This window comes from Pseudomonas brassicacearum, assembly GCF_003732175.1.
GTDB lineage: Bacteria > Pseudomonadota > Gammaproteobacteria > Pseudomonadales > Pseudomonadaceae > Aquipseudomonas > Aquipseudomonas brassicacearum_G.
The window spans coordinates 1-230,686 of the sequence record NZ_MOBI01000013.1 but is presented as its reverse complement, the minus strand read 5'-3'; the positions used below and the strand labels follow the sequence as shown (position 1 = coordinate 230,686).

Sequence of the window (230,686 nt, the reverse complement as noted above, 5' to 3'; positions counted from 1 at the left end):
AGGCAGGGTCAGCAAACGCTCATCACCGAACAGCCCAAGGCTGCATCGACGATAGTTGTCGTGACCGGTGATCTGAATCAACCCGCGCCCGCGATAGCGCTGACCATCACCGTCAGCTTCAGGCGTGTTGCCCAAGCGGACGGCCAGCGCGCCGGTATCGTATTTGCTGAGGTACTGGTCGTTGCCCAACTCACGCACATAACGCAACTGCCCCGACTCATGGCCGACTTGCGCGAGAAACGCGGCGATGCGTTTGGGGGTGTTGATCTGGTGGTGATCCATGGCGGTGTTGAGGGCAGAAACGAAAACGCCCGCTTGGAGGCGGGCGTTGGGCATGATGTTGAGCAGTTGCCCTTCTGTTACAGGCATGAGGATGTCCTCGAGTTACTTTTGTTTAAGACCGAAGAGCGAGAGCAGTGAATTCGTCGATTCCTTGGGTTCAGAAAACGTCAGAATCGGCCACTCGACTTCAAGTGGGTAGCCTGCTTGCTGTTCGATGCGGTTCAAGGCAACGCAGTAGCGTTTCCAGTCCAGCAGCGCGGATTGCTCCTGTTGCGTGGCATCGCCCAAATCGACGGCGTATTGAAGCGGGGCGATGCGCATGGCGGCGTCGCGCAGGCGGCTGTCTCGCTCTTTCAGAACACTTGCCAGTTCAGCCGCGGCTTTCGCCGATTGATCAAGTTTCCAGTCGCCATCGAGCCAAACGTAATACTGACCGGGCCAGGGTTTATCGGTGAAACCTTCGGGTAGTTCCCCCAACTGCTCCCAAGTGGTCGAAACGCCTGTTTGGGTTTGAAATACGGTGCAACGGCGATCACGCACTGCCTCGGGAGCGCCATTAGCCCAGGCCCATACAAAGCCGTTTTCAGGCTCGGCAAGTTCCTCAGGTAACTCGACGGCATTACTCGGTAGCTGCACACCAAGACCCGGCGTGACAAACAGCTCTACCGGACCGTTCAGAACACCTGAATCGTCGACTAAATAATGAAACATAGACACCTCAGATAATCTTGATTCGACCTGGATAGGCAATATTTCGCGGCCGGGACTTAAAGGAGTAGAGCAAGGTATTAGCAGTATCCATCTGATAGGTAGTTCCTACAGGAAAAGTAGGCCCACCATTGACGACTGCAAAGTTGCGCACTTCTTCCTGCGTATCCGCACCAACCGATGCAAGACTGTCGGACCATCGGGACCCTATGGCACCCGCGCCCTGAGCACCAAACGCATAGGAATGGTAAGTACCGGATTGAGCCGATCCCGGTCCACGTCCGGTATCGACCGTTCGTCCTTCGGAAAGAATTCGCAAAAACTCCCCTCGCCCCTCAGGTCCGCGGAATGTCAGCGCACCATCACCGGTAGTCCATCCGCCTTCATTACCGAGCCGACTAGCCTCGGTTTTCAGCATCCCGGACTGCTGGGCGTGATCCCACAGCCATGGCCATTCAGCTCGACTCAACACAGAACCGTTTAGCGCACCGTACCCACCCGGGCTCAGGAGCGTTGTCGTTTCAAAGAAGGGTCGCCCCAGCGGAACACCATCGAACCGCCCTACAGGCCACCAACTACCGGCACCATCGCTGCGCAAATGCCACCAATCCCCCGCCCCCATCAACACCAGGAACGGATAGCCCGCAGGACGAAGGTGGGTATGAAACTTGATCGTGTCCGTCCCCATGCACTGGACTGTCAGCCGGTTGCCGCTGTTATCCAGCCGCCTCACGATGACATCACGCACACCCAGCGCTCCATCGGCGGCAGGCAGCAGCAAGGTGGCTGCATCCGTCCCGGCACTGACCAACACGAGTCCCAACTCCTCAGCCAGCAATGCTTTGGAACCCGAGACACTGGTTACCAATGAGCGCATGGGGCTCGACTTCGCCGTGATCATTTGCAACGCCTTGAGCAACTGACTGTTGTCAGCCTCAGACGGTGCCAAACCGACGCTCGTAATAACCGCCAGCAGTTCCTGAGTAACACTGTTACCCCACGTCGCGGGAATCAACGATCCCGGCGTTCCAGAAACCACATTTTCATCAACGAACTTGCCATTCACCAGCCCGATGCCGGGGACACTTTTTGGATAGTCCAATGTTCCACTCCTTATAAATGTCTATTGAGCGATGGCGGGTTCTACCGGCTTCACAGTTTTTCTGACCCGTGTTTTTCTAACGGGAGCGGCCATAACGCTGACGGGGGCAACCAGTACCGGTCGCACCGTGAATTCAGGAAACTCTTCGGTTGCCGGCCAATTGCGCAAGTTACGGCGATAAGTTTGCAAAGCTTCGTATTCCGCGGCTGACAACGTAGTTGCAGCTCCCGTTTCCAGTTCGTCGCGATGCCTTGCAACCAAACCATCGGTTTGAAACAGTTCGGAGTCGCGCCAGGCGCGTTCAGCCCCTTCTTGTTCAAGAGCAGAACTCATCGGAAGTGATTCGCCGCCGTGACTCAGCCACTCCAGATAGGCAATCCAGTCACGATTAGTTGGATCTTCAGGAATAAAAACCGAGTCAACGAGACGAAAAACTCCGTTCGTCATTAATTGATAGCGCATCTTGCGTCACTCCTAAATTTCAGCATCAGCCGTAGCGTGGATGTAATAAGACTGGGTGACGACTGCCACATCGGAGTTATCCACCCATAAGCCTCGCGTAGACACTGCATAGGGCCGAGCATTGGCGGATGAAACCTGATCGCTCCCCGATCGCCATTGACCCGGTGTTCCGTTCGACATGGGCTTGTATAGGCTAATGCTTGGAGTTGTTCTTTTTTCAACCTTGAAGGACCACTGCGCTAACGGCTGAGAGGAAAAGGTGACCTGGCCCATCTTGACCGTCGATATAAGGGCTCCGGCGACAGAACCCGTTGTGTCTCCCGGCTGAACATCCTGGTTGAAGGTTTTTTCGTAATAACGCTGACAAAGAATCAACTCGTCTGCGGGAGTACGAAACTCAAAGGGCGTGGACACTGGGCCTTCTTCAAGTTGGACCTGAGCCAGGTCGATTGTCTGCAATACATTCAATGGGAGGTCGAACGCTAGTCTAAGACAATCATTACTGGTCCCTCCCAGCGTCTTACCAGCAATGGAAGGAACCTGAACAGTCGCGCTGTATCGAGCCCAGGAACTGGTTAATTGAAAGCTCCCTACAGTCGTCACAACAGGCTCCGAGCCACCGCCAAAAAACTGCGCTACCGTTACAGTTACCTGACGTGCGGAATCCGCTTTTGCCCAGAACGTTACTGTTGCCAACTTCCCTGCCAAGGTTCTGACCGATTCAATAGTCTGTGAAATCTTGTGTGTATTGGCTCCAGCACCCGCAGTAATTTGCTGCCAGCGCAGAAAATATCGAGGTTCATTGGGAACTTCTGTCTGCCCTAACACGAAATTCTGGCGGGAAATATTGACCCCAGCATTGCCATTCCAATCACAACGAAAACGGTCAGCAATAAAGGCACCCGAGTTGGGACCGAGATTGGTAATGCCACGCTGCCAGATATCAAAATTCCCGTTAATAAGAAGGTTCTTGCGATAAACCTGAACCGGGAAACGCTGTTGTGGATCAAGTTTCGCCAGTTCCTTGATAGCCAGTGTCAGCTGATTAGTTTGATTTTCTGCAGGCACCATTCCCGCAGCGCTTATCGCACTCACAATCTCCTGCGTTACCGCATTCCCCCAACTTGCCGGAATCAACGATCCTGGTGTCCCGGCCACCGGATTTTCATCGACGAACCTGCCATTCACCAGCCCTACGCCGGGTGTGTTTTTTGGATAATCCATAATGTTTGTCCTCCGGCCTTGTTTGACCGGGATATTTGAACGAAAACAAAAGCGCCCACTGGGTTAGTAGGCGTCAGATCTGTATTTCAAGAAACTCGTACTCATCGTGGCCGGGGCTAACCCGCTGCGCTCTACTGCGACAGATCGCTCACGACGTTATGCAGGGCCAGAATGGCTGCATCGCACACTTCTTTGGCCCGTTCTGTCTTGCCCTTGGCGACTTGCGCCCGAATCTGCTCCTTGGCTTTCAAGCGCAGGGTGCGCAGGGTCAACAAGCTGTTATTGAATTCGGCCGATTTGCCAAGAATGTCGTCGGCGGCCTCTTGGGCTGTTCGCCCTTTGACGGCCCATGCGCTCACAGACAAAGGGACCGCTTTTTTGGGATAACCCGCGTCCTTGAAGGCCTGTGCGTCGGCGGCGGCGCTCGCATATTCCATAGCGCGCAGCGGATCCCCGGTCAGGGTCTTGCGGGCCCTGTCTGCTGCCGCGTCCACTCGGGAGCAAAGGTTTTCTGTTTCCTGACGCTCTACCGTTGTCACTTTGGCGGGATTCAGCACCCATTCGGCGCCATCCCAGTCATGAACTGTAGAAGGCTGGACAGGACGAAGTTCGCCTTCGAATTGATGCATTTCCTGAATCACTTTCATCGGATCAGCTCCCAGGACAGATTGACGTTTACGGCGTTCGAAAAATTGACGGCAATGCCTACGCTGTAGTCGGAGAGCGCCTGGTGACTTTTTATTCCCATACTGAGTAGCAGCTCATCACTTTCCGCACTGGTAGAACCCAGCGTGTGCTCTGCCTGATACACCTGCCAAAGAGAGCGAAGCTGTGAATGATCAAAGCTGGCAGTCAGTGCCGATACCGTTACATCGTTTAAAACATTGCTGGTAAACAGAATGCAGGGTGTCGGGTTTGCCGGATCAGCCCAGCCCACAGCATGATTGGAACTTGATGGTGATACTGGAGACAGGTAGCAATAATTACCACCTAACCAGCCTGCCTGCGGAAAAGCCAGCGAGGTGATTGCGGTCGGGGAAGGCGTGGGGTTGCCGGCAACCAGACGCGCAGCACGCGCGTGTGGATCAAGCGGCAGGTAAACCACACCTGTGCCATTCACAGTCTGAGTCCAGGTCAATCGCGCACGGTTATAGATTTGGCGTACCGTAGGTACTGTTCCCGGTGCGCCGGTCACTACCCAGGCAAGGCACATATCCAGCGGTGTGGACTGAAAACCACCCCCGGCGGCCCCATTCACGGCCCCCTTCAGAGAATCCGGGGCACCGTCATAAATAGTTCCCCGCTGCACATAGAACGTCAGCGCACCACCAATGATCTGCGCTCTGATGAAGTACCCCGAATTCGGCAGCAAATCTGCGCTGCTCCATGCCGTTGTCATGAAGGTCCGGGACCGGCCGAGTTGCCCTGCCAGTACTTCCTGACCGACGCTGATGTACACACCCGCCGGAATCGATACCTTCCCGCCACTGGTCGAAACAGCCGCAGGTGTCACAGGCAGCCGCGCATCAGGTGTCGCCACCGTGGGCAAAGGTAAAGCAGCGATGGGCAATGCCAGATCCTGATTCCAGCCCTTGGCCGTGACGCTCTGAATCGCCTGCAACAACTGATCGTTCTTTGTCTCATCCGGGGTCAACTCGCCCGCCTTGATGACGTTCACAATCTCCTGGGTGACTCCATTACCCCACGTCGCCGGAATCAGCGATCCCGGTGTTCCGGTCAACGGGTTTTCATCGACAAACTTGCCGCTGATCAACCCGGCGCTGGGCACACTCTTCGGATAATCCATTTCCTATCCCCTAGTCATAATTGATGTGCACCAGCGTATGCGCCGGCGCACTGCGGTGGATCAAACACTCCAGCGCCGAACCCGGATTCATGCCAAAACGCTCGCCCCAGTAACTGGCGCCAAAGCGCCGACCCAACAGCAGGCGGCCGCCGGTGTTGAGGGTCCACATGAACTGCGCCTGCCAGGTACCGAAATGCGCGGCGCCGAAACGCGAGCGGCCCATACGCGGGGCTTCGAGTTCGGTGATGGTGGCGTTCGGATAGCCCTGGGTGCGGGCGATTTCGACGAAGTAGCTGATCGCCTGGCTGCCGACTGCGAGCAGCCGCCGACGTACCGCGAGGCGGCGGTCGTCGAACAGCGGAGTCAGGCCCAGGCACGGATCGGGCAGGTTCATCACCCGTTCCCAATCCGGCACCAGTTCGCTGACGCCGGCCGGGTCCATTTCATTGAGCAGGTCGGCGGCGCGGGCGTCGAGGCGAGCCAGTTCCTGGGAGACGTCTTCCAGCACTTGCTCCAGTTCCGGCACTCGCTCCGGGTCCCAGGCCGGGCCGCTGGGCAGCAGGCTGCGCAGTTGGGTCTGGTATTGCTCGGCGGTTCTTATTGCAGCCATACGCAACCTCCGAACGTCAGCAGCTGATTGCTCGCGGCCGTAACGTCGGCGGCTGGCGCGACCAGTTTGTGATCGCTTTCGCCGGTGGCGCTGCTGATGGCTTCGGCGATGTGGGTCAGCAGCAAGGTTTCACCGAGCCCGGCCTCGCGGTTGTGCAAGTCGCGCAACTGCGCTTCGACGGCGGCGCGCACGGCGCTGGTGTCGGGGGTGAGGCGCAGACTGTAGGTCACCGGCATCTGCACCGGCGCCAGCACATGCAGCTCGGCAGTGACCGGGCGCAAAGGCTCGATGTACGCCTGGACCAACGCCAGTTGCGTAGCGTCCGGAACCGGTTGCGGGTCATCGTCACGCATGACGAACAAACCGACGGTGCCTGGCCCCAGATAGCTGCCACGACACCAGGCGCGGGTGATTCCCGGGCACTCCAGCGCCCAGGTTTCATAGTCTTGCGCCGAGCCGCCGTGAGGGATGATGCGGTACGAGCGAATCACTCGCGAGCGCAGCGATTCGACGCTTTCGCGAGCAATGCCACCGGTCAGACCCGGCGCCAGCACGGTGAAGACACCGCCGATGCCCTGGATCGGCTGCACCGGGATCAGCGTCATGCCCGCATCGGCATTGCCGATAGATCCGGCGTCCAGTGCGGCGATGGCGGTGCTGTTGAGACCATTGCTGGTGGTGAGCGCGGCGGTCACTTTGTAGGTGCGACCGTCGCTCGATTGCAGCAGGGTGTCGACATCCAGCACCGCGCCCGCCGTGGCGCTGAAGCTGACGCTGCCACGGGCGGATTGCGCCGCTTTACGCGGCTGGTTGAGGCGTAGCGCGGCGATGCGTTCCAGCGTGGGCTCATCGGCCTTGTCCGGCAAAATCTGCTCGGCGATCCAGTCCAGATAGCCATACAGGCCAAAGGCTGCACCGCCGAGGGTTCGGGCCAGAACTTGCGCATCGGACTGGCGCAGCGAATCGCCGGCCAGGTCGCTTTGGGTGCGCTTGATCAGCACCGGCAGCGAAGGCATTTCAAACGGCATAGGTCACCTGCCAACTGTGTTCAGGGTTGATGTCCAGACGCTCACCGTCGGCCAGGGTCAGGACCGTGCGCAGGTTCAAGCGCTGGTCGTCGAGGCGTTCGCTGAGGATCTCGATGGCGCTGCAATGGCCGTCGTCGATCAGCCATTGCAGGGCTTCGCGGGCATAAAATTCGGCGTCGAGCTGGGTCTGCCGGGTCAGCTTGACCCGGCGCAACAACCACAGGCGCGAGCCGATTCGGTCGTCGGCCACCGTGGGAAAACTGTCGCCCCACCAGCCGAAGCGTTCGTCGTCATCGAGGAAGTCATCGTCGGCGGCGCGGCGCCAGGTGAAGAGGCTGATCAGCACCGAACGGGTCAATGCGGTCTTGAGGTCATGACTGATAAACATCACTGGCCTCCTGCGGGGGCAGCGGTCTGGCCGTTGCCCGGCTGGACGCCCGGATGCACGTGTTTGATCTGGCTGATACCGCCGGCAACCTGGTCCCCCTGGGAGACGATCTTGCCGGTCTGGGTCAGGGTCGGCGTGTCGATGTTCACAGCGCTGCTGGCGCGGATGTTCAGCGTGCTGGTTTCGATGTCGATGATCCGGCCGCGCTTGAAGTGGACCTTGTCCCCTTCGTCGGTGTAGATCGCCACTTCACCGGGCGCCAGCGCCTTGAGGCGATAGCGGCGATCGGCGACCACCAGCACCACGGCGTGAGAGCGATCCCCGCCGAGGAAGGTCGCGATACCTTCGGCACCGGCCAGCGGGTTGCTGGTGAAACCGTAGGGTTCGAAGTGCTCCATGTCGTCGTTCACTTCGCCGGCAGTCAGGCGCATTTGCAGCGATTGCAGCTTGGTAGCCGAATTGGCGAGCACGACAGTGCCGCGCGCCAAGAGGCGTGTCAGTAGGCTCATTGGTTTTTCCTTGAATGGCGAGCGCGCTTTTTTGTGGGAGCTGGCTTGCCTGCGAATGGGATGTCGCGGCGCGTCAGGCAAGACGCCTTCGCGAGTATCGGAACGCCGCCCGGCCCGCTCCCACAGGTTCAGCGTCAACCTCAAGACTTCTTGGGCGGCACCGGGTTGGCGTCGAAGGTATGCGGCGGCGCCACTTGCAAGGTGGTGATGGAGCCCTGCTCAGAGAGCGAGTAAGTGACCTTAGAGATCAGCATGTCCTGATCAAAACCCAGCACCTTGTCGATCACCCGAACCAGCGTGTTGTGCCGCCACAAATCGCCGTTGGATTGCCGCCAGCCTTGCACCCTGTAGGTCGTCGCCAAGGCCTTGCCAGTGCGGGTGGCGCTTTCCCAGTCGGCGCGTTGTTGCGCCAGTTCTGGCGTCAGTTGCGCGCTTTCGCTGATCACCGTGACCCGCTTGCGTTGGGTCGTAGCATCGGTCGCCACACCCGACACTTCGCTCACAGCGCTGCCGCTTTTAGTGTCGCTGCCCTTGTGCTGGCCAATGACCCGGTATTCGGAAAACACCTGGCTGAAATCCATCGGCGCGTTGGCCGAGAGAATGTTCTTGCCCAGCTCCAGCACATCACTGGCCCGCCCGCCGCTGCCGGGTTTCGCCAACAGCACACGGCCTTCGGCATCGTCGGTGGAGAACACCCGGTACAGGGTCAGCAAGCGGTCGATGGACTGGAACACCGTTTCTCCCGGGACGATGCTGTGTTTGTTCAACTTGGCGGTTTGTGCAATCTCGCTGACCACCCCCACGCCATAAGGCGATGCCAGGGCCTGGACGATGCTCAGCACGCTTTGTTCCTGCCATTGGCTCGGACGGTTGATCGCTGCGCAATCCACCAGGTCCCGGGTCAGCGAACTGCCCTCGATACTCAGGCTGATCTGCTTGCCGTCGTAACTGATCGGCGCCTTGTAGACGTGCCCCATGAGCACCAGGTCGCAACCGATCCGCACTTGGCAACGCGAACCGGGTTTGATCGGCACCGCCAGGGTTTGTCCCGGCCATTGCCAGGTGATGTTGAGTGTGAAGGTGCGGAACTGACGCTCCAGGTCCGCACTGATTTCAACGCTTTTCCAGCCGCCATAATCCAGACCGTTAACGGTCAGGCTGACGGCGTTTGCAAGGTCGGTCATGGTTTACTCCCGGGCGATTTGCAGGCCGCCCGGGGGCAGGAATCCAAAGTGAATCACACCGTTGCGTTGCGTCACTTCACCCACCCGAGTGGCATCCCCCAGGTATTTGTAGGTGAGCACCAGTGCCGGCATGCTCTGATTGGGAGACAGGGTGATCAGCCGCACACCGGAGGATGCCACCGCCGTCAGATGCCCGAACAGTTGCTGACGCAATGCATTGAGCGCTTGATAATGCACGGCATCCGCCTTGAGAGCGGCTTGCCAGATCGCTTCATTGAGCGCATCGCGCAAGGTCAGCACATCGTCGGCCACCGGCACGTCCACCCGCTGCACCGGTTGCACCGCTTGCTGCGCCAGGGACGGCGTGGAGTTCAATTTGACCACCGGAGTCGCCACCGGCATCCGCGCCACCTGATAGCCGAGCTTCACCAACAACGCGTCCTGCACCAGATTGGCCATGGCCTGAGCCGCCGCCACTGTGTCCTTGCCAGTGGTGAGCTTGGGGGCATCGATCTTTTTCACCGCTTCGACCTGCTGCGAGGCGCTGGCGAGAACGCCACGGTAACCCTCACGCGCGAAGTCCCCAAGCTCCTTGATGTCACCCAGCAAACCCTTGAACTCCGCGCTCACTTCACGGGGCAGTTCCTTGATCGCCTTGACCAGCAAACTGAGTTCCTTATAGGTCTCGATCACCTCCTTGAACTCGTGCTCGATGACCTCGTAGATGTCTTTGAGGCTGTCGCGCAGCTCCTTGATGCCGATCCGCGCCGCCTTGATGAGGCTCATGGCATCTTCGAAGCGGCGCACCATCGACCCCAACAAGCTGTCGGCCGACACCAGCAATTGCTCGCGAGTGTTGACCTGAGCGGTGGGGAACTGCAGCGGCTGGTCGGGGTAGAACTTCAGGGCGAACGTCACCAGCCCGCCGTCCTGGCGGGTCTGGGTCATTTCACATTCGCCGACCTTGACCTGCATCCGTCCCAGCCACGGATGAACCAGTTCACCCGCGCCCTCCTCCAGCGCCTTGAGCAGTTTGTCACGCTGCTCCAGGCAATCGGGCCCGACGATAAACGCCGTCAGGTCGTGGATCTTCGCCTGTTGGCCAAGGCCCTCGAAGAACGGCTGGTCACGCTGGGGATACTCATGCAACTGACCTTTCTGGCCGACCGGGGTTTTCGCCTGATCAACCCAGAATCCGACGCCGCGAAACGACGCCGGCAACAAACGATCACGCCAACTCATTCGAACCTCCTAAAGACAGTGAGCGATAGCCAATCTGCGACGTCACGGCCAGGCCAGGTTGGTTGGTCTGTGGTTGATCGGTGCGCATGCCGGCCGGTGCATTTTCAAAGCGCACCGTCAGGCCGCCCTCCAGTTGCGCGCGGTTGTTGGCGGCGCTTTGTTGCACCAGGGCGTTGGAGCCTTTAGGCAAATCGCTCGACAGCGACGCTTGATCGTTACTGGCACCGAAAAACGCTGGCGCCAGTTCACCTTTGCCCTCGGCGTTGGTTTTCTGTTGCGCCTCGGTCAAGCCTTCGACCTTGCCGGTGATCTTCGCAATGAAGCCACTGACACTGCCGCCGAACAGGTCCTTGATCGGTTCGATAATCGCCTTGAGCTTTTCCCACAGCCCACTGAACCACGCGATGATCGGCGTCCAGTGCTCGGTAATCATCGCCATCGGTGACCAGTCAAACAGCGTTTTGAACAGTTCCCCGACCGGGGCCGTGACACTGCTCAGCGAGTCCCACAAGCCCGAGAAGAATTCACTCAGTGGCTCCCACGCCGCACTGACCTGCGCCATTGGCGACCAGTCGAACAGACCTTTGAAGAAGTCCACCACCGGTTGAGCCATCACCTCCAGGGTTTGCCACAACCCCGAGAAGTAGTTGCTCAGCGGGTCCCAAACTGCGCTGACCAGCGCCATCGGTGACCAGTCGAACAGGCCTTTGAAGAAGTCCACCACGGGCACGGACAGTGCCCGAAGCAAATCCCAGATCGCTGAAAACAATCCAACCAGCGGTTGCCAGTTGCTAACGACCATCCCCAACGGAGTCCAGGAAAACAGCGTCTTGAAGAAGTCGATAACCGGCACAGCAACGGCTTTGACCCCTTGCCAAAGCGAACTGAAGAAGCTGTTGATCGGACGCCAGTTGGCGATGATCATCCCCAATGGCGTCCAGCTGAAGATCACCTTGAACGCGTCGAACACTAGAGAAGCCGCCGCTTTGATCACATCCCAGAGCGCGGCGAACACCTGACTGATCGGCCCCCAGTTGTTGATGATCATCCCCAGCGGCGTGAAGGCGAACATCGTCTTGAAGAACTCGACCATCGGCATGACAACCGGTGCAATCTCTTGCCAGAGTCCAGCGAAAAACGCCGAGATCGGCTTCCAGTTCGCAACGATCACCCCGGCCACCAACGCAATACCCATGGCAACCAACATCAGCGGGCTGGTCTTGAGCACCGTGCTCATCAGGTCAAGCGCTTGCGTGGTGGCGGTGACCGCGGTTTGAATCGCCGAGAACGCAATAGCGCCCGCGGCAATGCCCTGGACCAGCTCCGGATTGTCGTTGAGCAAGGTCCCGACACCATTGAGCAACGGTTCAAGACCGACCACCACCGCGCTGACCGCTGGCAGTAACGCGGCGTCAACCGCGACCGAGACCTTGTCCATCGAAGCGCTGAAAACGCTCAGGTTTTGCGCAGCACTTTTGGGTACGCTCGGTACATCAACGCCTTTTGCCGACTCACTGACTTCTGCCAATTTGCCCTGGAACGCTGCCGCCGACTTGATACCTTCGACGAAGGGCGTGACCACGCTACCGCCCTTGAACAACCCGCTGATGTCCAGCTTGCCCATGCCGGCCTGCTCAAGATTGGTTTTGAAGCTATCGACTTTCGCCCGAAGGTCCTTGAGCTTGGGTGACAGTTCATCGATGCCTGTCAGCAAGACCGCTTTTTTCTCAATCTTTTCTGTCTCTGCCATCACTGCACCTGCTGCATCGCATTGATCCGTTGCGCGTGCTCCAGTGATTCGCGGAGCACGTCCAGTGGCCTGGCCATCATCTGTTCGGGGTCAACCTTCCAGAACCAGGCCAGGTCATAGGCGACAGCGATCAGGTCGGAGATGGCGCCGATGCCGCACTCATGAAAAAACTCGCGACGGCCCAGCTCAGCGCGTTGAGATCAGCCAGGTCCAACTGGTTGACCGACGACGGCGGGATGCCGGCGCAGACCGCGATGTATTTGGCCGCGACGTCCATGTCCAGGCTGACTTCTTCGCTCTTGTCGATCTTGTATGGCAGCGCCTTGATCGCCCGCACTTCCTGCACCGTCGGACGGCGCAGGGTCAGTTCGGTCAGCGGCTCGCCGTGGGCCTCGATGGCCACTTGCAGCTTCACGGCTTGAGTCATTGCCAGGTCCCCTTCACACCTTCGAAGACCAACGCGATAGACGCATCATCGCCCTTGGAAATCGGCGCATCGACCAGGTAGGCACCGGCCAGCACGAAGACTTTGCCGTTGCTGAATTCGCAGGTGACGGTCATGTCGGTGCCAGCGATCAGCTGCTTGAGCGGGAAGTCCGGGGTGTGCAGCGCCGTCACCTTGAACGATGGGGTGATGTCGGTTTCCTTGTAGAAACCCGGCACCAGTGTTTCGCGTTTGGTGGACATCAGCGGCGCTTCGCAGCCACCGTTGATAGTCAGTTGAGCGCCGTCCACTTTGACGTAGCAGGTGCCCGCAATCAGTTGACCCATGGTGTTTCTCCCTTCAATAAAAAGCCCACGCGAGGTGGGCTGAACTCATACAGTGAAACGCGGCACTCAGGCCGCGTTGTCGTACTGCAAACGGAATTGGTTGAGCAGCGCGAACACACGCAAGCCGTTGATGTAATCCGGCGGGAACAGCACGTTGACGCGGCTCGGGTCCTGGCTGTCGCGCTCGACGATCAGGTGCTCGGCGAACAGCTCGGCGTTCTCGACGTGACCTTCCAGTTCGAGCTTGGCGTACTGGGCGATCAGCTCACCGCGAATGGTGCTCGGGGTCACGATCGGCTGGCCGGCACCGAAACGGGTGCCGTCGGCGGCCAGCTTGTGGCGACCGTACTTGCTGGTGATCACGCTTTGCAGGCGACGCACAATGAACGCCGACTGGTGCATGGTTTCGCTGTCCAGGTAGGAGTTGTCTGCCTGGCCGTAAGCGTTTTTCTGATAGGTGGTGATCGCCCGCTGAATGCGCACGTAGCCGCCTTCGTAGTACGCGGTAGCGATGCCGTAGTTGAGCAGCGACTGGCGCTCGGTCAGGGTGAAACGCTCACTGGCCGGAGCCGGTTCGACGCCCGACAGGCTGCCGCTTTGAGTCGGACGGCTGGCGTCGGCAGAGATGAACACCGAGGTCCGCGCAGCCAGTGCGGCCGCCTGAACCCAGAACGGTTGAGGAACACCCAACTCCAGCGCCTGAATGGTCATGTGCTGGTCGTTGCGGGTTTGGCCGGCGGCGACCAGGGTGCCAACGGTGCCGCGTTTGGCGGTGTAGACGTGACCGAACAATTGCTTGGCCCACGACCAACGCCCGACGCTGTCATCCATGACGGCTTGCCAGGTATTGAGGGTCGCAGTGTCAGTCCACGGCATGCAGATAAACTCGAACGGCTCATCGCCCAGTGCAGCGACGGCCGCCACCTGATCCGGCACGCCAGCGCCACCGGCCATTGGGGTGATGGCAGTGGTCAGGCCAGCCGGTGTGTCTTCACCGTTGCTCTTACCCAGGCGATTGAACTGCAGGCTGATGTCGTTGGCACTGTCACCAGTCCATTTGGCAGTCAGGGTAATCACGCCTTCAACCGCAGCGGCGGTGACCGGCAGGTCGGCGCTGGCGTTGATTTTCAAGGCCAGTGCAGTTGCGGCCTGAGCCGCCGTTGCCGCATTAACGACAGCCGATTGAACACGTACGCCGCCGACATACAGGTTGAGTACACCGCTTTCCGTTGCGGTGCCGGTCAGGGTCAGCACACCTTTGGCAATGCTGCCCACGGTGTTATGCACCGGCAGGCACCAGATTTCACCGACCGGGTCGGTCTTGCGCCAGGTCTCGTACATCGAGGCCAGCATCGAGCCTTGACCACCGATGCTTTTGGCCAGCGCCACGCTGGACACCAGCACCAGTTTGCCGACCTCGGCGCTGGCGACGTTGTCGTTGACCTGAGCGACGATCAACCGGCGCATGGCCGACGACGCGCTATTGGCTGCCGAATTGTCCATCTCGGCGTAGAACAGCGGAACACGAATGTCCGCAGGAATGTTGCTAAATCCGATCGCCATTATTTGGCTCCCTGTGGTGTTGCCGCTTCCACGGCTTTGGTAGTGATATCGCCATCGGCCAGACGTCGACGCCACCAGGCGTTGTCCGGCACTTCACGGCCTTCGAGAGGCAACAGATCGCCCGCTTCCGGGTCGGGCACGGCACGGCCTTCGGCCGGCAGCACAGTGATGCGTTTGCTCATTGCTTTACGTCTCCAGAGAAAGTCAGTTCCAGGCGCCCGTCAGGCCCCGGACGTTTCAGGTTGGGGTCCGCCGGGTCGATCGCATCGACCCGCACGGTCACCCCGGTAAAGGACGACAAGCCGTCCAGTTCACGCTCGTGCCAGCTTTCCGCCGGTTGACCTGGCAGATTGCGGCCGAGCTGAAACTCGGTAAAAAAGCGCAAGCGATACAGCGCACGGCTGCTGTTGATGGAAACCAGTTCGCCGCCGTCATAGCCGATGACGTCGTAGTCGTTACCGGGCTTGAAACCCACCAGTGCGCGCCAGAGTTCGGCGCGCAGGTCGTGCAACAGATCCAGCGCTTTTGTAGCGTCCGTGGTGTCGAGCACCAGGGTCACTTCGAAACGGTCGCGGATCGGTTGCAACATCAGGTTTTGCGCCACGCTTTTGCTCGCCAGATCGGCGAGCGGCACGACGTAGGCACAAGGGGTTTGCAGCGGTGTGTTGGTTTGCAGTGATTCAAGATCAATGCCCGCAGCGACACGGTTGGCAAGGCTGGGGCATTGCTCACGCAACTGCGTGAGGATCGGCGTGATCTTCATGGAGGCGCTCCAGAATTGAATGAAAGATGCCAGTCAGGAACCTGTGGGAGCGAGCCTGCTCGCGATGGCGGCCTGACATTCGGGATTGATGTTGACTCGCACACCGCTATCGCGAGCAGGCTCGCTCCCACAGGGAATGCGTTCAGCAATACATCGCAGTCGACCCGAGTCAGTGATGGGTGTTATGCCTTGGCGTCCAGGCAGGTCGCCTCGATCGTGCAGCGGTAACTCTTCTCGCGATTGCTGCTGGCCGTAACCTTGTCAATCGACCAACGCCCGCGCATGAAATCGGGCCAGGTGGTATCCAGCAGCACCAGCCCTTCGGCGGACAATTGTGGATTGCCGGGGCAGTCGATCTTCACCTTGAGTGCTTCACGCATCATCCGGCGGACCTCGCCTTCGCCGGCGGCCTGTGCATCGCTTGCGCTTTGGTAGCGCTGACGCATCGTCTTGAACGGCGCGATACCACTCTCGACCACACGCATTTTGCCGGCCGCCGCGTCCCACCAACTGGTCTTGCAACCCTGGTACTTCGCCCGGGCGGTTTCATCCAAGGTGGCGGAAATAAAAGACTGATCGCCTGGACGGTTGTTAGTCGTTACCGACAGCTTGACGTCTGGTAGTACCTTGCCCGATAACGATTTCACCTGCCCCCGCCGTGCCAGTACATACAGCTCGTTGATCGGCTTGGCGACAGCGTCGTGAAGGTAGGCCAGTCGGGTCAGAAACCCCATGTCCGTCTCGTTGGACTGATCGATGTGCTCGATTTTTATCAGTGACAGGTCCGGGGCCACACGAGGAGAAAAACCGTGCCTGGACGTCAACTCACGAAACAGCGCCCCCAAGGTCGTCGGACCATGACTGACCGATCGGCGCTGCTTGAACCCGGTCTGATCCCCCGCACTGAACGGCGCCGCCGTGGCCACCAGCGTCAGACGCAGTGGAAACAGGGTCGGCGTGCGCCGGGTAATGACGAACTCGCCTTTATCCACCAGCCCCGACTCCAGATAACCGACCCGCAGGCCGATTTTCCCACCGAGGCTGGGCAACCCTTCAAGCCCTTCCAGACTGATCGTGAGTGTCAGTTGATCGGACTCTATCCCCGCCGCATCAACGTGCTGCCAGGAGATCAACCGTTCGTTGAGCAACGCCGAGTTCGCGCCGTAAATTTCCACCGCTGGCGTGAAACCAAGTGACATGTTGCCTCCTTAATCCCAGGCCGAAACCGGTATGGGTGCAACGGGTTTTGAGTCAAGCTCCGGCAGAACCACCCAGACACCCGCAGGCAATACAGGACCCTGCTCGGCCAGCGTCGGATTGAGGCGCCATAGCGCCTCTTCGGCCGCATCGTCGCAACGATTGAGCTCGCGGTAGAGCAACAGATTCACCGAGTCACCGGCGATACTTCGAACCCTACGCATTGGCGAACTCCGTCAATTCGATTATCCAGTCGACCACCATCGCGGTACCGTCATCAATGACGTTACTTTGGGTCTCCGACAGCTTGTTGATCTGCCACAGCCCCCAATTGCGGCCGATGCCATCAACCAAGGGCAAAGGGGTACGCAGCGCTTGCAATGCCCGCAGCTCATCGAGCCGATCCATGGCCGTCGCGTACATCGACTTGCCCGTTATCGTCAGACTTTGCAGGCCTTGGCCGATCTGACTGGATTTGGGTTTACTGGTGAGAATGTCGATGCTCTTCCAGCCGCCGTCCGATGTGCGCACCAGGCTGTGGTAAGCGAAGTTTCTGGACAGGCCGAAAATGAAACTGCCCAACACCATTTGCTGACGCATTACGTACCTCCATCGGTCAGGGCCGCGTCACTTCGCATGGCGAGTGAGTTGGGCATGGTCATTAACCCGAATTGGCCCGTAATCTGTTGCACCACCAGGTTCGCCAACTGACTGGCGCTGGCCTGATCCTGGCCATTGATGTAGATGTTCGCGTTAACCGTGTTCTGCTGATTGCTCGTCTGGGCGTTGGTCAGGTCTTTGGCAGCCTGATCCGGAGGGGGGAGTTTGTCGGCAGGCGCTGCGAGTTTTTCACCCAGCCAGGAACCGGCCATACCGCCAAGAGCACCGCCGATTGCCGTACCTATACCCGGCAGTAAAAACGACCCAATCGTCGCCCCCACAACAGTTCCAGTCAGCTCGCCGACGGCACCGCCAACAGCCTTGTCATCCCCGTCGCGCAATCCTTTGTACGCATCGTATCCGGCACTGAGCACCATCAGCGGTGCAGCCACTTTACCGACCAAGGGTTTGACCTTGGCCGCGGTCCCCATCAAACGGCGTCCCAGGCCTGGGGGTTTGGTTCTGGTTGCAAGGGACTTTCTTTGCTTGCTGCCCTTACCCTTGCCACCACCTTCATCAACATCGGCAAGCACATCCCCCACACTATCGGGCAGGCGCGCGGCAGCCTGATTGAGGACTTTCTTGCCCACTCTCGAAAGCGCCTCCGACAACACAGCACTGCCAAGAAGGGTCAGCAGGGATCCGACGGCAGCGACCGTGAGAACAATCCCGGCAGCGGCCTTTGGGGACCCTTCTGCCAGCGAACTCAAACCATCAGTCACCGTATCGAGGGAGGCCGTCAAACCGTCAGTCACCGGCATCACTGCGTTGCCAACCGCCGAAGACAGACGGGTCTGGCTTGCATCATGAGCATTCCATCGTGCTTGCGCGGTTCCGCCCAGCGCTTCGGCGGTTGTCGCCACGGAGCCTTCGTATTTCGGCAACGCCCCGTCTTTGGTCCGCTCGGACACCAGCAAAATAGCCTTCTGAACATCTTCCGGCTTCTTCAGCAGGTCAAGAATTCCCGCGTTATCGCCGAATAGTGTCTTCGTCAGCGACTGCTGTTCTTCGGCAGGTTTTTTCTTCAGTGCTTCAAGCACCAGGTTAATTGTTCCAAGCGGGTCCGTGCGCAGGCCATCGGCCACCGTCTTGGAATTGAGTTCAAGACCCCGTTCAGGATCCAGCTCAGCATTCAGTTCAGCCCAAGCCGAACGTTGCTCCGGTGAAGCCGCGTCCCCCTTGGCCAACCCTGTGGTAAAACTTTTCAAAGCCACACCGGCGCCGGACTTGTCCACACCGCTGTTCAAGAACGCCGCCGCGAGGGCCGCCACGTGTTCAGGGGTCAAGCCCGAAGCGATGCCAGCTTCACCACTCTGCTGCAGTACAGAGCCGATATCAGCGGCTTTGACATTCAGGCCACTGTTGCCGAGGTGATTGGTCGCATCCGCCAGGCTCAGGCTTTGTCCCCGATCCAGATTCATCGAAGTGCGCCAGCCCAGCAGCATCTCGCTGGCGGCCTTGACGTCGAGATTGAATGCCGACGCCGTCACCGCGCTATCGCGAGTGAAGTTCAGCAACTCGTCCTGACTCTTTGCCGAATCGAGACCTTTCCCGATGCCCCCCTTCACCGCCGCCAGTTCGACCTGCGCCAGCTGCACGGCCGTTGCCCCGCTTGGCGCAACCTGCTTGTCAGTAGCCATTTTCTGGTTGGCATCCGACAGCTTCTGAAGTTGGTTTTTATCCAGCTTCAATACCTGATTGAGCTCGACCATCGCCAACTCAATCGCCATGGCGGACTTGAGAGAATCAGGCGGTGTACGCTGGTCAATCTCAGCCTTGAGCTTTGACTTTGGCTCGCTGCTTGACGCCGGCACGGAAGCATTCGCCTTGAGCAGCGATTGCTGCGATGACAAGGCACCGTTCAACGACGCCAGGGTTTCACGTAGCTTGACCTGCTCCACTGCCAACAAACGAATGTCGAGGCTGACGGTGGTCAGTGCCAGGTCCAGTCCCGACAAGGGATCAGTGAAACCGACAAGCCCCGGCGTTTCAGATGCACTGCCGAGTTGCGGTCGCTCAATGCGATTAATCTCCGCATCGGGCGGCGAATACTTACTCTCTGCCATCCCGCTCTACTCCTGTTTCACGCCAAGGCGAGTGATCGCGATGTCGTAGCGGCGCAATGCCTTGCCAGCGTCCCACTCCAGAATTTCCGCCTCACTTACCGGGTAAATGAGCGGCACCACATCGAGGATTACTTCGATGTCGCGTTCCGAAAGAAGTCCGCCGGTTTGTTTAAAAAATCGTCGATGCGTACCTGCAACTGAGTCCAGTCGGGCACGGTCAGCAAGGCCAGATCGGGAAGCATCAGGCCGGTGCAGTGAGCGGTAATGAACTCGGCGCGTTCCTTGGCCGTTTTCAGTTTTTTCATCGCTTTGGTGGCGCGCAGCACCGGCATTTCCAGGGTCAACGAAGTCATGCTGCGGCCCGCCACATTGAGCGGTTGCAGCAGTTGCACCTGATCGGGATCGTCGTCGGACGCTGAGTCAGCCTCGGTAGCCTGCTGTAGAAAGTACGACGCCGGGCGGGTCGACATTTCGTGCACGTACTGAGCAATGCTCACGTAGTCCGGGCGCTTGAGCTGATCCAGTTCCTTGACCGACAGGCCGGTGGCCAATTTGGCCAGTTCGAAGAACTGATCGTCCTCATCCTCGCCGGCGCGGGCCAGCGCCTCTTTCTGCGCGGCGTAGTACAGCGGCTTGAGTTGGATCTGCTCGATCTGCGACTCATCGTCACCGGTAATCGGCGACAACAGGACATGTTTAGGCGGCATCCAGGACATGAAATGAATTCCTTGCTCATACAAAAAAGCCGCCCGCAGCAAGCCGGAAAACCAGCAGGTGAAGGCGGCGATACAGGAAAGTGTTGCGGTCGCTTAAGGCAGCAGCACGGCGCGGCGGGCATCGCCGAGAATGTCGACGCCATTGAGCACGAACTTCTGGGTGCGCACGTCGATGTCGATCACCGGGATGCCATTCTCCAGACGGTTGTAGGTGCGGCAGGACAGCTCCAGCGTTGTGATGGATTTTTCGCCCATCTTCAGCTTGGCCTCACCCAGGGATTTCAGCTTGCCGCCCACGGTGTGATAGGTGAACCAGGTGTTGCCATCCTGGTCCTGACCGGCTTCGCGGACATTCAACAGGATGTCTTCACCCAGTTTCACACCGAGCGCCAGCATGATTTCCGGGCCAGTACCTTGCAGGTTCAACGTAGCGTTGAGCACTTTGCCGCTCTTGGCCATTTCCTCGGCGATAAAGCGCCCGCCAGTCATCGGTTCCATGTCGAAATCGATCTTCGGCGGGGTGAAATCTTCCACCGTTGCCGACAACGGCAGGCCTTGCAGGGTGGCCGCGATGGCCTGTCTTACGCGGTTGGTAAACATTAGAGAACATCCTCCAGGAACTGCTCGATGATTTCATCGCGGGCGTTGAGTTGGTAAACCATGTGTTCGTTCGGCGCGTAGCGGCCGTAGTCGATGACGATGAACCAAGTGCCGTTTTTGTACTTCTCGACGCTGTTCAATTCCGGGTGCAGGTACACGCTGCCGCCAGGGATGGTTTCGTCGGCGACCAGGGTTTGCAGCCAGTCGTTGATGCGCTTGACCTCCTGATCCATGAACGACTTGGTCAGGTTCTTGGCCATGGCTTTTTGGCCGGCCTTGACCAGCTTGCGGCTGATCGCATCTTCCAGGCCGACGTAGCTGATGAACTTGCCGGTGATGGAGCGGTTACCCAGCAGCGAGAACCCGCCGAGGACGGTCCGGGCGTAGTAGCTGATGCCGTAGCGGTTGAGCAGATCGCCCTCGGTCGAGGTGTCGAGGATGTTGTATTCCACGGTCCGCGAAACGTCCTCGGCGTAGGTCACCTGGTTGCCTGGGCTTTCCCATTGCTTGACCTTGGCGAGTGCCGCGATGGCCAGGCTCGACGGTGCCAGGAACACATTCTTCTTCGCCGCCTTGGAGTACACCGCAGGCATGTTGTGCACGACGAGGCAACGGTCGAAACCGAGGTCCGCACCGCCCAGTTCGCCGCTGTAGGTCACCTGATCGGCGACCGAGGCGTCCTTGCCATCAAGCACCACACGGGCCTTGATGCGCTTGCCAAACGAGGCAAACTCGCTGGCCACCGCCTTGGTGCCGGTAAAGCCCGGGGCACCGATGATGGTCAGGTCTTCAGGCACACCGCTCAATGCGGCCAGGCCCAGTTTGCGACCGGTCAGCGCTTCGTTGCCGCCAATCACATTGTTCAGGGTGTCGGCCGGGGTCGCGCCCTCTTCGACGATGACCACGTACACCGGCACCTTGACCACTTTCAGGATCTGGTAAACCGCCTGATACAGCGTGCCCGCCTCGGCGCCAGTCGGATCGAGCTGCGCGTGGGTGGTAAAGCTGTTGATGCGGAACGGGGTGTTTTTCGGGATCAGCGGGTTGGCGTTCGGCGCCGTGCCGACCAGACCGATGACGTTGTCACCGAGGCCACCCATGGCCTCGGGGGATTCGGTGGCATTGACGGTGATGCCGTTGTGCTCGAAGTTCAAAACCTCAGCCATGGTTATTCAACCTTCTCGATGGTGGCCGTTTGGGCCGGGGTGGTTGGGGTGGCCTCGGCCTCGAGGACGCTGGTTAGCTCGAGACGGCCAGCGCTGCGCAGCGCAGAGGCCTCAACGTCAAGCAGGTCAAGCTGTTGGCCGACACTCGACCAATGGCCACCACCGGTGGGGAATGGGAGGAGCACGGTGTAGCTTTTACGGTTGTCCATTTCAGGATCTCCAGAAACGAAAAGCCCCGCATGAGCGAGGCTGTTAGGAATGTGCCGCGTTATGCGCAGCGGAAAAGAAAACGCCCCGTCAGTGCGGGGCGTTTATTGAAGTTTCTCAGCCATCCAAGGCGGAGCTGCTGGACGATGCTCGATCAACGGGAACTCACCTGCCTCCGGCCAGTTACGCAGTGCTCTGCGGTACGCTTGAAGCTCGGCGTACTGCGCCGGAGTCAATGTGGTTTCCGAGCCTTCCTCCAGTTCGTCACGGTGACGCGAAACAACACCGTCAGTAACTGCAAGCTGCCCGTCACGCCACGCTCGCTCAATCGCGGTGAAAAACTCAGGGGATTGCGGAGGCGGATCGACCAGCACCGGATAGCCGTCTTCGCCGCCCGTAATTAGCTTGCCAATAGACTGGCCTTCAAGTAACGCCCCATATTGCTCATCTGTTATTTCAACAGCATCGAGCGGGATAGTGCCACCGTGGGTTTCGCGACTATAGAAACCACGAGTATCTGCTGAATAGAACATGATCAATCCTTAGAAGCCAATAGCAATATAAGTGGCATTTTCTACTGCGTATCCACCACCTAGCGAGCTGGACCCATTGAAGTTTGAGTTAAATGTCCTGTTCGCGGAAAACCCTGTTTTTGTAAGGTTTGTTGCGGTAAGTACATAGGGTGCATTCACATTAGCAGGATTAAGAACCATCCCTGAAACAGCAACGCACATGTTAGGGAATGCAACAGCGAACGTCATAGCGGCTTGCTGCGCTACACCACTAACTGTCCCCCACTGAATAATCATTCCACTTGGCAGTTTTTGCCAGCCCGTAGCACTGCGCGATGCAGCAAAGGGGGCAGTAGCACCAAATACCCCAGTCCCCAGCAGCAACCATATCCCGTTACCAATGAAAGTAATGTCTATGTAAGTGTCAGGGGGAATCGATCGATTGGCAGAACTAGACGCTACGGCGAGACTTTCCTGCATCTTGTCCGTCCCCTGAGTCACTAGGGTCAGACTCGCGATTGACCAGTTCTGCAAACGAATAACGGCACCTGGCAGAACACCATTCGCCACCGAGTCAGGAATACTGTAAGAAGCTGGACCACTCCCATAAGCGTGAACCATGCCGCCAATGTGCGCCGCAATACCGGTTAATGCGGCGGTGAATACATAGAAACCATTAAGCTCAAATCCTCTGGTTCTAGCCCACTCAGTCGTTACAAGCTTCTTGGTAGTATCAAACCGAGGCGGGGTATTTGCAGTTGGGTCGATCAGCGCTGGCGAGTTGAGAGGCGCAAACCCTTGGGTGACATTCTGAAAAGTCAGCGCTGTAGTGCCCAGCACAATCGCGCCGTCCGTGACCAATTGCCAGGTCGTATCGGCGAGCGTCGCACCCTCCTCTACCGGGACAGTCAATCCCGAGGTTACCTTGGCGCTCGTATCGGCATCCTTAGCGCGCACCCATGCATCATTTGCGGCGACATAAATGCCGTTTTCTTTCGCGGAGACTTGGGATTTAACAAGAACCCGATCGCCTGCAACGACCGCGATTCCGTCAAGCGTCTGCGCACCACTCAAAACAATATTGGCCGTCGTTGCCACTCGCACAGACTGCTTTCTGTCGAGCTTCGCGAGCTCGTCGGCAACATAGCTCGACACCCAGGCCCGCGTCGCCTTGACGACCGTATCGTCGATCAGCAACGTCACCAACGAAGCATTACTGGTCTCGAAAATCGACCGGATATAAAACTCTTTCCCCGATCCCGACGTCGCCAGTACCGGCTTGAATGACTCCGGGTATTTGACGATGGCGTACAGAATGCCGGTATCGGTCCAGAGCCCGGCCTCGCGCACATACCAGCCGCCGACTTCGGGCGGAATCGTGACTTCGGCCAGCAACCAGCTGGGATTTTTCTCGTCCTGGAACAGCGCATTGAGTGGCCCGCGCCATACTTCGCGCTTGAGTGCTGTGTCAGTCGCGGCCGGGTTGTAAACCGCGCCACCGCCGTCACCGACCGAAATCTGCGACAACTTGATCGGCACGCCCGCCGCCTTGCAGGCAGTTTCGTAGGCGATCCCCGCATTCGTGAGCAGGGTGTAATAGTCGGCCATTTAGGACCCCTGAGGATAAATAGTGGATGTTTCGACGGCGTAGAGCCCGGCGGCCATAAAGGCCTGACCCGAGGCTTCAAGCCCTTCGATCACAATCGGATAAACCGTGGTCAGCTCACCGCACACGGTGGCTGCGCCGATAACGTGGTTGCCAAACGCGCTCAAGCCCACAGACACCGACAAGGTGTCGCGCTCGCTCTTTGCGTCCCCCAGACGTCGATCGAGACGCGCGTCGATTTCTTCGCTGTAGGGTTGCTGGGTAAAGGCCCTCACGGAAAAGCTATAGGGCTGGCCTGGCGGGGTCTGCTCGTACCATGCGCGAATCTCGGGCACTAATTGCAAACCCTTGGCGGCGTTCTCCAGAGCCTTTCGCGTACCGGCTTGCCGGGCGGTTGACCACGCGAGTTCTACTGTTAAACGCTTTTCAGCCTCGGGCGCCTCAGAGCTCCACTCAGCGACCCCACGATCAGCCGCGAGATACGGCAGGAACGCCAACGGCGTGTTGGCTGGGTCCATTAGCTCGGGGAACGGCAGAGCGATGCGATCGAGCAATTGACCGAACCCGAGATCAAGCGCTTTTTCCAGCGGCGAACTGTTCGCCGGCAACAGGCTCGGACGAGAAGTTTGATCACTCATAGCGTGAGTACCTCAACCTCGACGCCCGTGCAGTACGGTGCCTGGAAGGCCGTGGTCACGATGGGCTCCACTGGCTCGAGGATCTCCAGCTGTACCGCGCCGGCGGTATGTATCGTGTAATCGATCCAGCTTGGATCGACCCGCCCTTCCAGCCGATGGCACACATCGGCATACGCCTGCAATTGCTGCTCAGCGGCCACCTTGGTCAAACCCGAATCCGGTCCGGCGTTGATCTTCGCGATCACCCGGATTTTGTAGCGCTTGATTTCGGCGGCCTGCACCGTGACGAGATCCGTTTCGGGCCTCACGTCAGGGCGGGCAAAGTGCCGGCGAACCCCGTCCAGCAGGTCCGCAGACGGCGTGCCATCAGCCTCTCGCGACAGCACAGTGACCCTCACCTCGCCAGGCGCTGTTCGGCGCCCGTTGCCATCCTTGACCTGTGCCGCGTAGCCATCCGGATCAAAGCTGTAGGTAACCGTCACCACGCCCGGAGCCGTGGTTTCGACCTTCACTGCGGGCCGTTCGCCGAGGGTGAACACCTCGCGGCGATACTGCATCCGCGAACCCGCTGCTGGCGCATGAGGCGCCAGGTAATAACGCAGCCGGGCATCGTCGTCGCTTTCATAAGTGGGTTGAATCGGCGGGAATGCCGCCGGGTTTCCCGGGTCCAGCAACTGGCGCTCAAGCCCCATGTCCGCGAGGCGGGCGTCGAGGTTACTGCCGGTCGCCCACCACGCAAGCATCTGCTTGATGCGAGCGTTGTATTTGCGTTCGTGGGTTTGCAGTCGCACACAAAAGGCCTCAAGGGCCATGGTCAGCAGCTCGCTTTCGTTGTCGAGGCTGACTTGCAGCCTGGCGCCAGTTTCCGGTGAACGGGCGGCCACGTAGTCGACGACAAACGCCTTGAACTCTGCGAGCAGCACCTCGAACGCTTCGACCGTGACAATCGCCGGCTCAGCCAACTGGTTTTGACCGGGTATCAGCATGCTCATGTCACGACCTCGAATATCTGTTTGCGGTTTTCCCAGGTGCCGGCGAAGCGCAACAACAGCCCCGCCCCTCGACGACTGGCGACGATGACCTCAGGCTGAAAATCATCGATACCGTTTATCTTGTTGTAAAACGCCTGTGCCGCATGGCTCTGCGCAAGGATCAGCACGTCGTCGCCGACGTTCTGCCCCAGCAAATCAGGGACCAGAGATCCATACAGCGGGCGCTTTTGACGAGTGCCCAGCGGGGTGGTCAGTGCGCGGGTTGCGCGCTGCACAAACTGAAGCCAGTCGTCGACCGCTGCCCCGGTGTTTCTATCGACTCCAATCATGGGAAGCCCCTTATGCAGTACTGATGACTCGCCCCTGGTGATCCACCAAAGGGCCGAGGAAGTGAACGCCAGAGGCGTCGAGCAACATACCGACCGCGCCCAGTTTCAGCTCGATGGCCTCAGGGGTCAGCGCCAGCCGGGCCGGGCCGACGGTCAACTCGACCGACTCACGCGAGCCCTTGAACGTCGTCTGTCCATTGGTCCAGCTCAGGACATGGCTCGCATCGTCGTAGCTGCTTTCGGTGCCGTCCTTGTGTCGACGACGTGTCAGCGTGGCGACGGTCGACACCGGCGGGAACCGGTTGCTGTTGAGGCCGAACAAGGCGACCGACTGCCCAGCGCCATCGCCGCCGCCATAGTTCAGCAGCAAGCACTGCTCACCCTCGGAAGGGATGCGCGATTCACTCTGTTCGCCAGCACTCGGGTTGAAGAACCTGATCGCTGGCGTCAGCAGATCCCCATGGCTGACCTTGCAGGTGTTGCTGGCGGCATCGACCTCTACACACACGCCGATGCGACAGAAGCTGTCGGCACGTCGGTGCAGGTCTTCGAACTCGGTCTCCATCTCAGCCAAACGCTCAATGATCGGACCGAGCTGCATACGTAGAAGAGCGTCAAACATGGGCCACCCCTTAAGTGCTTGTTACACAAGCGCTGTGTATTGATCCGGATCGTCGATGTTCGAGACTTGCGAGGTGAACGCGAACTTTGGCGTCCCCGTTGGCTCATCGAGCAACGGCGGACCGAAGTACAACGTCTGGGAAAACGAAACCGTCCATGCGTCGTACACCTGCTCACCGCTGGTAAACGTCGACGGCACTGCCTCGATACTCATCGGCAAGTCGCATTGCCCTCCCGATACGCCCCAACGGTTATCCGTGACGATATCCTTCAGTGCGCTGGCGAGGTTGCAGGCCTCAAGCCCTGAATGCCCGCTCTTCCCGGCGACCACACCTTGCAGCGAGATCGTCAGGACGTGAGCGATACGCCCATCGTTGGCGCGGGTGCCCGCGGCATCGCGCTGAATCGCGATCAGGACCCAGGCATCATCGACAACACCATCGAAATCCTGATACCCCCCGACCTTCAGGCCTGGATAAATCGGCCGAAGTGCCTCACCGATAGCGAGAATCAGCTCCGAGGGTTTATTAATAGCGCTTGGAGACATAAGCGGTTTCCTGTTCGAGTGTCACAGTGTCAATTGTTGAGTTAAGGGAAATTACCGCCGATGACCCGCATCCTTGCAGGTCGGGGTCGTTGTCTACGCCCCCCGTCAGCCAGTCCATTGGACTTGTTCAGCGGTGATCCTCTTTGCTGCCGATACCATTAGCGGTCCTGGCCGGCATCACGCGGTGCCACTTCATCGATGCCAATCCGCTTGGCCGCCCAGCGCTCATACAAGCCAATGGCGACGTCGGCACCGGCCATCGCGGTGAGGCAACCGAAAGCACCGGCGGTCCAGATCGACACGCCGGCGGCATACAGCAGCATGATGGTCGACACCCCGCAGACCATGCAGGCCCCGGAGCGCAGCACCAGGCGCCGCAACAGTGGCCAGCCGCGAGCGCCCTCCTTGTCGGCGCGCCACATTTCGCCGGACACCCCGCCGACCACCGCCAAAGCGATGACTAGCCAGATAGGCATGTCCGCCAACGCTTGCTGCTCGTTTGTCATGTCACGCCTCCTGCGTTGATAAATAGGTGATGGTTTGAGTGCTGTTCAATCGTTGTCTCTTGATGTGCCTGACGGTAGGTAGGCATTCCAAAAAGCCCGGTCGCCCGGGCTTTTCAGTAATACGGTCCTTCCGATCTTTCGGCGCTACTGGCGCGGTACGGATCCATTCAAATTGTTCCTCCGACCGCGACCCTGTCCGCCGGATAACTGCTTACGGTGCTTTACGCTGCACACCCGGGTCAGTTGCCAACCCTCTGAACCGTTGAGGCCGGTTCATCGCTGCCTTTGCTGTGGAACTAAAGAGCTTCGTTGCGAGCCGTTGTTGAGCGGCTTGGGACAAAGAATATGCATGGATGCATATACAGTCAATGCATAAATGCAATTATTTATGCATTGAAAATGCACAGGCGCATGAAAGCCCCGTGAACAAAGGGTGGGACGGTTTTCATCAGGCGAAAAAAAACCCGCTTGATAGCGGGTTTTGTCTGGCAGCCAAGCGTTAGCGGGCGTACATGCCCCACCAGAAGACGTGACCGAGGATGACGATCTGCTCTTCCTGGATTTCCTGGAAGGTGTAGTCCTCATCCGGGTGTTCATCGCGATTGAAGCTACGCAGACGAATACCGGTTGGCAGACGATAGAGCTGCTTCACCCGCAATTGACCGTTATGGTTGATGGCATATAGATCACCATCAACGATGTCGCCAATCCCGGACTTGCCGGCGTTGACCCCAACCGTGGCGCCATCACGCAGCACCGGCAACATGCTGTTGCCGCGCACGGTCACGCATTTGGCCTGGTCGAACTGCACGCCATTATGCCGCAAGCTGCGTTTGCCGAAGCGCAAGCTTGAGCGCTCGCTTTCTTCAATGACGAATCTTCCTGATCCAGCAGCCAATTCAACCTCGCGAAGAAAGGGGACCGAGACCTCGTCGTCATCGACGGGGGTATCGTCATCCCACAGGCTTATGTCCTTGAGTTCCGAATGCGACTCTTCGCGAGCAGGCACATTGGCCGACGCAACATCGGCGCGGCCACGCAACTGGTCAGTGCTCACACGGAAGTACTCGGCGATCTTCGAGATGTGTTTATCCGAAGGATCGACGATCTTCCCGCTGAGAATCCGCGAGAGGGTAGATTGAGGCACGCCGGTGCGACGGTGAAGCTCCGTGGGGGAGATCCCGTGCTGATCGAGCAGCGCTCTTAAGACGGTAGAAACATTGCGTTTTTGCATAACGCGCATAGTGCTTGTTCTTATCGAAGATGACAAATGCTGTTTTGCATAACAAGTGCATAAACCGCAGAAATGTGCAGTGGGCCTTTCATCCCTGCGTAGGTCGGACTGCCCATGGTAACCTTGCGCCCATCGCGGAAAAGCCGGGCCGATGTCCCTCTTTGCCCCACCCATTTCAACGAATTCGCCTGATTACCTGATGAATAAAGCACTCTCCGATCTGTCTTCCCACACCCCGATGATGCAGCAGTACTGGCGTCTGAAGAATCAGCATCCTGACCAGTTGATGTTCTACCGCATGGGTGACTTCTACGAGATCTTCTATGAAGACGCGAAGAAGGCCGCCAAATTGCTGGATATCACCCTGACCGCCCGTGGGCAGTCGGCCGGGCAGGCGATTCCGATGTGCGGGATTCCTTACCACGCCGCAGAAGGTTACCTGGCGAAACTGGTCAAGCTCGGAGAGTCGGTGGTGATCTGTGAACAGGTCGGCGACCCGGCGACCAGCAAAGGTCCGGTAGATCGTCAGGTGGTACGGATCATCACCCCCGGCACCGTCAGCGATGAAGCACTGCTGGACGAGCGCCGCGACAACCTGATCGCCGCCGTGCTGGGTGACGAACGCCTGTTCGGCCTGGCCGTGCTGGACATTACCAGCGGCAACTTCAGCGTGCTGGAGATCAAAGGCTGGGAGAACCTGCTGGCGGAGTTGGAGCGGGTCAATCCGGTCGAGCTGATGATTCCCGACGATTGGCCAAAAGACTTGCCGGCCGAGAAGCGTCGTGGCGTTCGTCGTCGCGCACCGTGGGATTTCGAGCGTGATTCGGCGCTAAAAAGTCTTTGTCAGCAATTTTCCACCCAGGACCTCAAAGGTTTCGGTTGCGAGAACCTGACCCTGGCGATCGGTGCCGCCGGCTGCCTGTTGAGCTACGCCAAGGAAACCCAGCGCACTGCCCTGCCGCATTTGCGCAGCCTGCGTCATGAGCGTCTGGACGATACCGTGGTGCTGGATGGCGCGAGCCGTCGCAACCTGGAGCTGGACACCAACCTGGCTGGTGGCCGCGAGAACACCCTGCAATCGGTGGTCGACCGTTGCCAGACCGCCATGGGCAGCCGCTTGCTGACCCGTTGGTTGAATCGCCCGCTGCGCGACTTGAGCGTGCTGCTGGCACGCCAGACCTCGATCACCTGTCTGCTCGACGGTTACCGCTTCGAGAAACTGCAACCACAGCTGAAAGAAATCGGTGACATCGAGCGGATTCTGGCGCGTATCGGCCTGCGCAACGCCCGCCCTCGTGACCTGGCTCGCCTGCGCGACGCACTCGGCGCCCTGCCAGAACTGCAAGTGGCGATGACCGAGCTTGAGGCGCCACACCTTCACCAACTGGCCGTGACTACCAGCACCTATCCCGAGCTGGCCGCCCTGCTGGAAAAAGCCATCATCGACAACCCGCCGGCGGTGATCCGCGACGGTGGCGTGTTGAAAACCGGTTACGACGCTGAACTCGACGAGCTGCAATCGCTGAGCGAAAACGCCGGACAATTCCTGATCGACCTCGAAGCCCGCGAGAAGGCGCGTACCGGCCTGGCCAACCTGAAAGTCGGCTACAACCGGATTCACGGCTACTTCATCGAACTGCCAAGCAAGCAAGCCGAGCAGGCGCCGGCCGATTACATCCGCCGCCAGACCCTCAAGGGTGCCGAGCGTTTCATCACGCCAGAACTCAAAGCCTTTGAAGACAAGGCCCTGTCAGCCAAGAGCCGTGCGCTGGCCCGCGAGAAGATGCTTTACGAAGCCCTGCTCGAAGACCTGATCAGCCAACTGCCACCGCTGCAGGACACTGCCGCGGCACTGGCCGAGCTCGATGTCTTGAGCAACCTGGCCGAGCGCGCGCTGAACCTTGACCTGAACTGCCCACGGTTCGTCAGCGAGCCGTGCATGCGCATCAGTCAGGGCCGTCACCCGGTGGTTGAACAAGTATTGACCACGCCGTTCGTGGCCAACGACCTGAGCCTGGACGACAGCACGCGGATGCTGGTGATTACCGGTCCGAACATGGGCGGTAAATCCACTTACATGCGGCAAACCGCGCTGATCGTGCTGCTGGCGCATATCGGTAGCTTTGTGCCCGCCGCCAGTTGCGAATTGTCGCTGGTGGACCGGATCTTCACCCGGATCGGCTCCAGCGATGACCTGGCCGGTGGTCGTTCGACCTTCATGGTCGAGATGAGCGAAACCGCAAACATCTTGCACAACGCCACCGAACGCAGCCTGGTGCTGATGGACGAAGTCGGCCGTGGCACCAGCACCTTCGACGGTCTGTCGCTGGCCTGGGCAGCAGCCGAGCGCCTGGCTCAACTGCGCGCTTATACGTTGTTCGCCACCCACTACTTCGAGCTGACGGTACTGCCGGAAAGCCAGCCGCTGGTGGCCAACGTCCATCTCAACGCCACCGAGCACAACGAGCGCATCGTATTCCTCCATCACGTACTGCCTGGCCCTGCCAGCCAGAGCTACGGATTGGCGGTTGCGCAACTGGCCGGCGTCCCCACCGAAGTGATCCTGCGGGCTCGCGAGCATCTGGGGCGACTGGAAGCGACGGCACTGCCTCACGAAACGGCGCAGCCAACCAAAGGCAAACAGGTCGCGCCGCAGCAGAGCGATATGTTCGCCAGCCTGCCGCATCCAGTGCTCGATGAACTTGCCAAGCTTAATCTGGATGACATGACCCCGCGTAAGGCGCTCGAAATGCTCTATACATTAAAGACACGGATCTAACGCACTTGCCTGCAAGCTGTTAGAATCTCGCGCGGTTTGGGATGCTGCAGGCAAATAGCCTGGTCTGCAGACTATCGCTCCCAAACCTGGCGACCCCACCGTGAAGGGGCGCAGCACGCCGCCGCCTGAGGAGAGAATTAGAATGACCTTCGTCGTCACCGACAACTGCATCAAGTGCAAGTACACCGACTGCGTAGAAGTGTGTCCGGTGGACTGCTTTTACGAAGGCCCGAACTTCCTGGTGATTCACCCGGATGAGTGCATCGACTGCGCCCTGTGCGAACCAGAATGCCCTGCTGTGGCCATCTTCTCTGAAGACGAAGTCCCGAGTGAGATGCAAGAATTCATTCAGCTGAACGTTGAACTGGCCGAGATCTGGCCCAACATCACTGAGAAGAAAGATCCGCTGCCAGACGCGGCAGAGTTTGATGGCGTTAAAGGCAAGATCAAAGACCTCGCTCGCTGATCATTGTTGCGATCTCGAAAAGGCCCCTTGCGGGCCTTTTTGCGTTTCAGGGGTTGCGATCCTTTTCTACGGGCAAAAAAAGGGGCGGTATGACCCGCCCACATTTTTTCCCTATTCCTTGTGTTCCTTTTCATCGTCCTGATGAATCACGTCCTTGCGATGTTCCTTGACCATCATCCTTGATGGCTGTGTCTATCCGTCGACACAGGGCTGATATTAAAGAGTTCCCCGGTAAGAGCAATCACCTACCACGGCTGAATCCGAGTGAAACGACCTGTTTACCTATAAAAAATATCAATATAAATCAATAAGTTACATAATTTAGACAACAAAGATAGACGACCACTACCCGGTAGAAAAACCGAACACTTACGAAAGAGTAAGCCATGGCTTACGTTAACCTGCGAAAGCGTCCGAATAGCTCTTACAAAGCTTAAACAGCACATCAATCGGCGAATAACAAAAAGCCCCGAAACAGACGGGGCTTATTGTTATCAGGCGAACGCGCTCCTGCTACTGGAACAGCGACTCGCTCGACAGGCCATTCTTCTCAAGGATTTCACGCAGACGTTTCAGACCTTCAACCTGAATCTGTCTGACCCGCTCACGGGTCAGGCCAATCTCCAGGCCTACGTCTTCCAGCGTACTGCTCTCGTGGCCGCGCAGGCCGAAGCGGCGGATCACCACTTCGCGCTGTTTGTCCGTCAGCTCCGAGAGCCACTGATCGATGCTCTGCGACAGGTCATCATCCTGAAGCAGCTCACAAGGATCGGTAGGGCGGTCATCGGTAAGGGTGTCCAGCAGGGTTTTATCCGAATCCGGACCCAGCGAGACGTCGACCGAAGAAACCCGCTCGTTCAGGCCCAGCATGCGCTTGACCTCTCCTACCGGTTTTTCCAGCAGGTTGGCGATTTCTTCGGGCGAGGGTTCATGATCGAGCTTTTGCGTCAGCTCCCGTGCTGCACGAAGGTAGACGTTGAGCTCTTTCACCACATGAATCGGCAGCCGGATAGTCCGGGTCTGATTCATGATTGCACGTTCGATGGTCTGGCGGATCCACCAGGTCGCGTAGGTCGAAAAACGGAAGCCGCGCTCTGGGTCGAACTTTTCCACCGCCCGGATCAGGCCGAGGTTGCCCTCTTCGATCAGGTCGAGCAGCGACAGCCCACGATTGACATAGCGTCGGGCGATTTTCACCACCAGTCGCAGGTTGCTTTCAATCATGCGTTTGCGCCCAGCCGGATCGCCACTTTGCGACAGGCGCGCAAAATGAACTTCTTCTTCCGGTGACAACAAGGGGGAAAAGCCGATTTCGTTGAGGTACAACTGGGTAGCATCGAGCGCTCGGGTGTAGTCGATGTACTTATGCTGCTTGAGTGTTGCGGAGTGCCTGGATTTGGAGCGAACTGAAGGCGTAGCTGATCCTTCATTCGACATCTCGTCCGATGCGACGTCGGTCTCCATCAGGAGAACCTCATCGTCGATGTCAAACTCCGGCACTTCTTTACTGAGAGCCATTGTTATAGTCCTTTGGTGAGTTCGACCTCAAGCTCAAGCGACGCCTTTATCCTTGGCAACGCTGGAGCCTGTTCCCTCTACGTGACGGAACAGGCTGGTAACAAATCAACGACGTGGCAGGAATTGCAGCGGATCTACAGGTTTACCTTGTCGGCGAATCTCAAAATGCAGTTTCACCCGGTCTGTACCCGTGGACCCCATTTCGGCAATTGTCTGTCCGACTTTGACCTGCTGCCCCTCCCGAACCAACAGCCTGCGGTTGTGACCGTAGGCACTGACGTAGGTATCGCTGTGCTTGATGATGACCAATTCGCCGTAGCCCCGCAAGCCACTCCCGGCATAAACCACAGTCCCATCAGACGCAGCTAAAACAGGCTGTCCCAAATCCCCGGCGATATCAATTCCTTTATTCAAACTACCGTTTGAAGAGAATTTTCCAATCAAAATGCCGTTGGATGGCCATCCCCAGCCAGTCGGCGCAGGCCCTGCGGGAGGTAGTGGCGCAGGGGCTGGCTTGTTTGCGACGGACGGCGCAGCCGTCTGTTTCCCGGTGGTCGCACCCGAGGCTGGACCTCGGGTGACGGTAAATTTGCTCGAAGAAGAAGCGGTTGTTCCAGACGGGGTCACCACCTCTGTCGGCGTTGAACCGGAACGCCCATCGAAGCGAATCGTCTGACCTGGATGAATTGTGTAAGGCGTAGGAATGTTGTTGCGTGCCGCCAGGGCCTTGTAGTCCCAACCGTAGCGAAACGCGATCGAGAACAGGGTATCGCCGCGACGGACCACGTATTGGCCGGTGGTTACTGCGGGGCGTTGGGCCGCCGCGTTATTACGATCGACCACTCGCACATCGCTTGAACGCGTGCTGGAGCAACCGACCAACAAGGAACTCAAGACAAGGCCAGTCACCAGGCGCTGAAAGCTTGTTGTACCGATACGCTGCGCAATGACTGTGAGACTCACCCGCCGCTCCCTTTGTGGTGGTTGAAGATAAAAATCGCCGTATTCAGGCATGAAATGTCGCAAGTATAACTGGCCGTTCGGGCTTTACCGTCGGCAAAACAAAATCGACACGCGCGCACGTTTGCTGATCGCTGTTCAATCGCGTTTAACCGATCAATGCCGCTGTAAGACCAAGGTAATCAAATAGAATTCAGCGTCTTTAAATAAATGCTTAAGCCAGTGGCCCATGGAGCAACGGTACAAAGCGCACCCCCCCCAAAACACGTCTGGAAAAGCCTTGTTCTTCACGGATGATCAACATCAATTGCTGAACCTCCCCTGAACCAACCGGAATCACCAGCCGCCCACCCGGCGCTAATTGATCGAGCAACGCCTGAGGTACATCGGTCGCCACCGCAGTGACGATAATGCCGTTGTACGGTGCCAGTGCTGGCCAGCCCTCCCAACCGTCGCCCCACCGAAATACCACGTTGCGCGTGTTCAACTCGACCAGGCGCTCCTTGGCACGATCCTGCAGGACCTTGATGCGCTCGACGGAAAACACCCGCTCGACCAATTGCGACAACACCGCTGTCTGGTAACCGGACCCGGTGCCGATCTCCAGCACTTTATCCAGAGGACCGGCCTCCAGCAGCAGTTCGCTCATGCGAGCCACCATATAAGGCTGAGAAATGGTCTGGTTATGGCCAATCGGCAATGCCGTGTCTTCGTAGGCACGGTGCGCCAGGGCTTCATCGACAAACAGATGACGCGGCGTACGCCGAATGACCTCCAACACCTGGGCGTTGGACAGACCTTCCTCATACAAGCGCTGGATCAGCCGTTCGCGCGTACGCTGGGAGGTCATCCCGATTCCACGACGCAGGATATCGTCTTGTTCACGAGCCATCAGCGCAGCCCCTCCAGCCAGCCATCAAGACTGCCAAAGGCATCATTGAAGGTGCGATCGAGTTGCAGCGGGGTGATCGAGACATAACCCTGCATCACCGCATGGAAATCCGTGCCCGGCCCGCCATCTTCCGCATCGCCGGCTGCGGCAATCCAGTAGCCGGACTTGCCACGCGGATCGACCACTTTAATCGGCGCGGCGGCGCGGGCACGGTGGCCCAGTCGAGTCAGCTGGATACCTCGAATGTGTTCCAGAGGCAGATTCGGAATATTCACGTTCAGCACCGTGCGCGGTGGCAAATCAAGGTCGGCATAAGCCTCTACCAGCTTGCGCGCAAAGTAGGCCGCCGTCGGCAGGTTTTCCACTTGCCGCGATACCAGCGAAAAGGCAAACGACGGCAGCGTAAGGAAACGCCCTTCGAGCGCCGCCGCGACTGTGCCGGAATACAGCACATCGTCGCCCAGGTTGGCCCCCATGTTAATTCCGGAAACCACCATATCCGGCTCGCGCTCCAGCAAACCGTTGAGGCCCAGGTGCACGCAATCGGTCGGCGTACCATTAAGGCTGATAAAGCCATTGTCCAGGGTGTGCGGGTGCAACGGACGGTCAAGCGTCAGCGAACTGCTGGCGCCGCTTTTGTCCTGGTCAGGGGCGATAACCACGCACTCGGTGTAATCCGCCAGCGCAGCATGAAGCGCGGCAAGACCGGGCGCTGTTACCCCATCGTCGTTAGAAATCAGAATACGCATGAGCTGTCCGTCTGCCCCACCGGCACCAGATCGACGAGTTCACGCACCAATACAGTGGCGAAGCATCCGGCCGGAAGGACGAATTCCAGTTGCAGAATGTCCAGCGAGGGATAATGCCACGTCAACCCGCCAATGGGCAGCCGCAGGATGCGACGTTCATGGCTCATTCCGGCGTTTATCAACCAATCGCGCAGATCCGCTTCGCGTGCAGCGACCTGTTGCTCCAGCTCATGAGTCGCACCAGTCGCGGGTGACTCACCCTCGCCCCACTGCGGCCCGGTCGGGTGCAGGTCGAGGATCGCCAGACGCGGGTCGCTGCATTCGGCCTCACCTGCCGGGAAGAAGCTGCGGCTGTCGGTGAAGGCCAGCAAGTCGCCCACCTGGGCACGCTGCCAACTGCCATCGGCGACTCGCGCCGCCAACACCTGATTGAACAGAAAGCTGCGCGCGGTAGAGAGCAGGCGTGAACGCACGTTGCGCTGCTCCGGCAAGGCTTTACGTGCCGCCCAGTCACGGGCATCCACCACGTTGCCGCCGTTGTGGCCGAAACGCTGCGCGCCGAAGTAGTTGGGAATGCCTTGTTTGGCGATCAGTTGCAGACGCGCGTCAATCGCGTCCTTGTCGCCAGCAAACTGGGTCAAGCGCAAGGTAAAGCCATTGGCCGAATGCGCACCGCGCTGCAGCTTGCGTTTATGCCGTGCGGTCTTGAGGATTTTCAGTGTGTCGTTTTCTGCCGCGGACAAGTCAGGATCGGCCTTGCCCGGCAATTGCACGCTGAACCACTGGCGTGTCAGTGCCTGGCGATCTTTCAAGCCGGCATAGCTGACGGTGCGCAACGGCACGCCGGCAGCCTTGGCAATCCGCCGGGCCGCCTCTTCAGTGTTCAGGCCGCGTTTTTCCACCCAGATCCACAGGTGTTCGCCTTCGCCAGTCAGCGGGATATCGAGGACTTCATCGACCTGAAAATCTTCCGCGATGGCTTTCAGTACGGCAGTGCCAAGGGCTTCACCGTAAGCACGCGGGCCGAGCAGTTGCAGTTCATTCATGCGCGCAGCAACAAGGCAACGGAGTGCACGGCGATGCCTTCTTCGCGACCGACAAAGCCGAGCTTTTCGGTGGTGGTAGCTTTCACGTTCACTTGATCCAACTCAACTTGAAGATCCGCGGCGATCAGCGCACGCATCGATTCGATATGCGGGGCCATTTTCGGCGCCTGGGCAACGATGGTGTTATCGACATTACCGACCTTCCAGCCCTTGGCGTGGATCAGTCCGACAACGTGTCGCAACAGTACACGGCTGTCAGCACCTTTGAATTGCGGGTCGGTGTCTGGAAAGTGTTTACCGATATCACCCAGCGCCGCTGCGCCGAGCAAGGCATCGCTCAACGAATGCAGCAAGACATCGCCGTCGGAATGGGCAAGCAGCCCGAAACCGTGTGCAATTCGCACGCCGCCCAGAGTGATGAAATCGCCTTCAGCGAAACGGTGCACATCATAGCCGTGGCCAATACGCATAAAAAAACGCCCCGATTTAGTCAGGGCGTGATTCTACCTGCTTTAGGCGCCTAGAGCGTGTGCGTGATGTCGCAAGTGTTCATCAATAAAGCTGGCGATAAAGAAATAGCTGTGGTCGTAGCCCGGTTGCAGACGCAAGGTCAGCGGATGGCCGGCCAGTTTCGCCGCCTGCTGCAGCGCTTCGGGTTTGAGCTGAGTGGCGAGGAAGTCGTCCCGATCACCCTGATCCACCAGCAACGGCAGCTTTTCGCCGGCCTCGCTGATCAGCACGCAGGCATCCCATTCGCGCCACTTCGAACGCTCTTCGCCCAGGTAGCGCGAAAACGCCTTCTGACCCCACGGGCAATCCATCGGATTGTTGATCGGCGCGAAGGCCGACACCGACTGATACCGCCCAGGGTTGCGCAAGGCACAGACCAGTGCGCCGTGCCCGCCCATGGAGTGGCCGCTGACGCCGCGCTTGTCCGATGCCGGAAAATGCGCTTCGACCAACGCGGGCAATTCCTGCACCACATAGTCGTGCATCCGATAGTGCTTGGCCCAGGGTTCCTGCGTGGCATTCAGATAGAAGCCGGCACCGAGGCCGAAATCCCACGCGCCATCCGGGTCGCCCGGTACATCGGCGCCTCGCGGGCTGGTGTCCGGTGCGACGATGATCAGCCCCAGCTCGGCCGCCATGCGCAAGGCGCCGGCCTTGTGCATGAAGTTTTCGTCGGTGCAGGTCAATCCCGACAACCAGTACAACACTGGCAGTTTGCCGCCCTGCTCCGCTTGCGGCGGCAAGTACACGGCAAACACCATGTCGCAGCCCAGTACCTCGGAATAATGCTTGTAGCGTTTATGCCAGCCACCGAAGCTCTTCTGACATGAGAGATTTTCCAGACTCATGGCCGACCTCAGAAATGGATGACAGAGCGGATGCTTTTGCCTTCATGCATCAGGTCGAATGCCTTGTTGATGTCTTCCAGGCCCATGGTATGGGTGATGAACGTGTCCAACGGGATTTCTCCGGTCTGGGCCATTTCCACGTAGCTTGGCAACTCGGTGCGACCGCGCACGCCGCCAAATGCCGAACCGCGCCAGACGCGACCAGTCACCAGTTGGAACGGACGGGTGGAGATTTCCTGACCAGCACCGGCAACGCCGATGATCACCGACTCACCCCAACCTTTATGGCAGCACTCCAGCGCCGCACGCATCAGCTGTACATTGCCGATGCACTCGAAGGAAAAGTCGACGCCGCCGTCAGTCATGTCGACGATCACGTCCTGAATCGGACGGTCGAAATCTTTCGGGTTCACACAATCGGTAGCGCCCAACTGCTTGGCGATTTCGAACTTGGCCGGGTTGATGTCGATGGCAATGATTCGCCCGGCCTTGGCTTTGACCGCGCCGATGACCGCTGACAGACCAATGCCGCCCAGGCCGAAAATGGCCACGGTGTCGCCCGGCTTGACCTTGGCGGTGTTGATGACCGCGCCGATACCGGTGGTGACGCCGCAGCCCAGCAGGCAGACTTTTTCCAGTGGCGCTTCTTTAGGAATCTTCGCGACGGAGATTTCCGGCAATACAGTGTATTCGGAAAAGGTCGACGTGCCCATGTAGTGAAAAATCGGCTGACCTTTGTAGGAGAAACGCGTGGTGCCGTCTGGCATCAGGCCTTTGCCCTGGGTCGCACGAATGGCCTGGCAGAGGTTGGTCTTGCCAGACTTGCAGAATTTGCACTGGCCGCATTCCGGGGTGTACAGCGGAATCACGTGATCGCCGACCGCAACCGAGGTCACGCCTTCACCGATGGCTTCGACAATCGCGCCACCTTCGTGGCCGAGGATCGACGGGAAGATGCCTTCCGGGTCAGCGCCCGACAGGGTGTAGGCGTCGGTATGGCAAACGCCGGAGGCGACCACACGCAACAAGACTTCACCCGCCTTGGGCATGGCGACATCGACTTCAACGATCTCAAGGGGTTTCTTGGCCTCGAAGGCAACGGCGGCGCGCGACTTGATCATCCTGTCTCTCCAGCGAATAAAAACGAGACAGCGAGTGTAAAACACTGCCAGACGATTAATAATCCAGCCGAAAGCAAAACATTATTGCTGCACAGGGATAATCCTCATGTCCGAGAACCGCTGGGAAGGCATCGATGAATTCGTCGCCGTCGCCGAATGCAACCAGTTCACGGCTGCCGCCGAACGCCTAGGGGTTTCGTCTTCGCACATCAGTCGACAAATCGTACGTCTTGAAGAACGCCTGCAAACCCGCCTGCTCTACCGCAGTACCCGTCGGGTGACGCTGACCGAAGCCGGGCAGACTTTCCTGCAACACTGCCAGCGCTTGCAGGACGGACGCGAAGAAGCCTTGCGCGCCGTCGGCGACCTGACCAGCGAACCCAAGGGCATGCTGCGCATGACCTGTGCAGTGGCATATGGCGAGCGCTTCATCGTGCCGCTGGTGACCAGCTTCATGGGGCTTTATCCACAATTACGGGTCGATATCGAACTAAGCAACCGTCCGCTCGACCTGGTGCACGAGGGCCTGGACCTGGCAATCCGGCTCGGCCGCCTGCAAGACTCACGACTGGTGGCCACGCGCCTGGCGCCACGACGCATGTACTTGTGCGCCTCGCCGTCCTATCTGGAACGTTATGGCCGACCGCACAGTTTGTCCGAGCTGAGTCGACACAACTGCCTGATCGGCAGCTCGGACATCTGGCAACTGGAACAGGACGGCAGAGAGTTTTCCCAGAGAGTACAGGGCAATTGGCGCTGCAACAGCGGGCAAGCGGTGCTGGACGCGGCGCTACAAGGTGTCGGATTGTGTCAGCTGCCGGATTATTACGTGCTGGAGCACCTGAACAATGGCGCACTGGTGTCGTTGCTGGATGCTCATCAACCACCGAACACCGCCGTCTGGGCGCTGTATCCGCAGCAACGGCACCTGTCGCCGAAGGTGAGAAAACTGGTGGACTATCTAAAGGAAGGGTTGGCCAAACGGCCGGAGTACCAACTTTGATCAAAAGATCAAAAGATCGCAGCCTTCGGCAGCTCCTACGAAGATCATTACCAGTGGCGCGCCCCAACCACTCAACAGGCCGAGCGTTAGCTCGCCTGCAGCTCTTGATCTTGATCCACCCGCCCCTTCGGAAGGCCGAGCGCAGGTGTTCATCAGGGGGTGGGCGCGCAGCGCCGTTCGACGCAGTCGAACACATCGAGAGGAGGTCGTCGCGCAGCAGGCCGTAGGCGATGCCCCCTGATGGACACCGGAGCGAGGGAACGCCGAGCCTAGGCGAGGTGCCGTACGCTTGGGGCGAGCGTTTTTTTGCTTACTTTTTTTAGGCGCTTGTAAAAAAAGTGAGTCGCCGTCAGGCGAAACCCTAAGTAGCCATCACCGCAGAAATGGATATGTACACCTGCAAGAGATTGGCCGGCTGTCAGGCCGCCATCGCGAGCAAGCTCGGCTCCCACATCAGTTGAGCGGTGCGACAGAGGAATCAGCGGCGATTAGCCCAACGCAGCCGCAGCCATTCAAGGTCTTCAGGCCGAGTAACCTTGAGATTATCCGCACGCCCCTCGATCAAGCGTGGCGCCTGACCCGACCACTCCATCGCAGAGGCCTCATCGGTAATGGCCACATCAGCCACCAGACTGTCCGCCAACGCCCGATGCAAAGCCCCCAGACGAAACATCTGCGGCGTGTACGCCTGCCAGATCAAACTGCGGTCAACGGTTTCAAGGACCCGACCGTGCTTGTCCACACGCTTGAGCGTGTCACGCGCAGGCACTGCGAGTAACCCGCCGACAGGATCGTCAGCCAATTCCGACAACAACTTGTCGAGATCATCACGGGTCAGGTTCGGCCGCGCAGCGTCGTGGACCAACACCCAGTCTTCATCGGCAGCGCCTTGCGCATGCAAATGCAGCAACGCGTTCAGCACCGAACCCGAGCGTTCTTCACCACCGTCCACCCGTTGAATACGCGTGTCGGTAGCACAGGCCAGGGTCGGCCAATAAGGATCATCAACGGCAAGACTGACCACCAAGCCTTTCAAGGCAGGATGATCGAGGAAACAGCCAAGGCTGTGTTCGAGAATAGTGCGCCCGCCCAGTTGCAGATATTGCTTGGGACGGTCCGCGGCCATACGGGCACCGACGCCCGCGGCAGGAATCACGGCCCAGAAGGCCGGTAACGTATTCATCATTGAGCCAACTGGTAAAGGGTTTCACCGTCCTTGACCATGCCCAACTCATGGCGAGCCCGCTCTTCAACGGTCTCCATGCCTTTTTTCAACTCACTGACCTCGGCGTCCATGACCCGATTGCGCTCCAGCAACGACTCGTTCTCAGCATGCTGATCAGCAATTTGCTGAGTCAACTCGGCCACTTGCGCCAGACTGCCATTACCCACCCACAGGCGATATTGCAGACCAGCCAGCAGCAGGAGCAAGACAAGAAACAACCAGTAAGGACTGCGCATCGAATATCAGGTATCCAGTGAAAAAAGACAGCCATGCCAACTTTAAAGCTTCTGATAGTACGAAGCCTGGAAGAACCAGGCTCGTACTTATAAGGCATCAGATTAGTGGCAAAAATCCCGCTGCTGCGATTTTTTCGACACAATCCGGTGTCTTTTTACCTACCCAAGCTTAACCGCGGAATTCGCCACGACCGTTGTACTTGGCCTTGCCGCCCAATTGCTCTTCGATGCGCAGCAGTTGATTGTACTTGGAAACGCGGTCGGAACGGCACAGCGAACCGGTTTTGATCTGGCCAGCCGAAGTGCCCACAGCCAGGTCGGCAATGGTCGAATCTTCGGTTTCGCCGGAACGGTGCGAGATCACGGCAGTGTAACCAGCGGCCTTGGCCATCTGGATAGCTTCCAGGGTTTCGGTCAGGGTGCCGATCTGGTTGAACTTGATCAGGATCGAGTTGGCGATCTTCTTGTCGATGCCTTCTTTCAGGATCTTGGTGTTGGTCACGAACAGGTCGTCGCCCACCAGCTGGGTTTTTTCGCCGATTTTGTCGGTGAGGATTTTCCAGCCAGCCCAGTCGGACTCATCCAGGCCATCTTCAATGGAGATGATCGGGTAACGTTCGGTCAGGCCTTTGAGGTAGTCGGCAAAGCCTTCGGCGGTGAACACCTGGCCTTCACCAGACAGGTTGTACTTGCCATCTTCGTAGAATTCGCTGGCCGCGCAGTCCAGAGCCAGGGTCACGTCGGTGCCCAGTTTGTAGCCAGCGTTGGCCACGGCTTCGGAGATCACTTTCAGTGCATCTTCGTTGGATGCCAGGTTCGGCGCGAAACCACCTTCGTCGCCCACCGCAGTGCTCAGGCCACGAGCCTTCAGCACAGCTTTGAGGTGATGGAAAATCTCGGTGCCCATGCGCAGACCTTCCGAGAAAGTCTTGGCGCCAACTGGCTGAACCATGAATTCCTGGATGTCGACGTTGTTATCGGCGTGCTCGCCACCGTTGATGATGTTCATCATCGGAACCGGCATCGAGTAAATACCCGGAGTACCGTTCAGATTGGCGATGTGTGCGTACAGTGGCAGGTCCTGATCGTGAGCAGCAGCCTTGGCAGCGGCCAGGGACACGGCGAGGATCGCGTTGGCACCCAGGCTGCCCTTGTTCTCGGTACCGTCCAGCTCGATCATGATGCGGTCGAGGGCTTTCTGGTCAACTGGGTCTTTACCCAGCAGTGCGGTGCGGATCGGGCCATTGATGTTGGCTACAGCTTTCAGTACACCCTTGCCCAGGTAACGGCTCTTGTCGCCATCACGCAGCTCGAGCGCTTCGCGCGAACCGGTGGAAGCACCGGACGGCGCGCAAGCGCTGCCGATGATGCCGTTATCGAGAAGCACGTCCGCTTCGACGGTGGGATTGCCACGGGAGTCGAGAACTTCACGACCTTTGATGTCGACGATTTTTGCCATTGTTGTAAACACTCCAAAGTTGACGAAAACGACGCAGCTGCAGGAAATTTTTTACCGTCGGCAAGTGATAAGCAGCGGGCAGACTTGCGGACGATAAGGCTCAAGCCCGAGGGCCTGAGCGTTCAATGAATCGTGCGGTACTTTACCGGAGAATTGAGGATTACGCGGTTTCTACCGTCGGAAAACTCTTCACCAGTTCGTCCAGGGCCTTGAGCTGAGCCAGGAATGGCTCCAGTTTATCCAGACGCAAGGCGCAAGGGCCGTCGCATTTGGCGTTGTCCGGATCCGGATGCGCTTCCAGGAACAGGCCGGCCAGCGACTGGCTCATGCCTGCCTTGGCCAGGTCGGTGACCTGGGCGCGGCGTCCGCCGGCAGAATCCGAGCGACCACCGGGCATTTGCAGCGCGTGGGTCACGTCGAAGAACACCGGGTATTCGAACTGTTTCATGATGCCGAAGCCGAGCATGTCCACGACCAGGTTGTTATAGCCGAAGCTCGAACCACGCTCGCAGAGGATCAACTGATCGTTACCGGCTTCTTCGCATTTGCTCAGGATGTGTTTCATTTCCTGAGGGGCGAGGAACTGGGCTTTCTTGATGTTGATCACCGCGCCGGTCTTGGCCATCGCGACGACCAGATCGGTCTGGCGCGACAGGAAGGCCGGCAACTGGATGATCTCGCAGACTTCAGCGACTACTGCAGCCTGCTCAGGCTCATGGACATCGGTGATGACCGGCACGCCAAAGGCTTGCTTGATGTCCTGGAAAATCCGCATGCCTTCCTCGAGGCCGGGGCCTCGATAGGACGTTACCGACGAGCGGTTGGCCTTGTCGAAGCTGGCCTTGAACACGTAAGGGATACCGAGTTTCTCGGTGACCTTTACGTACTCTTCACAGACCTGCATCGCCATGTCACGGCTTTCCAGCACGTTCATGCCACCGAACAGCACCATCGGTTTGTCGTTGGCGATTTCGATGTTGCCTACGCGGATGATCTTTTGAGCCATCAGGTTCAAGCCTTCTTCTGGTGTTGAGCCAAAGCTGCTTTGACGAAACCACTGAACAACGGGTGACCGTCGCGCGGAGTCGAGGTGAACTCCGGGTGGAACTGGCAAGCAACGAACCATGGGTGGTCAGGCGCTTCAACCACTTCAACCAGCGCGCCGTCACCGGAACGACCGGAGATTTTCAGGCCGGCTTCGATCAGTTGCGGCAGCAGCTTGTTGTTCACTTCATAGCGATGACGATGACGCTCGACGATCACGTCCTTGGCGTAGCAATCGTGGACCAGGGAGCCGGCTTCCAGCAGGCAATCCTGAGCACCCAGACGCATGGTGCCGCCCAGATCGGACAATTCGGAACGGGTTTCAACGGCGCCGGTGGCATCTTCCCACTCGGTGATCAGACCCACGACCGGGTGGCCGCTGGCGCGATCGAATTCGGTGGAGTTGGCGTCTTTCCAGCCCAGCACGTTACGGGCGAACTCGATCACCGCGACTTGCATGCCCAGGCAGATACCCAGGTACGGAACCTTGTTTTCGCGAGCATATTGAACGGCGGTGATCTTGCCTTCCACGCCACGCAGACCGAAGCCGCCTGGCACCAGAATCGCATCAACACCTTCCAGCAGCGCGGTGCCCTGGTTCTCGATGTCTTCGGAGTCGATGTAGCGCAGATTGACCTTGGTACGGTTGCTGATGCCGGCATGACTCATCGCTTCGATCAGCGACTTGTAGGCGTCCAGCAGTTCCATGTACTTGCCGACCATGGCGATGGTCACTTCGTGCTCCGGGTTGAGCTTGGCATCGACCACGGCTTCCCACTCGGACAGATCGGCGCCGCCACATTGCAGGCCGAAACGCTCGACGACGAAATCATCCAGGCCCTGGGAGTGCAGAATGCCCGGGATCTTGTAGATGGTGTCGGCGTCTTCCAGCGCGATGACCGCACGTTCTTCAACGTTGGTGAACTGCGCGATCTTGCGACGCGAAGAGATATCGATCGGGTGGTCGGAACGGCACACCAGCACGTCTGGCTGCAGGCCGATGGAACGCAGTTCCTTGACCGAGTGCTGGGTTGGCTTGGTTTTGGTTTCGCCGGCAGTGGCGATGTACGGCACCAGTGTCAGGTGCATCAGCATCGCGCGCTTGGCGCCGACTTCAAAACGCAATTGACGGATGGCTTCGAGGAACGGCTGGGATTCGATGTCACCCACGGTGCCACCGATCTCGACCATGGCCACGTCGGCATCGCCTGCACCCTTGATGATGCGGCGCTTGATTTCGTCGGTGATGTGCGGAATCACCTGGATGGTTGCACCCAGGTAATCACCACGGCGCTCTTTGCGCAGGACGTGCTCGTAGACACGGCCGGTGGTGAAGTTGTTGTTCTGGGTCATGGTCGTGCGGATGAACCGCTCGTAGTGGCCCAGGTCCAGGTCGGTCTCGGCGCCGTCGTGAGTGACGAACACTTCACCGTGCTGGAACGGGCTCATGGTGCCCGGGTCAACGTTGATGTACGGGTCCAGCTTGAGCATGGTGACCTTAAGTCCCCGCGCCTCCAGGATGGCCGCCAATGAAGCCGATGCAATGCCTTTCCCCAATGAAGAAACAACACCGCCCGTGACGAATATGTAGCGCGTCATGAAAAACCCTAGAAGTCTGCGTTAAAGCGGTCCGAGCCGCCGGGGAAAGCGAAGGAAGGCCGAAGCCCCCGATCACCTGCATTAATTACAGTGCATCTTTCAAAAAAACCGCCGCGTTGGGACAGACCGGAAGAAGAATCACCGGTACGTTGCTCGCTACACATTTTTTGGAATCGCCCAGCAAAGACTGCTTGGTAATCGGCAACTCCTGCAATTCAGCTGAATCCACAGAAGTTGTATCAAGAAGGGAGCGTAGTCTACCGGAAAGCCCCTTTCAGCTCAAACCTTGATCGTTGATCGCTGGCTGCCACCGCAAAAGACAGTTTCCCCCTGCGCTACCGTCGAGCCCGCGCAGGTTTGCCACCGCGAGCAAATGTTCATTGCAGTAGAGCAGCGGCAATCTGCCACGGGCAAACAGCGGCAGGCCGCTTTCATTGAGCAAACGCTTGAGGTCTCGATGCCCCCGCACAGGCAAATGCATGACTTCACCGCCCTGCCGGTAACGCACGCTTAATACGCCGGCAGGAATGGTCCCGCAAAAGGTCAACCGGCCGTTGTTCGGTAGCAGCAGTGCCACTGACGGATCAGGCCAAAGCGGAGCCGGCTCGGGGAGGTTCAGCCAATGGCCGGACAACCACCAGATTCGCCCGTTCGCACGATGCAACTCACCGTCGGCCAGGCGCCAGATCGGCCGCGCATCCGTCGCTGCATCGCGCAAAGTTTCCCAACCCGACCAATGGTCGCTGTCCGGCATACGCGTCAACGGCGCCAACCAGTGGCTGAGGGCATTGCGCTGGCGGGCGGCGGAAAGCTTTTCAAGCGCAGCCATTTCCAGCGACGGCACGCCCAGCCAATCGAATTCGCTGACAGTTGTGGCGGGCGCCAGATCCATCTTGGCCAAATCATCGAGCAAACCCTGCGCCTCACTCAAATGCGCGGCGCTGCGGGCAATGGTGGTCGCAGCCTGCGGCCAGCGCTGAGTGAGCGCTGGAAAAATCTGCTGGCGAAGGTAATTGCGAGAAAACTGTTGATCGGCGTTCGACGGATCCTCGATCCAGCTTAACTGATGCTCGACGGCATAGGCCTCGAGTTCAGCCCGCGACACCTCCAGCAACGGCCGCAGCAAAAAACCACGCCCCAAAGGACGCTGCGACGGGATCGCCGACAAACCTCTGACCCCTGCCCCACGCAATAGGCGGAACAAGAGGGTCTCCGCCTGATCGTTCCGGTGCTGCGCCGTGAGTAGCAGCTCATTGGCTTGAGTCGCCTCGACAAAGGCGCCATACCGCGCCTCACGCGCCGCGCGCTCCAGGCTCGCCCCAGGCTGAACCTGAACGTGAATAACCTCCAATGGCACACCCAGAGCGTCACACACCCGCTGACAATGCTCCGGCCACGCATCAGCCGCAGCCTGGAGGCCGTGATGGATGTGAATGGCTTTGAGTTCAGGTAGGGAATGTTTTTTTGCGAGTTGTGCAAGAAGGTGCAGCAGAACGGTGGAGTCGAGACCACCGGAGAAAGCGACACGCCAGGTCGGCGCGGTGCGCCAGGGAGCCAGGCGTTTGAGAAGTCCAGCTGAAAGACTCATGAACATCCCCAAACCTGTAGGAGCAAAGCTTGCTCGCGATGAACTTGTGGTGAGGGGGCTTGCCCCCGTTCGGCGGCGTAGCCGTCGCAAAAAGGTCGATTCGTTCGATCGCATCGACTGTATTTGGGACTACTTCGTAGTCCAACGGGGGCAAGCCCCCTCACCACAACAAGACTCGCTCCTACAGAGAGCTGTGCTCGATCAGAGACCGTAGCTCATCAGACGCTCGTAACGGCGGGCCAGCAGCGCGTCGTTGTCGAACTTCTTCAGCATCGCCAGTTGCGAGCTCAGTTCCGCACGGATCGAGGCAGCAGCGGCGGCCGGATCACGGTGCGCGCCACCCAGTGGCTCGCTGATCACTTTATCAACGATACCCAGGCCTTTCAGGCGCTCGGCGGTGATGCCCATGGCTTCAGCGGCATCCGGGGCTTTCTCGGCAGTTTTCCACAGGATCGAGGCGCAACCTTCCGGCGAGATCACCGCGTAGGTCGAGTACTGCAGCATGTTCAGCTGATCGCAAATGCCGATCGCCAGCGCACCACCGGAACCACCCTCACCGATCACGGTGGCGATGATTGGGGTTTTCAGGCGGGCCATGACACGCAGGTTCCAGGCAATCGCTTCGCTCTGGTTACGCTCTTCAGCGTCGATGCCAGGGTATGCACCCGGGGTGTCGATGAAGGTCAGGATCGGCATTTTGAAACGCTCGGCCATTTCCATCAGACGGCAGGCCTTGCGGTAGCCCTCAGGACGCGGCATGCCGAAGTTGCGGCGAACCTTCTCGCGCACTTCACGGCCTTTCTGGTGGCCGATGATCATCACCGGCTGGTCGTCCAGACGAGCAACACCACCAACAATCGCAGCGTCGTCGGAGAAGTGACGGTCACCGTGCAATTCATCGAACTCAGTGAAGATGTGCTCGATGTAGTCCAGGGTGTACGGGCGACGCGGATGACGCGCCAGACGCGCGATCTGCCAGCTGGTCAACTTGCCGAAGATGTCTTCGGTGAGCGTGCTGCTCTTGTCCTGCAGGCGGGAGATTTCATCGCCGATATTCAGCGAATTGTCATTACCGACCAAGCGCAACTCTTCGATCTTGGCTTGCAGGTCGGCGATCGGCTGTTCGAAATCAAGAAAATTCGGGTTCATAGGCGTCCGTCTTGGGTCGACGTCCAAGAGAGCTTGGGCCGGCCGGTTGTCTATTCGCGCCCTACCTTAAGGGACAGGCGCGTTCAGGTCGAGATTAAAAATTGGGTCGAGGTCAAGGCGTAGTTCTTGATGGTAAAGAATGGCACCTGACCGTCAACGGTATTGGAGGAAGACGTTGTCTCGCCCGAACTGGTCACGCAGGGCTTGAATCAAGGCATCCGCCGGATCGATTCGCCAGGTCTCGCTGAACTGCAACAAGGCCTTGGCATCAGGACTGGTGTACTCCATGGTAATCGGACACGCACCACGATGACGCTTGAACAACTCGCCCAGCCAGCGTAGCTGATCGCCTTTGAGGTCTTGGGTCTGGACCTTCAAGCGCAGGCTTTCGGCCAGGTTGGTGCGTGCGTCCTCCATGCTCATCACCCGCTTGACCCGCAAGCGCAAGCCACCGGAGAAGTCGTCATTGCTGACTTCGCCTTCGACCACCACCATCGCGTCGGTCTGCAACAGCGACTGCGCGGAATGGAACGCCTCGGCAAACAGCGACGCTTCGATCCGGCCCGAACGGTCGTCGAGGGTGATGAAACCCATCTTGTCGCCCTTTTTGTTCTTCATCACCCGCAAGGCAATGATCATGCCCGCAACCGTCTGTGTATCACGCGCCGGTTTCAAATCGATGATCCGCTGACGGGCAAAGCGGCGGATTTCACCTTCATATTCGTCAATCGGGTGACCGGTCAGGTACAGCCCCAGGGTATCTTTCTCCCCCTTCAGGCGCTCCTTGAGTGTCAGCTCCTTGGCCTTGCGGTGATTGGCGTAGACGTCGGCGTCCTCTTCGACAAACAGGCCGCCGAACAGGTCCGCGTGCCCACTGTCGTGAGTCCGTGCGGTCTGCTCGGCCGCCTTGATCGCCTCTTCCATGGCCGTCAGCAAGACGGCGCGATTGCGGTCGATGTTGGCCTGATAGGCTTTCGGTTCGTCGTGGAAATACGGGCCGAGTCGATCCAGCGCACCGCTGCGGATCAACCCGTCGAGGGTCCGTTTGTTGATGCGCTTGAGGTCGACCCGGGCGCAGAAATCGAACAGATCCTTGAATGGCCCTTCCAGGCGCGCTTCAGTAATCGCTTCAACCGGCCCCTCACCAACCCCCTTGATCGCCCCCAGACCGTAAATAATCCGGCCTTCGTCGTTCACCGTGAACTTGAACTCCGAGGTGTTCACGTCCGGCGCGTCGAGGCGCAGCTTCATGGTCCGCACTTCTTCGATCAAGGTCACGACCTTGTCGGTGTTGTGCATATCCGCCGAGAGTACCGCCGCCATGAATGGCGCCGGGTAGTGGGCTTTCAACCAGGCAGTCTGGTACGACACCAGGCCGTAGGCGGCGGAGTGGGATTTGTTGAAGCCGTAACCGGCGAATTTCTCCACCAGGTCGAAAATGTTACCGGCCAGGTCGGCATCGATATTGTTGGTCGCGCAACCTTCAATGAAGCCGCCACGCTGCTTGGCCATTTCTTCGGGTTTTTTCTTACCCATGGCCCGACGCAGCATGTCCGCACCACCGAGGGTGTAACCGGCCATGACCTGAGCAATCTGCATCACCTGCTCCTGATACAGGATGATGCCGTAGGTCGGCGCCAATACCGGCTTGAGGCCTTCGTACTGGTAATCCGAGTGCGGGTACGCCAGTTCGGCGCGACCGTGCTTACGGTTGATGAAGTCATCCACCATGCCCGATTGCAGCGGGCCCGGACGGAACAGGGCCACGAGTGCGATCAAGTCTTCCAGGCAGTCGGGCTTGAGCTTTTTGATCAGCTCTTTCATCCCGCGCGACTCGAGCTGGAACACCGCGGTGGTTTCAGCTTTTTGCAGCAGCGTGTAGGTCGGTTTGTCGTCCAGCGGGATAAACGCGATATCCAGCGGCGGTTCATTGACCTTGGCGCGGTCGCGGTTGATGGTTTTCAGCGCCCAATCGATGATGGTCAGGGTTCGCAGACCCAGGAAGTCAAACTTCACCAGACCCGCCGCCTCGACGTCGTCCTTGTCGAACTGGGTTACCAGGCCGCCACCTTCTTCGTCGCAATAGATCGGCGAGAAGTCGGTCAGCTTGGTCGGTGCGATCACCACACCACCAGCGTGCTTGCCGACGTTACGCACAACGCCTTCAAGCTTGCGCGCCATCTCCCAGATTTCCGCGGCCTCTTCATCGACCTTGATGAAGTCGCGGAGGATTTCTTCCTGCTCGTAGGCTTTTTCCAGGGTCATGCCGACTTCGAAGGGGATCATCTTCGACAGACGATCCGCCAAACCGTAGGACTTGCCCTGCACCCGCGCCACGTCACGGACCACAGCCTTGGCGGCCATGGAACCGAACGTGATGATCTGGCTTACCGCGTTGCGGCCGTATTTCTCGGCCACGTAGTCGATCACCCGGTCACGACCGTCCATGCAGAAGTCGACGTCGAAGTCGGGCATGGAAACCCGTTCCGGGTTCAGGAAACGTTCGAACAGCAGGTCATATTCCAGCGGGTCGAGGTCGGTGATCTTCTGCACATAGGCCACCAGCGACCCGGCACCCGACCCACGGCCAGGACCTACCGGTACGCCGTTGTTCTTGGCCCACTGGATAAAGTCCATAACGATCAGGAAGTAACCGGGGAAGCCCATCTGGATGATGATATCCAGTTCGAAATTCAACCGGTCGACATAAACCTGACGCTTGGCCTCGTAATCTTCGGTCGTGTCCTTGGGCAGCAGAACACTCAAGCGCTCTTCCAGGCCATCAAAGGAGACTTTGCGGAAATACTCGTCGATGGTCATGCCATCGGGAATCGGGAAGTTGGGCAGGAAGTGTTTGCCGAGCTTCACATCGATATTGCAGCGCTTGGCGATCTCGACGGTGTTTTCCAGCGCTTCGGGCAAGTCGCTGAACAACTCGGCCATTTCCTCGGCGCTTTTGAGGTACTGCTGGTCACTGTAGTTCTTCGAACGGCGCGGATCGTCGAGCGCCCGCCCTTCACCGATGCATACGCGGGTTTCGTGAGCGGCGAAGTCTTCCTGCTTGATGAAGCGCACGTCGTTGGTGGCCACCAGCGGCGCGCCGATCTTGTCAGCCAGGGCCACAGCGGCGTGCAACTGTTCTTCGTCGTTGGGGCGATTGGTGCGCTGGATTTCCAGATAGAAGCGATCCGGGAATACCGCCATCCACTCACGGGCCAGAGTCTCGGCCTCATCAGGATTGCCACCGAGCAAGGCGATACCAATCTCACCCTCCTTCGCAGCCGACAACATGATCAGGCCTTCGTTGGCCTCGGCCACCCACTCGCGCTCGATGATGACCTGACCATTGCGCTGGCCATCGATAAAGCCACGCGAAATCAACTCGGTGAGGTTGCGGTAGCCAACGGCATTCATCGCCAGGAAGCTGATCCGGCTCAGCGGATTATCAGGATCCTTGTTCGACAGCCACAGGTCGGCGCCACAGATCGGCTTGATCCCGGCGCCCATGGCGTTTTTGTAGAACTTGACCAGGGAACACATGTTGTTCTGGTCGGTGACCGCCACGGCAGGCATGTTCATGCCGACCAGGGTCTTGACCAGCGGTTTGATCCGCACCAGACCGTCGACCAGGGAGTATTCAGTGTGCAGGCGTAGGTGAACGAATGAAGCCGGCATAGTGATCCTGTCTGAAAACGTGAAGACAACAAGGCCCGGATTGTACCGGGCCTTGGCAAAAACATCAGCCTTGAGACTAGCTCCCGATCAAACCCTCGCGGGCCTCATAAGCCAGTCGTACCGGCGCAAACGAACGCCGGTGAATCGGTGTCGGCCCTAGTCGGGCCAAGGCTTCCAGATGAACGGGCGTCGGGTAGCCTTTGTGGCCGCCGATACCGTAACCCGGGTAAATCAATTCGAATGCCGCCATTTCGCGATCACGACTGACTTTCGCCAGAATCGATGCCGCGGCGATGGCCGGGACCTTGCTATCGCCTTTCACCACCGCTTCAGCCGGCATGGCCAGCTTCGGGCAGCGGTTGCCATCGATCATCGCCAGCTTCGGCGTGATGTGCAGGCCTTCGACGGCGCGCTGCATCGCCAACATGGTGGCGTGCAAAATATTCAGTTCATCGATTTCTTCGACTTCGGCACGTGCAATACACCAGCTCAGGGCTTTCTCGCGGATTTCGTCATAGAGCTTTTCACGGCGAGCTTCGGTGAGCTTTTTCGAATCATTGAGCCCGAGAATCGGCCGGTTCGGATCGAGGATCACCGCCGCCGTCACCACAGCGCCGCAAAGCGGGCCACGACCCACCTCATCGACACCGGCGACCAGGTCTTCGACGTCTGCGACGAGGGTAAAATCCAGACCCATTTGCATCTTTACGTTACTCACTGAGATTTGCCGATCAGATTGAGGACGGCATCTGCTGCCTGGTTCGAGGCGTCGCGACGCAAGGTTCGGTGAATCTGGTCAAAACCGGTGGTTTGCTCTTCACCGCCATCGATCAACGGCGACAGCGTCAGTGCCAATGCCTCGGGGGTCGCATCGTCTTGCAGCAATTCGGGCACCAGCAGACGCTGGGCCAGCAAATTCGGCAAGGAGATGTAAGGGCTTTTCACCATGCGTTTAAGGATCCAGAACGTCAGCGGCGCCAGGCGGTAAGCCACGACCATCGGCCGCTTGTACAACAGGGCTTCCAGCGTTGCGGTTCCCGAAGCAATCAGCACCGCGTCGCAAGCGGCCAGCGCCTGATGGGAACGGCCATCGAGCAAGGTCACCGGCAAATCGCGGCCAGCCAACAGCTCTTCGAGCTGCACACGGCGTTCAGGGCTGGCGCACGGCATGACGAACCGCACGCCGGGCCGCATGGCCCGCAAACGCTCGGCGGTGTCGAGGAACAAGGCCCCCAGGCGTCCAACCTCCCCACCCCGACTGCCTGGCATCAGCGCAACCAGCGGGTCGCCTTCTGGTAATCCCAGTTCGGCGCGTGCAGCCGAGCGGTCAGCCTCAAGAGGAATCGCATCGGCCAGGGAGTGACCGACAAACTTCACCGGCACGCCTTTCTCTTCATAGAATTTGGCTTCAAACGGGAACAGCGTGAGCATCAGATCGCAGCCTTCGCGAATCTTCAGCACACGCTTTTGACGCCACGCCCAAACCGATGGGCTGACGTAATGCACGGTCTTGATCCCGGCCTGACGCAGTTTGAGTTCGATGTTAAGGGTGAAATCCGGAGCGTCGATGCCGATGAAAACATCCGGCTTTTCGGCTATGAGGGTCGCGATCAGTTTTTTGCGGCGAGCCAACAGCTCACGCAAGCGGCCGAGCACCTCGACCAGGCCCATGACCGCCAGACGCTCCATCGGGAAGTAAGAGGTCAGGCCTTCGGCCTGCATCAGCGGACCGCCGACACCGATGAACTCAACCGCAGGATGCTGTGCCTTGAGCGCACGCATCAGACCTGCGCCCAGAATATCGCCGGAGGCTTCGCCCGCCACCAGTGCAATACGCAGACTGGCCATGATTAACGGGTGATGCCGCGAGTCGAAGACTGAATGGAGTCACGGAATATCGCGACTTCCGGAAACTCTTCCGACGGCTCGGCCAACTCGGCAAGCGCTTGTTCGACTGTCAAACCCTGGCGATAAACCACTTTGTAGGCACGGCGTAATGCGTGGATCGCGTCTTCGCTGAAACCACGGCGACGCATGCCTTCGAAGTTCATGCTGCGGGCTTCGGCAGGGTTGCCGAACACCGTGACATAGGCTGGAACATCCTTACCAATGGCTGTGCCCATACCGGAAAAGCTGTGGGCGCCAATATGGCAATACTGATGAACCAGGGTAAAACCCGACAGGATCGCCCAGTCATCGACGTGCACATGACCGGCCAACGCGGTGTTGTTGACCAGAATGCAGTTATTGCCGATAACGCTGTCATGGCCGATGTGGGCATAGGCCATGATCAGGTTGTGGTCGCCCAGGGTCGTTTCGGAACGATCCTGAACAGTGCCACGGTGAATCGTCACGCCTTCACGGATGACATTGTGGTCACCGATCACCAGGCGGGTTTCTTCACCCTTGTACTTCAAATCGGGCGTGTCCTCACCTACCGAGGAAAACTGGTAAATGCGGTTGTGCTTCCCGATACGTGTCGGCCCTTTGAGAATCACGTGCGGGCCAATCACTGTTCCCTCGCCGATTTCCACACCAGCGCCGACGATCGACCATGGGCCGACCTCGACGTCGTCGGCCAGAATGGCCGTCGGATCGATGATTGCGCGAGGGTCAATCAAACTCATAGTTTGCGTTCCGCACAGATGATTTCAGCAGAGCAGACTGGCTTGCCATCGACCGAAGCCTGGCATTCGAACTTCCAGATCTGACGCTTGCAGCTGATGAACTTCGCTTCAAGAATCAACTGATCACCCGGCAGAACCGGCTGGCGGAAACGCAGCTTGTCGGAGCCGACGAAGTAGTAAAGCGTGCCATCGGCAGGCTTGACGTCGAGCATTTTGAAACCAAGGATCCCGGCAGCCTGAGCCATCGCTTCAATGATCAATACGCCTGGCATGATTGGATGCGCCGGGAAGTGACCATTGAAGAACGGCTCGTTGATGCTGACATTCTTGTAGGCGCGAATGCGCTTGCCCTCAACATCCAGCTCCACTACCCGGTCCACCAACAGGAACGGGTAACGGTGAGGCAGGTATTCGCGAATCTCGTTGATGTCCATCATTTCGGGGGGAAGCCTATGTAAAGATTGGGAGCGCGCGACTGACGCACACTCCTCTAGCAAATCAAGGAGGCAGTCTAACGGCTGTGCACACTTGATATGGAAATGGTATCAGCCATCTGATGAAGCATTGCCGTCAGGGGTCACGTCCCCAACACGCTTTTCCAGCTGTCGCAGACGTCGCGCGATATCATCGAGTTGACGGATACGTGCGGCGCTTTTGCGCCACTCGGCAGCCGGTTGCATAGCTGTCCCGGAGGAATAGGAACCCGGCTCGGTAATCGAGTGAGTCACCATGGTCATCCCGGTCAGGAATACGTTGTCGCAAATATCAATGTGTCCGACCAGCCCCACACCACCTGCCAGCATGCAGTGCTTGCCGATTTTGGTGCTGCCGGAAATCCCCACGCACGCCGCCATGGCGGTGTGGTCACCGACTTGCACGTTGTGGGCGATCTGAATCTGGTTATCAAGCTTCACGCCATTGCCAATGATGGTGTCGGCCAGCGCACCGCGGTCGATGGCGGTATTCACGCCAATCTCCACATCGTCACCGATCAACACCCCACCCACCTGGGCGATCTTTTGCCAGATGCCTTTTTCGTTGGCAAAGCCAAAGCCTTCACCACCGAGCACGGCACCGGACTGAATCACCACGCGCTTGCCGATGCGCACGTCGTGGTACAGCGTCACACGCGGGGCCAACCAGCCGCCCTCACCGATCTCGCTGCGCGCACCGATGAAGCAGTGGGCACCGACTGTCACGCCTGCGGCGATTCGGGCAGCGCTTTCGATCACGGCAAACGCGCCAATGCTCGCAGCCGGATCAACCACTGCGTCCGCCGCCACCACCGCTGTCGGATGGATACCGGCAGCAGCCTTGGGCTTGGGGTCGAACAGATGGGAAACCCGGGCATACGCCGCATACGGATCAGGCACAACCAGCGCATCACCGGCAAAACCTTCTGCGTCAGCGGCCTTCAGCAGCACGGCTGCGGCCTGGCTGTCGGCCAGATACTTACGGTATTGGGGGTTTGCCAGAAAGCTCAACTGAGCTGGGCCAGCCTCCTGCAAGGTGGCTAGCCCAGTGATTTCTTTCTCCGCGGAGCCACGGAGAGTGGCCCCGAGGAACTCGGCCAATTGGCCGAGCTTTATAGTCGCTGTCATGGATTACTTCAGCTGATTCATGCGCTCGATAACCTGGCGGGTGATGTCGTATTGAGGCTTGACATCAATCACTGCGCCACGCTCGAAGACCAGGTCAAAAGCACCTTTCTTGATGACTTCTTCCACAGCGCTGTCCAGTTTCGGCTTGAGCTGCTTCAGCATTTCACGGTCAGCAACGGCTTTGGCTTCGTTCAGCTCCTTGGACTGGAACTGGAAGTCACGGGCCTTTTGCTTGAATTCGAGCTCAAGACGCTCACGCTCGCCCTGGGCCATTTTGTCGCCACCGCTTACCAGACGATCCTGAATGCCTTTGGCACTGCTTTCCAGGGTTTTCAGCTTGGTCAACTGCGGCCCGAACTTCTTCTCGGCATCCACGGCGTACTTCTTCGCCGCGTCAGATTCAAGCAGAGCCATTTGATAGTTCAGTACCGCGATTTTCATTTCGGCAAATGCCGGGGTTGCTACCAGGACAGTTGCCAGGAGAACCAATTGAGTCAACTTACGCACGATGCACTCCTACAAAATCCATTGTCGTTATCTTGGATCAGGCTATTAGAAAGTCTGACCGAGGGAGAATTGGAACACCTGGGTCTCCGCATTGCTGTCCGGTTTCTTGACCGGCATTGCCAAGGCAAAGCTCAACGGACCAAGGGCGGTAACCCATGTCACACCCACACCCACCGAACTGGCCATATTGCTCAGGCTGACTTCGTTGCACTGTGTTTTGGACTTCGAACCATCGGCGTTAGTGCTCTGCGTGCAACTCGAGTCGAACACGTTACCCACGTCCCAGAATACCGATGTACGCAAGGAACGCTGATCCTTCACGAACGGCAGAGGGAACAGAACCTCTACACCCCCCTGGATCAGGACGTTACCACCAAACGGCAGCGGATCCTGGTCCGGGTCGACGGAAGTTCCCGGGTTAATGCCACGGCTCGGCGTACTGCGAGGACCCAGCGTGCTGTCCTTGAAGCCGCGAACCGAGTTGAAACCACCCGCGTAGTAGTTCTCGTAGAACGGCAGGCCACTGGTCGAACCATAACCATCACCATAGCCCAGCTCTGTATGCAGACGCATGGTGTAGTTATCGGTCAATGGCTGGAACAGTTGGCCACGGTAATCCAGTTTGAAGAAAGACAGGTCGCTACCCGGTGTCGTCGCTTCCATCGTCAAACTCTGGGAATGACCACGAGTCGCCAGCACGCCTTTGTTCAGTGTCGACTCGGACCAGCCGGCCGAAGCCTTGAAGTTCAGGAACTGGTCGCCTTCACGGTTAACGAAGTCAAAAATCTCGTCAACGGTGTACTGACCGGTCTTGATCTTGTCTTGCTGCGCCGTCAGACCAAAGGTCAGACGCGAAGTTTCGCTGATCGGATATCCGACGTTGACACCAGCGCCCAAGCTGTCTACCGCGTAGCTGGCTACGTTGACGTCGAGGTTTTTGTAGTCAGTGGTGCGATAGAAAGCGTTGTAACCCAGGCTCACGCCGTCGGCTGTCCAGTACGGGTCGACATAACCGAAGTTATAACGGCTCTGGTATTGGCTACGAGTCAAGCCGATGCTGACCTTGTTACCGGTACCCAGGAAGTTGTTCTGGGTAATCGAACCACCCAGGATCAAGCCGGCGCTCTGAGCAAAACCAACGCTGGCGGTAATCGAACCGGAAGGTTGCTCTTCAACGGCGTAGTTCACGTCAACCTGGTCATCGACACCCGGTACAGCCGGAGTCTCGACGTTGACCTCCTTGAAGAAGCCCAGACGTTCCAGACGGGTCTTGGACTGGTCGATCAGGTAGGTCGAAGCCCAGCCACCTTCCATCTGGCGCATTTCACGACGGAGCACTTCGTCTTCCGACTTGGTGTTGCCGCGGAAGTTGATGCGGTTTACGTAGGCACGCTTGCCCGGATCGACCACAAAGGTGATATCAACGGTGTGATCGTCGTCATGCGGAGTCGGTACGCCGTTGACGTTGGCGAAGGTGTAGCCCTCGTTACCCAGGCGACGGGTGATCAACTCAGAGGTCGTGGTCATCAGCTTGCGCGAGAACACCTGACCTTTTTGTACCAGCAGCAGCGCCTTGACCTGGTCTTCAGGGACCTTCAGGTCACCGCTGAGCTTCACGTCACGAACGTTGTACTTCTGACCTTCGTTGATGTTGACGGTGATATAGACGTGTTTTTTGTCCGGAGTGATCGAAACCTGGGTCGAGGCGATATCCATGTTGATATAGCCACGGTCCAGGTAGTAGGAACGCAGACGTTCCAGGTCACCGGAAAGTTTTTCACGAGCATACTTGTCATCGTTCTTGAAGAACGACAACCAGTTGGAGGTCTTGAGTTCGAACAGGTCGATCAGGTCTTCATCAGGGAAAACCGTGTTACCCACCACGTTGATGTGCTGGATAGCCGCGACAGTGCCTTCGTTGATATTGACCTTCAAGCCAACGCGGTTGCGCGGCTGAGGAACAACTTCAGTGTCAACGGTGGCCGAGTAGCGGCCTTGAGCGACGTACTGGCGCTGCAGCTCGTTACGCACGCCTTCAAGCGTCGCACGCTGGAAGATCTCGCCTTCGGCCAGACCGGATTGTTTAAGGCCTTTCATCAGGTCTTCAGTGGAGATCGCCTTGTTGCCTTCGATCTCGATACTGGCGACCGACGGGCGCTCGACTACAGTAATGACCAGGACATTGCCATCGCGGCCCAGCTGGATATCTTGAAAGAAACCGGTTTTGAACAGCGCACGAGTGGATTCCACCAGGCGACGATCATCCGCCTGTTCACCGACGTTCAACGGCAAGGCACCAAAGACGCTACCCGCGGATACCCGCTGGAGGCCATTGATACGAATATCGGAGATAGTGAAGGACTCGGCGTGAACTTCGGCGATCATCAATACGGTGAGAACCGCAGTTAGCAGCAGACGTTTCATGAAGTCCTTTCTTATTCCAACTGGCAATAAACAAACTGCCGCAAAATGCGGCAGATTCGCAATTCAGCGAAGCGTTACAGTCGACCCAGATCGTTGACCAGAGCAAGCAACATCACCCCGATCACCAAACTGATACCGATCTGTATCCCCCAACTCTGCACCCGATCCGACAAGGGACGACCACGCGTCCACTCGATCAGATAAAACAACAGATGCCCCCCATCCAGTACAGGAATGGGCAGCAAATTCAGAACGCCCAAGCTAATACTCAGATAAGCCAGGAAATTCAGGAAATCAGCGACACCCGACTGGGCAGAAGCGCCCGCCACTTTAGCAATGGTTATCGGTCCACTCAAGTTTTTTACCGAGAGCTCGCCGAACAACATTTTCTTTAGTGAATCAAGGGTCAGCACACTCATGGTCCAAGTGCGTCGAGCACCTTCGCCAATCGCGGCCACGGGACCGTAGCTGACCTCGCGAATCATGGCTGGTGGCCAATCGATAGCCTTCACCCCTGCACCCAGATAACCACTGGCTAGTTTCGCCTTGTCGCGAGTTGCCAAGGTAACCGGGACGTCGATTTGAGCACCGTCACGCTCGATATGCAGCACAATTTTGGTATCAGGACGCACGCGCACCCAATCGACCACTTGCTGCCAATCGGTCAGCGCCTGGCCATCGAGCGCCAGCAGACGGTCACCGGTCTTCAGGCCTGCTGCCTGCGCCGGGCCCTTAGGGTCCAGTTCAGCCAACACGGGCGGCAATGCCGGACGCCAAGGACGAATACCCAGCGAACGAATCGGGTCCGGCTCATCAGCCCCCTTGAGCCAGTGATCCAGGACCAGCTCGCGCGGCGAATCGGCGGTAGAGCCCTGTTCGCGCACCAGCAATTGCAACGAACCACTTTCACCAAGACGCCGGACCAGTTGCAGATTCACCGCTGCCCAACCCGAAGTCGGCTCACCATCGATGGCGACGATTTCCTGCCCCGGACTCAAACCGGCCTTGGCGGCCATGCTACCGACTTCAATGGCGCCGATGACAGGACGTACCTGTTCGGTGCCAAGCATCGCCAGCACCCAGAAAAACGCCAATGCCAACAAAAAGTTGGCAATAGGCCCGGCAGCTACGATGGCGATGCGCTGACGAACGGATTTGCGATTGAAAGCCTGATCAAGCTGATCGGCCGGCACTTCGCCTTCACGCTCATCAAGCATCTTCACGTAACCACCCAAAGGGATGGCAGCGATCACGAACTCGGTGCCGCGCCGGTCGTGCCAGCGCAGCAATGGCAGGCCGAAGCCCACGGAGAAACGCAGAACCTTGACGCCACAGCGACGCGCGACCCAGAAATGGCCAAATTCATGGAAGGTGACCAGCACGCCCAAAGCCACCAGGGTGCCGACAATCATATAGAGCGCGCTCATCTACTTTCTCCGCAATCCTATTCAGTGCTGCCGCGGACAAACCCGCCGCAACACCTACCGCCCGTGACGACTCAACCAACGCTCGGCCAGGACACGCGCTTTCGCATCCGCAGTGAAAACCGCATCGAGATCATCGACCGAAACCACAGGTTCGAGGTTCAACACCTCCTCGATGATACTCGCGATCTCCAGGTAACGGACACGTCCATCGAGAAAGGCTGCAACAGCCACCTCATTCGCGGCGTTCAGCATGGCCGGAGCACTGTTCCCGGCCTCTGCCGCCTGACGCGCCAGACGCAAGCACGGGAAACGTTCTTCGTCGGGCGCCTGGAAGTCCAGACGCGCGATTGCAAACAGATCCAGCGGCGCAACCCCGGAGTCGATGCGCTCAGGCCATGCCAGTGCATTGGCGATCGGCGTCCGCATATCCGGGTTGCCCAACTGCGCCAATACCGAACCATCAACGTAGTCGACCAGCGAATGAATCACGCTTTGCGGATGAATCACCACCTCAACCTGAGACGGCTTGGCATCAAACAGCCAACAGGCCTCGATCAGCTCCAGGCCTTTGTTCATCATGCTGGCCGAATCGACCGAAATCTTGCGCCCCATCGACCAATTGGGATGGGCACATGCCTGCTCAGGCGTAACATGCGCCAACTCAGCCATGGATGTCTGCCGGAACGGACCGCCAGAGGCTGTCAGTAAAATCCGTCGAACGCCTACAGCGCCGAGCCCACGAGAAAAATCTGCGGGCATGCACTGAAAGATCGCGTTGTGCTCGCTGTCGATCGGCAGCAGCACCGACCCACTCTTGTGTACGGCCTGCATGAACAGAGCGCCGGACATCACCAGCGCTTCCTTGTTGGCCAGCAGAATCCTCTTGCCCGCCTCGACCGCCGCCAGCGTCGGACGCAATCCCGCCGCACCGACAATCGCCGCCATCACCGCATCGACTTCAGCATCGGAAGCGACCTGACACAGGCCCTCCTCCCCCACCAGCACGCGCGTAGAAAGGCCTGCAGCCCGCAGGTCGTCTTGCAGACGCCGGGCAGCCACGAGCTCCGGCACAACAGCAAAGCGCGGCACATGGCGGACGCACAAGGCCAACAGCTCACTCAGGCGAGAGAAGCCGCTCAAGGCAAAGACTTGATAGCGCTCGGGATGACGCGCGATGACATCAAGGGTGCTCAGGCCAATAGAACCGGTCGCCCCCAGGACAGTGATCTGTTGTGGGCGGCTCACGATGCAGCCATCCACAGCAATACCGCAAACACCGGAATCGCCGCGGTGAGACTGTCGATACGATCCAGAATGCCGCCATGGCCCGGCAGCAGATTACTGCTGTCCTTGATACCCGACTGGCGCTTGAACATACTTTCGGTCAAATCGCCGACCACCGAGATAAACACGATAATCGCCGCACCGATCAAGCCTTTCAGCATCTCGCCAGTCGTCCAGTCCCGCACCAGACCAACGATGGCGGTAATCACCAGGCTCAGCAACAAGCCGCCATACACGCCTTCCCAGCTCTTGCCAGGACTGACCTGCGGCGCAAGCTTGCGCTTGCCGAATGCCCGACCGGAAAAGTAAGCGCCAATATCTGCGCCCCAGACCAACACCATCACCGCCATGATCAGCCAGTTACCCAGCGACTCTTGCTTGATCAGGATCAAACCTTGCCAGGCCGGTAACAGGATCAGCAGGCCGATAACCAGCTTGCAGGCCGCACTGGCCCAATGCTCACTGGTCTTGGGGTAGGTCAGCACCAGGTAGGTTGCCACCGCCCACCAGAGCACGGCAGCCCCGAGCACCCAAGGCGAAAGCCCCGGGAGCACGTGCATGACAAACAGCATCGCCGCGACCACCGCTGCATAAGCGACACGGATCGGTTGTGCCGTGAAACCTGCCAGACGCGCCCATTCCCAGGCACCAAGAGTCACGACCAGGCCGATAAACAGCGCAAAACCGGAGCCCTCAAGCAGAAAAAATCCGCACAGGGCGATCGGCAGCAGGATCAGCGCAGTGATGATTCGTTGTTTAAGCATTAAACCCGGGCCCCAGCCTCGACCTGCTCACTCGTTTTACCGAAGCGACGCTGGCGAGAAGCGAAATCGGCCAATGCTTTACGCATGGCTTCGTGTTTGAAGTCCGGCCAGAACAGGTCGGAGAAATACAGTTCCGAGTACGCCAATTGCCACAGCAGGAAGTTGCTGATGCGATGTTCGCCACCGGTACGGATGCACAAATCCGGCAACGGCAGATCACCCGTAGCCAGACAGGTTTGCAGCAATTGCGGAGTGATGTCGTCCGGACGCAGATGCCCGGCCTGAACTTCTCGCGCCAGACGTTGGGCTGCCTGGGCGATATCCCATTGGCCGCCGTAGTTGGCCGCGATCTGCAGGACAAAACGATTGGCGCCGACTGTCATTGCCTCCGCCTCACGCATGGCGGCCTGAAGCTCGGGATGAAAACGCGAACGATCGCCGATAATACGCAACGTGATGTTGTTGTCGTTGAGGCGCTTGGCCTCGCGACGCAACGCCTTGAAAAACAAATCCATCAAGGCGCTGACTTCATCGGCCGGACGCTGCCAGTTTTCACTGGAGAAGGCGAACAGGGTCAGTACTTCAACCCCAGCCTCAGCGCACACCTCAATGACCGCGCGCACAGCATCGACGCCAGCCTTGTGCCCGGCAACACCGGGCAAGAAACGTTTTTTTGCCCAGCGATTATTACCGTCCATGATGATCGCGACGTGGCGCGGCACCGAGGACAGCACTGGCTGCTTGGTCTTTTCCATGAAGGCGTCCTGACCCCTTATACGGCCATCAGGTCCTTTTCTTTGTCTTCAGTGAGCTTATTGATCTGAGCTTCGAAGTCTTTGATCAACTTGTCGATATCGGCACTCGCGCGACGCTCTTCGTCTTCGCTGATTTCCTTATCCTTGACCAGTTTCTTCAGGTCGCCCAGTGCATCACGGCGAATATTACGCACCGCGACACGAGCATCTTCGGCTGCGCTGCGCGCTTGCTTGGTGAAGCCCTTGCGGGTCTCCTCGGTCAAGGCCGGCATAGAGATCAGCAGTAACTCACCCAGGTTCGTTGGGTTGAGGTTCAGACCAGCACTCTGGATCGCCTTGTCGACCGCTGCAAGCATGTTTCGCTCGAAAGCCACGACTTGCAGGGTCCGGGAGTCCTTCACGGTGACGTTGGCCACACTGCTCAAAGGAGTGTCCGAACCGTAGTAAGGCACCATCACACTGCCCAGGATACTTGGGTGCGCCTTGCCTGTACGAATCTGACCAAAAGCGTGGGCCAGGGACTCCAGGGATTTGGTCATGCGCTCTTGAGCGTCTTTCTTGATTTCGTTGATCATTGTTCGCCTTCCTCGATCAGGGTTCCTTCAGCGCCGCCATGTACGATGTTCAGCAGGGCGCCGGGCTTGTTCATATTAAATACGCGCAGCGGCATCTTGTGGTCGCGGCACAGGCAAATAGCCGTCAGATCCATCACACCCAGCTTGCGATCCAGTACTTCATCGTAGGTCAGATGATCGAACTTCTCGGCATGCGGGTCTTTGAATGGGTCAGCGGTGTACACACCATCAACCTTGGTCGCCTTCAACACAACGTCAGCATCGATCTCGATCGCACGCAAGCAGGCTGCCGAGTCCGTGGTGAAGAACGGGTTGCCGGTACCGGCAGCGAAAATGACCACTTCCTTGGAGTTCAGGTGACGCATGGCTTTGCGGCGATCGTAGTGATCGGTCACGCCTACCATCGAAATAGCCGACATCACGATGGCCGAGATATTCGCACGTTCCAGCGCGTCACGCATGGCCAGAGCGTTCATCACAGTGGCCAGCATGCCCATGTGGTCGCCAGTTACCCGATCCATGCCGGCCGCACTCAGCGCCGCGCCGCGGAACAGATTACCACCACCAATCACCAGACCGACCTGAACACCGATTCCGACCAGTTGGCCGACTTCCAGCGCCATGCGATCCAGAACCTTGGGGTCGATCCCGAACTCTTCGGAGCCCATCAGGGCCTCGCCGCTAAGCTTGAGTAGAATGCGTTTATAGCGAGCCTGATAACCACTGCCCTGCTGAGCCATTGCGAATCTCTCCTGCGGCGTATTTTAAAAAATTCTTTGCGGGCTGTTTGCAGCCTGCGTTCACTCTAACGTGACGCTGTCACAGCGCCATCGGAACACGGCTTTGTAAGCCAGTTCCGACGGAAAACCAAATAAATTGGCTTCCCCATCTGAAAAGAGGCTGCGCGCGTGAGCGGGCAGCCTCTTCAGGGCGACAGTTAAAAAACTGTCTTACGACTTGGCAGCAGCCAGCTGGGCAGCAACTTCTTCCGCGAAGTTATCGACTGGCTTCTCGATGCCTTCGCCTACTTTGAAGTAGGTGAAGGAAACGATTTCAGCACCGGCTTTCTTGGCCAGCTCGCCGACCTTGATTTCAGGGTTCTTGACGAACGCCTGCTCAACCAGGCTGGCTTCGGCCAGGAACTTGCTGATACGGCCTTTGACCATGTTTTCAACGATGTTTTCCGGCTTGCCGGCGATCTTGTCAGCGTTCAGCGTCAGGAACACGCCTTTCTCGCGCTCGACCGCTTCAGCGGAAACTTCCGATGGCAGCAGGAATTCAGGGTTGGTGGCCGCTACGTGCATAGCGATGTCCTTGGCCAGCTCAACGTTGCCGCCTTTCAGGACAACTGCAACACCGATCTTGTTGCCGTGCAGGTAACCACCGACAACGTCACCTTCAACGCGTGCCAGACGACGGATGTTGACGTTTTCGCCAACCTTGCCGACCAGTACCAGGCGATCAGCTTCTTGAGCTTCGATCAGCGGAGCAACGTCTACCAGCTTGTCGGCGAACGCTTTTTCAACGCTTGCAGCAACAAATGCCTTGAAGTCGTCCTGCAGGGCCAGGAAGTCGGTCTGCGAGTTCACTTCCAGCAGAACGGCGGATTTACCGTCTTCCTTCAGAGCGATAGCGCCTTCAGCAGCAACGTTGCCTGCTTTCTTGGCAGCCTTGATGGCGCCCGAAGCACGCATGTCATCAATGGCTTTCTCGATGTCGCCGCCAGCCTTGGTCAAGGCTTTCTTGCAGTCCATCATGCCTTCGCCAGTACGCTCGCGCAGTTCTTTGACCAACGCTGCAGTAATCTCTGCCATTTCAAAATTCCTCTTGGATAGGTTATCAACCATTCCACCCGATCGAACGGGCGTTCAATTCTTCCCGAACCACCCTTGTTAGCTGCTGCACATTACAGATGCAGTAGCGGCACCCTGAAAACAGGCGCCAACAAATGGTTTTCGAGGTGGCAAAAAGGGGGCCAAGCCCCCTTTTTGCTTACTGAGTCAACGCCAAGGCGTCAATTACTCAGCTGCTGCTACCGGAGCTTCTTCAACGAACTGCTCGGTGCCGCCAGCAACGTGGTTGCGACCGCGGATTACAGCGTCAGCCATCGAACCCATGTACAGCTGGATAGCGCGGATTGCGTCATCGTTGCCTGGGATGATGTAGTCAACGCCTTCCGGGCTGCTGTTGGTATCGACTACGCCGATAACCGGGATGCCCAGCTTGTTGGCTTCGGTGATCGCGATGCGCTCGTGATCAACGTCGATAACGAACAGTGCGTCAGGCAGACCGCCCATGTCCTTGATACCACCCAGGGAACGATCCAGCTTTTCCAGGTCGCGAGTGCGCATCAGCGCCTCTTTCTTGGTCAGCTTGGCGAAAGTACCGTCTTCGGCTTGCACTTCAAGGTCACGCAGACGCTTGATGGAAGCACGGATGGTTTTGAAGTTGGTCAGCATGCCGCCCAACCAGCGGTGATCGACGTACGGCGAACCGCAACGTGCTGCTTCTTCAGCAACGATCTTGCCAGCGGAACGCTTGGTGCCGACGAACAGAATCTTGTTTTTGCCCTGGGCCAGACGCTCTACGAAAGTCAGAGCTTCGTTGAACATTGGCAGGGTTTTTTCAAGGTTGATGATGTGGATCTTGTTACGCGCGCCGAAAATGTACTTACCCATTTTCGGGTTCCAGTAACGGGTCTGGTGACCGAAGTGCACACCGGCCTTCAGCATATCGCGCATGTTGACTTGGGACATGATAGTTCCTTAATAAGTCGGGTTTGGCCTCCACGTATCCCAATGACCAACCAGCAGCATCAGCTGAAGGCACCCAGGTCATCGTGTCGACACGTGTGTGGATTTAAGCTTTTCGGGGTATACCCGGAAAGCGGCGCATTTTATATCACAAGAAGGGCGAAAACGAAACCCGGATTCTTAAAACCTGATCAGAGCTTTTGTTCCGGCCCTTGGAATCCCCCCAGAATGCGCCATTCTATAGAGAGAAGCGATGCACAGAGGCGCAGATTTGCCGTGATCGTCTGTTAGAATCGTGTTTTTCAGGGCTGCGAGCAGCATCACGCAGAGCCCATTCCGTATAGAAAGCGCCACTGAGCGTAGAGAGAGCCTGTATGACCGTCACCCTCAAAACCCCAGAGGACATCGCTAAAATGCGTATCGCCGGCAAGCTTGCCGCCGATGTGCTGGAAATGATTGCCGAATACGTCAAGCCGGGCGTCACGACCGAAGAGCTGGACCGCATCTGCCACGACTACATCGTCAACGAGCAGAAAGCCATCCCTGCCCCGCTCAACTACAAAGGCTTTCCGAAGTCGATCTGCACCTCGATCAATCACGTGGTCTGCCACGGCATCCCGAACGAGAAGCCGCTTAAAGACGGCGACACGCTGAACATCGACGTCACCGTGATCAAAGATGGCTATCACGGCGACACCAGCCGTATGTTCCACGTCGGCAACGTGCCGGTCTGGGCCGAGCGCCTGTCGCAAGTCACCCAGGAATGCATGTACAAGGCCATCGAACTGGTCAAGCCCGGCTGCCGCCTCGGCGATATCGGCGAAGTCATCCAGAAGCACGCTGAAAAGAATGGCTTCTCGGTGGTTCGCGAGTTCTGCGGTCACGGCATCGGCAAGGTATTCCACGAAGAACCGCAAATCCTGCATTACGGCCGCGCCGGTACCGGCATGGAACTGAAAGCCGGCATGACCTTCACCATCGAGCCGATGATCAATCAGGGCCGTGCCGACACCAAGGTACTCGGCGATGGCTGGACCGCGATCACCAAGGATCGCAAGCTGTCGGCCCAGTGGGAACATACCCTGCTGGTGACCGAAACCGGCTACGAGATCTTCACCCTGCGTAGCGATGACACCATCCCTCGCGTTTCGGCCTGATCCGACAAGCTCCGCACCCAGCCTATAGAAGGAAAGCCAATCGATGCCGCAGGTGGATCCCGAACTCTTCGACCGCGGCCAGTTCCAGGCCGAACTGGCCCTGAAGGCAAGCCCGATCGCGGCCTTCAAGAAGGCCATCCGCCAGGCACAAGAGGTGCTCGACGCGCGATTTCGCAGCGGACGGGATATTCGCCGGCTGATAGAGGATCGCGCCTGGTTCGTCGACAACATCCTGCAACAGGCCTGGGAGCAGTTCAATTGGAGTGAAGACGCCGACATCGCGCTGGTCGCGGTCGGCGGCTACGGTCGCGGCGAACTGCACCCCTACTCCGACATCGATTTGCTGATCCTGCTGGACAACGCCGATCACGAAGTTTTCCGCGACTCCATCGAGCGTTTTCTGACGCTGCTATGGGACATCGGCCTGGAAGTTGGCCAGAGCGTACGCTCGGTGGACGAATGCGCCGAACAAGCCCGCGCCGACCTGACCATCATCACCAACCTGATGGAGAGCCGCACCATTGCCGGCCCCGAGCACTTGCGTCAGCGCATGCTCGATGTCACCAGTACTGAGCACATGTGGCCGGCCAAGGAATTCTTCCTGGCCAAACGCGCCGAACAAAAGGCACGTCACCACAAATACAACGACACCGAATACAACCTGGAACCCAACGTCAAAGGCTCGCCTGGCGGCCTACGGGATATTCAGACGATTCTCTGGGTGGCACGCCGCCAATACGGCACGCTGAACCTGCGCGCACTCGCGGGCGAAGGCTTCCTGGTCGAAAGCGAAAATGCCCTGCTGGCCTCGTCCCAGGAGTTTTTGTGGAAGGTCCGCTACGCCCTGCACATGCTCGCTGGCCGCGCCGAAGACCGCCTGCTGTTCGACCACCAGCGTTCGATCGCCGGGCTGCTGGGTTTTGCAGGTGATGACGCCAAGCACGCCATCGAAAACTTCATGCAGCAGTACTATCGGGTGGTGATGAGCATTGCCCAGCTCAGCGACCTGATCATCCAGCATTTCGAGGAGGTCATCCTCGCGCCGGAAGATGAAGCGCCGCCGCAACCGATCAACTCGCGCTTCCAGTTGCATGACGGCTACATCGAGGCGATCAACACCAACGTGTTCAGACGCACACCGTTTGCCATGCTGGAAATTTTCGTGCTGATGGCTCAACAGCCGGAAATCAAAGGCGTGCGAGCTGACACTATTCGTCTGCTGCGAGAGCACCGATACCTGATCGATGACGATTTTCGCAATGACATTCGCAATACCAGCCTGTTCATCGAACTGTTCAAGTGCAAGATCGGCATCCATCGCAATCTGCGACGGATGAACCGTTACGGCATTCTCGGGCGCTACCTGCCAGAGTTCGGTTTTATCGTCGGGCAGATGCAGCACGACCTGTTCCATATTTATACGGTCGACGCCCACACCCTGAACCTGATCAAACACCTGCGTAAGCTGCAGTACACCCAGGTGTCCGAGAAATTCCCGCTGGCCAGCAAGCTCATGGGCAAGCTGCCCAAGCCGGAGCTGATCTACCTTGCCGGGCTGTACCACGACATCGGCAAGGGCCGGCATGGTGATCACTCGGATATCGGTGCGGTCGACGCCGAAGCGTTTTGCCAACGCCATCAACTGCCCCTGTGGGACAGTCGACTGATTGTCTGGCTGGTGCAAAACCACCTGGTGATGTCGACCACCGCCCAGCGCAAAGACCTGTCCGACCCGCAAGTGATCCACGACTTCGCGCAGATCGTCGGCGACGAAACCCGCCTCGATTACCTGTACGTGCTGACCGTTTCGGACATCAACGCCACCAACCCGACGCTGTGGAACTCCTGGCGCGCCAGTTTGTTACGCCAGCTCTACACCGAGACCAAGCGTGCCTTGCGCCGTGGCCTGGAAAACCCGGTCGATCGCGAAGAACAGATCCGCCAGACCCAACGCGCCGCCCTGGATATTCTGGTACGCGGCGGCACTGACCCGGACGATGTCGAACAACTCTGGTCGCAACTGGGCGACGATTATTTCCTGCGTCACACCGCCGGCGACGTGGCCTGGCACACTGAGGCAATCCTCCAGCAGCCAGCCGACGGCGGGCCACTGGTACTGATCAAGGAAACCACCCAGCGCGAGTTCGAGGGCGGCACGCAGATCTTCATCTATGCGCCGGACCAGCACGACTTCTTCGCCGTGACCGTGGCGGCGATGGACCAACTCAACCTGAACATTCACGACGCCCGGGTTATCACCTCTACCAGCCAGTTCACCCTCGACACCTATATCGTGCTCGACACCGATGGCGACTCGATTGGCGACAACCCGGCGCGGGTCAAGCAGATCCGCGACGGCCTGACCGAGGCCCTGCGCAACCCGGACAACTACCCGACCATCATCCAGCGTCGGGTGCCGCGTCAGCTCAAGCACTTTGCGTTCGCACCGCAAGTGACGATCCACAACGACGCCCAGCGTCAGGTGACGGTGCTGGAACTCAGCGCCCCCGACCGTCCGGGTCTGTTGGCACGGATCGGAACAATCTTTCTCGAATTCGACCTGTCGCTGCAGAATGCCAAGATTGCCACCCTAGGCGAGCGAGTCGAAGACGTGTTCTTCATCACCGACGCGAGCAATCACCCGTTGTCCGACCCGCAGCTGTGCAGCCGTTTGCAGGACGCGATCGTCGAACAACTGAGCGTCAGCCCCGAACCGGATATCAAACTTTCACGCATCAGCTTCTGAATTAACAAACTTCCCCCTGTGGGAGCGAGCCTGCTCGCGATGGCGTCAGTCCATTCAGCATCGCCAGTGACTGATCTATTGCTATCGCGAGCAGGCTCGCTCCCACATTGAACGAGACCCCGCACCGATGAACAACGCTCTGAACCAGCTCCAGCCTTACCCGTTCGAGAAACTGCGCGCCCTGCTCGGTGCGGTGACGCCAAACCCTGACAAGCGCCCGATTGCATTGTCCATCGGCGAGCCGAAGCATCGCTCGCCAAGCTTTGTGGCCGAAGCGCTGGCGAGCAATCTGGATCAGATGGCGGTGTACCCGACCACGCTTGGCATCCCGGCCCTGCGTGAAGCCATTGCAGGCTGGTGCGAGCGGCGCTTTGGCGTACCAAGTGGCTGGATCGATCCGGCGCGCAACGTGCTGCCGGTCAACGGCACTCGCGAAGCGCTGTTCGCGTTCACCCAGACCGTGGTCAATCGCGGCGACGACGCACTGATCGTCAGCCCGAACCCGTTCTACCAGATCTATGAAGGCGCAGCGTTCCTCGCTGGCGCCAAACCGCATTACTTGCCGTGCCTGGATGAAAACGGCTTCAACCCGGACTTCGACGCCGTATCGGACGATATCTGGAAGCGCTGCCAGATCCTGTTCCTGTGCTCGCCGGGCAACCCGACGGGTGCGCTGATCCCGGTCGAAACCCTGAAAAAACTGATCGCCCTGGCCGACGAACACGACTTCGTGATCGCTGCCGACGAGTGCTACAGCGAGCTTTACTTCAACGAACAGACCCCACCGCCAGGCCTGCTCAGCGCCTGCGTGGAACTGGGTCGCCAGGATTTCAAACGCTGCGTGGTGTTCCACAGCCTGTCCAAGCGTTCCAACCTGCCGGGCTTGCGCTCGGGTTTCGTCGCCGGCGATGCCGAGATTCTCAAAGGCTTCCTGCTTTATCGCACCTATCACGGCTGCGCCATGCCGGTTCAGACCCAACTCGCCAGCGTTGCCGCGTGGAATGACGAAGTGCATGTACGGGCCAACCGTGCGCTGTACCGCGAGAAATACGATGCAGTACTGGAAATCCTCAGCCCGGTGATGGACGTACAGCGTCCGGACGGCGGTTTCTACCTGTGGCCGAACGTTGAAGGCGATGATGCCGCGTTCTGCCGTGATCTGTTTGTCGAAGAACACGTGACGGTGGTGCCGGGCTCTTACCTGTCCCGTGAGGTTGACGGTTTCAATCCGGGTGCTGGCCGGGTACGCCTGGCATTGGTCGCGCCTTTGGCAGAGTGCGTTGAAGCAGCAGAGCGCATTCGCAGCTTTATAGTTAACCGCAATTAACAAACACCAGGCCTGCACCGTGCAATACGCTGCAGGCCTATTTAAATACAGTGCAACACCACCAACTTAAAACACGCCTTCCTCACGCACGCCCCTTAGACTAATCTGCACGTCAAGCGAGTAGAAATATATTCTGTAAACCTGCACAACCAACAACGATATTAAATTAATTACTTATAAGAACACGGAAGTTTTTTATGCCACCTATAAAACCTTGTCTTGCCAGGGTCCCCAACGACACACAAACCTCTTACGAAGCAGCCATCACCGAAAATCCGGCCGATGCAATGCACGCTTCGTCCGGCCGAAAAAAAGATCCATCGGTGTGCACACCAAATACTGGAAACCAGGCCGAACATTAAAAATTGCAATCCCGCGACTCAACGAAGATATGTTCCAGACCGTGAAATCCGCCGCCAGCAAATGGCTGCCTTACATCATTCTTAAATTCGAATTCACTGAACTCGACGATGAACTTTATGAGGGTGACATTCGAGTTGATTTGCCCCCCTTCAACAACGGAACCGGAAGTTCAGCAGTAGGTACAGACGCCCTTACCATGTTTCCGAAATGACCCGCGATCATTGAATGCCCTCATTTCACCACGCCAAGATTGGCCACACTTAAATCCAGTAAGTCGCAAGCAGTTCGAACACATCCAGCCCCTGCTATTTCAGTCAGTGGAGTGAGCCCGACCGGGATGGTGAAGGCTCTTAGGCGAATGCCAGCACCTCATGCAAAGGCCGACGCACTTTTTGCGGCCAGTTGCCAGCGGCCGGGTAGCCGGCGGTGACCAGCATGACCGGCAGTTCATTGGCCCCCAGGCCGAACCCCCGCGCCACGCCCTCGGCATCGAAGCCGCTCATCGCCCCGCTGGCCAGGCCCATGCCTTGCGCCGCCAACATCAGCGTCATGGCGGTGAGGGAGGCCGAACGCAGCGCCTCGTCGCGTTGTAACTGCGGATTGCCCGCGTGCAATTGGCTGGCCATGGCCGCCCAGCCCTGGAGGGTGGCGGGCGGCAGAATGCCGGCTTCGACCGAGGGCTGCAGCATCTGCGGCAGCGTCTCGTGGGCCGCCAGGGTGCCGCAAATGATAAAGGTCACGGGGGCATCCAGCACCTGGCGCTGCTGGTAGGCCACGGCATGCAGGCGGCCCTTGGCTGCGTCCGAGCGCACCGCGATAAATTTCCAGTTCTGCAGGTTGTAGGCCGAGGGCGCGCGGGTGGCCAGCTGCACCAACTCGCGGATGACCGACTCGGGCAGATCGCGATCGGCCTGATAACGGGTGGTGGAAACTCGCGACTCGATAAGGTCCTTGATGGCAGTGTTCATAGCATTCTCCGTTGCACAGGGTTTTCTAGAGTGGATAAATCAGTGTGCTTTTGATTGGCCGGCGAGCCTGAGGTCGATGCCCATTGCACCGCCAGGATGCTGCCCAGCACTGTGATCAGCCCCAGCAGCGCCAGGCCGGTGATGCTCTGTCCCAGCAGCGCCCAACCCAGTAGTACGGCCACCAGCGGGCTGAGCAAGCTCAGGGATGACACCGCCACCGGCCTCAACCGGGCAATCCCGCGAAACCACAGCACATAGGCCAGCAGCGCGCCGAACAGCGAAAGGTAGGCGTAACCCAACCACTGGCTGAGGCTTAGGCTCGGCAGCGGCGGATCGACCAGCCAGGCCAGCGGCAGCAGCAACAGGCCGCCCACCAGCAGCTGCCAGCCGGTAAAGGCCAGCAGCGGTATCGCCGGCTGCCAGCGCCGTGTCAGGTAGGTGCCGGCCGCCATGCAGGCGCTGCCGATAAAGGCCGCGGTTATGCCGATCGGGTCCCAGGAGGCGCCCGGCGCCAGCAGCAGCGCGGCCATCCCGACTATCCCCAGCACGCTGGCACCGACCGCCAGATAAGCCGGGCGTTGGCGGTCCAGTGTCCATACCAGGCCCATCATCAGCAGCGGCTGGATGGCCCCGACCACGGCAGCCAGGCCGCCGGGCAAGCGGTAGGCGGCGACAAACAGCAGAGCCTGGAAGAAGCCGATATTCAGCGCCGCCAGTATCAGCAGGCGCAACCATTCGGCGCGTTTGGGCATATGCCGGCTGTACAGGACCAGCAACAGACCGGCCGGCAACGCGCGCAGCAAGGCGGCGGTAAAGGGCCGATCCGCTGGCAAGAGTTCGGTGGTGACTATATAGGTCGAGCCCCAGATGGCCGGGGCCAGCGCCGTGCTCAGGACGTCCAGCCAGGAACTGCGGGTGCTTAACTTGTGCATGTATTTACCTCGCATTCAAGATAAAATGGAAGTTAGTAGTATTTTGTCTTGAATTCAAGATAAATTTTGAGGAGTAGAGCATGACAACCGAACGACAGGCCGATGCGGTCGACATGATTCTTCGACAGTGGCGCCGCGAGCGTCCGGATCTGGACGTCAGCCCCATGGGCACCATTGGCCGGGTCAAGCGCTGCTCGGTGCTGCTGCAGCGTGAACTGGTTAAAGTCTTCAGCGATTTCGGCCTGAACGCCTGGGAGTTCGATGTGCTGGCCACCCTGCGTCGCGCCGGCGCGCCTCACTGCCTGGCGCCGACCGCGCTGTTCTCGTCCTTGATGATCACCTCCGGCACCATGACCCGGCAGCTGCAGCAGCTGGAGGCCGCCGGCTGGGTCGGCCGCACGCCCAACCCCAGTGACGCGCGCAGCCTGCTGGTGCAATTGACCCCGGCCGGGCTGGAGCTGATCGACCGCGCGGTGACCGCTCATGTCGCCAACGAGGCGCGGATTCTGGCGCCTATAGCGGCGGCACAGCTGGCGCAGTTGGATGAGCGGCTATCGGAGCTGTTGGCGGTCTTGGAACCGGCGGCCGAGTGATTTCTGAAAACCTGTTTATGACCTGCTGCGCGTCGGCGATACCGCGTTAAAAACAGCCTCAGAATGTTCATTTACAGTCCGTAAACTGCGCCTCTTCGGCTGTTTTGGCCTTGTATCCTCTAGCTCGCGAGATCGTAAACAGGTTCTAAGGCCCTGTGTCCGCAGCGCCTTCGGTCGCAAACGCCGCTTCAGCCGTGAAACGCCAACCAGTATCAGCAGGACAGGACGGCTAAGCGGTTTGCACAAAACGCGGGGCCCCGGCAATCGACAGCATTGAAGTGCCATATCAGTCTCTTAGACTGGCGACTGACCGTTGCACCCATGTCGCACGGAACCGATGATCCTCCCGGCAAAAGGACAAACCCGACCACGACCGACGCGAAGCCGTTCGGTCATGGCATAATCCTTCACCTTTTATTTTCGGCACCTCAAAAGGGGGCAATTCCTTGACCGATTCAAGCAAAACGTTGCACCTTTTCGGCATCAAAGCCTGCGACACCATGAAAAAGGCGCGCACCTGGCTCGATGAAAACGCTGTTCATTTTGACTTTCATGATTACAAAACGGCCGGAATCGACCGTGAACACCTGACCCAGTGGTGCAACGAGCACGGCTGGCAAGTGGTGCTCAACCGTGCAGGCACGACCTTTCGCAAACTCGACGACGAACGCAAAGCCGATCTCGACCAGGCGAAAGCTATCGAACTGATGCTCGCACAACCTTCGATGATCAAGCGCCCGGTGCTCGATCTCGGTGACCGAACCCTGATTGGCTTCAAGCCAGACATTTACGCGGCAGCGCTCAAGTAAGCCAGCCCGTTCAATTTTGTTAGAGGTATAAACATGTCCACTACCCTGTTCAGCCTGGCCTTTGGTGTCGGCACTCAAAACCGTCAAGGTGCATGGCTGGAAGTGTTTTATGCAGCCCCGGTTCTCAAGCCATCGGCTGAACTGGTCGCCGCTATCGCGCCGATTCTGGGCTACACCGAAGGCAATCAGGCCATCGCGTTCAGCACCGCTCAAGCCGCGCAACTGGCTGAAGCCCTGAAAGGTGTCGATGCTGCTCAAGCGGCGCTGCTGACCCGCCTGGCCGAAAGCCACAAGCCGCTGGTCGCCACCCTGCTGGCCGAAGACGCACAACTGAGCTCCACCCCTGAGGCCTACCTCAAGCTGCACCTGCTGTCCCATCGCCTGGTCAAGCCACACGGCCTGAACCTGGCCGGGATCTTCCCGTTGCTGCCGAACGTGGCCTGGACCAGCCAGGGCGCAATCGACCTGAGCGAACTGGCCGAGCATCAACTGGAAGCCCGTCTGCGTGGCGAGCTGCTGGAAGTGTTCTCGGTCGACAAGTTCCCGAAAATGACCGACTACGTCGTACCGGCCGGCGTGCGTATCGCTGACGCTGCGCGTATCCGTCTGGGCGCCTACGTGGGTGAAGGCACCACCGTGATGCATGAAGGTTTCGTCAACTTCAACGCTGGCACCGAAGGCCCGGGCATGATCGAGGGTCGCGTCTCTGCTGGCGTGTTCGTCGGCAAGGGTTCGGACCTGGGCGGCGGTTGCTCGACCATGGGCACCCTGTCGGGCGGTGGCAACATCGTGATCAAGGTTGGCGAAGGTTGCCTGATCGGCGCCAACGCCGGTATCGGCATTCCATTGGGTGACCGCAACACCGTCGAGTCGGGCCTGTACGTGACCGCTGGCACCAAGGTGGCACTGCTGGACGAGAACAACAAACTGGTCAAAGTGCTCAAGGCCCGCGAATTGGCCGGCCAGCCTGACCTGTTGTTCCGCCGCAATTCGGAGACCGGTGCCGTGGAATGCAAAACCCACAAATCGGCCATCGAACTGAACGAAGCGCTGCACGCTCACAACTAAGTGCCGCAGGCACCTGTGGGAGCGGGCTTGCTCGCGAAGCTTTTGGCGACCTCAAGGACGCCTTCGCGAGCAAGCCCGCTCCCACAGGGTCTGGCCTCACCCGCCCATGTTCACAGGGCTGAACATATGATGATTACTTCGCCCTGGCGCGCCGATTTTCCGGCCATCGCCGCTCTGCAACGGCAAGACCAGACCTATCTGGACAACGCCGCCACCACCCAGAAACCCCAAGCCCTGCTCGATGCGCTGGCGCACTACTACGCCAACGGCGCGGCCAACGTCCATCGTGCGCAACACCTGCCCGGCGCCCATGCCACGCAGGCGTTCGAAGACAGCCGCAGTAAAGTCGCGCATTGGCTCAATGCTGGCGAAAGCGGGCAAATCATCTTTACCCACGGCGCAACCTCTGCGCTGAACCTCCTGGCCTACGGCCTGGAACACCTTTTCAATCCGGGCGATGAAGTTGTCATCAGCGCCCTGGAACACCACGCCAACCTGTTGCCGTGGCAGCAATTGGCGCACCGTCGCGAGCTGAAACTGGTGGTATTGCCCCTGGACGCGGACGGTCTGATCGATCTCGACGCCGCCGCCCAACTGATCGGCCCGCGCACGCGGTTGCTGACGGTCAGTCAGTTGTCCAACGTGCTCGGCGCGTGGCAACCGTTAGCCCCGTTGCTGGCGCTGGCCAAGGCGCAGAACGCCTTGACCGTAGTCGATGGCGCCCAAGGCGTGGTCCATGGCCGCCATGACGTGCAGGCACTGGGCTGCGATTTTTACGTTTTTTCCAGCCACAAACTCTATGGCCCGGACGGTCTCGGCGTGGTGTATGGCCGCAACGAAGCCTTGCAACAGTTGCGCCCATGGCAGTTCGGCGGTGAGATGGTGCTGGACGCCAACTACCACGACGCGCGCTTCCGCCCGGCCCCGCTGGGCTTTGAAGCCGGCACACCGCCGATTGCCAGCGTTATTGGCCTGGGTGCGACCCTCGATTACCTCGCCGGTCTGGACCAGGACGCCGTGTGCGCCCACGAAGCCGCGCTGCATGATTACCTGTTGAAGGGCTTGCAGGCGCGCAATGGCATTCGCCTGCTGGGCAAACCGCAACTGGCGCTGGCCAGCTTTGTCGTCGAAGGCGTGCACAACGCCGATTTGGCGCATCTGCTCACCGAGCAGGGCATCGCCGTGCGTGCCGGGCATCACTGCGCGATGCCGTTGCTGAAAAGCTTCGAGCTGGCGGGGGCGATCCGGGTGTCGTTGGCGCTGTACAACGACTCGGAAGACCTTGAGCGCTTTTTTGAAGCCCTTGATCAAGCGCTGGAGTTGTTGCGATGAGCCTGCCGGCTGATGCCATTACGGCACTGGAAACCTTTCAGGCCGCCGCCGGCTGGGAACAACGCGCTCGCTTGCTGATGCAATGGGGCGAACGGCTTTCGCCGTTGAGCGATGCAGACAAAACCGACGCCAATCGCGTACACGGCTGCGAAAGTCAGGTGTGGCTGGTGGGCGCGCTGCAAGACGGCCATTGGCAGTTTGCCGCCAGCAGCGATGCGCGGTTGATTCGCGGGTTGGTGGCGCTGCTGCTGGTGCGGGTCAACGGTTTGACCACCGCCGAGTTGCAACAGGTGGATTTGCCGGATTGGTTTGATCAGTTGGGTCTGGGCAGACAGCTATCTCCGTCGCGCAGTAATGGTCTCAATGCCGTGTTACAGCGGATGAAGGAGTTGGCGGGTTAATCGCCATCGCGAGCAGGCTCGCTCCCACAGTGAACGCATTCCAATGTGGGAGCGAGCCTGCTCGCGATGAGGCCATCAGCCTCAACAATCAAGCCTCAGGCTTAGCCCTATCCGCCGGCCGCCGGACACCCGCCACAATCTTATCCACAGCCTTGGTCGCGGCGACCATGCCAAAAGTCGCGGTTACCATCATCACCGCGCCGAAACCGCCGGCGCAGTCGAGCTTCACGCCATCGCCGACAAAGCTCTTCTGCAAGCAAATGCTGCCATCGGGTTTCGGATAGCGCAGTTGCTCGGTGGAGAATACGCACGGCACGCTGTAGTGACGGGTCACAGTGCGCGAGAAACCATAATCGCGACGCAACGTAGAGCGCACTTTCGAGGCCAGCGGGTCATTGAAGGTACGGTTCAGGTCACACACCTGGATCAGCGTCGGATCGATCTGCCCGCCCGCACCGCCCGTGGTAATGATCTGGATCTTGCGACGCTTGCACCAGGCGATCAGCGCAGCCTTGGCATTGACGCTGTCGATGCAGTCGATCACGCAATCGATGTCTGGCGTGATGTATTCGGCCATGGTCTCGCGCGTAACGAAATCCGCCACCGCGTGCACGGTGCATTCCGGGTTGATCCCGCGCAAGCGCTCGGCCATCACCTCGACCTTGGGTTTGCCGACGGTGCTGTCCAGTGCATGCAACTGACGATTGACGTTGCTGACGCACACATCATCGAGGTCGAACAGCGAGATTTCGCCGACACCGCAACGGGCCATGGCTTCCGCCGCCCAGGAACCGACGCCACCGACGCCAACAATCGCCACATGGGCCGCGCGCAAACGCGCAAGGCCTTCGATGCCATACAACCGGGCAATGCCAGCAAACCGCGGATCTTCTGTACTCATGACCACTACCCTAAAAACCGGCGCGCATTATAGGGCCGATGCGTGCCAAGAACATCTTTGCGCTATAAACGGCAGCGGGTCGTGCTTTATTTGTGCCCGCACATGTACATTTTTTGTCACACAAAAGAACTTAAGCGAAGATGGCTTGCCCAATGTCCGGCTTTTTTCTGTCTGCTGTACGCTCAGTTGAAGGCCAGTGTAGGATGCGCGCCGATTGGCGCGTGCCAACCGTCCCCTCGTTCCACACCTTTTGGAACCCGATATAGCTATGTCATCGCGTAAATTTGGACTCAATCTGGTGATAGTGCTGGCGATTGCCGCGCTGTTCACCGGTTTCTGGGCGCTGATCAACCGCCCGGTCACGACCCCCAACTGGCCTGAGCAGATCTCCGGTTTTTCTTACTCGCCGTTCCAGCAAGGCCAGTTCCCACAGAAAAACCAGTTCCCGTCCGACGATGAAATGCGTCGCGACCTGGAGATCATGAGCAAGCTGACTGACAACATTCGGACCTACTCCGTCGACGGTACGCTGGAGGACATCCCGAAACTGGCGGAAGAATTCGGCCTGCGCGTAACGCTCGGGATCTGGATCAGCCCCGATCTTGAGCGCAACGAACGCGAGATCCAGCGCGCCATCGAGCTGGCCAACAGCTCGCGCAGCGTTGTACGCGTGGTGGTCGGTAACGAAGCGATCTTCCGCAAGGAAATCACCGCCGAGCAATTGAGCGTGATCCTCGATCGCGTGCGCGCAGCGGTAAAAGTCCCGGTCACCACGTCCGAGCAGTGGCACGTCTGGGAAGAAAACCCGATGCTGGCCAAGCACGTCGACCTGATCGCGGCTCACATCCTGCCGTATTGGGAATTCATCCCGGTGGACCAGGCCGGCCAGTTTGTTCTGGACCGTGCCCGCGACCTGAAAAAACTCTTCCCGAAAAAGCCGCTGCTGTTGTCCGAAGTGGGCTGGCCGAGCAATGGCCGCATGCGCGGTGGTGCTGATGCGACCCCGGCTGACCAGGCGATTTACCTGCGCACACTGGTGAACAAACTCAACCGCCAGGGCTTCAACTACTTCGTGATCGAAGCATTTGACCAGCCTTGGAAAGCCAGCGACGAAGGTTCGGTAGGCGCCTACTGGGGCGTGTTCAACGCCGCGCGTCAGCAGAAATTCAACTTCGAAGGCCCGGTCGTCGCGATTCCGCAATGGCGAGTGTTGGCCATCGGCTCGGTGGTCCTGGCGTTGTTGTCCCTGACCTTGCTGATGATCGACGGCTCGGCACTGCGCCAGCGCGGTCGGACCTTCCTGACCTTCACCGCGTTCCTCGGCGGCTCGGCACTGGTGTGGATCGCTTACGACTACAGCCAGCAATACAGCACCTGGTTCAGCCTGACGGTGGGCTTCCTGCTCGCCCTCGGTGCGCTCGGGGTATTTATCGTACTGCTGACCGAAGCCCACGAACTGGCCGAGACCGTCTGGACCCACAAACGTCGACGTGAATTCCTGCCGGTGGTGGGCGATTCGGACTACCGCCCGAAAGTCTCGATCCACGTGCCGTGCTACAACGAGCCGCCGGAGATGGTCAAACAGACCCTCAACGCCTTGGCCAATCTCGACTATCCGGACTTCGAAGTCCTGATCATCGACAACAACACCAAGGACCCGGCCGTCTGGGAACCGGTGCAGGCCTATTGCGAAACCCTCGGCCCGCGCTTCAAGTTCTTCCACGTCTCGCCGTTGGCCGGTTTCAAGGGCGGCGCGCTGAACTACCTGATCCCGCACACCGCCAAGGATGCCGAAGTCATCGCGGTCATCGACTCGGACTACTGCGTCGATCCGAACTGGCTCAAGCACATGGTGCCGCATTTCGCCGATCCGAAAATCGCCGTGGTGCAGTCGCCACAGGATTATCGCGACCAGAACGAAAGCACCTTCAAGAAGCTCTGCTACGCGGAATACAAAGGCTTCTTCCACATCGGCATGGTCACCCGTAACGACCGTGACGCGATCATCCAGCACGGCACCATGACCATGACCCGTCGCTCGGTGCTCGAAGAACTCGGCTGGGCCGACTGGTGCATCTGCGAAGACGCCGAGCTGGGTCTGCGGGTGTTCGAAAAAGGCCTGTCGGCGGCGTATTACCACAACAGTTACGGCAAGGGCCTGATGCCCGATACCTTTATCGACTTCAAGAAACAGCGTTTCCGCTGGGCCTACGGAGCGATTCAGATCATCAAGCGGCACACCGCCAGCCTGTTGCGTGGCAAGGACACCGAACTGACCCGTGGCCAGCGTTACCACTTCCTCGCGGGCTGGTTGCCGTGGGTCGCGGATGGCATGAACATCTTCTTCACCGTCGGCGCCCTGCTCTGGTCGGCGGCGATGATCATCGTGCCGCAACGGGTCGATCCACCGCTGCTGATCTTCGCAATCCCGCCATTGGCGCTGTTCGTGTTCAAGGTGGGCAAGATCATTTTCCTCTACCGCCGTGCGGTCGGGGTCAACCTGAAGGACGCATTCTGCGCGGCATTGGCCGGCCTGGCGTTGTCGCACACCATCGCCAAAGCGGTGCTGTACGGCTTCTTCACCAGCAGCATTCCGTTTTTCCGCACCCCGAAAAATGCCGATAACCACGGCTTCTGGGTAGCGATTTCGGAAGCGCGCGAAGAGCTGTTCATCATGCTGCTGTTGTGGGGCGCGGCGCTGGGGATTTACCTGGTGCAAGGCCTCCCGAGCAACGACATGCGCTTCTGGGTGACCATGTTGCTGGTGCAGTCGCTGCCGTATCTGGCCGCGCTGATCATGGCCTTCCTGTCTTCACTGCCAAAACCAACGCTTGCGACAGAGCCGGCACCTGCCGCTTAAATCTGCGCAAACCACTAAACGGCGGCCTCTGGCCGCCGTTTTGCTTTAAGATATCCGCCATTTTGCGGGGCTTGGCCCTAAAGGCCTGACCCAATACCTGTGGGAGCGAGCCTGCTCGCGATGAGTCCGTCACATTCAACCTCTATGTTGATTGTCATGGCACCATCGCGAGCAGGCTCGCTCCCACATTGACAGCTTCGGAGTTCTCACATGACGGCCCACGCCGACCTTTCGCCGACCCTCCAACTCGCCATCGACCTGATCCGTCGTCCGTCCGTGACGCCGGTCGACGCCGATTGCCAGAAGCAGATGATGCAGCGCCTGGGCGATGCCGGTTTTGCGCTTGAGCCGATGCGCATCGAGGATGTGGATAACTTCTGGGCCACCCACGGCAAACACGAAGGCCCGGTATTGTGCTTCGCCGGTCACACCGACGTGGTGCCGACCGGTCCGGTACAGGCCTGGCAGATCGATCCGTTCGACGCGGTGATCGACGAACACGGCATGCTCTGTGGCCGTGGTGCGGCGGACATGAAAGGCAGCCTGGCCTCCATGACCGTGGCGGCCGAACGTTTTGTCGCCGACTACCCGGACCACAAGGGCAAGGTTGCATTCCTGATCACCAGCGACGAAGAAGGCCCGGCGCATCACGGCACCAAGGCGGTGGTCGAACGCCTCGCGGCGCGCAAAGAGCGTCTGGACTGGTGCATCGTCGGCGAACCGTCGAGCACCACCCTGGTCGGCGACGTGGTCAAGAACGGCCGTCGCGGCTCCCTCGGCGCCAAGCTCACCGTGCGCGGTGTGCAAGGTCACGTGGCTTACCCGCACCTGGCAAAGAACCCGATCCACCTCGCCGCTCCGGCCCTGGCCGAACTGGCCGCCGAGCACTGGGATCACGGCAACGATTTCTTCCCGCCAACCAGTTTCCAGATTTCCAACGTCAATTCCGGCACCGGCGCGACCAACGTCATTCCCGGTGATCTGGTGGCGGTATTCAACTTCCGTTTCTCCACCGAATCGACCGTTGAAGGCCTGCAACAACGAGTGGCCGACATCCTCGACAAGCATGGCCTGGACTGGCACATCGACTGGGCGCTGTCCGGTTTGCCGTTCCTCACCGAGCCAGGCGCCCTGCTCGACGCGGTGTCGGTGAGTATCAAGACCATCACCGGTCGCGAGACCAAAGCATCCACCAGCGGTGGCACTTCGGACGGACGCTTCATCGCGACCATGGGTACGCAAGTGGTCGAGCTTGGCCCGGTCAACGCGACGATTCACCAGGTCAACGAGCGAGTGCTGGCCAGCGATCTCGACGTACTGACCGAAATCTACTACCAGACCCTGATCAAGTTGCTCGCCTGATGCTCGCCTGCCCTATCTGCAGCGCGCCGCTGAACGCGGTCGACAACGGCGTGGCGTGCCCGGCCGGGCATCGCTTCGACCGTGCCCGCCAGGGTTACCTGAACCTGCTGCCGGTGCAGCACAAGAACAGCCGTGATCCGGGCGACAACCAGGCAATGGTTGAGGCCCGTCGCGACTTCTTGAATGCCGGACATTACGCGCCGGTAGCCAAGCGTCTCGCCGAGCTGGCCGCCGAACGCGCGCCGCAGCGCTGGCTGGACATCGGTTGTGGCGAGGGTTACTACACCGCGCAAATCGCCGACGCCCTGCCGAATGCCGACGGCTACGCGCTGGACATCTCCCGCGAAGCCGTCAAGCGCGCCTGCAAACGCAATCCGCAGCTGACCTGGTTGATCGCCAGCATGGCCCGGGTGCCGTTGGCCGATGCCAGCTGCCAGTTCCTCGCCAGTGTGTTCAGCCCGCTCGACTGGCAGGAAGCCAAACGCCTGCTCAGCCCGGGTGGCGGCTTGATGAAAGTCGGGCCGACCAGCGGTCATCTGATGGAACTGCGTGAGCGTCTGTATGACGAAGTGCGCGAATACACCGATGACAAGCACCTGGCGCTGGTGCCGGAAGGCATGACGCTGCAACACAGCGAAACCCTGGAATTCAAGCTGAATCTGGTCAGCGGCCAGGACCGCGCCAACCTGCTGGCCATGACGCCTCACGGCTGGCGCGCGAGTGCCGAACGCCGGGCGGCCGTCATCGAACAGGCCGAGCCGTTCGAGGTCAGCGTGTCGATGCGCTACGATTATTTCGTTTTGCAGTAATTATTTGAGAGCAACCCTTTAACTTTTGGCCTTGAGCAGTGGCTTGAGGCCGGCTAAATCCGCGAATGGATTTTTCGAAACCCGCAGTGAGGAACATCCATGCGCCAACCCGATATCGAGATTTACCTGAAAGACGCCGACGTCGACTACAAGGCCATCGCCACCTGGCTCGGCGCGGCTCTGGGCCCTTGCACCGACTGGGTTCAGAAAGGTCAGACCTACAAGTGCAAGGCCGGCAACGTGCCTGTGACCTGGCTGCCAAAAGCCGTGGGCAAGTGGAACAGCCTGTACCTGGAAAGCGACCAGACGCCGTGGGACGACGATATCGCCTGCGCCCGCGCCGCCTTTGCCGCGCTGAACGTCGAAGTGCGCTGCGCGCCAGGGACCTGGGTCGAGGAAGAAGGTGAAGAGACGGCGGATCGCTGGATTCGGATCAGCGTCGACGGTGAAGAAGAAATCACCTGGAAAACTGCTTAACCCTGCTGGACAACCTTGTGGCGAGGGGGCTTGCCCCCGTTCGACTGCGCAGCAGTCGTAAAACCAGCGAACGCGTACTTCCTGAAACACTGCGTTTGCTGAATTTGGGGCCGCTTCGCGACCCAACGCGGGCAAGCCCGCTCGCCACAGGGAATGATGGTGATTTCGCAGTCCGTGGGTTACAGGCCGACTACATCCTCAGCCTGCAAACCTTTCTGCCCATCTACCACGGCGTATTCAACCTGCTGGCCTTCGGCCAACGAGCGGTGGCCTTCGCCACGGATCGCGCGGTAATGCACGAATACGTCTGCCCCGTCCTCACGCTGAATGAAGCCGTAGCCCTTGGCGTCGTTGAACCACTTCACGTTGCCGGTCTCGCGCGTTGCCATCAATCAATCCCCCTATTTTTATTATTGGTCGGCGTGCTCATGAACACGCCTTGAGAACGTTTGCCAGCGCTCGGTTTACTGTAAGAAACAGCGCCGATAGTGGCAAACGACTGGCCGAGTATATGACAGTCGTAAAAACTCTCAACTCAAGATTACTTCGGCGCTTTTTTGCCGATTTTCGACGAATACGGCACACTACCGACCCCGAGCGCTTGCTCGGTTTTTTCAACTAAAGCAGAAGCCGTATGACCCGCTCCCCGTTCCGCCGTCTGGTGTTTGGCGCCTTGCGCCGACTGTTGTACCTCTGGGTTCGCTCGGAGACGATCAATCAGTCGTCCTTCACCCTCAACCTCGACCGCAGTCGTCCGGTGTTCTACGTCCTGCAAAATCCTTCGCTGACCGACCTCGCCGTGGTCGATACCGAATGCAGCAAGGCCGGACTGCCACGCCCGGTGTTGCCGACATCGGTGGGCAACCTGCTGGAGCCTGCCGCGTTCTTCTACCTGACGCCTGAACCCGACTGGCTAGGCCGCCAGGACAAACGCGGCGCGCCGCCTACCCTGACCCGGCTCGTTAGCGCCCTGAGCCAGAATGGCGCAGAAGACGCGCAGATCATCCCGGTCAGCGTGTTCTGGGGCCAGTCGCCGGACAGCGAGTCGAGCCCGTGGAAATTGCTCTTCGCTGACAGCTGGGCGGTGACCGGGCGCCTGCGCCGACTGCTGAGCATCATGATTCTGGGGCGCAAGACCCGCGTGCAATTCTCCGCGCCGATTCACCTGCGCGAGCTGATCGAGCACAACAAGGGCTTTGAGCTCACCGTGCGCATGGCCCAACGCATTTTGCGGGTGCACTTTCGCAACCTGAAAGCCGCGGTCATCGGCCCGGACATTTCCCACCGGCGCAACCTGGTCAAAGGCCTGCTGAATCAGCCACTGGTCAAACAGGCGATCCTCGATGAAGCCGAGCGCGAAAACATTTCACCCGAGAAAGCCAAGGCGCAAGCCCTGCGTTACGGCAACGAAATTGCCTCGGACTACACCTACACCGCGATCCGTTTTCTGGAAGTGGTGCTGAGCTGGTTCTGGAACAAGATCTACGATGGGATCAAGGTCAACCACATTGAAGGCGTGCAGAACGTCGCCCAAGGTCACGAAGTGATCTACGTGCCGTGCCATCGCAGCCACATCGATTACCTGCTGCTCTCCTACCTGCTGTTTCGCAACGGCCTGACCCCGCCGCACGTCGCCGCCGGGATCAACCTCAACATGCCGGTGATCGGCAGCCTGCTGCGGCGCGGCGGGGCGTTCTTCATGCGCCGCACCTTCAAGGGCAATCCGCTCTACACCTCGGTGTTCAACGAATACCTGCACACCCTGTTCACCAAAGGCTTCCCGGTGGAGTACTTCGTCGAGGGCGGCCGTTCGCGCACCGGGCGCATGCTGCAACCGAAAACCGGGATGCTGGCGATCACCCTGCGCAGCTTCCTGCGTTCGTCGCGCATGCCGATCGTCTTCATCCCGGTGTACATCGGTTACGAGCGGGTACTGGAAGGCCGGACCTACCTCGGTGAACTGCGCGGCGCGAGCAAGAAGAAAGAGTCGATCTTCGACATCTTCAAAGTCATCGGCGCGCTCAAGCAGCGCTTCGGCCAAGTGGCGGTGAACTTCGGCGAGCCGATCAAGCTGGCGGAGTTCCTCGACAGCGAACAACCGGATTGGCGCACCCAGGAGCTTGGCCCACAGTTCAAGCCCGCCTGGCTCAACGCAGCCACCAACCGCCTCGGCGAGCGCGTGGCGCGACATTTGAACGAAGCGGCCGCCATCAACCCGGTGAACCTGGTGGCGCTGGCCCTGCTCTCCACCAGCCGTCTGGCGCTGGATGACCGCGCCATGGCGCGGGTGCTCGATTTGTATCTGGCCTTGCTGCGCAAAGTGCCCTACTCGCCGCACACCACGCTGCCGGAAGGTGACGGCCGGGCGTTGATCGAACACGTCAAGGACATGGATCTGCTCTCTGAGCAAAGTGATGCGCTGGGCAAGATTCTTTATCTGGACGAGCAAAACGCCGTCCTGATGACCTACTACCGCAACAACGTGCTGCACATTTTCGCCCTGCCGGCGTTGCTCGCAAGCTTCTTCCAAAGCGCCTCGCGCATGAGCCGCGAACAAATCCTGCGCTACGCCCGTGCGCTGTACCCGTACCTGCAATCGGAGTTGTTCATTCGCTGGTCGCTGGACGAACTGGATGCAGTGATCGATCAATGGCTCGAAGCCTTTGTCGAACAAGGTCTGCTGCGCTTCGAGAACAACGTGTACTTGCGCCCGGCGCCAAGCTCCCGGCATTTCGTGCTGCTGACCTTGCTGTCCAAGAGCATCGCGCAAACCTTGCAGCGCTTCTACATGACGGTTTCCCTGCTGCTCAACAGCGGCCAGAACACCCTCAGCGCCGAAGAACTGGAAGACCTGTGCACGGTCATGGCCCAGCGCCTGTCGATCCTGCATGGCCTGAACGCCCCGGAGTTTTTCGACAAGAGCCTGTTCCGCCACTTCATCCAGACCCTGCTGAACCTCGACGTGCTCAAGCGCGACGAAGCCGGCAAGCTGAGCCACCACGAACTGCTCGGCGAACTCGCTGAAGGCGCCGCCAAACGGGTATTGCCGGCGGAAATTCGCTTGTCGATCCGTCAGGTGGCGCTGCATCGCAGCGAAGATGCGGCGGATCAACCCGCACCTGCGCCGCAAGCCGACTAAATGATTTAAAGCCGTCCGCGGTCCGTTAATTGCTTTTATCGAACAAGGAAACTGCCATGCTCCGCTCTACCCTTCGCTTCGCCGGCCTGTGCGCAGGCCTGATGATTTCTGCCAGCGCACTGGCGCTGTCGCTGGGCAGCCTTTCCCAGGGCGAAGCCTCGGGCGGCCTCAAGGACGCCCTGGCCCAGGGGGCCGTTGCGGCCGTCACCACGCTCGGCAAACCGGGCGGTTTCAGCAACAACCCTGAAGTGAAGATCGAACTGCCGGGCAAACTGGGCAAGGTCGCCAGCAAGATGAAACAGTTCGGCATGGGGGCCCAGGTCGATCAACTGGAAACCAGCATGAACAAGGCGGCGGAGGCGGCCATGCCGCAGGCCCAGGCCCTGCTGGTGGATGCGGTGAAAAAGATGACCGTGACCGATGCCAAGGGCATCCTCACCGGCGGCAAGGATTCGGCCACCCAGTACCTGGACAAGACCAGCCGCGAACAAATCCGCGCCAAGTTCCTGCCGATCGTCAAACAAGCCACCGACCAGGTAGGCCTGGCCAAGCAGTACAACTCGTTCGCCAGCCAGGCGGCAACCTTCGGCGTGCTCGATGCCAAGAGTGCCAACGTTGAAGGCTACGTGACGGAAAAGGCCCTGGACGGCCTGTTCAAGATGATCGCCCAGAAGGAAGAAGGCATCCGCGCCAACCCGGCGGAAGCCGCGACCAGCCTGGCGAAGAAAGTCTTCGGTTTGCTCTAAGCCTGCCCCCCGCTGATCGTTCCCACGCTCCGCGTGGGAATGCCGCCATGGACGCTCTGCGTCCGCTTCGGGATGTGACGCAGAGCGTCACGGGATGCATTCCCACGCGGAGCGTGGGAACGATCAATCGCCGCACCGTCGCTCCCACATCAGGTTCGCGGTGTTTAATTGTGCGGTAACTGTGTTCGTCACAAGCCACAGCGTCTTGCGTTGCGCCCTACACCTACGCCAGAATCCGCCGGCTTGTGCGCTTGGGCACTGGGCTCTATCGTCTCCGGGTCGCTGAAAATCAGCGATCGGGTTTGGTAGCCCGGTGTTCTCCAAGGCGCACAGCGCCGACATTTCCACACGGTGGGCGGTTTCTTTTGGCCTACTGTTTGTTATGGCGGCTGTGCGCAGGGCGCCTTCGGGCGCACCGGTTTCCTTGGTGGCCGGGCTACCAACCTGCGTTCAGTCGCCACCCTATTGGTTGGTAGCCCATAGGTTGCGACTCCGTACACTGAGGAGTTTCGCCATGTTCAAGCCCACACCCAATCCCCCCGAAGCCGACGCCGAAAGCGTGTCCCCCTACGCGTCCCTCGACTCGAAAGAGCTCCACGCCGCCGCCCACCGGGCGCTCGATCATTACCTGTTGTTACCTGAAACCAGGAAGTTGCTGACCGACCGTCGCCCCAGTTGCATCTTCGTCATCGCCCCGCAGGTCGACAGCGAAACCCTGCTGGCCCACGCCTGCGAAACCCTGGCATCGGCCAATGTCATGGCCAGCGACCTGGCGTTTGAACTCGACGGCCCCAAACGCAACAGCGCACTGGCGATTCAGCAGATGGTTGCCCTGGCGGAACTGGCGGTGAACCGCGCGCTGGATAACGTTGATCAACCAGAGACCTAGCACCACTGCGTCGATCGTTCCCACGCTCCGCGTGGGAATGCATCCCGTGACGCTCCGCGTCACATCCACAGCGGACGCAGAGCGTCCATGGCGGCATTCCCACGCGGAGCGTGGGAACGATCATCCAATCACTGACGTCCGCGTAAAAAGAACACCCACTCACGGCCCATCTTTTTCTTCTCGAACAGCTTCAACTCAACCAAACCGTTCAAGGTCGTGGCCGCCGTGTTGTAGGAGCAGTTCAGGTTTTCCTTCACATTGACCGCGGTAAACTCCTTGGCCATGCCGCTCTTGGCAATCTGAAACAGCGTGCGCTGCTTCTCGGTCAACTGCTTGAAAAGCCCGGATTCCTCCAGCCAACGATCAAAACCTTCGGCATAAACCAGGCTTTTTTGATAAGCCGCCGTGAACCCGGTGACGGCCCGCAAAATCACCGAACACTGGTAATCGATGAAATACGTCAGGTCCAGCCCGTCACTCTCGGTATGCACATAAGACCGACCGTACTTCACCGGTGCATTGCGCAGCAGAATGCTGATCGCGATGTAGCGAAATGCCGAGAAGTCATTCTTGAACATGAACCAGTAAAACAACGCCCGCGCCACCCGGCCATTGCCATCGCGAAACGGATGCTCGTAGCCCAGCGCAAAATGCAGGGCGATGGCCTTGATCATCGGGTGCACATAATCAACGCGTAGAGGGTCGTCGTGGGGCTGGTTGATCCAGCTCGCCAATCCATCGAGCCGAGCGCTGATACCGGCGGCTGGCGGTGGTGTATGAACGGTATGGCCATCGCCATCCTGCACCACCACTTGATCATTGCTGCGAAAAAGTCCCGGCGAATACAGCGCGTCATCAATGCCTTCGACGCCGACACGATGAAGTTGCCGGATCAGCTCGACACTCAATGGTTCGTGACGTTTCTCCCAGGCGAAGATCATCATTTTGTAGTTGCCGATGACCATCCGCTCATCCGGGGTACGCGGCAGGCGATTGCGCTTGAGCATGTCCTTGGCCACCAGCGTGGTGGTCGCGGCGCCCTCGAGCTGGCTGCTGCTGATCGCTTCGTCTTCGATCAAATCATTGAGCAGGTAACTGAAATGCGCCGTCTCACCGATATGATGAGTCATGTATTCCAGCGCGGCGGTGGTTGCCTGACGATCAACCGTCGAGAGGGTTTTCTGCGCCAGCGGTGTCAGCACGAACTGACCCCATTGGCTCGGCTCGCCCAGCGGCAACAAGCGCACGTACTGCGCCACGCGGGCCTTTTTCACCAAGGCCCAGCACAAGGTCGGATCAAGACCGGGCGGCCAGCGAAAACGCAGATCATCGAACGGCAAGTAACGCCCCTGATCATCCAGCGGTTTGAGCAGTGCCAGATAGTCGACCAGCTTTTCCTTGTGAGGCGATTGGCCGAGTGCGTCGAAAAGACTCGGGTCTATGGCTGGAGGGCTTTTTATCATCGCTGTCTCAAAAACTCGTGAAACTGAGTTATGAGTACAACACAGAAGCAGCCTTGTCTCAATTTTTCAAAAAATTGAGACAAGGTACTGCCGGGATCAGACCGATTCTTTCTTGACCTTGAACCACGCCGCATACAGCGCTGGCAGGAACAGCAAGGTCAGCGCTGTCGCGACGATCAAGCCGCCCATGATCGCCACCGCCATCGGTCCGAAGAACACGCTGCGCGACAGCGGAATCATCGCCAGCACGGCGGCCAGTGCGGTCAGCACGATAGGCCGGAAACGCCGCACCGTGGCTTCGATGATCGCTTGCCAGGGTTTGAGCCCGCCGAGGATGTCCTGTTCGATCTGGTCCACCAGGATCACCGAGTTACGCATGATCATCCCCGACAGCGCGATGGTCCCGAGCATGGCCACGAAACCGAACGGCTGACGGAACACCATCAGGAACAGGGTGACGCCGATCAATCCCAACGGCGCCGTCAGAAACACCATCGCGGTGCGTGAGAAGCTGCGCAGTTGCAGCATCAGCAAGGTCAGCACAACGACGATGAACAACGGCACACCGGCCTTCACCGAATCCTGGCCACGGGTCGAGTCTTCTACCGTGCCGCCGACGTCCAGCAAATAGCCGTCAGGCAGTTCGGCGCGAATCGGCTCCAGTGTCGGAAGGATCTGCTGGACCAAGGTAGCCGGTTGCTCCTTGTCATAGATATCGGCGCGAATCGTCACGTTTGGCAAGCGGTTGCGGTGCCAGATAACGCCTTCTTCGAAGCCATATTCCAGGGTAGCCACCTGCGACAGCGCGACACTTTTGCCGTTGTCGGTCGGCACCGCCAGGCTCGACAGCAGCGACAGCTCGGTGCGTTCGTGCAAGGTGCCGCGCAAGAGGATCTCGATCAACTCGTTGTCTTCACGGTACTGGCTGACGCTTACACCTGTCAGCGAGCTTTGCAAGAACCTCGACAGGTTTGCCGTGCTTACGCCCAAAGCCCGCGCGCGGTCCTGATCGACGTTCAGGTACACCACTTTGCTCGGCTCTTCCCAGTCCAGGTGCACGTTGACCACATGCGGGTTCTCACGCACCTTGGCCGCGACTTTACGGGCCAGCGCGCGGACTTCTTCAATGTGTTCGCCGGTGACCCGGAACTGCACCGGATAACCCACTGGCGGACCGTTTTCCAGGCGCGTGACCCGCGAGCGCAGGGCCGGGAATTGTTCGTTCAGGGTTTCGATCAGCCAGGTGCGCAGGCTTTCACGCTCCTCGATGGTTTTCGCCAGCACCACGAATTGCGCGAAGCTCGCCGCCGGCAATTGCTGGTCCAGCGGCAGGTAAAAACGCGGCGAACCGGTGCCGACATAAGCGACATAGTTGTCGATGCCCGCGTGCTCCTTGAGCAGCGCTTCCAGGCGCTTGACCTCCTCGGTGGTGTTGCTCAACGAGGCGCCTTCGGCCAGTTTCAGATCAACCATCAGTTCCAGTCGCCCGGAGGCCGGGAAGAACTGCTGCGGCACAAAACGGAACAACAGCACCGAGGCCACGAATAGCAGGATGGTCAGCGTAATCACAGTTTTACGTCGGCGCACGCACCACTCCACCAGACGCCGGACGCGTTGATAGAACGGCGTGCCATAAGGGTCCGGCTGACCAGCACCGTGTTTGGCAGCGTGAATTTTCGCCAGGTCCGGCAGGAGCTTTTCACCGAGATAAGGCACAAACATCACCGCGGCGACCCACGAGGCCAACAACGCGATGGTCACCACCTGGAAGATCGAGCGGGTGTATTCACCAGTGCCCGATTGCGCGGTGGCAATCGGCAGGAAACCAGCCGCGGTGATCAACGTCCCGGTGAGCATCGGGAACGCGGTGCTGGTCCAGGCAAAGCTGGCAGCCTTGAGCCGGTCGTAGCCCTGCTCCATTTTGATCGCCATCATTTCCACGGCGATGATCGCGTCGTCTACCAGCAATCCCAAGGCCAGCACCAACGCGCCGAGAGAGATTTTGTGCAGGCCGATTCCGAGGTAATACATGCAGGCAAACGTCATTGCCAACACCAACGGAATCGCCAGGGCAACCACCATGCCGGTGCGCACACCGAGGGAGAAGAAGCTCACCAGCAAGACAATCGCCAGCGCTTCTACCAGCACCCGGACGAACTCGCCGACGCTGCTTTTCACCGCGGCGGGCTGGTCAGAGACCTTGCGCAGTTGCATGCCGGCCGGCAGGTTTTTCTGGATACGCTCGAACTCCAGTTCCAGTGCCTTGCCGAGCACCAGAATGTCGCCGCCATCCTTCATCGCCACGGCCAGGCCGATAGCGTCCTCACCCATGAAGCGCATGCGCGGCGCCGGTGGATCGTTGAATCCACGGCGCACATCCGCCACATCGGCGATACGGAAGGTCCGGTCGCCGACACGGATCGGAAAATTCCTGATCTCGTCGACCGTCTGAAAATTGCCCGTTACCCGCAGCTGCAAACGCTCACTGGAGGTTTCAAAGAACCCGGCGTTGGACATCGCGTTCTGTTCTTCCAGCGCTTGCTGCACCGTGGCCAACGGCAATCCCAGGGTGGCGAGTTTGACGTTGGACAGTTCGATCCAGATCTTCTCGTCCTGCAGCCCGAGCAAGTCGACCTTGCCCACATCCTTGACCCGTTGCAGCTGGATCTGGATACGGTCGGCGTAGTCCTTGAGCACCGCGTAATCGAAACCCTCGCCGGTCAGCGCATAGATATTGCCGAAGGTAGTGCCGAATTCATCGTTGAAGAACGGTCCCTGGATCCCCGGCGGCAAGGTCTGGCGGATGTCGCTGACCTTCTTGCGCACCTGATACCAGAGGTCGGGGATCTCTGCCGAATGCATCGAGTCCCGGGCCATGAAGGTCACCTGGGATTCACCCGGGCGAGAAAACGAGACAATCCGCTCGTACTCACCGGTTTCCATCAGCTTCTTTTCAATGCGCTCGGTCACTTGCCGCGAGACTTCCTGGGCCGTCGCACCTGGCCAATTGGTCTTGATCACCATGGCCTTGAAGGTGAACGGCGGGTCTTCGCTCTGGCCCAGTTTTGTGTAGGACAACGCGCCGACGACCGCCAGCAAAATCATCAGGAACAGTACGATCTGGCGGTTATGCAGCGCCCATTCGGAAAGGTTGAAACGCATCGGGGATTACTCCTTGACCGCCAGATTGACCACGCGGTTGGAGCGATCCACCGGCCGCACTTGCTGGCCCTCATGGAGCACATGAACGCCAGCGGCTACCACCCAGTCGCTGGGGTTGAGGCCGTCAAGCACCGGCACGGTTTTCTCACCGAAGGCGCCGACACGAACCGGAGCCTTTTTCAGGGTGTTGTTGGCGCCCACGACCCAGACGTACGTCGCGCCGTTTTCTGCGGTGAGCGCCGAGAGCGGCACCGACAGCGGCACCGCGTCAGCCAGTTGAATGAATACCCGGGCGCTTTGGCCAAGCTCGGCCGGGACCTTGCCAGCGCTAAAGGTGATGCGCGCAGCAAAGGTCCGCGATTTTGGATCGGCGGCCGGCGACAGCTCACGAATGCTCCCGGCGAACCGCTGACCTTGCTGGGTCCACAGTTCAACGGTGACAGGCTGGCCAACCTTGAAACGGCCGAAGCTTTGCTCCGGCAGGCTGATCAGCACTTCACGCTCGCCGTCAGTGGCGAGGGTGAAGGCGGTTTGCCCGGCGGCCACCACTTGCCCGACTTCCACGGCGCGCTTGGCCACGACACCGTCATGCGGGGCGCGCAGCACGGCGTAGCTGGCCTGGTTGCTGGCCACGTCGAACTCGGCCTTGATCTGCTTGAGTCGCGCTTCGCCGGATCGGTAGAGATTTTCAGAATTGTCGTACTGCGAGCGGCTGACCATCTGACGATCCATCAGGGTCTTGTAGCGATCACGCTCGGCACGCACCAGGTTCAGGTTGGCCTCAGCGGCAGCAACCTGCGCGCGAGTCGCTTCCAGTTGCAGGCGTACGTCCTGGGGATCGAGTTCTGCCAGCGGCTGATTGGCCTTGACCCTCTCCCCTTCCTCGACCAGTCGTCGGCTGACTTTGCCGCCAATACGGAAGGCCAGGTCTGGCTCGTAACGCGCGCGAACTTCGCCGGGATAGCTGTCCATAGCCTGCGCGGAAGGCTCTGGCTGAACCACCATGGCCGGGCGCACGGTGACTTGCACCGGCTCTTCGTGGCCGCACGCAGACAACAGGAATGCCAGGCTGACTGGCAACGCAAAGCGCGACATGGTGAACGATCCTTCGCTAATGGGGTTTTGAATAATTATACTGGCCAGTATGTTATTAATAGCAAACTCACCAGTCCAGTATTAAAGCGAAAAATGTCCAACAATCTTCCTGCACCCAACGGCCCCGGCCGCCCGAAGGATCTCGCCAAGCGCGAGGCGATTCTCGAGGCGGCGAAGCGTCTTTTTCTGAGCAATGGTTACGCAAGCACCAGCATGGACGCGGTGGCGGCTGAGGCCGGAGTATCAAAGCTGACCGTTTACAGTCACTTCAACGACAAGGAGACGCTGTTCTCCTGCGCGGTGATGGCCAAATGCGAAGAGCAATTGCCCACACTGTTCTTCGAACTGCCCGACGGCATGCCGATCGAGAACGTGCTGTTGAACATCGCCCGAGGCTTTCATCTGCTGATCAACAGCGATGAATCGGTGAACCTGCATCGCCTGATCATGGCGCTGGGGAGTCAGGACCCGAAACTCTCGCAGATCTTCTTCGAGGCAGGTCCGCAGCGGATGTTGCAGGGCATGGAACGCTTGCTGACAAAAATCGACCAAATCGGCGCCTTGAGCATCGACAAGCCGCTGAATGCCGCCGAGCACTTTTTCTGCCTGCTCAAAGGCGCGGCGAATTTTCGCTTGCTCTATGGCTGCGGCGAGCCCTTGACCGGGGACGCAGCCGAGGCTCACATACAGGAAGTGGTGGGGTTGTTTATGCGGGCGTATCGGCCGGACACGGCCTGACCAATCGTTCCCACGCTCTGCGTGGGAATGCAGCCCGTGACGCTCCGCGTCACATTCAAGAGCGGACGCAGAGCGTCCATTGATGCATTCCCACGCAGAGCGTGGGAACGATCAGTGCAACGTCAGGGCTTGAGCGCTTTCTTGGGGTAGATGTCGTAGCGACTGGACTTGCCGTCCAGCGCATGGCTCGGCTTCGGCCCTTCGATGCAGGGCGCCTTGCGCGGGCGTTTGACCACCACTCGGTGGCTGGCCAGTGCGAGCGCAGCTTGAAGCAGGGCCGGCGCGTCCGGGTCATCGCCTACCAACGGGCGAAACAGGCGCATTTCCTTCTTCACCAACGCGGTTTTCTCACGATGCGGGAACATCGGGTCGAGGTAGATCACCTGCGGCGGCTCACCTTCCCAATTGCGCATCAACTCGATCGAGTTGCCCTTGAACAAGGTCATCCGCGCCACAATCGGCGCCACCTCAAAATCTTCCGCCGCACGGGCCAAACCGTCTTCCAGCAACGCGCCAATCAACGGCTGACGCTCGATCAGGCTCATTTCACAGCCAAGACTGGCCAGCACAAAACCATCCTTGCCTAGCCCCGCCGTGGCATCCAGCACCTTCGGCCGCACGCCTTGAGCGACGCCGACAGCCTTGGCGATCATCTGGCCGCTGCCGCCTCCGTACAACCGGCGATGGGCAGCGCCGCCCTCGACGAAGTCCACCCGCACCGGTCCCGGCGCGTCCGGGCCGAGCTGTTGCAGCTGCAAACCATGCTCACCCACTTGCAACGCAAACTCCGCATCGTCCAGCAGCAACGGCAAGTTCAATCGCTCGGCCCAGTGCTCGGCGCGTGCCTGAAACGCTTCGGCCAGGGCCTGGACTTTGATGCGGCTGGCCGCGGGTTGCTCACTCATCAGAAAACACACTCAAAAAATTAATGATCGGCAAAAACGGCCGATAACAAAACTATCGAGCATTTTGCCAGAGCTGAGCGTCGACCGAGAGAAATGTCAGACATTCAACGCACATCAGTAGGCTACATTTCGCGCTACGGCGATTATGGCCTGCGTAATTCCCAAGCACTGAGCGGTGTCAGTCACCTGTGGCAGGATTTTTTTGCCCAGGCGCTGTCCGATCATTTGGGCGATGCTGCACCCGTTCCTGGCAGTTACACCCCTGTTGCCGTCGACGGCCCGGTCGAACCGACCGTTGGCGCAGAATTGCTCGAACACATCGTCACGCAGCGCACCTGCGACGTGACGGACACCGAAGTTCGCCCGCCTGAGCCGCTGTTCCTGCCGATTGCCGAGTTCGAAATGGACCTGGCCGACAAACCGTTCCCGCCGTTCCCGCCGCAAGAAATTCTCGCGCAACAGAAGCAACAAGACTTCGAAAGCGCTTGGGTACGCCCGATCGTCCTGGCTGCCGGCCAGCCATTGCCTGCGCCAGGTCCGGCACCGCAACCGCGTCCGTTGCATCTGCCGATTGCCGAGTTCGAACTCGATCTGCTGGATAAACCGGCAACCCCTTACCCGCACGAAGCGCTGGTCGAGCAACAGCAGCAATTGGACTTCGATAACGGCTGGGCTCGCCCGATCGTCCTGCAAAACCTGCGCATCGCCGCCTGAGCCTCAACCTCAGCGACACACCCACCACGGCCCGACATCCAGATGAAAATGGTTGCGATGGGCAGCGTTGTAGTCCGGGCTCAACACCACGCTGAACATGTCACACGCGCCATCGCGAACCTTGCGTAAAAAGCGCGCATCATCATTGTCCTTCGGCCAGTCCCGCAGCACGCTGATACTGCGCCCGTCCGCCAGGCGAAAGCCGGCGATATCCAGTGCATCGGCCGTCGCGTGCTGGCTGCGCGAGCCGTTTTCGAGGTTGTACATATTGCGGCAGGCAAAACTGCCGAGGTGATCGACCCGCGCCACCGCCTGTCCATACGTGGCCTGCGCCGCCGGTTGCAGGGCATGCCGTTCGAATAGCACAAACGCCACTGCCAGCGGGCAACTGGCGAGGAAGCTGCTGCTCAGCGCCACCTCGCCGCCTTGCACGCGCAAAGTGTTGGTGAGCGAGCAATCGACGTCCGGGTTGCTGTCAGCCTGACGGGTGAACTTCAACCCGGCACCGCTGAGCACCTGGTCGCAGAGTACAGGGTTATCGCGCAGCCTCATCAATTTGAAGCGTGTCAGCAGGTTCGGCGTGTCCCGGACATCCAGCGGCGCCCAAGGGTTCCAGGCGGCGGGCAATGGCAGCCAGCCGCGCCAGACACCCAACAGCAATCCGCCCATCACCAGCATTACCGCCAACAGCACTTTCAGAAACCGCACGACAACTCCCTGTGGGTCAGCCTTTGAACAGTTGATTGATCTGCCCGAACGGCAGCGCACGGTCGGCGAAGTCGAAGGTGCCGTGCGACTGAATTTCCTGCGCGGCCTGATAAAACGCACCATAGGCGGCACGGGCCATGGCCGAGCCGACGCTGATCCGCTTGACGCCCATTTCACTGAGCTGCGCGACGTTCAACTTGAGACCGCCGGACATCAACACATTGACCGGTTTCGGCGCCACCGCACGGACCACCGCCAGTATCTCTTCAGCGTTGCGCAGGCCCGGCGCATAAAGCACATCGGCGCCCGCCTCGGCAAAGGCCTGCAAGCGGCGAATGGTGTCGGCCAGGTCCGGATTACCGTGCAGGTAATTCTCGGCACGCGCGGTCAGGGTGAACGGGAACGACAAGCTGCGCGCTGCCACGACCGCCGCTTCGATTCGTGCGACGGCGTGTTCAAAGCAGTAAATCGGGCCGTCTTCACGCCCGGTAGCGTCTTCGATCGAGCCACCGACCGCACCCGCCTCAGCAGCACGCAGCAGGCTCTCGGCGGACTCCTGCGGGCTGTCGGCGAAACCGTTTTCCAGATCAACCGCCACCGGCAGATCGCTCGCGCCAACAATCGCCCGAACGTTGGCCAGTGTTTCTTCGAGTTTGACCGCGCCATCCGGGCGGCCCAGCGAAAAGGCATATCCGGCACTGGTGGTCGCCAGCGCCTGGTAACCCAGGCCGGCAAGCATTTTTGCCGAACCGGCGTCCCACGGGTTGGGGATCACAAAAGCTCCGGCACCTTCGTGTAAGGCCTTGAAGGCCTGAGCTTTAAGGGTTTGCGCATCCATTGGCTCACTCCTGCAGAAGGGAAAAAACCCGTCGTCAGAGCAACCCAAGCTGCTCGGCGGCGGGTTCTCTATATAGCTCAGGCAGCGCCGGCAAGCCAGGCAAACGCACCATCAATCGAGTATGAAAGCGTTGCGCCAACGCCGCGGCCAGCAGGTTGTCGGCGGTGTGCAGGAAGATGTACGGCGTGCGGCCCTCTTCGATCCATTGGGCGATTTTCTCGACCCATGGCGTCAGAAACGAATCGTTGGCTTCAAGCACAGGATGACCGATGAAGCGTACCTGCGGGAACTGGGTGAACGCCGCCGGACGTGGCGGCACCTTGGGCTTTTTCGATTGCGCATGAAGCACCGAGGGTTCAGTCGACGTGCAGCTGAACAGCGCCCGTGGATCAAGGCAAATGCGCTCCACGCCACGATCCAGCAACAGCCGATTGAGCCTGCGCTCGGCATCGCCTTTGGCGAAGAAGTCCCGATGCCGCACTTCAACGGCCAACGGCCGCTGCACCCCATCGATAAACCCGGCCAGTTCGCCCAGCCGTTGCGGGGTAAAGGCTGCCGACAGTTGCAACCAGAGCGGTGAAACCCGCTCACCGAGCGGGCTGAGCAATTGCACGAAGGTTTCGGCGGCGCTCAGTTGCTCGCGCAGGTCGCCGCCGTGGCTGATGTCGCCGGGGAATTTGGCGGTGAAACGAAAGTCTTCGGGCATCGTCTGCGCCCAGCGTTCCACCGTCGCCGGCGCAGGGCGCGCGTAGAACGTGGTGTTGCCTTCAACGGCATTGAACACCTGCGAGTACAGACCGAGAAATTCATTGGGACGGGCATTTTGCGGATACAGGTATTCGCGCCAGGCGTTTTCGCTCCAGGACGGGCAACCGAGGTAGTAAGGCAGCTGCATCAGATGTGCAGGTCGAGACCCAGCACTTCCATATCCCAATCGACAAACGCCGCGGTACTCAGGTAGCTGGCCAGGGCCATCGCCACGCTTTTGCTCATGGCACGGTGGTAGATCATGTCCTGCTGACGAGCCGGGAGATTGCTCAGGCGTTGCGCAGAAGCCTTGGCGGCGCGGGCGGCCAGTTGCTCTTCAGAAGGAAACTCCTGCTCGCCATCGATATCCTCGAGGGACTCGTCCACCGACACATTGCCTTTGCGTGGCTTGCGCTTGATGGGGTAGGACTGAGAGGCAAAGCCGTCTATGCGCATAGGTATAAACTCGCTATCGATGATGGCAATTTAGCGGCACTTACCAGTGTGCGCAAACTCCCAAGTGATAACTAGAGCACAGAAACCGGAAAAGGTTTAAAAGCGCGGTGTAGAAACTGACGATTGGCAGGGATTGGAACGCTGATGGTGGGAAGCGTGTTCAACCCTGTGGGAGCGAGCCTGCTCGCGAAGACGGTTTCACATTCAACAGTGATGTTGGCTGACACACCGCTTTCGCGAGCAGGCTCGCTCCCACAATTACTGCGTATTACCGGGCTTTGGGGGTCGCCACTTTGTCGCGCAGGTAAACCGGTTGTGCGTCATCCGCCGGGATGCCTTCGCCGCGTTCCCAGGCGAAACGGGCCAGGGTCAGCAAGTCTTCGGCGTGAGGCAACATGCCGGCATCCTGACCGATCAGGTTGACCGCGATTCGCTCGCCATAACCCCAACCGGTGCCCGCGCCGAACCAGTCGCCCGTGGCATCTGCCGGCAATGCGGCGACTTGCGGTGGCAACACCGCTTCAGCCCCCACCAGACGCATTTCGCCGGCGGTTTCGCGGTAGCAGCCCCAATAGACTTCATCCATCCGGGCATCGATGGCCGCCGCGACCTGATGTGCACCGTGCTCGCGCAATGCGCGCTGCGCCAGTACCGCCAGGTTGGATACCGGCAACACCGGACGATCCAGCGCAAACGCCAGGCCCTGAACCACGCCAATGGCTATTCGCACGCCAGTGAACGCACCCGGGCCGCGACCAAAGGCAATCGCATCGACCGCTTGCAAGGTGGTGCCCGCATCCGCCAACAACTGCTGGATCATCGGCAGCAACTTCTGCGCATGCAGGCGCGGGATCACCTCGTAATGACTCGTGACTTTGCCGTCATGCAGCAAGGCAACGGAGCAAGCTTCAGTCGCGGTGTCCAGGGCCAGCAAGGTACTCATCGATGTTTCCGTAAAGAGAAGTGGAAAAAGTCCGCCAGTATAAACAACAACGGCCCGCAAGCGGGCCGTTGAACGTAACGCCAATCAGCTTTCTCAGCTCAGCGCTTCAAGCACCTTGCCGGTGATCGCTTCAACCGAACCGACGCCTGCAATGTGGCTGTACTTCGGCTTGCCTTGAGCAGCCGACAGTTGCTGGTAGAAATTCACCAGTGGCTTGGTCTGGGAGTGGTAGACCGACAGACGATGACGCACGGTTTCTTCAGTGTCGTCTTTACGCTGCACCAGCGCTTCGCCGGTGACGTCGTCCTTGCCCGCAACTTTTGGCGGGTTGTAGACGGTGTGGTAAACGCGGCCGCTGGCTTCGTGTACACGACGACCGGCGATACGCTGGACGATTTCTTCGTCATCAACCGCGATTTCAACCACGTGATCCAGTTCTACACCGGCATCGACCAGGGCTTCAGCCTGAGGAATGGTGCGCGGGAAACCGTCGAACAGGAAGCCATTGGCGCAATCGGGCTGAGCGATACGATCCTTGACCAATGCGATGATCAGGTCGTCGGAGACCAGGCCGCCCGCGTCCATGATGCTCTTGGCTTTAATGCCCAGCTCGGTGCCAGCCTTGACGGCAGCACGCAGCATGTCGCCGGTGGAGATCTGTGGAATAGCGAATTTTTCGGTGATGAACTTAGCCTGAGTACCTTTACCGGCCCCGGGAGCTCCCAGCAGAATGACGCGCATCGATGTGCTCCTCAATTTCTTATTTAGATAACGATCGGATTTGCCGCGTGGGGCCAATCTCAAAAATAGGGTCGTGGGCCGCCCAAACGGCCAAAGGCTGATCAAGATACACAGCAGGCCCTGACCACACAAGCCGCCGAAAGTCGGAGCAACCCGTGCCTGTTACGCCCTGGCGAGGAGGCGATCCAAGTCGCAACCCCATAACAAAGTGTCGCCTGACAAGCGCGACCGGCCCCCGCGGACCGGTCGTTTGTCGCAGTAAAATTGCCTGCGACACCCCGCAAAAGACCTTAGCCGGTATTGCGCAAACCGGCGGCAATCCCCGCCACAGACACCAGCAACGCCTGCTCCACCGGGCTGCCCTGCACCACATCCGGCTGTCGCGAGCGAGCCAACAGTTCAGCCTGCAATAGATGTAGCGGATCGAGGTAGGTGTTGCGCAAACGGATGAACTCCAGGGTGTCAGGGCTATGGGCCAGCAGCTGCGACTGACCGGTCAGGCCAAGGACCACGGTACATGCCTGCGACAATAGGTCGCGTAAATGCACACCCAAAGGTAACAAATCCGGCGCAACCAATCGTTCGTCGTAAGACTGGGCAATGTCCGCGTCAGCCTTGGCCAGCACCATCTCCAGCATGTCGATGCGTGTGCGGAAGAACGGCCACTGCTCACGCATCTGCGCCAGCAACTCGCCCTCACCGCGCGCCAAGGCGTTGCTCAACGCCGCTTCCCAGCCGAGCCAGGCCGGCAGCATCAGGCGGGTCTGGGTCCAGCCGAAGATCCACGGAATCGCCCGCAGGCTTTCGATCCCGCCAGCACGACGCTTGGCCGGACGGCTGCCGAGCGGCAGGCGCCCCAGCTCCTGCTCGGGCGTGGATTGACGGAAATACTCGACGAACTGCGGATTCTCCCGCACCACGGCGCGATAAGCGCTGACGCCATCGGCCGCCAATTCGTCCATCAGGCCGCGCCACGCGGGCTCCGGCGGTGGCGGCGGCAACAGCGTTGCTTCGAGCACCGCCGCCAGATACAGGTTGAGGTTTTGCTCGGCGATGTCCGGCAAGCCGAACTTGAACCGAATCATTTCCCCTTGTTCGGTGGTGCGGAAACGCCCGGCCACCGACCCCGGCGGCTGCGACAGAATCGCCGCGTGCGCCGGGCCACCGCCTCGGCCCACGGTGCCGCCGCGGCCATGGAACAACAGCAGTTCTACTTGCTGTTCACGGCAGATATCCACCAGGCGTTCTTGCGCCCGGTACTGAGCCCAGGCCGCCGCCGTGGTGCCGGCGTCCTTGGCCGAGTCGGAATAGCCGATCATCACTTCCTGCGGGCCCTGCAACCGCGAGCGGTAACCCGGTAGCAGCAACAGTTTTTCGATCACCGGGCCGGCGTTATCAAGGTCGGCGAGGGTTTCGAACAACGGCACGACGCGCATCGGCCGCAGCACGCCAGATTCTTTAAGCAGCAATTGCACGGCGAGCACGTCCGAAGCGGCGCCCGCCATGGAGATCACATACGAGCCGAGCGACGCCGCAGGCGCCGCCGCGATTTCGCGACAAGTTGCCAGGACTTCGGCGGTGTCGGCCGAAGGTTTGAAATAGGCCGGCAGGAGTGGCCGACGATTGTTCAGCTCGCCCATCAGGAAGCTGATGCGCGCGTCCTCGTCCCAGTCTTCATAGCGACCGAGCCCGAGGTAGTCGGTGATTTCGGTCATCGCCGACGCATGCCGCGACGAGTCCTGGCGCACGTCCAGTCGCACCAGGAACAGGCCGAACGTCACCGCCCGACGCAGGCAGTCGAGCAACGGACCGTCGGCGATCACGCCCATGCCGCATTCATGCAGCGATTGATAGCACAGCTCCAGCGGATCCAGCAGCTCGCGGTTGTTTTGCAGCACGTCGGCCGGTGCCGGGGTGCTCGCGGTCAAGGATGCCTGCGCCCAGTTACGGGTCGCGCGCAGGCGTTCACGCAGTTGTTTAAGCACTGCACGGTAAGGTTCGGCGCTGTCCCCGGCCTTGGCTCGCAACTCGGTACTGGCCTGCTGCATCGACAACTCGGCAGCCAGTTGATCGACATCGCGCAGGTAAAGGTCGGCCGCCATCCAGCGCGCCAACAGCAGCACTTCACGGGTCACCGCCGCCGTGACGTTCGGGTTGCCATCACGGTCGCCGCCCATCCACGAGGCGAAGCGAATCGGCGCCGCCTCCAGCGGCAAGTGCAGACCGGTGGCCGCATGCAGCGCCTGGTCGGCTTTGCGCAGGTAGTTGGGAATCGCCTGCCACAGCGAATGCTCGATCACCGCAAAGCCCCACTTGGCTTCATCGACCGGGGTCGGCCGGGTGCGGCGAATTTCTTCGGTGTGCCAGGCCTCGGCGATCAGGCGCTGCAAGGTCGACTTGATCTGCTCGCGCTCGGCGCGGGTCAGGTCACGGTGATCCTGCGCCGCCAGTTGCGCGGCGATGGCGTCATATTTCTGGATCAAGGTCCGGCGGGCGACTTCAGTCGGGTGCGCCGTCAGCACCAGCTCGATTTCCAGCCGTCCCAATTGCCGCGCCAGCGCGTCGCTGCCATGCCCTTCAGCCCGCAGGCGGGCGAGCAGTTCGGGCAACACCCGCGCCTCGAACGGTGCCGGTTGGGACTCTTCGCGGCGGTGAATCAACTGATATTGCTCGGCAATGTTCGCAAGATTCAGGAACTGGTTGAACGCTCGCGCCACTGGTAGCAGTTCATCTTCAGTCAACTGGTTGAGGCTGGCGCGCAGTTCAGCGTCCGTCGAGCCACGACGGTCAGCCTTGGCACCCTTGCGGATCAGCTCGATCTTGTCGAGAAAGCCATCCCCGTACTGCTCGCGAATGGTGTTGCCCAACAACTCACCCAGCAGGTGAACATCCTCGCGCAAGCGTGCATCGATATCAGTCATCAGCAGTTCTCCAGCGAATGGCAGTCGACTTCAAGAGTGCCGTCCGCAGCGGGTTCTTACAAGTCAGACGACGAATCGACGGTAAACCCTGAAGGTTGGGGCTAGTCTGAAGAGTAAGCCGTACAAAGGCTTGCCACCGGCCACGGCCGGACACTCATCCCCCCTGCCATGAGCAGGTGCCTATTGAGGTCATTATGAAAATCCGTGAGCTAGCCCAACATTGGGAAGAAACCGCCAAAGGCCGTTTGACCAAGACCGGCTACACCATTCACCTGGACGTCGAAGCCGCGGCGCGGTTAGCGGCGATTACCGAGATGTACCCCAAACGCCACCCCGAAGAACTGCTGGGCGAACTGATCGGGGCCGCCCTGGAAGAGCTCGAAGCGAGTTTCCCTTACATCAAGGGTCAGCACGTGGTCGCAACCGATGAGGAAGGCGACCCGCTCTATGAAGACGTCGGGCCGACACCGCGTTTTCTCGAATTGTCGCGGCGCCATCTGCACGATTTATCAGCTCAGGCCGGCAAGCAAAAACATTGACGTGCCCGCAATACAAGAGCCCCGCCTGAGGTGATCAGGCGGGGCTCTTGTGTATACGCACGCTCTTGCCACTCGTCGCCACCTGTTATTTCTGACAGTAGGCAGCCTCCAGCGTCGCGAGTAAAAGTGAGCTCCTGGCCGGGATCACGGGCATCAAGGAGCAACACCATGCGACTGCTGACGGTTTTTTTGCTGCTGTGTGCGGCGCTGCTCCAGGGAGGATGCGCACAGTCCACCCACGACTCGAACGTCGGCGTGTCGACAAGCGGCGAGTCCGAGTATAACTATCGCGACCCTGAGACCATTCTTACTGGTGAACCCCTGCCCGTTCCGGGCGTCAACCAACGACCGGTCGTGGGTACAAAAAAGGTGTTGCTGGTGGTCGGTAAGTGGATCGGCACACCTGCGCTAAACAAGGACCTGCTGTGGTCGCAGAGCCTTTCTCCAGAGGACAAAACCTCTTTGCGCAACTACATCGCCGATGTTTCAGGCAGGAAGCTGACCCTGGAAGGCAAAATGATCACCGCTGACTTCGGTGCAAAACCGGACATCTGCAACACTCGCGACGCAGTCAAAGGTCCAGCCGAAGCTGCTGCCAGGGCTCAAGGCCTGAATCCCGACGACTATGATTATCTGTTCATCGCGGCCTCCTGCGGTAATGGTACCGGGAGTGCTGACGCACCTGGCCGAGTGCTGGCGATCTACAACCAGCCAGAGAGCTCGCATCTCTGGATTCGCCTGTTTGGCAACAACCTGGGGTTTATCAGCGGGCCGACCTACTCCGGCTGCCCTCTGAACGGCAGTGTCATCACGGCACCCGAACACTGCAACATGATCTTCTACCCCGATTACGGTAATCCCGTATCAGGCGGTCGGTCGGTGTTGTATCCCACGCACTACCGCTGGAATGCAGGCTGGTTGAGTGAGTCCCAGGTAACGCACATCAAGACGTCGGGCATCTACCGCCTCGTCCTCAGAAACAGTTATTTGATTGATCGCCCGACAACGGGCCAAAAAATAGCGCTGGAAGTCCGTCAGCCCAGCATTCCACCGTTTGACGATAAATTTCCAGTGGGCTTTGCCAAGGGCGTCTGGGCACGGTACACCAAGATGGACGCCTATGTTCAGGACACACAACTTGATGGCACGCCCGAAACGACTTCAACAGAAGATGCCACCTTGAAAGCAGGCAGTACGCTGAAGGATGAGGCGGCGGGGATCACAGTGCATGTGTGCGCAGTTGAGCCCGTGGTGGGATCGTATGCAGCCATTTCTGTTGGCCTCAATGGGGAAACACCACTGGCGTGTTCCACCCTGAAGAAACCGACCTTCACGACGCCCCAAGATGGAGATGTGGTCGACCGCGTTATGCAACTCAGCGGGTCCGGTCAACCCGGCGCGACGTTCAGCCTGACATTCATTAACCTTTCGAATTTGCTCAGTTGGACCGCCGCCGTCTATCAAAATGATGAGTCAGGCAATTGGAAAAATTCGGAATGGGATTACGGATTGAAACCAGGTCCAACCTACCAAGTTAACCTGAATCAGAACTACGGCGGCATCATTGATCGAACATCGATCAAGGTCACCGTAAAACCCGACACATCAGCTGCCAAACAATAGAAAAAGCCCCGCTTCCAGCCAAGGAAACGGGGCTTTTTTCATCTATCCGATCTAAACCGTTACTGCTCCAGCTGCGGGGTCTCTTGTCCCATGCAACGCACGGCTTTTTTCTTGTTGTTGACCAGCACGCCGGTCAGGCCTTTCTGTTCGGTGTCGAACAGCACCAGCACGCCATCGACACACTGAGCGACTTGCGCGGCCGGCTCCAGGGAGACTTTGTAGTCTTCGCCCGGTACGGTCTTGAGCATGGTGAAGTCGTTGAGCAGCAGCGCGTCTTCCGGTTTGGCGAAGTGCAGGTAACCGTAGAACCACAAGGTTGCGACGGTGCCGAGGATGCTGCAGATACCGGTGATGATCAGCGGGATGGCGTTACGTTCTTCACTCATTGCGGACTCTCTGGAGGTTCAACTTCTGAATTCGGGGGTGCCGGGTAATTGGGCGTTTCGCCCAGGCGACGCAGACCGTTGAAGTGCTGCGGGTCATCGAGGTAACGCAGCATGACGGTGCGCCAGGTCGGGACGCTGAAGGTCTGCACATGCCCGCCTCGGGTCAGTTGCAGAACACTGGGCGCGGGCGCAGCTTGATACAGTCGGATGCCATTGGAAAGAGGCACGAGCGGATCGTCGATACTGTGGAAGATCAGTTTTGGCACGCCATTGAGCTGCGGCATGGCGTAGATCGCGCTGTCGGCGTCCGGCACCAGCCAGGACAGCGGCACCTGAAACGGCCAGGTCATCCACGACGAACTCAGTGCAAACCGCCCGACATCCCGGTAACTGGCCGGCACGCTGTCGAGGACCAGCGCCTTGAGGCGGGGCTGACGCTCGGGGTGTTCAGCCAGATAATGCACGACCAGCGCACCGCCAAGGCTCTGACCCAGGACGATCAACGGTTTGCCCTGAACTTCTGGCGCCTGGTCCAGCCATTTGAATGCAGCGTCGATGTCCTGATAGATCGCCGGAAGGCCAGGTTTACCCTGCGACAGCCCATAGCCGCGATAGTCCACCAGCAGCACCTGGTAACCCTGCTTCGGTAGCCACCAACTGGCCCCCAGATGCCCGGCGAGATTTCCGCCATTGCCGTGCAAGTGCAGCACCGTGCCCTTGACCGCTACGCCTTTTTTGGCCGGCAGCCACCAACCGTTGAGTTTCACGCCGTCAGCGGTGGTCAAGGTGACGTCACGGTATTCAAGCCCGGCTTTTTGCGGGGTAAACGGCAGACCGGGATCTGGGTAGAACAGCAAGGAACTGCAACCACCGAGGGTCAGGATAAGGCAAAGAATGCCGAGGACTTTCATCCGTTGAAACTCCGCAATGAAGGTGAAGAATTCCGGTGCCATTCAGATCATCGGCATCGCGGTCTGCGGCAACTCACAGGGGATCGCATTCCAACGTAGGCGCTGCCGCAGGCTGCGATCTTTTGCATTCGGTTTTCCGAACGCGACCCATCAGTCGATTCGGTTAACCGGATTATCGAGTCCTAAAACCAACCCCATAAAAATTTAATATCTTTTAAAATCAATATGTTGATTGATTAATCCTGGCCTGGCACGACTCATGCTCTACAACTTGGGACGAATGTCTGATGTGCCAACACTTCAGGAGCCGTCAAGGCATTCTGCAGTACAAAAGGGCCGTTGAACTGGCTCCATATAAAAACAATGTAGAGGAAAATTTGATGCGCATCGTTCCCCATATCCTGGGCGCAGCCATTGCGGCCGCTCTGATCAGCACGCCAGTTTTCGCCGCCGAACTCACCGGCACCCTGAAAAAGATCAAAGAGTCCGGCACCATTACCCTGGGGCATCGCGACGCTTCTATTCCGTTTTCCTACATTGCAGATGCTTCCGGTGTACCGGTCGGCTACTCCCACGATATTCAGCTGAAAATCGTCGAAGCCATCAAGAAAGACCTGGATATGCCAAATCTGAAGGTGAAGTACAACCTGGTCACCTCGCAAACCCGTATTCCACTGGTTCAAAACGGCACAGTGGACGTCGAGTGCGGTTCCACCACCAACAACACCGAGCGTCAGCAACAAGTTGACTTCTCCGTTGGCATCTTCGAAATCGGCACCAAGCTGCTGTCGAAAAAAGACTCGACCTACAAAGACTTCGCCGACCTCAAAGGCAAGAACGTCGTGACCACCGCCGGCACCACGTCCGAGCGCATTCTGAAGTCGATGAACGCCGACAAGCAGATGGGCATGAACGTCATCTCCGCCAAAGACCATGGCGAATCCTTCCAGATGCTGGAATCGGGCCGTGCTGTCGCCTTCATGATGGACGACGCCTTGCTGGCCGGTGAAATGGCCAAGGCCAAGAATCCGACTGACTGGGCCGTGACCGGTACTGCTCAGTCCTATGAAATCTACGGCTGCATGGTCCGCAAGGGCGACGCGCCGTTCAAGAAGGCTGTAGACGACGCCATCGTCGCGACCTACAAGTCCGGCGAGATCAACACTATCTACGCAAAGTGGTTCACTCAGCCAATCCCGCCAAAAAACCTGAACCTGATGTTCCCGATGAGCGACGAGCTCAAGGCCCTGATCGCCAACCCGACCGACAAAGCGGCTGAAGAAAAGAAATCCTGATTTCTGACTAACCCACCTCCTGACAGGGCCTGCGCCCTTTCAGGAGGCTGTCACTACCTGCTGGCACTTTCTGGAAACACTCGAACCGGTGGTTGTCGAGCCGATCGCGTGTGCCTGACCCTCGAGGTCAGACGGAACGGAGTTTCCCCAGGCAGGCACTTGTACATCGATCGATCTGAGGGGAGACCCTAATGAATTACAACTGGGATTGGGGCGTGTTCTTCAAGTCCACCGGCGTGGGCAGCGAGACCTATCTCGACTGGTTCATCACGGGATTGGGCTGGACCATCGCCATCGCCATCGTGGCCTGGATTATCGCCTTGACGCTGGGCTCGGTGCTCGGCGTCATGCGTACCGTACCGAATCGCCTGGTATCGGGCATCGCCACCTGCTATGTGGAACTCTTTCGTAACGTACCGCTGCTGGTCCAGCTGTTCATCTGGTACTTCCTGGTGCCCGACCTGTTGCCGCAAAACCTGCAGGACTGGTACAAGCAGGACCTGAATCCGACCACCTCGGCCTACCTGAGCGTCGTCGTGTGCCTGGGCCTGTTCACCGCCGCCCGAGTTTGCGAGCAAGTGCGCACGGGTATCCAGGCGCTGCCGCGTGGCCAGGAATCGGCCGCCCGCGCCATGGGCTTCAAGCTGCCGCAAATCTACTGGAATGTGCTGCTGCCCCAAGCCTACCGGATCGTCATTCCGCCGCTGACCTCGGAATTTCTCAACGTCTTCAAGAACTCCTCCGTCGCCTCGCTGATCGGCCTGATGGAGCTGCTCGCACAGACCAAACAGACCGCGGAGTTCTCCGCCAACCTGTTCGAAGCCTTCACCCTGGCGACCCTGATCTACTTCACCCTGAACATGAGCCTGATGCTGCTGATGCGTATGGTCGAGAAGAAAGTTGCGGTGCCCGGCCTGATTTCCGTGGGGGGTAAATAATGGATCTCGATTTCAGTGGCGTCGTCCAGGCCGTCCCCGGCATGTGGAACGGCATGGTCATGACCCTGCAACTGACGGTACTCGGCGTCGTCGGCGGGATCATCCTCGGCACAATCCTGGCGCTGATGCGCCTGTCCCACAGCAAGCTGCTGTCGAACATTGCCGGCGCTTACGTGAACTACTTCCGCTCGATCCCGCTGCTGCTGGTGATCACCTGGTTCTACCTGGCGGTACCGTTCGTGCTGCGCTGGATCACCGGCGAAGACACGCCGATCGGTGCGTTCACCTCGTGCATCGTGGCCTTCATGATGTTCGAAGCGGCGTACTTCTGCGAAATCGTCCGGGCCGGCGTGCAGTCGATTCCCAAGGGACAGATGGGCGCAGCCAAGGCTTTGGGCATGGGCTACGGCCAGATGATGCGCCTGATCATCCTGCCGCAAGCGTTTCGCAAGATGACCCCGCTGTTGCTGCAACAAAGCATCATCCTGTTTCAGGACACCTCGCTGGTCTACACGGTCGGCCTGGTGGACTTCCTCAATGCTACGCGGGCCAGTGGCGACATCATCGGCCGCGCCAATGAGTTCCTGATCATCGCAGGTCTCGTGTACTTCACAATCAGCTTTGCCGCCTCACGGCTGGTCAAGCGTCTGCAAAAAAGGTTTGCCGTATGATTTCTATCAAGAATGTCAACAAGTGGTATGGCGACTTCCAGGTACTGACTGATTGCAGCACCGAGGTCAAAAAAGGCGAAGTGATTGTGGTGTGCGGGCCGTCTGGCTCCGGCAAATCCACCCTGATCAAATGCGTCAACGCCCTGGAGCCGTTCCAGAAAGGCGACGTGGTGGTCGATGGCACGTCCATCGCCGACCCGAAGACCGACCTGCCGAAACTGCGCTCGCGCGTTGGCATGGTGTTCCAGCATTTCGAACTGTTCCCGCACCTGACCATCACCGAAAACCTGACCATCGCGCAGATCAAGGTGTTGGGCCGCAGCAAGGAAGAAGCCACCAAAAAGGGCCTGCAACTGCTTGAGCGCGTCGGTCTTTCGGCTCACGCCCACAAGCACCCGGGCCAGCTCTCCGGTGGTCAGCAACAGCGTGTGGCGATTGCCCGTGCACTGGCGATGGACCCGATCGTCATGCTGTTCGACGAACCGACCTCGGCGCTCGACCCGGAAATGGTCAATGAAGTGCTCGACGTGATGGTGCAACTGGCCAACGAAGGCATGACCATGATGTGCGTAACCCACGAAATGGGCTTCGCCCGTAAAGTGGCGGACCGGGTGATCTTCATGGATCAGGGCAAAATCATCGAAGACTGCAAGAAGGAAGAGTTCTTCGGCGACATCAACGCCCGCTCAGACCGCGCGCAGCATTTCCTCGAGAAGATTCTGCAGCACTAAGCACCGGGCACTTGCTCAGTGCCACACCCATCTCCTGTGGGAGCGAGCCTGCTCGCGATAGCGGACTGACATTCAACATCAATGTTGACTGTAATGACCTCATCGCGAGCAGGCTCGCTCCCACAAGGGTGGGTGGTGGTCTGGAAATTTGTGTTGTGGTTGACCCAAGGCATCTGTGATGAAATGCGAATCCACTCTCTATCGCGCCGCGCCGCCATCACTTGCCGTGAAACCCCGTCTGATTCGCCATCTGTTCCTGCCACCGCTGGTCATCTTGTTGATGGTCGGATTGGGTTACCTCGGCTTCTGGGTCAGCGAACACTACGGGATTCGCAGCCTGAGCGAGAACGGTCAACGTCAGTTGGAACTGCACGCCCGCGCGGTCGAAAGCGAGATCAGCAAATACACCTACCTGCCCAGCCTGCTGGAACTCGAATCGAGTGTTTCAGAGCTGCTGGCCGACCCTACGCCCGAGCACCGGCAAGCGGTCAACGATTACCTCGAAGGCCTGAACCGGCGCAGCCGCAGTCGGGCAATCTACGTGATGGACACCACCGGTCGGGTACTGGCCACCAGTAACTGGCGCGATGTCGACAGCTACCTCGGCGAAGACCTGTCCTTCCGTGCGTATTTCCAGAATGCCGTACGCGGTCAGCCCGGTCGTTTCTACGGCATCGGCAGCACCAACGGCGAACCCGGCTACTACCTGGCCCACGGCCTGGAAGAACAAGGCAAAATCATCGGCGTCGCAGTGGTCAAAGTCCGCCTCGAAGCCATGGAAGAACGCTGGCAGCGTGCACGCCTGGAAGCCTTCGTCAGCGACGAGAATGGCATCATCATCCTGTCCAGCGACCCGGCGCGGCGGCTCAAATCGGTTCGCCCGCTCAGCGACGACACCAAGGAACGCCTGGCCCGCAGCCTGCAATATTACTGGTACCCGCTCAACGAACTGGAACCGCTGGCCCGCGAGCGGCTGTCCGAAGGCGTGGAGAAAATCACCTTTCCGGCCAACGCCGAGCTGGTCTCGGATGAACAGGAAATCAGTTACCTGTCGCAGACCCGCTCGTTGAGCGATACACCGTGGAATTTCACCCTGCTCACACCGCTCGCGGATTTGCGTCGTGAAGCGATCAACCAGGGCATCCTGGTCGCTGTGGCCTTCGCGCTGGTAGCGTTCCTGCTGATTGCCTGGAACGAACGGCGCAAAGTCATCGCCACCCGCCTCGCCGCCCGTGAAGCGCTGCAAGAAGCCAACAATCAGCTTGAACGCAAGATTGCCGAACGCACTACCGACCTGCGGGCCAGCAACGAGCGCCTGAAAAGCCAGATCCGCGAACGTCGCCAGGCCGAAGAAACGTTGCGCCGGGCGCAGGACGAACTGGTACAGGCTGGCAAACTTGCGGCCATCGGCCAGATGTCCACCAGCATTGCCCACGAATTGAACCAGCCGCTGGCCGCGTTGCGTACCTTGTCCGGCAATACCGTGCGCTTTCTCGAGCGCGGTCAGCTGGACATCGCCAGCGCCAACCTGAAAACCATCAACGATCTGATCGACCGCATGGGCCGGATTACCGCCAGCCTGCGCTCCTTTGCCCGGCGCGGCGACGATCAGGGCCAGGCCAGCCTCGGCAAAGCGGTAGATGCCGCCTTGCAGTTGCTCGGCGCACGCCTTGAAAGCGCTCGTTTGCTGTTGCACCGCGAGTTCAGCGACGTGCAAGTACAGATCGACCAGACCCGTCTGGAACAGATCCTGGTCAACCTGATTGGCAACGCCCTGGACGCCATGCAAGCGCAGCCATTGCCCGAACTATGGCTGGAAGGTGACGTTGTCGACGGCAAATATCGCCTGCGCGTCCGCGATAACGGCCACGGTATCGACGCCGAAGCCCGCAAGCATTTGTTCGAACCTTTCTTTACCACCAAACCCGGCGAGCAGGGCCTGGGCCTTGGCCTGACCCTGTCGGCGAGCCTGGCGGCCGCCACCGGCGGTCACCTCGGCGTCGAGCATCCGGCCAGCGGTGGTACCGCTTTCGTCCTCAGCTTACCGTTGGTAAGCCCCGTTCCTGCCGAGCCGATATGAACAACGACCTTAGTGTGCTGATCGTCGAAGACGATCCCCATGTCCTGCTCGGTTGCCAGCAGGCGCTGGCTCTGGAAGATATCCCCTGCGAAGGCGTTGGTAGCGCTGAAGAGGCCTTGGCGCGGGTCGGCGACAACTTCGCCGGGATCGTCATCAGCGACATTCGCCTGCCGGGCATCGATGGACTGGAACTGCTAAACCGCCTCAAGGCCCGTGACCGTAGCCTGCCGGTGGTGCTGATCACCGGCCATGGCGACATCTCGATGGCGGTTGGCGCGATGCAAAAAGGCGCCTACGACTTCATGGAGAAACCGTTCTCCCCCGAACGCCTGGTCGACGTCGCGCGCCGCGCCCTGGAGCAACGCAGCCTGGCTCGCGAAGTGACCTCACTGCGCCGGCAACTGGCCGAGCGTGATTCCCTGGAGGGGCGGATCATCGGGCGCTCGCCCGCCATGCAACACCTGCGCGAGCTGATCGCCAACGTCGCCGACACCTCGGCCAACGTATTGATCGAAGGCGAGACCGGCACCGGCAAAGAACTGGTCGCGCGTTGCCTGCACGACTTCAGCCGCCGTCAGTCGCAGCAATTCGTCGCGCTGAACTGCGGTGGCCTGCCGGAGAACCTGTTCGAAAGTGAGATTTTCGGTCATGAAGCGAATGCGTTCACCGGTGCCGGAAAACGGCGGATCGGCAAGATCGAACACGCCAACGACGGCACGTTGTTCCTCGACGAAGTAGAAAGCATGCCATTGCCGCTGCAAATCAAACTGCTGCGGGTATTGCAGGAGCGTACGCTGGAGCGGCTCGGCTCGAACCAGAGTGTCGCGGTCGACTGCCGGGTGATCGCGGCGACCAAGTCCGATCTCGACGACTTGAGCCGCGCCGGCCAGTTTCGCAGCGACCTGTATTACCGCTTGAACGTCGTGACGCTGGAATTGCCGCCGCTGCGTGAGCGTCGCGAAGACATCCTGCAATTGTTCGAACACTTCTTGCTGCAATCGTCCCTGCGCTTTGACCGTGCGCTGCCTGAACTGGACAACCAGACCCTGTCGAGCCTGATGAGCCACGACTGGCCCGGCAACGTGCGCGAGCTGCGTAACGTCGCCGAGCGTTTTGCCCTGGGTTTGCCGGCCTTCAAGAAGTCCGGCACCGGTGGCGCCACCCAAGGCCTGGCGTTCTCCGAAGCGGTGGAAGCCTTCGAACGCAACCTGCTCAACGATGCCTTGCAGCGCAGTGGCGGCAACCTGACCCAGGCCAGCCTGGAACTGGGAATGGCCAAGACCACGCTGTTCGACAAAGTTAAAAAATACGGCTTGAGCCACTAGAGTCTGTTGACGTTTGGGTCCGCCTTCACGTCTGATACTGCTTTGAAGGGCAAACCCGCTCCCCCGCAAGCACTATCCCCTGTGGCGAGGGGGCTTGCCCCCCGTTCGAGTGCGAAGCGCTCGTAATCCTGCTAGCAAGGTGTATCTGATAATCCACGGTTGCAGGGTTTAGGGCCGCTTCGCTGCCCAGCGGGGGCAAGCCCCCTCGCCACAATGGAGCTCAGCGCTCCATCCAACGCTGGCCCGCCCCTTGCATTTATCCGTTAAAGCCCGCTTGGCCTGCGTTGGCGATTGTTCGCGCCGGCCTTGCAGGGGCGCTGCCATGGGTAAAACACGTTTTGAATATATTGGATCTCGACCACAGCCTCACAGCCCAGGCGCCGATTGCCCGACTGCTGGAAAGCGGTCGCGCCAAGCGTCTGGACCTGCTCGATCTGGGCCCCAAACTGCGTTTGTGGTCCAGCGAGAAAAACTACCGACGCTTTTCCGAACGCCTGCGCGAACGGCCCCGCCATACGGGGCCGCAGCCAGAAATCTTCTTTATAGGCTCCGGCGACTACCACCACCTGACTCCGGCTTTTCTCGCCGAGATTACCGAGCCGGTCAGCCTGATTCATTTCGACAACCATCCCGACTGGGTACGTTTCGCACCGCGTCGGCATTGCGGTTCCTGGGTCAACCGGGCACTGAAGCTGCCGAACATCAAACGCATCGTCACCCTCGGGCCCTGCAGCGATGACCTGCATAACCCGCAACTGCGTGGCGGCAACCTCGGCGCGCTGAAGCGTGGCGACTTGCAGCTGTTCCCCTGGCAGCACCCGCCGTCCCAGGTCTGGGGTTTCATCGGCGATGGTGCCGGGCATCAACAGCGGGAAAACCTGCTGCACTGGCGCAACCTGGCCGACCTCGATTGGCCGGTGTTTCTCCAGCAACTGATCGAGAGCCTGCCGACCGAAGCGGTGTGGATTACCATCGACAAGGATGTGCTGGCCAGTGAAGACGCCGCGACCAACTGGGATCAGGGTGGCATGCGGCTGACGCACTTGCTGCAAGCCCTGCGCATGTTGGCCGCGAGCAAGCGAATCCTCGGCATCGATGTCTGCGGCGAGTTCGCCCAACCAGCCTTCAGCAACGCGCTCAAGCGTTGGGAAGCCAAATCCGACCAGCCGCCTCCCGAGCGCTGGAGCGAAGACGATCTGCTGCGAAATGCGGCAACCAACCAGGCGCTGATCAGCCTGTTCGAGGAGTTATTCCCGTGACCTTGACCGTGGTGTTACTGGTGGCGTTTTCGATTGTTCTGGACGTCATCGGTCAGCTCTGTTTCAAGCTGGGCCTTGACCGTTTACCGGAGCTCGAAGGTGGCTTTCGATTGAACGCATTCTGGGGCCAGGTGTTCAACGCGCCGTTGCTCTGGTGCGGGATCGGCGCCTACGCCATCGAGTTCTTTGTCTGGCTCGAAGCCCTGTCCCGTGCGCCGCTGAGCCTGTTGTTTCCATCCGCGGCGCTGGCTTATTGCGGTGTAGTACTGGCCGGTAAAGTCGTGCTGGGTGAAACCGTCAGCCGCCGGCGCTGGCTTGGCACCCTGGTGATTACGGTGGGCGTGATGCTCGTGTGTGTCGCCCATGTCTGAAGCTCAATCGATGATGGAAAGGAACAGCACTATGGGTTGGTTGCACGGACGTCTGGGCACCGTGGTGCTTTGGATGCTGCTGATCGGTTTTGAAAGTGGCGGTCAGATCGCCACCAAAGTCGGTGGCGATCAACTGGGGCAGATGGACTTCAACCTCCAATGGCTGGCGGCCGTGGCCGGTAATCCTGGGGTGTTGACGGCCATCGCCTGCTACATCGGGGCGTTTTTCGTCTGGATGTTGATCCTGCGGCGCAGCAGCCTGTCGTTGGCGTTTCCACTGAGTTCGCTGGTGTTTGTCGGCGTGTTGCTCGGCTCGTGGCTTGGTCTCGGCGAGCAGATCAGCCTGCTGCACTGGCTGGGCGTGGCGGTGATCATGGGTGGAATAGCGTTGCTGGCGGAAGGCGAAGAGACTTAAGAACAACGCATTTCCCTGTGGCGAGGGGGCTTGCCCCCGCTGGGCCGCGAAGCGGCCCTAAACACTGCAACCGTGGATATCAGGCAGACCTCGATAGCTGGATTGATCGCGAGCGCTTCGCACTCGAACGGGGGCAAGCCCCCTCGCCACAGTAAGCCCCCTCGCCACAAAAGGATCTATAGATCAGCCTTTGCGGTGAGCCGTCAAAAAGCCCAGTCCGTGTGACACCGGGATCACCTTCACCCCCGCCGCACGTTGCTGCTCGGCAATTTCGCGGTGGAATGCCTTGACCTGGGTCCAGTGCATTTTCGGCCGGTAATGGTGCTCGGCGTGATAACCGTTGTTCATCCAGATCAGGTTGTAAAGCACGCTGTAGCTGCTCACGCCCCAGGCGATCGGCAACTCCGGATTACCGCCCAAATGCTCGTAATACCCATTGAGCGACGACAGTGCCTGGCCCAGATACCAGAACGGCAGCAACAGCAACACGGCATGCCAGTCATAGAACGCCAGCGCCACATACGCCGCCACGGTCACATAAATCTCGACCTTGACCCAACGTGCATCACTGGGCCGCTTGCGCTGCATTTCTTCGTAGAAAGGCTTCGGATCATCGCGGAAAAAGCTGAGAAAAGTGTACGACCAGGGATTTTCAGGCTGCCCATCCTTGCCGCGCAGGTAGATAGACAGCGGATCGACGGTTTTTCCGTGTGCATCCGGCAGGTCTGAATTACCACGGTGATGGCGATTGTGGATGTCGCGGTAGAGGGTCTGCGAGAAACCGATGGTGACCGACAACAACAGATCGAATGCCCGATTCATCCAGCCAAGGGTGAAGTACGGGTTGTGGATCTGGTTGTGGGAAATACTGTTGATGCTCCACGACAGGCTGACGGCATAGACCAGCGCCAACGGCACAAGGGCCCACCATGACAGGTCATGGAAGGCCAGCACCAGCCACAGAACAAACGCCAGATGAGCCACGCCCAGCGCAATCGGGACCAGATCCCACAGCGAATAGGCAAGGAAGCGATACGCGGGACGAGCCATGAAGCACTCCTGAGAAATTGAGTTCATGGCAGGGTCTGCAAAGGACGGACCAGATTGAAGGCGAATGATCGTTCCCACGCTCCCGCGTGGGAATGCATCCGGTGACGCTCTGCGTCACATCCGAAGCGGACGCAGAGCGTCCAGGGCGGCATTCCCACGCAGAGCGTGGGAACGATCACACCTGTGATCGCCTCAATTGAATTTGTAGCTGATCGCCGCCTGAACCTCGCCCTGGTTCACGCGGCCTTCTTGTTTGACGATAGTGCTGTCCGCCGCGGAATTGGTCAGGTGCTTCCAGGTGGCACTGGTCACCAGCGACCACTTTGCGGCCAGCGGGAACTCGAAGTTCTGGGTCAACGCCACATTCTGCATGCCGCCACTGGCCTTGTACGGACGGAACTCCGAATCCCGGGCGTCTTTCTCGGAAACACCAAAGAACGTCTGAGTCTGCTGGCGATCAGCAAAATTCGCGCTCAATTCGCTACTGCCAATGATCCCCAGCCCCAGTGGATAACCCACTTCCCCGCCCACACGACCGAGCACACCACCCTGGCCGCGATTAGCGCCCACGGTATGGCCGACGAAAGCGAAAATTCGCCAGAAATCAGCCGGGCTGTACTGAACGAAGCCACCGGCCTCGCCCATGGCCGACACATTGTGCAGGCCCCGCAGCGTGCCATTGGAGTTGCGGCCCGGAATGTAGTTGATAAACGGCCCGGCACTGAAACCATTGGCTTTCAAGGCGCTCCAGGTCAAACCGTCGTCGGTGCTGAGGCTGACATCGCCCCAGTCCAGATCGAAGTAAGGCACCGGCACGGTTTCATAACGGCTACCCGTGGGGTCATAGGGCTGATTGCTCATGCCGAGACCTGCCTCACCGGTTATCCCGGCAGCCTGCACGGTGGCGCAAAAGCCGCCAAGGCACAGCAAGGCAGTGAATACAGCAGAGGTAATCCTGAACATAAAGCAATTCCTTATCAGTGCATGCGCGCATCAACTCCCGGGTCGATTTTGCTGCGCAAGCACTCATGTTGTTTGTAGCGACCTACAAAAATTGTAGCTTCGCGGACATATTTCCCGCACAGCATACCTCAGAGCCCCGGCCTATAGGATCTGAAACAACTTGGCACAATCCCTGCTCTACCCCGTTGCAAGCGCATCAGCGCGCCCCTGCCCAATAGGTAATGCAGATGATTGATTGGCATATCGTGTGTGATTTCGACGGGACCATCACCCGAACCGACGTAATCGACAGCATTCTCCAACGTTTCGCCGACCCGAGCTGGGAAGCGATCGAGGACGAGTGGCTGAGCGGTGCTATCGGCTCGCGTGAATGCCTCAGCCGCCAGCTTTCGCTGGTCAAGGCAACTCCCAATGAACTTCTCGAGTTCTTCGACAGCGTCGAAATCGATGCCGACTTCCCGGACTTTGTCGACCATGTGGTCGGCCTGGGCGCTTCCATCGAAGTCGTCAGTGACGGTATCGAACAAGGTATCGCGCGGATTCTGTCGCGCAACTACGTCAGCCTCCTGCCGATCCTCGCAAACCGCCTGCGCCAGGTCGACAACAACAGCTGGCGCATCGACTTTCCGTATTCGAGCGACGCCTGCCGCGCGGCCTCCGGCAACTGCAAATGCAAATCCACGCCCAGCAGCAAACGCGTGCTGGTGATCGGTGACGGTCAGTCCGACATGTGCGTGGCCTCCACCGCCGACTTCGTATTTGCCAAGGACCGCCTGGCCGAACATTGCGAACGCAATGGCATCGCTTACGCCCGCTTCGACAGCTTCGCCGAACTTCCGGCCTTGCTGGCCAAACTGCCGGCCGGCAGCGCAGCCAACGCCACTGCCTTCGCACTTGAAACCTCTTCTGAAATCTCGCTACACAATCAGGAACTCTTCCACCATGTCTGATATCCGAATTGCTACCGCAGAAGACCAGGTTCTTCTGGATAAAGAAGCCAAGTACTGCTCCTACGGCGACACCGTTCACTACATCGATCCTCCGCGCATTTTCAGCCGTTGCGAAGGTTCCTACGTGTGGGACACCGAAGACCAGGCCTACCTCGACCTGCAAATGTGGTACTCGGCGGTCAACTTCGGTTACGCCAACCCGCGTCTGAACAACGCCCTGAAACAACAGATCGACACCCTGCCGCAAATCGCCAGCCAGTACCTGCACAAAGGCAAGATCGAGCTGTCAGAAATGATCGCGGTCGACGCCAAGAACAAGTTTGGCCTCGACGGTCGCGTGCACTTCAACGTCGGCGGTTCGCAGTCCATCGAAGACTCGTTGAAAGTGGTGCGTAATGCCTCCAACGGCAAGAGCCTGATGTTCGCCTTCGAAGGCGGCTACCACGGCCGTACCCTCGGCGCCTCGTCGATCACCTCGAGCTTCCGCTACCGTCGCCGCTACGGCCACTTCGGTGAACGCGCCAACTTCATCCCGTTCCCGTACCACTTCCGCGGCCCTAAAGGCATGACCAAGGAAGAATACGGCAGCCACTGCGTGCAGCAGTTCGCCCGTCTGTTCGAAACCGAATACAACGGCGTTTGGGACCCAAAAACTAACCAGTGTGAATACGCAGCCTTCTACGTCGAGCCGATCCAGGGCACCGGCGGCTACGTCATTCCGCCAATGAACTTCTACAGCGAGCTCAAGCAAGTGCTGGATCAGCACGGCATCCTGATGGTTTCCGATGAAATCCAGATGGGTTTCTGGCGTACCGGCAAGCTGTGGTCGATCGAACACTTCGACGTTAAACCTGACGTGATCGTCTTCGGTAAGGCGCTGACCAACGGCCTCAACCCACTGGGCGGCATCTGGGCCCGTGAAGAGCTGATCAACCCGAAGATCTTCCCGCCAGGTTCGACTCACTCCACCTTCGCCTCCAACCCACTGGGTACCGCGGTAGGCCTGGAAATGTTCAAGATGACCAGCGAAGTCGACTACGGCGCGATGGTTATGGCCAAGGGCAAGTACTTCCTGTCTGGTCTGCAAGAGCTGCAAAAACGCTTCCCGATCATCGGCGACGTCGACGGCCTGGGCCTGGCCCTGCGCTGCGAAATCTGCACCACTGACGGCTTCACCCCGGACAAGGCCACCCTGGACTACATGGTCGAGGAAGGCATGAAGGGCGATATGGTGGTTGACGGCCAGAAACTGGGCTTGATCCTCGACGTGGGCGGCTACTACAAAAACGTGATCACCCTGGCACCGTCGCTGGAAATCAGCTACCCGGAAATCGACCTGGGCCTGAAACTGCTCGAGCAATTGCTGAACCGAGCCATGAAACGATGAACGAAACAGAGATCGATCTCGGCGAAGGTAGTACCGGTTTCGTTCTCGGCAGTGGTGAGGTCGCGGTGTTGTTGATCCATGGCCTGACCGGCACCCCGACGGAGTTGCGTCGGGTTGCCATCGGCTTGGCCAAATCGGGTTGCACGGTGTACGTGCCAACCCTGGCCGGGCACTGCGGTGATAACGCCGACCTGCAAGCCACTGGTTGGCAGGACTGGTACGAAGGTGTACGCAAGACATTCGTGGGCATACGCCAGCGGCACGAACAGGTGTTCGTCGGCGGTCTGTCCATGGGCGCGGTCATGTCCATGTATGTCGCGTCCGAGCATCCAGGACAGGTCGCCGGCCTGCTGATGTATTCAACCACCCTGCGCTACGACGGCTGGAGCATCCACAAACTGGCGTTCCTGACGCCTTTGTTGATGAAGATTCCGTTCGGCGTGCATATCTGCAGCTTCGAAGAGAAGCCACCTTATGGCATCAAGAACGAGCGCCTGCGGGCAATCGTCGAACGTCAGATGAAGGACGGCGAAAGCAGCAATGCCGGTCTGTTGACCATGGAAGGCGTCACCGTGCGCGAATTGCACCGGATGAATGCCGTGGTCAAGAAACGCATGCCGTCGATCAAGACACCGGCCCTTGTGCTTCACTCCATCGAAGACGACATCACCAGCCGCTGGAACGCCGATTACGTCGAACGACATCTCGGCGGCCCGGTCACCAAGATCCTGCTGGACAACTGCTATCACATGATCACAGTTGACCTGGAATACCGCCGCGTCGTGGACCTGAGCGCGGACTTTGTCCATCAGCTTTCCATGAAGCCTGGCGAGCGTGAAGAGTATCGACAACTGGCGTAGCTTAAGGACAAGACGTGATTACCGCCCAAGCCTTTTCAACCATCCAGGCCATCGAACGCTGCGCCTGGAATGACTGCTTCCCTGGGGAACTGGAGGACTGGGATTATTACCGGGCCGTTGAACAGGCGGGAGTCGCCGACTTCCAGTGGCGCTACCTTGCACTCTATGAAGGCAGCACATTGATTGCCGCAGCCGCGGCATTTACCACGCAGTACTCGCTCGACACCACGGTGCAGGGCATCGGCAAACGCATCACGCAACGCTTGCGTCAATGGTTGCCGGGCGTGCTGGATATTCGCTTGTACGCCATGGGATCGCCAGTGACCGAGCAATGCCATGCAGGCACCGCCAGCCATATCGCTGACGACCAACGTCCGGCGTTGCTGCGTCAGTTGCTGACGTTGGCCCGCAACGATGCCAACCAGGCCGGGATCGGTCTTCTGGCCGTCAAGGATGCGCCCAGCCACGATCACCAGTGGATTGAAGTCTGCCGCGAGGCCGGACTGCAAACCATGCCCGGTTTACCGAGTGCGGTATTGCCGATCGCGTTCGGCTCACTTGATGCCTACCTCGGCACACTGGGCAAATCCACCCGCAAGGACTTGCGCCGAAAACTTCGGGCGCAAGGCCCGCGAATCGAATGGCGACGCTCGGTCGACGATGTATTGCCACAGATGATGCGTTTGTATGAAGCCACCCTGGCGCGCAGTGATCTGGAGTTCGAACGACTGTCCGCAGAGTATTTCACCAGTATCCTCGAACACCTCGACCAACGTGCCGCGTGCGTGCTGTATTGGGTGGGCGAGCAACTGGTGGCGTTCAACCTGGTGTTGCTGGACGAACATCGACTGGTGGACAAATTTTTTGCCCACGACCTGGAACAGACCCGTGAGTACAACCTGTACTTCAGAAGCTGGCTGGCCAATGTCGACTATTGTATTCAGCACAAAATCCCGCTGTATGTGTGCGGCCAGGCCGGCTATGCCAGTAAGCTGCGACTCGGCTGTAAATTTGAAGGCAATACGCTGTTTTTTCACCACCGCAACGGGTTGCTCAATACATTACTGAAACTCGTGAAACTGTTTGTCCGACCGGATAAATCCGACCCTGCCATGGCTGCTGCGATAAGCGAAACCTGATGATCAAAGTCCGACGCCGTAAAGCCCTGCCCTTCGCCATCTCCCGCTGGAGCCTGCAACGCAAGCTGGTATTGGCATTCTGGCTGGTCAGCGTAATCCCGACCATGATCGCTGCGGAACTGGCGGCCACCACGCTGTCACAGATCTTCGATAGCAACGTGCGCATCTGGTTGCAGGAATCGACCAAGATCGTCGAAGACGAGGTCCGGGAAATCCTGCGCGAAAACACGCGGGTCGCCCAGTTGTTGCTGCGCCACATCCGCCCGATCAACGACCGGCTCTCGGCCCGGCAGGACCGCCTCAGCGCCGACATTGCCGAAGCCATGGGCATCGACGTCGTGGCGCTGGTGCGCACCAGCGATCACAAAGTGCTGTTCAGTACCGTGGCCGACGACATCGTCCAGCAAATCAACACCGCGCCCAAAGCCGTCCTGCAAACCATTCAGGTCACGGGCGCGTCCACCGGCATTCTGGTCTCGACCTTCCAGACAACTCAGGCTGGGGTCGACTATCAGTTGGTCCTCGCCAACTATCTGGACAGCAGCTTCCTCACCAGCGTCGCCGATGTGCATTCCCTTGACCTGCGGTTGTACCTGGCCAAGGCCGAGGACTTCTCGGAAATCTTCGCTACCCAGCGCTTCGAAGATCACCCCATGAAGGTGCCCGAAGACATCGAGCAAATCCTGCGCACCACGAAAAAACCGATCGAACAGTTCACCAATAACTACAGCGGCATCTATCGGCCAATCCTCAATGACAGCGGTGAACTTCAGGGTGTGATCTTCAGTGGCCTGCTGCGCCACAACAGCCTGGTCGGGCTGGTGAACCAGAGCAATCTGTTCATCCTGATTTTCATCCTCAGTTCGGCGCTGTCGCTGGGTGTCGGCTGGCTGGTCTCGCAACGCCTGACCCAGCCCCTGCGCGCTCTATCCAAAGGCGTTCGGGCGGTGATCGACGGCGATTATCGTCAGCGAGTGCCGGTCTATGGCAGCGACGAACTGGCCGAACTGAGCAGCACCTTCAACCACATGACCGAACGTCTCGGCGAGTTGCAGCACCTGGAGTCGCAACTGCGCCGCCGCGATCGCTTGCACGCCTTGGGTGAAGTGGCCATGGGCCTGGCCCATGAAATCCGCAACCCGCTGGGCATCATCAAAACCGCGACCCAGTTACTGCACCGTCGCGCCGACCTGCCCGATACCGACAAGCGGCATCTCGAATACGTGGTCAGCGAGGTCAGCCGGATCAACGACCTGATCACCGACTTCCTCGACTTTGCCAAGCCCAGCGCGCCCATGCGCTCCACCCAACCGGTGCGACCGCTGATTGATGAATTGGTCGGGTTCTGCGCCCCGGAACTGGCGACTCACAACATCGACGCCCGAATCGAAGACAACGCCCCTGGCGCGACCATCTATGCTGACGCACGACAGCTCAAACAGGCCTGCCTGAACCTGGTGATCAATGCCATAGACGCAATGCCTGACGGCGGTCGCCTGACCCTGGGCATAACCAGCGACAAGGAATACACCGTCATCAGTGTTTCCGACACCGGCCAGGGCATCGAACCGGACATGCTCGAACGGATTTTTACACCGTTCGTCACCACAAAGGCATCAGGTACGGGTCTGGGGCTGGCAAAAGTCTTCTCGATCATGGAAAACCATGACGGACGGGTCGAATGCATCAGCGAAAAAGATGCCGGCTCCACATTCAGCCTGTACATTCCGGCCAACGGTGAAGACGACAGCGACGACGAGGACAGTGATGACGCATAACATTCTGGTGGTCGATGACGAGCCCAAGCTTTGCGACTTGTTGGCCTCGGCCCTGAGCCAGAACGACATCCAGGTGTTCACCGCCAGCAATGGCCTGCACGCGCTCAAGGTGCTGGAACAGGAAGACATTGACCTGGTGATCAGCGACTGGCGCATGCCCGGCATGGACGGGCCGCAGTTGCTGGCGGAAGTCAAAGTGCGCTACCCGCAACTGCCGGTGATCGTCATGACCGCCTACAGCACGGTTAAAAATGCCGTGCAGTCGATGCGCAATGGCGCCTTCGACTACATTGCCAAGCCGTTCGACATCGATGAGCTGGACATCACCGTCAACAAGGCCCTGCAATTTCGCGACATTCTCAAAGACAACCAGCGCATGCGCGCCGAGCTTGAAGAACACCAGCAGATCGACAGCCTGGTGGGCGACAGCCCGACCTTCCGCCGAGTACTGCAAGCAGTGGATTCGGTACGCGAAAGCAATGCGACCATCCTGCTCACCGGCGAAAGCGGCACCGGCAAGGAAATGGTCGCCCGGGCCATCCACAAACACGGCAACCGTGCCGACAAACCCTTCGTCGCAGTGAACTGTGCGGCGATCCCCGAAGGGTTGCTGGAAAGTGAAATGTTCGGCCATCGCAAAGGCGCCTTCACCGGCGCCGTGGCGGACCGCGTCGGGCGCTTCATGCAGGCCGACAAGGGCACGCTGTTTCTCGATGAGGTCGGCGACATGCCGCTGGCCTTACAGGCCAAAATCCTCCGAGCCTTGCAGGAGCGAGTGATCGAGCCGGTGGGCGACCAGCGCGAGCGCAAAGTCGATGTGCGCGTGATCGCCGCCACCAACAAGAACCTGCTGGAAGCGGTGGCCAACAAAGAGTTTCGCGAAGACCTTTATTATCGCCTCAATGTGTTCCCGATCCCCCTGCCCGCCCTGCGCGAACGAGTCGAAGACATCGCGCCACTGGCCCGACACTTCGCTCACACCCTGGGCGCCACCGCCGGCAAGCGCATCACCGGTTTCAGCCCGGAAGCCTTGCAGGCCATGACCCATTATTCGTGGCCGGGGAACATCCGCGAACTGCAGAACTGCGTTGAACGAGCCACCATCGTGGCCTCGGGCTCAGTGATCGAAGAAGACGATCTGCCGGCGTACCTGTTCGCCTCAAGGCCCACCGTCGACGGCGCCCGCGTGCCGTTCAACGTAGGCACTGGCGTGCCGTCGGACCTCGACGCTGCGCTGGTGGAAGTCGAGAAGTCCTACATTCTTGCCGCCCTGCAACAAAGCAATGGCGTGCAAGCGGCCGCCGCGCAACTGATCGGTATCTCGGAGCGCAGCTTCTGGTATCGGCTGAAGAAACTCGGGATTCATGTGGACAAGATTGTGCGCTGAGCACGGCCACACACCCAACCTTGTGGGAGCGAGCCTGCTCGCGATGACGGAGTATCAGCCGACATCTATGACAGCAGTGTCATCGCCATCGCGAGCAGGCTCGCTCCCACAGGGCTCTTGCCCATTACAAACGTTTTACAACAGATTCGGTGCCTGCACCGGATCGATCTGCGCCCAATGCGAGGTGTCTTCACGATGGGTTTTCAGGTACGGCAACACTGCCGCCAGTAACGGCGCCTTGAACGCTTCCTGAAAACGATGGGCCAGCCCCGGAATCAGCTTCAACTGACTGCCCTGGATATGCGCCGCCAAGTGAATACCATGCATCACCGGCAACAGCGGATCAGCAGTACCGTGCACCACCAGCGTCGGCACCCGCAGTTGGTTGAGCAGCGCCACCCGGCTCGGTTCGGCGAGGATCGCCATGATCTGGCGTTTCACGCCTTCAGGATTGAACGCCCGGTCGTACGCCACCGCTGCCTGATGCAACAGCGCCTGGCGATCATCACTCACCTGCGGACTGCCCAGCGCTGCCAGCAGATCAGCCTGTTGCTCCAGAGCCACCTCACGGTTCGGCGCACCGCGCCGTGAGAGCAATTGCACCAGCGCCGCATTCGGCGCCGGCAACCCTTCTGCACCGGAACTGGTCATGATCAGCGTCAGGCTCTCGACCCGCTGCGGCGCCATGGCCGCCATGTGCTGGGCAATCATCCCGCCCATGCTCGCGCCCAGTACATGGAATTGCTCCACGTGCAGCGCATCCATCAGGCCCAGCGCGTCGTCCGCCATATCAGTCAGGCTGTACGGCGCCGCTACGGGTAATCCGAGTTTGTAGCGCAGCACCTCAAAGGTCAGGTTGGCGTTGACCGGAGCCTGACGCCAGGTCGACAGCCCGACATCGCGGTTGTCATAGCGAATCACCCGGAATCCCTGTTCGCACAGCGCTACCACCACCTCGTCCGGCCAGTGAATCAACTGGCCACCCAAGCCCATCACCAGCAGCAACGCAGGATCGGACGCACGACCGATGCTCTGGTACGCCAGGCTGACCTGCGCCAGATCGACCCGCTCGGTCGGCACATTGACATCGCAGCGCGACGCCGCCAAGGACGGTAGGCCGAACAGCAGCGCGACCAGAAAAACCGCAGTTGAAAAAAATCGTACCCGCATGAAGAAACACCGAAACGCAGAACCCCAGTAGAGCGCGAGTCTGATGAACTTTGTTAAAGCGCGCTGCCACAGTTGCGTGACAGTTTGATGAAGAGTGCCGAGCGGTCGATTCGTAGACCGCTGATCGTTCCCACGCTCTGCGTGGGAATGCAGCCCTGGACGCTCTGCGTCCCTTCAACAGCCGAACGCGGAGCGTCCGCAGAAGCATTCCCACGCGGGAGCGTGGGAACGATCAATGGTTACTGGATCAGGCCAGTTGATTACGCAGTTGCCGCGCGGCGGCGACCATATTCACCAACGCCGCTTCTGTTTCGGGCCAAGCCCGGGTTTTCAGGCCGCAGTCCGGGTTGACCCACAGCCGTTCGGCCGGGATCCGCTGCACCGCCTTACTCATCAACTTGACCATCTCGGCGGTGTCCGGCACCCGTGGCGAATGAATGTCGTAGACACCCGGGCCGATGTCATTCGGGTAGTCGAAGGCCTTGAAGGCTTCCAGCAACTCCATGTCCGAACGCGAGGTTTCGATGGTGATCACGTCAGCGTCCATGGCAGCAATAGACGTGATCACGTCATTGAATTCGCTGTAGCACATGTGGGTGTGGATCTGGGTTTCATCGCGCACGCCAGATGCGCTCAAGCGGAACGCTTGCACCGCCCAGTCCAGATATTCCTGCCATTGCGCCCGGCGCAGTGGCAAGCCTTCGCGGAACGCCGCTTCGTCGATCTGGACGATTTTGATTCCGGCCTGCTCCAGGTCGACCACTTCATCGCGCAGGGCCAGCGCCAACTGTTGCGCCTGGACTTTGCGCGACACGTCTTCACGCGGGAACGACCACATCAGCATCGTCACCGGCCCGGTCAGCATGCCCTTCATGACCTTCTCGGTCAGGCTCTGCGCGTAGGTGATCCAGTCGACAGTCATGGCTTTCGGACGGCTCAGGTCACCGTAGATGATCGCCGGTTTCACACAGCGTGAACCGTAGCTCTGAACCCAGCCGAAACGGGTGAACAGGTAGCCGTCGAGTTGCTCGGCAAAGTACTCGACCATGTCGTTGCGCTCGGCTTCACCGTGCACCAGCACATCGAGGCCAAGACGTTCCTGGATTTGCACCGCGTGGCGGATTTCGCTGTGCATGGCGTCGGTGTAATCGTTGGCCGAGAGCTTGCCCTGTTTGAACGACTGGCGCGCCAGACGGATCGACGCCGTCTGCGGGAACGAGCCGATAGTGGTGGTCGGGAAGGCCGGCAAATTCAGGCGTGCGCGTTGCAACTCGATACGCTTGGCAAACACTGAGTGACGCTGACTGTCGGTGTCGCGAATGGCCCGGATGCGCGCCTGCACCTCGGCTTTGTGGATGCGTGGCGACTGCGCACGACTGGCCTGCACGGCACGGCTCTGCGCCAGCGCAGCCTGGACCTTCGGCGCTTGCGGATCGTTGAGTGCATCACGCAGCACGGCGATTTCACCGCACTTTTGTACGGCGAATGACAGCCAGCTCTTCAGCTCGGCGTCGAGCGTGTCTTCACGGTCCAGGTCCACTGGACTGTGCAGCAGCGAGCACGAACTGCTGACCCACAGGTTGTCGCCGTAACGCTCTTGCGCCGGTTTCAGTTGTGCCAGTGCCTGTTCCAGCTCGCAACGCCAGACATTGCGACCGTTGACCAGGCCTACCGACAGCACTTTGTAAGTCGGCAGGCGATCAAGTACCTGGCCCAGTTGTTCCGGCGCTCGCACCGCGTCGATGTGCAGGCCGTCCACCGGCAGGCTCACCGCCAGCCCGAGGTTGTCTTCCAGGCCACTGAAGTAGGTGGCCACGAGTTTCTTCAGCGGCGAATACTGAAGGATGTGGTAGGCGCGCTCGAAGGCGTTTTTCCAGGCTTGCGGCAGGTCGAGGGTCAGGATCGGTTCGTCAATCTGCACCCATTCCACACCTTGGGCCTTGAGGCGATTGAGGATTTCGCCGTACAGCGGCAGCAGACCTTCGAGCAGATCAAGCTTGTCGAAGTCGTTGCCTTTGGTTTTGCCCAGCCACAGGTAAGTCAAAGGGCCGATGATCACCGGCTTGACGCGGTGACCGAGGGCGTGGGCTTCGTCGACTTCGTCGAACAGCTGCTCCCAGCTCAATTTGAACGGCTGGTCAGCGCTGAATTCCGGGACCAGGTAGTGGTAGTTGGTGTCGAACCACTTGGTCAGTTCCTGCGCATGGTGCGTCTTGGCAGACTCACCGCCACAGCACTTTGCGCTGGTGCCACGGGCCATTGCGAACAAAGTGTCGAGGGTCGGCAGGCCCTGTGCATCCTTGGCGCCGTCGAAGCGTTCGGGGATCACGCCAAAGGTCAGCGAGTGCGTCAGCACCTGGTCGTACCAGGCGAAGTCGCCCACGGGCAGCAGGTCGATGCCGGCGTCTTTCTGCACTTGCCAGTGTCTGGCCCGCAGTTCACGGCCGACGATTTTCAACCCGGCCTGATCGAGGTCGCCCTTCCAGTAGGATTCGAGGGCTTTTTTCAGCTCGCGGTCGGCACCGATGCGTGGAAAACCGAGTGTGTGGGCCAAGGCCATGGCATATGTGCTCCGAAGTAAAAGATGGCCCTATTGTCGACAGCCAACCCAACATGAGACAAACTCAACCTTTTCGTGTTGATCACAAAATTTGCTCATGGAGCCCACAGTGCTCGAAATCCGTCACCTGAAGACCCTGCACGCCTTGCGCGAGGCCGACAGCCTGGTCGAAGCCGCCGACCGTCTGCACCTGACCCAGTCCGCCCTGTCCCACCAGTTCAAAGAGCTGGAAGAGCGCATGGGCATGCCGCTGTTCGTGCGCAAAACCAAACCGGTGCGTTTCACCAGCGCCGGCCTGCGCCTGCTGCAACTGGCCGATGCGACCCTGCCGCTGCTGCGCGGGGCCGAGCGTGACATCGCACGATTGGCCGGTGGTACCGCCGGACGGCTGCACATGGCGATCGAATGCCACAGCTGCTTTCAGTGGCTGATGCCGACCATCGACCAGTTCCGCGATGCCTGGCCGGAAGTCGAGCTGGACCTGGCGTCGGGTTTCTCCTTCGCCCCGCTGCCGGCCCTGGCCCGTGGCGACCTGGACCTGGTGGTAACATCCGACCCGCTGGAACTGGCCGGGATCACCTACGTGCCGTTGTTCACCTACGAAGCGATGCTCGCAGTGGCCAACCAGCATCGGTTGGCGAACAAGCCGTACATTGTCCCGGAAGATTTGCTCAGCGAAACCCTGATCACCTACCCGGTGGAACGCGATCGGCTGGACATCTTCACCCGCTTCCTGGAGCCGGCCGACATTGAACCGGCGCAGGTCCGTACTTCGGAACTGACGGTGATGATGATGCAGTTGGTGGCCAGTGGTCGTGGCGTCTGCGGCATGCCGCATTGGGCGCTGCATGAATACAGCTCACGGGGTTATGTGAAGGCCAAGCGGCTCGGAGAGAAAGGTTTGTTTGCCACGCTATACGCCGGGATCCGCGCCGACATGCTCGACGCGCCGTACATGCGCGACTTCCTGCTGACAGCCAAGGACACTTCGTTCTCGACTCTGGATGGGGTTAGCGCGGTGCGCTGAAACACCAGGCGACACCACTCTTGTGGCGAGGGGGCTTGCCCCCGTTCGATGGCGGAGCCATCGTAATGTCAGCGAACGCGGAGTATCTGAAAGAGCGCAGTGGCCGGTATTGGGACTGCTTTGCAGCCCAGTGGGGGCAAGCCCCCTCGCCACAAAAGCCCTGCCCTCTGTGGTCAGGCCGGGACCTCGCGCCACATATGGATCTTGTCGAAGTACTCTTCGCCAACCCGAACTGCCAGCGGTTCGAGCCCGAACTGCACGAAACCGCAACGCTGGTACAACGCCAATGCGGCGTCATTGCCAGCGGTGACGGTCAGTTGAATCAGCCTCAAGCCCGACCGACGCCGCGCCTCGTCGAAAAGCACCTGAACCAGCTGATAACCGAGCCCCCGCTGTCTGGCCTTGTCTGAGACATACATGCCAAACAGCGTTGCCTTATGCCGGGCTTTTTCCCGTGCCTCGAAGGCCAGGCCGATAATGCCCACCAGCTCGCCGTTTTCAAACGCGCCAAACAGCACGTCCAGCGGGCTGGTCAAGCGTGACTCCCACCAACTCAATGGCATCACCGCGCGCTCGCGGACACTCGACGTGAACGCCTGCGGGTGACGGTCATAGGCCTCAAGCATCAGCGCCCGGTAAGCGAGTGCATGGCTGGCATCGAGTCGTTGGATTGCCATGTGCTTCAGGCCATGCGCCGCTGTTCAGACATCAGCCGGACTGCCAGCCCAGCCAGTACGAAGCCCATGAAATAGCGCTGAACCGCCAGCCAGCTCGGATTGTTGACGAACCACGAGGCAATCCCGGCAGCAAACAGTGCGATCAACAGGTTAACCGTGAAACTCACGCTGATCTGGGTCAGGCCCAGGGCGATACTTTGGGTAAACACCGAACCATGTTCCGGGCTGATGAACTGCGGGAACACCGAGAGATAGAACACCGCGATTTTCGGGTTCAATGCGCTGGTGAAAAAGCCCATCAGCATCAGTTTTCGAGAAGAATCCGGCGGTAGTTGCTGCGCCTCAAAGGGCGAGCGCGCACCCGGTTTGACTGCCTGCCAGGCCATCCACAGCAGATACAGGGCGCCGGCCCATTTGAGCGCCTCGTAAGCCATCGGCACCGCCATGAACAGTGCTGTCAAACCGGCCGCCGCGGCGAACAGATGTACGAAAAAACCTGCGACAACCCCAAGCAACGAGGTCACGCCGGCCTTGCGCCCCTGGCAGATCGAACGGGAGATCAGATAGATCATGTTCGGGCCCGGGGTCAGCACCAGTAGCAGCGAGGCCGCCGCAAAAATCAACAGATCATGTGTTGGAATCATGACGCAGTCCTTGTCATTGAGTGGGGGGTCAGGCCGGAGCCGTCAGGGAGGCTCGATAAAACGGCAGGATCAGGTCCCGTGTCAATGGCGCCAGGATGAAATCAACGACATTGTGCGGATCAACCCACAGCACTTCTTCGATCTCTGCCGCCGGGGTGACGTGTTGCTGGATATCCAGCTGAAAAATCTCGGCCTCGACCACAAACCCCGGCTCATTGGCTGCCGGGGCAGAAAACTTGCCCAGATAACTCGCTTGAGTGGTGTCGATGACCAAACCCAGTTCTTCTTCCAGCTCGCGGGCCAGCGCATCGACCGGTTGCTCACTGGCCTCGATCTTGCCACCCGGTTGCATGAAGGCCTGGGTCCCGCGCTTGCGCACCAGCAGGGTTCGACCGTCCGGGCCGATCAGCAGGGCAGCGGCAATGCGGATAATGCGCGGTGAAACAGAGGATGAAAGCGTCATGGATCAATGATGGCCTTGGACAAAAGAGCCAAGGATCACATGAGCACAGGTTTCGCGTCACCTCGAAAAAACTACCGCCGCGTAGGCCCCGTAGGAGCATGGCTTGCCAGCGATGACGTCTGTGGAATCGCCATCGCCGGCAAGCCGTGCTCCTACGGATGCCCGGTGAAGTTCACAACGGTATCTAAGCAGAAATCACCGCGTCCAGCTCCTCGGGCACGTGGACAAAGACGCTGTACCTGGCACCTTCCATGGCTTCGAAGGCGATGAGTTTTTCCACCAGCGGGCCATTGAGCACCTTGCCGGCATTGAGTAGCAGCATGCCGTTGTCGGCATTGAGGTTGCGCGCCAGCACCATCCCGGCCGCCAGATCGCGGGTGCTCAGCACCTTGACCGTCGGATCGCCGAGGGTGATATCACGCTGGTACGTGGCGCAGACCTGAACGAAGTCCTCCACCAGTTCCGGGTCGTAGAGACGACCGGTGTATTTGCGGATGAACAGCAGCGCTTCATCGCTGTTCATGTGTCGCTCAAGAATCAGCCCGCACTGCAATTCGATAAAGTCCACGGCCAGCTTCAGCAGGCGCGAACCCAAAGGGATTGCCTCCCCCTTGAGGCGATCGGGAAACCCGCTGCCGTCCCAGCGTTCCTGATGGTGCAGGATCAGGCGTGCGGCATCCTTCATCGGTTCAAGGGTCATCAACAGCGATTCGCTCTGTTTCGGATAACCGCGATACAGCTCCCGTTCGGCGTGATGCAACAGGTCCGAAGGGGCCGTCATCATGCTGTCGGTCCAGCTCAGCTTGCCGATGTTGTAAAGCGCCGCAGCCATGGTCAGGTCTCGGCTGCTGGCTTCATCCAGCCCATGGGTCTGGCAGTAGATACGCACCAGATCGATGATTTTCCGGTTGGTTTGCTTGGCGGGTGGCAGACGCAGATTGGCCAGCAGCGAAAACACTTCGGTGCCGGTGGCGTAGCTGTGCTTGAGCTCTTCATAGGCCAGATCGAGCATGTCGGCGGTCTGCTGCAACTCCGCGGTGCGCGCTGCGACACGTTTTTCCAGGGACACGTTGAGCAGCTTCAACTGCTCGTTCTGATCCCACGTCAACTGCACCAGACGCAGCCGCTCGCGCTCGGAGTGCTGATACGCCAGCGACTGACGCAACGTCAGCAGCATTTCCTCGTCATTCCAGGGCTTGCTGATGTAACGGTGAATCTGCCCCTCATTGATCGCCTTGATGATCATCGAGAGGTCGGCATAGCCGGTCAGCAGGATGCGTACGGTGTCGGGATAGTGTTCGTGGATGTGCGCCAGCAGGGTCGCACCGTCCATATTGGGCATGCGTGCGTCGGTCATCACCAGATCGACCGGTTGCTGCGCCATGATCTCCAGCGCCCGGGTGCCGCTTGCGGCCAGCAGCACTTCATAGGGTTGGCCGCGCAACAGCCGACGCAGGCTATTGAGGATCGATTCCTCGTCATCAACCAGTAACACTCGGGGTTTAAGCAGCTCATCCATGGCATTACCTCAGCTGAAACAGACCAGTCGTTTGTAAGCACCCAAGGGAATTCCCCCTCCTCCATGGGCCTGAACTACAGGCTAGACGGTTTTTCAGCACAGTTCGCAATAGATTTGCCACACGGCAGGCGGCGAACTTGACAGTCGCAGACTATGCTCTGGGTACCTGGATCCAAGATCTGCACCCGTAGCACACTGCGATCAGGAAGGGATACCGTATGAACACTACGCTGCGAGGGCTCATTTGCAACGGTGCATTGCAATGAAGACACCGTTTGCGCGGAAAAACCGGCGGATCCTGATCGTCGACGACACCGCCTCTATCCATCAGGACTTTGCCAAGATCCTCAGCCCCCACGTGCTCGACGATGATGCGCTGAGCAGCGCCGAAGAAGCCCTGTTCGGCACGCAAGCGGTGGCTGCCGACCTGGGGTTTGTGCTCGACAACGCCTTTCAGGGCCTGGAAGCCCTGGGCAAGGTCGAAGCCGCCCTGGCCAAGGATCTTCCGTATGCGATGGCCTTTATCGACATGCGTATGCCGCCCGGCTGGGACGGACTGGAAACCATCGAACGGCTCTGGCAGGTCGATCCAAAACTGCAAATCGCACTGTGTACCGCGTATTCCGACTACTCCTGGGACGATATCGCCGAACGGCTGGAACTCGGCGATCGCTTGCTGATCCTGAAGAAGCCCTTCGATGCCATCGAAATCCGGCAGATGGCCAGCACCCTGACCGTCAAATGGCAAATGACCGAAGAAGCCGCATTGAAGATGAACTTGCTGGAGCAGGCGGTCGAAGAGCGCACCCGCGAGCTGTCCGACGCCAATATCATCGTGCAGAACAGCCCGACCATTTTGTACCGGCTGCGCGGCGAACCCTCGTTCCCGTTGATGTACATCTCCCACAACATTACCAAGTTCGGTCACGTGGCCGCGCAATTGGTGGCGTCGGCAAACTGGGCTCAGGAGCTGATTCATCCCGAGGACCAAGGCAAAGTCGACAATGCCATGGCACGGATACTCGATCGGGACGCTGTCGGGGCGTCCATCGAGTTTCGTCTGCGTACCGGCACCGGTGACTGGCGCTGGGTCGAAAACCGCTACGTACCGGTGCGTAACCAGGACGGACGCTTGCTGGAAGTCGAAGGCATCATCATCGATATCACTGAACGCAAGCTGGCCGAAGAGAAGATTTCCCTGCTGGCACGTACCGACGGGCTGACCGGGCTGGCCAATCGAACGACGCTCCTCGAACGTCTGCACCAGGCATTCGCTGCCGCCCGTCGGGGTGGCGCACCATTCGCGGTGTTCTACCTGGACCTCGATCATTTCAAACGCATCAACGACACCCTGGGCCATCCCATCGGGGATTTGCTATTGCAGGAAGTCGCCCGACGCATCAAGGCCTGTGTCCGCGAAAACGACCTTGTGGCGCGTCTCGGCGGTGACGAGTTTGCAATCGTGCAGCTCGACGCCGGCGACCCGACACAGTCGGCGGCCCTGGCAGGCAAGGTCCGCGATGAGCTGGTACTGCCTTACACCCTCGATGGCAACAATGTGCGGGTTTCGGTCAGCATCGGCATCAGCACTTACTCCAGTACCAGCTTGAGTGCCGAAAGTCTGTTGGCTCAAGCCGACATGGCGCTGTACCGCTCCAAGGAAAAGGGTCGCAACCAGTACCACTTCCACTCCGAGGAGATCAATCAGGAAGTACTCGACCGGGTGTCGATTGCCAACGATTTGAAACAAGCCATCGAGCAAGACCAGCTTGAACTGCATTACTTGCCCGAAGTCGACCTGAGCACCGGGAAGATCCTCGGCATGGAGGCCCAGGTTCGCTGGAGTCATCCAGAGCGAGGAATAATGGAACCCGATATGTTTCTTCCCGCAGCGGAAAAAACCGGTGTGATCATCGCGCTCGGGCACTGGTTGCTGGATCGGGCCTGTCGGCAAATGCGTGAGTGGCGCGACGAAGGCATGGCGCCCCCGGTGATTGCGATCAAGCTTTCGCTGGCCCAGCTCAAGAGCGGTCCGGACCTGATCTACGACGTGCTGCGCACCACGGCCCTGTGGAACCTCTGCCCCTGGGACCTGCGCTTCGACGTCACCGAAGCGACACTGGCGCAAACCAAATGGACCCACAACGATGTGTTGCCTCGCTTGCGTGAGCTGGGGGTGAAAATAGCCATCGACGACTTCGGCACCGAGTACTCCTCGTTCGACTACCTCAAGACCTATCGGGTCAATCACCTCAAACTCGCCCAGGCCTTCATTGACACCGCGACCCGTGATCCCGCCAGCGCCACGACCTTGCGCGCGATCATCAATTTCGCCCGCGAAGTGGGGATCGGCATCATTGCCGAGGGTGTCGAGACCCAGGAACATCGCAGCTCGCTGATCTCCACCGGCTCGCCAATGAACGCTCAGGGCTATTACTTCAGCAAAGCCGTCAGCAGCCAGCAGGCAGCGGCGTTGCTGATGGCCGGCAGCATCGTGCCACCGACCTTCCCCGGCGCAACGAACCCGCGGCTCGAAGACTCGCACTATCCACCGGAGGACCGGGGATGAAACCATCGCTCGCCCCCACCAACCGGCGCATCCTGATCATCGATGACATGCCTTCGATCCATCAGGACTTTCGCAAGATTCTCAGCCCTGATGTGCCGGACGAGCAGTCGCTGGCCGGCACCGAAGAGCTGTTATTCGGCACAGAACAACGCGCTCGCCCGACGTTTCTCCTCGACTCGGCCTATCAGGGAGAAGAAGCACTGGAGCTGGTAAAACGTGCCCAGGCCGAAGGCAGGCCCTATGCCCTGGCGTTTACCGATATGCGCATGCCGCCGGGTTGGGACGGACTGGAAACCATCGAGCGACTCTGGAAGGTCGACCCGCACCTGCAAATAGCTTTGTGCTCCGCCTTCTCTGACTACACCTGGGAAGCGATGGCCGAACGCCTGGCGTTCGGCGACCAGTTGCTGGTGCTGAAAAAGCCTTTCGACAGCCTGGAAATCCGTCAGATGGCCAGTGCCCTGACCTGGAAATGGCAGATGGCCCAGGACGCCGCGATAAAAATGCTCAGCCTGGAGCGCACCATCGAAGACCGCGTTCAGGAGCTGCTCAAAGTCTCCCATCTGTTGCAATACGATGTACTGACCGGTCTGCCCAACAGCACTTTGCTCGGTGATCGACTGACTCAGTCCCTGGCCCTTTCACGGCGACACGACAAACAACTGGCGGTGATATTTCTGGGGCTCGACCGTTTCAAGCGCATCAACAACGCACTGGGCCATCCGGTTGGCGACGAAATGCTCAAACGGGTCGGCCAGAGCCTCGTGTCCACGGTGCGTGAATCCGATTCGGTGTTTCGCTACGGTTCCGACGAGTTCGTGGTGATCCTCGCGGACATCCACCATCCCCAGCAAACCAAAGGCATTGCCGAAAAGCTGCTGAAAGCCGTCAACACCCAGCAGCACATTGCCGGCCATGACCTGAGCGTGACCGCCAGCCTGGGCATCAGCATCTACCCGGACGACGGCTTCGATGCCGTACCGTTGATCAAGAAAGCCGAAACCGCGATGCATAACGTCAAGGAGAGAGGCCTTAACGACTTCAGCTTTTTCATCGACGAGATGAATCAGCGCGCCCGTCAACAGCAAAGCATCGAATCCGGCCTGCGCCTGGCGCTGGAGCGCGATGAGTTCGTCCTGCATTACCAACCCAAACTGGATCTGCGCACCGGTAAAGTGGTCGGTGCGGAAGCCTTGATCCGCTGGCTCAAACCCGGTCACGGTTGGGTGTACCCAACAGACTTCATCGGAGTGGCCGAAGACAGTGGGCTGATCGTTCCCCTGAGCAAATGGGTATTGACCCAGGCCTGCCAACAGGCCCGCGCCTGGCAACTGGCCGGATTGCCGGCGATCAGCATGTCCGTCAACGTTTCCGCCATCGACTTCCGTCAGCACGACTTTGTCGACGGTATCGTGCAGATCCTCGAACTGACCGGCTTCGACCCAACGCTACTGGAGCTCGAAATCACCGAAAGCGTGCTGATGCAGAACGTCGAGGCCACCGTGCAGACCCTGCACGCCATCAAGGCATTGGGCGTGCGCCTGGCAATCGATGATTTCGGCACCGGTTATTCCAGCCTGAGCTACCTGCAACGGTTCCCGGTCGATGTACTGAAAATCGACCAGTCATTCATACGCGGGCTGAGCACCGAAAACAACGACGCTGCGCTGGTCAGCGCCATCATCAGCCTGGGCAAGAGTCTCAACCTCAATATCATCGCCGAAGGCGTGGAAACCCTGGAACAGCTGGACTTTCTCAAGGCCCTTCAGTGTGAGGGAGGCCAGGGTTACTTTTTCAGCAAAGCCGTGCTCCCCCAGGAATTCGTACAGTTGCTCACCGACAGCGAACAGACACCACCGCGCACGTAGACCGACGCCCCGACAGGCAGGCACCCGGCAAAGGAATCATCAGATGTCGCCCTATGGATTCACGCTGCTTACCACGTTGATGCTCGGACTCTGCCTGACGGCGAGTGCCGAGCCTTTGGACGAACCCCTCAAACCGCTGCCACCGGTGCCTGCGCAAGACCCTCAGCGTGTAGAGCTGGGTCGTCAGCTGTTCAACGAAACGCGCTTGTCGGTCAACAACAGCCTGTCCTGTGCCAGTTGCCATCACCTGGAAAAGGGCGGCGCCGATGACAAGAAATTTTCCATCGGTTTCAACGGCCAGCCGCTGACCGTCAATACCCCCAGCGTGTTGAATGCCAGCCTGAACTTCAGGCAGTTCTGGAACGGTCGCGCCGCTACCCTGGAAGACCAGGCTCACGCAGTGGTGGAAAGTCCCACTGAAATGGGCAGCAACTGGGAACACGTGGTGCAAATGCTGTCCACTGACCCTGCCTATCGCTCGGCGTTTGGCAACGCTTACCCCAATGGGGTTACGGTGGCCAATGTACAAAATGCCCTGGCCACCTACGAGCGCACATTACTCAGCACCAATTCGCGTTTCGACCAGTACCTGCAGGGCAACACCGACATTCTCAGTCTTGACGAAAAATACGGTTACCAACGCTTCAAGGACTACGGCTGCATCGCCTGTCATCAAGGGGTAAACATCGGCGGCAACATGTTCCAGAAGTTCGGGGTGATGGGCGATTACTTCCAGGCGCGGGGCAATCTGACCGAGTCGGATCTGGGCCGCTACCTGGTGACCAAGGACGAGGAGGACCGCAACGTGTTCAAGGTCCCCAGCCTGCGCAACGTCGCGGTGACCGCGCCGTACTTCCATGACGGCACGGCGAAAACCCTCGAGGAGGCCGTTGATGTGATGTTCAAGTTCCAGCTGGGGCGCGTCCCTTCCGAAGAAGACAAGGCCCTGATCATCAAATTCCTCAAGACCCTGACCGGCGAGTGGGGAGGCAAACCATTATGAAAGTATCCCGTCGAGTCAGTTTGCTGTTGCTCACCGGCATGACCGTCTTGCTGGCCTCGATCCTGCTGTTCCTGTATCTGAAGTCCAGTTCGGATCAAACCTCGACCTATACCGAATCGCGGGATCTGATCCGCCAGATAAAACAACTGGACGCGCAATGGGAAACCGAGATCCTCAAGGCCCGGATCGCCCTCGTCCACAACTACGATCCACTGGTTTCGCCACTGACCGAAATGAGCCGTCTGTGGGAACGATTCGACTCGATGGAGTCCAGACATGGTCGCAACGACTCGATACAGTGGCAAACCAGCCATGACGCTTACCTGAACGCGATCAAGGAAAAGACCCGGCTGGTCGAACAATTCAAGTCACACAACGCGGTGCTGCGCAATTCACTGGCGTTCCTGCCCACCGCCGAAGACGACATTCAGAACCAGTTCGCACGCCTTGAGGACGACAACAAACTGCAAATGCAGAACACCGCCACCGACACCTACGACCTGCTACTCAGCGGCCTGGAGTTCGCCCAGGTTACGTCCGACGACAAAGCCGCCGACATCCTGCTCGGCCTGAACAAACTGGCGGTGAACAAAGACCGACTGCCTGCCGAGTTCCACACACCGGTGGAGATTCTCAGCAACCACATCGCGCTGATCCTGCGTGAACAACCACTGGTCAACAGCCTGCTGGAACGGATCGAGGCAGTCCGCGTGTCCGAGCGCCTGGACAACATCACCAACCTGCTGGACAACGATCAACGACAGGTCGATGCAGTCGATCAACGCTACCACTTCTACATGGCGGTTTTTTCGGCGCTGCTGGTGCTGTTGCTACTGTTTCTGGCCAATGGGTTGCTGCGCAGTTTTGCGGAAATCAACCGCGTCAACAAGGACCTGCAAGCAGCCAATGAAAGCCTGGAACAACGGGTCGAAGAGCGCACCCGCGAACTCAAGGACACCCAAAGCGAACTGCTGGACACTGCACGCCTGGCCGGGATGGCCGAGATCGCCACCAACGTGCTGCACAACGTCGGCAATGTGCTCAACAGCGTGAATATCTCCGCCGACCTGGTCACCCGCAAACTGCGCAACAGCAAGGCGCTGGGGCTGGGCAAGGCGATGCAGTTGATCAACGAACACCAGGGTGATCTCGGCCACTTCATCACCGAAGACGAAAAAGGCAAATTGCTGCCCGGCTACCTGAATCAACTGGTGGAAGCCATTGCCCTTGAGCAGCAGGGCATTACCGACGAACTGGCGCAATTGAGCAAAAGCGTTGATCACATCAAGGACATCGTTGCCACCCAGCAGTCCTACGCCGGGGCCCACAGCCTGATGGAGCCGCTGCAAGTCAGCGAACTGCTCGAAGACGCCCTGCGCATGAACTCGGGTGCCCTGACCCGCCACCACGTCACCGTAGTCAAGGACTACGCCGAAGTGCCCAAGGTCATGGGCGATAAACACCGGATGTTGCTGATTCTGATCAACCTGATCAGCAACGCCAAATACGCCATGTCGGACCTTAGCGACCGCCCCCGGGAAATGACCCTGGGGGTCAAGGTGGTCGACGACGCGACGCTGCAGGTCAGCGTCAAGGACGAAGGCGAAGGCATCTCGGCCGAAAACATGACCCGGATCTTTGCCCACGGCTTCACCACGCGCAAGGAAGGTCACGGTTTTGGTCTGCACAGTTGCGCCCTCGCGGCCATCGAGATGAATGGCCACCTGACAGCCCACAGCGACGGTCCGGGAAAAGGTGCACTGTTCACCTTGAAAATCCCCTTGAAAATCGCCGAAGGTGAAACATGAGCGAGTCATCGAATCGACGCATCCTGCTGATCGACGACACACCGTCGATCCATGACGACTTTCGCAAGATCCTGACACCTGCACCGCCGCAACACGGCGAACTGGACGAGATGGAGTCCGCGCTGTTCGGCACGCAAATCAAAGCGACGAGCACCCGCTTCGAACTGGATTCGGCCTATGCTGGCCAGGAAGGCTTGAGCAAACTGGTCCAGGCCCAACACGACAATCGCCCCTATGCACTGGCGTTCGTCGACATGCGCATGCCCCAGGGCTGGGACGGCGCCGAAACCATCGAGCATTTATGGCAAGCCGATCCGCGTTTGCAGGTGGTGGTCTGTACGGCGTATTCCGACTACTCCTGGGATGACCTGCTCAATCGCTTGCAAGCCCACGACCGGCTGCTGATCCTGAAAAAACCCTTCGACAACATCGAAGTCCAGCAGATGGCCAATACCCTGACCAGCAAGTGGGACATGACCGAGCGCGCCAGCGTGCAACTGGATCAGTTGGGGCACTTGGTAGAACGACGGACTCGGCAGTTCCAGCAAGCGAGCGTCGAACTGCAACAGGAAATCGACGAGCGCAAACAACTCGAAAGCCAGTTGATACAGTCGGAAAAACTCGCATCCCTGGGGCAATTGGCGGCGGGTGTCGCTCATGAAATCAACAACCCCATCGGCTTTATTTCTTCGAATCTCGGCACTCTGGACGGTTACTTCAAGCAGTTGCAAGTCATGCTCGACGCCTATCAGGGGGCCGAAGAAGCCATTGGCTCCGTTGAGCTTCTCGAACGGCTCCAAACGTTGCGTAAAGAAGTGGAACTGGACTTCCTGCGTGAAGACATTCCGCTGCTGATCAAGGAGTCCAAGGACGGCATCAACCGGGTCGGGCAAATCGTCAGGGACCTGAAGGACTTCTCACGCGCAGACGCCAGCCAGGAGTGGCAGTCGGTCAATCTGCAAACGGGTATTGATTCGACGCTGAACATTGTCGCCAACGAACTCAAGTACAAGGCCGACGTGATCAAGCACTATCAGACGCTTCCCGAGATCGAGTGCCTGCCCTCGCAGATCAATCAGGTGATCATGAACCTGATCGTCAACGCCGCCCAGGCCATGGGCCCCGAACGCGGGACCATTACCCTGAGTAATGGGGTTGCCGGGGAAAAAGTCTGGATCGAAGTGGCGGACACCGGCTCAGGCATCGCGCCCGAATGCCTGCAGAAAATCTTTGATCCCTTCTTCACCACCAAACCGGTGGGCCAGGGGACCGGATTAGGCCTGTCATTGTCTTACGGCATTGTGAAAAAGCATCGTGGCGACATTACGGTGCGCAGCGAAGTCGGGGTGGGCAGCACCTTTCGGATCGAGCTACCGATCCGACAGTCAAAAACCACAGCTTGAATCCGCAGAAAAGATCGCAGCCTTCGGCAGCTGGGTGGCACTGCTTTTCAATGACGATCAATACCCGCAGGTATTCGCCGAAAGCCCGAGCGAGGGCGGCAGCCCGGACCAACTGTTTCAGGCCTACCTCATGGTTCGAGATCAATAAAACACTGACGCCTGCGTAACCGGCCCGAGAGCTGGACGTCGGTCGATCGGTGCTCAGTGGTTGCTCCAGCAAGGAAATCGCCCGTAAGCTGGAAATCTCTGCCGAAACCGTGAAAGTCCATAAGAAACACATTTACAGCAAGCTGGGGATCAAATCCCTGTCCGAACTGTTTTCCGATATTTCTCCAGGCACAAAACGCCTGTAAAACCTGCTGCGTTGAATGAACCACCTTGTGGCGAGGGAGCTTGCTCCCGCCGGCCGGTCCGCGCTCGGGCGAAGCAGTCGCAAAACCGGTTGACGGATTTTGTCTGGCTGAACGCGGTGCCTTTTATTGGGACCGCTTCGCGGTCCAGCGGGAGCAAGCCCCCTCGCCACTCAGAAGTACGCAGTGAATAACCAATGAGTCCGAACCCAAGGAAACCGTATGAGCCTGTCACTCCTGAGCCGCTACGCCTTCTTTGCCGTCTGTGTGATCTTCACCCTCGCCAGCCTGCCGTTTCTTGAATACGACTGGCTCTGGCCAATCTCCATCGTCACTGGCCTGCTGAGCCTGCTGGGGATTTTCGACCTGCTGCAAAGCCCCCACGCGGTACGCCGCAACTACCCGATCCTGGGCAATATCCGTTATCTGGTCGAAGGCATTCGCCCGGAAATCCGCCAATACCTGCTTGAATCCGACAGCGACGCCCTGCCCTTCTCCCGGGCCCAGCGTTCGTTAGTCTATTCGCGGGCCAAGAACGAAACCGCTGACAAACCCTTCGGCACACTGATCGACGTGTACCAGTCGGGTTTCGAGTTCATCGGCCATTCGATGCGTCCGGCCCCCGTGAGTGACCCGAGCAGTTTCCGGGTGGCTGTTGGTGGCCCGCAATGCACAAAACCGTACTCGGCCTCAGTCTTCAACATCTCGGCCATGAGCTTCGGCTCGCTGAGCGCCAACGCGATCCGCGCCCTCAACCAGGGCGCCAAACTCGGCAACTTCGCCCATGACACCGGCGAAGGCAGCATCAGCCCCTACCACCGTGAACACGGTGGCGACCTGACCTGGGAACTGGGCAGCGGCTACTTCGGCTGCCGCACCGCCGACGGACGCTTCGACCCGGAACGCTTTGCCGCCCAGGCTCAGGACCCGCAGGTACGGATGATCGAAATCAAGATGAGCCAGGGCGCCAAACCCGGCCACGGCGGCATTCTGCCCAAGCATAAAGTGACCCAGGAAATTGCCGACACGCGTGGCGTTCCGATGGGCCAGGACTGTGTGTCGCCATCCCGCCACAGCGCATTCTCCACACCAGTCGAAATGATGCACTTCATCAAGCAACTGCGTGAGCTATCGGGCGGCAAACCGGTGGGCTTCAAGTTCTGCCTCGGCCACCCGTGGGAATTCATGGGCATTGCCAAGGCCATGCTGGAAACCGGCATCCTGCCGGACTTCATCGTGGTCGACGGCAAGGAAGGCGGCACTGGCGCTGCGCCGGTGGAGTTTACCGACCACATCGGCGTGCCGATGCGTGAAGGCCTGCTGTTCGTGCATAACACCCTGGTGGGCCTGAACCTGCGGGACAAGATCAAACTCGGCGCCAGCGGCAAAATCGTCAGCGCCTTCGACATCGCCAGCGTGCTGGCAATTGGCGCCGACTGGGCCAACTCGGCCCGTGGTTTCATGTTCGCCATCGGCTGCATCCAGTCGCAAAGTTGCCACACCAACAAGTGCCCGACCGGCGTCGCCACTCAGGACACCCTGCGCCAACGCGCGCTGGTGGTGCCGGACAAGGCCCAGCGCGTGTTCAACTTCCATCGCAGCACGCTCAAGGCCCTGGCCGAAATGCTCGCTGCGGCAGGCCTCGAACACCCATCGCAACTGTCGGCCAAACACCTGGTACGGCGCATGTCAGCGACCGAGATCAAACTGTTTTCCCAATTGCACGTGTTCCTCAAACCCGGCGAGTTGCTGACCGGGGAAGTGAATGGCGAGTTCTATTCACGGATGTGGCAGATGGCCCGGGCCGACAGTTTTGAGGCCAATGTCGTGTGATGCATACACGCGACTGTCAGGTGGCTGGGTAGCACAGCCGCCTCCGGTGGTCGTGATGGTTTGCTCTGCGGAGGCGCGGGTCACATAGAGTCGAAGCTCCATGTCCCCCACGCCTTGCGCGAACAGGCACTGCCAATTGCCTGGAAAGTGGTTTTCATCATCCGCCAGGCGAGTCGATGTCACCCACCACACTCGCTTGATGTCGGGCGATACGTTGACAAGGTTGTCGAGAAAGACCTTATCCCGATCCTGGTAAATCAATGTGGACGCGCCATAACCGTTAGGTCGGTGAGCCGTGCTGTTATCCCAGGGCGCCTGAAACAGCCATGGTTGAATGTTGGAGCGATTGTAGTAAGCAACGCTGTAATACCAGTACGCGCCATCCACAATGATGTTATCGCCTGTGATAGCGTTCTCATTGATACGCGACACAATATCGTCAAGCGGGTACAGGGACGCATTGCGCGGATCATCCAGGTCATCTTGTTGTTGATAGATAGTATTCAGCCCCATGAGTTGAATCCCGACAACCAACACGACCGACGCCCACGCCAGGGCACGCGTACAACGGGCAATCCGTCTGATTGCCAACGCCGCTATCATCGGTAAGCCCAGCGCCGCAAAGGCCATGTACCGCTCAACAAAGATGGGGAAGCCGAATGACACCACAAAGACAATCAACACCGGCAACAGCACGTAGATAACCAGTAACAGCTCAAGTTTCAACCGGCTTCTTTCCTTGAGCCCGACCCACACCACCGATGCCATTACCAGCGCCGGAAGCATTACATAAATCGGGCTGGTAAACTCCAGTCCACTTTTCACCGTTAAAAACTTCCAGACCGCTGAAGGCAACGTATAGATCGTCAATTCAGGGATCCAGAAAATATCCCCTCCGGTCTCTAGCTTCTCCGTATTTAAAAACAGCTCATTGCCCAGACTGATCAACCAGGGAATATAAAGAACACCCATGGCCACATTCGTGCCCCACCACATTGGCCGCGAAAGGTAATGAAGCGATTTATCTCGCTGAAGACGCAAGACAACGAGGTATAGCCAGTGAGACAGCAGACATAAAACAGCCAGGTAATGTGTATATAACGCGGCCGTCATGAGCACGAGATAGCTCATCAGGTATCGGTTGCGAGCGTTTTTAAGCCAATAGACCAAGGCGATGGTTGCGCCCAGCAGCCATACCCCTTCCAGCGTATACATCCGGGCTTCCTGGCTGTAGCGAACGGATATCGGTAACAAGGCCAGAAACAGCCCGGCCAACAAGGCCACCCTCGGTGTGCTGATCAATCGCATCAGCCACATGCCCAACGCGACTGTTGCAACTCCCGCCAGCGCACTCAGGGCCCGAATCGCAAACACCCCTTCACCAAAAATCGCCATCCAGGCATGGAGCACTAAAAAGTACAGCGGCGGATGAACGTCATGCCCCAGGTGAAACCAGATACGCCCCGGCGACTGAACCCCCACCAACGCCGAGAACGCTTCATCGGTCCAGAAATAAGGAAGGCTGATGCAGTAAAACCGAACAATGATCGCGAGCATCATGACAAGCACCCACCCACCGCTTTCTACCGATGAGTGCAGGGATAGAAACCCCGTATCGTCACGACGCTGAAAGTTCATATTTTCTCCCCGACAATGTAAACCTGATAGAAACAGGTGCCTGCCCACCGACGACTCACCCTCATCGTGAATCCGTATTTACGCTAAACGCTCTCGATAAAACGCTCTGCTGTCATTGATAAAGGCTAGCTAACGGGGCTGCTCGGATTGGTTTTTTTTTGGTTTTTCACCGAATCCCGCGACTCACCGAAAACAATCGGACGTCCCCATCCCCCTTCGTAAAGGTATCGAGCAGCCGCCAGCTTTCAGGGATAACGACCTGTTGCGCCCCATCACCACGGCCGTCCAGCACCCACACGCGACCTGAACCCGGCGTCAGGCGTTCAAGGTTGTCGAGATAGACCTTATCTGCGTTTTGTTGAGTCAGTGTCGAGGTTAGATAGCCGTCAGGACGTCCGGAAGTACCGTCCTTTTTGGGGGGTGTATAAAGCATCGGAGTCACGCCGGTCTTGTTGTAGTACGCAAAGGGGTAGTAAAGAAAATTGTTGGCAACCACGACACCGTCGTCGGGACGAGCAGAGGCATTAATGTAGTCTGCCAACGCATCGACCTTGTTGACTTCGACATAGACAACATGACCCCTTTGATGAACGTTATATAACCCGACACTTTCCATCGACACTATCAATAGCAACAGAACAAAAAACAACGCTTTTGCGCGCCCCCACAGTGCATCCAGTGCCACCGCCAGGATCATCGGAAAGCCCAGCGCAACAAACACAAAATAACGATAAATAAACAGTGGCCGAACCAGTGAGACCCCTGCAATCAACACCAGAGGAAACCAGGTATAGATGACGAGCAGTGTGCTGAATCTTTTCTCACTCGTGTCCCGCATGACAATGACTGCCGACACCAGCAACATCAATAACGGCAGACTATAGAACAGCCAGATTGATTCTTTTGGCCCATCGCTATAGCTCACAAACTGCCAGAATGCTGACACCACCGTCGGAACATCCAGCGGCGCTATCCAGTTAAACCCGGAAAACCTTAACTGATTCATCAGGCTCGGAACCCAGGGCATGAACAGTAAAATGACCGCCCCATTGGCCATCCACCATGCAGGCGCTAGCAACTGTTTGTGTTGTGCTACGCGTTGAAACCTCAATACCAAAAGCCAGGCCCAGTGTGACGCCATGCACACAGCGGCAAAATAGTGAGTATAAAGTCCTGCCAGCATCAGCAACGCATAGACAGCAAGCAGCCAATGACTGCCTGAGCCTTTTACCCAGTAGACGAAAGCAATCGTTGCGCTAACCATTAGCAACGCGAGTAACGCATACATGCGAACTTCCTGACTGTAGCGTACCGCTATGGGCAGCAACGCCAACATGATTCCGGCCAGCATCGCCGCCCGTCGCGTACTGACCAAACGAACCAGCCAGATGCCCAGCCCGACGGTGACGACGTCTGCCAGTGCACTCAGGCTTCGAGCAGCAAACACTCCATGTCCGAATACATTCATCCATTCATGCAACACCAGATAATACAGCGGCGGGTGCACATCCCGGGCCGTATGGAACAGGATTTGAGAGGGCGAATATGAACTCAACAACAAGGTAAACCCTTCATCAGCCCAGATGGCAGGTTCACTCAAGTCGTGAAAACGCACTCCCGCTGCCGCTAGAATAATCAGCAGTATCCAGCACGTGCTCTGGAGAGTGCGGGCACTCGAACGGTTAACCTGGCTTACCACTTATCCTCTCCAGAAGAGGGCACTTCTTTCATGACGATAAAGCCATAATCGCCAATCAGGTACATAGAGTAAAACGTGCTGTCCACCACGGGTGTGTACCTTTGATACCCTACCAGCGTCGCATTTCTCCGCCCATCTTCGATAACGACATTGGTCATTCCCTCTCTGAGCAGATTTTCAGACAGCATGTAAAAATCAATATTGAGTATGTATTTCAGCACCGGCATCCGTTCAAAGCTTCCCTTGGCACTTAGCAACCAACTGTTTGAATAGTTTATGGCCATGTATATCCGCTTCGCTTCGCGCAAGCCTTGATGCGAAGCAATATCATAGGCCATATTGAATTCAGCATTCAGTCCAAATGCTTTCTGCAGATTCAGTACCCGCCCATACGCATACGACATCGACAGCATACTCAGCAACGGCACAATCAATACAACACCGAGCCTGGCATCAACCGTCACCAACCCCTGATGAGCCAGGTAAAACAAAAACACCAGCAGCACACCAAAACCCAACAGCGTTCTGGCGCCCTCATGGAAAAACCTGAACAACAGGGCCGAACCCGACACCAGAAAAACCAGGAATAAAACCATCAGAAAATACAAAAAAAACAGCAGCATCTTATTTAACGATGTCTCTTTCCCCTGGGTGACAGTTCGCCCAATCAGCCCTCCCCCAACGACCGCACACACCACCATCAGCCACGCCAGCCAACGATTCCCTCCTTGAAAAAGCAATCCGATTTTTCCGACTAATACGCCTACATTGTTCAGGACCAGCAAAAGCCCGCTCGCATTGAACGGAATCATCTCCAGGCGCTCATGGGTCATGAGTGGATAAGCCAGCAAGAAATAAATGATCAAACCCGCTACCCACTGCACCGTTTTCACTCCTGCCATTGATAATAAACAGCCAAGGGACTCTTTATTATCAAGACCTCTCACGAACTCGATGCAGCACAGCCCAAAAAACACATTGATACTCAGTTGATACAAGCTGAGCCCCACCGCAATCAATGCGCCAGGCACCAGTACCTGAACGACGCCAGCTTTATGTTGAAAGACCATTGCATACATCATCGCCACCAGGCTCAACGCCGTTGCTGGCCCGTCATATTGATACGATAAATTCTGTAGGAAAAACGGGTTGTACCACAGAGGCAGGAGCACTAGACAGCATGAAACAGTCGGTGCTTTGTAGTAATGCATCGTCAGTTTCGTCAAGGCAAACGCCATCGCAAGCGTGGCGATCAGCAAGGGTAAGGGGAACATATCGGGCGCGCCCGAGGTGAAGCTCAAGGCGTTGTAAAACAGCTCGACCAGTAACCGCCCTTGCCCTGCCCAGCCAGTACCGGCCGCCAAGGACCGCCAGTTATCATCTATATAGTAATAATCGACCAGTATCAGAGGGAGTACATAAACAAGAGTGGCGAGTAAAAAAAACACAAACACTTCACGACCGCGCAACTCCCTATTCAATACACTCGCCCTCTTCATTTCGGCGCTCCTTTCCCGGCCCGGACCTCACCACTTTTTTTTACAGTTCGCGCTTACCTTTGCCGCCTACAATATCTTTCACCACATACCTCGGCCGGTGTTTCGACTCAATATAGATTCGCCCTACATACTCACCCAATATGCCAATGCCGATCAGTTGAACACCCCCCAGGAATAAAATCGCGGTCATCAACGAAGGGTAACCCGGTACGTTATTGCCGAAGAAAATCTTGTCCAGCACCATGTAAATGGCATAGAGAATCGCAAACAGGGAAATCGCGCTACCGACATACGTCCACAACTGTAAAGGCACTGTACTAAAAGACGTAATCCCCTCCAGCGCCAGATTCCAGAGTTTCCAAATGTTGAACTTGGTGGTACCCGCCACACGTTCCGCCCGTTCGTATTCGACGACGGCGGTATTGAACCCCGCCCATGAGAGGATGCCCTTCATGAACAACCGGTGCTCCGGGAGCGTGCGAATCACATTCACGACCTTGCGGTCCATTAACCGGAAATCACCGACGTTCTCTTCTATCCGGGTGTAAGCGATCCGGTTCAACAGGTGATAGAACAGTGCGGCGCTGTGCCGTTTCATATAACTGTCAGCGGTGCGATCGTGGCGCTTGGCAAGTACCACATCAGCCCCGTTCTGCCACTCCCGGATCAACAAGGGGATCACACTGATCGGGTCCTGCAAATCGACATCCATCGGTATCACCGCATCGCCGGTGGCGTACTCCAACCCGGCAAATAACGCGGGCTCCTTGCCGAAATTGCGCGAAAAATTGATGACCAGCACATGCTCGTCAGCCAACGCGATGGCTTTGGCCTGTGCTGCTGTCTGGTCGGAACTGCCGTCATTGATGAACACGATCTCGACGTCACAATCAGCGATCGACAGTTCCTGACGAACTGCCTGATAAAACAGGTTAATCGCCTGTTCTTCATTGAACACGGGAACAATCAGCGAGATCTTCACTGCTTACGCCCCCGAAAGATGACATATTTTGAGTAAAAAAAACCGCAGACCAGGCTGATACCGGAGAAGACCACCAACGTCATCAACCCTGGCAGCAGTAACTGATCCCCCACATACCCCACGCCATAACTCAACACCCCCATGAGCCCGACAAACAGCACATACCGTGGAACACTGGTTCTTTGTTTGAAGGTGTATCGCGCATTGGCATAAAAGGAAAATGAAACGGCCAGGCAAAAGCCCACGAAGTTACTGGGTGCCTGACGAAAACCCATGACTGTGTGCATAACAAAAAACGTCGACCAGTGGATCAACGTATTAAGCAGGCCAACCGACACGAATCTGGGGAAACCGTGAAATGCGGCTCTCATGTCCATTGCGTTTGTTTCCAGTCTGAACGCGCGCTCTGCAGCAAGCTTGGCACCCTTGACCCGCTTGTCTATTTTCCAGTCAATAAATAGACCAATGGCCAAAATGCCGTTCTAAAGGCTCGCTTCAGCCATCAGCGATATGTCCCGCCCCTGCCGTTTGCACGGCCGAGACATCCGGTAATAGCCCGCCTTTGCAATTACCGCCAAATCACGCCACCCTGCGCGCCGCCGATGTGCGGCGCACAGTCTTTTGCCCCGCTGACCACCCTTTACTCACATCTGTTCAAGAGCCCGTTGTCATGACCCAAGGACGCGACCTTCGTATCGATTTCTTTCGCGGACTGGCACTGATCTTCATTTTCTGGGATCACGTGCCACACAACCCCCTCGCCAATTTCACAGTGCGCAATTTCGGTTTCAGCGATGCGGCGGAAATCTTCGTGTTTCTGGCAGGCTACGCGGCGGTGCTGGCCTACGGCAAGATTGCCCGACGCGATGGCTTGCTGATTGCGACGGTGAAGATCCTGCGCCGCGCCTGGGTGCTGTACGTGGCGCATATCTTTTTGTTGGCGGTGCTGATGGGCATCGTGTTCTTTGCCAACAGCCACGTGGAAACCCGTGACCTGGTGCAGGAAATGGGCCTGCAATACTTCCTCAGCAACCCGCAACAGGCCTTGGTCGATGAGTTGCTGCTGCGCTTCAAACCCAACCTGATGGACCCGTTGCCGTTGTACATTCTGCTGTTGCTCGGACTGCCGCTGGTGTTGCCGATGTTGCTGCGCAAGGCCGAGTATGTGGTGGGGTTGTCGGTGGTGCTGTACATGCTGGCGCCGTGGTTTCAATGGAACCTGGCGGCAACCGACGGTGGTGTGTGGTTCTTCAATCCGATGGCCTGGCAGCTGCTGTTTATCCTCGGTGGCGCAGCGGCGATTCACGGTCAGCGCCCCGCGTTGCCGGACACTCGAACCTTGCCACATCAGCCACTGTTTGTTGCGGCAGCGACCTATCTGCTGATCACCGCGCTGATCGCATTGTCGTGGAAATGGCCGACGGTGCATGACGCCTTCATGCCCCGGATGCTGGGCGAATGGCTGTACCCGATCAGCAAGACCAACTTGTCACCGGCGCGGCTGCTGCACTTTTTGGCGCTGGCATACGTCATCGCCAAGCTCTTGCCCAACAGCGGCTGGACGCAAAACTGGCTGGCGCGGCAAAGCTGCCGCATGGGCCGTTACTCACTGGAAGTGTTTTGCTTGGGTGTGCTGCTGGCACCGCTGGCGGACATGCTCAACTCGCTGGCCGGGGATGCGTTGGTCATGCAGATTTTCAGCGCCCTGTTGGGGGCGGGATTGATGGCGGTACTGGCGGCGTGGCTGGATTGGAACAAACGGCTGAACCGGCCGGCACAAGTGGCCGCCGCCTGAAACCAAAAAGCCCCGGTCACTCGACCGGGGCTTTTGCTTTTACAGCATCAGACGATTACGACGCCGCGCGCACCGCCCCCTGCGGAACACTGGTCGGCTGCAGCTTGAACACATAAAACAGCACCGTCAGCAGCACCAGGAACGCAGGTCCCACGTACAGCGCGACGCGGGTGTCCGGGAAGTAGGCCATCAGGCCAACCACCATCACCAGGAACGCCAGCGCCAGGTAGGAACTCACCGGGTACAGCCACATGCGGTACTTGAGAGCGGCACGTTCAGCCGGGGTCAGGCCTTTGCGGAATTTGAGCTGCGCCAGCAGGATCATCACCCACGTCCAGATCGCACCGAAGGTCGCGATGGCGGTGACCCAGACAAAGACTTTTTCCGGCACCAGGTAGTTGAGCAACACGCCCAGCAGCAGCGCGCCGATCGACAGCAACAAGGCGCGACGCGGCACACCGTTCGAGGTTTTGGCGAAACCGGCCGGGGCCTGGCCGTTCTGCGCCAGACTGTAGAGCATGCGTCCGGTGCTGAAGATGCCGCCGTTGCACGACGACAGCGCAGCGGTGATCACCACGAAGTTGATGATGCCGGCAGCTGTCTTGATGCCCAGGCGCTCGAAGGTCATCACAAACGGACTGCCCTGAGTGCCGATTTCGTTCCACGGGTAGATCGACAGAATCACGAACAGTGCGCCGACGTAGAACAGCAGGATGCGCCAGAACACCGAGCCGATGGCATTCGGAATAGTCTTCTGCGGGTTCTTCGCTTCACCGGCCGTCAGCCCGATCATCTCGACACCCAGATAGGCGAACATCACCATTTGCAGGGACATCAATACGCCCTGCACGCCATTGGGCATGAAGCCGCCATGGCTCCACAGGTTGGAAATCCCCAGCGCAACGCCGTCGTTGCCGAAACCGAATGCGATCACACCGACACCGCCGACCACCATCGCAATGATGGTGACGATCTTGATCAGCGCGAACCAGAACTCGAACTCACCGAAGGCCTTGACCGCGATCAGATTGATCGAGCCCATGCTCACCAACGCCGCCAGTGCCCAGATCCAGCGCGGCACATCGGGGAACCAGATGCCCATGTACACCGCCACCGCGGTAATTTCCGCGACGCAGGTCACCAGCCACAGGAACCAGTAGTTCCAGCCCGTGAGGAAGCCCGCCAACGGGCCGAGATAATCTTGTGCGTAACGACTGAACGAGCCGGCGACCGGGTTATGCACCGCCATTTCGCCAAGGGCGCGCATGATCACCAGGATCGCCAGACCGCCGATGACGTAAGACAGCATGATTGCCGGGCCGGCCATTTCGATAGCCTTGGCTGAACCGAGGAACAGGCCGACACCGATACAGGCACCGAGCGCCATCAAGCGAATATGCCGTTCACCGAGTTCGCGTTTGAGCGGGCCACCCTGAGGGGTCTCGCCGTGGGGCAGGTGATTGCCAACGGTCATAGGGGTACAACCTCATCTTGTTATTGGATATGGCCACCGAGTGTCGAAGCACAGACCGATAGGCCTGAACTTCCTGAAACCGGATCCACTTCATGGGTAGATCCGTCTTGTAGGACAAAACCTGCAAGATCAGCGGGGCGTGCAGTATAAAAAGCCCCATGCAGGGCTTTTCACTATATAAACGACAAGATTCAGCCAGAACTCTCGGCAAAAGCGGTCCTTGCGGAGGGGCATTACCTGGGATTCAGCCTTGAACTCGCCAGCGAAGCGGCACCGAGTATTGCACAACAATGGTGCGGCGTCATGCCCCTACCTAGGCCGTATTTACCGGCTTGATGGCTCTATCTCGTACCTTTCACCCCTAACTCAATACTGAAGGGCATCCTGTGGCGAGGGGGCTTGCCCCCGCTGGGCTGCGAAGCGGCCCCAAACCGGTATTCCCATTCCATCGGCTACACCGCATGTCATTTACCTGCGACTGCTGCGCCCGAACGCGGGCCCGCCGACGGGGGCAAGCCCCCTCGCCACAATGAGTCCTGCTTTGGATTCAGAATATTCCGCAACAGGCAGAGCGCCGGAACCGCCAATAGAACGCTAGCGTTAATCACAAAGATGAACTCAGGAGGCAATGGATTGCCAAGCCAACCAAACTCTCACCGCCTGCGACTCGGTCGACACTCCGAAGCTGGACGCGCATATCTCATCACTGCAGTCATTCACAATCGCCAACCCATATTTTCCGATTGGCGGATAGGACGCCTGCTTGTCGCTGAACTGCGACGAGCTCACGACCAAGGCCAGGCAAGTTCATTGGCCTGGGTAGTAATGCCCGATCACTTTCATTGGTTACTGGAACTGCAAGATCACAAACTGAGTCACGTGGTCGGATCTACTAAGTCACGTTGCACCCTGATAGTGAACAAAACCCTGAGACGGCACGGACCACTCTGGCAAAGCGGTTACCACGACAGGGCAATACGCGACGGTGAAGACCTGCTCCCTTTCGCCCGATACATCGTCGCCAACCCATTGCGAGCAGGACTGGTGGAAAACATCGGCGATTATCCGCTTTGGGATGCAAGCTGGCTGTGAACATCTGAATCCGGAACCAAACACAGAACCCGTGGCGAGGGGGCTTGTCGGAACGCCGCACCGCCCCGTTCGGCTGCGCAGCAGTCGCTGATCGGTTACACACCGTGTGCCTGAAGAGCTGGGGATGCAGGTTTTGGGGCCGCTCCGCAGCCCGGCGGGGGCAAGCCCCCTCGCCACAGGATCACGATCAGACGATCGTCATAAATTCTGCATTCACAAATTTTTCACCGGTTCCAACCAGCGTCTAAGCTTCAGTCAAGTCCGATCAATCTGCGTAAATGGATCAATCGACTATGGGCGCTTTGTGGCAATCCGATTCGAGTGAAGCTGTTGTGCCAACTGACAACGTGGAAGAAGCGCCTTCACCGAAAAAACCTCGCCGTCCTCGTTATGGCTGGCGACTGTTCTGGTTGCTGTTATTGATTATTCTGGTTGCGCTCGGTTGGGCAGCCTCCAAGGAAATGCGCACCTCGAAACTGCAGGCGCGCGAATTCAGCCAGTTTGCTGCATCGCTGAGTTACTCGATGCAACCAGGGCCCAGCGATTCAATTTTCTATCCGGGTGCCGGGCCTTTCGACAAGCGCCTGGGCTACAGTTCTCTGGGTGAGTTTTTGCCGCGCTTGCTCAAGCGTGGCTACATGATCTCCGCGCAAACCCGTTTCTCACCGAAACTGTTCAACTACAGCGAAAAGGGCTTCTTCGTGCCCTACGCGGAAAAAATCCAGGCCGGTTTATCCATTACCGACTGCCGCGCCTTGCCCTTGTATCAGTACAACTATCCGCAGCAGCTGTATTCGAGCTTTGCCGCGATCCCGCCGCTGGTGGTGCACAGCCTGCTGTTCATCGAGAACCGCGACCTGCTCGACCCCAAACAACCCCTGGCAAACCCCGCTGTGGACTGGCCGCGTTTTGGCAAGGCAGCCTGGTCGCAAATCGCCAAACTGCTGCACCTGCCCGGTCAGACTGCCGGTGGCAGCACCCTGGCCACTCAGCTGGAAAAATACCGCCACTCACCCGATGGCCTCACGGTGTCGGGCAGCGAGAAAATCCGTCAGATGATTTCCGCCAGCGTGCGCGCTTATCAAGATGGCCCGCAAACCCTCACGGCTCGTCAAAACATCGTGCGCGATTACCTCAACAGCGTGCCGCTGTCGGCGGTGCCCGGCCATGGTGAAGTGCATGGCATGGCCGAAGGGCTGCGCGTGTGGTACGGCGCCGATTTCAATCAGGTCAATAAAGCCCTGACGAGTGTTGCCAGTGACCCGCTGAGTCTGTCTCAACGCGGTCTGGCCCTGCGTCAGGTACTGTCGCTGATGATCGCCCAGCGTCGGCCTTCACACTACTTGGCCAATGGCCGTGACGAACTGGCAGAACTCACCGACAGCCACATCCGCCTGCTCGCACAAAACGCTGTGATCGACGACCCGCTGGCCGCTGCCGCACTGGCCAGCAAGGTGACCTACCGCGACTGGCAACAACAGCCGACCATTCAACCGATTGAATCCAACAAGGGCATCAGTGTGGCGCGCAGTCGGCTGGCCGCCCTGCTCAATCGTCCTTTGTATGACCTCGATCGCCTTGACCTGTCGGCCACCAGCACCTTGCAGTACGACCTGCAAACCAAGGCCACCGCGTACCTCAAGCATTTGGCCGACCCGACCTACGCGGCGCAACTGGGCCTGCTCGGCGAACACTTGCTGACCCCCACCAGCACGACCCAGGTGCGTTACAGCTTCACCCTGTTCGAGCGCACCCCCGATGGCTCGCGGGTGCGCGTGCAGACCGACAGCACCGATCAGCCCTTCGACATCAACGAAGGCAGCAAACTGGAACTGGGCTCCACCGCCAAACTGCGGGTATTGACCTCCTACCTGCAAATCATCTCCGAACTGCACGACCGTTATGGCGACCAGCCACCGGCCGTGCTGAAAAAAACCGCTGTCCCCGAGCAGGACGTGATTTCTCGCTGGGCCGTCGATTACCTGATCCAGAACACCGACCGCAGCCTGCCGAAAATGCTCGATGCTGCGCTCAACCGTACGTACTCGGCCAACCCCGGCGAATCATTTTTCACCGGCGGCGGCCTGCACACCTTTCACAACTTCCGCAAGGAAGACAACGGCCGCAGCCCGACCCTGCGCGACGCCCTGCGCGAATCGATCAACCTGCCGTTCATTCGCCTGATGCGCGACCTGGTGCGCTACAGCACTTACTCGGGGCCCAACAGTAGCGGCCAGTTGCTCAATGACGATGACAACCCGCGGCGCCAGGAGTATCTGGCGCAATTCGCCGACCACGAAGGCACCGCGTTTTTACTGCGCTTCTGGAAGAAGTACCAGAAGAAGGACACCCAGGCTCGCCTCGAGACCTTCCTCGACAGCATGCACCCGACGGCGATTCGTCTGGCCGCGGTGCACCGTTACCTGCTGCCCGAAGCCAGTCAGGAAAGCTTCAACAGCTTTGTGCGCGCACACCTGAAAACGGCCAAAAACACCGATAAGAATATCGACAGAACCGCCGGCAAGCTCAACGAAAAACTCACTGACGAGCGCCTGGAGAAACTCTATAAAACCTACGGACCAGGCGCCTTTGACCTGCCCGATCAAGGCTTCATCGCCAAGGTCCACCCTCTGGACCTGTGGCTGATGGGCTACTTGCTGAACCACCCCGACGCCAAGTTCAGCCAGATCGTCAAAGCCAGTGAATTCGAGCGTCAGGAAGTCTACAGCTGGCTGTTCAAGAGCCGGCACAAGAGTGCCCGCGACAGCCGCATCCGGACCATGCTGGAGATCGAAGCCTTCCTCGACATTCACCAGCGCTGGCAGAAAGTCGGCTACCCGTTCGACCACCTGGTGCCGTCACTGGCCACCGCCATCGGCAGCTCCGGCGATCGGCCAGCGGCTCTGGCAGAGCTGATCGGGACGATCCTCAACGATGGCGTGCGGATGCCGACCCTGCGCATCGACAGCCTGCATTTCGCCGCCGGCACGCCGTATGAAACAACGGTGATCAATGACCCGGACAAAGGCAAACGCGTGATGCCGTCCGAAGTGGCGACGGCGATGCGCGAAGCGTTGTCGCAAGTGGTCGACGCCGGTACCGCCAAGCGGGTCGCCGGTACGTTCAAACTGCCAAACGGCACCCCGCTGGCCATGGGCGGCAAGACCGGCACCGGTGACAACCGCATTGAAGCCTTCGGTTCCGGCGGACGGGTGCTGAGCTCGAAATCGATCAACCGCACCGCCACGTTCGTGTTCTACATTGGCGAGCATCACTTCGGCACCCTTACCGCCTTCGTGCCTGGCGCCTCGGCCGAATCCTTTAAATTCACCTCGGCCTTGCCGGTGCAGGTACTTAAAGGGATGGCACCGATTCTCACACCGTATCTGCAACCGGGGAGCAACACGCTGTGTCTGCCTGTCAACGTAGCGCAGCGCTGATGAAGCAGAACATTAAAGGAAGGTAGTAATTAGTTGTTTTCGGCATTGTAAATTTCAATGCCTTATCCGCGCGAACACCTGTTTAACAGTTGAATTTCAGACTTTTACTTTGAGCCCCGGGAGTTAGGCTGATACCCCCGATAAAGACTCAAGGTTTATTAAAAGCATGTCTGACTTACAAGGAAGTATCTCTGCTCGCCAGTCACTGGAGGCGAGCGATAATAAAGGCCGCCATTACGACTTCATCAAGAGCCGGATCCACCCCGCTTTCAAGAACACTTCATTGCAAAGGGTTCGGGAGCTTAGCCTCACAAAAACACGGGCTGCGCCATGGATAACGACAGCCACAGACTTCGATCACACGTTGTTACAAGAGGCCAACCTTAAACTCTGGTCCTCTCAAAACAAGGTGGACCGGTTTATTGATAAGTTACAAGACGTTTATGAGTTCGCAGAACCCATACTCACCCATGCACTGATAAAACAGTTCGGCGTCAATACCAATGTCAGAACCACTTACTTGCACCTTTATCTACCCAAGGATCGCCCTTGGTATGTCATCAACACGTCCGGCGGCGTTGTCACCCGAACCGTCTCGCTGCTGGACGCCGCCTTACACAACTTCGCGCGTACTGAAACCTGTGAGCCAGACTCCGACTTCATCAGCCAGCCCGATGCTCGCGGGCACTTCGACATCCTGCCGATCAAACGCAAAATGTCCATCGCCCAGTTCCAGACCCTGTGCCGCGAACTGGACATTGGTGCGCGCTATACCCAATACCTCGAAGAACAGTTGCTGCCCAGTGACGGCCTTGCACAGAGCTTTTTGAAACTCAACATTGTCGAGAGCCAGAAAGCCGCCTTTAAAGCGGCTGCGCAACAGGCGGTGATGACCGGCGACATTGACGCCGACGCTCGCGACCTGATCCTGATGATGCTCGATGGCCAGCGCAACCTCACCCGCAAAGGCCGGGTGATGCAGTTCGCCGAACTGTCCATCCTGGACAACCTCCTGACCGGAATCGTGTTGATTACACCGAGCCCGGAACAAAAGATCCGCGACGTTACGCCAGTGTTCGCTTATGTCCCGCAGGACCCTGAGCATCCACTGAAAGAATACCCGTCAACCGTCGCTTTCATGAATGAACTGACTTGCCAGCTGCGCGACAACGACGTCATATCGTCCACAGGAATGACTTACCAGCAGTACTTCAGTCGGTTCGTCGATCAGCAAGAGCGGGGGCATTTTTTCGGCGGGCTGCAACAACGCCTGTTCGAGGTGAAATGGCATCAGAAAGAGCCGCTGGACCAGAGGCCTAGCTGGAGGGAAGTCCCGGTGACCGCCCCCCATCTGCAATTCAGTGCCGAACCGATCACCGGCGAATTCTGGGAGTACCTTTACCAGCAAAAACTGAACAAGATCCTCAATGACGCCCGACACATCGCCGTGTCCACCGCCGATACCGATCGCAACGCCCGTTGGGCCTGGTGGGACAATTTCAAAAAAATAGTCTCGGACCTCTTCAACGTCGCGCTGATGATCGCCACCCCCTTCGTCCCGGGCCTGGGAGAATTGATGATGGCCTACACCGCTTACCAGATTGCCAGCGACGTCATCGAGTTTGTCGTGGACCTGACCGAAGGCCTGTGGATCGAAGCCGCCGAGCATATCGTAGGCGTGGTGACCGACGTCGTTCAGCTGGCGGCATTTGCGGCGGGCGCGCAGATTGGCCAGTTCGCTCGCTTGAAACTCTCGCCGCTGATCGAAGGCATGAAACCAGTGGAACTGCCCAACGGCCAGCCCCGCCTGTGGCCCCCCGATCTCAAACCTTACGAACTGCCCGATTACACGTTACCGGCCAACTCCAGGCCTGACGCGTTGGGTATTCACTCCCACGAAGGCCAGGACATTCTGCCGCTGGATGAAAAACATTACGCCGTGCAGCAAGACCCGAAAACGGGCAGCTATCGCGTCAAGCATCCACACCGTTCCAACACCTATTTACCAGAGTTGAAACACAACGGTCTCGGTGCCTGGACCCACGAAGGCGAAAATCCGCGCGCGTGGGAGAACCCGACACTGATGCGTCGTCTCGGCCACTCCGTGGACGGTTTCAGCGATGCAGAACTCGACCACGTTCGCCTCGCCAGCGGCACCGAAGACGGTGCGTTGCGCCGGATGTACGTCGACAATACGGCCCCGCCACCGTTACTGGACGACAGCCTCAAACGTTTGAACATCCAGCGCCAGACCCGACAAGCCATTGAACGAATTCGAACAGGCCTGCCTCTGGACTCATCTTCTTACTGGTTTGAACCGCTGGCGACTTACCTGGACGGCTGGCCTTCGGATAAAGCCCTGAGGGTCTATGAAAACACCGACATGACCGGCCGGTTCCGCCAGTACGGCAATGCCGACGCGACCGACGAGCAAACCCTTTCCACCAGTCTGTCCCACCTCCTGAGCGACCGGTTTGCGCCAAGCCTGGTCGAGTTCCTCAGCGAAGAAGAGCTGCAAGCCGTGCTCGGTGGACCAATCGCCAAAAACAATCGGGTGCAAGCGCTGCGTAATCGTCTGGCGGACGAAGCGAATCGCCTGAACGCCGATATCGTCAATCAGCTGTATCAGGGGGCAGAAGCGTCCAACGATCCGCGGGTCCGGCTCATTCGCCAGGCATTTCCGCAACTGCCGTCCCGAGCGGCACAGACGTTGTTGAGCAGTAGCGAGGGTGCAGACCTCAACCGCATGACTCAGGAGCAACGCCTACCGTTGAACCTCAAGATCCGCGCGCGTGAAGCGGCCTTCGAAGCCCGGACCAACCATGCGTACGAAGGCTTTCACGATGGGGCGCAGTGGGTGCCCGAAACCGAAAGCCTGGTGCTGAATGCGCTCAGGATTCATACCGATACGTTTGCGCAATTGCGCATCGAGGTTCGCGAAGGCAGCGATGCCGGACCACTGCGCGGCAGTGTGGGTGCGCAGGACGCATCGACGGTCCGGCTGCTGGTCAGGGATGACATGAACCGATTCGAAGTCTGGGACGCTGAGAACCACAAACTGCATGAAGCCACTGACTTTTTCGAAGCCGTGCTCAAGGCCTTGCCGAAAAACCAACAAACGCAATTGGGTTATCGGCCTGGCCAGGGTGCATTTTTCAAGCAATGGGTGATGGTCAAGACCGAGACGCCTGCCGAACGCCGCACAGCGCTCGCCGCACCGCCGATCCGTCCGTTGGCTGACCATGAAGACATGCTGCTGTTACGCGGTCCCGGCTTTTCCATCACAGCAGCCACGCTCACCGAACGGGTGCAGGACCTGTACCCCCACTTCAACGACAGGGAGGTCAATACCTTCGTTCGATCCCTGGGCTCGCAAGAGCAAGGGCATCAGACACTGACGAGACTGGACCGTGAACTGGATGACCTTCGCGTGTTGCTCCATCGGTGGCGATACCAGCAACCTGATACGTGGGGGCCGGATCGTCAGGGGTTCGTGAATGGTGGCGGTCTGCACATTTGCGAACGGCTCGTCGATTGTTTTAAAAGAAAACCCACTGTCTTCGGCGAACGCAGTACCACCGTCGACGGCGGCTATGCGCTGGATCTGTCAACAGAGTTCGATGTTCTTGATCTCGAACGCTGGTGGAAAGAGCTGCCGGATATCAAGCACTACCTCGATCAGGTCAGCACCTTGAACCTGGACCGCGCGACCTTTTCCGCAACCTCTACGGGGCTGTTGAAGGACTTCCCCCATCTTCGGCAACTGAGTGCCAGGAGTTGCGGGCTGACGCAGCTGCCTGAGGATGTTGGCAAGATGCACTATCTTCGAACGTTGCGTCTGATGAACAACGAAATCACGTTGACACCCTCGGCTGTCGAACATCTGAAAAACCTGACCCACATGGAAACGCTCAGGCTCGATGACAACCCGCAATTGACGAGGTTACCGAACGTTGAACGCATGCCCAAGCTGAGCATCCTGAGTTTGAGCAACACGGGCGCAACCACGTGGCCCGACGGCCTCTTCGCACCCGTCAGCAAGCGTCGACCGCGTGGTTTTTTTCTGGATCTGCAGGAGAACCCGATCAGTAAAATTCCGACCGTCGTACCCGGCTCGGAGGATGCATTCATCGTGGCGCGAACCCGTTTGTACGAAAAGGATCTTTCAGAGGTAAATCTGGTCATTTTCAAAGAGTATCGGCGCTCGGTCGGCATTTCTCCCAAGCAGCTCTATACCGACGCCGCTACCGATGCGATGGCCCAATGGCCAATGAACGACGACTCTCAATGGTGGAGTGCCGAGGTCTCCGGGCTGGGCACCTTCCGGCAAGAAGCCTGGCACGACTTGATGACCGAACCTGATTCTGAGGGTTTTTTCTTGCTGATCCAGAAGCAGACCCTCTCGGCCGATTACCGGGCCGGCGGGGAAATGCGCAGACAGCTCAGCAGCCGGGTATGGCGAATGATCGAGGCCATTGATCTGGACAGCGAATTACGCAAGGAACTGTTCGAGATGGCGACAGCGCCTACCACCTGCGCTGATGCAGGGGCCCAGGTGTTCAACCATATGGGCATCAAGGTGCTCGCGTCCGAAGCCTATGCCTTATCGACGTCGGGCGCGATCCTTGAAAGCAGGTTGGTGACCCTGGCCAAAGGCGCCGCTCGTCTCGCGCGGGTGGATGACATTGCACGTGCTGAATTCGCCAAGCGAGGGGGCGGCGATGAGGTTGAGGTATTCCTCGGTTTTGAGATCGGGCTTGCTCAGCGTCTCGGGCTACCCTGGCAGTCCGAAAGGATGGTTTACGTGGAATGGGCCGGCGTGAACAAAGAAATGCTCGATACCGCCTATGACACGGTGACATCGATGGAGAGTGGCGATGGACTGATCAATGAAATGATCGAGCAACCCTTCTGGGAGAAATACCTGCGCAACACCTACCCGATCGAATTCAGGCGCAATACCCGACTGTACGAAAACAAGACCGACCTGCTGGATGAGTTGCGCGAAGCTCAACACGCCTGGGCCCGTTCCAAAGGCATGCAGATTGCGCAACGACGGGCACTCAAACAGCGCGTCCAGGACCTCGCCAGGCAACTTAACGTCGACGACAGCGTTGTACTCACCAATGAAGACATGACCGATGAGGCCTATGGCAGGTTGTTGAACGACATCGGCTACGAGGAGAAGCAGCTGAGCAGGCGGTTGACGCGCGAGGCGTTGCACAAGGCCGTGTAGAGGTAACCCGCCCTGAAGGCTCGCGGAGCAGCTTTCAGGGCGTTACATGCAAACCGGTTCGCGCCTCACGGTTATCCCACTTCGGAGTCCCAGATCACCGTGATACTCCCGGAATAGTTGGCCGCTACGCCGGGTTTCAACATGTAGTCCACGTAAGAGCGTGCAATTTCGAAGTGCAAAACACCTGGAGCCCGATCCACATAAAACCCGGGTTTGAATGCTTGCGCACTCACCTCGCCCACGTGCAACGGATGACGTTTGACCGGTTGCCCGCTGAGGTTCGTCAAGCCGCTGGGCAGGCTGACACTGAGCTGCACCGTGGCTGCGCGTTGTGAAACCGGGTCACGAATCATGCAATCGAACAGCCCCGGAATCTGGCACTCCACGAGCATCTTGAAACGACTCGATGCCGAAATATTGAACGTCTGATCGCGAAACAGCCGCGTTGGCTTGCGCCCCTGAGTCAGCCAGGCCTGCCACCCCCCCTGAGGGACCAGTTCGACGCGATTGCCACCGGGTGGAATCTCGACCTTGAGCGTATGCCGAACATCCAGAGAGAAGTTGAGGGTCAGTTGGTTGTCACTTGGAATCATGACATCGCCCATATCGAAATCCTGATGAGGGCCGACCATATAGTTAATAGAACCGGTGTATTTACCCGCCACCATGTCCAGCGGGTCAGGTGTTCGCAGTTCATAAGCGAAAACGAAATACCGATACCCAAAGGACATCGGAATGTCGAAGAGCGCCTTCTTGCTGCACACGCCCGCCCCCACCGGGACTCTCCAGAAACTGTTGTAACCATGAGGTCCACTGGTATACCAACCAACCCCTTGGCAAGGAGCCGGAGCATACACCCAGCCTCCGCCGCTCCACAAATTGTCCCACCCTCCACCCCCGGTTAATTCGGTGACGGTGCGGGGAATTGACGCTTCGTGACCAATACCGCCGATCCGTATGGAAAGCACTTTGGAATCACCTGACTCATGCGTAACGCGCACGTCTCTCCATTCCGAGGGAACCCGGGTCATGCCGCCCTGGCGAGGGTCGGCATGATTGGCCAGAATCGGCGCATTGGCCGTGAATAAAATGGGCGCACGAAGACTGAAAAGGTTAAAGGGTGCACAGGCCGCCGGGACCTGATTACAGAAACCCACAGAGGGTGTTTTATTGACGAATTCATTTTTTTGCGGCTTCGCCGAGTCGGGCTCGAACACCGCCTCAATGTCCAGCACCACCGCTTGCGCCTGCATTGCAAACACAGCGCACACCAGACTGCTCAATACACAGCCACTCAGTGTCCGGGCCAGTCGCCCGCTCAATAAGCTCATCATTTCGGTAACACCGCATTAAAAGTCATATTGACGCTGCCAAAGTAATTGCCGGGTTTATAAACCCCATCGACGGGCGGCACGGGTATGACTTCCAGCAAAACCCGTTTACCCAGGGCGGCATCGCTCAGAGAAACCACTTCACTGCTTTCCAGCTCGCTCAATAACGTGCCGTTGAACAGAACACGCAAGCCAATGTCATGGGCATCGGTGCCGTTGGACAGATAAGGCCTGCCTTCAAGCCGGGCCTTGATCGAACCGGCTTCATTCTTGACATCGAAATACTTGCGCAAGCCGCCCAAGGTCGACGTCACCAGATTCCACGGCAGTTGCTGCTCACGATGTATCCAGCCAGAGTCCGCCGGAATGACGTAGAACGCCTGGCTCGGGACCGTCACGAACACCTCGAAGTGATGCACCTCGCGGGCTGCAAACGCCGAAGTACATGCCCACAGGGCAACAGCCGACAAAGGCACGACAGTCAGTTTTTTGAACATGCTCATCACCTGGCGTTATCCCTTCACGTCGAGTTTTTTGCTTTTCTCGCCTTCAACCAGAGTGAAGCGGTATTCGCGACCGGCCTGTTTCTCGAACTGAAAGGTCCGGCCCGCGAGGATGTGATGCTTGGTCGTCGGCTGGCAGTCCTGCTCGTTTTTCACCGCGCAGTCCTTGAACTCATCGATCACCACCACGCTGTTGCCGTTGTTGCGAATCCGGTAGTTGCGCGCGTCGTTCTCGATCGCGCTGTCGAAACGGGTTTCCTTGGGGCGCACGAAAAATACCGTGCCGTACCCGGCCAGCACATTGACCCCGGCGGACAGGCCTTTCTTGTATTCTTCACGGTCTTCGCTGGAGACGGCGAACTCATCTTCCTTCTCCGGAACCACCGGTACGAAACGCACCCGGAAATACCGCTCTTTCTCACGCTCGCCCATATACAACAGGCGCGTGCCCTGCATGCCATTGGCCGGCACGATCAATCGGGCCGGGCTGGCCATCAAGCCATCACGGGCGGTCGCGTCGGCCTGGGTTTTGAGCGGCTCTTCCCGTGCGCTGCCATCGGCGTCATAAATAATTTCGAGAATATTGACCTTGACGAACGCGGTGCTGTCACCCCCGTTGAACACGCGTTTCAAGTAAGTACTTTTGTCCCCGTCCAGATAGTCATACACGGTCCCGACATTGATGCTCGGGCCGGCGTGAGCCGTCTGGGTAAATAAGCAAAAACCAAATAATGCCACCAGGCGTTTCATAGTCCTGTCCCTCCTTGAATGAATGCTGCAATGCTGCGACGCACTAAACCTCTGAATCCCAGATAACCGTCACACTTCCCGAGTACTGCCGTTGTGATTCGGGACGAATCATCTCTGCCACTTCGCTTGAAGGAATTTCGATGTGCAGGGTTCCCGGTTTGCGGTCGACATAAAAACCCGGCTGGAACAGTTCAGTGCCGCTGCCATCACGCAGCAATGGCCTACGATTGACGGGTAGACCGCCAACATCGGACACGCCATGGGGAAGACTGACGCTGACGTTCAGCGGTACGACATGACCGGTCACCGGCTCTCGCAAAGAGCATGTTTTGCCGTCCTGGGTGTATTCACATTCAAGTTTCATCTTGAAGCGCGAACTCGCTGAAATATTGAATGTTTGATCCCTGAATAACCGCGTTGGTTTTCGGCCTTGTTGCAGCCAGGCTTGCCAGCCGCCTTGTGGCACCAGTTCAATCCGGTTGCCGCCCGGCGGAATTTCGACTTTGAGGGTGTGTTCGACGGTCAGGGTGAAGTCGAGCTGGATGAGCCCGTCCGCGGCCACGACGACATCGCCCAGATCGAAGTCGCCACCGGGACCGATGGTGTAGACCTGCGTGCCCTGGTAGACACCCGAGGACATCTTCAGCGGATTCGGCGTGCGCAGTTCGTAGGTGAAATCCAGATACCGATAACTGAAACCGGGAATAAGAAATTTCGTCTGTTTGGCACACACCGCTTCTGTGGGGGTCAGCCAGAAAAATCCGAAGCCCGTGGTACCGTGATGGCTTATAGGGCCGATTGCTACGCAGGGACTGGGCGCATGTCGCCAATCATCGGTTGCCCACAACACTCGATGGGACTGGTACATATCCGGTTCGCCCGTGATATCCCTCACGTCGTCGCTAAGCCGATAAACAGCGCCCATCCCGGCAATGCGAACTTCCACTGTGGTCGCTTCGCCCGTTTCGCGGTTCAACACTGGCAACGTTCGCCACGCGGCTGGCGTCTTGATCATCGCGCCCTGTCGTACGTCTGTGTGGTTGGGCTGGATGGGGCCGGTGGACTCAACACCTACGACATGTGAGCGCAGACTGAAAATATTGTGAGCCAAACAGGTGGCTGGTTGGGAAGTGCAGAATCCTTCATTACGCGTCGTATTCCTGAATTCATTGTTCTGCGGATTGCTTGGATCGGGGTTGAAAGTGGCGGTGATCTGCTTAACCACCGCTTCCGCCTGCAACGGCGTGACAACCAGGCAGGCAGTGATGAATATCGTTCTTGCCGTCCGCCATGGCGCAGTGAATAAGCTCATCATTTTGCGGACTCCAGAGATTGAGCAACACACATCAACCGGCGCTCTGCACGGCATCGCCAACATCTGCCAGCGTGTCCGGCGTGCAGCGCAAATCCCCGATCATCAACACATTGTTTTCAGTACGTCCACGGCTCGGGTCCAGCCGGAACTGACACAGCAACTGATTGCCATGCCGCACTTCGAGGGTCGGTGAACCGGCGTTCATTTCCATCGAGAAGAACCCGTCCACTTCGCTGACCCCACGGCTGGCGTGGTTGATGATGTGATGGCCCTTGAGTGGATTGCCCGTGGGGTCAACCAGACGCCCAAGGACGGTGAGGGTTTTCATCACGCGGATCTTGCGATAGTCCACGCCGCCCTTGTTCAAGTGATAGCTGGTACGGGCTGGCTGGATGGTCGCGGCGGGCACATGGTTGCCTTCGAAGTCGAAGCTCACCGAACTGCTCTTGTACGCGGTGATCGGAATGAAATTGCGACCCGGACGCAGACGGGCGCTGCCGCCGCTGAGGTCATCGGCGCGCAGGGCGATTTGATCGAGATCGGACTCCACATCGACGATCATCCCTGCCCCGCTGCCCTGCTGCTGGTTGGTCATGACCAAGTGCTTGCCGCTGGTGGCAATCGTGCTGTCCAGGTTCAAGCCGCCGGTCAAGTTGTTACTGAAAGACGAGCGCTGAACGAACGCATCGCCATTGACTACCTCCGTACTGAAACTGGTGGTCCCGGACAGACCGAGACCGTAAGTGTCGGAAATCGCGGTAGCCGAAACACTCTGCAGCACATGGTCTTGCAGGTCTTTGCGGTAAGTCAGCGAGGCATTGTTGTCGCGCCCACCCTCACGAGAAGTGCGTGAGCCGATGCTGCCGGACCACTGCTCACCGGGGCTGCCGAGCGCCAGGCTGAGCGTCAGGTCGACCCCGCGATTGCGCGAGTCGCCACTGCTGACGCTGCCGGGTCGATCAAACATCGAAAAACGCCAGTTGGCATCGTTGCCGAACAGAGTGCTGCGTTGGGTCCAGCCCAGATCCAGCCCCATCCCTTCAACGTTGCCCTCGCTATGCGAGACCCGCGCATTGACCGAGCTTTTGCTGGTAACGCGGTGGTTGAGCGCCAATGACGAATTGCTGGTCTGGCCGACAAACACATTGCGCTGGCGCACCCGCGTACCGTCGGGCAAGGTTTCAAAGATGTCGGTGGTGTCCAGCCAACTGCGGTTATGACTCAGGAACAGGCTGCCGGCGCCATAGTTGTACATCGTCTGCACATCAAGGCCGGTGCCGTGGTCCTTGGTCTGATAGACATTGGCGAAAAGGCTGACGTTGTTGGCCACTGTCCAGTCAATCGACGAACCGTATTGCATCGTCTCTCGAACCTGACGCCCGGAAACCCCGAGAATCACCCGTGGGTGCAACAAGTAATTGAGCGCGGCGCCAGCGGTCATTTCACCGCTAGCCTGATCCTGCCAGTTACTCCACAGTTTGCTTTCCTGACCGGCGAACAGGTTGTAGCGCCAGCGCTCATCGTGGTTACGCCAGTTACTGGGCTTGTACACCAGCTCCTGGGTGGTCGAGGTAATCTGACCGTCTTCAATCAAACGCACTTCTACTTCGTAGATACCACCGGGCAATGGCCGGGTATCCAGCGTCTGTAAGCCCGCGTCCACCGGCTGGGTGTTGATCATCAGACCATTGCGGTAGATCTCCACCGAAGCCTGGCGATTGGCGGTGACATAAATCGGGTACACCGCAGGTTTCGGGTTGTCGATCGCCAGACTGTCAGAGCTGCCGTACATCACCCCCACCGCCGTGTCAGGGCTGGCGCCGAACGAACGTGGCTGGCGGCTCAAGCCTTCGGAGTTGGGCATGAAATAGCCCAGGCGCAGGAAGCTGCCTTGCAGCTCACGCTGACTGTAGAGCTCGTGTACGGCGTGGTACAGCTGATCGTCCGGACCGCCCAGACGAGCCAGTTGCATGTTGAAACTCTGTGTCCAGTTGCCCAGGCTGCTGCTGGTTTCCAGGCCATAACGGCCACCAAGGTCCTGATCCTGACCGCCATTGAGGTTCAGTTGATTACGCAGGATCAAGCCAGTGCTGCCGACTTCGGGCAGGTTGTAATACTGCTGCACCTGATCGTCCCGTTCGGCGTTCTCCGTGAGAATCGACACCAGCGAGTTTTCGAGGCTGTAGTGCACGGCCAACAGTTGTTCGAGGCAGTTGGCCTGGCAGGCGCCCAGCGCCACGCCTTGTTTCAGATAGTGGGCCCAGATGTCGCGTTCGCTGGGTTTGATTGTGCTGTCGCTGACATCATTGAAGTCAACTAAGGTGATTCGATCGTCGCGGGTTAACACGACCATCGCTTCACCGAGAAACTGTTGATCAAGTTCCACTCGCACCGCCAGCGGTACATCAAAGAAGTGCTCTTCGAACTCGCTCGGTAAACCCTTGGCTTGCGCAAGCAAACTTCGGGGTGTGTGACCGTTGTCCGCTGGCGCGGCCAGGGCGGTTGCACAAAAACATAGGGCAAGCGCCGTCGCGATGGGAGTCATCGGGAACATGAACGGGATACTCTGAAGATAAATGCGTTGAAACCCGATCGACAGGCAGTGATTACCCATCGACCGGTAAGTGTTAACGAATAAGGCTGAGCCTTAAGTCATGACTGACTTAGATGCGCGGAACGGCATCGAAGATCACGACTGGGTTGGCCGTGTAAAGACCTGTCTGAGTGCTAATAGGCGGGGCGGCAGTAATCACCAGATCAGCCCGCATGCCCCCGTTGGATGCGGCATCGCTGACCACTTCTTTGGAAAAAGCGGTCAAGGTTACGCCGTTGAAGGTGTAGGTCAGCGGAATGTTGTTGTTGCCGTTGTACAGGGGTTGCGGACCACCTTCCACGTAAGCATTGACCGAACCGTTAGTGTGGCGGATATCGTAAGCCGCACGCAGCGGGCTCAAGGTCTCGGATATCACGTTCCAGGCCATTTTTTCATCTTTACCGAAGTCAGGATTCACCGGTTGGGCGTGGAATACTTCGGTGGGGATATTAGCGCTGATGTTGATGGACGAACGCGCTTCTTCCGCAGCGAACGCCATCGAAGAGCTGAGAGCCAGGAGGGTCATCGGAACGGCGATTGCAAGCTTCTTGAACATTATTAAGTACCTGTCAATTTCAAAGGATTGGGCCGAGAAAAGTCTGAAAAAGCGAACGCCACTCAATGCGGCGATGGCGATTTCGCTTAACTTTCGACGCCGGAGAATGATCGTCAAATCCGTTGAGAAAGTAAGTACGTAACCTCCTAAGAACATGTAGTAACAACGACTTTCGAGCCACAGGAAAAAAGTTGAAAAATCACTAAAAGAACTTCTTTACCCTCAGAGAAATACTACACACAGCTCTAACTAAAAAAGCATACAGACAAGAACTAACCCAACTTCTGTAAGACCGGTACTACTTAACTACCGGCACTCGGTTAATAATCAGCAGATTAACTTTACAATTAGTTCAATTACTCTAAAAAAGCAATCGACTCATCATTTATTGCGCGTGGTCTTAAGCGCCGCCCAAGGCCGACAGGAGGGCGACCGTTGGTCCAGGACGCTTGCCTAAGCCATAAGATATATCTTAAGTTGTATCTAAATACGACGAGAGCACTTAAAAATGAGAGACCATCATGCCCACCGAGAACACACTGAAGGCCGCGACGGCTTCGAAAAACGCCCTGGCCCAGGCCGCGAACGCGGTGGACGCGGCCCGCGGGTATTCGCCCCCGGCGATCTGAAACTGCTGTTGCTGGCGCTGATCGCCGAGCAGCCGTGCCATGGCTATGACCTGATCCGCCAGATCGAAAGCATGTTCGACGGCGCCTACAGCCCCAGCCCTGGCGTGATCTACCCGACCCTGACCTTCCTTGAAGAAAGCGAAATGATCCTCGGCGATGCCGAAGCTGGAAAAAAACGCTACAGCATCACCGACGCCGGACGTCTGTCATTAAGCGAGCAGGCAATTGCCCTGGACGGCGTGCGCATGCGCATCGAGGTCAGCAAGCGTTCGTTGCGCGGGCAAGACCGCCCGGCCGAGATCCACGAAGCGGTGCACAACCTGCGTCATGCCTTGCAAATGCATCACGGCCGCTGGAGCCCGGAAGAAATCCTGCGGGTGCGCGACCTGCTCAACAACACCGCCAAAGCCATCGTCGATGGCCCTGTCGTTCAATCTGTTCTGGAGAAGGCCGAATGACCGACGTCATCGTGCAAACCATTCACCGCGTCAGTCACGAACTCAAACGCCGTCGCCTGGAAGTGCTGCGGGTGGTCGACCTGACCCCGCGCATGCGCCGGATCACCCTCGGCGGAGCGGAACTGGCCGGCTTCGTCAGTCTCGGAACCGACGACCACGTAAAGCTGTTTTTCCCGCAAACCGCCGCGGAACACACCGCGCTGGAAACCCTGGTGCTCGGTGCTGGCAAGGACAACGGGCCAATGCCGGCGATGCGCGACTACACGCCCCGTCGTTACGACCTGGACACGCTGGAGCTGGACATCGACTTTGTATTGCACGGCGATGGCCCGGCCGCGACCTGGGCAGCCCAGGCCACACCCGGCCAGATCCTGCACATTGGTGGGCCGCGGGGGTCGATGGTCGTGCCGGACGTGTTCGACAGTTATCTGTTGATTGGTGACGAGACCGCCCTGCCTGCCATCGCCCGCCGCCTCGAAGGCCTGGCGGCCAACCGTCGCGCTCTGGTGGTGGTGGAAATCGAAAACGGTGCCGAACAGCAAGTCCTCGAAAGCCAGGCAGAGTTCAAGGTGATCTGGGTCTTGCGCGAAGCCGGTAAAAACCACCTGTTGAGCACCGTGCAACAACTGCCAATGCCGAGCGGTGAGTTGTATGCGTGGATCGCGACAGAGTCCAAAGTCTCACGACAGATCCGCCGCGTACTGCTGGACGAGAAGGGTTTGAGTCAGGATCAGGTGAAAGCCGTGGGCTACTGGAAGCTGGACGACAGCGACGAGGAGTAAACGACGAACACTTGTGGTGAGGGGGCTTGCCCCCGTTGGGTTGCGAAGCGACCCCAAACCATTCAATCGGGTTGTATCAGGCAGACCACATTGGTTGAATTACGACGGCTTCGCCGCCGAACGGGGGCAAACCCCCTCGCCACAATCGATGTTCACTTTGGATCTATACCCATTGGGCCTGCCGCAGTCCCGCGCCAGCGATCCAGTCCGACCACCACCAGCGCAATCAGCACAAACCCCAGCAATATCCCGCAGGCATTGATGAACACCTGGGGATAACCGAGTTTTTCGACATCAATAAAAGGGTACGGGTAGAGCCCCAGCGAGTGCCCGCGCAGCAAGGCATAAGCGAAGTACAGCACCGGGTAAATTGCCCACAACCCGATGTGACCAAGACGCAAGGTGCCCTTGGGCACACACCGCCACCAATAGAACAGAAACAGCAGCGGCATGACGTCATGCAGCAGCTCGTCGGCGATGAACTGCCAGCCCTGCGGATGCCATAAATGCCGCAACAGCAGGCTGTACGCCAGGCCGACCAGGGTAATGCTCACGGCGATCCCGCTGCTGACCCACGGCTGTAAAAAAAACGTACGGCCCTTCGACTCGCGTGAAGTCACGGCGCAGGTCAGCACCGTCGCCACCAGCGTATTGGTCAGGACCGTAAAGTAACTGAAGTAACTCACCAACCCACCCAGCTGGCTGGCGCTGACACTCCAGCGGCTGTAAAACACCAGGTACAGCTGAATGCTCAATCCCAGCCAGCCCAGCACGACGGCCGAGTGGGCAAAACGTCTCATGACAGGCGACAGTCGAGTCGGCTCGGCGGGCATCTATATTCCTTAGAGCGGACGTTTGGTGCGCATCAGCTTCACGTAGAGCTTTTCGACTTTCTCACGGGCCCACGGGGTTTTGCGCAGAAAGGTCAGGCTCGACTTGATACTCGGATCGCTCTTGAAGCAGCGAATGTCGATGCGCTCGGCCAGCCCTGACCATTCGTAGTGTTGAACCAGCGTGTTAAGGATCTGTTCCAGGGTCACGCCGTGCAGCGGGTTGGTGTTCTGTTCGGTCATGCCGGGCCTTTGAACGAAGAAAGTAGAGGAAGCCGCGCACCTTAGCCGAGGGTGTCCTGCGGTGGAAGGACTCTGTGCGCTATCCGTTAAATGTAGGTGAACTCTGAAAGATCGCAGCCTGCGGGTGTACACCTTCCTATGTAGGAACTGCCGCAGGCTGCGATCTTTCCAAGGGTGACTGCACACTGTTACCAAATCCGAAATGATTCATGTCAAGAAAAGCCCTTTCTCTCTTTGTTACAGATCATTATCCTTGCAAGCCTAAAAGCTGAATCGCTTCACCTGCCCGATTTCCCCTCGCAGCGTTCAGCTCTCTTCCCTCTAAAAGACCAAGAATTCCTTCTCTATGCCTGACATTCAGACTTTGCGAGACAGCGCTGTCCGCCCTACTGTTGCTGCCCGAAAAGCCACAACCCTGCTCGGTGGACTCAGCGCCCTGGGCCTTGCCGCCTGCGCTCAGGCGGCGCCTGCATTCGATAGCGACTCACCGTGGATGCTCGGCGACTGGAACGGCACACGGACCGAACTCGCGGAAAAAGGCTACGACTTCAAGCTCGACTACACCGGCGAGATGGGCAGCAACCTGCACGGCGGCTACGACCACGATCGCACCGCGCGCTACAGCGACCAGTTCGGCCTCGGTACGCACCTGGACCTGCAAAAGATCCTCGGCTGGCACGACGCTGAATTTCAGCTGACCATCACCGAACGCAGCGGCAACAACATCAGCAACGACCGGATCAACGATCCGCGTGTCGGCGGTTTCACCTCGGCCCAGGAAGTCTGGGGCCGTGGCCAGACCACCCGGCTGACGCAGATGTGGTATCAGCAGAAATTCTTCGACCAGAAGCTCGACATCAAGGCCGGCCGTTTTGGTGAAGGCGAAGACTTCAACAGCTTCCCCTGCGACTTCCAGAACCTGGCGTTCTGCGGTTCCCAGGTCGGCAACTGGGCCGGTGGCATCTGGTACAACTGGCCGGTCAGCCAATGGGCGCTGCGGGTCAAATATCACCTGACGCCTGAACTCTATGCCCAAATCGGCGCCTATGAACAGAACCCGTCGAACCTGGATCGCGACAACGGCTTCAAGCTCAGCGGCAGCGGCACCCAAGGCACGGTGCTGCCGGTGGAGCTGGTGTGGACACCAAAACTCAACGGCCTGCCGGGCGAATACCGCGCCGGTTACTACTACAGCAGCGCCAAGGCCACCGACGTCTATAAGGACAGCAACGGCCAGCCCGCCGCCCTGAGTGGTCAGGCCTATCGCAGCGCATCGAGCAAGCACGGTGTATGGCTGGGCATGCAGCAACAACTGACCAGCCGCGCCAGTGATAACTCGCGAGGCTTGAGTGTGTTTGCCAACGGCACGATGCACGACAAGAAGACCAACGCTATCGACAACTATGTCCAGGCCGGCGTCGTCTACAAAGGCCTGTTCGATGCTCGCAGCAAGGACGATATCGGTTTCGCCATGGCCCGGGTTCACGTCAACCCGGCCTACCGCAAGAACGCCGAGGCGATCAATCAGGCGCACGCGGTCTTCGACTACAACGACCCGTCCTACCTGCCGCCGCAAGACACTGAATACAGCGCCGAACTCTATTACGGCGTGCATGTGACCAACTGGCTGACCGTGCGCCCGAACCTGCAATACATCCGCCATCCGGGTGGCGTGAATGAGGTCGATGACGCGCTGATCGGCGGGATCAAAATCCAGTCGTCGTTCTAATCAACAACACAAAACCTGTGGGAGCGAGCTTGCTCGCGATAGCGATCTGTCAGTCGACATCCATGCTGAAAGTTACGCAGCCATCGCGAGCAAGCTCGCTCCCACAAGGAATGCATCAACTGAACTTTTTTTACTGAAACCTGCCCGTGCCTGATCGTCATCTACAGTGAACAGGCGCGGGACTACTTAAACGTCACGGAGAACCACACTATGAGCACTGATGGTGCTTTGAGTCGAAGCCGCCTGCTGCCGAGCCTGCTCGGTATCGTGCTTCTGCTAATGGGCCTGGCCTTGCTGGCCGGGGGGATCAAGCTGAGCATGCTCGGCGGCTCGCTGTATTACCTGCTGGCCGGGATCGGCCTGGTGCTGACCGGAATTTTGCTGCTGGCTGCCCGCCGTGCGGCGCTGGGCCTGTACGCCGTGGTGCTGTTCGCCAGTACGGTGTGGGCGCTGTGGGAAATCGGCCTCGACTGGTGGCAACTGGTGCCACGTCTGTCGCTGTGGTTCGCCCTTGGCGTGGTCCTGCTGCTGCCGTGGTTCCGCCGTCCGCTGCTGCGTGATGGGGCCGCTCCGCTGGGTACCGCTGCGCTGAGCGTGGCCGTGGTTCTGGCCGGCGCCACCGCCGTTGCCAGCCAGTTCACCCACCCGGGTGAAATCATGGGCGAGTTGGGCCGCGACTCTGCCGACATGACCAGCACCGCGCCAGAAATGCCCGAAGGCGAGTGGCAGTCCTACGGCCGCACCGAATTCGGCGACCGCTACTCGCCGCTGAAGCAGATCACCCCGGCCAACGTCGGCAAGCTGCAGGAAGCCTGGCGCATCCGCACCGGCGACCTGCCGACCGCCGATGACCCGGTGGAACTGACCAACGAGAACACCCCGCTGAAGGTCAACGGCATGCTCTATGCCTGCACCGCCCACAGCAAGGTGCTCGCGCTGGACCCGGACACCGGCAAGGAACTCTGGCGCTTCGACCCGCAGATCAAGAGCCCGGTAGGCTTCAAGGGCTTCGCCCACATGACTTGCCGTGGTGTTTCTTACTACGACGAGAACGCCTACGCCAAGGCTGACAACGCTTCGGCCGCAGTCATCTCCGAAGCTGGCAAGGCGGTTGCGCAAGCCTGCCCGCGTCGTCTCTACCTGCCTACCGCCGATGCTCGTCTGATCGCCCTGAACGCCGACACCGGCAAAGTCTGCGAAGGCTTCGGCGATCACGGCGTGGTTGACCTGACCCAAGGTATCGGTCCGTTCACCCCCGGCGGCTACTACGCCACCTCCCCGGCGGCAATCACCCGTGATCTGGTGATCATGGGCGGTCACGTCACCGACAACGAGTCGACCAACGAGCCGTCCGGCGTGATCCGCGCCTTCGACATTCGCGACGGTCACCTGGTCTGGAACTGGGACAGCGGCAACCCTGAGGCGACCGAGCCTTTGGCACCGGGTAAGACTTACACCCGCAACTCGCCGAACATGTGGTCGCTGGCCAGCGTCGACGAGAAACTGGGCATGGTCTACCTGCCGCTGGGCAACCAGATGCCTGACCAATGGGGTGCAGACCGCACGCCGGGCGCAGAAAAATTCAGCGCCGGCATGGTCGCCCTGGACCTGGCGACCGGCAAAGTTCGCTGGAACTTCCAGTTCACCCACCACGACCTGTGGGACATGGATGTCGGCAGCCAGCCGACCCTGCTCGACATGAAGACCGCCGACGGCATCAAGCCGGCGCTGATCGCACCGACCAAACAGGGCAGCCTGTATGTGCTCGACCGTCGCAACGGCACACCGATCGTGCCGATTCGCGAAGTGCCGGCACCGCAAGGCGCAGTCACCGGCGACCATACCGCGCCGACCCAGGCTCGCTCGGACCTCAACCTGCTCGCTCCGGACCTGACCGAGAAGGCCATGTGGGGCGCCAGCCCGTTCGACCAGATGCTCTGCCGCATCCAGTTCAAGCAACTGCGCTACGAAGGCCAGTACACCCCGCCGTCGTTGCAGGGCAGCTTGATCTATCCGGGCAACGTCGGTGTGTTCAACTGGGGCAGCGTGTCGCTCGACCCGGTTCGCCAGATGCTGTTCACCAGCCCGAACTACATGGCGTTCGTCTCGAAACTGATCCCGCAGGCTGAAGTGGCTGCCGGGAGCAAGCGCGAAAGCGAGACCTCCGGCATCCAACCCAACACCGGCGCACCGTACGCGGTGACCATGCACCCGTTCATGTCGCCATTCGGCGTACCGTGCCAGGCTCCAGCCTGGGGCTACGTCGCCGGTATCGACCTGACCACCAACAAAGTGGTGTGGAAGCGCAAAAACGGCACCAGCCGCGACAGCTCGCCACTGCCTATCGGCCTGCCGATCGGCGTGCCAAGCATGGGCGGCTCGATCGTCACCGCTGGCGGCGTCGGCTTCCTCAGCGGCACCCTGGACCAGTACCTGCGCGCCTATGACGTCAACAATGGCAAGGAACTCTGGAAGTCGCGCCTGCCGGCCGGCGGCCAAGCCACACCGATGACCTACACCGGCAAGGACGGCAAACAGTACGTGCTGCTGGTGGTTGGCGGTCATGGTTCGCTGGGGACCAAGATGGGCGACTATGTGATTGCTTACAAACTGTCGGAATAAGCGTTAACCGGCGGTAAAGGAAAAGGCGACTACCGTGAGGTGGTCGCCTTTTTTGTGGGCGATGAGATCGTTCCCACGCTCCCGCGTGGGAATGCATCCTGTGACGCTCTGCGTCACGCCGTGAAGGGACGCGGAGCGTCCCGGGCGGCATTCCCACGCAGAGCATGGGAACGATCAATCACCGTACTGTGGCGAGGGAGCTTGCTCCCGCTCGAGTGCAAAGCGCTCGCAACCCCAGCGAACCGGGGGTGCCTGACAAAACCCGATTGCAGGTTTTGGGGCTGCTCCGCCCGAGCGCGGACCGGCCCGCGGGAGCAAGCTCCCTCGCCACAGGTTGAGTGTTTATCCCATGAGTAGGACGCAGAGAAGCTTCTGACATGGTTTTCAGGTTGTCGGTGGGAAGCCGCATCACTAGTCTTTGGTGGTCGCTGCCAATTCAGCGACCGGGTTTGACCGTCCGAGCACACTCTAGGCGCACTTAGGAGCGTCACCATGCACAAAGTCACCCCCGATTTCCCAGAAACCCCAAGCACTTCCCCATACGCCTCCACCGACTCGAAAAAACTCCACGATGCCGCCGAGCGGGCGCTGGATCACTACCTGAAACCGCCGTTCGACAAGGGCAACCTGCCCGACAAACGCCCCTCCAACATCTTCGCGGTCATCCCTGATCTGGATAACGAAACCTTGCTGGCGCATGCCTCGGAGACCCTCGCTTCATTGAATGTGCTGGCCAGTGACCTGGCGTTCGAGCTGGAAGGCACGCGCCGACATGTGGCGCTGGCGATTCAGCAGATGGTCTCGTTGGGGGAGTTGTTGGTGAATCGGGCACTGGATAGTTTCGATCAGCCAGAAGCGCCGTAACAGCGCACGGTGGGAGGGTCGCCCGGCCCGTCCCACCGTATTGATCTGTGTATATCCGCGAATGATTGCGGTCGTTCCCACGATCTACCTCAGCTCACGAATCGTGACGCAGAGCGTCACAGGATGCATTCCCACGCAGAGCGTGGGAACGATCGAAAGCCGCGCACGCTCCAACCACTCAGGCCGGCTGTCAGGCCGCCGTGCTGTTGCTGTTGATCTTGATCCACCCGCCCCATCGGGAGGCCGAGTGGAGGTGTTCAGCAGGGGGTGGGCGCGCAGCGCCGTACGGCGCAGCCGGACACATCGAGAGGAGGTCGTCGCGAAGCAGACCGTAGGCGATGCCCCCTGATGGACACCGGAGCGAGGGGACGCCGAGCATTAGCGAGGTGCCGTACGCTTGGGGCGAAGCGTTTTGGTTACTTTTGGGCGTCTGCAAAAGTGACACGCTGTAAGAGCGGAACCATAAGTGGCCGTTACCGCAGGAATGGATATGTACACCTGCAAGAGATTGGCCGGCTGTCAGGCCGCCATCGCAGGCAAGCCAGCTCCCACATTTAAACTGTGTACATCTGCAGGAAATTGGCCGGCTATCAGGCCGCCAAGATCAAAAGATCGCAGCCTTCGGCAGCTCCTACAGATGCCCCCCCCATTGAAACCACCCACCACCTGCCCCATCTATCCCTCATACCCCATTGCGCAGGTGCCCCATGAGCGACCAGCAAGAATTCCCGGATAACCCAAGCGACTACGCCGACCCCGAAAACGCCGAACACCCCACCTCATCAGGCAAAGGCCTGGCCCTGCCCGGCCAGAACCTGCCCGACAAGGTCTACATCATCCCGATTCATAACCGCCCATTCTTCCCGGCGCAAGTACTGCCGGTGATCGTCAACGAAGAACCCTGGGCCGAAACCCTCGACCTGGTCGCCAAGTCCGAACATCACTCGCTCGCGCTGTTCTTCATGGACACCCCGCAGGAAGATCCACGGCACTTCGACACCTCCGCCCTGCCGCTCTACGGCACCCTGGTGAAGGTCCATCACGCCAGCCGCGAAAACGGCAAACTGCAATTCGTCGCCCAGGGCCTGACCCGCGTGCGCATCCGCACCTGGCTCAAACACCATCGCCCACCGTACCTGGTGGAAGTCGAATACCCGCACCAGCCAAGCGAGCCGACCGATGAGGTCAAGGCCTACGGCATGGCGCTGATCAACGCGATCAAGGAACTGCTGCCGCTCAACCCGCTGTACAGCGAAGAGCTGAAAAACTACCTCAACCGCTTCAGCCCCAACGATCCGTCGCCACTGACCGACTTTGCCGCCGCCCTGACCTCGGCCACCGGCAGTGAGCTGCAAGAAGTGCTCGATTGCGTGCCAATGCTCAAGCGCATGGAAAAAGTCCTGCCGATGCTGCGCAAGGAAGTCGAAGTCGCGCGTTTGCAGAAAGAAATCTCCGCCGAAGTGAACCGCAAGATCGGCGAGCACCAGCGTGAGTTTTTCCTCAAGGAACAACTCAAGGTCATCCAGCAGGAACTGGGGCTGACCAAGGACGACCGCAGCGCCGACGTCGAGCAGTTCGAGCAACGGCTGGTGGGCAAGGTCCTGCCACCGCAGGCGCAGAAACGCATCGAAGAGGAAATGAACAAGCTGTCGATCCTCGAAACCGGCTCGCCGGAATACGCCGTCACCCGCAACTACCTGGAGTGGGCGACAGCGGTGCCGTGGGGCGTTTATGGCGAGGACAAACTCGACCTCAAACACGCGCGCAAAGTCCTCGACAAACACCACGCCGGGCTCGACGACATCAAGGACCGGATCCTCGAATTCCTCGCGGTCGGCGCTTACAAAGGCGAGATCGCCGGTTCCATCGTATTGCTGGTCGGCCCACCGGGCGTGGGCAAGACCAGCGTCGGCAAATCCATCGCCGAGTCGCTGGGGCGGCCGTTCTATCGCTTCAGCGTCGGCGGTATGCGCGACGAAGCCGAGATCAAGGGCCACCGCCGCACCTACATCGGCGCGCTGCCGGGCAAACTGGTCCAGGCGTTGAAAGACGTTGAAGTGATGAACCCGGTGATCATGCTCGACGAGATCGACAAGATGGGCCAAAGCTTCCAGGGCGACCCGGCCTCGGCGCTGCTGGAAACCCTCGACCCGGAACAGAACGTCGAATTCCTCGACCATTACCTGGACCTGCGTCTGGACCTGTCGAAAGTGCTGTTCGTCTGCACCGCCAACACCCTGGACTCGATCCCAGGTCCCTTGCTCGACCGGATGGAAGTGATTCGCCTGTCGGGTTATATCACCGAAGAAAAGGTCGCCATCGCCAAGCGTCACCTGTGGCCAAAACAGCTTGAGAAAGCCGGGGTGTCGAAAACCAGCCTGTCCATCAGCGACAGCGCGCTGAAAGCCCTGATCGACGGTTACGCCCGCGAAGCCGGGGTGCGTCAGTTGGAAAAACAACTGGGCAAACTGGTGCGCAAAGCGGTGGTGAAACTGATCGACGAACCTGCAGCTGTGATCAAGATCGGCCCCAAAGACCTTGAAGCCTCACTCGGCATGCCGGTGTTCCGCAACGAACAAGTGCTGTCCGGCACCGGGGTCATCACCGGCCTGGCCTGGACCAGCATGGGCGGCGCGACCTTGCCGATCGAAGCCACGCGCATCCACACCCTCAACCGTGGCTTCAAACTCACCGGGCAACTGGGTGACGTGATGAAGGAATCGGCCGAGATCGCCTACAGCTACGTCAGCTCGCACCTCAAGCAATTCGGTGGCGACGCGAAGTTCTTCGACGAAGCCTTCATCCACCTGCATGTACCCGAAGGTGCAACACCGAAAGACGGCCCGAGCGCCGGCGTGACCATGGCCAGCGCCCTGCTCTCGCTGGCCCGCAACCAGCCGCCGAAAAAAGGCGTGGCCATGACCGGTGAACTGACGTTGACCGGGCATGTGCTGCCGATTGGCGGGGTGCGCGAGAAAGTGATCGCGGCGCGGCGCCAGAAGATCTTCGAGTTGATCTTGCCGGAGCCTAACCGTGGCAGTTTTGAGGAACTGCCGGATTACCTGAAGGAAGGGATCACCGTGCACTTTGCCAAGCGTTTTGCGGATGTGGCGAAGGTGTTGTTCTGACCTCCGCGACCTAATCGTTCCCACGCTCTGCGTGGGAATGCCGCCATGGACGCTCTGCGTCCGCTCTGAATGTGACGCGGAGCGTCACGGGATGCATTCCCACGCGGAGCGTGGGAACGATCACCTCTCCAGCCCCTCGTCACACTTTGACTCATCTTCGGTTATGCTCGCCGTTCGTCGCGATTACCGGAGTTCCCGATCCAATGTCCCCCACCCGCCTGTTTGTCCCCCTGAGCCTCGCCCTGCTGGCCGCCTGCGCCACTCAACCGAAACACAACGTGACGGTGGAAAAACAAAGCGAATGCCCGGTGCAACTGAACAACGGGCAACACCTGATCCTGACACTGCCGAGCAACCCGACCACTGGTTATCGCTGGGCGATCCAGGACTCGGCCGGTGGCGTGCTGCGGGCGATCAGCCCCGAGGTTTACACCAACCCGGAGAACACCGGACTGGTGGGCAGTGGCGGGCAATCGACCTGGCGCTTTCAAGCGTTCGCCGCGGGCAACGGGCGTTTACGTCTGACTTATCAACAGCCGTGGGAACCCGAAGTAGAACCTGCGCAAACCTTCGACTGCGCAATTACGGTTAACTGATCGTGGGCTGGCTGATTCTGGCGCTGATGGGCGCGGTGACGTTTCTTTACGGAGTGAGCATTCACGCCGCGTTGCTGTGCCTATTGGTCAAACCGTTGCCAGTGTTGGCGCTGCTCGGCTGGCTGCACGACGCGCCGCCCAGCGACTATCGGCGCTGGATCAGCCTTGGCCTGATGTTTTCCGTGCTCGGCGATGTGCTGCTGGCGTGGCCCGGGGATTTGTTCGTGTTTGGCCTCGGCGCGTTTCTGGTGGCGCACCTGGTGTACTTGAAAGCCTACTTGATAGATTGCCGACGCTTGGCGCTATTGCCGCTGATGCTGGCGCTCGGGGTTGGCGCGCTGTTGCTGGGGATTCTGATCAGCCATGGCCTGGGGCCGTTGCTGATTCCGGTGATCGTTTACGCCATGGCCATCAGCGCCATGCTCTGGCGCGCCCTCGCCCGTTTGGGCAGCGGCGTGCCCAAACGCTCGGCACTGTTGGCGGCCGGTGGTGCGCTGGCGTTTGTGTTCTCCGACAGCGTGATCGGCATCAGCCGTTTTGTAGTGCCGTTCGAGGCTGCGCCCTACGTGATCATCCTCAGCTACTGGCTGGGGCAATGGGGGATTACCGCGTCGGCGTTCCACCAGAAACCGCGCTGAACCCCTGTGGCGAGGGGGCTTGCCCCTGTTCGGCGGCGCAGCCGTCGTAAACCGGTGGACGCAATTGGTCTGAAGAAATGCGTCGGCTGGGTCTAGGGCTGCTTCGCAACCCAACGGGGCGTTGCGGCGTTCCGACAAGCCCCCTCGCCACAACAGCCCGCTCGCCGTACAGATTGCGTGAACCAGGCGGTTTATCAGACAACCCGCGCATCCACGCGCCAAGTTGGCTAAAATGCCGGCCTTTTCCACATCCGCCGCTGGAACCACCGTGAGCAAAGAATCCGATCGCCTTTTCGCCCAGCCTTTGGCCCAGGTGCCTGACTTCGCCTTTAACGAGGATGTGGTGCGGGTGTTCCCGGACATGATCAAGCGCTCGGTGCCGGGTTACCCGACCATTGTCGAAAACCTCGGCGTGCTCGCGTCGCAGTTCGCCCAACCGGGCAGCGTGCTCTACGACCTCGGTTCGTCGCTTGGCGCAGTGACCCAGGCCCTGCGCCGTCACGTGCGCACCGACGGTTGCCGGGTGATTGCGGTGGATAACTCGGCGGCGATGGTCGAGCGTTGCCGCGAATACCTCAACGGTCAGGACTCGATGTTCCAGGAGCTGCTGCCGGTTGAAGTGATCGAAGGTGACATTCTCGCGTTGGAGTTCAAACCGGCCTCAGTGGTGGCGCTGAACTTCACCCTGCAATTCATCGCCCCGGAGCAACGCCTGGCACTGCTCGGGCGCATCCGTCAGTCGCTGTTGCCGGGCGGTGCGCTGATTCTGTCGGAGAAGCTGCGCTTCGAAGACGCGCAAGAACACGCGCTGCTCACCGACCTGCACATTGCCTTCAAACGCGCCAACGGCTATAGCGAACTGGAAATCGCCCAGAAGCGCAGCGCCATCGAAAACGTCATGAAGCCCGACAGCCTCCAGGAACACCGCGAACGCCTGCTGGTCGCCGGGTTCTCGAAAGTCGTGCCGTGGTTCCAGTGTCTTAACTTTGCCTCGTTGATTGCCTTGCCATGATTGATCTGTCTCCCCTCGCCCGCCGTCTGGCCGGTACGCCACTGGCCGATTGGGCCAACACCCTGCAAGCACAACTCGATGTAAAAATGGAAAAAGGTCACGGCGACCTCGAGCGCTGGCAGAGTGCGCTGGACGCCTTGCCGAATATTCAGCCAAGTGAAGTCGACTTGCTGAACGGCCTGACACTCGACACTGACTGCGACGATGAAACCCGCGCGCAAATGCGTACTGCATTGTTGGGTTTGTCGCCTTGGCGCAAAGGCCCGTTCAACCTGTTCGGCGTGCACGTCGACACCGAATGGCGCTCGGACTGGAAGTGGTCGCGGGTCGCCCCGCACCTCGACCTCAAGGGTAAACGCATCCTCGATGTCGGCTGCGGCAACGGCTACTACATGTGGCGCATGCTCGGCGCGGGTGCCGACAGCGTGATCGGCGTCGATCCGAACTGGCTGTTCTTCTGCCAGTTCCAGGCGGTGCAGCGTTACCTGTCCGAGCCCAACGCCTGGCACCTGCCGTTTCCTTTTGAAGACCTGCCACCGAATCTGGAAGGCTTCGACACCGTGTTTTCCATGGGCGTGTTCTACCACCGCCGCTCGCCGATCGAGCATTTGCTGGCGCTGAAGGATTGCCTGGTCAAGGGCGGTGAGCTGGTGCTGGAAACGCTGGTGATCGAAGGTGACGAGCAGCAGGTGCTGGTGCCGGAAGACCGCTATGCGCAGATGCGCAACGTCTGGTTCCTGCCGTCGGTGCCCGCGCTGATGCTCTGGCTACGCCGTGCCGGATTCAGCGATGTGCGCTGCGTGGATGTCAGTGTGACCACGGTTGAAGAACAACGCGGGACCGAGTGGATGAAGTATCAGTCGCTGAGCGACTTCCTCGATCCGGACGATCACAGCAAGACCATTGAAGGTCTGCCGGCGCCGATGCGCGCGGTGATCGTCGCCAAAAAGTAGGTACCGGATCGCCGATCGTTCCCACGCTCCGCGTGGGAATGCAGCCAGTGACGCTCTGCGTCACAAAAGCGGACGCGGAGCGTCCGGTGAGGCATTCCCACGCAGAGCGTGGGAACGATCATTGCTCCACTGGTTTGGCCCTGCGGGCCTTGAAGAACTCGCTTAGCACCGCCCCACACTCTTCGGCCAATACCCCGCCTTCGACCAGCACTCGGTGGTTGAGAAAGCCTTGGGTGAAGAACTGCCCCTGGCTTTGCACGATCCCGGCCTTGGGCTCCAGTGCCCCATAAACCACCCGCGCAATCCGTGAATGCACGATCAAACCGGCGCACATGCTGCACGGTTCCAGCGTGACGTACAGCGTGCTGCCCGGCAGACGATAGTTGCTCACGGCCTGCGCCGCAGCGCGGATCGCGACCATTTCGGCGTGGGCGCTGGGGTCGCTGCCGCTGATCGGGCAATTGAAGCCGCGGCCGATGATTTCACCGTCCTGCACCAGCACCGCGCCCACCGGCACTTCACCGAGGGCAGCACCTTGCGCGGCCAGCGCCAGGGCTTCACGCATGAAGTCCTGATCGCGGCTACGGTCGATGATCTTCGCGGGGCGTATCTGACGCATCAGGCCACCTCGATGGCGGCCATCAGGCCGGTTTCCATGTGGTCGATCACATGACAGTGGAACATCCATACCCCTGGGTTATCCGCCACCAGCGCCACCTGAGCCCGCTCGTTCTTGCCCAGCAGGTAGGTGTCAGTGAAATACGGGATGATCTTTTTGCGGTTCGAGGCAATGACCTTGAAGCTCATGCCGTGCAGATGGACCGGGTGCTGATACTGAGTCATGTTCTTCAATTCGAAAATGTAGCTTTTGCCTTTCTTCAGAGTAGCAATCGGGCGGTCGGCACAGGTTTTGTCGGTGATGTCCCAGGCCTTGCCATTGATCTGCCAGAGGCTCGGCGGCTTGCCATTATCGACGTTCACCGACACCGATCCAACCCACTCGAAATTGAAGTTGAGCTTCTCGGCATTGGCCAGGTCCGGCTCGGAAATCGGGTTTGCCGGCAGCGCGGGCGGCCACTGGCTCGGCACATCGCTGTTGGCCACCGAGCGCAACGTCCCCAGACGTACCGGACCGTTGCGCAGCGACAACTCTTCACCCGCCGCTGGGGCCTTGATCGCCAGGCAAATACGCATGCCTGGCCCCAGCCAGTATTCCTTGCCCAGCGGACGCGGCTCGATCGGGTTACCGTCGAGTGCGTAGATCTGCGCTTCGACGCCCGGAATGTTGATCCGGTAGGTCAACGTGTTGTCGAGATTGAGCAGGCGCACCCGGGTGATCTGCCCGGCCGGTAACTCAATCACCGGCAGCGGTACGCCGTTGATGGTCGCCAGACGCCCGGCCGTGCCGCCCCGCGCCGCTTCACGAGGAATGCTGAAAGGCACGAACGCGCCCTCTTCATCGACGTGCCAGCTTTTCAGGCTGAGGGTCTTCTCGTAATTGAAACCGGTGGGCTCGCGCTCTTCGACGATCAACGGCCCGACCAGCCCGCGCCCCAGCTCTTCGCTGCTGTTCACGTGCGGGTGATACCAGTAGCTGCCAGCGTCCGGCACACGGAATTTGTAGTCGAAATACTCGCCCGGCAGTACCGGCAATTGCGAGACGTACGGCACGCCGTCCATCTCCAGCGGCAAACGGATACCGTGCCAGTGAATGGTGGTGGGCACCGGCAGGTGGTTGATGAAGCGCACCCGCAGCCATTCGCCCTGACGCACCCGCAGTTCAGTTCCTGGCGCCGACGGACCAAAGGCCCAGGCCTCGGTTTTGTGCCCCGGCACCAGCTCGACATCCAGCGGCGCAGCGATCAGTTCGTAATCGTGACCCGCGTTGGCGTCAGCCATTTTCCCCAGCCAGTAACGCGATGCACCACCGGCCCCGACGCCCACCACTGCCAGACCGGCCAGACCACCCAGTATTTGTCGACGGGTAAAGGACATGAACTCAACAACCTCACGTATCAGCGGCAGGCCTGTGCCCGCAAAAGGCGAATACGATACACCTGCGGTTGAGAAACAGTAAGGCCAACGCGGCAATGGGACACGTGTCAATCATGGCGGGTACGACACCTGTGGCGAGGGGGCTTGCCCCCGCTGGGGCGCGAAGCGGTCCTAAAAACAGTCAACGCGATTTTGCGAGTGCTACGCACTCGAACGGGGGCAAGCCCCCTCGCCACAAAGGACCAGTCAGGTTTCCAATCCAGTGATCAGATGCACCACCCCACCCGCCAACGTCATCACCCCCGGCACACCCGCTGCGCGCAAGGCCGTCGCGTCCAGCAGCGCGGCGTCCTTCAACTCCACCCGCACCCGCGTCAGGGCAACACGCTGTTGCGACTTGAGGTTACTCGCCCCGCCCAGCGCGGCTACGACATTCGCAGCCAAGCCAGAGACAGGTTGGGCAACCCGCTTCGCCTCATCCGCCACCAGGTCCGGGGTCAGCGCCTTCCAGAACGCCCGTTGCATTTTCTCGAACATGTTCAGTTCTCCAACACCTGTGAAGTTTCGACCATTGCCTGCTGCTGCAACGACAAGGCCTCGCGGACCTGCTCGGCGCTTTCCAGTCCCAGCACCTGATGCGCGATGGCCTGACAGTCGCTGAGCTCGACCTCGCGAATCGCCGCCTTGATCGCCGGAATCAGCGGCACGCTGACCGACAGTTCATCCACGCCAAGCCCCAGCAACAGCGGCACCGCCAAGGTCTCCGACGCCAGCGCGCCACACACCCCGACCCACTTGCCATGGGCATGGGCGGCCTTCACGGTGCTGGCGATCAGGCGCAGTACCGAAGGGTGAAAACTATCGGCCTGGCCGGCCAGTCGTGGGTGATCGCGGTCCATGGCCAAGGTGTATTGAGTCAGGTCGTTGGTGCCGATCGAAAAGAAATCCACCTCGGGCGCAAACAGGTCCGCCATCAGCGCCGCTGCCGGGACTTCAATCATGATGCCGAGTTTCGGCAGTTCCGTGAGCCCCAGCGCCAGCGCCTCTTCTTCGAGCATCAGCCGTGCCAGGCGCAGCTCCGACAGCTGGCTGACCATCGGCAACATGATGTGCAGACGGGCCAGCCCGGCGCTGCTCAGAATCGCCCGGAACTGCTCGCGCAGCAGTTGCGGACGCTCCAGGCACAAGCGAATCCCGCGCATGCCCAGAAATGGATTGGCCTCGCTGTCCATCGGCACGTAGGCCAAGGGTTTGTCGCCACCGACATCCAGCGTGCGCACCACCAGATTGCGTTGCGGGCCCAATGCGCGGGCGATGGCGCTGTAGGTGCCGGCCTGTTCATCGTGACTCGGTGCCAGGCTGCGCTGCTGGTACAAAAACTCCGAACGCAACAGGCCGATACCTTCAGCCCCGAGACTCATGGCCTGCTCGGTTTCAGCCAGCGAAGCAACGTTGGCCGTGACTTCGAAGTGATGACCGTCGCGGGTGATGGCCGCCCGTGCAGCGTGTTCCAGCTCGTGTTGATGACGCTGGCGTTGTTGCTGACGCTTGGCCTGCAACTGCTCGATGACCGACACCGCCGGGTCCAGGTGCAATTCGCCCTTGTCCGCATCGAGCAACACTCGCGTGCCACTGGCCAGTGACAGCACTTGCAGCGGCAAACCACACACCGCGGGCAACCCCAGGGCCCGGGCGAGTATCGCTACATGGCTGGTCGCACCTCCGCCCACGGTGGCGAACCCCAACACTTTGTCGGTATCCAGGGCGGCGGTCTGCGACGGTGTCAGTTGTTCGGCAATCAGAATTGCCTGATCCGGCAACTCCCAGACACCGTCCGGCACCCCGAGAATCAGCTTGAGCACACGTTGGCCGACATCCATCAGGTCCAACGCCCGTTCGGCGAGCAACGTGCTGCCCAGCGACTTGAACAGCGTAGCGGTGGCTTCGGTGGCGCTGTTCCAGGCAAATGCCGCGCTCTTGCCCTCAGCGATCAGGGCCTGGGCCTGTTCCAGCAGGCTCGGGTCTTCCAGCAACTCCTGATGCGCCTTGAAGATGTCCGCCTGCGTCTCGCCGGCCGCGTTGTCACGCAAGCGTTGCAATGCCTGCGTCGCGTGCATCAGCGCACGCTCCAGCGACTCGCGCTCCGTCTGTTGATCGGCGGCAAACTCAGGCATTTCCAAAGCACGTTCCGCCACTTGCACCACGTACCCGAAGGCCGAACCCGCCGAAGCACAGACTCCGCGCAGCAGCTTCGTCGATACGTCCTGTGCCTGAACCACTGGCGCCACCACCGCCACCGAAGTCACGGACTCACCGCAGCCATCTGCCAGCAATTGAGCCAGCGTGCTGATTGCCAATTCGGCATCTTCGCCCACCGCGCTGACCTGCAGCGCATCGCCATGCACCGTCTGCAACGCCATGATCGCTACCAGCGACTTGGCGTTGGCGCTGTCCTGCTGCTTGTGCAGGCAAATGCTCGCCGCAAAACCTTTCGCCGCCTGCGCAAAGACCGCCGCCGGCCGTGCGTGCAAACCGTTGGGGTTAGGCAGGTGGACCGGTTTGGAGAACAGCGCTTCGCCCTCCTCCTGCTCCACACTGGAACGCGGATCGCCAAGGCTCAGGCGCAACACCGGCTGCGCACAGGCCACCAGACCGCTGTCCGGTGTCAGCAGACTGAAGGGCTCGCCGCTGACCACCAGCATCAAGGTCAACAGGCTGCGGGCATGCAGGGCGATATAGTCGGCATCAAACTCGATCAACGGCTGCCCGGCTTCGACGCGCTGCCCCTGCTCGACCAAGGCGCTGAACCCCTGGCCCGCGAGGTTCACGGTGTCCAGGCCAATGTGCAGCAACACCTGCACACCGCTGTCATCGGTGATGCTGATCGCATGGCCGCTGTGTTGAAGGTTGCTGACGACGCCGGCCAACGGTGCGCACAGGACCTGCGAGGTCGGGTCGATGCACAGGCCGTCGCCGATCACCCGGCTGGCGAACACCGGATCCGGCACGTGATCGAGCGGCATCAGCACCCCGGACAGCGGCGCCAGCAATTGCAAGGGTTGGGTTAGAGTCATGACTTCACCTGCGGTTTTGTTCTTTGAAGTGCCGATGGAGCGCGAGCCCCGACAGCATCGCTTATTTCCACCAGTACTCGACCTGCAATCCGACGTTCGCACCATGCAGTGCCGTGCCGAACGCGCCGGTATCGGACAACGTCGAACCTTGCGCCAGTTCATTGGCCGCACGCTTGGCCGCCTCGTTCCAGCTGGCATAGGTGTAGTACAAACGCACCTCGGGACGTTCCCAGAAACCCGGACCTTTTGGCGACCAGGTCGGGGCAAAGGTGAACTTGCTCAGCTTGCGCGTACCGCCGGGCGCCTCGACCTGATCGTGCCCCAGCTCAGTCACCAGTTTGAATTGATCGGTGATCGCATACGCCGGACGAATGCCGAGGGAAATCCAGTTCTGGCCGTTACCGTCCGGGCGGATGTCCTTTTGATAGACCGCTTCGACCTGACCACCAAATCGCGGTGTCACCTGCCAGTCGAAGAACTCCACCAGCCGGTAGCTCTTGCTGCTGTCGTCCAGCCCCACGTCGCCGGTGTAGCCCAACCCGGTGCCGGGCCCTTCGCCGTATTGCAGCGCCAGTTTGTTCTTGCCGCCGAAAAAGTCTTTTTGCACATGCTGGGCGGTGATCGCCCAGCCTGCGTGCGCGTCGCGACGGTCGGGCTTGTCGATGTAGCTCAGGCCAAACTCCAGCTCACCACCAGGGTTGATATCAAAGCCTGAGACGTTGAAGTCGTGTCGAGTAACGTAGTCCTTCTGGTACAGGTTGTCCTTGCGCGAAAAGGCGTAGCTGTATTTCAGGTCGCCAATCTTCACGTCCTCGATCCCGCCACCCGTGGCGCTCTGGTTCCAGTAGTAGAAGTCGGAAATGTGGATGTCGTTACGCTTGTAGTAACGCCGACCGGCCCACAGCGAACCGCCATTGAGGCTCGGCAGGTTCGACCATTGCGCATACATCTGCGGCATCCGCACCGAGCCGTTGTCACCCTGGAACGTCAGGTTGCGGTCGTATTGGTTGTACAGCGAAGCCATGCCGTCGACGCTGAGCACCGAGCCGTCATCGAGGGTCAGCAGGTTCTGACGCAATTCCAGCTCCGCGTACTGTTCGCACTCGTTACCCAAACGGTACTTTGACTCTGCGCCGGGCAGTTTGAAACACGATTGCGAACCGCCGTTGACCGTGGTCCCGACGCCGCTGCGCAGGTAACCGGCGAACTCCAGAGCGTGGGCCGAAAACGGCAATACCAGGCACACGCACGATGCTGCAAGGCTACGATTTATTGTTGTTTTCAAGAGCCACCCCATTATTTTTATTGTGCTCATCCGGCAAAACCTGCGCGCAAAAAGCCCCCGCGCAGTGCCCTGCGAGTTGTTTGAAAAGCGTGTTTTTAGTGGTCGGTCAGGTGCAGAACGAACGACTCGTAAGGCCGCAGGAACAGCCGCTGCTTGCCCACCTCACCATCCGGGTAGTTGCTGATCACCCGGCGTTGCACCCTGCAGTCGGTGATCACCCGTTCCGGCAGCTCGACTTCACACGCCGTGCCATAGAAGTTATTCACCACCAACAGCCGCTCGCCTTCTCCTTCACGCAGGTACACCCAGACCTGTTTGTGCGTGGGCAAGAGCTGGCGATACACGCCGTCCTGGATCAGCGGTTCGCTGCGGCGCAAGGCAATCAACTGGCGATAGTGGTGCAGCACCGAAGTCGCGTCGTCGAGCTGGTTTTCGACGTTGATCTGCGTGGCGTTGGCCGGCACGCCGATCCACGGCTCGGTGCTGCTGAAACCGGCATTGGGTTGCACACTCCACTGCATGGGGGTGCGACTGTTGTCGCGGGATTTCTGCATGATCGCGCTCATGCTCGACGCCTCGGACTCGCCCGCCTCGCGCTTGAGGCGATAGATGTTCAGAGTCTCGACATCCCGGTACTGCTCGATGCTCTCGAAGCCCGGGTTGGTCATGCCCAACTCTTCCCCCTGATAGATGAAGGGCGTGCCCTGCAGAAAGTGCAGCGCAGTGCCGAGCATCTTCGCCGAGACCACACGGTGTTCGCCGTCATCGCCGAACCGCGACACCACGCGCGGCTGATCGTGGTTACACCAGAACAGCGCATTCCAGCCGCCACCGGCCTGCATCCCGGTTTGCCAGTCGGAAAGGATGCGCTTGAGTTCGAGGAAATCGAAATCGGCGCGAACCCACTTCTGCAGGTTGGGGTAATCGACCTTCAGGTGATGGAAGTTGAAGGTCATCGACAGCTCTTTGGAGTCCGGCCGCGAATAGCGGATGCAGTGCTCAAGGCTGGTGGAAGACATCTCGCCGACGTTGATCAGGTCATGGCCTTCGAAGACTTCGCGGTGCATTTCCTGCAAGTACTCGTGCACGTTCGGGCCGTCGGTGTAGAAGCGCCGGCCATCGGTGTTGTCTTCAGGGAAGTCCGCCGGCTTGGAGATCAGGTTGATCACGTCCAGGCGGAAACCACCCACGCCCTTGTCACGCCAGAAGCGCATCAGCTTGAACACTTCAGCACGCACTTGCGGGTTGTCCCAGTTCAGGTCGGCCTGGGTGTGGTCGAACAGGTGCAGGAAGTACTGCCCGGTTTGCGCCTCGTACTCCCAGGCCGAACCGCCAAACTTGGACTCCCAGTTGTTCGGTTGATCGCGCCAGATGTAGAAGTCACGGTACGGGTTATCAAGACTGCTGCGCGCTTGCTGAAACCAGCTGTGCTCGATGGAGGTGTGGTTGACCACGATATCGAGCATCAGCTTGATCCCGCGCTTGCCGGCCTCGGCGATCAGCAACTCGCAATCGGCCATGGTCCCGTAGCTCGGGTCGATGGCGTAGTAGTCGCTGATGTCGTAGCCGTTGTCGCGTTGCGGCGACCGCAGGAACGGGGTGATCCACAGGCAGTCGACACCCAGCCATTGCAGGTAATCGAGCTTGGCCACCACCCCGAGCAAGTCGCCCGTGGGGTTGCCGGCGTGGCTGTGAAAACTCTTCGGGTAGATCTGGTAGATCACCGAACGCTGCCAGTCTTGCATGGCGCAAATCCTTCAATTGGTTTTGTACTGACCACTTTTCTTTTGTGGCGAGGGGGCTTGCCCCCGCTGGGCTGCGCAGCAGTCCTGATTTACGTTGCACCCACCGGTTCTCGGCCGCTCGCGCCCGAACGGGGGCAAGCCCCCTCGCCACAGAAATCCATCAGGCGACGCGGTAACCCGGCCGAACGATTTTGATGCTCAAGCCACAGGTCAACACGAACGGCACGACCATGGCGATGACCATCCCGACCACGAACATCGGAATGAACTGCGGGATGATCGAGATGAACCCGGGCAAGCCACCGACACCAATTGCCGAGGCCTGAACCTTGTTCAACGACAGGAACATGCAGCCCAGTGCCGAGCCGGTCAGTGCGGCGTAGAACGGAAACTTGTAGCGCAGGTTGACACCGAACATCGCCGGTTCGGTGATGCCGAAATAGGCGGAAATCGCCGAGGTCGAGGCCATGCTTTTGTCCCGCGCACTGCGGGTCATGTAGAACACCCCGAGCGCTGCGCTGCCTTGTGCGAGGTTGGACATGACGATCATCGGCCAGATGAAGGTGCCGCCCTGGGTCGAGATCAGTTGCAGGTCCACTGCAAGGAACATGTGGTGCATGCCGGTGATCACCAACGGCGCATACAGCAGACCGAAAATCACCCCGCCAACCATCGGTGCCAGGTCGAACAAGGTCACCACGCCTTCGGTGATCAGAATTCCCAGGTGGCGGGTCACCGGACCGATCACGGCCAGTGCCAACACCCCGGTCACGACGATGGTGGTAATCGGCACCACCAGCAGTTGAATGGCGTTCGGCACGCGTGCTCGCAGCCATTTTTCAATGACGCTCATGACGTAGGCGGCCATCAGGATCGGCAGGATCTGGCCCTGATAGCCGACCTTCTCGATCTTGAACCAGCCAAAAATATCAAAGTACGGCAGGCTCTGGCCGTCCAGTCCGGCCACCGCTTTGCCATAGTTCCAGGCGTTCAGCAGGTCTGGGTGAACCAGCATCAGGCCAAGCACGATGCCGAGGATTTCACTGCCGCCAAAACGCTTGGCCGCCGACCAGCCGACCAGCGCCGGGAGGAACACGAACGAGGTGTTGGCCATCAGATTGATCAGGCTCCAGACACCGTCCAGCGTCGGGTACGCCTCAAGCAGGGTCTTGCCTTCGATGAACATGCCTTTGGCGCCGATCAGGTTGTTCACGCCCATCAGCAGGCCGGCAATGATCAGTGCCGGCAGAATCGGCATGAACACATCCGAGAACACCCGCACCAGACGCTGCATGGCATTGGTCTTGTCGGCGCCCTTTTGTTTTACGTCGGCGATGGTAGACGCGGCGAGGCCGGTCTGTTGGCGTAGCGCGGCATAGACCTTCTCGACCTCGCCGGGACCGATGACCACCTGAAACAGGCCGCCGGTGAAAAACGAACCTTTGACCAGGTCGATCTGGTTCAGCGTCGCGCTGTCGACCCGCTGCGGGTCTTTGAGGGCCAGGCGCAGACGCGTAACGCAATGCGCGGCCTGTTCGAGGTTGTCAGCACCACCGAGGCTATGAAGCAGCTCGCTGGCGATAGTCGCGTAATCGTGGCTCATGCTTTTTCATCCACTGTGTTTTTTTGTTGTTGGCAGCATGCCGAAGCGAAAAGTACTCGTCTGTACGAGTTATTGCAATAACTCGTACAGACGAGTTTCAATTTGTTTACTCACAAGCCGATCAGTGGCCCTATTTCCAACGAGTGAGTATTTCAACGCTAAATGGACAAACCCCACCTCTGCCCTTAAGGTTCCTGCCTTGAGCACAACGCAGCCAATACCATGAGCAAATACAACCAGATCTACAGCGATCTGCTTGCCAGCATCACCACCGAACGTCTGGAACGCGGCGCTCGATTGCCTTCCGAAACCGAATTGATGGACAGCTACCAGGCCAGTCGCGGCACCGTGCGCAAGGCTATCGAACTGCTTCAGGAACGCGGCTTCGCGCAGAAAATCCATGGTAAAGGCGCGTTCGTACTGTCGACCAACCCGATCGAATTCCAGCTCGGCGGCATCGTCAGTTTTCAGGAAACCTACCCAAGGCTGGGCAACGACGTCAGCACCGAGGTCGTGGAGTTCGAGCAGATACCCCTGCAAGGCGCCTTGCTCGAACACCTGAAAGCCGAAGAAGGCAGCCTGATCACGCGGATCAAGCGCGTACGGCGAATCGATGGCAAAAGGGTCATCCTGGACATCAACCACTTTGTCGCTGACCTTATTCCGGGGCTGAACCGCGAGATCGCCGAGCACTCGATCTACGCCTTCATCGAGCAGACCCTGCAACTGCAAATCGCCTACGCCCAACGCACCATCGAAGCGGTGCCGCGGAGCAAGGATGACCAGCAGCACCTGGACCTCGACGGCCAGAGCCATGTGATCGTGGTCAGCAACCAGACCTTTTTGCAGGATGGCCGCCAGTTCGAATACACCGAATCACGGCATACCCTGGACAAGTTCTACTTTTCGGATGTGGCGCGGCGCTGACTCGGCGCCTGCAGCCAAGTTCGAAGACACTCTTTTCTTACAGGGTTCGTCCATCAAGACCAAAACCCGATAGCTCCCGCTCCTACAGATTCAAACGGGTCTGATTGTCATAGTTCCTCGCCTCTTACCCCCATTTCTCAAGGAGCGAGAAGTGAACACGCCTGAATCAATTTCCCCATCCCTCCTCCCGAACCCAGCCGACGAGCGATCTCTAAAAGCACTGGTAGTGCCCTTTACCGAGGCCTGCCCCGACATGCATGCGATGGCCCACGAAGTTGCAAAGGGCATACTCGACAAACATGGAATCAAGGGCATCGACCCGGACAAGGTCTGGTGGCACCGTTTCGATAACGTGTCGGTCAGCAGCCCCAAGGCTTTTCTGGGCTGGGAGCGTTATCCAAAACCCAGTGAGTCGTTGACCTTGCCGCAACTGGTCGTCCAGCGATTCCGCCTCAGCGATCAGGAAGACCCTGGCATGCCGGACGGCGACGGCGGCTTCTATAACGAAGGCCCGCACGCCTCCATTTTCAACGAAACCAACGAAGTGCGGATGTACCCCAGGGACGTCCTGAAGGACTTCTGGGCCCTCAACTTCAGCCAGTCCTACCGAGAAAAAATGGAGCGTTTCTGGCCCCTCCATTCGGACGACTTCCGTACCCTGGCCAAACTTAATTTCCTGGTGCAGGCACTCGACGAACACGATGGGGCTCGGCTGAACAACGAAAACCTCAAGACCGTGATCAAAGCCGTGGCCGGCAATGTCTCCTGGCCGGTCAGCCTCGATATGCTGCAAACGCAGGCACACCCTGTAGACGGGTTACGTGTGTGTGCCCTGGATATCGGGGGTTATCAAGCCACCGACATCCTCTGCATTACCGACCGCAACGGCGTGAACATTCTTTACACACCGGGTGAAACCCAAACATTTCACATCTTCACCACCCTGCTCGATTTCCATTGGTGGCTGCTGCTGCAAAACAACTTTGCGGAAAACCGGGCGCGATTCATGAGCCATTTTCCGTTGTCCGCCCAACAGCAGGACAACGGCAAAATCGGTCTGAACGCCACGATCGACCTGCTCTACACCACATGGGGCGCCTACGACCATCACCTGATCAATCAAAACGCCGAGCCGATCACCGGCGACGTTTTCAGCTGGTTGCGAGACTCGGTGAAGGCTCGCATGTATAGCGATGCGGACCTGTCCCTGCATTCCAACGGACAACTGCGAAAAAAGCTGTGGATTGGCTATCTGAACGCGTTTGTTCACCTCTTCGGCTCGATGGCCGGTCTTGGCTGGCCGGTGGCACTGGCTGCCGTTGGCGCCGGCATTGCCGATATGGGGTTGAACATTGACCAGGCGATCAACGGCAGTACCAAGGCCGAGCGCAAGGCGGGAGTCGTTGGTGCCATCTCCAGCGGTATCGAAACCCTGTTCAACCTGCCTTTCCTGCGTGGAGCAACGGAGCTTGCCGAAGTAGGTGAAGCCAGCGAAACCTTCAGTCCACAGGAAAGCGTCACCGAACCTGTCGATGAAGGACCAACCAACCCTTCAGGCATACCACCCATTGCCCGATTCGCCCCCGGTCCGGCCTATGCGGAGCAAGGCGCGGAGCTGCTCTCATCCTTCGAAACCAATGAAGTGCTGGATGGCTTGTCGCCCGTCAGCGAGGAAGGCAAGTTCGCGGGTATCTATCAGCCGCCAAGCGGCGGCAACTATGTGCTGATCAACGACAGTTATTACCTTGTACGCTACGTCGAGGCATTGAAAACCTGGGTCATCATTGACCCGGCCAACCCCTACTCGTTTTATCGCAGCCTGCCCGTTCGCCTGGACGCGGCCGGAGAATGGCAACCCATCAACCGTCCGGGCCTGTTCGGCGGTGGCAAATTCGATGGGTTATGGCCGTGGGGCCGTGATAGCACGCCGCTGCCGGACATCGACAGCCCGCCCAGCGCATACGATATGCCGCAGGCCTCGCGCGAACAGCTCAAAGACCTCGCCCGAGGGGGCGGAAGCAAATACGACCTCAAAGACTACACCGCCAGCCTGCCCAAGCCTGACGGTAGCAATCCCGTTGCCGACTTCAAGGCCATGCGGCAAACCCTGTACCGGGACGCTACGGCTTTCTTCGAATCAAACACTCTGCCAGCCAGGCCCGAGATTCCTTCCCTGCCAGCTCACCTGCCCGGCAAGGACATCATCAAGAAACTGTATCGCCTGATATCGGGGCTGGTGGTGGGTGAGAGCCATTCAAGCGTTGCCAGCAAACAGTTCCTGATCGAAAACATGGAGGTGCTGAGCAAGCAAAAGGTCAAGACGCTCTACATGGAGCATTTGCTGAGCGACTTCCATCAGGCCGACCTGGACATCTTCAACCGGACGGGCACCTTGTCCGAAGATCTCGAGAGCTACCTGAGAGCTCAGGATCGAGGGCACGGCACCGACCCCAGTGGTCAGTTCACGTTTCTGGAAGTGGTCAAGGCCGCCCGCAAAAACCATATCCGGATCCAGGCCATCGATTGCATGGCCAGCTACCGGAGCACGGGGATGACCGGTGTAGAACCTGACTTTCGGCAAAGGATGATGAATTTTTTTGCCCATGAGGTGATCAGCGCCGATCAGGCTGCCCGAGGTGCTCATCGCTGGGTTGCATTGATGGGAGACAGTCACGCCAGCACGTGGGAAGGCGTGCCGGGTGTCAGCGAACTGGAGGGGGGCATCAGTTTGCGCATAGAAAGCACCGATGCCGGTACGGCAAGGGGCATCGAAGTGGACCCGGGGCGTATTCCAACCGATAACTTCGGCCGGCCGCTGGCCAGCGTCAAAGGTGATCTGCGCCTGCAACTGGATACACCGCCCAGTGTTGCGCTGGCCGAAAATCTGGAAAAAGGTCTGCGCAATACAGGTGATTACACGGTGATGAATATCGATAAACGGGCCACGCTCATTCATCGCAGCAGCGACGGCACTATCGTTCGCACACTGATACAGCGCGACCATGGCTCGTTCTACGTTGAGCGACCCAAATGGCCGTCCATCAGTGGCCGACGCTACCCCAACATTGCGGAGTTCTCGGCGGCATTAAGGCTCATTGGGCTCAAACAGGTCCAGGTGGCGGGCACCTGATACGCAAAAGGCCCCGTGAACTCGCGCTCACGGGGCCTTTCAGGTGTTACGGACGATCAGTTGAAACCGGGATCATTCCCACTCGATCGTCGCTGGCGGCTTGCTCGACACGTCGTAGGTGACGCGGGAGATGCCTTCGATTTCATTGATGATCCGGCCGCTGACGGTTTCCAGCAGCTCGTAAGGCAGGTGTGCCCAACGTGCGGTCATGAAGTCGATGGTTTCTACCGCACGCAGGGCGACAACCCAGGCGTAACGACGGCCATCGCCCACCACGCCTACCGATTTCACCGGCTGGAACACCACGAATGCCTGGCTGACCTTGTGGTACCAGTCGGCCTTGCGCAGTTCTTCGATGAAGATGTGGTCGGCACGACGCAGCAGGTCGGCGTATTCCTTCTTCACTTCACCGAGGATCCGCACGCCCAGGCCCGGGCCCGGGAACGGGTGACGGTAGACCATGTCGTACGGCAGGCCCAGCTCCAGGCCCAGACGACGGACTTCGTCCTTGAACAGCTCACGCAGCGGTTCAACCAGCTTGAGGTTCATTTCTTCCGGCAGGCCACCCACGTTGTGGTGCGACTTGATCACGTGCGCCTTGCCGCTTTTCGCGCCAGCCGACTCGATCACGTCCGGGTAGATGGTGCCCTGGGCGAGGTACTTGATGTTGTCCAGTTTGTTGGACTGGGCATCAAACACGTCGATGAAGGTACGGCCGATGATCTTGCGTTTCTTCTCAGGGTCGCTTTCGCCAGCCAGGTTGTTCAGGAACTGGTCTTCGGCGTTGGCGCGGATCACCTTGACGCCCATGTTCTCGGCGAACATGGCCATCACTTGCTCGCCTTCGTGCAGACGCAGCAGGCCGTTGTCGACGAAGACGCAGGTCAATTGGTCGCCGATGGCTTTGTGCAGCAACGCGGCAACTACCGAGGAGTCAACGCCGCCGGACAGGCCGAGCAGTACGTTGTCGGTGCCGACCTGAGCGCGGACCTGAGCGATGGCGTCTTCAGCAATCTTCGAAGGCGTCCACAGGGCTTCGCAGCCGCAGATGTCGAGGATGAAGCGCGAGAGGATGCGACCCCCCTGCTTGGTGTGGGTCACTTCCGGGTGGAACTGCACGCCGTAGTAGCCGCGAGCATCGTCGAACATGCCGGCAATCGGGCAGCTCGGAGTACTGGCCAGGATGTGGAAGTCCTGCGGCATTTTGGTGACCTTGTCACCGTGGCTCATCCATACGTCGAGGCCGAACAGGCCATCAGCGTCGATATGGTCTTCGATGCCGTCCAGCAGGCGGCTCTTGCCGACCACGTCGACACGGGCGTAACCGAACTCACGCAGTTCGGAACCTTCAACCTTGCCACCCAGCTGTTCAGCCATGGTCTGCATGCCGTAGCAGATCCCGAAGACCGGGACGCCCAGGTCAAATACGGCTTGCGGGCAGCGCGGACTGTCAGCTACGTGCACGGACTCGGGGCCGCCGGCGAGAATGACGCCTTTTGGAGCGAATTCGCGAATCGCGTCTTCATCCATGTCGAACGGATGCAGTTCGCAGTAAACACCGATTTCACGCACGCGACGGGCGATCAGCTGGGTGTACTGGGAACCGAAGTCGAGGATCAGGATGCGGTGAGCGTGAATGTCGAGGGCCATGATTCAGTCTCGTCTAAGTAATTCAAAAACAGTCGTGATTCAGAAACAACTCGGGGCTGAATAGAACAGCCCCGGTTGCTTAACGATTTGCTTGAAGCTTCAACCTACGCGGTAGTTTGGCGCTTCTTTGGTGATCTGCACGTCGTGGACATGAGATTCCGCCATGCCGGCGCCAGTGATGCGCACGAACTCTGGCTTGGTACGCATTTCTTCGATGTCGGCGCTACCGGTGTAGCCCATGGAAGAACGCAGGCCGCCCATCAGTTGATGGATGATGGCGCTCAGGGTGCCCTTGTACGGAACACGCCCTTCGATGCCTTCCGGAACCAGCTTCTCGGCGCCTGCCGAGGAGTCCTGGAAGTAACGATCCGAAGAGCCTTGAGCCTGGGACATGGCGCCCAGCGAACCCATGCCACGGTAAGCCTTATACGAACGGCCCTGGAACAGTTCGATCTCGCCTGGCGCTTCTTCAGTACCGGCGAACATCGAGCCCATCATCACGCAGGAAGCACCGGCAACGATGGCCTTGGACAGGTCACCGGAGAAACGGATGCCGCCGTCGGCGATCAACGGAACGCCAGTGCCTTCAAGGGCAGCGGCGACGTTGGCGATGGCGCTGATTTGCGGGACGCCGACACCGGCAACGATACGGGTGGTGCAGATCGAGCCAGGGCCGATACCGACCTTGACGGCGTCCGCGCCCGCTTCGGCCAGGGCCTTGGCAGCAGCGCCGGTGGCAATGTTGCCGCCGATCACCTGGACTTCAGGGAAATTCTGTTTGACCCAGCGAACGCGGTCGATCACGCCTTTGGAGTGGCCGTGGGCAGTGTCGACCACCACCACGTCAACGCCGGCAGCAACCAGTGCCGCGACACGATCGCCGGTGTCTTTACCGGTACCGACCGCAGCGCCCACGCGCAGACGACCCTGGTCGTCCTTGCTGGCCAGCGGGTAGGCCTTGGCTTTTTCGATGTCGTTGACGGTCATCATGCCTTTGAGGGCAAATTTGTCGTCGACGATCAGTACGCGCTCGATACGGTGCTTGTGCAACAACTCGCGAACGTCGTTCTTGTCGGCGCCTTCCTTGACCGTGACCAGACGCTCTTTAGGCGTCATCACTTCACGGACAGTGGCGTCCAGACGGTTCTCGAAGCGCACGTCACGGGAAGTGACGATGCCGACCAGGTCGCCATCGTGCAGTACCGGAACGCCGGAGATGTTGTGCATGCGGGTCAGTTCGAACAGTTCACGAACCGTGGCGTCAGCCTCGATGGTGATCGGGTCCTTGACCACGCCGGCCTCGTACCGCTTGACCTTGCGCACTTCGGCAGCTTGCTGCTCGATGGTCATGTTCTTGTGGATGATGCCGATACCACCTTCCTGAGCCATGGCAATTGCCAGACGGGCTTCAGTGACGGTGTCCATGGCAGCGGAAACCAGTGGAATATTCAGCTCGATGCCACGGGTAAGGCGGGTTTTGAGACTGACTTCGTTAGGAAGCACCTCGGAATAACCGGGCACTAAAAGAATGTCGTCGAAGGTCAGAGCTTCTTGGCTGATACGCAGCATCGCGGGGGCTCCCGAGCGGGAAAATGGAAGCGCGCCATTATACTCAGACACCCCCGCCGGCTCAATGTAAAAGTCTGTCTATTATTGGTATTACTGATATACGGGTAACTCGGGGGCCTATAACTCTACCTTGACCCAACTCACCGGCAGGTCCAGCCAATCGGCGAACTCGTCGATGAAGCTCTGCTTGAACCCGGCCTCGGCCCAGTTATTGAAGATAAAGCCCAGGTTCGAGAAGCCGCATTCCTGCAGGAACAGAAAGCCGTTGATGTCGTCTTCATGCCCGCATTCCGGGCAGATGAAGTTGTCGGTGCGCCCCGGCATCCAGTCTTCCAGGCTTTCGAACAGCGCTTCGCCGATCTCCTTGCGGCATTCGGCACACCCGGCTTCTTCGAGAAAGCCCTTGGCCGGTGTATAGATGCAGCGCTTGGTGATGATTTCCAGCCCATTGATCGGCTCGCCAAACGGCAGCGCTTCGGGATGCAACACCACCGCCCGCGCACCCGGTGCGATGGCGTGAGCCATGCGATTGCCGGTACGACCGCAGGTGGTGAGTTGTTCTTCAATGATGTTCTTGCGCACCAGCCACCGCACAATCGCCCGCGCCCGAGGTTCGTGCACCGGCAGTGTGGAGATTTTCGGGACGATGATGCTTTGCGAGTTCATGGGTGCAGCCCTGTTGCAAACACTGAAGATTATCCCTGTGGGAGCGAGCCTGCTCGCGATGGCGGAAGATCAGGCAACGTCGATATTGACTGTGATGGCCTATTCGCGAGCAGGCTCGCTCCCACAGGATTTGGCGGTCGGCAGCTTAATCCCTGACAGGCTCAGGTCAAGTGTTCAGATACCTGACTATCAAGGCAATGCCACTGGCAAGCACCAGCCAGGTCACCAGCCGCACAAAGGCCTCGCGGGACAACTTCATCGTCAAGCGTCGACCGGTCCACAGCCCCAGCGCCATTGCCGGCAACAAACACACCGCCAGCACCAACAAGGGTAGCTCGGCATAGACCCCGGCGATCGCGAACAGGCTCAAACGCACCACCGTACTGCAACTGATCAACGCACTTTGCGTGGCGCGGGCCTCATCCTTGGGCAAGCGGCTGTTCAGATAGATTGCATATAAAAAGCCGCCACTGCCGAACAGCGCCCCAAACATTCCGCCCACCGTGCCCATCGGAATAGCCCAACCGGCAGCCAGTTGCGCAGGTCGGACTTTTACCCACAGGCTATAAATCGCATAGGCGCTGATAAACAGCCCCATCAATAGCAGCAACAGATTCGACTTGAGGTTCAGCAGGAAGATCACTCCCAACGTGCAACCCACCGCCATGCACGGCAGCAACCGCAACAATTCGGGTTTGGCGACATCGCGCCGCGACGGCAGCAGATTGCCGAATGCCGCGATGAAATCCAGCAGCACCAACAAGGGCACGATTTTCGACAGTGGCATGAACAGAATCAGGATCGGCCCGGCCACCAGCGCCGTGCCGAAACCGGCGACGCCGAAGACGATGTACGCCAGACTGATGCCCAGCCCGATCACCAGCCAGTCCATGGCGCCGAAGGCCCATTGATTCAATAACTCAAGCACGTTCATTCCCCCGTCTTCCTTGAATACCACTGACGACTTTACCCCCTGTGGGAGCGAGCCTGCTCGCGAATACGGTGTGTCAGCCACATTAATGTTGAAAGTTCATCCGCCTCGCGAGCAGGCTCGCTCCCACAAGGGTTTTTCGCGGACACATGGAGATTGATCGTCGAATGCCATTAAACTGCGCCCCATGATTAAAGATCCCTTTGCAAGACTCGGCCTGGACCGAGAAGTCCTGACGGTCAGCCAGCTCAACGGCCGCGCGCGGGTGTTGCTTGAAGACGTGTTCAGCAACATCTGGGTCGAAGGCGAAATCTCCAACCTCGCCCGCCCGGCATCCGGCCACATCTATTTCACCCTCAAGGACAGCGGCGCCCAGGTGCGTTGCGCGCTGTTCCGGCAGAACGCTGCGCGGGTTCGCCAGGCGCTGAAGGATGGCTTGGCGGTCAAGGTCCGGGGCAAGGTTTCGCTGTTTGAAGGGCGTGGCGACTATCAGCTGATTCTCGACACCGTGGAGCCTGCCGGTGACGGTGCGCTGCGCCTGGCGTTCGATGCGCTGAAGGAAAAACTCAGCGCCGAAGGCCTGTTCAGTGCCGACCGCAAAGTGCCGCTGCCGGCACACCCGCAACGCATCGGCATCATCAGTTCGCCGACCGGCGCGGTGATTCGCGACATCATCAGCGTATTCCGCCGCCGTGCGCCACAAGTGGTGCTGACCCTGATCCCCACCGCCGTGCAAGGCCGCGAAGCCACCGCGCAGATTGTCCGTGCACTGAAACTGGCCGACGCCCGCGGTTTCGATGCGCTGATCCTCGCACGTGGCGGCGGCTCGCTGGAAGACCTCTGGTGCTTCAACGAAGAAGCCGTGGCCCGTGCGATAGATGCCTGTGTCACCCCGATTGTCAGCGCCGTCGGCCATGAAACCGATGTGTCGATCAGCGACTTCGTGGCCGACGTCCGTGCGCCGACGCCTTCCGCCGCCGCTGAACTGCTGGCGCCGGACTCCAGCGACCTGGTGCGCCGGGTCGAAAGCCTGCACCGGCGTTTGGTGATGCGCATCCGCGACCGCTTGATGCGTGATCGCCTGCGCCTGGAAGGCATCTCGCGCCGCTTGCGCCATCCCGGCGAACGCCTGCGTCAGCAAGCGCAACGTCTGGACGACCTGGACATGCGCCTGCGTCGGGCTTTCGAGCGCAACCTCAATACCCGTCGCGAACGACTGATCCGCCTCGAAACCCGCCTCGCCGGGCAACATCTGGGACGGCAACTGGCGCTGCTGCGCCAGCGCCTCGACAGCCTCGCCGAGCGCCTGCCGCGTTCGATGCGCGAAGGTTTGAAGGCCCGTCGCCTGCAACTGCAAACACAGGTGCAAACCCTGCACGTGGTCAGCCCGTTGGCGACACTGGGCCGTGGTTACGGCATTTTGCTCGATGAACGCGGCAAGGCGATCCGCAGCGCCGCGCAGACTCAAAACGGCCAACGCCTGAAAGCCATACTCGGCGAAGGTCAATTGCAGGTCCGGGTCGAAGACAACCACCTGACGCCCGTCACCCTTTCTTTACTGGATTGATCCATGCCGCGCTTTCTTGCACCGCTGTTGTTGCTTTGCCTGACCTTCAACGCCCACGCCGACAGCTACATCACGCGCCTGCTGAACAAACCGGTACCCGGCGGTGTGGCGGTGGTCGATCTGGGCACTTCGGCTCAAGCGCCAAAGGCCAGCTATCAAGGTAAACCAGTGCTGGTGGTCAAGGAACAGAACAACTGGCTGGCGATAGTCGGCGTCCCCCTGACCGTCAAACCCGGCAGCCAGGCACTCAGCGCGGGTGGCCGTAACCTGACGTTCATGGTCGGCAACAAGAAGTACCCGGAACAGCACATCACCCTGAAGAACCAGCGTCAGGTGAATCCGAACCCGGACGACCTGAAACGCATCGACGCCGAACTGGACGAACAGATTCGCGCTTATCGCAGCTTCAGCCCGGTAACGCCGAGCAATCTGCTGCTGGACAAACCGGTCAATGGTCCGCTGTCGAGCAAGTTCGGTGTGCGCCGATTCTTCAATGGCGAAGAGCGCAATCCCCACGCAGGCCTGGACTTCGCAGTGCCGGCGGGTACGCCGATCAAGACCCCGGCAGCCGGCAAGGTGATCCTGATCGGCAACTACTTCTTTAACGGCAACACGGTATTCGTCGACCACGGCCAGGGCTTTATCAGCATGTTCTGCCACATGTCGAAAATCGACGTGAAAGTCGGCCAGCAACTGGCGCGCGGTGGCGTGGTCGGCAAAGTCGGCTCCACCGGCCGCGCGACCGGGCCGCACATGCACTGGAACGTCAGCCTGAACGATGCCCGCGTAGACCCGGCAATATTCATCGGCGCGTTCCAACCCTGAAATTGGATAAGGCCACTGGCCTCATCGCGAGCAGGCTCTCTCCCACAGTGGATTTGGGGTGTTTAGCAAATCTGTGGTCACACCGATACCCTGTGGGAGCGAGCCTGCTCGCGATGACAATTTCACAGGCACCGAAGAACTTCCCGCTGCCTGAATCTTCAATTGCGCTTAGCCCAACCCTTACGCAAACATCACAACAATTGCAGCCACACACAGCAATAAAATCTCGATAAAAAAGACTTTTCGGGTATTTATCTCAAAGTTTTTCGACTGCTTGCCATCTTTCACCCTCGCGGTTAGGGTTGAAGACATGAAAACTTCTCACACCCTCATTCAGCTTCGCCAGCACCGCAGCCTGTGCCTCGTCAGCGCACGACTGCCGGGCTGAATCGCGGTGCCTCGTCCCACGTTTTATCCAACGTTTTTTTGATCCACCGGCAGGCCGCCTTTTTTCGGCCCACACAATAAGGATTTTCCGATGAGCATGCTCAAAGACCCGTCTTCGAAATACCGCGCTTTCCCGACAATCGACATCCCGGATCGCACCTGGCCATCGAAGACCATCACTGCCGCGCCGATCTGGTGCAGCTCCGACTTGCGCGACGGCAACCAGTCGCTGATCGAACCAATGGACGCGGTGAAAAAGCTGCGCTTCTGGAAAACCCTGGTCGCGGTGGGCGTGAAAGAAATCGAAGCCTCCTTCCCGGCCGCTTCGCAAACCGACTTCGACTTCGTGCGTACCCTGATCGAAGGCGGCCACATCCCGGACGACACCACCATCCAGGTGTTGACCCAGGGCCGTGAAGACCTGATCGAACGGACTTTCGAATCCCTTCGTGGCGCGAAAAAAGCCATCGTTCACCTCTACAACGCGACCTGCCCTTCCTTCCGCCGGATTGTCTTCAATCAGGATAAAGACGGGATCAAGGCCATCGCCGTGAACGCCGCCAAGCTGTTCGTCAAATACGCCGCCCAGCAGCCGGACACCGAGTGGACCTTCGAATACTCGCCAGAGACTTTCAGCGCCACTGAGCTGGAATTCGCCAAGGAAGTCTGCGACGCCGTGATCGAGGTCTGGAACCCGACGCCTGCGCACAAGGTCATCCTCAACCTGCCGGCCACTGTCGAATGCGCTACACCGAACATCTACGCCGACCAGATCGAGTGGTTCGGCCGTCACATCAACCGTCGTGACAGCGTGATCATCAGCCTGCACACCCACAACGACCGCGGCACTGGCGTTGCGGCCACCGAGCTGGGCCTGATGGCTGGCGCCGACCGCGTCGAAGGCTGCCTGTTCGGCAACGGCGAGCGTACCGGTAACGTCGACCTCGTCACCGTGGCCTTGAACCTTTACACCCAGGGCGTTGACCCTGAGCTGGATTTCTCCGACATCGACGGCGTGCGCAAAGTCGTTGAGGAGTGCAACCAGATTCCGGTGCACCCGCGTCACCCGTACGTCGGCGACCTGGTTCACACCGCGTTCTCCGGCTCGCACCAGGACGCGATCCGCAAGGGCTTCGCCCAGCAGAAACCGGATGCGCTGTGGGAAGTGCCGTACTTGCCGATCGACCCGGCCGACATCGGTCGCAGCTACGAGGCGGTGATTCGCGTCAACAGCCAGTCCGGCAAGGGCGGTATCGCTTACCTGCTGGAACAGGAATACGGCATCAACTTGCCGCGCCGCATGCAGATCGAGTTCAGCCAGGTCGTGCAACGCGAGACCGATCGCCTGGGCCTCGAGATGACTGCCCAGCAGATCCACGCCTTGCTGCACAGCGAGTACTTGCAGGCCAACACGCCGTACGCACTGGTCAGCCATCGCCTGCAGGAAGAGAACGGCCATAGCGCCGTCGAAGTCGAAGTCTCCAGCAAAGGCCAGGGCGAAACCAACCTGCACTGGCGTGGCAAGGGCAACGGCGCCCTGGAAGCACTGGTGGCCGGTCTGCCGATTCCGGTGGAGATCATGGACTACAACGAACACGCGATTGGCGCCGGCACCAATGCCAAGGCTGCGGCCTACATTGAACTGCGCGTGAATGGCGAGCGTGCGGTGCATGGCGTGGGCATCGATGAAAACATCACCACCGCCAGCTTCAAGGCCCTGTTCAGCGCGCTGAACCGCTCCCTGAGCCAGCCGGAAGCGAAAGCGGCGTAACCTGCCAGCTGAAACGCAAAAGGCCCCGAGGTGAAAACCTCGGGGCCTTTTTTATCTTCAGGTTTTCATTGCCTGTCAGGCCCTCATCGCGAGCAGGCTCGCTCCCACAGTTGACCGCATTCCAATGTGGGAGCGAGCCTGCTCGCGATGAGGGTCTGTCGGGCGGCGAAGATCTCAGGTCAGCTCGAAGGTATCGGCATCCAGATTCGCCGGAAACCGCGTGCGATACGCCGCCAGCTCCGCAGCGTTCAGCACGACCTGAAACACCCCATCGGCCTCACCGGCACCCAGCAGCGTCTCGCCCTGGAAATCCAGCACCTGGCTATCACCGGTATAAGCAAAGCCTTTACCGTCGGTACCAATCCGGTTCACTGCGGCGACATAGCAGAGGTTCTCGATGGCCCGCGCCGGCAGCAAACGGTTCCAGTGCTGACGTCGTGCACCCGGCCAGTTGGCGGTGTACAGCAGCAGGTCGGTGTCTTGCGCGTCGCGGCTCCACACCGGGAAACGCAGGTCGTAGCAAATCAGCGGACGCACCCGCCAGCCCTTGAGTTCGAACTGCACCTGATGCTCGCCGGCGGTGTAATGTTTGTGCTCGCCGGCCATGCGGAACAGGTGACGTTTGTCGTAATGCAGGACCTCACCGTCCGGCTGCGCCCACAGCAGTCGGTTGCGATGGCTGCCATCGGCGGCCTGGACAATCACGCTGCCGGTAATCACCGCGTCAAGTTTGGCGGCCTGCGCTCGCAACCATTTACTGGTCGGGCCGTTTTCCGCTTCAGCGAGGGTTGGCGACTCCATGGAGAAGCCGGTGGTGAACATCTCCGGCAGGATGATCAGGTCGGCGCCCCGCGCCTGCTCCAGCAACTGTTCGAAATGCTCGAGATTGGCCTTGCGGTCATGCCAGGCCAATGTGGTCTGGATCAACGCAACGTTCAGATTGGGCAAGGTGGTCAGATCGCGCATAGTTTCTCCGCTGCCTGACGCAGCGTCTCCTCACGCTTGGCAAAACACAGGCGCACCAGACGCTGTTCCGGCAGCGGGTTCTGGTAGAACACCGAAATCGGGATCGCTGCCACGCCATGCTCGCGCGTCATCCACTTGGCCATCTCGATATCGTTCAGGTCCGGGCGGATCTGCGAATAGTCGACCAACTGGAAATAGGTCCCGGTGGCCTTGGTAAAGCTGAACCGCGAAGGCGCCAGCAAATCACAGAACAGATCACGCTTGGCCTGATAGAAACCCGGCAACTCTTCGACATGCTCCGGATGCTCGGCCATGAAGTCAGCCAGTGCGTACTGCAACGGGGTCACACCGCAGAAACTGACGTATTGATGCACCTTGCGCAGTTCTTCCGTGAGCGCCGGTGGCGCGACCACGTAGCCGGTCTTCCAGCCAGTGACGTGATAGGTCTTGCCAAAAGAACTGACCACGAAGGCGCGCTGGTACAGCTCTTCATGGGCCAAAACGCTGGCATGCGCTACACCGTCAAACACCAGGTGTTCATACACTTCGTCGCTGATCAGATAGATATCGCGGTCGCGGATCAATGCCGCCAACTGATCCAGCTCGGCGCGCGAGATCAGCGCACCACTCGGGTTATGCGGCGAGTTGAGGATGATCATTCGCGTGCGCGGGCTCAGCGCTTCGCCGAGTTTCTGGAAGTCGATGGCGAAATCCTTCCCCGCCAACGGCACATGCACGCAACGACCGCCGGCCAGCGCCACCGAGGGCTCATAGCTGTCATAGGCAGGATCGAAGACGATTACTTCGTCACCGCTGTGGATAACTGCCGCAATGGCACAGAAGATCGCCTGGGTCGCGCCGGGGGTGATGGTCACCTCGGTGTCGGCATTGACGTTTACGCCATAGCTGCGAGCGATCTTCGCCGCCACTTGCTGGCGCAGCGCCGGCAGGCCGGTCATCGGTGAATACTGGTTATGGCCATTGGCGATGTGCCGGCCGACCGCGTCGCACAAGGCTTGCGGAGCATCGAAATCGGGGAATCCCTGAGACAGGTTGAGCGCGCCGGTCTGTGCCGCGAGCTGAGACATTTGGGTGAAGATAGTGATGCCGACATTCGGCAGCTTGCTGGTGATCATCGGTGATTCCCTACTGAACACCCGGCTCTAACGGCGGCGCGGGAGAGCCCGAGGATAGCTCAAACGCCAGACACGAAAAAGGGCGCCATAGGGCGCCCTTCTTCTAATACCAAGACTTCTCACCTGTGGCGAGCGGGCTTGCCCGCGTTCGGCTGCGAAGCAGTCGCAAAATAAGCCGACGGGTTCTACCTGAACCACCTCGGCTGTAGATTTTGGGGCCGCTTCGCGACCCAACGCGGGCAAGCCCGCTCACCACAAAAGCCCATCCCGACGGGACGAGCCAGCTTTCGAATCAGCGCTTGTCGCGGCGCTTCTTGTCGGCTTTTTTGTGGTGCGTCATCAAGCGGCGCTTCTTGTTGACTTGACGGTCTGTCAGCGTGTTCTTGTTGCCTTCGTACGGGTTCTCGCCACCTTTGAACTCGATGCGGATCGGCGTACCAACCAGCTTCAAGACGCGACGGTAAGTGTTTTCCAGGTAACGGACGTAAGACTTTGGAACCTTCTCGACCTGGTTACCGTGGATCACGATGATCGGCGGGTTCGCACCACCCAAGTGGGCATAACGCAGCTTGATCCGGCGGTTGTTGACCATCGGCGGCGCGTGCTCACCAACCGCATCTTCGAGAATCTGGGTCAGGCGGTTGGTTGGCCAGCGGGTAACCGCGGACTTGAACGAGTTCTGCACCGACGCGTAGAGGTTGCCCACGCCAGTACCGTGCAGGGCCGAGATGAAGTGGATGTCAGCGAAGTCGACGAAGAACAGCCGACGTTGCAGCTCGACCTTCACGAAGTCGCGCTCGCTCGGCGTCATGCCGTCCCACTTGTTGATCGCGATCACCAACGCACGACCCGCTTCCAGGGCAAAGCCCAACAAGTTGAGGTCGTGGTCCACCACGCCTTCGCGGGCGTCCATCACGAAGATCACCACGTTGGCGTCTTTGATCGCTTGCAGGGTTTTGACCACGGAGAATTTTTCGACTTCTTCGTGGATCTTGCCGCGCTTGCGCACACCCGCGGTATCGATCAGCGTGTACTTCTCGTCGTTACGCTCGAACGGGATGTAGATACTGTCGCGGGTGGTGCCTGGCTGGTCATACACGATGACCCGGTCTTCACCGAGCATGCGATTGACCAGGGTCGACTTGCCGACGTTCGGGCGGCCAATGATAGCGATCTTGATACCGTCTTTTTCGCTCGGACCAGGAATGCGCTTGGCTTCCTCGCCTTCGGCAACGATCTCTTCTTCACCGTCTTCCGGCTCTTCGCTGTCTTTCGGGAAATCGCTCAGGGCGATTTCCAGCATCTGGGTGATGCCACGACCGTGGGCACCGGCGATCGGGATCGCGTGGCCCATGCCCAGCGGGGCGAACTCGGCGCGGGCCATTTCAGGGTCGATGTTGTCGACCTTGTTGGCAACCACGTAAGAACGCTTGTTACGCTTGCGCAAGTGCTCGGCGATCATCTGGTCGGCCGCGGTGAAACCGGCCTTGGCATCTACCAGGAACAGAACGACATCCGCTTCTTCAATGGCCAGCAGCGACTGCTCGGCCATTTTTTCGTCCATACCGTGTTCGTCACCGGAGATACCGCCGGTGTCGACCAAAATGTAGGAACGCCCTTGCCACTTGGCCTCACCGTATTGGCGATCACGGGTCAGACCGGACAAGTCGCCGACGATGGCGTCACGCGTCCTGGTCAGGCGGTTGAACAAGGTGGACTTGCCGACGTTCGGTCGGCCCACCAGGGCGATTACGGGAACCATGCGGCTCTCCACTTCGTTATTTCAGAAAATACAAAAGCCGCTGCGAGGCAGCGGCTGGTGCTCGGGGCAGCACTTGATGTGCTGCGAGCCTTGCGAAACAAGGCCGCTTGGGAATTACCCCAAGCATAGCTAAAGGGCCTGCGCTCGATCATGCTGCGTTGAAAATCAGCTCGGAATGCTCATTGACTGACGTCAACTCCGCTCCCTCGCTAATTTTCGCCTTGCCTGATCTTCGCTCGGCGCCTTTAGTAAAAATGTTACTTGATGGTCAGGGCTTCCAGTTTGCCGCTGTTGCCATACACGTAAATCATGTCACCCATCACCAGCGGTCGGGCACGCAGGCCGTCGCTGTCGATGCGTTCACGGCCGACAAAACGACCGTCCACCTGACTCAGCAGGTGCAGGTAACCTTCCAGGTCACCGACTGCAACGTAGCTGGAGAACACTTCCGGTGCCGACAGTTGACGGCGGGCCAGCGAGTCGTTGCTCCACAAGGAGGTGGTCGAACGCTCGTCGACGCCTTCAACGGTACCCGAAGACAGGCTGATGTAGACGCTGCCGAAACCTTGGGCGACACCGGCATAGCTGGAAGCATCACGCTGCCAGAGCTGACGACCGCTTTGCAGGTCCAGGGCCGCAACGCGCCCCTGATAGCTGGCGACATAAACCTTGTCGCCGGACAGCAGCAGGCCACCGTCGATATCGACCACGCGTTCCAGCTCCGAGCGACCCTGCGGAATCGCAATACGCTGCTCCCAGACCGGCACGCCGTTGGAGATATCCAGCGCCACGACTTTACCGGTCGACAGACCGGCAATCGCCAGACGGTTGGTCACGATCGGCGCACTGGTGCCGCGCAGAGTCAGGACCGCAGGCGTGCTGTCATACAACCAGCGCTGGTTGCCGGTGGAAGCATCCAGGCCGATCAGACGATCGTCCTGGGTTTGAACCACCACCACGTCACCGTTGTTGGCAGGCGGCGCGAGCACTTCACTGGTCACGCGAGCGCGCCATTTCTCTTCACCGGAGCTTGCATCCAGGGCAACCACTTCGCCCTTGAGCGTGCCGATCATGACCAGACCGTAACCCACGCCAACGGCGCCGGACACAGGCAGCTCAAGATCTTTCTTCCATTTGACGTCGCCGTTCATACGATCGAGCGCCATCACCACGCCTTTGACGTCGGCAGCATAGATGGTGTTGCCATCGATGGCCGGCACCAGCATGTTGTAGGTTTCGCCCTGACCGTTACCGACCGAACGACTCCACTGCTTTTGCAGGACCACTTCTTCTTTGAATTTGACCAGCTCAGCCGGCGGCAATTCTTTTTTGCTGTTGCTGCTGCAACCCGCGGCCAGAATGGCCAGAGCCAGCAATGCTGCATGTTTCCAACGGATCACGTCACGCATCCCCTTTGGCCAGGTCGTCCAGCTTGATTTGTAAGCCACCGACCGCCGCTTCATCCGACAGCGCAGCCTTGGCTTTTTGATAAGCAGCATGGGCTTCATCGGTACGACCCAACTGGACCAACAGGTCACCCTTGAGTTCTTCGCGAGTGGCCAGGAATGCCTGATCGGCATCACCTTCGAGCAGTTTCAGCGCTTCGTCAGCCTTGTTCTGTGCGGCCAGAACCTGAGCCAGACGTTGACGCGCCACTTCGCCCAGCGCCGGGTTGGCAGGTTTGTCAGCCACAGCCTTGAGCTGGCTTGCTGCGTCATCCAGCTTGCCGCTGTCGACCGCGACTTTCGCCACGAACAGGCTGCCGTATTGGGCGTAAGCCGTGCCACCGAACTCGCTGTTGAGCTTGTTGGCGAGGTCCGCTACACGGGCCGCGTCAGGCTTGCCGTCCGGGGTCAGCGTGGTTTCCAGCAGTTGCTGGTAAAGCATCGAGGCGCCTTGCGACTGATTGCTCTGATACTTGTGAAACGCCTGCCAGCCGAACACGATGACCAGCGCCAACAGGCCGCCGGTTACGAGAGGTTTGCCGTTACGCTGCCACCAGTCTTTGAATTCCGCCAGATGTTCGTCTTCGGTACTCGACACCCCAATACTCCTTATTCGCTAAATCGGCTGTTTGACAGCTTCAACCCTGCACGACGCAGGTGGCCAGGTGAGCGGCAAGCGCATCCCAGGCAATGCTTTGTTGTTCGCCCTGGCCACGCAGGGGTTTGAAACCTACCACTTGCTGGGCCATTTCGTCGTCACCGAGGATCAGTGCGTACAGCGCACCGCTCTTGTCGGCCTTCTTGAACTGACTTTTGAAGCTGCCTGCACCGGCATTGATCTGCAGACGCAGGTTTGGCAACTGATCACGAACCCGCTCGCTCAGTGTCAGAGCGGCCAGTTCGGCAGCCTCACCGAAGGCGCACAGGTAGACGTCAACCTGCCGGGAGATTTCTTCCGGGATCTGCTCCAGGGTTTCGAGCAGCAGCACCAGCCGCTCGATGCCCATGGCGAAACCAACGCCCGGCGTCGGCTTGCCGCCCATCTGCTCGACCAGGCCGTCGTAACGGCCACCCGCGCAGACGGTGCCCTGGGCGCCGAGTTTGTCGGTGACCCATTCGAATACGGTTTTGCTGTAGTAATCCAGCCCGCGCACCAGCTTCGGGTTGATCACGTAAGGAATGCCGGCAGCGTCCAGACGAGCCTTGAGGCCTTCGAAGTGAGTGCGAGACTCTTCGTCGAGGTAGTCAGCCATCTTCGGTGCATCGACCAGTGCCGCCTGGGTATTGGCGTTCTTGGTATCGAGCACTCGCAGCGGGTTGGTTTTCAGGCGGCGCTGGCTGTCTTCGTCCAGTTGGTCCAGGCGTGCCGTCAGGTACTCCACCAGCGCATCGCGATAACGACCGCGGGATTCGCTGGTGCCCAGGCTGTTGAGCTCGAGCTTGACCGCGTCACGGATACCCAGCTCGCCCCACAGGCGCCAGGTCAGCACGATCAGTTCGGCGTCGATGTCCGGACCATCAAGGTTGAAAACCTCGCAACCGATCTGGTGGAACTGGCGATAACGGCCTTTCTGCGGACGCTCGTGGCGGAACATCGGGCCGATGTACCAGAGTTTCTGCACCTGGCCACCGCCGGTGATGCCGTGCTCAAGCACGGCACGCACACAGGCCGCTGTACCTTCAGGGCGCAGCGTCAGCGAGTCGCCGTTACGGTCGTCGAAGGTGTACATCTCTTTTTCGACGATGTCGGTCACTTCACCGATGGAGCGTTTGAACAGCTCGGTGAACTCGACGATAGGCATGCGAATCTGCTTGTAACCGTAGTTATCCAGCAGACGCGAAACGGTGCCCTCGAAATGACGCCACAGCGGGGTCTGTTCGGGCAGGATGTCGTTCATGCCACGGATGGCTTGCAGAGACTTGCTCACTATAAATCCTTAAATTCGTTCGATCAGCCGCGAGCGATTACTGCTGCGTCGGCTTCGACCTTTTCGGCCGCTTTCTGGCGGATCAGCCTTTCCAACTCATCCACCAGATTGTCATTCGTCAATTTCTGCGACGGCTTGCCGTCGATATAAATCAGGTTCGGCGTACCGCCAGTCAGGCCGATGTGGGCCTCTTTGGCTTCACCGGGACCGTTGACCACGCAACCGATGACCGCAACATCCAGCGGCACCAGCAGATCTTCGAGGCGCTCTTCCAGTTCGTTCATGGTTTTCACCACATCGAAGTTCTGCCGCGAGCAACTCGGGCAGGCGATGAAGTTGATGCCACGGGAACGCAGATGCAGGGACTTGAGAATGTCGTAGCCGACTTTCACTTCCTCGACCGGGTCAGCCGCCAACGAGATGCGAATAGTATCGCCAATCCCTTCGGCGAGCAGCATACCGAGGCCCACGGCGGATTTCACTGTGCCTGAACGCAAACCGCCGGCTTCAGTGATGCCCAGGTGCAGTGGCTGAACGATTTCCTTGGCCAGCAGACGATAGGCTTCGACGGCCATGAACACATCGGAGGCCTTCACGCTGACCTTGAAGTCCTGGAAGTTCAGGCGTTCAAGGTGCTCGACGTGGCGCAGGGCCGACTCGACCAGCGCGGCAGGCGTTGGCTCGCCGTATTTCTTTTGCAGGTCTTTTTCCAGCGAACCGGCGTTGACGCCGATACGGATCGGAATCCCCCGGTCACGGGCGGCATCGACCACCGCGCGCACACGGTCTTCGCGACCGATGTTGCCCGGGTTGATACGCAGGCAATCGACGCCCAGTTCGGCTACACGCAAAGCGATCTTGTAGTCGAAGTGAATGTCGGCAACCAACGGCACCTTGACCAGTTGCTTGATTCGACCGAAGGCTTCGGCCGCGTCCATGTCCGGAACGGAGATCCGCACGATGTCGACACCCGCCGCTTCCAGACGATTGATCTGGGCCACGGTGGCAGCAACGTCATTGGTATCGCTGTTGGTCATGCTCTGTACAGCGATAGGCGCATCACCGCCCACCGGTACCGAACCAACCCAGATCTTGCGGGATTCGCGACGTTTGATTGGAGATTCGCCGTGCATGACTTATTGACCCAACTTCAGGCGAGCAGTCTCGCCACTGGTGAACGGAGCTACATCGACCACTTGCCCGTTGTAGCTGACCTGCGCGCCACGGGCGTAGCCCAGGCGTACTGTAAACGGTGGTTTACCGCTGACGTCGGCGGTTTCGCCCTTACGCTTGAGACCGCTCAACAGCACTTTGCCGTTGCCATCGGTGACTTGCGTCCAGCAGTTGGCAGAGAACTGAATCCGTACCTGGCCCGCACCGGCAACCGGAGTGGCCGGAGCAGTAGCCGAAGCGGTGGGTGCTGGCGCGGCGGCCACGGCGGGCGCTGGCGCAGCAGCCACAACCGCTGCCGCTGGCGTCGCAACAACCGGGGCAGGTGCGGTGCGCACTGTCGGCGCAACTACGGAGGCCGTCGGTGTAACCACCGGGGCGACCGGAGCGGCCGGCGTCGGCGCTTCGACCGTTGCCTGAGCTTCGGCAGTCGCCTGGCCTTCCGGCAATGCCAGAGGCGTCCCGGCCTCGGCCTGACCTTCTACCACGGCCTGATCTTCCGGCTCGTCGAGCGGATGGATCTGCGTGGTGCCATCGGCGCCTTCGACTTCGACGTGTTCAGGGCTCAGACCAATCAGGTCCTTGGTGCGCAACGAGGTTTGATCCTGCCACCAGACAAAACCGCCACCCACCACGGCCATCAGCAACAACAGGCTGACGATGCGCAAAATGGTGTGGGAGACCCGCGATGGCTCCTCGATACGCCCAAGGCTGTGCACGTTGCTGCCCTGGGAATCGGTGCCGGTGTGCTGGTCGAACTGCTGGACCAGAACGGACTGGTCCATGCCGAGCAATTTGGCGTATGCGCGGATATAGCCGCGAGCAAAGGTATGCCCTGGCAGCTTGTCGAAAGCGCCGTCTTCCAGATTCTTCAAGGAATTCACGGTGAGATTGAGCTTGAGCGCTACTTCCGCCAGCGACCAACCATTGCTTTCGCGGGCCTGACGCAGAGTCTCTCCGGGGTTTACGCGAGTCGCTGCTACAACTTCTGGATGCGCCGCTTTCATCATTGCTCCGACAGGTATTGCTGATATTCCGGCGTACCGGGATAGAGTCGTTTTAATTGCAGGCCAAAACTGGCGGCCTTGTCGCGATCTTCGAACACTTTGGCCAACCGGACGCCGAGCAATAGACTACGTGCATTTTGCTCGGCGAGCAGGCTAAAACGATCGTAATAGTCACGCGCGGGCACATAATGCCTGTCTTCGTACGACAACTCAGCCATTTCCAGCAACGCCCGTGGCTGTTGGCGGTTCAGGCGCAGGGCTTTTTCCAGTTGCTGACGGGCCAGATCCCGCTGGCCAAGCATCGAAGCCGTCATGCCGAGGTTCTCGAAAACCCGTGAACGCTCAGGATAAAGGCTATCGGCAGCCGCTTGTTCAAAGCGCTCGTAAGCTTCTTTGTAACGTTTCTCTTCAAAGAGAAAGCTGCCGTAGTTGTTCAGGATACGAGCATCGCCAGGACGACCGGACAATGCCTTGCGAAAATGCTGATCCGCGAGCTCGGGTTCCATCTCGGCCTGAAACACCAGGCCCAACGCCGCGTTGGCATCCGGGTCGGAGCTATCCAGTTCGAGGGCCTTCTTCAACGGGACTTTCGCCCGTTCGGTCATGCCCTGCTGCAGATACCCCACGCCCAGCTGCACATAAGCACCACGCGCCTCATCGCGCCCCTTGCTGGTTTTCATCGGATTGAAATCACCCGACAGAACACAACCAGCCGACAGGCTGGCGAACAGCAGAAGCAGCGCTAGGCGCAGTGACATAGAGATCCTCTCTTAAGTACGATTCGCAGCGTCTTGCGGCATATCGTTGTCGGCGCTCAACTCACGCACGGCGATATAACGTTCGCTACGACGGGTGCGATCCAGCACCTGTCCTACCAATTGGCCACACGCAGCGTCGATGTCTTCGCCACGGGTGGTGCGCACGGTGACATTGAAGCCAGCGTGATGAAGCTGATCCTGGAAACGACGGATGGCGTTGTTGCTCGGCCGCTCGTAACCGGAATGGGGGAACGGGTTGAACGGGATCAGGTTGATCTTGCAAGGTGTGTCCTTGAGCAACTCGATCATTTCAACCGCATGCTCGACCTTGTCATTGATGTCCTTGAGCAAGGTGTACTCGATGGTCAGCACGCGCTTTTCGCCCAGGGACGACATGTAGCGGCGGCAGGACTCGAGGAGCATTTTCAGCGGGTACTTCTTGTTGATCGGTACCAACTGGTTACGCAGCGCATCGTTCGGTGCGTGCAGGGACAACGCCAGGGAAACGTCGATGTGCTTGGACAGCTCATCGATCATCGGCACCACGCCCGAGGTCGACAGGGTCACACGGCGCTTGGAAATGCCGTAGCCCAGGTCGTCCATCATCAAGTGCATGGCAGCAACGACGTTGTCGAAGTTCAGCAGCGGCTCACCCATGCCCATCATCACCACGTTGGTGATGGCACGGTCGGCGGTTGCCGGGATGCTGCCGAACGATTTATTGGCAATCCACACCTGGCCGATGACTTCGGCGGCGGTGAGGTTGCTGTTGAAACCTTGCTTGCCGGTGGAGCAGAAACTGCAATCCAGGGCACAGCCTGCCTGGGACGAAACGCACAGAGTGCCGCGCTTGCCCTGGGGAATGTAGACGGTCTCGACGCAGCTACCGGACGCCACGCGCACCACCCATTTACGGGTGCCGTCGCTGGAGATGTCCTCGCTGACCACTTCGGGGCCGCGAACTTCGGCAATAGCCTTGAGCTTGTCGCGCAAGGCCTTGCTGACGTTCGTCATGGCGTCGAAATCATCGACGCCAAGGTGGTGAATCCACTTCATTACCTGACTGGCACGGAAACGCTTCTCCCCGATTGAGTCGAAGAATTTTTCCATTTCCGGCTGAGTCAGACCCAGCAGGTTAGTTTTTGCAGTCGATGTAGTCATGGATTCACCTTCACTCATAAGCCAATGCTTAGCGAGTGGTTACTTCAGTAGCTGCGAAGAAGTACGAGATTTCGCGAGCAGCAGCGGCTTCGGAGTCCGAACCGTGCACAGCGTTGGCGTCGATGGAGTCAGCGAAGTCAGCGCGGATGGTGCCGGCAGCAGCTTCTTTAGGGTTGGTAGCGCCCATCAGCTCACGGTTCAGAGCGATAGCGTTTTCGCCTTCCAGAACCTGAACGACAACCGGGCCGGAGATCATGAAAGCAACCAGGTCGTTGAAGAAACCACGAGCGCTGTGCTCAGCGTAGAAGCCTTCAGCTTCAGCTTTGGACAGTTGCTTCAGTTTCGAAGCTACAACGCGCAGGCCAGCTTTTTCGAAACGAGTGGTGATCTCGCCGATAACGTTTTTTGCAACGGCGTCAGGCTTGATGATGGAGAAAGTACGTTGAACAGCCATGGTGTAACTCCAGAAACGGTAATTTGCGAAAAATTAAACCCGCGAATTATACGCGGGTTCTTGGGTATTGCCTAACGGCGTACAGTGCGTTCAGTCTGCTTCTTCGATCCAGGCCGCTTGAATCGCTTCAAGCACCTTCTCGCCGCCGCGGGTCGGATCATCACTGAATTCCGGCAGAGCCATGACCCAGCTGTGCAGATCGACGAAGTTCACGTAACGCGGATCCACATCCGGCTTGCTATCAGCCAGCTGGATCGCGATTTCCAGCACATCAACCCATTTAAGACTCATGCCAGTTCCTTGAATCAGTGCGGCGCTTCGGCAGCGTGGTTGAGCGAGTATTTAGGAATTTCAACGGTCAGGTCTTCAGTCCCGACGATTGCCTGGCAGGTCAGGCGCGACTGCGCTTCCAGACCCCAGGCCCGATCAAGATAGTCCTCTTCCAGCTCATCGGCCTCATTCAGCGAGTCAAAGCCTTCGCGAATGATGCAGTGGCAGGTGGTGCAGGCACAGACGCCGCCGCAGGCGCTCTCGATCTCGATATGGTTGTCATGGGCCACTTCGAGAATGGACTTGCCGGTCTCAGCCTCTACGACCATACCGTCCGGGCAATGCTCGGCGTGTGGCAGAAAAATGATCTGCGGCATCAGTTATTCCTCGATTTCATTCAGGTTGCGCCCCGCCAGAGCGGCTTTCACCGTCGAGTCCAGGCGGCGGGCAGCAAAGGCATCGGTCACTTGCGACAGACGCTTGGTCTGCTGCTCGATGGCGTAACCATCGGTGCCTTTCATCAATTCGGTCAGTTCCTGCATCTGCAACTCGATGACCATGCGTTCTTCGGCGTCGAGCAGGCGCTCGCCGTCGACATCGAGGGCGCCCTGCACCGCTTCGATCAATCGCTGGGCATCGACTTGCTGCTCACGCAGTACGCGGGCGACCTTGTCGTCGTTGGCGTGCTGGAACGATTCCTTGAGCATCCGGGCGATTTCGCCGTCGGTCAGGCCGTAGGACGGCTTGACCTGAATGCTCGCCTCGACGCCCGAACCCAATTCGCGGGCGGCAACGCTGAGCAAGCCATCGGCATCGACCTGGAAGGTCACGCGAATCTTCGCCGCGCCCGCCACCATCGCCGGAATGCCGCGCAATTCGAAGCGCGCCAGGGAGCGGCAATCGCTGATCAGCTCGCGCTCGCCCTGCAGCACATGAATCATCATGGCCGACTGGCCATCTTTGTATGTCGTGAAGTCCTGAGCGCGGGCAACCGGGATGGTGGTGTTACGCGGAATCACCTTCTCCATCAGGCCGCCCATGGTTTCGAGCCCCAGGGACAACGGAATCACGTCGAGCAGCAGCAGTTCGCCGCCATCGCGTTTGTTGCCAGCCAGTGTATCGGCCTGGATCGCAGCACCAATGGCCACCACTTGATCCGGATCGATCTCGGTCAGCGGCTGACGACCAAAGGCCTCAGCCACGGCATCGCGAACACGCGGCACACGGGTCGAACCGCCGACCATCACCACGGCTTTCACGTCTTCCAGCTCGACACCGGAATCACGCACGGCGCGGCGGCAGGCTTTCAGGCTGCGAGCAACCATCGGCTCGATCAGCGCATCAAAGGCTTCGCGGGTCAGCTGGGATTTCCAGCCGTCATAAACGACTTCAACCGTCGCGGCATTCGTCAGGGCTTCTTTGGCCGCACAGGCGGTTTGCAGCAGATGACGTTGCGCACCCGGATCGAGATCGGCGGACAGGCCCGCGCTCTCGATGATCCAGCCAGCAATCGCGTGATCGAAGTCATCGCCGCCCAGGGCGCTGTCGCCACCGGTCGCGAGCACTTCAAAGACACCGCCGGTCAGACGCAAAATCGAAATATCGAAGGTGCCGCCGCCCAGGTCGTAAATGGCAACCAGGCCTTCAGCATGCTGATCCAGGCCATAAGCTACCGCCGCAGCGGTCGGCTCGTTGAGCAAACGCAGCACGTTCAGGCCGGCCAGCTTGGCCGCATCCTTGGTTGCCTGGCGCTGTGCGTCATCGAAATAAGCCGGAACGGTGATCACCGCGCCAACCAGTTCGCCGCCCAGCGTCAACTCGGCGCGCTGACGCAGCACCTTGAGGATATCGGCGGAAACTTCGACCGGGCTTTTCGGCCCTTGCACGGTGTCGATGAACGGCATGTGCGACTCGCCATCGACAAAACGGTACGGCAACTGCTCGCCCAATTGCTTGACGTCGGACAGACCACGACCCATCAAGCGCTTGACCGACAACACCGTGTTCAGCGGATCGGTAGCGGCTGCCAGCTTGGCGGACTCGCCGACCTCGACACGGTCAGCGTGATAGCGCACCGCAGACGGCAGGATGACCTGCCCGTCAGCGTCGGCCAGTGGCTCGGAAAGACCACTGCGCAACGCAGCGACCAGCGAATTGGTAGTGCCCAAGTCGATCCCCACAGCCAGACGACGCTGGTGCGGTTGAGGACTTTGGCCGGGTTCGGCGATCTGCAGTAGGGCCATCGTTATCAGGACTTATCTGTATATCAGGCGTGCGACCGAGGCGGCACTGGGTTAATCGTCGAGGCGCTCTTCTAACTGGCGCACTTCGTAGGTGAGCTTGTCGAGGAATTGCATGCGCCGCATCAGGCGTTCAGCCTGTTCACGCTGCACTGCATCATTCCAGCAAGCTGCGAAGCTTTCGTTCAGTACATCCTGAGCGACCTTCAGGCGGCGCTTGAATACCGCAATCCCGGCCAGATCGGCACTGTCTTGCAGGTCTTCAAGCTCTTCGCGCCATTGCATCTGCTGCAGAAGAAATTCCGGATCATGCACCGTGACCTCCAGCGGCAGCTCGCGACCACCCATGGCGAGCAAGTAACGCGCGCGCTTGGGGGGACTTTTGAGCGTCTGGTAGGCCTCGTTGAGGCTCGCGGATTGCTCTAGCGCCAGCCGTTGCTCACGCTCGGAAGCGTCAGCAAAGCGGTCTGGATGAACGCCGCGCGCCAACTCACGGTAGCGCGTAGCCAGCTGATCGAGGTCCAGATTGAAGCTCGGTTGCAGCTCAAATAAAGCGAAATGACAAGGAGTACCCACGAGCAGCCTCAGATGTTGAAGCTTTCGCCGCAGCCACATTCACCGCGTACGTTGGGATTGTTGAACTTGAAGCCTTCGTTCAACCCTTCCTTGACGAAATCGAGCTCGGTGCCGTCCAGGTATGCCAGGCTTTTCGGATCGATGATCACTTTCTCGCCGTGACTGACGAAGACCTGATCGTCGGCCCCTACTTCATCGACAAACTCCAGCACGTAGGCAAGGCCGGAACAGCCCGTGGTGCGAACACCCAGACGAATCCCATCACCCTTGCCGCGCCCGTCGAGGGAGCGTCGCACGTGTTGAGCAGCCGCTTCTGTCATGCTGATAGCCATCGGTGACTCCTTACTCGTCGCCAAATCTTGAAAGTCAGATCAAGCCTTTCTTCTGCTTGTAATCGCGAACGGCAGCCTTGATGGCGTCTTCAGCGAGTACCGAGCAGTGGATTTTCACTGGCGGCAAGGCCAGTTCTTCAGCCAGCTGGGTGTTCTTGATGGTCTCTGCTTCGTCCAGAGTCTTGCCCTTCATCCACTCGGTAGCGAGGGAGCTGGAAGCAATCGCAGAGCCGCAGCCGTAGGTCTTGAACTTGGCGTCTTCGATGATGCCTTGCTCGTTGACCTTGATTTGCAGGCGCATAACGTCGCCGCACGCTGGAGCGCCGACCATGCCGGTGCCGACATCAGGATCTTCCGCGTCCATCTTGCCGACGTTGCGCGGGTTCTCGTAGTGGTCGATGACCTTTTCGCTGTAAGCCATGATTAATCCTCACTCATCAGAGAGTCGCTCTTCGGGCCCTGCAAGCCAACTTTTCAACCGGTTTGCAAAGCCCACATGCGGCGACTTAATTCGTTAGTGTGCCGCCCACTCGATTTTCGAAATGTCGACGCCGTCTTTGTACATGTCCCACAGCGGCGACAGAGCGCGCAGCTTGGTGACGGCCTCGCAGACTTTCTGCGCGGCATAATCGATTTCTTCTTCGGTGGTGAAACGGCCGAAGGTGAAGCGGATCGAGCTGTGTGCCAGTTCGTCGTTGCGACCCAGGGCGCGCAGCACGTACGAAGGCTCAAGCGACGCCGAGGTGCAGGCCGAACCGGACGATACCGCCAGATCCTTGAGCGCCATGATCAGCGACTCGCCTTCAACGTAGTTGAAGCTCAGGTTCAGGTTGTGCGGAACGCGGACTGTCAGGCTGCCGTTGACGTACAGCTCTTCGAGGCCTTCGACCTGCTTGAAGAAGCGGTCGCTCAGGGTTTTGATACGGATGTTTTCGGCAGCCATGTCTTCCTTGGCCACACGGAACGCTTCGCCCATGCCAACGATCTGGTGAGTAGCCAGGGTGCCGGAACGCATGCCGCGCTCGTGACCGCCGCCGTGCATGGCCGCTTCAAGGCGAACACGCGGCTTGCGGCTTACGTACAGCGCGCCGATACCTTTAGGACCATAGGTCTTGTGGGCCGAGAAGGACATCAGATCGACTTTCAGCTTTTGCAGGTCGATCTCGACCTTGCCGGTGGACTGCGCAGCGTCGACGTGGAACAGGATGCCCTTGGAACGGGTCAGTTCGCCGATGGCTGCGATGTCGTTGATGGTGCCGATTTCGTTGTTCACGTGCATGACCGACACCAGGATGGTGTCATCGCGCAGCGCGGCTTCGATCATCTCAGGCGTTACCAGACCGTCTTCACGAGGATCGAGGTAGGTGACTTCGAAACCTTCGCGCTCCAGTTGGCGCATGGTGTCGAGGACCGCCTTGTGTTCGATCTTGGTGGTGATCAGGTGCTTGCCTTTGGTGCCATAGAAATGCGCAACACCCTTGATTGCCAGGTTGTCGGACTCGGTGGCACCGGAGGTCCAGACGATTTCACGCGGGTCGGCGTTGACCAGGTCGGCGACCTGGCGGCGAGCGTTTTCGACCGATTCTTCGGCTTTCCAGCCGAACACGTGGGAGCGGGACGCCGGGTTACCGAAGTTTCCGTCGACCAGCAGGCATTCACTCATCTTTTGCGCGACACGCGGATCAACCGGGGTGGTCGCAGAGTAATCAAGGTAAATCGGCAATTTCATGGACTATCTCCTAATCAGGCTGGCTGGCGTGCCGCTAGCTCTTTGGCTGTCATTCGACGGCGGACGCTTCAATCTTGTCCAGACGCGGTGTCTTGCTGTTGCAACGACGCTGGTCCTGACGCTGGGCTACTTCTTGCACCTCACGGCGAGTGACAAGGTCAGCCAAGCTGATACCGCTCAGAAATTCGTGGATTTGCAGGCTCAGATCACACCACAAGTGGTGGGTCAGACAGGTGTCGCCGCCATGGCAATCACCCAGCCCCTGGCATTTGGTTGCATCGACCGATTCGTTTACCGCATCGATCACCTGAGCGACCTGGATGCCCTGCATGTCACGCGATAGCTGGTAGCCACCGCCTGGTCCACGGACACTGGAAACCAGATTGCTGCGGCGCAATTTGGCGAAAAGCTGTTCGAGGTAGGACAGGGAAATGCCTTGGCGCTCAGAGATATCGGCCAGGGACACCGGGCCATGTTGCGCGTGCAACGCCAGGTCAAGCATGGCGGTGACAGCGTATCGGCCTTTTGTAGTCAGTCGCATGGACAATTACCACGGAGTTACGGGATGGGGGCGAGTATGCAATTCCCGAGTATTTAAGTCAACTTTAAGACCTAGTACTTTAGTCAGGTTTACCCGCAAAAGAGCGCGCGCACTATAGCAAAGGCTGGTGGCGAACGACCAGCGAATGCGCGTTATCGTTCATCGCGAGCAGGCTCGCTCCCACAGGGGATCTCTGGAGGTCACTCAATTATGTGTCCACAGCAGATTCAGTGTGGGAGCGAGCCTGCTCGCGATGGGGCCAACCCGATTCAGCTGGCCTGGCTTTCATCCTTGCCTTTTACGCAGGCGAAGTCTTCTTCGCGCAACTCGGGCAAGTCCTTGGCACAGTAAGGGCTGCCCAGGTCCTTGAGCGCGCCGCACATGCCTTCCAGTCGGCCATCGACCGCTTGCAAGTGATCCAGCAACTGACCGATGGCGCGCGCCACCGGGTCCGGCATGTCTTCACTGACGCCATAGGCATCAAAACCGATCTTCTCGGCCATGGCCTTGCGCCTGGCTTCCAGCTCATCATCGGACTTGACAATAATCCGCCCAGGAATCCCGACCACCGTCGCCCCTGCCGGCACCGCCTTGGTCACCACCGCATTGGAACCCACCTTGGCACCCGCCCCCACGGTGAACGGCCCCAACACCTTGGCGCCCGCCCCTACCACTACGCCGTCTTCCAGCGTCGGGTGGCGCTTGCCTTTGTTCCAGCTGGTACCGCCGAGGGTCACACCCTGATACAGCGTCACGTCATTGCCGATTTCAGCGGTCTCGCCGATGACAATGCCCATGCCATGGTCAATAAAGAAGCGACGACCGACCTTGGCGCCCGGATGAATCTCGATCCCGGTCAACCAGCGGCCGAAGTTCGATACCAACCGCGCCAGCCATTTCCAGCCCATACCCCATAACGCCGACGACAGGCGATGAATCCAGATAGCGTGCATGCCTGGGTAGCAGGTCAACACCTCAAACGCATTGCGAGCCGCCGGGTCACGGTGGAAAACGCTCTGGATATCTTCACGCAAACGCTCGAGCATCATTAATCCTTCCGTTTAAGAAGCTCACCACGGGCCGCTTTTTGGGTTTCCGTGAGGATGCCACGCAAAATATTCATTTCCGCCCGGCTGACCGAGCTTCGTCCGTACAACCGACGCAGGCGCGCCATCAAGTGCCGCGGTTTTTCCGGATCGAGAAATTCGATGGCCACCAGCGTCTGCTCCAGGTGCTCATAGAATCGCTCCAGCTCATCCATGGTCGCCAGTTCGCCACTCTTGGTCGACGCCACTTCTTCCTTCTCGATCTTGCTGGGCTGACCTTGGGCCGCCAGCCAGGACATGCGCACTTCATAGCTCAACACCTGCACCGCCGCCCCAAGGTTCAGCGAACTGAACTCAGGGTCTGATGGGATGTGCACGTGATAATGACATCGCTGCAGCTCTTCATTGGTCAGGCCGGAATCTTCACGGCCAAAGACCAAAGCAATCTCGGCACCTTGCGCCGCTTCCTCAACCACCTTCGTCCCGCATTCACGGGGATCGAGCAGCGGCCAAGGGATGCGACGGTCACGCGCACTGGTGCCCAGCACCAGGTTGCAGCCAACCAGCGCATCTTCCAGCGTGGCAACGACTTGGGCGTTTTCCAGGATGTCACCGGCACCGGAGGCTCGCGCATCGGCTTCGTGGTGGGGGAACAGGCGCGGCTCGACCAGCACCAGTCGCGACAGCCCCATGTTCTTCATGGCACGCGCAGCTCCACCGATATTCCCCGGATGGCTGGTATTGACCAGGACGACACGAATGTTCTGCAGCAAGGGAGGCGCTCTCTGACAGGGAAATAGGGAGCAAATCTTACAGTCCCTCCTACCGTTAAGCTATGAAAGCTAACGTCGACCTTCACCTGTAGAAACTTTCTGATAGAATGCTCGGCTTTCTTTAACAACCTTAGGTGACACATCCATGCAGCCCATGCTGAATATCGCGCTGCGCGCCGCCCGCAGCGCCAGTGAATTGATTTTCCGCTCCATCGAGCGCCTGGATACCATCAAGGTCGACGAAAAAGACGCCAAGGACTACGTGTCCGAAGTGGATCGCGCTGCCGAACAGAAAATCATCGACGCACTGCGCAAGGCTTACCCGAATCATTCGATCATGGGTGAAGAGACTGGCATGCACGCCGGTACCGGGATCGAAGGTGAAGAATACTTGTGGATCATCGATCCACTGGACGGCACCACCAACTTCCTGCGCGGCATTCCTCACTTCGCTGTCAGCATCGCCTGCAAATACCGTGGTCGCCTGGAGCACGCTGTTGTTCTGGACCCGGTCCGCCAGGAAGAATTCACCGCCAGCCGTGGTCGCGGTGCTCAACTGAACGGTCGTCGTCTGCGCGTCAGCGGTCGCACCAGCCTGGACGGCGCCCTGCTGGGTACCGGCTTCCCGTTCCGTGACGACCAGATGGACAACCTCGACAACTACCTGGGCATGTTCCGCGCCCTGGTTGGCCAGACCGCCGGCATCCGCCGCGCTGGCGCAGCGAGCCTGGACCTGGCTTATGTAGCTGCCGGCCGTTTCGACGCATTCTGGGAGTCGGGCCTGTCCGAGTGGGATATGGCGGCAGGCGCCCTGCTGATCCAGGAAGCTGGCGGTCTGGTGAGCGACTTCACCGGCGGTCACGACTTCCTTGAAAAAGGCCATATCGTTGCCGGCAACACCAAATGCTTCAAAGCAGTACTGACGGCCATCCAGCCGCACCTGCCAGCCTCGCTGAAACGCTAAACGCCAGGCACAAAAAAGCACCCTTCGGGGTAATGCCGATCAGTTAAGCCCTATTGCTTGACCTTTGGCCGCAAGAAATC

203 protein-coding genes and 2 pseudogenes (1 of these 205 cut by a window edge) are annotated in these 230,686 nt (G+C 59.1%); 66 read left to right on the top strand and 139 right to left on the bottom strand.

Annotation, left to right across the window (positions count from 1 at the left end; all coding sequences use genetic code 11):
- The 36 genes from BK658_RS11885 to BK658_RS11710 form a co-directional block, all read right to left on the bottom strand.
- Positions 1-369: the 5' portion of a glycoside hydrolase family 19 protein gene (locus BK658_RS11885; protein ID WP_123582443.1), read on the bottom strand. Its footprint begins 195 nt before the window's first position; the window shows 369 of its 564 coding nt (coding positions 1-369); its start codon is at positions 367-369; its stop codon lies beyond the left edge, outside the window.
- Between the two features lie 15 nt (positions 370-384).
- The gene (locus BK658_RS11880; RefSeq protein ID WP_123582442.1) at positions 385-993 is read right to left on the bottom strand and encodes a tail fiber assembly protein; all 609 of its coding nucleotides are present in this window, start codon (positions 991-993) and stop codon (positions 385-387) included.
- 7 nt (positions 994-1,000) lie between these two features.
- Positions 1,001-2,092 carry a phage tail protein gene (locus BK658_RS11875; RefSeq protein WP_123582441.1) on the bottom strand — a complete coding sequence of 364 codons (1,092 nt, stop codon included), beginning with the start codon at positions 2,090-2,092 and terminating at the stop codon, positions 1,001-1,003.
- Between the two features lie 21 nt (positions 2,093-2,113).
- Positions 2,114-2,554 carry a phage tail assembly chaperone gene (locus BK658_RS11870; protein ID WP_123582440.1) on the bottom strand — a complete coding sequence of 147 codons (441 nt, stop codon included), beginning with the start codon at positions 2,552-2,554 and terminating at the stop codon, positions 2,114-2,116.
- A gap of 12 nt (positions 2,555-2,566) precedes the next feature.
- Positions 2,567-3,778, bottom strand: coding sequence for a carbohydrate-binding protein CenC (locus tag BK658_RS11865; protein WP_123582439.1), 1,212 nt, complete (start codon positions 3,776-3,778; stop codon positions 2,567-2,569).
- A 131-nt stretch (positions 3,779-3,909) separates the two neighbouring features.
- Positions 3,910-4,425: a phage tail protein gene (locus BK658_RS11860; protein WP_123582438.1), complete on the bottom strand. Its 516-nt coding sequence runs from the start codon at positions 4,423-4,425 to the stop codon at positions 3,910-3,912.
- Positions 4,422-5,585, bottom strand: coding sequence for a phage tail protein (locus BK658_RS11855; RefSeq protein ID WP_123582437.1), 1,164 nt, complete (start codon positions 5,583-5,585; stop codon positions 4,422-4,424). Before BK658_RS11855 ends, BK658_RS11860 begins: the two co-directional genes overlap by 4 nt.
- Before the next feature lie 10 nt (positions 5,586-5,595).
- Positions 5,596-6,195 carry a YmfQ family protein gene (locus tag BK658_RS11850; protein WP_123582436.1) on the bottom strand — a complete coding sequence of 200 codons (600 nt, stop codon included), beginning with the start codon at positions 6,193-6,195 and terminating at the stop codon, positions 5,596-5,598.
- The gene (locus tag BK658_RS11845; RefSeq protein ID WP_123582435.1) at positions 6,183-7,223 is read right to left on the bottom strand and encodes a baseplate J/gp47 family protein; all 1,041 of its coding nucleotides are present in this window, start codon (positions 7,221-7,223) and stop codon (positions 6,183-6,185) included. Before BK658_RS11845 ends, BK658_RS11850 begins: the two co-directional genes overlap by 13 nt.
- Positions 7,213-7,611, bottom strand: a complete 399-nt coding sequence (locus BK658_RS11840) for a phage GP46 family protein (RefSeq protein ID WP_054595959.1) — start codon at positions 7,609-7,611, stop codon at positions 7,213-7,215. The genes BK658_RS11845 and BK658_RS11840 overlap by 11 nt, the downstream gene beginning before the upstream one ends.
- A complete protein-coding gene (locus BK658_RS11835; RefSeq protein ID WP_103315485.1) occupies positions 7,611-8,120 on the bottom strand; it encodes a phage baseplate assembly protein V in 510 nt (169 codons plus the stop codon). The genes BK658_RS11840 and BK658_RS11835 overlap by 1 nt, the downstream gene beginning before the upstream one ends.
- A 140-nt stretch (positions 8,121-8,260) precedes the next feature.
- On the bottom strand, positions 8,261-9,304 hold the full coding sequence (locus BK658_RS11830; RefSeq protein ID WP_123582434.1) for a phage baseplate assembly protein: 1,044 nt from the start codon (positions 9,302-9,304) through the stop codon (positions 8,261-8,263).
- Positions 9,305-9,307: 3 nt separating this feature from the next.
- A complete protein-coding gene (locus tag BK658_RS11825; protein ID WP_123582433.1) occupies positions 9,308-10,546 on the bottom strand; it encodes a DNA circularization protein in 1,239 nt (412 codons plus the stop codon).
- Positions 10,533-12,296, bottom strand: coding sequence for a phage tail tape measure protein (locus tag BK658_RS11820; RefSeq protein ID WP_123582432.1), 1,764 nt, complete (start codon positions 12,294-12,296; stop codon positions 10,533-10,535). Before BK658_RS11820 ends, BK658_RS11825 begins: the two co-directional genes overlap by 14 nt.
- A gap of 130 nt (positions 12,297-12,426) precedes the next feature.
- Positions 12,427-12,723, bottom strand: coding sequence for a phage tail assembly protein (locus BK658_RS11815; RefSeq protein ID WP_054595954.1), 297 nt, complete (start codon positions 12,721-12,723; stop codon positions 12,427-12,429).
- Positions 12,720-13,067 carry a phage tail tube protein gene (locus tag BK658_RS11810; RefSeq protein ID WP_054595953.1) on the bottom strand — a complete coding sequence of 116 codons (348 nt, stop codon included), beginning with the start codon at positions 13,065-13,067 and terminating at the stop codon, positions 12,720-12,722. The genes BK658_RS11815 and BK658_RS11810 overlap by 4 nt, the downstream gene beginning before the upstream one ends.
- 66 nt (positions 13,068-13,133) lie before the next feature.
- Positions 13,134-14,630 carry a phage tail sheath subtilisin-like domain-containing protein gene (locus BK658_RS11805; protein ID WP_123582431.1) on the bottom strand — a complete coding sequence of 499 codons (1,497 nt, stop codon included), beginning with the start codon at positions 14,628-14,630 and terminating at the stop codon, positions 13,134-13,136.
- Positions 14,630-14,812, bottom strand: a complete 183-nt coding sequence (locus BK658_RS11800; RefSeq protein ID WP_054595951.1) for a DUF2635 domain-containing protein — start codon at positions 14,810-14,812, stop codon at positions 14,630-14,632. The genes BK658_RS11805 and BK658_RS11800 overlap by 1 nt, the downstream gene beginning before the upstream one ends.
- Positions 14,809-15,393, bottom strand: coding sequence for a phage tail terminator protein (locus BK658_RS11795; protein ID WP_123582430.1), 585 nt, complete (start codon positions 15,391-15,393; stop codon positions 14,809-14,811). The genes BK658_RS11800 and BK658_RS11795 overlap by 4 nt, the downstream gene beginning before the upstream one ends.
- A 182-nt stretch (positions 15,394-15,575) precedes the next feature.
- Positions 15,576-16,592: a phage late control D family protein gene (locus BK658_RS11790; protein WP_123582429.1), complete on the bottom strand. Its 1,017-nt coding sequence runs from the start codon at positions 16,590-16,592 to the stop codon at positions 15,576-15,578.
- A gap of 9 nt (positions 16,593-16,601) precedes the next feature.
- Positions 16,602-16,814 carry a tail protein X gene (locus BK658_RS11785; RefSeq protein WP_123582428.1) on the bottom strand — a complete coding sequence of 71 codons (213 nt, stop codon included), beginning with the start codon at positions 16,812-16,814 and terminating at the stop codon, positions 16,602-16,604.
- On the bottom strand, positions 16,807-17,190 hold the full coding sequence (locus tag BK658_RS11780; protein WP_123582427.1) for a phage tail protein: 384 nt from the start codon (positions 17,188-17,190) through the stop codon (positions 16,807-16,809). The genes BK658_RS11785 and BK658_RS11780 overlap by 8 nt, the downstream gene beginning before the upstream one ends.
- Positions 17,190-19,151 (bottom strand): phage tail tape measure protein, encoded by a 1,962-nt coding sequence (locus BK658_RS11775; RefSeq protein ID WP_185019814.1) that lies wholly within the window; start codon positions 19,149-19,151, stop codon positions 17,190-17,192. The genes BK658_RS11780 and BK658_RS11775 overlap by 1 nt, the downstream gene beginning before the upstream one ends.
- Positions 19,152-19,444: 293 nt before the next feature.
- Positions 19,445-20,032 carry a phage tail assembly protein gene (locus BK658_RS11770; protein ID WP_123582425.1) on the bottom strand — a complete coding sequence of 196 codons (588 nt, stop codon included), beginning with the start codon at positions 20,030-20,032 and terminating at the stop codon, positions 19,445-19,447.
- A gap of 93 nt (positions 20,033-20,125) precedes the next feature.
- Positions 20,126-20,632, bottom strand: coding sequence for a phage major tail tube protein (locus BK658_RS11765; RefSeq protein WP_123582424.1), 507 nt, complete (start codon positions 20,630-20,632; stop codon positions 20,126-20,128).
- Positions 20,632-21,798 (bottom strand): phage tail sheath protein, encoded by a 1,167-nt coding sequence (locus BK658_RS11760; protein ID WP_123582423.1) that lies wholly within the window; start codon positions 21,796-21,798, stop codon positions 20,632-20,634. Before BK658_RS11760 ends, BK658_RS11765 begins: the two co-directional genes overlap by 1 nt.
- A 2-nt stretch (positions 21,799-21,800) precedes the next feature.
- Positions 21,801-22,007 carry a hypothetical protein gene (locus BK658_RS11755; RefSeq protein WP_123582422.1) on the bottom strand — a complete coding sequence of 69 codons (207 nt, stop codon included), beginning with the start codon at positions 22,005-22,007 and terminating at the stop codon, positions 21,801-21,803.
- Between the two features lie 102 nt (positions 22,008-22,109).
- On the bottom strand, positions 22,110-22,538 hold the full coding sequence (locus tag BK658_RS11750) for a tail fiber assembly protein (RefSeq protein ID WP_123582421.1): 429 nt from the start codon (positions 22,536-22,538) through the stop codon (positions 22,110-22,112).
- 9 nt (positions 22,539-22,547) lie between these two features.
- Positions 22,548-24,125 carry a phage tail protein gene (locus BK658_RS11745; protein ID WP_123582420.1) on the bottom strand — a complete coding sequence of 526 codons (1,578 nt, stop codon included), beginning with the start codon at positions 24,123-24,125 and terminating at the stop codon, positions 22,548-22,550.
- Positions 24,126-24,761 carry a phage tail protein I gene (locus BK658_RS11740; RefSeq protein ID WP_123582419.1) on the bottom strand — a complete coding sequence of 212 codons (636 nt, stop codon included), beginning with the start codon at positions 24,759-24,761 and terminating at the stop codon, positions 24,126-24,128.
- Positions 24,758-25,753: a baseplate J/gp47 family protein gene (locus BK658_RS11735; RefSeq protein ID WP_123582418.1), complete on the bottom strand. Its 996-nt coding sequence runs from the start codon at positions 25,751-25,753 to the stop codon at positions 24,758-24,760. The genes BK658_RS11740 and BK658_RS11735 overlap by 4 nt, the downstream gene beginning before the upstream one ends.
- Entirely contained in the window at positions 25,750-26,082 is a 333-nt protein-coding gene (locus tag BK658_RS11730) for a GPW/gp25 family protein (protein WP_123582417.1), read from the bottom strand. The genes BK658_RS11735 and BK658_RS11730 overlap by 4 nt, the downstream gene beginning before the upstream one ends.
- A gap of 10 nt (positions 26,083-26,092) precedes the next feature.
- Positions 26,093-26,704, bottom strand: a complete 612-nt coding sequence (locus BK658_RS11725; protein WP_123582416.1) for a phage baseplate assembly protein V — start codon at positions 26,702-26,704, stop codon at positions 26,093-26,095.
- A 21-nt stretch (positions 26,705-26,725) separates the two neighbouring features.
- Positions 26,726-27,250 carry a hypothetical protein gene (locus tag BK658_RS11720; protein ID WP_123582415.1) on the bottom strand — a complete coding sequence of 175 codons (525 nt, stop codon included), beginning with the start codon at positions 27,248-27,250 and terminating at the stop codon, positions 26,726-26,728.
- A 158-nt stretch (positions 27,251-27,408) separates the two neighbouring features.
- Positions 27,409-27,756 (bottom strand): phage holin family protein, encoded by a 348-nt coding sequence (locus BK658_RS11715; RefSeq protein ID WP_123582414.1) that lies wholly within the window; start codon positions 27,754-27,756, stop codon positions 27,409-27,411.
- 499 nt (positions 27,757-28,255) lie between these two features.
- Positions 28,256-28,990, bottom strand: coding sequence for an XRE family transcriptional regulator (locus BK658_RS11710; RefSeq protein WP_123582578.1), 735 nt, complete (start codon positions 28,988-28,990; stop codon positions 28,256-28,258).
- Between the two features lie 199 nt (positions 28,991-29,189).
- On the opposite strand from BK658_RS11710, the gene mutS reads away from it, so the two are divergent.
- Together mutS and fdxA are read left to right on the top strand one after the other, a co-directional pair.
- On the top strand, positions 29,190-31,769 hold the full coding sequence (mutS, locus tag BK658_RS11705) for a DNA mismatch repair protein MutS (protein WP_123582413.1): 2,580 nt from the start codon (positions 29,190-29,192) through the stop codon (positions 31,767-31,769).
- A 142-nt stretch (positions 31,770-31,911) separates the two neighbouring features.
- Positions 31,912-32,235 carry a ferredoxin FdxA gene (fdxA, locus tag BK658_RS11700; protein ID WP_019692115.1) on the top strand — a complete coding sequence of 108 codons (324 nt, stop codon included), beginning with the start codon at positions 31,912-31,914 and terminating at the stop codon, positions 32,233-32,235.
- A gap of 513 nt (positions 32,236-32,748) precedes the next feature.
- Here the strand turns inward: fdxA and rpoS are convergent.
- The 8 genes from rpoS to BK658_RS11655 form a co-directional block, all read right to left on the bottom strand.
- Positions 32,749-33,753 (bottom strand): RNA polymerase sigma factor RpoS, encoded by a 1,005-nt coding sequence (rpoS, locus tag BK658_RS11690; protein WP_054595931.1) that lies wholly within the window; start codon positions 33,751-33,753, stop codon positions 32,749-32,751.
- Between the two features lie 105 nt (positions 33,754-33,858).
- Positions 33,859-34,716, bottom strand: coding sequence for a peptidoglycan DD-metalloendopeptidase family protein (locus BK658_RS11685; RefSeq protein WP_123582411.1), 858 nt, complete (start codon positions 34,714-34,716; stop codon positions 33,859-33,861).
- A 211-nt stretch (positions 34,717-34,927) separates the two neighbouring features.
- Positions 34,928-35,563: a protein-L-isoaspartate(D-aspartate) O-methyltransferase gene (locus tag BK658_RS11680; protein WP_173859967.1), complete on the bottom strand. Its 636-nt coding sequence runs from the start codon at positions 35,561-35,563 to the stop codon at positions 34,928-34,930.
- A gap of 41 nt (positions 35,564-35,604) precedes the next feature.
- The gene (surE, locus tag BK658_RS11675; RefSeq protein ID WP_123582410.1) at positions 35,605-36,354 is read right to left on the bottom strand and encodes a 5'/3'-nucleotidase SurE; all 750 of its coding nucleotides are present in this window, start codon (positions 36,352-36,354) and stop codon (positions 35,605-35,607) included.
- On the bottom strand, positions 36,342-37,400 hold the full coding sequence (gene truD / locus BK658_RS11670; protein ID WP_123582409.1) for a tRNA pseudouridine(13) synthase TruD: 1,059 nt from the start codon (positions 37,398-37,400) through the stop codon (positions 36,342-36,344). Before truD ends, surE begins: the two co-directional genes overlap by 13 nt.
- Positions 37,397-37,870 carry a 2-C-methyl-D-erythritol 2,4-cyclodiphosphate synthase gene (gene ispF / locus BK658_RS11665; RefSeq protein WP_123582408.1) on the bottom strand — a complete coding sequence of 158 codons (474 nt, stop codon included), beginning with the start codon at positions 37,868-37,870 and terminating at the stop codon, positions 37,397-37,399. The genes truD and ispF overlap by 4 nt, the downstream gene beginning before the upstream one ends.
- A 42-nt stretch (positions 37,871-37,912) precedes the next feature.
- On the bottom strand, positions 37,913-38,758 hold the full coding sequence (fghA, locus tag BK658_RS11660) for an S-formylglutathione hydrolase (protein ID WP_123582407.1): 846 nt from the start codon (positions 38,756-38,758) through the stop codon (positions 37,913-37,915).
- Positions 38,759-38,766: 8 nt separating this feature from the next.
- Positions 38,767-39,879: an S-(hydroxymethyl)glutathione dehydrogenase/class III alcohol dehydrogenase gene (locus BK658_RS11655; RefSeq protein ID WP_019692107.1), complete on the bottom strand. Its 1,113-nt coding sequence runs from the start codon at positions 39,877-39,879 to the stop codon at positions 38,767-38,769.
- Between the two features lie 106 nt (positions 39,880-39,985).
- Here BK658_RS11655 and BK658_RS11650 point away from each other — a divergent pair, with 106 nt between their 5' ends.
- Complete coding sequence (locus BK658_RS11650) at positions 39,986-40,882, top strand: LysR substrate-binding domain-containing protein (protein WP_103315508.1); 897 nt, start codon at positions 39,986-39,988, stop codon at positions 40,880-40,882.
- A gap of 478 nt (positions 40,883-41,360) precedes the next feature.
- Here the strand turns inward: BK658_RS11650 and ispD are convergent, their stop codons facing one another.
- The 23 genes from ispD to rpsB form a co-directional block, all read right to left on the bottom strand.
- On the bottom strand, positions 41,361-42,068 hold the full coding sequence (ispD, locus tag BK658_RS11640) for a 2-C-methyl-D-erythritol 4-phosphate cytidylyltransferase (RefSeq protein WP_123582406.1): 708 nt from the start codon (positions 42,066-42,068) through the stop codon (positions 41,361-41,363).
- Positions 42,065-42,343, bottom strand: a complete 279-nt coding sequence (ftsB, locus tag BK658_RS11635; protein ID WP_019692104.1) for a cell division protein FtsB — start codon at positions 42,341-42,343, stop codon at positions 42,065-42,067. Before ftsB ends, ispD begins: the two co-directional genes overlap by 4 nt.
- 169 nt (positions 42,344-42,512) lie before the next feature.
- Positions 42,513-43,802 carry a phosphopyruvate hydratase gene (gene eno, locus BK658_RS11630; RefSeq protein WP_123582405.1) on the bottom strand — a complete coding sequence of 430 codons (1,290 nt, stop codon included), beginning with the start codon at positions 43,800-43,802 and terminating at the stop codon, positions 42,513-42,515.
- A 160-nt stretch (positions 43,803-43,962) separates the two neighbouring features.
- On the bottom strand, positions 43,963-44,808 hold the full coding sequence (kdsA, locus tag BK658_RS11625) for a 3-deoxy-8-phosphooctulonate synthase (protein WP_123582404.1): 846 nt from the start codon (positions 44,806-44,808) through the stop codon (positions 43,963-43,965).
- Positions 44,809-44,813: 5 nt separating this feature from the next.
- Positions 44,814-46,445 (bottom strand): CTP synthase, encoded by a 1,632-nt coding sequence (locus BK658_RS11620; RefSeq protein WP_123582403.1) that lies wholly within the window; start codon positions 46,443-46,445, stop codon positions 44,814-44,816.
- 274 nt (positions 46,446-46,719) lie between these two features.
- Positions 46,720-48,033 (bottom strand): tRNA lysidine(34) synthetase TilS, encoded by a 1,314-nt coding sequence (gene tilS, locus BK658_RS11615; RefSeq protein WP_123582577.1) that lies wholly within the window; start codon positions 48,031-48,033, stop codon positions 46,720-46,722.
- A 201-nt stretch (positions 48,034-48,234) separates the two neighbouring features.
- The gene (locus BK658_RS11610; RefSeq protein ID WP_123582402.1) at positions 48,235-49,182 is read right to left on the bottom strand and encodes an acetyl-CoA carboxylase carboxyltransferase subunit alpha; all 948 of its coding nucleotides are present in this window, start codon (positions 49,180-49,182) and stop codon (positions 48,235-48,237) included.
- Between the two features lie 153 nt (positions 49,183-49,335).
- A complete protein-coding gene (gene dnaE / locus BK658_RS11605; RefSeq protein WP_054595920.1) occupies positions 49,336-52,857 on the bottom strand; it encodes a DNA polymerase III subunit alpha in 3,522 nt (1,173 codons plus the stop codon).
- A gap of 76 nt (positions 52,858-52,933) precedes the next feature.
- The gene (rnhB, locus tag BK658_RS11600) at positions 52,934-53,560 is read right to left on the bottom strand and encodes a ribonuclease HII (protein ID WP_123582401.1); all 627 of its coding nucleotides are present in this window, start codon (positions 53,558-53,560) and stop codon (positions 52,934-52,936) included.
- A gap of 11 nt (positions 53,561-53,571) precedes the next feature.
- Positions 53,572-54,705 (bottom strand): lipid-A-disaccharide synthase, encoded by a 1,134-nt coding sequence (gene lpxB / locus BK658_RS11595; protein WP_123582400.1) that lies wholly within the window; start codon positions 54,703-54,705, stop codon positions 53,572-53,574.
- Between the two features lie 2 nt (positions 54,706-54,707).
- Entirely contained in the window at positions 54,708-55,484 is a 777-nt protein-coding gene (lpxA, locus tag BK658_RS11590) for an acyl-ACP--UDP-N-acetylglucosamine O-acyltransferase (RefSeq protein ID WP_123582399.1), read from the bottom strand.
- A complete protein-coding gene (fabZ, locus tag BK658_RS11585) occupies positions 55,481-55,921 on the bottom strand; it encodes a 3-hydroxyacyl-ACP dehydratase FabZ (RefSeq protein WP_007978374.1) in 441 nt (146 codons plus the stop codon). Before fabZ ends, lpxA begins: the two co-directional genes overlap by 4 nt.
- A gap of 108 nt (positions 55,922-56,029) precedes the next feature.
- Positions 56,030-57,085 (bottom strand): UDP-3-O-(3-hydroxymyristoyl)glucosamine N-acyltransferase, encoded by a 1,056-nt coding sequence (lpxD, locus tag BK658_RS11580; RefSeq protein WP_054595916.1) that lies wholly within the window; start codon positions 57,083-57,085, stop codon positions 56,030-56,032.
- Between the two features lie 3 nt (positions 57,086-57,088).
- The gene (locus tag BK658_RS11575) at positions 57,089-57,592 is read right to left on the bottom strand and encodes an OmpH/Skp family outer membrane protein (RefSeq protein ID WP_019692093.1); all 504 of its coding nucleotides are present in this window, start codon (positions 57,590-57,592) and stop codon (positions 57,089-57,091) included.
- Between the two features lie 45 nt (positions 57,593-57,637).
- On the bottom strand, positions 57,638-60,016 hold the full coding sequence (gene bamA, locus BK658_RS11570; RefSeq protein ID WP_123582398.1) for an outer membrane protein assembly factor BamA: 2,379 nt from the start codon (positions 60,014-60,016) through the stop codon (positions 57,638-57,640).
- 74 nt (positions 60,017-60,090) lie between these two features.
- Complete coding sequence (gene rseP / locus BK658_RS11565) at positions 60,091-61,443, bottom strand: sigma E protease regulator RseP (RefSeq protein WP_123582397.1); 1,353 nt, start codon at positions 61,441-61,443, stop codon at positions 60,091-60,093.
- 54 nt (positions 61,444-61,497) lie between these two features.
- Complete coding sequence (ispC, locus tag BK658_RS11560; protein WP_123582396.1) at positions 61,498-62,688, bottom strand: 1-deoxy-D-xylulose-5-phosphate reductoisomerase; 1,191 nt, start codon at positions 62,686-62,688, stop codon at positions 61,498-61,500.
- Positions 62,685-63,491, bottom strand: a complete 807-nt coding sequence (locus tag BK658_RS11555; RefSeq protein ID WP_123582395.1) for a phosphatidate cytidylyltransferase — start codon at positions 63,489-63,491, stop codon at positions 62,685-62,687. Before BK658_RS11555 ends, ispC begins: the two co-directional genes overlap by 4 nt.
- Positions 63,491-64,246, bottom strand: coding sequence for a polyprenyl diphosphate synthase (uppS, locus tag BK658_RS11550; protein ID WP_123582394.1), 756 nt, complete (start codon positions 64,244-64,246; stop codon positions 63,491-63,493). The genes BK658_RS11555 and uppS overlap by 1 nt, the downstream gene beginning before the upstream one ends.
- Positions 64,247-64,263: 17 nt before the next feature.
- The gene (gene frr / locus BK658_RS11545; RefSeq protein ID WP_019692087.1) at positions 64,264-64,821 is read right to left on the bottom strand and encodes a ribosome recycling factor; all 558 of its coding nucleotides are present in this window, start codon (positions 64,819-64,821) and stop codon (positions 64,264-64,266) included.
- Positions 64,818-65,561, bottom strand: a complete 744-nt coding sequence (gene pyrH, locus BK658_RS11540) for a UMP kinase (protein WP_011059526.1) — start codon at positions 65,559-65,561, stop codon at positions 64,818-64,820. The genes frr and pyrH overlap by 4 nt, the downstream gene beginning before the upstream one ends.
- A 210-nt stretch (positions 65,562-65,771) precedes the next feature.
- Positions 65,772-66,635 (bottom strand): translation elongation factor Ts, encoded by an 864-nt coding sequence (gene tsf / locus BK658_RS11535; protein ID WP_123582393.1) that lies wholly within the window; start codon positions 66,633-66,635, stop codon positions 65,772-65,774.
- 204 nt (positions 66,636-66,839) lie between these two features.
- Positions 66,840-67,577 carry a 30S ribosomal protein S2 gene (gene rpsB / locus BK658_RS11530; RefSeq protein WP_003219330.1) on the bottom strand — a complete coding sequence of 246 codons (738 nt, stop codon included), beginning with the start codon at positions 67,575-67,577 and terminating at the stop codon, positions 66,840-66,842.
- A 371-nt stretch (positions 67,578-67,948) separates the two neighbouring features.
- Between rpsB and map the strand changes: the two genes are divergently transcribed.
- The 4 genes from map to BK658_RS11510 all read left to right on the top strand — a co-directional run bounded on the left by map (position 67,949) and on the right by BK658_RS11510 (position 73,378).
- Positions 67,949-68,731 (top strand): type I methionyl aminopeptidase, encoded by a 783-nt coding sequence (map, locus tag BK658_RS11525; RefSeq protein WP_019692084.1) that lies wholly within the window; start codon positions 67,949-67,951, stop codon positions 68,729-68,731.
- Between the two features lie 43 nt (positions 68,732-68,774).
- Positions 68,775-71,477: a [protein-PII] uridylyltransferase gene (locus BK658_RS11520; RefSeq protein ID WP_123582392.1), complete on the top strand. Its 2,703-nt coding sequence runs from the start codon at positions 68,775-68,777 to the stop codon at positions 71,475-71,477.
- 127 nt (positions 71,478-71,604) lie between these two features.
- On the top strand, positions 71,605-72,804 hold the full coding sequence (gene dapC / locus BK658_RS11515; RefSeq protein ID WP_123582391.1) for a succinyldiaminopimelate transaminase: 1,200 nt from the start codon (positions 71,605-71,607) through the stop codon (positions 72,802-72,804).
- Between the two features lie 325 nt (positions 72,805-73,129).
- Positions 73,130-73,378: a zinc metalloprotease gene (locus BK658_RS11510; protein WP_148049716.1), complete on the top strand. Its 249-nt coding sequence runs from the start codon at positions 73,130-73,132 to the stop codon at positions 73,376-73,378.
- A 139-nt stretch (positions 73,379-73,517) separates the two neighbouring features.
- On the opposite strand, the gene BK658_RS11505 is transcribed toward BK658_RS11510, so the two are convergent.
- On the bottom strand, positions 73,518-74,135 hold the full coding sequence (locus BK658_RS11505) for a nitroreductase family protein (RefSeq protein ID WP_123582389.1): 618 nt from the start codon (positions 74,133-74,135) through the stop codon (positions 73,518-73,520).
- Complete coding sequence (locus BK658_RS11500; RefSeq protein ID WP_123582388.1) at positions 74,132-75,067, bottom strand: EamA family transporter; 936 nt, start codon at positions 75,065-75,067, stop codon at positions 74,132-74,134. The genes BK658_RS11505 and BK658_RS11500 overlap by 4 nt, the downstream gene beginning before the upstream one ends.
- An 80-nt stretch (positions 75,068-75,147) precedes the next feature.
- Between BK658_RS11500 and BK658_RS11495 the strand changes: the two genes are divergently transcribed.
- From BK658_RS11495 to BK658_RS11465, 5 genes are all read left to right on the top strand, one after another.
- A complete protein-coding gene (locus BK658_RS11495; RefSeq protein ID WP_123582387.1) occupies positions 75,148-75,660 on the top strand; it encodes a MarR family winged helix-turn-helix transcriptional regulator in 513 nt (170 codons plus the stop codon).
- Between the two features lie 446 nt (positions 75,661-76,106).
- On the top strand, positions 76,107-76,469 hold the full coding sequence (locus BK658_RS11485; RefSeq protein ID WP_221178606.1) for an ArsC family reductase: 363 nt from the start codon (positions 76,107-76,109) through the stop codon (positions 76,467-76,469).
- A 33-nt stretch (positions 76,470-76,502) separates the two neighbouring features.
- Positions 76,503-77,537 (top strand): 2,3,4,5-tetrahydropyridine-2,6-dicarboxylate N-succinyltransferase, encoded by a 1,035-nt coding sequence (gene dapD, locus BK658_RS11480; RefSeq protein WP_123582384.1) that lies wholly within the window; start codon positions 76,503-76,505, stop codon positions 77,535-77,537.
- A 126-nt stretch (positions 77,538-77,663) separates the two neighbouring features.
- Positions 77,664-78,869: an aminotransferase class V-fold PLP-dependent enzyme gene (locus BK658_RS11470; RefSeq protein ID WP_123582382.1), complete on the top strand. Its 1,206-nt coding sequence runs from the start codon at positions 77,664-77,666 to the stop codon at positions 78,867-78,869.
- A complete protein-coding gene (locus tag BK658_RS11465; protein WP_123582381.1) occupies positions 78,866-79,270 on the top strand; it encodes a SufE family protein in 405 nt (134 codons plus the stop codon). Before BK658_RS11470 ends, BK658_RS11465 begins: the two co-directional genes overlap by 4 nt.
- Before the next feature lie 88 nt (positions 79,271-79,358).
- On the opposite strand, the gene tcdA is transcribed toward BK658_RS11465, so the two are convergent.
- Positions 79,359-80,171, bottom strand: coding sequence for a tRNA cyclic N6-threonylcarbamoyladenosine(37) synthase TcdA (tcdA, locus tag BK658_RS11460; RefSeq protein ID WP_404943176.1), 813 nt, complete (start codon positions 80,169-80,171; stop codon positions 79,359-79,361).
- Positions 80,172-80,439: 268 nt separating this feature from the next.
- Here tcdA and BK658_RS11455 point away from each other — a divergent pair, with 268 nt between their 5' ends.
- From BK658_RS11455 to BK658_RS11440, 4 genes are all read left to right on the top strand, one after another.
- Entirely contained in the window at positions 80,440-83,031 is a 2,592-nt protein-coding gene (locus tag BK658_RS11455; protein ID WP_123582379.1) for a glycosyltransferase, read from the top strand.
- A gap of 210 nt (positions 83,032-83,241) precedes the next feature.
- A complete protein-coding gene (gene dapE / locus BK658_RS11450) occupies positions 83,242-84,393 on the top strand; it encodes a succinyl-diaminopimelate desuccinylase (protein WP_123582378.1) in 1,152 nt (383 codons plus the stop codon).
- Complete coding sequence (locus BK658_RS11445; protein WP_123582377.1) at positions 84,393-85,202, top strand: putative RNA methyltransferase; 810 nt, start codon at positions 84,393-84,395, stop codon at positions 85,200-85,202. The genes dapE and BK658_RS11445 overlap by 1 nt, the downstream gene beginning before the upstream one ends.
- A 99-nt stretch (positions 85,203-85,301) precedes the next feature.
- On the top strand, positions 85,302-85,679 hold the full coding sequence (locus tag BK658_RS11440) for a hypothetical protein (RefSeq protein ID WP_054595899.1): 378 nt from the start codon (positions 85,302-85,304) through the stop codon (positions 85,677-85,679).
- Positions 85,680-85,858: 179 nt separating this feature from the next.
- Here the strand turns inward: BK658_RS11440 and BK658_RS11435 are convergent, their stop codons facing one another.
- Positions 85,859-86,068, bottom strand: coding sequence for a cold shock domain-containing protein (locus BK658_RS11435; protein ID WP_054595898.1), 210 nt, complete (start codon positions 86,066-86,068; stop codon positions 85,859-85,861).
- Between the two features lie 245 nt (positions 86,069-86,313).
- Here BK658_RS11435 and plsB point away from each other — a divergent pair, with 245 nt between their 5' ends.
- From plsB to BK658_RS11420, 3 genes are all read left to right on the top strand, one after another.
- A complete protein-coding gene (gene plsB, locus BK658_RS11430; RefSeq protein ID WP_123582376.1) occupies positions 86,314-88,818 on the top strand; it encodes a glycerol-3-phosphate 1-O-acyltransferase PlsB in 2,505 nt (834 codons plus the stop codon).
- A 56-nt stretch (positions 88,819-88,874) separates the two neighbouring features.
- Positions 88,875-89,564 carry a DUF4197 domain-containing protein gene (locus BK658_RS11425; protein WP_123582375.1) on the top strand — a complete coding sequence of 230 codons (690 nt, stop codon included), beginning with the start codon at positions 88,875-88,877 and terminating at the stop codon, positions 89,562-89,564.
- A gap of 514 nt (positions 89,565-90,078) precedes the next feature.
- Positions 90,079-90,453: a DUF6124 family protein gene (locus tag BK658_RS11420; protein ID WP_123582374.1), complete on the top strand. Its 375-nt coding sequence runs from the start codon at positions 90,079-90,081 to the stop codon at positions 90,451-90,453.
- Between the two features lie 128 nt (positions 90,454-90,581).
- On the opposite strand, the gene BK658_RS11415 is transcribed toward BK658_RS11420, so the two are convergent.
- From BK658_RS11415 to BK658_RS11405, 3 genes are all read right to left on the bottom strand, one after another.
- Positions 90,582-91,916, bottom strand: coding sequence for a Fic family protein (locus BK658_RS11415; RefSeq protein WP_123582373.1), 1,335 nt, complete (start codon positions 91,914-91,916; stop codon positions 90,582-90,584).
- Positions 91,917-92,012: 96 nt separating this feature from the next.
- Positions 92,013-95,078: an efflux RND transporter permease subunit gene (locus BK658_RS11410; protein WP_123582372.1), complete on the bottom strand. Its 3,066-nt coding sequence runs from the start codon at positions 95,076-95,078 to the stop codon at positions 92,013-92,015.
- A 6-nt stretch (positions 95,079-95,084) separates the two neighbouring features.
- Positions 95,085-96,173, bottom strand: a complete 1,089-nt coding sequence (locus BK658_RS11405; protein ID WP_123582371.1) for an efflux RND transporter periplasmic adaptor subunit — start codon at positions 96,171-96,173, stop codon at positions 95,085-95,087.
- A gap of 93 nt (positions 96,174-96,266) precedes the next feature.
- Here BK658_RS11405 and BK658_RS11400 point away from each other — a divergent pair, with 93 nt between their 5' ends.
- The gene (locus tag BK658_RS11400; RefSeq protein ID WP_123582370.1) at positions 96,267-96,911 is read left to right on the top strand and encodes a TetR/AcrR family transcriptional regulator; all 645 of its coding nucleotides are present in this window, start codon (positions 96,267-96,269) and stop codon (positions 96,909-96,911) included.
- Positions 96,912-97,033: 122 nt separating this feature from the next.
- On the opposite strand, the gene BK658_RS11395 is transcribed toward BK658_RS11400, so the two are convergent.
- On the bottom strand, positions 97,034-97,816 hold the full coding sequence (locus BK658_RS11395) for a class I SAM-dependent methyltransferase (RefSeq protein ID WP_123582369.1): 783 nt from the start codon (positions 97,814-97,816) through the stop codon (positions 97,034-97,036).
- 93 nt (positions 97,817-97,909) lie between these two features.
- On the opposite strand from BK658_RS11395, the gene BK658_RS11390 reads away from it, so the two are divergent.
- Entirely contained in the window at positions 97,910-98,530 is a 621-nt protein-coding gene (locus BK658_RS11390; protein WP_123582368.1) for an energy transducer TonB, read from the top strand.
- Positions 98,531-98,539: 9 nt separating this feature from the next.
- Here the strand turns inward: BK658_RS11390 and BK658_RS11385 are convergent, their stop codons facing one another.
- From BK658_RS11385 to ppc, 8 genes and pseudogenes are all read right to left on the bottom strand, one after another.
- On the bottom strand, positions 98,540-99,238 hold the full coding sequence (locus BK658_RS11385) for an extensin-like domain-containing protein (RefSeq protein ID WP_123582367.1): 699 nt from the start codon (positions 99,236-99,238) through the stop codon (positions 98,540-98,542).
- Between the two features lie 16 nt (positions 99,239-99,254).
- Entirely contained in the window at positions 99,255-100,076 is an 822-nt protein-coding gene (locus BK658_RS11380) for an isocitrate lyase/PEP mutase family protein (protein WP_123582366.1), read from the bottom strand.
- Positions 100,077-100,110: 34 nt separating this feature from the next.
- Positions 100,111-100,971, bottom strand: a complete 861-nt coding sequence (locus tag BK658_RS11375) for a DUF72 domain-containing protein (RefSeq protein WP_123582365.1) — start codon at positions 100,969-100,971, stop codon at positions 100,111-100,113.
- On the bottom strand, positions 100,971-101,279 hold the full coding sequence (locus BK658_RS11370; RefSeq protein ID WP_103315536.1) for a hypothetical protein: 309 nt from the start codon (positions 101,277-101,279) through the stop codon (positions 100,971-100,973). Before BK658_RS11370 ends, BK658_RS11375 begins: the two co-directional genes overlap by 1 nt.
- A 166-nt stretch (positions 101,280-101,445) precedes the next feature.
- Positions 101,446-101,538, bottom strand: a pseudogene (locus BK658_RS30730) (DUF4381 domain-containing protein); the annotation flags it as partial.
- Between the two features lie 9 nt (positions 101,539-101,547).
- Complete coding sequence (gene tsaB / locus BK658_RS11365; RefSeq protein ID WP_103315537.1) at positions 101,548-102,222, bottom strand: tRNA (adenosine(37)-N6)-threonylcarbamoyltransferase complex dimerization subunit type 1 TsaB; 675 nt, start codon at positions 102,220-102,222, stop codon at positions 101,548-101,550.
- A 93-nt stretch (positions 102,223-102,315) separates the two neighbouring features.
- Positions 102,316-102,963, bottom strand: a complete 648-nt coding sequence (gene adk, locus BK658_RS11360) for an adenylate kinase (RefSeq protein WP_123582364.1) — start codon at positions 102,961-102,963, stop codon at positions 102,316-102,318.
- Between the two features lie 290 nt (positions 102,964-103,253).
- Positions 103,254-105,884 carry a phosphoenolpyruvate carboxylase gene (gene ppc / locus BK658_RS11355; protein ID WP_123582363.1) on the bottom strand — a complete coding sequence of 877 codons (2,631 nt, stop codon included), beginning with the start codon at positions 105,882-105,884 and terminating at the stop codon, positions 103,254-103,256.
- 194 nt (positions 105,885-106,078) lie between these two features.
- Between ppc and BK658_RS11350 the strand changes: the two genes are divergently transcribed.
- Positions 106,079-106,423, top strand: a complete 345-nt coding sequence (locus tag BK658_RS11350) for a pilin assembly protein (RefSeq protein ID WP_123582362.1) — start codon at positions 106,079-106,081, stop codon at positions 106,421-106,423.
- A gap of 168 nt (positions 106,424-106,591) precedes the next feature.
- Positions 106,592-108,046, top strand: a complete 1,455-nt coding sequence (locus BK658_RS11345) for a hypothetical protein (RefSeq protein WP_123582361.1) — start codon at positions 106,592-106,594, stop codon at positions 108,044-108,046.
- 59 nt (positions 108,047-108,105) lie between these two features.
- Here BK658_RS11345 and BK658_RS11340 read toward each other — a convergent pair whose 3' ends face one another.
- Together BK658_RS11340 and BK658_RS11335 are read right to left on the bottom strand one after the other, a co-directional pair.
- Positions 108,106-108,432, bottom strand: coding sequence for a PA3694 family proteiin (locus BK658_RS11340; protein WP_123582360.1), 327 nt, complete (start codon positions 108,430-108,432; stop codon positions 108,106-108,108).
- Positions 108,429-109,343, bottom strand: coding sequence for an alpha/beta hydrolase (locus BK658_RS11335; RefSeq protein ID WP_123582576.1), 915 nt, complete (start codon positions 109,341-109,343; stop codon positions 108,429-108,431). The genes BK658_RS11340 and BK658_RS11335 overlap by 4 nt, the downstream gene beginning before the upstream one ends.
- A 380-nt stretch (positions 109,344-109,723) precedes the next feature.
- Between BK658_RS11335 and BK658_RS11330 the strand changes: the two genes are divergently transcribed.
- The 9 genes from BK658_RS11330 (at position 109,724) to BK658_RS11285 (ending at position 118,428) form a co-directional block, all read left to right on the top strand.
- The gene (locus BK658_RS11330; RefSeq protein WP_123582359.1) at positions 109,724-110,638 is read left to right on the top strand and encodes a glutamate/aspartate ABC transporter substrate-binding protein; all 915 of its coding nucleotides are present in this window, start codon (positions 109,724-109,726) and stop codon (positions 110,636-110,638) included.
- 191 nt (positions 110,639-110,829) lie between these two features.
- Positions 110,830-111,576 carry an amino acid ABC transporter permease gene (locus BK658_RS11325; RefSeq protein ID WP_123582358.1) on the top strand — a complete coding sequence of 249 codons (747 nt, stop codon included), beginning with the start codon at positions 110,830-110,832 and terminating at the stop codon, positions 111,574-111,576.
- Complete coding sequence (locus BK658_RS11320; protein ID WP_123582357.1) at positions 111,576-112,247, top strand: amino acid ABC transporter permease; 672 nt, start codon at positions 111,576-111,578, stop codon at positions 112,245-112,247. The genes BK658_RS11325 and BK658_RS11320 overlap by 1 nt, the downstream gene beginning before the upstream one ends.
- The gene (locus BK658_RS11315; RefSeq protein ID WP_123582356.1) at positions 112,244-112,978 is read left to right on the top strand and encodes an amino acid ABC transporter ATP-binding protein; all 735 of its coding nucleotides are present in this window, start codon (positions 112,244-112,246) and stop codon (positions 112,976-112,978) included. Before BK658_RS11320 ends, BK658_RS11315 begins: the two co-directional genes overlap by 4 nt.
- 178 nt (positions 112,979-113,156) lie before the next feature.
- A complete protein-coding gene (gene aauS, locus BK658_RS11305) occupies positions 113,157-115,058 on the top strand; it encodes a two-component sensor histidine kinase AauS (RefSeq protein ID WP_123582354.1) in 1,902 nt (633 codons plus the stop codon).
- Complete coding sequence (aauR, locus tag BK658_RS11300) at positions 115,055-116,383, top strand: two-component response regulator AauR (protein ID WP_123582353.1); 1,329 nt, start codon at positions 115,055-115,057, stop codon at positions 116,381-116,383. The genes aauS and aauR overlap by 4 nt, the downstream gene beginning before the upstream one ends.
- Positions 116,384-116,721: 338 nt before the next feature.
- A complete protein-coding gene (locus BK658_RS11295) occupies positions 116,722-117,642 on the top strand; it encodes an arginase family protein (protein WP_123582352.1) in 921 nt (306 codons plus the stop codon).
- Entirely contained in the window at positions 117,639-118,013 is a 375-nt protein-coding gene (locus BK658_RS11290) for a DMT family transporter (protein WP_123582351.1), read from the top strand. The genes BK658_RS11295 and BK658_RS11290 overlap by 4 nt, the downstream gene beginning before the upstream one ends.
- 10 nt (positions 118,014-118,023) lie before the next feature.
- On the top strand, positions 118,024-118,428 hold the full coding sequence (locus tag BK658_RS11285; RefSeq protein ID WP_371919121.1) for a DMT family transporter: 405 nt from the start codon (positions 118,024-118,026) through the stop codon (positions 118,426-118,428).
- 183 nt (positions 118,429-118,611) lie between these two features.
- On the opposite strand, the gene BK658_RS11275 is transcribed toward BK658_RS11285, so the two are convergent.
- Both BK658_RS11275 and BK658_RS11265 read right to left on the bottom strand, forming a co-directional pair.
- A complete protein-coding gene (locus BK658_RS11275) occupies positions 118,612-119,478 on the bottom strand; it encodes a fatty acid desaturase family protein (protein WP_123582349.1) in 867 nt (288 codons plus the stop codon).
- Positions 119,479-119,670: 192 nt separating this feature from the next.
- Positions 119,671-120,441, bottom strand: coding sequence for a MipA/OmpV family protein (locus BK658_RS11265; protein WP_123582348.1), 771 nt, complete (start codon positions 120,439-120,441; stop codon positions 119,671-119,673).
- A gap of 227 nt (positions 120,442-120,668) precedes the next feature.
- Here BK658_RS11265 and BK658_RS11260 point away from each other — a divergent pair, with 227 nt between their 5' ends.
- The 6 genes from BK658_RS11260 to BK658_RS11235 are packed head-to-tail and all read left to right on the top strand — an operon-like array spanning position 120,669 to position 127,942.
- Positions 120,669-121,391: an MtnX-like HAD-IB family phosphatase gene (locus BK658_RS11260; protein WP_123582347.1), complete on the top strand. Its 723-nt coding sequence runs from the start codon at positions 120,669-120,671 to the stop codon at positions 121,389-121,391.
- The gene (locus tag BK658_RS11255; protein ID WP_123582346.1) at positions 121,384-122,778 is read left to right on the top strand and encodes an aspartate aminotransferase family protein; all 1,395 of its coding nucleotides are present in this window, start codon (positions 121,384-121,386) and stop codon (positions 122,776-122,778) included. The genes BK658_RS11260 and BK658_RS11255 overlap by 8 nt, the downstream gene beginning before the upstream one ends.
- A complete protein-coding gene (locus BK658_RS11250) occupies positions 122,775-123,638 on the top strand; it encodes an alpha/beta hydrolase (RefSeq protein WP_123582345.1) in 864 nt (287 codons plus the stop codon). The genes BK658_RS11255 and BK658_RS11250 overlap by 4 nt, the downstream gene beginning before the upstream one ends.
- A 14-nt stretch (positions 123,639-123,652) precedes the next feature.
- Complete coding sequence (locus BK658_RS11245; RefSeq protein WP_123582344.1) at positions 123,653-124,777, top strand: GNAT family N-acetyltransferase; 1,125 nt, start codon at positions 123,653-123,655, stop codon at positions 124,775-124,777.
- Positions 124,777-126,555 carry a sensor histidine kinase gene (locus tag BK658_RS11240; protein ID WP_123582343.1) on the top strand — a complete coding sequence of 593 codons (1,779 nt, stop codon included), beginning with the start codon at positions 124,777-124,779 and terminating at the stop codon, positions 126,553-126,555. The genes BK658_RS11245 and BK658_RS11240 overlap by 1 nt, the downstream gene beginning before the upstream one ends.
- Positions 126,545-127,942 carry a sigma-54-dependent transcriptional regulator gene (locus BK658_RS11235; RefSeq protein ID WP_123582342.1) on the top strand — a complete coding sequence of 466 codons (1,398 nt, stop codon included), beginning with the start codon at positions 126,545-126,547 and terminating at the stop codon, positions 127,940-127,942. Before BK658_RS11240 ends, BK658_RS11235 begins: the two co-directional genes overlap by 11 nt.
- Positions 127,943-128,077: 135 nt before the next feature.
- Here the strand turns inward: BK658_RS11235 and BK658_RS11225 are convergent, their stop codons facing one another.
- Together BK658_RS11225 and metE are read right to left on the bottom strand one after the other, a co-directional pair.
- Positions 128,078-129,112, bottom strand: a complete 1,035-nt coding sequence (locus BK658_RS11225) for an alpha/beta fold hydrolase (protein ID WP_123582340.1) — start codon at positions 129,110-129,112, stop codon at positions 128,078-128,080.
- A gap of 247 nt (positions 129,113-129,359) precedes the next feature.
- Positions 129,360-131,672, bottom strand: a complete 2,313-nt coding sequence (metE, locus tag BK658_RS11220) for a 5-methyltetrahydropteroyltriglutamate--homocysteine S-methyltransferase (protein WP_123582339.1) — start codon at positions 131,670-131,672, stop codon at positions 129,360-129,362.
- Positions 131,673-131,781: 109 nt separating this feature from the next.
- Here metE and metR point away from each other — a divergent pair, with 109 nt between their 5' ends.
- Positions 131,782-132,699 (top strand): transcriptional regulator MetR, encoded by a 918-nt coding sequence (gene metR / locus BK658_RS11215; protein WP_019693392.1) that lies wholly within the window; start codon positions 131,782-131,784, stop codon positions 132,697-132,699.
- 173 nt (positions 132,700-132,872) lie between these two features.
- Here the strand turns inward: metR and BK658_RS11210 are convergent, their stop codons facing one another.
- The 4 genes from BK658_RS11210 to nosR all read right to left on the bottom strand — a co-directional run bounded on the left by BK658_RS11210 (position 132,873) and on the right by nosR (position 136,002).
- Positions 132,873-133,376, bottom strand: coding sequence for a GNAT family N-acetyltransferase (locus BK658_RS11210; protein WP_123582338.1), 504 nt, complete (start codon positions 133,374-133,376; stop codon positions 132,873-132,875).
- Positions 133,377-133,381: 5 nt separating this feature from the next.
- Positions 133,382-134,020: a LysE family translocator gene (locus BK658_RS11205; RefSeq protein WP_123582337.1), complete on the bottom strand. Its 639-nt coding sequence runs from the start codon at positions 134,018-134,020 to the stop codon at positions 133,382-133,384.
- 28 nt (positions 134,021-134,048) lie between these two features.
- Positions 134,049-134,483, bottom strand: a complete 435-nt coding sequence (locus BK658_RS11200) for an NUDIX hydrolase (protein ID WP_123582336.1) — start codon at positions 134,481-134,483, stop codon at positions 134,049-134,051.
- 184 nt (positions 134,484-134,667) lie between these two features.
- Positions 134,668-136,002: a response regulator c-di-GMP phosphodiesterase, NosR family gene (gene nosR, locus BK658_RS11195; RefSeq protein WP_123582335.1), complete on the bottom strand. Its 1,335-nt coding sequence runs from the start codon at positions 136,000-136,002 to the stop codon at positions 134,668-134,670.
- Between the two features lie 262 nt (positions 136,003-136,264).
- Here nosR and BK658_RS11190 point away from each other — a divergent pair, with 262 nt between their 5' ends.
- The 7 genes and pseudogenes from BK658_RS11190 (at position 136,265) to BK658_RS11160 (ending at position 146,836) form a co-directional block, all read left to right on the top strand.
- Positions 136,265-138,571, top strand: coding sequence for a GGDEF/EAL domain-containing response regulator (locus BK658_RS11190; RefSeq protein WP_123582334.1), 2,307 nt, complete (start codon positions 136,265-136,267; stop codon positions 138,569-138,571).
- Positions 138,568-140,439 (top strand): putative bifunctional diguanylate cyclase/phosphodiesterase, encoded by a 1,872-nt coding sequence (locus BK658_RS11185; protein WP_123582333.1) that lies wholly within the window; start codon positions 138,568-138,570, stop codon positions 140,437-140,439. Before BK658_RS11190 ends, BK658_RS11185 begins: the two co-directional genes overlap by 4 nt.
- Positions 140,440-140,482: 43 nt before the next feature.
- The gene (locus BK658_RS11180; protein ID WP_123582332.1) at positions 140,483-141,442 is read left to right on the top strand and encodes a cytochrome-c peroxidase; all 960 of its coding nucleotides are present in this window, start codon (positions 140,483-140,485) and stop codon (positions 141,440-141,442) included.
- The gene (locus BK658_RS11175) at positions 141,439-143,250 is read left to right on the top strand and encodes a DAHL domain-containing protein (RefSeq protein WP_123582331.1); all 1,812 of its coding nucleotides are present in this window, start codon (positions 141,439-141,441) and stop codon (positions 143,248-143,250) included. Before BK658_RS11180 ends, BK658_RS11175 begins: the two co-directional genes overlap by 4 nt.
- Complete coding sequence (locus tag BK658_RS11170) at positions 143,247-144,653, top strand: ATP-binding protein (protein WP_123582330.1); 1,407 nt, start codon at positions 143,247-143,249, stop codon at positions 144,651-144,653. The genes BK658_RS11175 and BK658_RS11170 overlap by 4 nt, the downstream gene beginning before the upstream one ends.
- A gap of 170 nt (positions 144,654-144,823) precedes the next feature.
- Positions 144,824-145,025 (top strand): annotated as a pseudogene (locus BK658_RS29970) (response regulator transcription factor); the annotation flags it as partial.
- A gap of 200 nt (positions 145,026-145,225) precedes the next feature.
- Positions 145,226-146,836, top strand: a complete 1,611-nt coding sequence (locus BK658_RS11160) for an FMN-binding glutamate synthase family protein (RefSeq protein ID WP_123582329.1) — start codon at positions 145,226-145,228, stop codon at positions 146,834-146,836.
- Here the strand turns inward: BK658_RS11160 and BK658_RS11155 are convergent.
- From BK658_RS11155 to BK658_RS11135, 5 genes are all read right to left on the bottom strand, one after another.
- A complete protein-coding gene (locus tag BK658_RS11155) occupies positions 146,783-148,474 on the bottom strand; it encodes a glycosyltransferase family 39 protein (RefSeq protein WP_123582328.1) in 1,692 nt (563 codons plus the stop codon). The genes BK658_RS11160 and BK658_RS11155 overlap by 54 nt on opposite strands.
- A gap of 166 nt (positions 148,475-148,640) precedes the next feature.
- Positions 148,641-150,074, bottom strand: coding sequence for a glycosyltransferase family 39 protein (locus BK658_RS11150; RefSeq protein ID WP_148049714.1), 1,434 nt, complete (start codon positions 150,072-150,074; stop codon positions 148,641-148,643).
- Positions 150,075-150,166: 92 nt separating this feature from the next.
- On the bottom strand, positions 150,167-151,672 hold the full coding sequence (locus BK658_RS11145) for a glucosyltransferase domain-containing protein (protein ID WP_123582326.1): 1,506 nt from the start codon (positions 151,670-151,672) through the stop codon (positions 150,167-150,169).
- Between the two features lie 40 nt (positions 151,673-151,712).
- The gene (locus BK658_RS11140) at positions 151,713-152,654 is read right to left on the bottom strand and encodes a glycosyltransferase family 2 protein (RefSeq protein WP_123582325.1); all 942 of its coding nucleotides are present in this window, start codon (positions 152,652-152,654) and stop codon (positions 151,713-151,715) included.
- A complete protein-coding gene (locus BK658_RS11135; RefSeq protein ID WP_404943175.1) occupies positions 152,651-153,127 on the bottom strand; it encodes a GtrA family protein in 477 nt (158 codons plus the stop codon). The genes BK658_RS11140 and BK658_RS11135 overlap by 4 nt, the downstream gene beginning before the upstream one ends.
- Positions 153,128-153,324: 197 nt before the next feature.
- Here BK658_RS11135 and BK658_RS11130 point away from each other — a divergent pair, with 197 nt between their 5' ends.
- Positions 153,325-154,449, top strand: coding sequence for an OpgC family protein (locus tag BK658_RS11130; protein WP_123582324.1), 1,125 nt, complete (start codon positions 153,325-153,327; stop codon positions 154,447-154,449).
- A gap of 55 nt (positions 154,450-154,504) precedes the next feature.
- Here BK658_RS11130 and BK658_RS11125 read toward each other — a convergent pair whose 3' ends face one another.
- Positions 154,505-155,923, bottom strand: coding sequence for an amino acid permease (locus tag BK658_RS11125; protein ID WP_123582323.1), 1,419 nt, complete (start codon positions 155,921-155,923; stop codon positions 154,505-154,507).
- A 633-nt stretch (positions 155,924-156,556) separates the two neighbouring features.
- On the opposite strand from BK658_RS11125, the gene BK658_RS11120 reads away from it, so the two are divergent.
- The 3 genes from BK658_RS11120 (at position 156,557) to BK658_RS11110 (ending at position 165,691) form a co-directional block, all read left to right on the top strand.
- Positions 156,557-157,015 (top strand): REP-associated tyrosine transposase, encoded by a 459-nt coding sequence (locus BK658_RS11120; RefSeq protein WP_123582322.1) that lies wholly within the window; start codon positions 156,557-156,559, stop codon positions 157,013-157,015.
- A gap of 293 nt (positions 157,016-157,308) precedes the next feature.
- On the top strand, positions 157,309-160,455 hold the full coding sequence (locus BK658_RS11115) for a transglycosylase domain-containing protein (protein WP_123582321.1): 3,147 nt from the start codon (positions 157,309-157,311) through the stop codon (positions 160,453-160,455).
- A gap of 166 nt (positions 160,456-160,621) precedes the next feature.
- Positions 160,622-165,691, top strand: a complete 5,070-nt coding sequence (locus BK658_RS11110) for an NEL-type E3 ubiquitin ligase domain-containing protein (protein WP_123582320.1) — start codon at positions 160,622-160,624, stop codon at positions 165,689-165,691.
- Positions 165,692-165,762: 71 nt separating this feature from the next.
- Here the strand turns inward: BK658_RS11110 and BK658_RS11105 are convergent, their stop codons facing one another.
- The 6 genes from BK658_RS11105 to BK658_RS11080 all read right to left on the bottom strand — a co-directional run bounded on the left by BK658_RS11105 (position 165,763) and on the right by BK658_RS11080 (position 172,739).
- Positions 165,763-167,025 (bottom strand): hypothetical protein, encoded by a 1,263-nt coding sequence (locus tag BK658_RS11105; RefSeq protein WP_123582319.1) that lies wholly within the window; start codon positions 167,023-167,025, stop codon positions 165,763-165,765.
- Positions 167,022-167,519, bottom strand: coding sequence for a CS1 type fimbrial major subunit (locus tag BK658_RS11100; protein WP_123582574.1), 498 nt, complete (start codon positions 167,517-167,519; stop codon positions 167,022-167,024). The genes BK658_RS11105 and BK658_RS11100 overlap by 4 nt, the downstream gene beginning before the upstream one ends.
- 15 nt (positions 167,520-167,534) lie before the next feature.
- Positions 167,535-168,275, bottom strand: coding sequence for a molecular chaperone (locus BK658_RS11095; RefSeq protein WP_123582318.1), 741 nt, complete (start codon positions 168,273-168,275; stop codon positions 167,535-167,537).
- 43 nt (positions 168,276-168,318) lie between these two features.
- Positions 168,319-169,587 (bottom strand): hypothetical protein, encoded by a 1,269-nt coding sequence (locus BK658_RS11090; RefSeq protein ID WP_123582573.1) that lies wholly within the window; start codon positions 169,585-169,587, stop codon positions 168,319-168,321.
- Positions 169,588-169,621: 34 nt separating this feature from the next.
- Positions 169,622-172,144: a CS1-pili formation C-terminal domain-containing protein gene (locus BK658_RS11085; protein ID WP_123582572.1), complete on the bottom strand. Its 2,523-nt coding sequence runs from the start codon at positions 172,142-172,144 to the stop codon at positions 169,622-169,624.
- Between the two features lie 109 nt (positions 172,145-172,253).
- Positions 172,254-172,739, bottom strand: a complete 486-nt coding sequence (locus tag BK658_RS11080; protein WP_123582317.1) for a CS1 type fimbrial major subunit — start codon at positions 172,737-172,739, stop codon at positions 172,254-172,256.
- A 508-nt stretch (positions 172,740-173,247) separates the two neighbouring features.
- On the opposite strand from BK658_RS11080, the gene BK658_RS11075 reads away from it, so the two are divergent.
- Complete coding sequence (locus tag BK658_RS11075) at positions 173,248-173,826, top strand: PadR family transcriptional regulator (protein ID WP_123582316.1); 579 nt, start codon at positions 173,248-173,250, stop codon at positions 173,824-173,826.
- Complete coding sequence (locus BK658_RS11070) at positions 173,823-174,608, top strand: siderophore-interacting protein (RefSeq protein ID WP_123582315.1); 786 nt, start codon at positions 173,823-173,825, stop codon at positions 174,606-174,608. The genes BK658_RS11075 and BK658_RS11070 overlap by 4 nt, the downstream gene beginning before the upstream one ends.
- Positions 174,609-174,760: 152 nt before the next feature.
- Here BK658_RS11070 and BK658_RS11065 read toward each other — a convergent pair whose 3' ends face one another.
- Both BK658_RS11065 and BK658_RS11060 read right to left on the bottom strand, forming a co-directional pair.
- Positions 174,761-175,441, bottom strand: coding sequence for a Pr6Pr family membrane protein (locus tag BK658_RS11065; RefSeq protein WP_123582314.1), 681 nt, complete (start codon positions 175,439-175,441; stop codon positions 174,761-174,763).
- 9 nt (positions 175,442-175,450) lie between these two features.
- On the bottom strand, positions 175,451-175,681 hold the full coding sequence (locus BK658_RS11060) for a VF530 family protein (protein ID WP_019693422.1): 231 nt from the start codon (positions 175,679-175,681) through the stop codon (positions 175,451-175,453).
- 346 nt (positions 175,682-176,027) lie between these two features.
- On the opposite strand from BK658_RS11060, the gene BK658_RS11055 reads away from it, so the two are divergent.
- From BK658_RS11055 to cmoB, 8 genes are all read left to right on the top strand, one after another.
- Positions 176,028-177,410: a carbohydrate porin gene (locus BK658_RS11055; protein ID WP_123582313.1), complete on the top strand. Its 1,383-nt coding sequence runs from the start codon at positions 176,028-176,030 to the stop codon at positions 177,408-177,410.
- A gap of 210 nt (positions 177,411-177,620) precedes the next feature.
- Positions 177,621-180,032: a glucose/quinate/shikimate family membrane-bound PQQ-dependent dehydrogenase gene (locus BK658_RS11050; protein WP_123582312.1), complete on the top strand. Its 2,412-nt coding sequence runs from the start codon at positions 177,621-177,623 to the stop codon at positions 180,030-180,032.
- A gap of 492 nt (positions 180,033-180,524) precedes the next feature.
- A complete protein-coding gene (locus BK658_RS11040) occupies positions 180,525-180,896 on the top strand; it encodes a DUF6124 family protein (protein WP_123582310.1) in 372 nt (123 codons plus the stop codon).
- A 707-nt stretch (positions 180,897-181,603) separates the two neighbouring features.
- Entirely contained in the window at positions 181,604-184,024 is a 2,421-nt protein-coding gene (gene lon / locus BK658_RS11035) for an endopeptidase La (RefSeq protein ID WP_123582309.1), read from the top strand.
- A 203-nt stretch (positions 184,025-184,227) separates the two neighbouring features.
- Positions 184,228-184,620 carry a protease inhibitor I42 family protein gene (locus BK658_RS11030; RefSeq protein WP_123582308.1) on the top strand — a complete coding sequence of 131 codons (393 nt, stop codon included), beginning with the start codon at positions 184,228-184,230 and terminating at the stop codon, positions 184,618-184,620.
- Positions 184,621-184,622: 2 nt separating this feature from the next.
- The gene (locus BK658_RS11025) at positions 184,623-185,258 is read left to right on the top strand and encodes a lysoplasmalogenase (protein ID WP_185019812.1); all 636 of its coding nucleotides are present in this window, start codon (positions 184,623-184,625) and stop codon (positions 185,256-185,258) included.
- A 268-nt stretch (positions 185,259-185,526) separates the two neighbouring features.
- Positions 185,527-186,270: a carboxy-S-adenosyl-L-methionine synthase CmoA gene (gene cmoA, locus BK658_RS11020; protein ID WP_123582306.1), complete on the top strand. Its 744-nt coding sequence runs from the start codon at positions 185,527-185,529 to the stop codon at positions 186,268-186,270.
- The gene (cmoB, locus tag BK658_RS11015; protein ID WP_123582305.1) at positions 186,267-187,223 is read left to right on the top strand and encodes a tRNA 5-methoxyuridine(34)/uridine 5-oxyacetic acid(34) synthase CmoB; all 957 of its coding nucleotides are present in this window, start codon (positions 186,267-186,269) and stop codon (positions 187,221-187,223) included. The genes cmoA and cmoB overlap by 4 nt, the downstream gene beginning before the upstream one ends.
- A gap of 118 nt (positions 187,224-187,341) precedes the next feature.
- Here the strand turns inward: cmoB and tadA are convergent, their stop codons facing one another.
- The 7 genes from tadA to treP form a co-directional block, all read right to left on the bottom strand.
- A complete protein-coding gene (gene tadA / locus BK658_RS11005; protein ID WP_123582303.1) occupies positions 187,342-187,842 on the bottom strand; it encodes a tRNA adenosine(34) deaminase TadA in 501 nt (166 codons plus the stop codon).
- Positions 187,842-189,218, bottom strand: coding sequence for a multicopper oxidase family protein (locus BK658_RS11000; RefSeq protein WP_123582302.1), 1,377 nt, complete (start codon positions 189,216-189,218; stop codon positions 187,842-187,844). Before BK658_RS11000 ends, tadA begins: the two co-directional genes overlap by 1 nt.
- A 246-nt stretch (positions 189,219-189,464) precedes the next feature.
- Entirely contained in the window at positions 189,465-189,755 is a 291-nt protein-coding gene (locus BK658_RS10995; protein WP_123582301.1) for a PTS sugar transporter subunit IIB, read from the bottom strand.
- A gap of 2 nt (positions 189,756-189,757) precedes the next feature.
- Positions 189,758-192,292 carry a phosphoenolpyruvate--protein phosphotransferase gene (gene ptsP / locus BK658_RS10990; protein WP_123582300.1) on the bottom strand — a complete coding sequence of 845 codons (2,535 nt, stop codon included), beginning with the start codon at positions 192,290-192,292 and terminating at the stop codon, positions 189,758-189,760.
- A 61-nt stretch (positions 192,293-192,353) separates the two neighbouring features.
- Complete coding sequence (locus tag BK658_RS10985; protein WP_123582571.1) at positions 192,354-193,577, bottom strand: maltoporin; 1,224 nt, start codon at positions 193,575-193,577, stop codon at positions 192,354-192,356.
- A 95-nt stretch (positions 193,578-193,672) separates the two neighbouring features.
- On the bottom strand, positions 193,673-195,322 hold the full coding sequence (gene treC / locus BK658_RS10980) for an alpha,alpha-phosphotrehalase (protein WP_123582299.1): 1,650 nt from the start codon (positions 195,320-195,322) through the stop codon (positions 193,673-193,675).
- A 160-nt stretch (positions 195,323-195,482) separates the two neighbouring features.
- Positions 195,483-196,925 (bottom strand): PTS system trehalose-specific EIIBC component, encoded by a 1,443-nt coding sequence (treP, locus tag BK658_RS10975; RefSeq protein WP_123582298.1) that lies wholly within the window; start codon positions 196,923-196,925, stop codon positions 195,483-195,485.
- Between the two features lie 222 nt (positions 196,926-197,147).
- Here treP and treR point away from each other — a divergent pair, with 222 nt between their 5' ends.
- Both treR and BK658_RS10965 read left to right on the top strand, forming a co-directional pair.
- On the top strand, positions 197,148-197,852 hold the full coding sequence (treR, locus tag BK658_RS10970) for a trehalose operon repressor (RefSeq protein ID WP_123582297.1): 705 nt from the start codon (positions 197,148-197,150) through the stop codon (positions 197,850-197,852).
- 226 nt (positions 197,853-198,078) lie between these two features.
- Positions 198,079-200,982, top strand: a complete 2,904-nt coding sequence (locus BK658_RS10965) for a membrane-targeted effector domain-containing toxin (protein ID WP_259740075.1) — start codon at positions 198,079-198,081, stop codon at positions 200,980-200,982.
- 72 nt (positions 200,983-201,054) lie between these two features.
- Here BK658_RS10965 and guaA read toward each other — a convergent pair whose 3' ends face one another.
- The 4 genes from guaA to BK658_RS10940 all read right to left on the bottom strand — a co-directional run bounded on the left by guaA (position 201,055) and on the right by BK658_RS10940 (position 205,801).
- Positions 201,055-202,632 carry a glutamine-hydrolyzing GMP synthase gene (gene guaA, locus BK658_RS10960; RefSeq protein WP_054595817.1) on the bottom strand — a complete coding sequence of 526 codons (1,578 nt, stop codon included), beginning with the start codon at positions 202,630-202,632 and terminating at the stop codon, positions 201,055-201,057.
- Between the two features lie 99 nt (positions 202,633-202,731).
- A complete protein-coding gene (guaB, locus tag BK658_RS10955) occupies positions 202,732-204,201 on the bottom strand; it encodes an IMP dehydrogenase (RefSeq protein WP_123582295.1) in 1,470 nt (489 codons plus the stop codon).
- 117 nt (positions 204,202-204,318) lie between these two features.
- Entirely contained in the window at positions 204,319-204,867 is a 549-nt protein-coding gene (locus tag BK658_RS10950) for a sugar ABC transporter ATPase (protein WP_123582294.1), read from the bottom strand.
- Positions 204,868-205,033: 166 nt separating this feature from the next.
- The gene (locus tag BK658_RS10940; RefSeq protein WP_123582293.1) at positions 205,034-205,801 is read right to left on the bottom strand and encodes a sulfite exporter TauE/SafE family protein; all 768 of its coding nucleotides are present in this window, start codon (positions 205,799-205,801) and stop codon (positions 205,034-205,036) included.
- 184 nt (positions 205,802-205,985) lie between these two features.
- On the opposite strand from BK658_RS10940, the gene xseA reads away from it, so the two are divergent.
- From xseA to leuA, 3 genes are all read left to right on the top strand, one after another.
- Complete coding sequence (xseA, locus tag BK658_RS10935; RefSeq protein WP_123582292.1) at positions 205,986-207,365, top strand: exodeoxyribonuclease VII large subunit; 1,380 nt, start codon at positions 205,986-205,988, stop codon at positions 207,363-207,365.
- Between the two features lie 3 nt (positions 207,366-207,368).
- Positions 207,369-208,190 carry a M23 family metallopeptidase gene (locus BK658_RS10930; RefSeq protein WP_123582291.1) on the top strand — a complete coding sequence of 274 codons (822 nt, stop codon included), beginning with the start codon at positions 207,369-207,371 and terminating at the stop codon, positions 208,188-208,190.
- A gap of 478 nt (positions 208,191-208,668) precedes the next feature.
- Positions 208,669-210,348, top strand: coding sequence for a 2-isopropylmalate synthase (gene leuA, locus BK658_RS10920; protein WP_123582290.1), 1,680 nt, complete (start codon positions 208,669-208,671; stop codon positions 210,346-210,348).
- 174 nt (positions 210,349-210,522) lie between these two features.
- Here the strand turns inward: leuA and BK658_RS10915 are convergent, their stop codons facing one another.
- The 21 genes from BK658_RS10915 to trmJ all read right to left on the bottom strand — a co-directional run bounded on the left by BK658_RS10915 (position 210,523) and on the right by trmJ (position 229,642).
- A complete protein-coding gene (locus tag BK658_RS10915) occupies positions 210,523-211,314 on the bottom strand; it encodes an amidohydrolase (protein ID WP_123582289.1) in 792 nt (263 codons plus the stop codon).
- Positions 211,302-212,450, bottom strand: a complete 1,149-nt coding sequence (locus tag BK658_RS10910; RefSeq protein WP_123582288.1) for a pyridoxal phosphate-dependent aminotransferase — start codon at positions 212,448-212,450, stop codon at positions 211,302-211,304. Before BK658_RS10910 ends, BK658_RS10915 begins: the two co-directional genes overlap by 13 nt.
- Positions 212,451-212,742: 292 nt before the next feature.
- Positions 212,743-214,212, bottom strand: a complete 1,470-nt coding sequence (gene der / locus BK658_RS10905) for a ribosome biogenesis GTPase Der (protein WP_054595810.1) — start codon at positions 214,210-214,212, stop codon at positions 212,743-212,745.
- A 257-nt stretch (positions 214,213-214,469) separates the two neighbouring features.
- Positions 214,470-215,621, bottom strand: coding sequence for an outer membrane protein assembly factor BamB (bamB, locus tag BK658_RS10900; protein WP_123582287.1), 1,152 nt, complete (start codon positions 215,619-215,621; stop codon positions 214,470-214,472).
- Entirely contained in the window at positions 215,614-216,255 is a 642-nt protein-coding gene (locus tag BK658_RS10895) for a tetratricopeptide repeat protein (protein WP_123582286.1), read from the bottom strand. Before BK658_RS10895 ends, bamB begins: the two co-directional genes overlap by 8 nt.
- 40 nt (positions 216,256-216,295) lie before the next feature.
- Complete coding sequence (hisS, locus tag BK658_RS10890; protein ID WP_123582285.1) at positions 216,296-217,585, bottom strand: histidine--tRNA ligase; 1,290 nt, start codon at positions 217,583-217,585, stop codon at positions 216,296-216,298.
- Positions 217,586-217,608: 23 nt separating this feature from the next.
- The gene (ispG, locus tag BK658_RS10885; RefSeq protein WP_123582284.1) at positions 217,609-218,718 is read right to left on the bottom strand and encodes a flavodoxin-dependent (E)-4-hydroxy-3-methylbut-2-enyl-diphosphate synthase; all 1,110 of its coding nucleotides are present in this window, start codon (positions 218,716-218,718) and stop codon (positions 217,609-217,611) included.
- 3 nt (positions 218,719-218,721) lie between these two features.
- Positions 218,722-219,762, bottom strand: a complete 1,041-nt coding sequence (locus BK658_RS10880) for a RodZ domain-containing protein (protein WP_123582283.1) — start codon at positions 219,760-219,762, stop codon at positions 218,722-218,724.
- A complete protein-coding gene (gene pilW / locus BK658_RS10875) occupies positions 219,762-220,520 on the bottom strand; it encodes a type IV pilus biogenesis/stability protein PilW (RefSeq protein WP_123582282.1) in 759 nt (252 codons plus the stop codon). The genes BK658_RS10880 and pilW overlap by 1 nt, the downstream gene beginning before the upstream one ends.
- A 12-nt stretch (positions 220,521-220,532) precedes the next feature.
- Positions 220,533-221,681 carry a dual-specificity RNA methyltransferase RlmN gene (gene rlmN, locus BK658_RS10870; RefSeq protein WP_019693463.1) on the bottom strand — a complete coding sequence of 383 codons (1,149 nt, stop codon included), beginning with the start codon at positions 221,679-221,681 and terminating at the stop codon, positions 220,533-220,535.
- A gap of 28 nt (positions 221,682-221,709) precedes the next feature.
- The gene (gene ndk, locus BK658_RS10865; protein WP_007903599.1) at positions 221,710-222,135 is read right to left on the bottom strand and encodes a nucleoside-diphosphate kinase; all 426 of its coding nucleotides are present in this window, start codon (positions 222,133-222,135) and stop codon (positions 221,710-221,712) included.
- A 90-nt stretch (positions 222,136-222,225) separates the two neighbouring features.
- Positions 222,226-222,426, bottom strand: coding sequence for a Fe-S cluster assembly protein IscX (gene iscX / locus BK658_RS10860; RefSeq protein WP_123582281.1), 201 nt, complete (start codon positions 222,424-222,426; stop codon positions 222,226-222,228).
- 14 nt (positions 222,427-222,440) lie between these two features.
- Positions 222,441-222,782, bottom strand: coding sequence for an ISC system 2Fe-2S type ferredoxin (fdx, locus tag BK658_RS10855; RefSeq protein WP_103319244.1), 342 nt, complete (start codon positions 222,780-222,782; stop codon positions 222,441-222,443).
- 3 nt (positions 222,783-222,785) lie between these two features.
- A complete protein-coding gene (hscA, locus tag BK658_RS10850) occupies positions 222,786-224,648 on the bottom strand; it encodes a Fe-S protein assembly chaperone HscA (protein ID WP_123582280.1) in 1,863 nt (620 codons plus the stop codon).
- A gap of 51 nt (positions 224,649-224,699) precedes the next feature.
- Positions 224,700-225,221, bottom strand: coding sequence for a co-chaperone HscB (gene hscB / locus BK658_RS10845; RefSeq protein ID WP_123582279.1), 522 nt, complete (start codon positions 225,219-225,221; stop codon positions 224,700-224,702).
- An 8-nt stretch (positions 225,222-225,229) separates the two neighbouring features.
- Complete coding sequence (gene iscA, locus BK658_RS10840) at positions 225,230-225,553, bottom strand: iron-sulfur cluster assembly protein IscA (protein ID WP_019693468.1); 324 nt, start codon at positions 225,551-225,553, stop codon at positions 225,230-225,232.
- Between the two features lie 34 nt (positions 225,554-225,587).
- A complete protein-coding gene (gene iscU, locus BK658_RS10835; protein ID WP_003443374.1) occupies positions 225,588-225,974 on the bottom strand; it encodes a Fe-S cluster assembly scaffold IscU in 387 nt (128 codons plus the stop codon).
- Between the two features lie 93 nt (positions 225,975-226,067).
- A complete protein-coding gene (locus BK658_RS10830) occupies positions 226,068-227,282 on the bottom strand; it encodes an IscS subfamily cysteine desulfurase (RefSeq protein ID WP_123582278.1) in 1,215 nt (404 codons plus the stop codon).
- Positions 227,283-227,331: 49 nt separating this feature from the next.
- A complete protein-coding gene (gene iscR / locus BK658_RS10825; protein ID WP_019693470.1) occupies positions 227,332-227,823 on the bottom strand; it encodes a Fe-S cluster assembly transcriptional regulator IscR in 492 nt (163 codons plus the stop codon).
- A 269-nt stretch (positions 227,824-228,092) separates the two neighbouring features.
- Positions 228,093-228,869 (bottom strand): serine O-acetyltransferase, encoded by a 777-nt coding sequence (gene cysE, locus BK658_RS10820; RefSeq protein ID WP_123582277.1) that lies wholly within the window; start codon positions 228,867-228,869, stop codon positions 228,093-228,095.
- A gap of 2 nt (positions 228,870-228,871) precedes the next feature.
- Positions 228,872-229,642 carry a tRNA (cytosine(32)/uridine(32)-2'-O)-methyltransferase TrmJ gene (trmJ, locus tag BK658_RS10815; protein ID WP_054595795.1) on the bottom strand — a complete coding sequence of 257 codons (771 nt, stop codon included), beginning with the start codon at positions 229,640-229,642 and terminating at the stop codon, positions 228,872-228,874.
- A 145-nt stretch (positions 229,643-229,787) separates the two neighbouring features.
- On the opposite strand from trmJ, the gene suhB reads away from it, so the two are divergent.
- Positions 229,788-230,606, top strand: coding sequence for a type III secretion system regulator SuhB (gene suhB / locus BK658_RS10810; RefSeq protein WP_123582276.1), 819 nt, complete (start codon positions 229,788-229,790; stop codon positions 230,604-230,606).
- Positions 230,607-230,686: the final 80 nt, after the last annotated feature.

Coding starts and splice junctions, on each gene's coding strand:
- BK658_RS11790 (WP_123582429.1), bottom strand. CDS start 16,592: ATGTCACTTGGTTTCACGCCAGCGGTGGAAATTTACGGCGCGAACTCG.
- adk (WP_123582364.1), bottom strand. CDS start 102,963: ATGCGCGTCATTCTGCTGGGAGCTCCCGGGGCCGGTAAAGGTACTCAG.
- BK658_RS11205 (WP_123582337.1), bottom strand. CDS start 134,020: ATGATTCCAACACATGATCTGTTGATTTTTGCGGCGGCCTCGCTGCTA.
- lpxD (WP_054595916.1), bottom strand. CDS start 57,085: ATGACAGCGACTATAAAGCTCGGCCAATTGGCCGAGTTCCTCGGGGCC.
- BK658_RS11465 (WP_123582381.1), top strand. CDS start 78,866: ATGAGCCTGCCGGCTGATGCCATTACGGCACTGGAAACCTTTCAGGCC.
- BK658_RS10830 (WP_123582278.1), bottom strand. CDS start 227,282: ATGAAATTGCCGATTTACCTTGATTACTCTGCGACCACCCCGGTTGAT.
- ispD (WP_123582406.1), bottom strand. CDS start 42,068: ATGATGAATACGTTACCGGCCTTCTGGGCCGTGATTCCTGCCGCGGGC.
- BK658_RS11735 (WP_123582418.1), bottom strand. CDS start 25,753: ATGAGCATGCTGATACCCGGTCAAAACCAGTTGGCTGAGCCGGCGATT.
- BK658_RS11110 (WP_123582320.1), top strand. CDS start 160,622: ATGTCTGACTTACAAGGAAGTATCTCTGCTCGCCAGTCACTGGAGGCG.
- BK658_RS11830 (WP_123582434.1), bottom strand. CDS start 9,304: ATGACCGACCTTGCAAACGCCGTCAGCCTGACCGTTAACGGTCTGGAT.
- BK658_RS11435 (WP_054595898.1), bottom strand. CDS start 86,068: ATGGCAACGCGCGAGACCGGCAACGTGAAGTGGTTCAACGACGCCAAG.
- BK658_RS11710 (WP_123582578.1), bottom strand. CDS start 28,990: ATGCAAAAACGCAATGTTTCTACCGTCTTAAGAGCGCTGCTCGATCAG.
- iscA (WP_019693468.1), bottom strand. CDS start 225,553: ATGGCTATCAGCATGACAGAAGCGGCTGCTCAACACGTGCGACGCTCC.
- BK658_RS11370 (WP_103315536.1), bottom strand. CDS start 101,279: ATGCGCATAGACGGCTTTGCCTCTCAGTCCTACCCCATCAAGCGCAAG.
- der (WP_054595810.1), bottom strand. CDS start 214,212: ATGGTTCCCGTAATCGCCCTGGTGGGCCGACCGAACGTCGGCAAGTCC.
- suhB (WP_123582276.1), top strand. CDS start 229,788: ATGCAGCCCATGCTGAATATCGCGCTGCGCGCCGCCCGCAGCGCCAGT.
- BK658_RS10910 (WP_123582288.1), bottom strand. CDS start 212,450: ATGATCACCAGCAAGCTGCCGAATGTCGGCATCACTATCTTCACCCAA.
- BK658_RS11330 (WP_123582359.1), top strand. CDS start 109,724: ATGCGCATCGTTCCCCATATCCTGGGCGCAGCCATTGCGGCCGCTCTG.
- BK658_RS11820 (WP_123582432.1), bottom strand. CDS start 12,296: ATGGCAGAGACAGAAAAGATTGAGAAAAAAGCGGTCTTGCTGACAGGC.
- BK658_RS10995 (WP_123582301.1), bottom strand. CDS start 189,755: ATGTTCGAGAAAATGCAACGGGCGTTCTGGAAGGCGCTGACCCCGGAC.
- cysE (WP_123582277.1), bottom strand. CDS start 228,869: ATGCTCGAGCGTTTGCGTGAAGATATCCAGAGCGTTTTCCACCGTGAC.
- BK658_RS11210 (WP_123582338.1), bottom strand. CDS start 133,376: ATGGCAATCCAACGACTCGATGCCAGCCATGCACTCGCTTACCGGGCG.
- BK658_RS11805 (WP_123582431.1), bottom strand. CDS start 14,630: ATGGCGATCGGATTTAGCAACATTCCTGCGGACATTCGTGTTCCGCTG.
- bamA (WP_123582398.1), bottom strand. CDS start 60,016: ATGAAACGTCTGCTGCTAACTGCGGTTCTCACCGTATTGATGATCGCC.
- BK658_RS11350 (WP_123582362.1), top strand. CDS start 106,079: ATGAAAATCCGTGAGCTAGCCCAACATTGGGAAGAAACCGCCAAAGGC.
- fghA (WP_123582407.1), bottom strand. CDS start 38,758: ATGAGTCTGGAAAATCTCTCATGTCAGAAGAGCTTCGGTGGCTGGCAT.
- BK658_RS11180 (WP_123582332.1), top strand. CDS start 140,483: ATGTCGCCCTATGGATTCACGCTGCTTACCACGTTGATGCTCGGACTC.
- BK658_RS11175 (WP_123582331.1), top strand. CDS start 141,439: ATGAAAGTATCCCGTCGAGTCAGTTTGCTGTTGCTCACCGGCATGACC.
- BK658_RS11880 (WP_123582442.1), bottom strand. CDS start 993: ATGTTTCATTATTTAGTCGACGATTCAGGTGTTCTGAACGGTCCGGTA.
- BK658_RS11795 (WP_123582430.1), bottom strand. CDS start 15,393: ATGAAGATCACGCCGATCCTCACGCAGTTGCGTGAGCAATGCCCCAGC.
- map (WP_019692084.1), top strand. CDS start 67,949: ATGACCGTCACCCTCAAAACCCCAGAGGACATCGCTAAAATGCGTATC.
- BK658_RS11415 (WP_123582373.1), bottom strand. CDS start 91,916: ATGATAAAAAGCCCTCCAGCCATAGACCCGAGTCTTTTCGACGCACTC.
- BK658_RS11470 (WP_123582382.1), top strand. CDS start 77,664: ATGATGATTACTTCGCCCTGGCGCGCCGATTTTCCGGCCATCGCCGCT.
- guaA (WP_054595817.1), bottom strand. CDS start 202,632: ATGGCCCTCGACATTCACGCTCACCGCATCCTGATCCTCGACTTCGGT.
- tadA (WP_123582303.1), bottom strand. CDS start 187,842: ATGCGTCAGATACGCCCCGCGAAGATCATCGACCGTAGCCGCGATCAG.
- BK658_RS11235 (WP_123582342.1), top strand. CDS start 126,545: ATGACGCATAACATTCTGGTGGTCGATGACGAGCCCAAGCTTTGCGAC.
- BK658_RS11100 (WP_123582574.1), bottom strand. CDS start 167,519: ATGTTCAAAAAACTGACTGTCGTGCCTTTGTCGGCTGTTGCCCTGTGG.
- BK658_RS11050 (WP_123582312.1), top strand. CDS start 177,621: ATGAGCACTGATGGTGCTTTGAGTCGAAGCCGCCTGCTGCCGAGCCTG.
- BK658_RS11000 (WP_123582302.1), bottom strand. CDS start 189,218: ATGTCCTTTACCCGTCGACAAATACTGGGTGGTCTGGCCGGTCTGGCA.
- BK658_RS11860 (WP_123582438.1), bottom strand. CDS start 4,425: ATGAAAGTGATTCAGGAAATGCATCAATTCGAAGGCGAACTTCGTCCT.
- BK658_RS11855 (WP_123582437.1), bottom strand. CDS start 5,585: ATGGATTATCCGAAGAGTGTGCCCAGCGCCGGGTTGATCAGCGGCAAG.
- ispG (WP_123582284.1), bottom strand. CDS start 218,718: ATGCACGGCGAATCTCCAATCAAACGTCGCGAATCCCGCAAGATCTGG.
- eno (WP_123582405.1), bottom strand. CDS start 43,802: ATGGCAAAAATCGTCGACATCAAAGGTCGTGAAGTTCTCGACTCCCGT.
- BK658_RS11315 (WP_123582356.1), top strand. CDS start 112,244: ATGATTTCTATCAAGAATGTCAACAAGTGGTATGGCGACTTCCAGGTA.
- BK658_RS11080 (WP_123582317.1), bottom strand. CDS start 172,739: ATGTTCAAGAAGCTTGCAATCGCCGTTCCGATGACCCTCCTGGCTCTC.
- rnhB (WP_123582401.1), bottom strand. CDS start 53,560: ATGCAAATGGGTCTGGATTTTACCCTCGTCGCAGACGTCGAAGACCTG.
- guaB (WP_123582295.1), bottom strand. CDS start 204,201: ATGCTGCGTATCAGCCAAGAAGCTCTGACCTTCGACGACATTCTTTTA.
- BK658_RS11200 (WP_123582336.1), bottom strand. CDS start 134,483: ATGACGCTTTCATCCTCTGTTTCACCGCGCATTATCCGCATTGCCGCT.
- BK658_RS11410 (WP_123582372.1), bottom strand. CDS start 95,078: ATGCGTTTCAACCTTTCCGAATGGGCGCTGCATAACCGCCAGATCGTA.
- BK658_RS11160 (WP_123582329.1), top strand. CDS start 145,226: ATGAGCCTGTCACTCCTGAGCCGCTACGCCTTCTTTGCCGTCTGTGTG.
- BK658_RS11090 (WP_123582573.1), bottom strand. CDS start 169,587: ATGAGCTTATTCACTGCGCCATGGCGGACGGCAAGAACGATATTCATC.
- BK658_RS11255 (WP_123582346.1), top strand. CDS start 121,384: ATGTCTGATATCCGAATTGCTACCGCAGAAGACCAGGTTCTTCTGGAT.
- BK658_RS11730 (WP_123582417.1), bottom strand. CDS start 26,082: ATGATTGGAGTCGATAGAAACACCGGGGCAGCGGTCGACGACTGGCTT.
- rseP (WP_123582397.1), bottom strand. CDS start 61,443: ATGAGCGCGCTCTATATGATTGTCGGCACCCTGGTGGCTTTGGGCGTG.
- BK658_RS11065 (WP_123582314.1), bottom strand. CDS start 175,441: ATGCCCGCCGAGCCGACTCGACTGTCGCCTGTCATGAGACGTTTTGCC.
- ptsP (WP_123582300.1), bottom strand. CDS start 192,292: ATGACTCTAACCCAACCCTTGCAATTGCTGGCGCCGCTGTCCGGGGTG.
- BK658_RS11425 (WP_123582375.1), top strand. CDS start 88,875: ATGCTCCGCTCTACCCTTCGCTTCGCCGGCCTGTGCGCAGGCCTGATG.
- bamB (WP_123582287.1), bottom strand. CDS start 215,621: ATGCGTGACGTGATCCGTTGGAAACATGCAGCATTGCTGGCTCTGGCC.
- xseA (WP_123582292.1), top strand. CDS start 205,986: ATGATTAAAGATCCCTTTGCAAGACTCGGCCTGGACCGAGAAGTCCTG.
- treR (WP_123582297.1), top strand. CDS start 197,148: ATGAGCAAATACAACCAGATCTACAGCGATCTGCTTGCCAGCATCACC.
- BK658_RS11075 (WP_123582316.1), top strand. CDS start 173,248: ATGAGAGACCATCATGCCCACCGAGAACACACTGAAGGCCGCGACGGC.
- tsf (WP_123582393.1), bottom strand. CDS start 66,635: ATGGCAGAGATTACTGCAGCGTTGGTCAAAGAACTGCGCGAGCGTACT.
- BK658_RS11170 (WP_123582330.1), top strand. CDS start 143,247: ATGAGCGAGTCATCGAATCGACGCATCCTGCTGATCGACGACACACCG.
- BK658_RS11780 (WP_123582427.1), bottom strand. CDS start 17,190: ATGCGTCAGCAAATGGTGTTGGGCAGTTTCATTTTCGGCCTGTCCAGA.
- BK658_RS11840 (WP_054595959.1), bottom strand. CDS start 7,611: ATGTTTATCAGTCATGACCTCAAGACCGCATTGACCCGTTCGGTGCTG.
- mutS (WP_123582413.1), top strand. CDS start 29,190: ATGAATAAAGCACTCTCCGATCTGTCTTCCCACACCCCGATGATGCAG.
- ispF (WP_123582408.1), bottom strand. CDS start 37,870: ATGCGTATTGGCCACGGCTATGATGTGCACCGTTTCGCTGAAGGCGAT.
- treP (WP_123582298.1), bottom strand. CDS start 196,925: ATGAGCCACGATTACGCGACTATCGCCAGCGAGCTGCTTCATAGCCTC.
- iscU (WP_003443374.1), bottom strand. CDS start 225,974: ATGGCTTACAGCGAAAAGGTCATCGACCACTACGAGAACCCGCGCAAC.
- BK658_RS11715 (WP_123582414.1), bottom strand. CDS start 27,756: ATGACAAACGAGCAGCAAGCGTTGGCGGACATGCCTATCTGGCTAGTC.
- BK658_RS11720 (WP_123582415.1), bottom strand. CDS start 27,250: ATGTCTCCAAGCGCTATTAATAAACCCTCGGAGCTGATTCTCGCTATC.
- BK658_RS11030 (WP_123582308.1), top strand. CDS start 184,228: ATGTCCCCCACCCGCCTGTTTGTCCCCCTGAGCCTCGCCCTGCTGGCC.
- BK658_RS11520 (WP_123582392.1), top strand. CDS start 68,775: ATGCCGCAGGTGGATCCCGAACTCTTCGACCGCGGCCAGTTCCAGGCC.
- BK658_RS11845 (WP_123582435.1), bottom strand. CDS start 7,223: ATGCCGTTTGAAATGCCTTCGCTGCCGGTGCTGATCAAGCGCACCCAA.
- dnaE (WP_054595920.1), bottom strand. CDS start 52,857: ATGCCGGCTTCATTCGTTCACCTACGCCTGCACACTGAATACTCCCTG.
- BK658_RS11325 (WP_123582358.1), top strand. CDS start 110,830: ATGAATTACAACTGGGATTGGGGCGTGTTCTTCAAGTCCACCGGCGTG.
- BK658_RS11740 (WP_123582419.1), bottom strand. CDS start 24,761: ATGAGTGATCAAACTTCTCGTCCGAGCCTGTTGCCGGCGAACAGTTCG.
- lpxA (WP_123582399.1), bottom strand. CDS start 55,484: ATGAGTTTGATTGACCCTCGCGCAATCATCGATCCGACGGCCATTCTG.
- BK658_RS11095 (WP_123582318.1), bottom strand. CDS start 168,275: ATGAAACGCCTGGTGGCATTATTTGGTTTTTGCTTATTTACCCAGACG.
- BK658_RS11725 (WP_123582416.1), bottom strand. CDS start 26,704: ATGTTTGACGCTCTTCTACGTATGCAGCTCGGTCCGATCATTGAGCGT.
- BK658_RS11185 (WP_123582333.1), top strand. CDS start 138,568: ATGAAACCATCGCTCGCCCCCACCAACCGGCGCATCCTGATCATCGAT.
- tcdA (WP_404943176.1), bottom strand. CDS start 80,171: ATGAGTACAGAAGATCCGCGGTTTGCTGGCATTGCCCGGTTGTATGGC.
- dapC (WP_123582391.1), top strand. CDS start 71,605: ATGAACAACGCTCTGAACCAGCTCCAGCCTTACCCGTTCGAGAAACTG.
- BK658_RS11835 (WP_103315485.1), bottom strand. CDS start 8,120: ATGAGCCTACTGACACGCCTCTTGGCGCGCGGCACTGTCGTGCTCGCC.
- BK658_RS11285 (WP_371919121.1), top strand. CDS start 118,024: ATGATGGAAAGGAACAGCACTATGGGTTGGTTGCACGGACGTCTGGGC.
- BK658_RS10915 (WP_123582289.1), bottom strand. CDS start 211,314: ATGCGCGATCTGACCACCTTGCCCAATCTGAACGTTGCGTTGATCCAG.
- hscA (WP_123582280.1), bottom strand. CDS start 224,648: ATGGCCCTACTGCAGATCGCCGAACCCGGCCAAAGTCCTCAACCGCAC.
- BK658_RS11455 (WP_123582379.1), top strand. CDS start 80,440: ATGTCATCGCGTAAATTTGGACTCAATCTGGTGATAGTGCTGGCGATT.
- BK658_RS11610 (WP_123582402.1), bottom strand. CDS start 49,182: ATGAACCCGAATTTTCTTGATTTCGAACAGCCGATCGCCGACCTGCAA.
- rpsB (WP_003219330.1), bottom strand. CDS start 67,577: ATGTCCCAAGTCAACATGCGCGATATGCTGAAGGCCGGTGTGCACTTC.
- BK658_RS11040 (WP_123582310.1), top strand. CDS start 180,525: ATGCACAAAGTCACCCCCGATTTCCCAGAAACCCCAAGCACTTCCCCA.
- iscX (WP_123582281.1), bottom strand. CDS start 222,426: ATGAGTCTTAAATGGGTTGATGTGCTGGAAATCGCGATCCAGCTGGCT.
- BK658_RS11825 (WP_123582433.1), bottom strand. CDS start 10,546: ATGAGTTGGCGTGATCGTTTGTTGCCGGCGTCGTTTCGCGGCGTCGGA.
- BK658_RS11260 (WP_123582347.1), top strand. CDS start 120,669: ATGATTGATTGGCATATCGTGTGTGATTTCGACGGGACCATCACCCGA.
- metE (WP_123582339.1), bottom strand. CDS start 131,672: ATGGCCTTGGCCCACACACTCGGTTTTCCACGCATCGGTGCCGACCGC.
- truD (WP_123582409.1), bottom strand. CDS start 37,400: ATGAATGAACTGCAACTGCTCGGCCCGCGTGCTTACGGTGAAGCCCTT.
- BK658_RS11105 (WP_123582319.1), bottom strand. CDS start 167,025: ATGATGAGCTTATTGAGCGGGCGACTGGCCCGGACACTGAGTGGCTGT.
- BK658_RS11745 (WP_123582420.1), bottom strand. CDS start 24,125: ATGGCCGACTATTACACCCTGCTCACGAATGCGGGGATCGCCTACGAA.
- BK658_RS11405 (WP_123582371.1), bottom strand. CDS start 96,173: ATGTCGCGCTTTGCGTTGCCAGTCAGCCTGGCATTCCTGTTGTCTGCG.
- BK658_RS11340 (WP_123582360.1), bottom strand. CDS start 108,432: ATGAGTGAAGAACGTAACGCCATCCCGCTGATCATCACCGGTATCTGC.
- fabZ (WP_007978374.1), bottom strand. CDS start 55,921: ATGATGGACATCAACGAGATTCGCGAATACCTGCCTCACCGTTACCCG.
- BK658_RS11620 (WP_123582403.1), bottom strand. CDS start 46,445: ATGACGCGCTACATATTCGTCACGGGCGGTGTTGTTTCTTCATTGGGG.
- BK658_RS11070 (WP_123582315.1), top strand. CDS start 173,823: ATGACCGACGTCATCGTGCAAACCATTCACCGCGTCAGTCACGAACTC.
- BK658_RS11505 (WP_123582389.1), bottom strand. CDS start 74,135: ATGAACACTGCCATCAAGGACCTTATCGAGTCGCGAGTTTCCACCACC.
- pilW (WP_123582282.1), bottom strand. CDS start 220,520: ATGTCACTGCGCCTAGCGCTGCTTCTGCTGTTCGCCAGCCTGTCGGCT.
- aauR (WP_123582353.1), top strand. CDS start 115,055: ATGAACAACGACCTTAGTGTGCTGATCGTCGAAGACGATCCCCATGTC.
- ftsB (WP_019692104.1), bottom strand. CDS start 42,343: ATGCGCAGTCCTTACTGGTTGTTTCTTGTCTTGCTCCTGCTGCTGGCT.
- BK658_RS11680 (WP_173859967.1), bottom strand. CDS start 35,563: ATGACCTCCCAGCGTACGCGCGAACGGCTGATCCAGCGCTTGTATGAG.
- BK658_RS11085 (WP_123582572.1), bottom strand. CDS start 172,144: ATGTTCCCGATGACTCCCATCGCGACGGCGCTTGCCCTATGTTTTTGT.
- BK658_RS11345 (WP_123582361.1), top strand. CDS start 106,592: ATGCGACTGCTGACGGTTTTTTTGCTGCTGTGTGCGGCGCTGCTCCAG.
- BK658_RS11380 (WP_123582366.1), bottom strand. CDS start 100,076: ATGGATGCGCAAACCCTTAAAGCTCAGGCCTTCAAGGCCTTACACGAA.
- dapD (WP_123582384.1), top strand. CDS start 76,503: ATGTCCACTACCCTGTTCAGCCTGGCCTTTGGTGTCGGCACTCAAAAC.
- BK658_RS11240 (WP_123582343.1), top strand. CDS start 124,777: ATGATCAAAGTCCGACGCCGTAAAGCCCTGCCCTTCGCCATCTCCCGC.
- BK658_RS11870 (WP_123582440.1), bottom strand. CDS start 2,554: ATGCGCTATCAATTAATGACGAACGGAGTTTTTCGTCTCGTTGACTCG.
- BK658_RS11555 (WP_123582395.1), bottom strand. CDS start 63,491: ATGCTTAAACAACGAATCATCACTGCGCTGATCCTGCTGCCGATCGCC.
- BK658_RS11815 (WP_054595954.1), bottom strand. CDS start 12,723: ATGACTCAAGCCGTGAAGCTGCAAGTGGCCATCGAGGCCCACGGCGAG.
- BK658_RS11650 (WP_103315508.1), top strand. CDS start 39,986: ATGTCCGAGAACCGCTGGGAAGGCATCGATGAATTCGTCGCCGTCGCC.
- BK658_RS11865 (WP_123582439.1), bottom strand. CDS start 3,778: ATGGATTATCCAAAAAACACACCCGGCGTAGGGCTGGTGAATGGCAGG.
- cmoB (WP_123582305.1), top strand. CDS start 186,267: ATGATTGATCTGTCTCCCCTCGCCCGCCGTCTGGCCGGTACGCCACTG.
- surE (WP_123582410.1), bottom strand. CDS start 36,354: ATGCGTATTCTGATTTCTAACGACGATGGGGTAACAGCGCCCGGTCTT.
- ndk (WP_007903599.1), bottom strand. CDS start 222,135: ATGGCTGTTCAACGTACTTTCTCCATCATCAAGCCTGACGCCGTTGCA.
- BK658_RS11500 (WP_123582388.1), bottom strand. CDS start 75,067: ATGCACAAGTTAAGCACCCGCAGTTCCTGGCTGGACGTCCTGAGCACG.
- rlmN (WP_019693463.1), bottom strand. CDS start 221,681: ATGACTACATCGACTGCAAAAACTAACCTGCTGGGTCTGACTCAGCCG.
- BK658_RS11275 (WP_123582349.1), bottom strand. CDS start 119,478: ATGGCTCGTCCCGCGTATCGCTTCCTTGCCTATTCGCTGTGGGATCTG.
- BK658_RS10950 (WP_123582294.1), bottom strand. CDS start 204,867: ATGAACTCGCAAAGCATCATCGTCCCGAAAATCTCCACACTGCCGGTG.
- BK658_RS11130 (WP_123582324.1), top strand. CDS start 153,325: ATGACCCAAGGACGCGACCTTCGTATCGATTTCTTTCGCGGACTGGCA.
- rpoS (WP_054595931.1), bottom strand. CDS start 33,753: ATGGCTCTCAGTAAAGAAGTGCCGGAGTTTGACATCGACGATGAGGTT.
- treC (WP_123582299.1), bottom strand. CDS start 195,322: ATGCAAGACTGGCAGCGTTCGGTGATCTACCAGATCTACCCGAAGAGT.
- BK658_RS11060 (WP_019693422.1), bottom strand. CDS start 175,681: ATGACCGAACAGAACACCAACCCGCTGCACGGCGTGACCCTGGAACAG.
- BK658_RS10930 (WP_123582291.1), top strand. CDS start 207,369: ATGCCGCGCTTTCTTGCACCGCTGTTGTTGCTTTGCCTGACCTTCAAC.
- BK658_RS11655 (WP_019692107.1), bottom strand. CDS start 39,879: ATGATCAAGTCGCGCGCCGCCGTTGCCTTCGAGGCCAAGAAACCCCTT.
- BK658_RS10880 (WP_123582283.1), bottom strand. CDS start 219,762: ATGAAAGCGGCGCATCCAGAAGTTGTAGCAGCGACTCGCGTAAACCCC.
- BK658_RS11225 (WP_123582340.1), bottom strand. CDS start 129,112: ATGCGGGTACGATTTTTTTCAACTGCGGTTTTTCTGGTCGCGCTGCTG.
- BK658_RS11440 (WP_054595899.1), top strand. CDS start 85,302: ATGCGCCAACCCGATATCGAGATTTACCTGAAAGACGCCGACGTCGAC.
- tsaB (WP_103315537.1), bottom strand. CDS start 102,222: ATGAGTACCTTGCTGGCCCTGGACACCGCGACTGAAGCTTGCTCCGTT.
- BK658_RS11055 (WP_123582313.1), top strand. CDS start 176,028: ATGCCTGACATTCAGACTTTGCGAGACAGCGCTGTCCGCCCTACTGTT.
- BK658_RS11810 (WP_054595953.1), bottom strand. CDS start 13,067: ATGGGTCAACTGATTGCGGGCACCTGCTACGTCAAAGTGGACGGCGCT.
- lpxB (WP_123582400.1), bottom strand. CDS start 54,705: ATGGCCAGTCTGCGTATTGCACTGGTGGCGGGCGAAGCCTCCGGCGAT.
- BK658_RS11755 (WP_123582422.1), bottom strand. CDS start 22,007: ATGGACAACCGTAAAAGCTACACCGTGCTCCTCCCATTCCCCACCGGT.
- BK658_RS11785 (WP_123582428.1), bottom strand. CDS start 16,814: ATGCGTAGGGTTCGAAGTATCGCCGGTGACTCGGTGAATCTGTTGCTC.
- kdsA (WP_123582404.1), bottom strand. CDS start 44,808: ATGGCTCAAAAGATCATCCGCGTAGGCAACATCGAAATCGCCAACGAC.
- BK658_RS11375 (WP_123582365.1), bottom strand. CDS start 100,971: ATGCAGCTGCCTTACTACCTCGGTTGCCCGTCCTGGAGCGAAAACGCC.
- BK658_RS11800 (WP_054595951.1), bottom strand. CDS start 14,812: ATGAGCAAACGCATCACTGTGCTGCCGGCCGAAGGCCGTGCCGTGCCC.
- BK658_RS11395 (WP_123582369.1), bottom strand. CDS start 97,816: ATGAGTGAGCAACCCGCGGCCAGCCGCATCAAAGTCCAGGCCCTGGCC.
- fdxA (WP_019692115.1), top strand. CDS start 31,912: ATGACCTTCGTCGTCACCGACAACTGCATCAAGTGCAAGTACACCGAC.
- pyrH (WP_011059526.1), bottom strand. CDS start 65,561: ATGGCTCAGCAGGGCAGTGGTTATCAGGCTCGCTATAAACGCATTCTA.
- BK658_RS11265 (WP_123582348.1), bottom strand. CDS start 120,441: ATGTTCAGGATTACCTCTGCTGTATTCACTGCCTTGCTGTGCCTTGGC.
- BK658_RS11155 (WP_123582328.1), bottom strand. CDS start 148,474: ATGAACTTTCAGCGTCGTGACGATACGGGGTTTCTATCCCTGCACTCA.
- dapE (WP_123582378.1), top strand. CDS start 83,242: ATGACGGCCCACGCCGACCTTTCGCCGACCCTCCAACTCGCCATCGAC.
- BK658_RS11250 (WP_123582345.1), top strand. CDS start 122,775: ATGAACGAAACAGAGATCGATCTCGGCGAAGGTAGTACCGGTTTCGTT.
- BK658_RS11390 (WP_123582368.1), top strand. CDS start 97,910: ATGTCAGACATTCAACGCACATCAGTAGGCTACATTTCGCGCTACGGC.
- BK658_RS11420 (WP_123582374.1), top strand. CDS start 90,079: ATGTTCAAGCCCACACCCAATCCCCCCGAAGCCGACGCCGAAAGCGTG.
- BK658_RS11765 (WP_123582424.1), bottom strand. CDS start 20,632: ATGTTTACCAACCGCGTAAGACAGGCCATCGCGGCCACCCTGCAAGGC.
- tilS (WP_123582577.1), bottom strand. CDS start 48,033: ATGAGTCTTTCAGCTGGACTTCTCAAACGCCTGGCTCCCTGGCGCACC.
- aauS (WP_123582354.1), top strand. CDS start 113,157: ATGAAATGCGAATCCACTCTCTATCGCGCCGCGCCGCCATCACTTGCC.
- BK658_RS11850 (WP_123582436.1), bottom strand. CDS start 6,195: ATGGCTGCAATAAGAACCGCCGAGCAATACCAGACCCAACTGCGCAGC.
- BK658_RS11115 (WP_123582321.1), top strand. CDS start 157,309: ATGGGCGCTTTGTGGCAATCCGATTCGAGTGAAGCTGTTGTGCCAACT.
- lon (WP_123582309.1), top strand. CDS start 181,604: ATGAGCGACCAGCAAGAATTCCCGGATAACCCAAGCGACTACGCCGAC.
- plsB (WP_123582376.1), top strand. CDS start 86,314: ATGACCCGCTCCCCGTTCCGCCGTCTGGTGTTTGGCGCCTTGCGCCGA.
- BK658_RS11190 (WP_123582334.1), top strand. CDS start 136,265: ATGAAGACACCGTTTGCGCGGAAAAACCGGCGGATCCTGATCGTCGAC.
- BK658_RS11770 (WP_123582425.1), bottom strand. CDS start 20,032: ATGTCCTGGATGCCGCCTAAACATGTCCTGTTGTCGCCGATTACCGGT.
- BK658_RS11320 (WP_123582357.1), top strand. CDS start 111,576: ATGGATCTCGATTTCAGTGGCGTCGTCCAGGCCGTCCCCGGCATGTGG.
- BK658_RS11125 (WP_123582323.1), bottom strand. CDS start 155,923: ATGACCGTTGGCAATCACCTGCCCCACGGCGAGACCCCTCAGGGTGGC.
- BK658_RS11495 (WP_123582387.1), top strand. CDS start 75,148: ATGACAACCGAACGACAGGCCGATGCGGTCGACATGATTCTTCGACAG.
- BK658_RS11145 (WP_123582326.1), bottom strand. CDS start 151,672: ATGAAGAGGGCGAGTGTATTGAATAGGGAGTTGCGCGGTCGTGAAGTG.
- fdx (WP_103319244.1), bottom strand. CDS start 222,782: ATGCCGCAGATCATTTTTCTGCCACACGCCGAGCATTGCCCGGACGGT.
- BK658_RS11760 (WP_123582423.1), bottom strand. CDS start 21,798: ATGGCTGAGGTTTTGAACTTCGAGCACAACGGCATCACCGTCAATGCC.
- BK658_RS11335 (WP_123582576.1), bottom strand. CDS start 109,343: ATGAAAGTCCTCGGCATTCTTTGCCTTATCCTGACCCTCGGTGGTTGC.
- uppS (WP_123582394.1), bottom strand. CDS start 64,246: ATGGAAAAGACCAAGCAGCCAGTGCTGTCCTCGGTGCCGCGCCACGTC.
- BK658_RS11445 (WP_123582377.1), top strand. CDS start 84,393: ATGCTCGCCTGCCCTATCTGCAGCGCGCCGCTGAACGCGGTCGACAAC.
- ppc (WP_123582363.1), bottom strand. CDS start 105,884: ATGACTGATATCGATGCACGCTTGCGCGAGGATGTTCACCTGCTGGGT.
- BK658_RS11750 (WP_123582421.1), bottom strand. CDS start 22,538: ATGTTCTATTCAGCAGATACTCGTGGTTTCTATAGTCGCGAAACCCAC.
- frr (WP_019692087.1), bottom strand. CDS start 64,821: ATGATCAACGAAATCAAGAAAGACGCTCAAGAGCGCATGACCAAATCC.
- BK658_RS10940 (WP_123582293.1), bottom strand. CDS start 205,801: ATGAACGTGCTTGAGTTATTGAATCAATGGGCCTTCGGCGCCATGGAC.
- BK658_RS11400 (WP_123582370.1), top strand. CDS start 96,267: ATGTCCAACAATCTTCCTGCACCCAACGGCCCCGGCCGCCCGAAGGAT.
- iscR (WP_019693470.1), bottom strand. CDS start 227,823: ATGCGACTGACTACAAAAGGCCGATACGCTGTCACCGCCATGCTTGAC.
- leuA (WP_123582290.1), top strand. CDS start 208,669: ATGAGCATGCTCAAAGACCCGTCTTCGAAATACCGCGCTTTCCCGACA.
- nosR (WP_123582335.1), bottom strand. CDS start 136,002: ATGGATGAGCTGCTTAAACCCCGAGTGTTACTGGTTGATGACGAGGAA.